This window comes from Streptomyces sp. NBC_00341, from assembly GCF_041435055.1.
Taxonomy (GTDB): Bacteria; Actinomycetota; Actinomycetes; order Streptomycetales; family Streptomycetaceae; genus Streptomyces.
The window spans coordinates 1,025,503-1,255,387 of sequence record NZ_CP108002.1; the positions used below are offsets into that span (position 1 = coordinate 1,025,503).

The 229,885-nt window shown below is 71.5% G+C and carries 177 protein-coding genes, 3 rRNA genes, 8 pseudogenes and 1 riboswitch (2 of these 189 running past the window's edge); of the genes and pseudogenes, 72 read left to right on the forward strand and 116 right to left on the reverse strand.

Annotation, left to right across the window (positions count from 1 at the left end):
* The 6 genes in view from OG892_RS04550 to OG892_RS04575 are tightly spaced (each overlapping or abutting the next) and all read right to left on the reverse strand, a layout consistent with a single transcriptional unit that may run on beyond the window.
* A protein-coding gene (locus tag OG892_RS04550) for an NADH:flavin oxidoreductase (protein ID WP_371628521.1) crosses the window boundary here: on the reverse strand, positions 1-163 show its 5' end (the start). Its footprint begins 1,064 nt before the window's first position; 163 of the gene's 1,227 nt are visible here — the first part of the coding sequence; the start codon lies at positions 161-163; its stop codon lies beyond the left edge, outside the window.
* Positions 160-1,176 (reverse strand): oligopeptide/dipeptide ABC transporter ATP-binding protein, encoded by a 1,017-nt coding sequence (locus OG892_RS04555; protein WP_371628522.1) that lies wholly within the window; start codon positions 1,174-1,176, stop codon positions 160-162. The genes OG892_RS04550 and OG892_RS04555 overlap by 4 nt, the downstream gene beginning before the upstream one ends.
* On the reverse strand, positions 1,173-2,246 hold the full coding sequence (locus tag OG892_RS04560; protein ID WP_079193701.1) for an ABC transporter ATP-binding protein: 1,074 nt from the start codon (positions 2,244-2,246) through the stop codon (positions 1,173-1,175). The genes OG892_RS04555 and OG892_RS04560 overlap by 4 nt, the downstream gene beginning before the upstream one ends.
* Complete coding sequence (locus tag OG892_RS04565; protein ID WP_073739874.1) at positions 2,219-3,253, reverse strand: ABC transporter permease; 1,035 nt, start codon at positions 3,251-3,253, stop codon at positions 2,219-2,221. Before OG892_RS04565 ends, OG892_RS04560 begins: the two co-directional genes overlap by 28 nt.
* A complete protein-coding gene (locus OG892_RS04570) occupies positions 3,246-4,217 on the reverse strand; it encodes an ABC transporter permease (RefSeq protein WP_371628523.1) in 972 nt (323 codons plus the stop codon). Before OG892_RS04570 ends, OG892_RS04565 begins: the two co-directional genes overlap by 8 nt.
* Positions 4,214-5,827: an ABC transporter substrate-binding protein gene (locus tag OG892_RS04575; protein WP_371628524.1), complete on the reverse strand. Its 1,614-nt coding sequence runs from the start codon at positions 5,825-5,827 to the stop codon at positions 4,214-4,216. The genes OG892_RS04570 and OG892_RS04575 overlap by 4 nt, the downstream gene beginning before the upstream one ends.
* Before the next feature lie 305 nt (positions 5,828-6,132).
* Here OG892_RS04575 and OG892_RS04580 point away from each other — a divergent pair, with 305 nt between their 5' ends.
* Complete coding sequence (locus OG892_RS04580) at positions 6,133-7,770, forward strand: class I adenylate-forming enzyme family protein (RefSeq protein ID WP_371628525.1); 1,638 nt, start codon at positions 6,133-6,135, stop codon at positions 7,768-7,770.
* Between the two features lie 100 nt (positions 7,771-7,870).
* On the opposite strand, the gene OG892_RS04585 is transcribed toward OG892_RS04580, so the two are convergent.
* Complete coding sequence (locus OG892_RS04585; RefSeq protein ID WP_371628526.1) at positions 7,871-8,647, reverse strand: SDR family oxidoreductase; 777 nt, start codon at positions 8,645-8,647, stop codon at positions 7,871-7,873.
* 307 nt (positions 8,648-8,954) lie between these two features.
* Here OG892_RS04585 and OG892_RS04590 point away from each other — a divergent pair, with 307 nt between their 5' ends.
* On the forward strand, positions 8,955-9,833 hold the full coding sequence (locus OG892_RS04590; protein WP_371628527.1) for an LLM class F420-dependent oxidoreductase: 879 nt from the start codon (positions 8,955-8,957) through the stop codon (positions 9,831-9,833).
* Positions 9,830-10,321: a nuclear transport factor 2 family protein gene (locus tag OG892_RS04595; RefSeq protein WP_328867830.1), complete on the forward strand. Its 492-nt coding sequence runs from the start codon at positions 9,830-9,832 to the stop codon at positions 10,319-10,321. The genes OG892_RS04590 and OG892_RS04595 overlap by 4 nt, the downstream gene beginning before the upstream one ends.
* An 86-nt stretch (positions 10,322-10,407) precedes the next feature.
* On the opposite strand, the gene OG892_RS04600 is transcribed toward OG892_RS04595, so the two are convergent.
* Positions 10,408-11,328 (reverse strand): SDR family oxidoreductase, encoded by a 921-nt coding sequence (locus OG892_RS04600; protein WP_328867829.1) that lies wholly within the window; start codon positions 11,326-11,328, stop codon positions 10,408-10,410.
* A 139-nt stretch (positions 11,329-11,467) separates the two neighbouring features.
* On the opposite strand from OG892_RS04600, the gene OG892_RS04605 reads away from it, so the two are divergent.
* From OG892_RS04605 to OG892_RS04625, 5 genes are all read left to right on the forward strand, one after another.
* On the forward strand, positions 11,468-12,223 hold the full coding sequence (locus OG892_RS04605; RefSeq protein ID WP_073739200.1) for an enoyl-CoA hydratase family protein: 756 nt from the start codon (positions 11,468-11,470) through the stop codon (positions 12,221-12,223).
* 14 nt (positions 12,224-12,237) lie between these two features.
* Positions 12,238-13,086, forward strand: coding sequence for a CoA transferase subunit A (locus OG892_RS04610; RefSeq protein ID WP_073739275.1), 849 nt, complete (start codon positions 12,238-12,240; stop codon positions 13,084-13,086).
* Positions 13,083-13,862, forward strand: a complete 780-nt coding sequence (locus OG892_RS04615) for a CoA-transferase subunit beta (protein WP_371628528.1) — start codon at positions 13,083-13,085, stop codon at positions 13,860-13,862. Before OG892_RS04610 ends, OG892_RS04615 begins: the two co-directional genes overlap by 4 nt.
* Positions 13,863-13,876: 14 nt before the next feature.
* Positions 13,877-14,935, forward strand: coding sequence for an NAD(P)H-dependent flavin oxidoreductase (locus tag OG892_RS04620; RefSeq protein WP_371631576.1), 1,059 nt, complete (start codon positions 13,877-13,879; stop codon positions 14,933-14,935).
* A gap of 180 nt (positions 14,936-15,115) precedes the next feature.
* Entirely contained in the window at positions 15,116-16,090 is a 975-nt protein-coding gene (locus OG892_RS04625) for a DUF6215 domain-containing protein (protein ID WP_371628529.1), read from the forward strand.
* Positions 16,091-16,114: 24 nt separating this feature from the next.
* Here OG892_RS04625 and OG892_RS04630 read toward each other — a convergent pair whose 3' ends face one another.
* From OG892_RS04630 to OG892_RS04645, 4 genes are read right to left on the reverse strand one after another with little or no spacing between them, the layout of a single operon-like run.
* A complete protein-coding gene (locus tag OG892_RS04630; RefSeq protein WP_073739204.1) occupies positions 16,115-17,272 on the reverse strand; it encodes an acetyl-CoA C-acetyltransferase in 1,158 nt (385 codons plus the stop codon).
* A gap of 32 nt (positions 17,273-17,304) precedes the next feature.
* Positions 17,305-17,907: a TetR/AcrR family transcriptional regulator gene (locus OG892_RS04635; protein WP_073739205.1), complete on the reverse strand. Its 603-nt coding sequence runs from the start codon at positions 17,905-17,907 to the stop codon at positions 17,305-17,307.
* Entirely contained in the window at positions 17,904-18,689 is a 786-nt protein-coding gene (locus tag OG892_RS04640; RefSeq protein ID WP_371628530.1) for an SDR family oxidoreductase, read from the reverse strand. Before OG892_RS04640 ends, OG892_RS04635 begins: the two co-directional genes overlap by 4 nt.
* Entirely contained in the window at positions 18,686-19,852 is a 1,167-nt protein-coding gene (locus tag OG892_RS04645) for an acyl-CoA dehydrogenase family protein (protein WP_371628531.1), read from the reverse strand. Before OG892_RS04645 ends, OG892_RS04640 begins: the two co-directional genes overlap by 4 nt.
* A 46-nt stretch (positions 19,853-19,898) precedes the next feature.
* Here OG892_RS04645 and OG892_RS04650 point away from each other — a divergent pair, with 46 nt between their 5' ends.
* Genes OG892_RS04650 through OG892_RS04670 form a run of 5 tightly spaced genes read left to right on the forward strand, consistent with a single transcriptional unit; the run spans position 19,899 to position 24,844 of the window.
* The gene (locus tag OG892_RS04650) at positions 19,899-20,747 is read left to right on the forward strand and encodes an enoyl-CoA hydratase (RefSeq protein ID WP_371628532.1); all 849 of its coding nucleotides are present in this window, start codon (positions 19,899-19,901) and stop codon (positions 20,745-20,747) included.
* Entirely contained in the window at positions 20,747-21,922 is a 1,176-nt protein-coding gene (locus OG892_RS04655; protein ID WP_073739209.1) for an acyl-CoA dehydrogenase family protein, read from the forward strand. The genes OG892_RS04650 and OG892_RS04655 overlap by 1 nt, the downstream gene beginning before the upstream one ends.
* On the forward strand, positions 21,922-22,908 hold the full coding sequence (locus OG892_RS04660) for an acyl-CoA dehydrogenase family protein (RefSeq protein WP_371628533.1): 987 nt from the start codon (positions 21,922-21,924) through the stop codon (positions 22,906-22,908). The genes OG892_RS04655 and OG892_RS04660 overlap by 1 nt, the downstream gene beginning before the upstream one ends.
* Positions 22,909-22,932: 24 nt before the next feature.
* Positions 22,933-24,006, forward strand: coding sequence for an acyl-CoA dehydrogenase family protein (locus OG892_RS04665; protein ID WP_371628534.1), 1,074 nt, complete (start codon positions 22,933-22,935; stop codon positions 24,004-24,006).
* A 49-nt stretch (positions 24,007-24,055) separates the two neighbouring features.
* The gene (locus OG892_RS04670; RefSeq protein WP_371628535.1) at positions 24,056-24,844 is read left to right on the forward strand and encodes an SDR family oxidoreductase; all 789 of its coding nucleotides are present in this window, start codon (positions 24,056-24,058) and stop codon (positions 24,842-24,844) included.
* 52 nt (positions 24,845-24,896) lie between these two features.
* Here OG892_RS04670 and hsaA read toward each other — a convergent pair whose 3' ends face one another.
* From hsaA to OG892_RS04690, 4 genes are all read right to left on the reverse strand, one after another.
* The gene (hsaA, locus tag OG892_RS04675; protein ID WP_073739212.1) at positions 24,897-26,063 is read right to left on the reverse strand and encodes a 3-hydroxy-9,10-secoandrosta-1,3,5(10)-triene-9,17-dione monooxygenase oxygenase subunit; all 1,167 of its coding nucleotides are present in this window, start codon (positions 26,061-26,063) and stop codon (positions 24,897-24,899) included.
* Positions 26,064-26,104: 41 nt separating this feature from the next.
* On the reverse strand, positions 26,105-27,700 hold the full coding sequence (locus tag OG892_RS04680) for a FadD3 family acyl-CoA ligase (RefSeq protein ID WP_371628536.1): 1,596 nt from the start codon (positions 27,698-27,700) through the stop codon (positions 26,105-26,107).
* 66 nt (positions 27,701-27,766) lie between these two features.
* Positions 27,767-28,561, reverse strand: a complete 795-nt coding sequence (locus OG892_RS04685; RefSeq protein ID WP_328867819.1) for an SDR family NAD(P)-dependent oxidoreductase — start codon at positions 28,559-28,561, stop codon at positions 27,767-27,769.
* Positions 28,562-28,671: 110 nt separating this feature from the next.
* On the reverse strand, positions 28,672-30,219 hold the full coding sequence (locus OG892_RS04690) for an FAD-dependent oxidoreductase (RefSeq protein ID WP_371628537.1): 1,548 nt from the start codon (positions 30,217-30,219) through the stop codon (positions 28,672-28,674).
* 173 nt (positions 30,220-30,392) lie between these two features.
* On the opposite strand from OG892_RS04690, the gene OG892_RS04695 reads away from it, so the two are divergent.
* Complete coding sequence (locus OG892_RS04695) at positions 30,393-31,004, forward strand: TetR family transcriptional regulator (protein ID WP_073739216.1); 612 nt, start codon at positions 30,393-30,395, stop codon at positions 31,002-31,004.
* Between the two features lie 48 nt (positions 31,005-31,052).
* Here OG892_RS04695 and OG892_RS04700 read toward each other — a convergent pair whose 3' ends face one another.
* From OG892_RS04700 to OG892_RS04765, 14 genes are all read right to left on the reverse strand, one after another.
* The gene (locus OG892_RS04700; protein ID WP_371628538.1) at positions 31,053-31,979 is read right to left on the reverse strand and encodes a 3-oxoacyl-ACP reductase; all 927 of its coding nucleotides are present in this window, start codon (positions 31,977-31,979) and stop codon (positions 31,053-31,055) included.
* A 94-nt stretch (positions 31,980-32,073) separates the two neighbouring features.
* Positions 32,074-32,889 (reverse strand): 2-keto-4-pentenoate hydratase, encoded by an 816-nt coding sequence (locus OG892_RS04705; RefSeq protein WP_371628539.1) that lies wholly within the window; start codon positions 32,887-32,889, stop codon positions 32,074-32,076.
* Entirely contained in the window at positions 32,882-33,760 is an 879-nt protein-coding gene (locus OG892_RS04710) for a MaoC/PaaZ C-terminal domain-containing protein (RefSeq protein ID WP_371628540.1), read from the reverse strand. The genes OG892_RS04705 and OG892_RS04710 overlap by 8 nt, the downstream gene beginning before the upstream one ends.
* Positions 33,757-34,941, reverse strand: a complete 1,185-nt coding sequence (locus OG892_RS04715; RefSeq protein WP_371628541.1) for a lipid-transfer protein — start codon at positions 34,939-34,941, stop codon at positions 33,757-33,759. The genes OG892_RS04710 and OG892_RS04715 overlap by 4 nt, the downstream gene beginning before the upstream one ends.
* Positions 34,938-35,387 (reverse strand): MaoC family dehydratase, encoded by a 450-nt coding sequence (locus tag OG892_RS04720; RefSeq protein WP_073739220.1) that lies wholly within the window; start codon positions 35,385-35,387, stop codon positions 34,938-34,940. Before OG892_RS04720 ends, OG892_RS04715 begins: the two co-directional genes overlap by 4 nt.
* Positions 35,384-36,502, reverse strand: coding sequence for an acyl-CoA dehydrogenase family protein (locus OG892_RS04725; protein WP_371628542.1), 1,119 nt, complete (start codon positions 36,500-36,502; stop codon positions 35,384-35,386). Before OG892_RS04725 ends, OG892_RS04720 begins: the two co-directional genes overlap by 4 nt.
* Positions 36,502-37,464 (reverse strand): bifunctional MaoC family dehydratase N-terminal/OB-fold nucleic acid binding domain-containing protein, encoded by a 963-nt coding sequence (locus OG892_RS04730; protein WP_371628543.1) that lies wholly within the window; start codon positions 37,462-37,464, stop codon positions 36,502-36,504. The genes OG892_RS04725 and OG892_RS04730 overlap by 1 nt, the downstream gene beginning before the upstream one ends.
* Entirely contained in the window at positions 37,461-38,627 is a 1,167-nt protein-coding gene (locus tag OG892_RS04735) for an acyl-CoA dehydrogenase family protein (RefSeq protein ID WP_328867812.1), read from the reverse strand. Before OG892_RS04735 ends, OG892_RS04730 begins: the two co-directional genes overlap by 4 nt.
* A gap of 44 nt (positions 38,628-38,671) precedes the next feature.
* On the reverse strand, positions 38,672-40,333 hold the full coding sequence (locus tag OG892_RS04740; RefSeq protein ID WP_371628544.1) for an AMP-binding protein: 1,662 nt from the start codon (positions 40,331-40,333) through the stop codon (positions 38,672-38,674).
* 113 nt (positions 40,334-40,446) lie between these two features.
* The gene (locus OG892_RS04745; RefSeq protein WP_371628545.1) at positions 40,447-41,208 is read right to left on the reverse strand and encodes an SDR family NAD(P)-dependent oxidoreductase; all 762 of its coding nucleotides are present in this window, start codon (positions 41,206-41,208) and stop codon (positions 40,447-40,449) included.
* Between the two features lie 31 nt (positions 41,209-41,239).
* Positions 41,240-41,884, reverse strand: a complete 645-nt coding sequence (locus OG892_RS04750) for a PaaI family thioesterase (RefSeq protein WP_371628546.1) — start codon at positions 41,882-41,884, stop codon at positions 41,240-41,242.
* On the reverse strand, positions 41,881-42,771 hold the full coding sequence (locus OG892_RS04755; protein ID WP_371628547.1) for a MaoC/PaaZ C-terminal domain-containing protein: 891 nt from the start codon (positions 42,769-42,771) through the stop codon (positions 41,881-41,883). Before OG892_RS04755 ends, OG892_RS04750 begins: the two co-directional genes overlap by 4 nt.
* Position 42,772: 1 nt before the next feature.
* On the reverse strand, positions 42,773-44,968 hold the full coding sequence (locus OG892_RS04760) for an acyl-CoA dehydrogenase (protein ID WP_371628548.1): 2,196 nt from the start codon (positions 44,966-44,968) through the stop codon (positions 42,773-42,775).
* Positions 44,969-44,978: 10 nt separating this feature from the next.
* Positions 44,979-46,139: a steroid 3-ketoacyl-CoA thiolase gene (locus tag OG892_RS04765; RefSeq protein ID WP_371628549.1), complete on the reverse strand. Its 1,161-nt coding sequence runs from the start codon at positions 46,137-46,139 to the stop codon at positions 44,979-44,981.
* 375 nt (positions 46,140-46,514) lie between these two features.
* Here OG892_RS04765 and OG892_RS04770 point away from each other — a divergent pair, with 375 nt between their 5' ends.
* Positions 46,515-47,675 (forward strand): Rieske 2Fe-2S domain-containing protein, encoded by a 1,161-nt coding sequence (locus tag OG892_RS04770; protein ID WP_371628550.1) that lies wholly within the window; start codon positions 46,515-46,517, stop codon positions 47,673-47,675.
* Entirely contained in the window at positions 47,675-47,941 is a 267-nt protein-coding gene (locus OG892_RS04775; RefSeq protein WP_328867804.1) for a ferredoxin, read from the forward strand. The genes OG892_RS04770 and OG892_RS04775 overlap by 1 nt, the downstream gene beginning before the upstream one ends.
* Before the next feature lie 75 nt (positions 47,942-48,016).
* On the opposite strand, the gene OG892_RS04780 is transcribed toward OG892_RS04775, so the two are convergent.
* From OG892_RS04780 to OG892_RS04810, 7 genes are all read right to left on the reverse strand, one after another.
* The gene (locus OG892_RS04780) at positions 48,017-48,946 is read right to left on the reverse strand and encodes a VOC family protein (protein WP_328867803.1); all 930 of its coding nucleotides are present in this window, start codon (positions 48,944-48,946) and stop codon (positions 48,017-48,019) included.
* 39 nt (positions 48,947-48,985) lie between these two features.
* Positions 48,986-50,170 (reverse strand): acyl-CoA dehydrogenase family protein, encoded by a 1,185-nt coding sequence (locus tag OG892_RS04785; protein WP_073739233.1) that lies wholly within the window; start codon positions 50,168-50,170, stop codon positions 48,986-48,988.
* 8 nt (positions 50,171-50,178) lie between these two features.
* A complete protein-coding gene (dmpG, locus tag OG892_RS04790; protein ID WP_371628551.1) occupies positions 50,179-51,237 on the reverse strand; it encodes a 4-hydroxy-2-oxovalerate aldolase in 1,059 nt (352 codons plus the stop codon).
* 28 nt (positions 51,238-51,265) lie between these two features.
* Positions 51,266-52,120: an acetaldehyde dehydrogenase (acetylating) gene (locus tag OG892_RS04795; protein WP_371631577.1), complete on the reverse strand. Its 855-nt coding sequence runs from the start codon at positions 52,118-52,120 to the stop codon at positions 51,266-51,268.
* 122 nt (positions 52,121-52,242) lie between these two features.
* Positions 52,243-53,280 carry a ferredoxin--NADP reductase gene (locus OG892_RS04800; RefSeq protein WP_328867800.1) on the reverse strand — a complete coding sequence of 346 codons (1,038 nt, stop codon included), beginning with the start codon at positions 53,278-53,280 and terminating at the stop codon, positions 52,243-52,245.
* Complete coding sequence (locus tag OG892_RS04805; protein ID WP_371628552.1) at positions 53,277-54,983, reverse strand: FAD-binding protein; 1,707 nt, start codon at positions 54,981-54,983, stop codon at positions 53,277-53,279. The genes OG892_RS04800 and OG892_RS04805 overlap by 4 nt, the downstream gene beginning before the upstream one ends.
* The gene (locus OG892_RS04810; RefSeq protein WP_371628553.1) at positions 54,980-55,846 is read right to left on the reverse strand and encodes an alpha/beta fold hydrolase; all 867 of its coding nucleotides are present in this window, start codon (positions 55,844-55,846) and stop codon (positions 54,980-54,982) included. Before OG892_RS04810 ends, OG892_RS04805 begins: the two co-directional genes overlap by 4 nt.
* A 284-nt stretch (positions 55,847-56,130) precedes the next feature.
* On the opposite strand from OG892_RS04810, the gene OG892_RS04815 reads away from it, so the two are divergent.
* Positions 56,131-56,697: a flavin reductase family protein gene (locus tag OG892_RS04815; RefSeq protein ID WP_371628554.1), complete on the forward strand. Its 567-nt coding sequence runs from the start codon at positions 56,131-56,133 to the stop codon at positions 56,695-56,697.
* 69 nt (positions 56,698-56,766) lie between these two features.
* On the opposite strand, the gene OG892_RS04820 is transcribed toward OG892_RS04815, so the two are convergent.
* Positions 56,767-57,597, reverse strand: coding sequence for an IclR family transcriptional regulator (locus tag OG892_RS04820; protein WP_371631578.1), 831 nt, complete (start codon positions 57,595-57,597; stop codon positions 56,767-56,769).
* Positions 57,598-57,987: 390 nt separating this feature from the next.
* Here OG892_RS04820 and OG892_RS04825 point away from each other — a divergent pair, with 390 nt between their 5' ends.
* On the forward strand, positions 57,988-61,362 hold the full coding sequence (locus OG892_RS04825) for a pyruvate carboxylase (protein WP_371628555.1): 3,375 nt from the start codon (positions 57,988-57,990) through the stop codon (positions 61,360-61,362).
* 61 nt (positions 61,363-61,423) lie between these two features.
* Here OG892_RS04825 and ilvC read toward each other — a convergent pair whose 3' ends face one another.
* The 15 genes from ilvC to OG892_RS04900 all read right to left on the reverse strand — a co-directional run bounded on the left by ilvC (position 61,424) and on the right by OG892_RS04900 (position 94,862).
* Complete coding sequence (ilvC, locus tag OG892_RS04830) at positions 61,424-62,428, reverse strand: ketol-acid reductoisomerase (protein WP_371628556.1); 1,005 nt, start codon at positions 62,426-62,428, stop codon at positions 61,424-61,426.
* Between the two features lie 68 nt (positions 62,429-62,496).
* Positions 62,497-63,078, reverse strand: a complete 582-nt coding sequence (gene ilvN, locus OG892_RS04835; RefSeq protein ID WP_371628557.1) for an acetolactate synthase small subunit — start codon at positions 63,076-63,078, stop codon at positions 62,497-62,499.
* A 14-nt stretch (positions 63,079-63,092) separates the two neighbouring features.
* Complete coding sequence (locus OG892_RS04840; RefSeq protein ID WP_371628558.1) at positions 63,093-64,955, reverse strand: acetolactate synthase large subunit; 1,863 nt, start codon at positions 64,953-64,955, stop codon at positions 63,093-63,095.
* A gap of 183 nt (positions 64,956-65,138) precedes the next feature.
* Entirely contained in the window at positions 65,139-65,915 is a 777-nt protein-coding gene (locus OG892_RS04845) for a 4'-phosphopantetheinyl transferase superfamily protein (protein ID WP_328867792.1), read from the reverse strand.
* Between the two features lie 45 nt (positions 65,916-65,960).
* Positions 65,961-67,253, reverse strand: coding sequence for an MFS transporter (locus tag OG892_RS04850; RefSeq protein ID WP_073739245.1), 1,293 nt, complete (start codon positions 67,251-67,253; stop codon positions 65,961-65,963).
* Entirely contained in the window at positions 67,250-68,716 is a 1,467-nt protein-coding gene (gene argH / locus OG892_RS04855; protein ID WP_073739246.1) for an argininosuccinate lyase, read from the reverse strand. Before argH ends, OG892_RS04850 begins: the two co-directional genes overlap by 4 nt.
* Positions 68,713-69,978 (reverse strand): ATP-grasp domain-containing protein, encoded by a 1,266-nt coding sequence (locus OG892_RS04860; RefSeq protein ID WP_371628559.1) that lies wholly within the window; start codon positions 69,976-69,978, stop codon positions 68,713-68,715. Before OG892_RS04860 ends, argH begins: the two co-directional genes overlap by 4 nt.
* Positions 69,975-71,024 (reverse strand): PLP-dependent cysteine synthase family protein, encoded by a 1,050-nt coding sequence (locus OG892_RS04865; protein WP_073739248.1) that lies wholly within the window; start codon positions 71,022-71,024, stop codon positions 69,975-69,977. The genes OG892_RS04860 and OG892_RS04865 overlap by 4 nt, the downstream gene beginning before the upstream one ends.
* A 1-nt stretch (position 71,025) precedes the next feature.
* A complete protein-coding gene (locus OG892_RS04870; RefSeq protein ID WP_242436903.1) occupies positions 71,026-71,871 on the reverse strand; it encodes a kinase in 846 nt (281 codons plus the stop codon).
* Between the two features lie 264 nt (positions 71,872-72,135).
* Positions 72,136-79,221, reverse strand: a complete 7,086-nt coding sequence (locus OG892_RS04875; protein WP_371628560.1) for an amino acid adenylation domain-containing protein — start codon at positions 79,219-79,221, stop codon at positions 72,136-72,138.
* Positions 79,218-90,575 (reverse strand): amino acid adenylation domain-containing protein, encoded by an 11,358-nt coding sequence (locus tag OG892_RS04880; RefSeq protein ID WP_371628561.1) that lies wholly within the window; start codon positions 90,573-90,575, stop codon positions 79,218-79,220. The genes OG892_RS04875 and OG892_RS04880 overlap by 4 nt, the downstream gene beginning before the upstream one ends.
* A gap of 159 nt (positions 90,576-90,734) precedes the next feature.
* Positions 90,735-91,997 carry a glutamate synthase-related protein gene (locus OG892_RS04885; protein ID WP_371628562.1) on the reverse strand — a complete coding sequence of 421 codons (1,263 nt, stop codon included), beginning with the start codon at positions 91,995-91,997 and terminating at the stop codon, positions 90,735-90,737.
* Positions 91,994-93,010 (reverse strand): asparagine synthetase A, encoded by a 1,017-nt coding sequence (locus OG892_RS04890; RefSeq protein ID WP_371628563.1) that lies wholly within the window; start codon positions 93,008-93,010, stop codon positions 91,994-91,996. The genes OG892_RS04885 and OG892_RS04890 overlap by 4 nt, the downstream gene beginning before the upstream one ends.
* Positions 93,007-94,413 carry a methylaspartate mutase gene (locus OG892_RS04895; RefSeq protein WP_371628564.1) on the reverse strand — a complete coding sequence of 469 codons (1,407 nt, stop codon included), beginning with the start codon at positions 94,411-94,413 and terminating at the stop codon, positions 93,007-93,009. The genes OG892_RS04890 and OG892_RS04895 overlap by 4 nt, the downstream gene beginning before the upstream one ends.
* Positions 94,410-94,862: a cobalamin B12-binding domain-containing protein gene (locus OG892_RS04900; RefSeq protein WP_371628565.1), complete on the reverse strand. Its 453-nt coding sequence runs from the start codon at positions 94,860-94,862 to the stop codon at positions 94,410-94,412. Before OG892_RS04900 ends, OG892_RS04895 begins: the two co-directional genes overlap by 4 nt.
* A 261-nt stretch (positions 94,863-95,123) precedes the next feature.
* Here OG892_RS04900 and OG892_RS04905 point away from each other — a divergent pair, with 261 nt between their 5' ends.
* Positions 95,124-95,405: a hypothetical protein gene (locus OG892_RS04905; RefSeq protein WP_024489381.1), complete on the forward strand. Its 282-nt coding sequence runs from the start codon at positions 95,124-95,126 to the stop codon at positions 95,403-95,405.
* Positions 95,406-95,550: 145 nt separating this feature from the next.
* The gene (locus OG892_RS04910; protein ID WP_073739256.1) at positions 95,551-95,763 is read left to right on the forward strand and encodes an MbtH family NRPS accessory protein; all 213 of its coding nucleotides are present in this window, start codon (positions 95,551-95,553) and stop codon (positions 95,761-95,763) included.
* Between the two features lie 92 nt (positions 95,764-95,855).
* Here OG892_RS04910 and OG892_RS04915 read toward each other — a convergent pair whose 3' ends face one another.
* On the reverse strand, positions 95,856-96,782 hold the full coding sequence (locus OG892_RS04915) for an ornithine carbamoyltransferase (protein ID WP_371628566.1): 927 nt from the start codon (positions 96,780-96,782) through the stop codon (positions 95,856-95,858).
* A 77-nt stretch (positions 96,783-96,859) separates the two neighbouring features.
* A complete protein-coding gene (locus tag OG892_RS04920; protein ID WP_371628567.1) occupies positions 96,860-98,227 on the reverse strand; it encodes a helix-turn-helix domain-containing protein in 1,368 nt (455 codons plus the stop codon).
* Positions 98,228-98,498: 271 nt separating this feature from the next.
* Here OG892_RS04920 and OG892_RS04925 point away from each other — a divergent pair, with 271 nt between their 5' ends.
* On the forward strand, positions 98,499-101,513 hold the full coding sequence (locus tag OG892_RS04925) for a BTAD domain-containing putative transcriptional regulator (protein ID WP_328867782.1): 3,015 nt from the start codon (positions 98,499-98,501) through the stop codon (positions 101,511-101,513).
* A gap of 72 nt (positions 101,514-101,585) precedes the next feature.
* Here the strand turns inward: OG892_RS04925 and OG892_RS04930 are convergent, their stop codons facing one another.
* The gene (locus OG892_RS04930) at positions 101,586-101,897 is read right to left on the reverse strand and encodes a hypothetical protein (RefSeq protein WP_073739259.1); all 312 of its coding nucleotides are present in this window, start codon (positions 101,895-101,897) and stop codon (positions 101,586-101,588) included.
* Positions 101,898-102,072: 175 nt separating this feature from the next.
* Positions 102,073-102,465, reverse strand: a complete 393-nt coding sequence (locus OG892_RS04935; RefSeq protein ID WP_073739260.1) for a hypothetical protein — start codon at positions 102,463-102,465, stop codon at positions 102,073-102,075.
* A 321-nt stretch (positions 102,466-102,786) separates the two neighbouring features.
* Between OG892_RS04935 and OG892_RS04940 the strand changes: the two genes are divergently transcribed.
* From OG892_RS04940 to OG892_RS04970, 7 genes are read left to right on the forward strand one after another with little or no spacing between them, the layout of a single operon-like run.
* On the forward strand, positions 102,787-104,133 hold the full coding sequence (locus OG892_RS04940; RefSeq protein ID WP_371628568.1) for an MFS transporter: 1,347 nt from the start codon (positions 102,787-102,789) through the stop codon (positions 104,131-104,133).
* Entirely contained in the window at positions 104,117-107,641 is a 3,525-nt protein-coding gene (locus tag OG892_RS04945) for an amino acid adenylation domain-containing protein (RefSeq protein WP_371628569.1), read from the forward strand. The genes OG892_RS04940 and OG892_RS04945 overlap by 17 nt, the downstream gene beginning before the upstream one ends.
* Positions 107,626-108,678 (forward strand): MupA/Atu3671 family FMN-dependent luciferase-like monooxygenase, encoded by a 1,053-nt coding sequence (locus tag OG892_RS04950; RefSeq protein WP_073739263.1) that lies wholly within the window; start codon positions 107,626-107,628, stop codon positions 108,676-108,678. The genes OG892_RS04945 and OG892_RS04950 overlap by 16 nt, the downstream gene beginning before the upstream one ends.
* Positions 108,678-113,396 (forward strand): amino acid adenylation domain-containing protein, encoded by a 4,719-nt coding sequence (locus OG892_RS04955; RefSeq protein ID WP_371628570.1) that lies wholly within the window; start codon positions 108,678-108,680, stop codon positions 113,394-113,396. Before OG892_RS04950 ends, OG892_RS04955 begins: the two co-directional genes overlap by 1 nt.
* Positions 113,393-117,343 (forward strand): amino acid adenylation domain-containing protein, encoded by a 3,951-nt coding sequence (locus tag OG892_RS04960; protein ID WP_371628571.1) that lies wholly within the window; start codon positions 113,393-113,395, stop codon positions 117,341-117,343. Before OG892_RS04955 ends, OG892_RS04960 begins: the two co-directional genes overlap by 4 nt.
* A gap of 5 nt (positions 117,344-117,348) precedes the next feature.
* A complete protein-coding gene (locus OG892_RS04965) occupies positions 117,349-120,645 on the forward strand; it encodes an amino acid adenylation domain-containing protein (protein WP_371628572.1) in 3,297 nt (1,098 codons plus the stop codon).
* Entirely contained in the window at positions 120,642-122,699 is a 2,058-nt protein-coding gene (locus OG892_RS04970; protein ID WP_371628573.1) for a beta-ketoacyl synthase N-terminal-like domain-containing protein, read from the forward strand. Before OG892_RS04965 ends, OG892_RS04970 begins: the two co-directional genes overlap by 4 nt.
* 72 nt (positions 122,700-122,771) lie before the next feature.
* On the opposite strand, the gene OG892_RS04975 is transcribed toward OG892_RS04970, so the two are convergent.
* From OG892_RS04975 to OG892_RS04985, 3 genes are all read right to left on the reverse strand, one after another.
* Positions 122,772-123,524 (reverse strand): thioesterase II family protein, encoded by a 753-nt coding sequence (locus tag OG892_RS04975; protein ID WP_371628574.1) that lies wholly within the window; start codon positions 123,522-123,524, stop codon positions 122,772-122,774.
* Between the two features lie 111 nt (positions 123,525-123,635).
* Complete coding sequence (locus OG892_RS04980) at positions 123,636-124,124, reverse strand: hypothetical protein (RefSeq protein ID WP_073739278.1); 489 nt, start codon at positions 124,122-124,124, stop codon at positions 123,636-123,638.
* A 19-nt stretch (positions 124,125-124,143) separates the two neighbouring features.
* A complete protein-coding gene (locus tag OG892_RS04985) occupies positions 124,144-124,371 on the reverse strand; it encodes a hypothetical protein (protein ID WP_073739269.1) in 228 nt (75 codons plus the stop codon).
* Between the two features lie 299 nt (positions 124,372-124,670).
* On the opposite strand from OG892_RS04985, the gene OG892_RS04990 reads away from it, so the two are divergent.
* From OG892_RS04990 to OG892_RS05000, 3 genes are all read left to right on the forward strand, one after another.
* Complete coding sequence (locus OG892_RS04990; RefSeq protein ID WP_371631579.1) at positions 124,671-125,876, forward strand: cytochrome P450; 1,206 nt, start codon at positions 124,671-124,673, stop codon at positions 125,874-125,876.
* A gap of 45 nt (positions 125,877-125,921) precedes the next feature.
* Entirely contained in the window at positions 125,922-128,096 is a 2,175-nt protein-coding gene (locus tag OG892_RS04995; protein ID WP_371628575.1) for a prolyl oligopeptidase family serine peptidase, read from the forward strand.
* A 73-nt stretch (positions 128,097-128,169) separates the two neighbouring features.
* Positions 128,170-128,628 carry a Rieske (2Fe-2S) protein gene (locus OG892_RS05000; protein WP_328697560.1) on the forward strand — a complete coding sequence of 153 codons (459 nt, stop codon included), beginning with the start codon at positions 128,170-128,172 and terminating at the stop codon, positions 128,626-128,628.
* Here OG892_RS05000 and OG892_RS05005 read toward each other — a convergent pair.
* Positions 128,612-129,262 (reverse strand): cysteine hydrolase, encoded by a 651-nt coding sequence (locus OG892_RS05005; RefSeq protein WP_073739272.1) that lies wholly within the window; start codon positions 129,260-129,262, stop codon positions 128,612-128,614. The two genes, OG892_RS05000 and OG892_RS05005, sit on opposite strands and share 17 nt — an antisense overlap.
* Positions 129,263-129,398: 136 nt before the next feature.
* Here OG892_RS05005 and OG892_RS05010 point away from each other — a divergent pair, with 136 nt between their 5' ends.
* Complete coding sequence (locus OG892_RS05010; RefSeq protein ID WP_371628576.1) at positions 129,399-129,875, forward strand: pyridoxamine 5'-phosphate oxidase family protein; 477 nt, start codon at positions 129,399-129,401, stop codon at positions 129,873-129,875.
* Between the two features lie 32 nt (positions 129,876-129,907).
* Here OG892_RS05010 and OG892_RS05015 read toward each other — a convergent pair whose 3' ends face one another.
* Entirely contained in the window at positions 129,908-130,828 is a 921-nt protein-coding gene (locus tag OG892_RS05015) for a LysR family transcriptional regulator (RefSeq protein WP_328867769.1), read from the reverse strand.
* Between the two features lie 74 nt (positions 130,829-130,902).
* On the opposite strand from OG892_RS05015, the pseudogene OG892_RS05020 reads away from it, so the two are divergent.
* Positions 130,903-131,898, forward strand: a pseudogene (locus OG892_RS05020) (DMT family transporter); the annotation flags it as partial.
* 36 nt (positions 131,899-131,934) lie between these two features.
* Here the strand turns inward: OG892_RS05020 and OG892_RS05025 are convergent.
* A complete protein-coding gene (locus OG892_RS05025; RefSeq protein ID WP_371628577.1) occupies positions 131,935-132,756 on the reverse strand; it encodes an APH(3'') family aminoglycoside O-phosphotransferase in 822 nt (273 codons plus the stop codon).
* Between the two features lie 59 nt (positions 132,757-132,815).
* Here OG892_RS05025 and OG892_RS05030 point away from each other — a divergent pair.
* Positions 132,816-133,656, forward strand: a pseudogene (locus OG892_RS05030) (IS701 family transposase); the annotation flags it as partial.
* A gap of 72 nt (positions 133,657-133,728) precedes the next feature.
* Here OG892_RS05030 and OG892_RS05035 read toward each other — a convergent pair.
* A pseudogene (locus tag OG892_RS05035) lies at positions 133,729-133,920 on the reverse strand (hypothetical protein); the annotation flags it as partial.
* Between OG892_RS05035 and OG892_RS05040 the strand changes: the two are divergent.
* Positions 133,895-133,978: pseudogene (locus tag OG892_RS05040) on the forward strand (IS5/IS1182 family transposase); the annotation flags it as partial. The pseudogenes OG892_RS05035 and OG892_RS05040 overlap by 26 nt on opposite strands.
* Before the next feature lie 150 nt (positions 133,979-134,128).
* On the opposite strand, the gene OG892_RS05045 reads toward OG892_RS05040, so the two are convergent.
* From OG892_RS05045 to uvrA, 5 genes and pseudogenes are all read right to left on the reverse strand, one after another.
* Complete coding sequence (locus OG892_RS05045) at positions 134,129-135,322, reverse strand: alcohol dehydrogenase catalytic domain-containing protein (protein ID WP_328697556.1); 1,194 nt, start codon at positions 135,320-135,322, stop codon at positions 134,129-134,131.
* A gap of 79 nt (positions 135,323-135,401) precedes the next feature.
* Positions 135,402-135,536 (reverse strand): annotated as a pseudogene (locus OG892_RS05050) (DJ-1/PfpI family protein); the annotation flags it as partial.
* A gap of 225 nt (positions 135,537-135,761) precedes the next feature.
* Positions 135,762-136,070: a heme-binding protein gene (locus OG892_RS05055; protein ID WP_327335765.1), complete on the reverse strand. Its 309-nt coding sequence runs from the start codon at positions 136,068-136,070 to the stop codon at positions 135,762-135,764.
* A gap of 169 nt (positions 136,071-136,239) precedes the next feature.
* Positions 136,240-136,548 carry a putative quinol monooxygenase gene (locus OG892_RS05060; protein ID WP_371628578.1) on the reverse strand — a complete coding sequence of 103 codons (309 nt, stop codon included), beginning with the start codon at positions 136,546-136,548 and terminating at the stop codon, positions 136,240-136,242.
* A gap of 393 nt (positions 136,549-136,941) precedes the next feature.
* Complete coding sequence (uvrA, locus tag OG892_RS05065) at positions 136,942-139,431, reverse strand: excinuclease ABC subunit UvrA (protein ID WP_327335766.1); 2,490 nt, start codon at positions 139,429-139,431, stop codon at positions 136,942-136,944.
* A gap of 366 nt (positions 139,432-139,797) precedes the next feature.
* Between uvrA and OG892_RS05070 the strand changes: the two are divergent.
* Positions 139,798-140,305 (forward strand): annotated as a pseudogene (locus OG892_RS05070) (hypothetical protein); the annotation flags it as partial.
* A 1-nt stretch (position 140,306) separates the two neighbouring features.
* Here the strand turns inward: OG892_RS05070 and OG892_RS05075 are convergent.
* The 3 genes and pseudogenes from OG892_RS05075 to OG892_RS05085 form a co-directional block, all read right to left on the reverse strand.
* Positions 140,307-140,989: pseudogene (locus tag OG892_RS05075) on the reverse strand (transposase); the annotation flags it as partial.
* Between the two features lie 161 nt (positions 140,990-141,150).
* Positions 141,151-141,882 carry a dienelactone hydrolase family protein gene (locus OG892_RS05080; protein ID WP_371628579.1) on the reverse strand — a complete coding sequence of 244 codons (732 nt, stop codon included), beginning with the start codon at positions 141,880-141,882 and terminating at the stop codon, positions 141,151-141,153.
* A gap of 334 nt (positions 141,883-142,216) precedes the next feature.
* Positions 142,217-143,548, reverse strand: coding sequence for an aminotransferase class I/II-fold pyridoxal phosphate-dependent enzyme (locus tag OG892_RS05085; RefSeq protein WP_328867766.1), 1,332 nt, complete (start codon positions 143,546-143,548; stop codon positions 142,217-142,219).
* A gap of 35 nt (positions 143,549-143,583) precedes the next feature.
* On the opposite strand from OG892_RS05085, the gene OG892_RS05090 reads away from it, so the two are divergent.
* Positions 143,584-144,279, forward strand: coding sequence for a pyridoxamine 5'-phosphate oxidase family protein (locus tag OG892_RS05090; protein ID WP_073739834.1), 696 nt, complete (start codon positions 143,584-143,586; stop codon positions 144,277-144,279).
* A 57-nt stretch (positions 144,280-144,336) separates the two neighbouring features.
* On the opposite strand, the gene OG892_RS05095 is transcribed toward OG892_RS05090, so the two are convergent.
* The 3 genes from OG892_RS05095 to OG892_RS05105 form a co-directional block, all read right to left on the reverse strand.
* A complete protein-coding gene (locus OG892_RS05095) occupies positions 144,337-145,293 on the reverse strand; it encodes a DMT family transporter (protein WP_371628580.1) in 957 nt (318 codons plus the stop codon).
* Between the two features lie 152 nt (positions 145,294-145,445).
* Positions 145,446-146,450 (reverse strand): DMT family transporter, encoded by a 1,005-nt coding sequence (locus OG892_RS05100; protein ID WP_371628581.1) that lies wholly within the window; start codon positions 146,448-146,450, stop codon positions 145,446-145,448.
* Between the two features lie 136 nt (positions 146,451-146,586).
* Entirely contained in the window at positions 146,587-147,027 is a 441-nt protein-coding gene (locus OG892_RS05105; RefSeq protein WP_073739844.1) for a nuclear transport factor 2 family protein, read from the reverse strand.
* Between the two features lie 87 nt (positions 147,028-147,114).
* Here OG892_RS05105 and OG892_RS05110 point away from each other — a divergent pair, with 87 nt between their 5' ends.
* Positions 147,115-147,702: a TetR family transcriptional regulator gene (locus OG892_RS05110; RefSeq protein WP_371628582.1), complete on the forward strand. Its 588-nt coding sequence runs from the start codon at positions 147,115-147,117 to the stop codon at positions 147,700-147,702.
* A gap of 9 nt (positions 147,703-147,711) precedes the next feature.
* Here OG892_RS05110 and OG892_RS05115 read toward each other — a convergent pair whose 3' ends face one another.
* The gene (locus OG892_RS05115; protein WP_073739826.1) at positions 147,712-148,254 is read right to left on the reverse strand and encodes a Clp protease N-terminal domain-containing protein; all 543 of its coding nucleotides are present in this window, start codon (positions 148,252-148,254) and stop codon (positions 147,712-147,714) included.
* Between the two features lie 243 nt (positions 148,255-148,497).
* Between OG892_RS05115 and OG892_RS05120 the strand changes: the two genes are divergently transcribed.
* Positions 148,498-148,692, forward strand: a complete 195-nt coding sequence (locus OG892_RS05120) for a hypothetical protein (RefSeq protein ID WP_073739842.1) — start codon at positions 148,498-148,500, stop codon at positions 148,690-148,692.
* A gap of 78 nt (positions 148,693-148,770) precedes the next feature.
* Positions 148,771-149,202 carry an SRPBCC family protein gene (locus tag OG892_RS05125; protein ID WP_073739824.1) on the forward strand — a complete coding sequence of 144 codons (432 nt, stop codon included), beginning with the start codon at positions 148,771-148,773 and terminating at the stop codon, positions 149,200-149,202.
* 133 nt (positions 149,203-149,335) lie between these two features.
* Here OG892_RS05125 and OG892_RS05130 read toward each other — a convergent pair whose 3' ends face one another.
* A complete protein-coding gene (locus OG892_RS05130) occupies positions 149,336-149,962 on the reverse strand; it encodes a PadR family transcriptional regulator (protein WP_073739822.1) in 627 nt (208 codons plus the stop codon).
* 222 nt (positions 149,963-150,184) lie between these two features.
* On the opposite strand from OG892_RS05130, the gene OG892_RS05135 reads away from it, so the two are divergent.
* The 3 genes from OG892_RS05135 to OG892_RS05145 all read left to right on the forward strand — a co-directional run bounded on the left by OG892_RS05135 (position 150,185) and on the right by OG892_RS05145 (position 152,166).
* Positions 150,185-150,583 (forward strand): hypothetical protein, encoded by a 399-nt coding sequence (locus OG892_RS05135; RefSeq protein ID WP_371628583.1) that lies wholly within the window; start codon positions 150,185-150,187, stop codon positions 150,581-150,583.
* Between the two features lie 9 nt (positions 150,584-150,592).
* On the forward strand, positions 150,593-151,444 hold the full coding sequence (locus OG892_RS05140; RefSeq protein WP_328867761.1) for a class I SAM-dependent methyltransferase: 852 nt from the start codon (positions 150,593-150,595) through the stop codon (positions 151,442-151,444).
* Between the two features lie 158 nt (positions 151,445-151,602).
* Positions 151,603-152,166 (forward strand): DinB family protein, encoded by a 564-nt coding sequence (locus tag OG892_RS05145; protein ID WP_328867760.1) that lies wholly within the window; start codon positions 151,603-151,605, stop codon positions 152,164-152,166.
* A gap of 114 nt (positions 152,167-152,280) precedes the next feature.
* Here OG892_RS05145 and OG892_RS05150 read toward each other — a convergent pair whose 3' ends face one another.
* Positions 152,281-153,153 carry an RNA polymerase sigma-70 factor gene (locus OG892_RS05150; protein ID WP_073739816.1) on the reverse strand — a complete coding sequence of 291 codons (873 nt, stop codon included), beginning with the start codon at positions 153,151-153,153 and terminating at the stop codon, positions 152,281-152,283.
* Positions 153,150-153,728: a carboxymuconolactone decarboxylase family protein gene (locus OG892_RS05155; protein WP_073739814.1), complete on the reverse strand. Its 579-nt coding sequence runs from the start codon at positions 153,726-153,728 to the stop codon at positions 153,150-153,152. Before OG892_RS05155 ends, OG892_RS05150 begins: the two co-directional genes overlap by 4 nt.
* Before the next feature lie 147 nt (positions 153,729-153,875).
* Between OG892_RS05155 and OG892_RS05160 the strand changes: the two genes are divergently transcribed.
* Positions 153,876-154,691: a PhzF family phenazine biosynthesis protein gene (locus tag OG892_RS05160; RefSeq protein WP_371628584.1), complete on the forward strand. Its 816-nt coding sequence runs from the start codon at positions 153,876-153,878 to the stop codon at positions 154,689-154,691.
* 11 nt (positions 154,692-154,702) lie between these two features.
* On the opposite strand, the gene OG892_RS05165 is transcribed toward OG892_RS05160, so the two are convergent.
* Entirely contained in the window at positions 154,703-155,482 is a 780-nt protein-coding gene (locus OG892_RS05165; protein ID WP_073739810.1) for a CPBP family intramembrane glutamic endopeptidase, read from the reverse strand.
* A 184-nt stretch (positions 155,483-155,666) separates the two neighbouring features.
* Between OG892_RS05165 and OG892_RS05170 the strand changes: the two genes are divergently transcribed.
* Complete coding sequence (locus tag OG892_RS05170) at positions 155,667-157,454, forward strand: substrate-binding and VWA domain-containing protein (RefSeq protein WP_371628585.1); 1,788 nt, start codon at positions 155,667-155,669, stop codon at positions 157,452-157,454.
* Between the two features lie 131 nt (positions 157,455-157,585).
* On the opposite strand, the gene OG892_RS05175 is transcribed toward OG892_RS05170, so the two are convergent.
* On the reverse strand, positions 157,586-159,091 hold the full coding sequence (locus OG892_RS05175) for a glutamate-cysteine ligase family protein (RefSeq protein WP_073739806.1): 1,506 nt from the start codon (positions 159,089-159,091) through the stop codon (positions 157,586-157,588).
* Positions 159,092-159,572: 481 nt separating this feature from the next.
* Here OG892_RS05175 and OG892_RS05180 point away from each other — a divergent pair, with 481 nt between their 5' ends.
* Entirely contained in the window at positions 159,573-160,166 is a 594-nt protein-coding gene (locus OG892_RS05180; RefSeq protein WP_073739804.1) for a hypothetical protein, read from the forward strand.
* 315 nt (positions 160,167-160,481) lie between these two features.
* Positions 160,482-160,688, forward strand: coding sequence for a DUF5999 family protein (locus tag OG892_RS05185; RefSeq protein WP_073739802.1), 207 nt, complete (start codon positions 160,482-160,484; stop codon positions 160,686-160,688).
* Positions 160,689-160,785: 97 nt separating this feature from the next.
* Here the strand turns inward: OG892_RS05185 and gcvP are convergent, their stop codons facing one another.
* Positions 160,786-163,671, reverse strand: a complete 2,886-nt coding sequence (gene gcvP, locus OG892_RS05190; protein ID WP_073739800.1) for an aminomethyl-transferring glycine dehydrogenase — start codon at positions 163,669-163,671, stop codon at positions 160,786-160,788.
* 193 nt (positions 163,672-163,864) lie between these two features.
* Positions 163,865-163,961, reverse strand: a riboswitch (glycine riboswitch).
* A gap of 113 nt (positions 163,962-164,074) precedes the next feature.
* Here gcvP and OG892_RS05195 point away from each other — a divergent pair.
* On the forward strand, positions 164,075-164,443 hold the full coding sequence (locus tag OG892_RS05195; RefSeq protein ID WP_073739840.1) for a PRC-barrel domain-containing protein: 369 nt from the start codon (positions 164,075-164,077) through the stop codon (positions 164,441-164,443).
* On the opposite strand, the gene OG892_RS05200 is transcribed toward OG892_RS05195, so the two are convergent.
* The 13 genes from OG892_RS05200 to OG892_RS05260 all read right to left on the reverse strand — a co-directional run bounded on the left by OG892_RS05200 (position 164,368) and on the right by OG892_RS05260 (position 179,651).
* Positions 164,368-165,855, reverse strand: coding sequence for a DNA polymerase IV (locus OG892_RS05200; protein WP_371628586.1), 1,488 nt, complete (start codon positions 165,853-165,855; stop codon positions 164,368-164,370). The genes OG892_RS05195 and OG892_RS05200 overlap by 76 nt on opposite strands.
* 92 nt (positions 165,856-165,947) lie before the next feature.
* Positions 165,948-166,565: a MerR family transcriptional regulator gene (locus tag OG892_RS05205; protein ID WP_073739796.1), complete on the reverse strand. Its 618-nt coding sequence runs from the start codon at positions 166,563-166,565 to the stop codon at positions 165,948-165,950.
* A gap of 168 nt (positions 166,566-166,733) precedes the next feature.
* Positions 166,734-167,207, reverse strand: a complete 474-nt coding sequence (locus OG892_RS05210) for a bifunctional nuclease family protein (RefSeq protein WP_006123076.1) — start codon at positions 167,205-167,207, stop codon at positions 166,734-166,736.
* A gap of 53 nt (positions 167,208-167,260) precedes the next feature.
* Positions 167,261-168,004, reverse strand: coding sequence for a MerR family transcriptional regulator (locus OG892_RS05215; RefSeq protein WP_073739794.1), 744 nt, complete (start codon positions 168,002-168,004; stop codon positions 167,261-167,263).
* A gap of 40 nt (positions 168,005-168,044) precedes the next feature.
* Positions 168,045-168,953 carry an FHA domain-containing protein gene (locus OG892_RS05220; protein WP_199884569.1) on the reverse strand — a complete coding sequence of 303 codons (909 nt, stop codon included), beginning with the start codon at positions 168,951-168,953 and terminating at the stop codon, positions 168,045-168,047.
* Between the two features lie 61 nt (positions 168,954-169,014).
* Positions 169,015-169,806, reverse strand: a complete 792-nt coding sequence (locus OG892_RS05225) for a DUF881 domain-containing protein (RefSeq protein ID WP_073739789.1) — start codon at positions 169,804-169,806, stop codon at positions 169,015-169,017.
* Positions 169,807-169,811: 5 nt separating this feature from the next.
* Positions 169,812-170,144, reverse strand: coding sequence for a small basic family protein (locus OG892_RS05230; RefSeq protein ID WP_003970459.1), 333 nt, complete (start codon positions 170,142-170,144; stop codon positions 169,812-169,814).
* Positions 170,141-171,064, reverse strand: coding sequence for a DUF881 domain-containing protein (locus OG892_RS05235; RefSeq protein ID WP_371628587.1), 924 nt, complete (start codon positions 171,062-171,064; stop codon positions 170,141-170,143). The genes OG892_RS05230 and OG892_RS05235 overlap by 4 nt, the downstream gene beginning before the upstream one ends.
* 73 nt (positions 171,065-171,137) lie before the next feature.
* On the reverse strand, positions 171,138-173,633 hold the full coding sequence (locus OG892_RS05240) for a mannose-1-phosphate guanyltransferase (protein WP_073739785.1): 2,496 nt from the start codon (positions 173,631-173,633) through the stop codon (positions 171,138-171,140).
* 113 nt (positions 173,634-173,746) lie between these two features.
* On the reverse strand, positions 173,747-174,355 hold the full coding sequence (locus OG892_RS05245) for a CDP-alcohol phosphatidyltransferase family protein (protein WP_024493238.1): 609 nt from the start codon (positions 174,353-174,355) through the stop codon (positions 173,747-173,749).
* 150 nt (positions 174,356-174,505) lie between these two features.
* Positions 174,506-174,622, reverse strand: a 5S ribosomal RNA gene (rrf, locus tag OG892_RS05250).
* Positions 174,623-174,701: 79 nt separating this feature from the next.
* A 23S ribosomal RNA gene (locus OG892_RS05255) occupies positions 174,702-177,826 on the reverse strand.
* A 299-nt stretch (positions 177,827-178,125) separates the two neighbouring features.
* Positions 178,126-179,651: ribosomal RNA gene (locus OG892_RS05260) — 16S ribosomal RNA — on the reverse strand.
* The 16S, 23S and 5S rRNA genes sit together here, the layout of an rRNA operon.
* 702 nt (positions 179,652-180,353) lie before the next feature.
* Here OG892_RS05260 and OG892_RS05265 point away from each other — a divergent pair.
* The gene (locus OG892_RS05265; RefSeq protein WP_073739385.1) at positions 180,354-180,803 is read left to right on the forward strand and encodes a PTS glucose transporter subunit IIA; all 450 of its coding nucleotides are present in this window, start codon (positions 180,354-180,356) and stop codon (positions 180,801-180,803) included.
* A 76-nt stretch (positions 180,804-180,879) separates the two neighbouring features.
* The gene (gene ptsP / locus OG892_RS05270; RefSeq protein ID WP_327335788.1) at positions 180,880-182,550 is read left to right on the forward strand and encodes a phosphoenolpyruvate--protein phosphotransferase; all 1,671 of its coding nucleotides are present in this window, start codon (positions 180,880-180,882) and stop codon (positions 182,548-182,550) included.
* 78 nt (positions 182,551-182,628) lie between these two features.
* Here ptsP and OG892_RS05275 read toward each other — a convergent pair whose 3' ends face one another.
* On the reverse strand, positions 182,629-183,597 hold the full coding sequence (locus tag OG892_RS05275) for a hypothetical protein (RefSeq protein ID WP_073739387.1): 969 nt from the start codon (positions 183,595-183,597) through the stop codon (positions 182,629-182,631).
* Positions 183,598-183,664: 67 nt separating this feature from the next.
* Positions 183,665-185,641 (reverse strand): acetoacetate--CoA ligase, encoded by a 1,977-nt coding sequence (locus OG892_RS05280; protein ID WP_371628588.1) that lies wholly within the window; start codon positions 185,639-185,641, stop codon positions 183,665-183,667.
* 251 nt (positions 185,642-185,892) lie between these two features.
* Between OG892_RS05280 and OG892_RS05285 the strand changes: the two genes are divergently transcribed.
* A complete protein-coding gene (locus tag OG892_RS05285; protein ID WP_371628589.1) occupies positions 185,893-188,244 on the forward strand; it encodes a glycoside hydrolase family 31 protein in 2,352 nt (783 codons plus the stop codon).
* A gap of 6 nt (positions 188,245-188,250) precedes the next feature.
* Here the strand turns inward: OG892_RS05285 and OG892_RS05290 are convergent, their stop codons facing one another.
* Positions 188,251-188,802 carry an NUDIX domain-containing protein gene (locus OG892_RS05290; RefSeq protein WP_371628590.1) on the reverse strand — a complete coding sequence of 184 codons (552 nt, stop codon included), beginning with the start codon at positions 188,800-188,802 and terminating at the stop codon, positions 188,251-188,253.
* Positions 188,803-188,859: 57 nt separating this feature from the next.
* On the opposite strand from OG892_RS05290, the gene OG892_RS05295 reads away from it, so the two are divergent.
* The 4 genes from OG892_RS05295 (at position 188,860) to OG892_RS05310 (ending at position 191,856) form a co-directional block, all read left to right on the forward strand.
* On the forward strand, positions 188,860-189,666 hold the full coding sequence (locus OG892_RS05295; RefSeq protein ID WP_073739391.1) for a M15 family metallopeptidase: 807 nt from the start codon (positions 188,860-188,862) through the stop codon (positions 189,664-189,666).
* A 117-nt stretch (positions 189,667-189,783) separates the two neighbouring features.
* On the forward strand, positions 189,784-190,131 hold the full coding sequence (locus OG892_RS05300; RefSeq protein WP_073739392.1) for a DUF962 domain-containing protein: 348 nt from the start codon (positions 189,784-189,786) through the stop codon (positions 190,129-190,131).
* Between the two features lie 49 nt (positions 190,132-190,180).
* On the forward strand, positions 190,181-190,669 hold the full coding sequence (locus tag OG892_RS05305; protein WP_328867749.1) for a zinc ribbon domain-containing protein: 489 nt from the start codon (positions 190,181-190,183) through the stop codon (positions 190,667-190,669).
* Positions 190,666-191,856: a lipid-transfer protein gene (locus OG892_RS05310; RefSeq protein WP_073739505.1), complete on the forward strand. Its 1,191-nt coding sequence runs from the start codon at positions 190,666-190,668 to the stop codon at positions 191,854-191,856. The genes OG892_RS05305 and OG892_RS05310 overlap by 4 nt, the downstream gene beginning before the upstream one ends.
* A gap of 79 nt (positions 191,857-191,935) precedes the next feature.
* On the opposite strand, the gene OG892_RS05315 is transcribed toward OG892_RS05310, so the two are convergent.
* Genes OG892_RS05315 through OG892_RS05330 form a run of 4 tightly spaced genes read right to left on the reverse strand, consistent with a single transcriptional unit; the run spans position 191,936 to position 196,270 of the window.
* The gene (locus tag OG892_RS05315; protein WP_073739393.1) at positions 191,936-192,541 is read right to left on the reverse strand and encodes an ATP/GTP-binding protein; all 606 of its coding nucleotides are present in this window, start codon (positions 192,539-192,541) and stop codon (positions 191,936-191,938) included.
* Complete coding sequence (locus OG892_RS05320) at positions 192,522-192,944, reverse strand: DUF742 domain-containing protein (protein ID WP_073739508.1); 423 nt, start codon at positions 192,942-192,944, stop codon at positions 192,522-192,524. Before OG892_RS05320 ends, OG892_RS05315 begins: the two co-directional genes overlap by 20 nt.
* A 9-nt stretch (positions 192,945-192,953) precedes the next feature.
* Positions 192,954-193,397 carry a roadblock/LC7 domain-containing protein gene (locus OG892_RS05325; RefSeq protein ID WP_073739394.1) on the reverse strand — a complete coding sequence of 148 codons (444 nt, stop codon included), beginning with the start codon at positions 193,395-193,397 and terminating at the stop codon, positions 192,954-192,956.
* Positions 193,394-196,270 carry a nitrate- and nitrite sensing domain-containing protein gene (locus OG892_RS05330; RefSeq protein WP_371628591.1) on the reverse strand — a complete coding sequence of 959 codons (2,877 nt, stop codon included), beginning with the start codon at positions 196,268-196,270 and terminating at the stop codon, positions 193,394-193,396. Before OG892_RS05330 ends, OG892_RS05325 begins: the two co-directional genes overlap by 4 nt.
* Before the next feature lie 504 nt (positions 196,271-196,774).
* Here OG892_RS05330 and OG892_RS05335 point away from each other — a divergent pair.
* A complete protein-coding gene (locus OG892_RS05335; RefSeq protein WP_371631580.1) occupies positions 196,775-197,122 on the forward strand; it encodes a hypothetical protein in 348 nt (115 codons plus the stop codon).
* A gap of 82 nt (positions 197,123-197,204) precedes the next feature.
* On the opposite strand, the gene OG892_RS05340 is transcribed toward OG892_RS05335, so the two are convergent.
* From OG892_RS05340 to OG892_RS05360, 5 genes are all read right to left on the reverse strand, one after another.
* The gene (locus OG892_RS05340; protein ID WP_371628592.1) at positions 197,205-202,037 is read right to left on the reverse strand and encodes a hypothetical protein; all 4,833 of its coding nucleotides are present in this window, start codon (positions 202,035-202,037) and stop codon (positions 197,205-197,207) included.
* Between the two features lie 159 nt (positions 202,038-202,196).
* Positions 202,197-203,117 (reverse strand): hypothetical protein, encoded by a 921-nt coding sequence (locus OG892_RS05345; RefSeq protein WP_073739397.1) that lies wholly within the window; start codon positions 203,115-203,117, stop codon positions 202,197-202,199.
* 121 nt (positions 203,118-203,238) lie between these two features.
* Positions 203,239-204,765 (reverse strand): hypothetical protein, encoded by a 1,527-nt coding sequence (locus tag OG892_RS05350; RefSeq protein WP_073739398.1) that lies wholly within the window; start codon positions 204,763-204,765, stop codon positions 203,239-203,241.
* Between the two features lie 250 nt (positions 204,766-205,015).
* On the reverse strand, positions 205,016-206,434 hold the full coding sequence (locus OG892_RS05355; RefSeq protein WP_371628593.1) for a HEAT repeat domain-containing protein: 1,419 nt from the start codon (positions 206,432-206,434) through the stop codon (positions 205,016-205,018).
* Positions 206,435-206,663: 229 nt separating this feature from the next.
* Positions 206,664-207,056, reverse strand: coding sequence for an ankyrin repeat domain-containing protein (locus OG892_RS05360; RefSeq protein WP_024493529.1), 393 nt, complete (start codon positions 207,054-207,056; stop codon positions 206,664-206,666).
* Positions 207,057-207,369: 313 nt separating this feature from the next.
* Here OG892_RS05360 and OG892_RS05365 point away from each other — a divergent pair, with 313 nt between their 5' ends.
* Together OG892_RS05365 and OG892_RS05370 are read left to right on the forward strand one after the other, a co-directional pair.
* Entirely contained in the window at positions 207,370-207,564 is a 195-nt protein-coding gene (locus tag OG892_RS05365) for a hypothetical protein (protein WP_018103962.1), read from the forward strand.
* A 38-nt stretch (positions 207,565-207,602) separates the two neighbouring features.
* A complete protein-coding gene (locus OG892_RS05370) occupies positions 207,603-209,228 on the forward strand; it encodes a hypothetical protein (protein WP_328867745.1) in 1,626 nt (541 codons plus the stop codon).
* 79 nt (positions 209,229-209,307) lie between these two features.
* On the opposite strand, the gene OG892_RS05375 is transcribed toward OG892_RS05370, so the two are convergent.
* A complete protein-coding gene (locus OG892_RS05375; RefSeq protein ID WP_327335802.1) occupies positions 209,308-210,807 on the reverse strand; it encodes a PLP-dependent aminotransferase family protein in 1,500 nt (499 codons plus the stop codon).
* Positions 210,808-210,908: 101 nt separating this feature from the next.
* On the opposite strand from OG892_RS05375, the gene OG892_RS05380 reads away from it, so the two are divergent.
* The 4 genes from OG892_RS05380 to OG892_RS05395 all read left to right on the forward strand — a co-directional run bounded on the left by OG892_RS05380 (position 210,909) and on the right by OG892_RS05395 (position 214,398).
* Complete coding sequence (locus tag OG892_RS05380; RefSeq protein ID WP_073739402.1) at positions 210,909-211,571, forward strand: YitT family protein; 663 nt, start codon at positions 210,909-210,911, stop codon at positions 211,569-211,571.
* Positions 211,568-212,332 (forward strand): glycerophosphodiester phosphodiesterase, encoded by a 765-nt coding sequence (locus tag OG892_RS05385; RefSeq protein WP_371628594.1) that lies wholly within the window; start codon positions 211,568-211,570, stop codon positions 212,330-212,332. Before OG892_RS05380 ends, OG892_RS05385 begins: the two co-directional genes overlap by 4 nt.
* Positions 212,333-212,377: 45 nt before the next feature.
* Positions 212,378-213,748 (forward strand): MFS transporter, encoded by a 1,371-nt coding sequence (locus OG892_RS05390; protein ID WP_371628595.1) that lies wholly within the window; start codon positions 212,378-212,380, stop codon positions 213,746-213,748.
* A 275-nt stretch (positions 213,749-214,023) separates the two neighbouring features.
* Positions 214,024-214,398: an RNA polymerase-binding protein RbpA gene (locus OG892_RS05395; RefSeq protein WP_003959706.1), complete on the forward strand. Its 375-nt coding sequence runs from the start codon at positions 214,024-214,026 to the stop codon at positions 214,396-214,398.
* Between the two features lie 119 nt (positions 214,399-214,517).
* Here OG892_RS05395 and fxsA read toward each other — a convergent pair whose 3' ends face one another.
* From fxsA to OG892_RS05415, 4 genes are all read right to left on the reverse strand, one after another.
* The gene (gene fxsA / locus OG892_RS05400) at positions 214,518-215,093 is read right to left on the reverse strand and encodes an FxsA family membrane protein (RefSeq protein ID WP_073739405.1); all 576 of its coding nucleotides are present in this window, start codon (positions 215,091-215,093) and stop codon (positions 214,518-214,520) included.
* Positions 215,094-215,159: 66 nt separating this feature from the next.
* The gene (locus tag OG892_RS05405; protein WP_073739406.1) at positions 215,160-215,927 is read right to left on the reverse strand and encodes a polyprenol monophosphomannose synthase; all 768 of its coding nucleotides are present in this window, start codon (positions 215,925-215,927) and stop codon (positions 215,160-215,162) included.
* Between the two features lie 527 nt (positions 215,928-216,454).
* Positions 216,455-218,095 (reverse strand): amidohydrolase, encoded by a 1,641-nt coding sequence (locus OG892_RS05410; protein ID WP_371628596.1) that lies wholly within the window; start codon positions 218,093-218,095, stop codon positions 216,455-216,457.
* A 46-nt stretch (positions 218,096-218,141) separates the two neighbouring features.
* Positions 218,142-218,582, reverse strand: coding sequence for an Lrp/AsnC family transcriptional regulator (locus OG892_RS05415; RefSeq protein WP_024493538.1), 441 nt, complete (start codon positions 218,580-218,582; stop codon positions 218,142-218,144).
* Between the two features lie 203 nt (positions 218,583-218,785).
* Between OG892_RS05415 and OG892_RS05420 the strand changes: the two genes are divergently transcribed.
* The gene (locus OG892_RS05420) at positions 218,786-219,187 is read left to right on the forward strand and encodes a hypothetical protein (protein ID WP_073739408.1); all 402 of its coding nucleotides are present in this window, start codon (positions 218,786-218,788) and stop codon (positions 219,185-219,187) included.
* Positions 219,188-219,641: 454 nt separating this feature from the next.
* Here the strand turns inward: OG892_RS05420 and OG892_RS05425 are convergent, their stop codons facing one another.
* Positions 219,642-220,814 (reverse strand): acyl-CoA dehydrogenase family protein, encoded by a 1,173-nt coding sequence (locus OG892_RS05425; RefSeq protein WP_371628597.1) that lies wholly within the window; start codon positions 220,812-220,814, stop codon positions 219,642-219,644.
* 403 nt (positions 220,815-221,217) lie between these two features.
* Between OG892_RS05425 and OG892_RS05430 the strand changes: the two genes are divergently transcribed.
* Complete coding sequence (locus tag OG892_RS05430) at positions 221,218-222,492, forward strand: glycoside hydrolase family 18 protein (protein WP_073739410.1); 1,275 nt, start codon at positions 221,218-221,220, stop codon at positions 222,490-222,492.
* 74 nt (positions 222,493-222,566) lie between these two features.
* Here OG892_RS05430 and OG892_RS05435 read toward each other — a convergent pair whose 3' ends face one another.
* Complete coding sequence (locus tag OG892_RS05435) at positions 222,567-222,722, reverse strand: SCO1431 family membrane protein (RefSeq protein ID WP_107421901.1); 156 nt, start codon at positions 222,720-222,722, stop codon at positions 222,567-222,569.
* Between the two features lie 116 nt (positions 222,723-222,838).
* Positions 222,839-222,979 (reverse strand): annotated as a pseudogene (locus tag OG892_RS05440) (peptidase C39 family protein); the annotation flags it as partial.
* Between the two features lie 644 nt (positions 222,980-223,623).
* On the opposite strand from OG892_RS05440, the gene OG892_RS05445 reads away from it, so the two are divergent.
* The 3 genes from OG892_RS05445 (at position 223,624) to OG892_RS05455 (ending at position 226,281) form a co-directional block, all read left to right on the forward strand.
* Positions 223,624-223,752: a hypothetical protein gene (locus tag OG892_RS05445; RefSeq protein WP_371628598.1), complete on the forward strand. Its 129-nt coding sequence runs from the start codon at positions 223,624-223,626 to the stop codon at positions 223,750-223,752.
* A 363-nt stretch (positions 223,753-224,115) separates the two neighbouring features.
* The gene (locus OG892_RS05450; RefSeq protein ID WP_073739413.1) at positions 224,116-225,288 is read left to right on the forward strand and encodes an argininosuccinate synthase; all 1,173 of its coding nucleotides are present in this window, start codon (positions 224,116-224,118) and stop codon (positions 225,286-225,288) included.
* Between the two features lie 222 nt (positions 225,289-225,510).
* On the forward strand, positions 225,511-226,281 hold the full coding sequence (locus tag OG892_RS05455) for a hypothetical protein (RefSeq protein WP_371628599.1): 771 nt from the start codon (positions 225,511-225,513) through the stop codon (positions 226,279-226,281).
* A 14-nt stretch (positions 226,282-226,295) separates the two neighbouring features.
* Here OG892_RS05455 and OG892_RS05460 read toward each other — a convergent pair whose 3' ends face one another.
* Positions 226,296-227,171, reverse strand: coding sequence for a DUF6875 domain-containing protein (locus tag OG892_RS05460; RefSeq protein WP_371628600.1), 876 nt, complete (start codon positions 227,169-227,171; stop codon positions 226,296-226,298).
* Here OG892_RS05460 and OG892_RS05465 point away from each other — a divergent pair.
* From OG892_RS05465 to OG892_RS05485, 5 genes are all read left to right on the forward strand, one after another.
* Positions 227,126-227,557 carry an Rrf2 family transcriptional regulator gene (locus OG892_RS05465; RefSeq protein WP_371628601.1) on the forward strand — a complete coding sequence of 144 codons (432 nt, stop codon included), beginning with the start codon at positions 227,126-227,128 and terminating at the stop codon, positions 227,555-227,557. The genes OG892_RS05460 and OG892_RS05465 overlap by 46 nt on opposite strands.
* A 103-nt stretch (positions 227,558-227,660) precedes the next feature.
* Complete coding sequence (locus OG892_RS05470) at positions 227,661-228,026, forward strand: putative quinol monooxygenase (RefSeq protein WP_371628602.1); 366 nt, start codon at positions 227,661-227,663, stop codon at positions 228,024-228,026.
* Positions 228,027-228,142: 116 nt separating this feature from the next.
* Positions 228,143-228,898: an enoyl-CoA hydratase/isomerase family protein gene (locus tag OG892_RS05475; protein WP_371628603.1), complete on the forward strand. Its 756-nt coding sequence runs from the start codon at positions 228,143-228,145 to the stop codon at positions 228,896-228,898.
* A 143-nt stretch (positions 228,899-229,041) separates the two neighbouring features.
* Positions 229,042-229,797 (forward strand): SDR family NAD(P)-dependent oxidoreductase, encoded by a 756-nt coding sequence (locus tag OG892_RS05480; RefSeq protein WP_371631581.1) that lies wholly within the window; start codon positions 229,042-229,044, stop codon positions 229,795-229,797.
* A 44-nt stretch (positions 229,798-229,841) separates the two neighbouring features.
* Positions 229,842-229,885, forward strand: partial view of a nuclear transport factor 2 family protein gene (locus OG892_RS05485; protein ID WP_073739418.1) — the 5' portion only. The gene runs 376 nt beyond the window's last position; 44 of the gene's 420 nt are visible here — the first part of the coding sequence; its start codon is at positions 229,842-229,844; its stop codon lies off the right edge, out of view.

The window sequence follows — 229,885 nt, forward strand, 5'->3', positions numbered from 1 at the left end:
CGCCGCCGCGTGCGTAGCCGACGTGGAAGTCGACGAGGTCCTGGGTGACCAGGGACTTGTGGCTGAGTCCCTCGTAGGTCGCGGCCTTGATGACGCGGTTGCGGAGCCCGACCGGGCCCAGCTGGGCGGGGGCCAGGGCGTCGGGTGCCTCGGTGGTGGTCACGCGTGGTTCCTTTCCGGTTCGACGTGATGACAGGCGACCCGGTGTCCGGGGCGGATGTCCCTGAGCGGGGGCTCCTGCTGGGAGCACAGATCGGTGGCCAGCGGACAACGGGTACGGAAGCGGCAGCCCGACGGCGGGTTCAGGGGCGAGGGGAGCTCGGCGGGCGGGGCGGGGTCCCCGGCCGTTCCCGGGCCGCGCCGGGCCTGCGGGAGGGAGGCGAGCAGCAGCCGGGTGTAGGGGTGGAGGGCCTCGTGCTGCATTCCGCCGGAGGGCAGTACCTCGCATACCTTGCCGAGGTACATCACCATGACGCGGTCGCTGATGTTCTTCACGACGGAGACGTCGTGGGCGATGAAGACCATGCTCAGTCCGCGCCGCCGCGTCGTCGTCTCCAGGAGGTTGAGGATCTGGGCCTGGACCGACACGTCGAGGCTGGAGACGGGTTCGTCGCAGATCAGCACCTCGGGGTCCAGGAGCAGCGCGCGGGCGATGCAGACCCGCTGGCACTGGCCGCCGGAGAGTTCGTGCGGCCGGCGCTCCCGTACGGTCGCGGGGTCGAGGCCCACGTCGCGCAGCGCGTCGTCGGTCCGGGTGTCCTTGCCCCGGGTGGCGTCGCCGCTCCCCCAGATCGAGGGGCCCTCCCAGACCAGGTCCTTGACCCTGCGGCGGGGGTTCAGGGCGGAGACCGGGTCCTGCATGATGATCTGCATCCGCGCGCGGGCCCGGCGCAGTTCCCCGGGGGCGAGGCCGGTCAGGGTCACCCCGCCGAGCCGTACGGTGCCGGAGTCCGGGGGCGGCAGCTGGATGAGGGCGCGGCCGACGGTGGACTTGCCGCAGCCGGACTCACCGAGGATGCCGAGGGTCTCGCCCGCCGCGACGTCGAGGCTGACGCCGGAGACGGCGTGCACCTTGCGGCCCCGGCCGGCGGGGTACTCCACGACGAGGTCCTGGGCGTGCAGTGCGGGCGGCGGCGCGCCCCGTTCTCCGGTGGCGGTGGTGCGGGTGCTCGTCATACGGCGGCCTCCTCTGCGGCGCCCAGCGGGTGGTGGCAGGCGACGACGCCGCCGGCGTCGCGGTCACCGGCGTACGCGGCGAGCGGCGGCGACTGGGCGGTGCAGTGGTCGGTCGCCGCACCGCAGCGGGGGGCGAACCGGCATCCGGGTGGCGGGTGCAGCAGATTGGGCGGGCGGCCCTCGATGGTGGGGAGCAGGGTGTGCGGGGGCAGGTCGAGGCGGGGGATGGAGGCGATCAGGGCGCTGCTGTACGGGTGCCGGGGGCGTTCGAAGACGGCCGGGGTGGGCGCGTACTCGACGAGCCGGCCGGCGTACATCACCGCGACCCGGTCCGTGCGGCCGGCGACGGTGGCCAGGTCGTGGCTGATGAGGACGGTCGCCATCCGGAGGTCCCGGGCCAGTGTCTGGAGCAGGTCCAGGATCTGCTTCTGCACGGTGACGTCGAGCGCGGTGGTCGGTTCGTCCGCGATGAGCAGCCGGGGGCCGCAGGCCAGTGCCATGGCGATGACGACGCGCTGCCGCATTCCGCCGGAGAGTTCGTGCGGGTACTGGCGGGCGCGCCGGGCGGGTTCGGGGATGCCGACCTGCCGGAGCAGCTCGACGGCCCGTTCCCGGGCCTCGGCGCGGCTCAGGCCCTGGTGCAGCCGGACGCTCTCGGCCAGATGCGCGCCGGTCTTCTTCACCGGGTTCAGTGAGGTCATGGGGTCCTGGAAGACCATGGCGGCCTCGGTGCCCCACAGGGCCCGCCGGCCGGCCGGGCTCAGGGCGTGGACGTCCCGCCCGCCGAGCAGGACCGTTCCGGAGACGGTGGTGCCGGGGCCGTCGGTGATCAGGCCCATCAGGGTGCGGCCGAGCACGGACTTGCCCGATCCGGACTCTCCGACGATGCCGAGGGTCTCGCCCTCCGCCAGCGACAGGCTGACGCCGTCGACGGCCCGGACCGGGCCGCGGGGGGTGTGGAAGGCGGTGCGGACGTCGGTGGCCGTGAGCAGCGGCGGTGGTCCGGCGCCGGGTGCGGGTGCCTCGGGCAGCGGTGCGGTGGTCACAGTTTCACGCTCCGGGAGTCCCATCGGCCGCGGGCCTTCTCGCCGACGATGTTGAAGGCGAACACGGTGAGGAAGAGGAAGGCGCCGGGCACGAGCACGATGTGCGGGTGTTCCTCGAAGACCCGGCCCTCCCCCTCCGCGATCATGTTTCCCCAGGTGGGTTCCGGCGGCTGGATCCCGAGTCCGAGGAAGCTGAGGGAGGCCTCCGCGACGATGAGGACCGAGATCATCACGACGGCCAGGGACAGCAGGGGCAGCAGCACGTTGGGCAGCAGTTCGCGCAGCAGGATGCGGGAGCGGCTCGCTCCCATGGCGCGGGCGGCGACGACGAACTCCCTGTTGGCGTAGGCCATGGTCGTGGCGCGGGCGAGCCGCACCATGCCTGGGACGGTGAGCAGCGCCAGGGAGAACGCGACGTTGCGCAGCCGCGGCTGGAGAACGGTCGCGAGCGCGATGAGCAGGATGAGCGGCGGTACGGCGAGCAGTGAGTTGGTGGCGATGCCCACGGCCCGGTCGGCGGCCTTGCCGAAGTAGCCGGCGACCATGCCGACGGCCCCTCCGAGGACGGTGCCGATGGCGACCGCGGACAGCGAGATGAGCAGCGAGGAGCGGGCGCCGTAGAGGGATCTGGCCAGCAGGTCGAGGCCGAAGCCGTTGGTGCCGAGCGGGTGGCTTCCGGTGAACGCCGGTGGGCTGAAGACGGGTTCGAGGACGGTGCTCGCGACGTCGCGGTCCTCGGCCAGCCCCAGCCAGGGGGCGAACAGGATCGCGAGGCCGAGCAGCAGCAGCCAGCAGGCGCCGAACCAGAACACCACGTCGAAGCCGGGGCCCGCCCACCGCTTGCCGAGCCGGGAGGCGCCGCCGAGCGTCATGCCGAGGCCGAGCAGTGCGACGGCCGCCCTGGCGAGCGGGACGAGCTGGACCGTGGTCGCCCCGAACACCAGGAGGGCGAGGCCGGCGGCGGTCAGGGCGACGGCGGTGAGCAGGGGCAGGGGGAGAGCGGTCCGCGTGCGCGGCACGATGTCAGACATGGACACGTCGCGTCCTCGGGTCGAGACAGCCGTAGGAGAGGTCGATGCCGGCGTTGATCACCACGTAGATCACGGCGATGGTGAGCACGGCGCCCTGGACCATCGGGTAGTCGCCCTGGCCCGCCGCGTTGACGATGAGGGTCCCCATGCCGGGCAGGGCGAAGAGGTACTCCACGACGACGGTGCTGCCGATCAGCCGGCCGAGGCTGAGGCCGAGCAGGGTGACCAGGGAGAACGAGGAGGGGCGCAGCGCGTCGGAGAACAGGATGCGCAGCGGGTGCATGCCCTTGGCCCGGGCGGCGAGGATGAAGTCCTCCCGCAGGGTCACGATGAGGTCGCCGCGCAGGACCCGGGTGAACATGGCGAGTTCGGCCAGGGCGACGGTCAGGGCGGGCAGGAAGGCGTGGTGCAGATTGCCCGCGAGGTCGCCTTCGCCGAGTCTTACCCATTCGGAACGCGGGAACCAGCCTGCCGAGTCGACCAGGACGAGGACCAGCAGCAGGCCGGCCAGGAAGCTGGGCACGGACAGCACGCCGAAGGTGCCGGCGCCGATGATCCGGTCGGCGGCCGAGCCCTCGCGGTAGGCCGACCACATGGCCAGCGGCACGGCGATCAGCAGGGCGATGAGCAGTCCGAGCGCCGCGATCTCGAAGCTGACGGGCAGCGCGGACATCACCCGGTCCGTGACCTCGCTCCGGGGCGGTACGACGGAGTGGCCGAGGTCGCCGGTCAGGGCGTTGCCCAGCCAGTGGAAGTAGCGGGTGACGACGGGCTGGTCGAGTCCGAGGTCGTGCCGGAGTCCGGCGTACTCGGAGGGTGCCCGGCCCGCGCCGAGGATGTCGACGGCGGGATCGCCCGGCATCAGGACGACCAGGGAGAACACCCCCATGCTCGCGATCAGGAGCACGCCCGCCAGTTCCAGCACCCGGACGGCGAGCCGGCGAAGCACCGCGGGGGCCGTCATGTGCTGATCCAGGCCTGCCCGAAGAGGGCCATGTACTCGTCGGTGGGCACGATGCCGTGCACGTTCTTGCCCCAGGCGGTGAAGCCGGCGCTCGCGCCGAGGTTCACCACGGGCACGTCCTCGTTGAAGAGCCGCTGGACGTCGTCGAGGATCCGCTGGGTCTCCGCGTGGCCCCGGGCTCCCTGGAGTTCGACCAGGAGTGCGTCCATCTTCGGGTTGGCGTACGCGCCGGGGTTGCCGTAGCTCTTGGAGTTCAGGACGCTCTGGAGGCGGTGGTAGGGGTCGCTCTCGGAGATGCTCGCCGCGCCGCGGCTGATGTCGAAGTCGTGCTCCACGTAGGTCTTGGACACCCGGTCCGCGATGGAGGAGACCAGGTCGAGTTCGACCGTGAAGCCGACCCGCTCCAGCATCGCCTTGGTGACGACGGCCTTGGCGCGCGAGACGGGGTCGGTGCCGTCCATGTAGGTGAGGGTGCCGTCGAAGCCGTCCTTCTTGGCTTCGGCGACGAGCTTCTTCGCCTTGCCGAGGTCGATGCCGACGGGCTTCACCGCGGAGTGCAGGCGTGATTCGGGCGGGAAGATCTCCTGCCCCGGCAGCCCCTTGCCCTCGTAGGCGCGTGCGGTGTCGAGCTCGGGGTCCAGGGCCAGCGCCATCGCCTCGCGGATCCGCAGATCCGCGCCGGGGCGGCCGTGGCGGGTGTTGATGGTGATCATGTTGCCGAGTCCGGTGAGGGTCAGCTCCCCGGGGTGTCCCTCGTGCACGGCGTCGTCCACGACGTCGGGGCTGCGCAGGTACGTCACGTCGGCGGTGCCGTCGTTCAGCGCGTCGAGCTTGGAGCGGTCGGACTGCGGCCAGGTGAAGCGCAGCGCGTCGAGGTAGGGCGCGCCCTTCCAGTACTTCTTGTTCGCCTTGAGGACCATCTCCTCCTGGGGGGCGTACGTGCCCAGGGTGAAGGGCCCGGCGCCGATCGGCCGGAAGGTCTTCGAGGCGTACGCGGCGGGGGCCACGATCATCCCGGGGGCCTGGGCGAGCATCGCGGGGAAGGTGGCCCAGGGCTTGCGGAGGGTGAAGACGACGGTGGAGTCGTCGGTGGCCCGCGCGGCGGCGAGATTGGGGGCGAGCAGCGCGGTGTCGGCGCCCTTGCTCCGCTGGTACCAGTCGATGGAGCCGACCACGGCATCCGCGTCCAGGGGGGTGCCGTCGGAGAACCTGACGCCGTCGCGGAGTCTCAGGGTCCAGGTCTTCAGGTCGGCGCTGCTGTGCAGCGATTCGGCCAGCCACGGCCGGTACTTCTTCGCCTCGGTGTCGTAGCGCATCAGTACGTCGTAGACGGCGGCGAGCGCGGAGCCGCCGGACGCGCCTGTCGCGTAGGTGACGGCGGGACTGAGGCTGCGGGCCTCCGCGTAGTCCGCGAAGCGCAGGGTGCCGCCGCGGACCGGTTTGCCGCCCGCCGGCTGGTTTCCGACGCTGCCGAACTCGTAGCGGCCGCGTTCGGTCTTCTGCTGCTTGCCGCTGTTCCCGTCGTCGGGTGAGGCGCATGCCGAGGTGAGCATCGCCGCGACGGCCAGGGCCGCTGCGAGACGGGCTCTCACCCGTGGTGCTCGCTTCATTTCTTCCTCCAGTTGTCCGGTGCGGGAAGCGGAGTTCGTCCGGTGCGGGAAGCGGCGAGGAGCGTGGGGCCGGATCAGATGGGGGACGCTACGGCCGGCGAAATCCGGCCGACGTGACGCATCCCACTCACCGGGAGCCGGGCCCGGGGGCGGTCCGGGCCGGTGGCGCGGCGGTTGCCCTCCCCTGCGCAGCCGTCGCACGTTGTCCCAGTGACCGGAACCGGCCGGGGGCCCGCGCGCCCGTACTGGCCGACACTGGCGTCGACCGCGATTCCAGTGGAGTTCACGACGCCCAGGAGTTCCCGATGTCCAGCGAAACGGATCACCGCACCCCCGCCCCGGCGACCGGGCTCACCGGCCCCGGCGGCCGGTTCGAGCTCCGCGACGACGAGGTGCTGGGCACCCGGCTGCCGGTGTTCACCCACCGGCAGCGGGCCCTGCACGAGGTGCTGCACGCGTCCGTGGCCTACGCCGAACGCGACTTCATCGTCACCGCGGACCGCCGGATCACCTTCGCCGGGCACGCGGCGCAGGTCGCCTCGCTGGCCCGGGTGCTGCGTGAGGAGTACGGCATCGCCAAGGGCGACCGGGTGGCCATCGCCGCCGCCAACTCACCGGAGTGGATAGCGGTGTTCTGGGCCACCGTGTCGATCGGCGCGGTGGCGGTCGGGTTCAACGCCTGGTGGTCGGCGCGGGAGATGGCCCACGGGCTGGGCAACGCGGAGCCCGCCCTCGTGGTGGCCGACGCCAGGCAGTCGGGAAAGCTGGCCGGCTGCACGGTTCCGGTGCTGTCCGTGGAGGAGGACATCGGCCGCTGCCTCACGGCCCACACCGGAGCGCCCCTGCCGTCCGCGGAGGTCGCGGAGGACGACCCGGCCGTCATCCTCTACACCTCGGGCACCTCGGGCCGTCCCAAGGGCGCGGTGCACACGCATCGCAACCTGCTGGCCGTCGTCGAGTACCACCGCATGAACGACGCGCTGCTCCAGGAGTTCGGTGACCCGCTGCCCCCGCAGGACCGGGTGTACCTGCTGACGCTGCCGCTGTTCCACATCGCGAGCCTGCACAACCTGGCGGTGCCGAGGCTCGCCACCGGCAGCCGGATCGCTCTGCACCAGGGCGCGTTCGACGTGGACGCGGTGCTGGGCATGGTCGAGCGGGAGCGGGTCACCAACTGGGGCGCGGTGCCGACGATGGCCCACCGGCTGCTCGAACACGGCGGCGCCGGCCGGTACGACACCTCCTCGCTGACGGCGTTCTCGCTGGCCTCCGCCCCGTCGTCGACCGCGTTCAAGGAGCGGTTGCGCACGAGCCTGCCGTTCGCGAAGGACTCGCTGGTGGACAGTTACGGACTGACCGAGACCTGTACCGCCGTCGCCGCGGCGAGCCCGCAGGAACTGGCGGCGGCCCCCGGCACCCTCGGCCGGCCCGTCACCGGTGTGGAGCTGGAGATCCGTGACCCCGGCGGTGAGGTGCTCGGCGAGGGCGAGGAGGGCGACATCTGGGTCCGCAGCCAGTACAACATGCTGGGTTACTGGGGTGATCCCGAGGCCACCGCCGGGGCCATCGGCCCGGACCGCTGGCTGCGCACCGGGGATCTGGGGCAGTTGCGCGAGGGCAGGCTCCATCTCAGCAGCCGCCGCTCGGACCTGATCATCCGGGGCGGCGAGAACGTGTACCCCGCGGAGGTCGAGACGGTCCTGGCCGAACACCCGGACGTCCGGGAGTGCCTGGTGCTGGGAGTGCCGCATCCGGACCTCGGCCAGGAGGTCGCCGCCGTCGTGGTGCTCGCGGCGGGCTCCGCGCTCACCGAGGAGGCGCTGCGGGAGTACGCGGCACAGGAGCTGGCGTACTTCAAGGTGCCCAGGCGGTGGCGGCTGACCACGCGGGAGCTGCCGCGCAACGCGACCGGCAAGGTGATCCGGCCCGAGGTGCGGATCTGACGTCCCCGCCCCGGGCCGCGACCGGCCCGGACTCCACGGTGCCCCGGCCACCCTGCGCGGCCGGGGCACCCTGCGCGGCCGGGGCACCGTCGCGTCACGCTCAGAAGTGGCCGGGGCCGCGCAGGTTCGCCTCTGCGCCTCCGTCGACGTACACCACCTGCCCGGTGATGTGGCTGTTCTCCTCCGAGGCCAGGAACAGCGCGGCCGCCGCGACGTCCTCCGGCCGCAGATAGCCGTTGAGCGGCATCGGCACCGCCGCGTCCATCACCTTCTTCATCTCCGGGTCGTCGAAGAGAGCCGCGCTCATCGGGGTGAGCACGATGCCGGGCGCGACCACGTTGACCGGGATCCCGGCGGATGCCCAGCCCTCGGCGACCGCGGTGCGCCGGGCCCACTGGGCGAGCGCCGCCTTCGACGAGGGGTACAGCTGCCGGGCGCGGCCTTCGGTGACGGCCCGTTCCGCGTGCGTCAGGGCCGTGGCCTCGTCGTCGGCCAGGCAGGCGGCGACGACGTCCGCGTCAACCGGCTGGGTGCCGGAGATGGAGCCGATGGCCACCACCCGGGGCCGGTCCGCCGCGGCGAGTGCGGGCCGCAGCGCCGTCAGGAACCCGGTGGTGCCGAAGTAGTTGACGGTGACCATCGCGGTTCCCGGTACGGAGGTGCCGGCGCAGGTGACGACCGCGTCCACCACGCCGCCGGCCTCCTCCTGGGCCGCCGCCGCGGCGGTGGCGCGGCCTTCGGGGGTGGACAGGTCGGCGTCGACCTCGCCGCCGCGCAGGTCCACCCCGATCACCCGGTCGCCCCGGGCGCGGAGAGCTGCGGTGAGGGCCGCACCGATCCCGGATCCGGATCCGGTGACGACGACATTGCGGGGCATGGGTACTCCTCGGATCGGTCGATGGTGCCGGTGGGGACGGGTCCCCCGCGCACCGTAGGTGTTCCGTCCCCCGGCGCGGGTGTGCGGTCCCGCTGGCCGGAACGGGGCTCCGGGCCCCGTCGCTCGTGCCGGCCTCCGGGGCGGGCGCCGCGCCCCGTTGCCGGTGCCGGATGCCCCGTTCCGGTCAGCGGGACCGGTCCTGCTTGCGCCGCGCGCGGCGACTTGGATGGGCTCTCGCCCCTGCTTCCCCTCCCGCTACCCACTCCCGCCGACCTTCCGACCCTGTCCTGACCGAGAGAGGTTCCCCATGCGGCTAGGCATCAACAGTCCCGTCGTCACGGCCGTCCCCGGTGTCCACTCCCCCTGGGAGCGCACGGCCGGAATCGAGGAGCTGGGAGCGGTCGCAGAGGCCGCGGACCGGCTCGGCTTCGACCATCTGACCTGCTCGGAACATGTCGCGGTGCCCGTGGACGTCGCCCGGCAGCGCGGCGGAACGTACTGGGATCCGCTCGCCACGTTCGGCTTTCTGGCCGCCCGGACCAGCCGGATCCGGTTCGCCACCCAGGTCCTGGTGCTCGGCTACCACCATCCGCTGGCCCTCGCGAAGCGCTACGGCACGCTGGACCGGGTCTCGGGCGGACGGCTGGTGCTGGGGCTCGGGGTGGGCAGCCTGGAGGAGGAGTTCCGGCTGCTGGGCGCCGAGTTCGGCGGCCGGGGGGCGATCGCGGACGACGCGGTCGCGGCGCTGCGGGCCTCGCTCTCCCGCCGTGAACCCGCTTACCACGGTGAGCACTTCGACTACCAGGGGCTCGTCGTGGAGCCGCACGCGGTACAGGACCGGGTACCCCTGTGGATCGGCGGCCGGACCCCGCGTTCGCTGCGCCGGGCGCTGACGCACGGCGATGGCTGGGTGCCGTTCGGGCTGCCGCTCGACCGGCTGCGCGAGATGGTCGCCGCGGCCGAGCTCCCGGCCGGCTTCGAGGTGGTGCTGAGCCCGGGCCGCCCGCTCGATCCGTCCGGCGAACCGGACCGTACGACGCGGGCACTGCGGCAGGTGTCCGACGCCGGTGCCACGCTGGTCAGCGTCTCGCTGAGCGCCGGGTCCGCGAGCCATTACGTGGAACAGCTGGAGGCCCTGGCCGTACTCGCCGGCACCACCACGGCGGACGCGGCGGCCCGCGCGTGAGCGGCGACCGGCCGGTATCGGTCGAGGCCCGGCTCGCGGCGTTGGAGGACGAACGCGATATCGCCCGCATGATGGCCTCTTACGGGCCACTGGTGGACGGCGGCGAGGCGGACGGTGTCGCGGCGCTCTGGGCGCCCGACGGTGTGTACGACATCGACGCGATCTTCCTGGCGGGCCGGGAGCGGATCCGCGAGATGGTGCGCTCGCCCGCGCACCAGGGCTGGATCCGGCAGGGCTGTGCCCATGTCGTGGGTCCGCCGCACGTCACGGTCACCGGGGACGAGGCCGTGGCGGTGTGCCACTCACTGATGGTGGTGCACGAGGCGGGCCGGTACACCGTGCGCCGGGCCACCGCCAACCACTGGCGGCTGCGCCGTACGGAGTCCGGCTGGCAGGTGGTCACCCGGACCAACCGGATCCTGGACGGCCGCCCGGACTCCCCCGGACTGCTGGTCCGAGGGGTGCGCGGGGAACCTGCGGGCGACTGAACACGGCTGCTGCGGTGGCTGCGTGACGACCCGTTACACGGGGGCTGCGCGAGGAGCGGTCGCGCAGCCCCCGCCACGGAGCGGCTTCAGCGCGCCCCGTACACCGGCTGCGGTGTCTCGGCGGCCGCGAGCAGTCCGGACGCGGCCGCCCCGGCCTCGGCCGGGGTCCAGCGGGCACCCTTGTCGGCGGTGGGGCCGGGCCGCCAGCCCTCCATCACGGTGATCCGCCCGGCCTCGGCCTCGAAGACCCGGCCGCTGACCCCGGCGCACGCTTCTGACCCCAGCCAGACGACGAGCGGCGAGACGTTCTCCGGGGCCATCGCGTCGAACCCTCCCCCGGCGGGCGCCGCCATGGTCTCGGCGAAGGTCTCCTCGGTCATCCTGGTCCGGGCGGCCGGGGCGATCGCGTTGACCTGCACCCCGTAGCGGCCCATCTCGGCGGCGGCCACCAGGGTCAGGGCGATGATCCCGGCCTTGGCGGCGGAGTAGCTGCCCTGGCCCACGCTGCCCAGCAGCCCTGCCCCGGAACCGGTGTTGACGACCCTCGCCACCGGCACCCGGCCGGCCTTCGCCTCGGCGCGCCAGTGCGCCGCCGCGTGCTTGAGCGGCAGGAAGTGGCCCCTGAGGTGGACGCGGGTCACCGCGTCCCAGTCGTCCTCGTCCAGGTTCACCAGCATCCGGTCGCGGAGGAATCCGGCGTTGTTGACCAGGGTGTCGAGGCGGCCGAAGGAGTCGAGGGCGGTCGCGACGAGCGAGGCCGCGCCGTCGGCGGTGGCTATGTCCCCGTGGTGCGCGACGGCCTCGCCGCCGGCCGCGCGGATCTCCTCGACGACCTGCTGGGCGGGGCCGACGGCCGCGCCGGCGCCGTCGGGGCCCACGCCGAGGTCGTTGACGACGACCTGTCCGCCCTCGGCGGCGAAGGCCAGGGCGTGGGCGCGGCCGAGTCCGCGGCCCGCGCCGGTGACAACGGCGACGCGACCGGCGCACAGGGCTGTCGATGAGGTCATGACGAGTGTCCTTTCGAGGGGCGACGAGCGGAGAACGGGGCGCCGGGACCACCGGGTGGACCGACGCTCTCCCGCGGCGTCCGTATCACTGCTACGTTGAATCTAACAAACGTTTGGTGGAAAGGTAGCTGATTCGCTCATGAGTGTCTCCACCTCCGCCCCTCAAGAGGGCGTCGCCGTCGTCACCGTGGACTTCCCCCCGGTCAACGCCCTCCCCGTACAGGGCTGGTACGACCTCGCCGCCGCCGTGCGCGCGGCCGGGGCGGACCCGGACGTCCGCTGCGTGGTGCTCACCGCCGAAGGCCGCGGGTTCAACGCGGGCGTGGACATCAAGGAGATGCAGCGCACGGACGGGCCGGAGGCGCTGATCGGCGCCAACCGGGGCTGCTTCGAGGCATTCGCGGCGGTCTACGAGTGCGAGGTCCCCGTGGTCGCCGCCGTACACGGCTTCTGCCTCGGCGGCGGCATCGGCCTGGTGGGCAACGCGGACGCGATCGTGGCCAGTGACGACGCGACCTTCGGGCTGCCGGAGCTGGACCGGGGCGCGCTCGGCGCGGCCACACATCTGGCCCGGCTGGTTCCGCAGCATCTGATGCGGACCCTGTACTACACCTCACGCACCGTCACCGCCCAGGAGCTGCACGGACACGGCTCGGTGTGGCGCGTCGTCCCGCGTGCCGAGCTGTCCCGGGCCGCCGGGGAGCTGGCCCGGGAGATCGCGGCCAAGGACGGATACCTGATCCGGCTGGCCAAGGCGGCCATCAACGGCATCGACCCGGTCGACGTACGCCGCAGCTACCGCTTCGAGCAGGGCTTCACCTTCGAGGCCAACCTCAGTGGCGTCGCCGACCGCGTGCGCGACACCTTCGGCACGGACAAGGAGCAGCAGACGTGACACACGACAAGACGATGACGGCCGACGACGTCGTCGGCCGGCTGGAGAGCGGGATGACGCTCGGCATCGGCGGCTGGGGTTCGCGCCGCAAGCCGATGGCCCTGGTCAGGGCGCTGCTGCGCTCGGACGTCACCGATCTGACCGTGGTGTCGTACGGCGGGCCCGATGTCGGGCTGCTCGCCGCCGCGGGAAGGATCCGCAAGCTGGTCGCGGCGTTCGGGACGCTCGACTCGATACCGCTGGAGCCGCACTTCACCGCCGCCCGGCAGCGCGGCGCGTTCGAGATGGTCGAGCTCGACGAGGCGATGATGATGTGGGGGCTGACGGCGGGCGCGCAGCGGCTGCCGTTCATGCCGGTGCGGGCCGGTCTCGGCTCCGACCTGATGAAGGTCAACCCGGGCCTGCGTACGGTCACCTCGCCCTACGAGGACGGGGAGAAGCTGGTCGCCGCACCGGCCCTGCGGCTGGACGCCGCCCTGGTCCACCTCAACCGGGCCGACGCCCAGGGCAACGGCCAGTACCTGGGCCCCGATCCGTACTTCGACGACCTGTTCTGCGAGGCGGCGGACCACAGCTACGTCTCCTGCGAACGGATCGTGGAGACCGCGGACCTGCTCAAGGAGCACGGGCCGCAGACGCTGCTGGTCAAGCGGCTGTTCGTGGACGGGGTCGTCGAGACGCCGAACGGCGCGCACTTCACCTCCTGCGTGCCCGACCACGACCGGGACGAGAGCTTCCAGCGCGCCTATGTCCGGGCCGCCCGCGATCCCGAGGCCTGGCCCGTCTTCGCCGAACGGTTCCTGTCAGGGGACGAGGCCGCCTACCAGGCCGCCGTCACCGCGTTCCACCAGGAGGAAGCATGAGCGGCACCGAGTCCACCGGCAGCGCGGCGGCGAGCCGGGCGGAGTACTGCGTGGTGGCGTGCGCCGAGGCGTGGCGGGACGCCGGCGAGATCCTCGCCAGTCCGATGGGCACCGTCCCGGCCATCGGGGCGCGCCTGGCCAGGCTCACCTTCTCGCCCGAACTGCTGCTGACCGACGGGGAGGCGCTGCTGACGGGCGACACCCCCGCGCTGGGGGCGCGGGCCGCGAGCATCGAGGGCTGGCTGCCGTTCCGCCAGCATCTGACGCTCACCGCGACCGGCCGCCGGCACGTGATGATGGGCGCCAGCCAGATCGACCGGCACGGCAACCAGAACATCTCCTGCATCGGCCCCTGGGACAGGCCCGTGCGGCAGCTGCTCGGGGTCCGCGGGGCCCCGGTCAACACCCTCAACAACCCCACGAGTTACTGGGTGCCGAAGCACTCGTCCCGGGTGTTCGTGGAGCACGTGGACATGGTCAGCGGGGTCGGGTACGAGCGGGCGGCGGCGGCCGGTCCCTCCGCGACCCGCTACCACCGCATCCCCGAAGTCGTCTCCAATCTGGGCGTCTTCGACTTCGAGACCCCGGACCGCACCATGCGGCTGCGCTCGCTGCACCCCGGGGTGAGCGTCGAGGAAGTCACCGGGGCCACCGGTTTCGCCCTCACGATCCCCGACGGCGTGCCGCTCACCCGGGACCCGTCGGAGGCGGAACTCCGGCTGATCCGCGAGGTCATCGACCCGAAGGGGCTGCGCGAGCGCGAGGTCCCGGCATGAGCGGGCCCGCGCCGCTGCCGACCGCGCTCACCGAACTGACCGGGGTACGGTATCCGCTCGTGCAGACCGGGATGGGCTGGGTGGCCGGTCCCCGGCTGGTGTCCGCCTCCGCGAACGCGGGCGCGCTCGGCATCCTGGCCTCCGCGACGATGACCGTGGAGCAGTTGCGCGCGGCGGTCCGCGAGGTCAGATCCCGTACGGACGCGCCGTTCGGCGTCAATCTGCGCGCGGACGCGGGCGACGCCGCCGAGCGGGTCCGGATCGTGATCGACGAGGGTGTGCGGGTGGCCTCGTTCGCGCTCGCCCCTTCGAAGGAGCTGATCGCGCGGCTCAAGGACGCGGGCGTCGTCGTCATCCCGTCCGTGGGCGCCAGGAGACACGCGGAGAAGGTCGCCGCATGGGGTGCCGACGCGGTGATGGTGCAGGGCGGCGAGGGCGGCGGTCACACGGGCGACGTGGCCACCACCGTGCTGCTCCCCCAAGTCGTGGACGCCGTGGACATCCCGGTCATCGCGGCGGGCGGCTTCCACGACGGCCGCGGCCTGGTCGCCGCGCTCGCCTACGGGGCGGCCGGGATCGGGATGGGCACGCGCTTCCTGCTCACCTCCGACAGCACCGTCCCGGCGGCGGTGAAGGCGAAGTACCTGGCCGCCACCGTCAAGGACGTCACGGTCACCGACCGGGTCGACGGAATGCCGCACCGCATGCTGCGCACGGAGATGGTCGACTCGCTGGAGCGTTCCGGCCGGGCCGCCGCACTGCTGGGGGCGGTACGGCACGCCTCGGCCTTCCGGAAGGAGACCGGCACGAGCTGGCGCGGGCTGGTCCGCGACGGTCTGGCGATGAAGCACGGCAGGGAACTGACCTGGAGCCAGGTGCTGCTGGCCGCCAACACGCCGATGCTGCTCAAGGCCTCGATGGTCGAGGGCCGTACCGATATCGGGGTGATGGCCTCGGGACAGGTGGCCGGTCTGATCGAGGACCTGCCGTCCTGCGCGGAGCTGGTCGAGCGAATCATGTCCGAGGCGCTGGCCGTGCTGAAGTCGCTGCCGGGGGCGGAACGGAGCTCCTGACGCACGCGGACGCGAAGGGGCGGTCCGGACCCACGGGCCGCCCCCTCGCGTCGTCAACGGCGGCGAACTCGCGCGCCGCGGACGTGCCCCGGGCCGACAGCGCGCCGGAAAAGTCTGCACCAGAGCGGAATTATGGCTTCCGTCACAGCGGTTACCGAGGCGCTCTGGTGAGATCACCGGATGCTCGGTCTCCTCCTTCGCCTCCTGCCCTTCTGGGTCCGCGAGCCCCTCTTCATCCTGGTCGGGTCCGTCTTCGGCGTACGCATCATGTATCTCGCCGCTCACGAACAGAACTGGGCCGCGGCCGGCATCGGCACGGCCTTCCTCGTGTTCACCGCGGTTCGCGTCCACACGGTGGTCCGTGCGTGGCGCGCCCGCCGGAGCCCGGACCAGCCGGCCCCGGCGAGCGGCGCCGCGCCGCAACCGCAGCCCGGAGCCGTACCCGCGACACCGAAGAAGGAACCCAACGCCTGGGGACAGGCGTTCGCGGCCGTGGCCCTGTTCGGGGCGCTCGCGGCCGCGGTGTGGGTGGCTCCCCACATGACTGCGGACGGCGACGACAACACACCCGCGCCCGCCTCCTGTTCGGACAGCGAGGGCGGGAAGCTGCCGAAGGCGTACGCCAGGACTCCGAAGGCCGCAACCGGTGACGAACTGTGCGAGGCGCTCAACCGTCCCGACCTGGCAGAGCTCATGGGAACGCCGGACGAGAGGGCGACCTCGGCGACCGGCACCAGCGGCACCTCGGCCCTGACCAACGGGAAGGTGGCCGAGCCCGAAGCCCAGGTCGAGTTCGACACGTACACCGTGAACCTCTCGGCCACGTACAACAAGCTGTCGGTCGCCCAGTACGGGAAGATGATGAAGACCGGAGGTGAGAACAACAGGACGGACACGATTCTCGGCCGGCCGGCGGTCTTCTCCTCCGATCCCACCATGAAGATCGAGATCAACCTCGGGGGCGAGGATTCCAGCGGGCCCGTGGAGGCAGGCCCGCTCGCCAGGACGCTGACCGTGGCTCTCGACCGGAAGGACGCGGGCGGCTACTACGACATCACCGTCTGGAGCGAGTCCGGAGCCCTCCCCGACGACGGCGTCCTCCTCGACATCGCCGAGGAGGTTCTTCCAACGATTCCGGGCCGGGCGGCCCGATGAGTCACCCGGCCCGGCCGGCACGTATCAGAGGCGCTCGATGATGGTGACGTTGGCCTGGCCGCCGCCCTCGCACATGGTCTGCAGGCCGTAGCGCCCGCCGGTGCGCTCCAGCTCGTGCAGCAGGGTCGTCATCAGCTTGGTGCCGGTGGCGCCGAGCGGGTGGCCGAGCGCGATGGCGCCGCCGTTGACGTTGACCTTGCCGGGGTCGGCGCCGGTCTCCTTCAGCCAGGCCAGGACGACCGGGGCGAACGCCTCGTTGATCTCGACGAGGTCGATGTCGTCGATGGACATCCCGGCCTTCTTCAGGGCGTACGCCGTCGCCGGGATCGGAGCCGAGAGCATCCGGATCGGGTCCTCGCCGCGCACCGAGAGGTGGTGCACGCGGGCGCGAGGGGTGAGGCCGTGCTCCGCGACGGCCCGTTCGGAGGCGATGAGCAGCGCGGAGGCGCCGTCGGAGACCTGCGAGGAGACCGCGGCGGTCAGCCTGCCGCCCTCGACGACCGGCTTGAGACCGGCCATCTTCTCCAGTGAGGTGTCCCGGCGCGGCCCCTCGTCCACCCGGACGTCCCCGTAGGCGACGGTCTCGCGGTCGAAGCGGCCCTCGTCGATGGCGTGCAGGGCCCGCCGGTGCGAGCGCAGGGCGAACTCCTCCATGTCCTGGCGGCTGATGCCCCACTTCTCCGCGATGAGCTCGGCGCCGTGGAACTGGTTGACCGGCGCGTCGCCGTAGCGGGCCCGCCAGCCCACGGAACCCGCGTACGGGCCGTCGGTCAGCCCCAGCGGTTCTGCGGCCTGGCGGCTGGCGAAGGCGATGGGGATCATCGACATGTTCTGGGTGCCGCCCGCCACGACCAGGTCCTGGGTGCCGGACAGCACGCCCTGGGCGGCGAAGTGGACGGCCTGCTGGGAGGAGCCGCACTGCCGGTCGACGGTGGTGCCGGGCACCTCCTCGGGAAGTCCTGCGGCCAGCCACGCGGTGCGGGCGATGTCGCCGGCCTGCGGGCCGACGGTGTCCAGGCAGCCGAAGACGACGTCCTCCACCGCCGCCGGATCGACCCCGCTGCGCTCGATCAGCGCCTTGATGACGTGCGCCCCGAGGTCGGCGGGGTGGACGGCCGACAGCCCGCCCTTGCGCCGGCCGACCGGGGTGCGTACCGCGTCGACGATGTAGGCCTCGGCCATGACTGCTCCTTCGTAGGGACGGTGCTGGCGTGTCAGGTACGTGGGGTGATGCCTTCCAGGACCATAGACAGGTACTGGCGGGCGATCTCCTCCGGGCTGTGGGTGCCGCCGGGCCGGTACCAGGAGGCGGCGACCCAGACGGTGTCGCGGACGAAGCGGTAGACGAGCCTGACGTCCAGGTCGCTGCGGAAGGCCCGCTCGGCCACCCCGCGCTCCAGGGTCCGCAGCCAGGCGTCCTCGAACTTCCCCCGGGAATCGCTGAGGTAGGCGAATCGCGGCTGGGCGGAGAGCCGGCCGGACTCCTTCTGGTAGATGGCGACCGCCGGGCCGTGCCGGTCGATCTGCCGGAAGGACTGGGTGACGAGTGCCTCGATGGTCGCAGCGGGCCCGAGACCGGCGGCGAGAACGGTGCCGTAGCCCGCCCACAGCTCGTCCAGGAAGGCCGAGAGGATCTCGTCCAGCATCGACTCCTTGGAGTCGAAGTGGTAGTAGAGGCTGCCCGCGAGCAGCCCCGCCTCGTCCGCGATCCGGCGGACGGTGGTGGCGTTGTAGCCCTGGGCGGCGAACACCTCGGCTGCGGTGGCCAGGAGTTCGGCGCGTCGTTCGGCGTTGGCGTTCCCGGCGATCGGGGTCACGCCCTCTGACTGCTGACGGAGACGGTCTCCCCCGTCATGTACGAGGAGTAGCCGCTGGCCAGGAAGACGATGACGTTGGCGATCTCCCAGGGCTCGGCGTACCGGCCGAAGGCCTCCCGTTCGGTGAGTTCGGCCAGCAGCTCGGGGGTGGTGACCTTCACCAGGTGCGGGTGCATGGCCAGGCTCGGGGCGACGGCGTTGACGCGTACGCCGAAGTCGGCGGCCTCCAGGGCGGCGCACCGGGTGAGGGCCATCACGCCCGCCTTCGCGGCGGCGTAGTGGGCCTGGCCGCGCTGGGCCCGCCAGCCCACGACGGAGGCGTTGTTGACGACGACGCCGCCTCCGTCGCGGTCCTTGAAGTAGCGCAGGGCGGCCCGGGTGCAGCGGAAGGTGCCGTTCAGGGTGACGTCGAGGACCTTCGACCACTGTTCGTCCGTCATGTCGACGAGGTCCGCGGTGCCGCCGAGTCCCGCGTTGTTGACGACGATGTCGAGGCCGCCGTGGCGTTCCGCGGCGAAGCCGAACAGCGCGTCGACCTGTTCCTGCACCGTGACGTCGCAGGGCAGGGCGGCGACGCGGTCCGCGCCGAACTCCTCGGCCAGGGCGGTGGCGCTCTCCCCGAGCCTGCGCGCGTGGGCGTCACCGATGACGATCCGGGCGCCCTCCTCCAGGAACCTGCGGGCGGTGGCGCCGCCGATCCCGGCGCCCGCGGCGGCGGTGATCACTGCGGTGCGTCCGGCCAGGAGCGAGTGCCCTGCTACATAGGGCGGCTGGGTGGTCACGGGCGACTCTCCTTGGGCAGGCCGAGGACGCGCTCGGCGATGATGTTGCGCTGGATCTCGTTGGATCCGGCGTAGATGGTGTCGGCGCGGGAGAAGAGGAACAGCCGCTGCCAGTCGTCGAGTTCGTACGGTGATCCGGCCGCGGTCATTCCTCCGGCGCCCAGGACGGCCATGGCGAGTTCACCGAGTTCGCGGTGCCAGGTGGCCCAGAAGATCTTGCCGATGGACGCCTCGGGTCCCGGTGCGCCGGCGGCCACGCCGTCGAGCATGCGCAGGGCGTTGCACCGGATGGTCTCAAGTCCCGTCCAGGCGCGGGCGAGCCGGTCGCGGATCAGCGGGTCGTCGGCGGCGCCGTTGCCGCGGGCCAGGCCGATGAGGCTCTCCAGTTCGCGGCGGAAGCCGACCTGCTGGCCGAGGGTGGAGACACCGCGCTCGAAGCCTAGGGTGGCCATGGCCACGCGCCAGCCGTCGCCGGGTGCGCCGACGATGTGCTCGGCGCGGGTGCGGGCCCCGTCGAAGAAGACCTCGTTGAATTCGCAGGTGCCGGTCAGCTGGGTGATCGGCCGGATCTCCACGCCGGCCTGGTCGAGCGGGACCAGCAGGTAGGACAGGCCCCGGTGGCGGGACGAGCCGGGCTCGGTGCGGGCGACCACGAAGCACCACTGCGACTGGTGGGCCAGCGACGTCCAGGTCTTCTGCCCGGTGACGACCCAGTCCGCGCCGTCCCGTACGGCGCGGGTCGTCACGTTCGCCAGGTCGGAGCCGGCGCCGGGCTCGCTGTAGCCCTGGCACCACAGCTCCTCGGCGGCGACGATCGGCGGCAGGAAGCGGGCCCGCTGTTCAGGGGTGCCGAAGGCCACCAGCGTCGGGCCCAGCAGCTGCTCCCCGATGTGGTTGACCCGGGCGGGGGCGTCGGCCAGGGCGTACTCCTCGTGGAAGGCGACCTGCTGCTCGATGGTCGCGCCCCGGCCGCCGTACTCCTCGGGCCATCCCACGCACGTCCAGCCCTCGGCCGCCATGAGCCGTTCCCAGCCGAGCCGTTCCGCGAAGGCCTCGTGCTCGCGCCCCGGTCCGCCGCGGCCCCGCAGGCCCGCGAACGAACCCGTGAGGCTGGCGGCCAGCCAGCCGCGGATCTCGGTGCGGAACTCCTCGACGCTGCTCATGGGGGTACGTTAATCTACCAAACACTAGTTAGGGAAGGAGGGGCCGATGTCCGCTGCCCATGACGAACCGGTGCGCTACGAGAAGCAGGGCCCCGTCGCGACGGTGACCATGAACCGGCCCGACTACCGCAACGCGCAGAACTCCGCCATGACCTACGCCCTGGACCGGGCCTTCTACCGCGCGGCCGACGACACCGAGGTGAAGAGCGTCGTACTGGCGGGAGCGGGCAAGCACTTCTCCGCCGGCCACGACATCGGCACCCCGGAGCGCGACGCCCACCTGCCCTTCGAGCGCCGGGCGGGACTCTGGTGGGACCACTCGGACAAGGTGGGCGCGGAGAGCCGCTTCGCCCGCGAGTCCGAGGTGTATCTGGGCATGTGCCGCCGGTGGCGGGAGTTGCCCAAACCCGTCATCGCGTCCGTACAGGGCGCGTGTGTGGCGGGCGGCCTGATGCTGGCCTGGGTATGCGATCTGATCGTGGCCTCGGACGACGCGTTCTTCGCCGACCCGGTGGTCCGCATGGGCATCCCGGGCGTCGAGTACTTCGCGCATCCCTGGGTGATGCCACCCCGGATCGCCAAGGAGTTCCTGTTCACCGGCGACCGGATGAGCGCGCGGCGCGCATACGAGGTCGGCATGGTCAACCGGGTCGTCCCCCGGGCGGAACTGCCCGCTCGGACACGCGAGTTGGCGCTGCGGATCGCGGAGATGCCGCGCCTGGGCCTCGCCCTGACCAAGCGCGCCGTCAACCAGGCCGAGGATCTGCAGGGCATGCACACCGGCATGGACTCGGTGTTCGGCCTGCACCACCTGGCGCACGCCCACAACGCCGAGACCGCGCACGACGCGCTGGGCGGCATGGACATCCGGGCGATGAAGGAGGCGGGTGCCTGATGGACCTCGATTTCGACGCGGCCGACGAGGAGTTCCGGACCGAGGTGCGCGACTGGCTGTCCGCCCAGGTGCCGGCCGTCCCCCTGCCGTCCCTGGAGACCGCCGCCGGATTCGCCGCCCACCGGGAGTGGGAGGCCACCCTGGCCGCCGACCGCTGGTCGGTGGTGTCCTGGCCGGAGGAGTTCGGCGGACGCGGCGGCTCACTGCTGCGCTGGCTGGTCTTCGAGGAGGAGTACTACGCCGCCGGGGCGCCCGGCCGGGTCAGCCAGAACGGCATCAATCTGCTGGCCCCCACCCTCTTCGAGAACGGCACCGCCGAGCAGCGGGCCCGGATCCTGCCCCCCATGGCGCGCGGCGAGGTCATCTGGGCACAGGCCTGGTCGGAGCCGGAGTCCGGCTCCGACCTGGCCTCACTGCGTTCGACGGCCGTACGGACGAAGGGCGGCTGGCTGCTCAGCGGCCAGAAGACCTGGTCCTCCCGGGCCGCCTTCGCGGACCGCGCCTTCGGCCTGTTCCGCAGCGACCCGGCCGCGGACCGGCCGCACCGGGGTCTGACGTATCTGATGTTCCCGCTGGACGCGGAGGGCGTCACCGTGCGGCCCATCGGGCGGCTCGACGGGAAGCCCGCCTTCGCGGAACTCTTCCTGGACGAGGTGTTCGTCCCCGACGAGGACGTGATCGGTGAGCCCGGACAGGGCTGGCGGGTCGCGATGAGCACCACCGGGAACGAGCGCGGACTGACCCTGCGCAGTCCGGGCCGGTTCACGGCCGCCGCGGACCGGCTGACCGCGCTGTGGCGCGAACACGGCGATCCGGCCGATACGGCGCTGCGCGACCGGGTGGCCGACGCCGTGATCGGGGCCCGCGCCTACCGGCTGTTCTCCTACCGGGGCGCCTCCCACGTACTGCACGAGGAGGGCGGGCCCGCCGGGGCCGCCTCCAGCCTCAACAAGGTCTACTGGTCCGAACTGGACATCGCCCTGCACGAGACGGCCCTCGACCTGCTCGGCCCGTACGGCGAACTCGCCGACCACGCCGCCGAATCGCCGGCCGGCGGGGCCTGGGCGGAGGGCTACACCTTCTCCCTGGCCGGTCCCGTGTACGCGGGCACCAACGAGATCCAGCGCGACATCATCGCCGAGCGGCTGCTCGGCCTGCCGAAGGGACGCCGGTGATGCGCTTCTTCCCCGACGCCGAGCAGCGGGAGTTCGCCCGCTCGCTCGACGCCCTGCTCACCGCCGGCGGCACCCCGGCGGTGATCCGGTCCTGGGCCACCGGCGACCACGCTCCGGGGCGGGCGCTCTGGGCGAGGCTGGCCGAGGCCGGGGTGTTCGCCCTCGCGGTCCCGAAGGAGCACGACGGATTCGGCCCGCTGCCGGTCGAACTCGCCGTCGCCTTCGAGGCGCTGGGACGCCACGCGGTTCCCGGACCGCTGGTCGAGACGGTGGCCGCGGCGGCGCTGCTGGACCGGCTCGGAGACCCGGACACGGCCGCCGCCCGGCTGCCCGCCATCGCCTCCGGCACATCCCTCGTCTCGCTCTGCCTGACCTCGCTCGGCCCGTACGCCCTGGACGCGGACGCGGCCGACGCGGTGTTCGTGGTGGACGGCGACACCCTGCGCCTCGCAGCCGGAGCCGGCCCCGTACAGCCGTCGGCCGATCCGGCGCGGCGGCTGTCGCGGCCGTCCGGGGGCGCGGTCGTCGCCCGTGGGCCGGGGGTGACCGCCGCCGCCGAGTACGCGGCCGATGTCGCCGCGCTCGCCACGGCGGCCCAGGCACTCGGGGTCGGCCGCACCCTGCTCGCCCGTACCGTCGCCTACGTCACCCAGCGCACCCAGTTCGGCGTGGCGATCGGCTCCTTCCAGGCGGTCAAGCACCGGCTGGCGGACACCCTGCTGGCCCTGGAGTTCACCGAGCCGTTGGTGCACGGCGCCGCCCTCGCGCTCGCCGCCGGCGACGAAGGGGCCGGGCGCGAGATCGCCGCGGCCAAGGTCACCGCGGGCGAGGCCGCGTACGGGGCGGCGCGCACCGCCCTCCAGCTGCACGGTGCGGTGGGCTATACCGACGAGCTCGACCTGTCCCTGTGGATCCGCAAGGCCCGTCCGCTAAGGGACGCCTGGGGCACCCCGGCCGCGTGCCGGACCCGCGTACTGGCCGGCTGACCGCACACGGAGGGGAGCAGCCGGATGAGGCTGACTGAGGAGCAGGACGAGCTGCGGTCGGCCGTCCGCTCACTGCTGACGAAACATCAGGGCCACGGTGCCTGGGACCTGTTGTCGGGCCAGATCGGTGCGGCCGGGCTCGCCGTGCCCGAGGAGTACGGCGGGGCAGGCGGGGGCGCCAGGGACGTCCATGTGCTGATGGAGGAGCTGGGCCGGAGCCTGAGCCCGCTGCCGTTTCTGGGCTCGGCGGTCCTCACCGTGGGCGCGTTGCTGGCCTCCGGCGACAGGGAGGCCTGCGGGCGGCTGCTGCCGGGGCTCGCGGAGGGCGCCTTGGTGGGCACGCTGGCCTGGGCCGAACGCGGCTCCTGGGATCCGGCGGCGATCCGCGCCGGGGCCGTGCCCGGGCCCGGCGGGGGCTGGCTGCTCACCGGGACCAAGGAGCATGTGCTCGACGGACCCGATACCGATGTGCTGCTCGTCGCGGCCCGTACGGCGTCGGGGGTCTCACTCTTCGAGGTGCCCGCCGCGGGTGCCGGGGTGCGCCGGGAGCCCGTCGTGACCATGGACGGCACCCGGAGCCAGGCCCGCTGGGTGCTGGAGGGCGCCGGGGGCCGGCTGCTGGGTGCAGACGGCGAGGGCGGACGGACCCTGGAGCACGTACGGGATCTGGCGTGCGCGGCGCTGGCCGCCGAACAGGTGGGGGCGGCCGCCCGCGCGCTGGAGCTCACCGTGCAGTACGCCGTGGACCGGGTGCAGTTCGGGCGGCCCATCGGCTCCTTCCAGGCCGTCAAGCACCGGCTGGCGGACGCCTACGTGGCTGTGGAGTCGGCGCGTTCGGCCGCGCTCGGGGCCGCGTTCGCGGCGGACGAGGACCCGGGCGCGCTGCCGCGGGCCGCCGCCGTCGCCAAGTCGGTCTGCTCCGAGGCGTTCTCGGCGGTGGCCGGCGAGATGATCCAGCTGCACGGCGGGATCGGGATCACCTGGGAGCACGACGCGCACCGCTACTTCAAGCGGGCGCACGGGTCCGGCGAGCTGTTCGGCCCGCCCGCCCACCACCGGGCCCGGCTCGCCGCCGGGCTCGGACTGACCGCGCGCTGAAACCCGTCGGACGAGATCGGACAAGATCGAACAGGAGAGGCCTCACATCATGGACACCGAAAGCCCGTTGGACTTCACCGGGCGCGTGGTGCTGGTCACCGGCGGCACCAAGGGCATCGGGGCCGCCATCGCCGCGGCCTTCCTCGGGGCCGGGGCGGACGTGGTGGTCTGCGGACGCACCACCCCGGACACCCTGCCCGCCGCCGGGGGCCGGGAGGCCGTCTTCCTCGCCGCCGACGTGCGCGACCCGGCGGCGGCGTCCTGGCTGGTCGACAGCGCGGTGGAGCGCTTCGGCCGGCTCGACGTGCTCGTCAACAACGCGGGCGGCTCCCCGGACTCCGACGCGGCCACCGTCTCACCGCGCTTCGTCGAGAAGATCGTCGCGCTCAATCTGCTCGCACCCTTCTACGTGGCGCAGGCGGCCCACCGCGTCATGCGGGACCGGGAAGGCGGCGGTTCGATCGTCAACATCGGCAGCGTCTCCGCCCACGACCCGCAGCCCGGCACCGCCGCCTACACCGCCGCCAAGGCCGGGCTCCTGGCGCTCACCAAGGCGCTGGCCCTGGAGTGGGCGCCCGCGGTCCGGGTCAACCACATCACCACCGGGCTGATCCGCACGCCGAACGCGGCCTCCGTCTACGGCGCGGACGGCGGCGCCGCGGTGGCGGGCGTCATCCCGATGGGCCGGATGGCCGTGCCGGAGGACGTCGCCCGTGCCTGCCTGTTCCTCGCCAGCGAGCTGTCCGGATACGTCAACGGGGCGGATCTCGCGGTGCACGGCGGCGGGGAGTTCCCGGCCCGCTACCTCGCCGCGAGGGCGGCGGGCGAACCGGGGTGAGGACGCGCACAGGTCCCGTACCCCGCGCGGGGTACGGGACCTGTGCGCGCGCTCAGACCAGGTTGTCCTCGACCGTCAGCCCGAAGGCCCCGCGGCCGTACATGGCCAGCGCGCGTTCCACGTCGTTGGCGACATGGACGCTGCCCGCGTGGGCGTCGCGCCAGGCGCGTTCGACGGGGTTGCCGCGGCGCAGCGCGTTGCCGCCCGCCGTCTTGAAGAGCAGGTCGATCGCGGCGACGGCCCGTTCGGTGCCCCGGACCTGGTCGCGCCGGGTGCGCAGCCGCAGCTCCATGGGGATCTCCCCTCCGGTGGACGCGAGTTGGGACAGCTCGCGCAGGTTCCGGTCCATCTGGAGGACCGTCGCGTCGATGTCGGAGGCGGCGCGCGCGATGGCGACCTGGGCGAACGGGTCCTCGGCGAAGCTGCCGCCGCCCAGGCTGAGCCGTACCCGCTCCTTCATCCGCGACACGTAGGAGGCGTAGCCGCCCGACACCGCCCCGACCACCGGTGCGGTGATGGCGCTCGTGAAGATCGCGCCGAACGGCAGCCGGTACAGCGGACCCGGGTTGACCTGCTGGCCGGGCACCTTGAGGCGGGCCTGCTCGTAGTTGCGGAGCACCCGGTGGCCCGGCACGAACGCCGACTCGACGAGGATGTCGTTGCTGGCGGTGCCCCGGAGCCCGACCACGTCCCACATGTCCTCGATCCGGTAGTCGCAGCGCGGCACCAGGACGGTGAGGAAGTCCACCGGCCGTCCCCGCGCGCCGACGACGAGCGCGCCGAGCAGCGCCCACGAGGCGTGTTCGCAGCCCGAGGAGAAGCTCCACCGGCCGGCCAGCCGGTAGCCGCCGTCGACCGGTGTCAGCCGGCCGACCGGGGCGTACGAGGAGGAGACCAGGGTGTCCTGGTCCTCGCCCCACACGTCCTCCTGGGCCCGCCCCGGGAACAGGCCCAGCTGCCAGGGGTGCACGCCCAGGACGGACGCCACCCAGCCCGTGGAGCAGCACACCGCGGAGATCGCCCGCACCACCTGGTAGAAGTCGACCGGGTCCGCCTCCAGGCCGCCGTACCGGGCCGGCTGGAGCATCCGGAACACCCCGGCACCGGTCAGCTCCTCGATCGTGGTGTCCGGGATACGCCGGTCCTCGTCCGTGGCCGCGGCCCGCTTCCCGATGGCCGGCAGCAGGGCGCGCACCGACTCCAGAACCTCGTTGCCCATAGTCCGTCCTCCATGCCCTTGTGCTCTGTGGAGCGTGTCCGTCAGACCGTCCGCAGGGCGGCCTTGTCCACCTTGCCGGTGGCGTTGCGCGGGAGGGCCCCGAGGACGACGACCTCGCGGGGGACCTTGAAGTTGGCGAGCCGCTCGCGGCAGTGGCCGACGAGCTCGTCCGGCCCGGTCCCGGTGCCCGGACGGACCGTCACGTACGCGCGTCCGACCTCGCCGAGCCGGGCGTCCGGTACGCCGACCACGGCGGCCTCCGCCACGGCGTCGTGCCCGGCGAGCACCTGCTCGACCTCGGCCGGGTACACGTTGAACCCGCCGACCACGAACATGTCCTTGGAGCGTCCGGTGATCACCAGGTTGCCGCGTGCGTCGAGGTGGCCGATGTCGCCGGTGTCCAGCCGGCCGTCCGCGTCGACGGCCGCCGCGCTCGCCTCCGGGTCGTCCAGGTAGCCGAGCATCACGTGGAAGCCGCGCACCAGGATCCGGCCGTCCTGCCCGGCGGGCAGCGCGTGCCCGGCGGCGTCGGTCACGAGCACCTCGGTGCCGTCGATCGGGCGGCCCGCGGTGCGGGCCACGGTCTCGGCGTCGTCGTCCGCCGAGCAGACGGTGACCGTGCCGCAGGTCTCGGTCAGCCCGTACGCGGTGAGCACCTCGGGGAAGAGTTCGGCCCGCATCCTGCGGACCAGGGCGACGGGCACGTCGGAGGCGCCGGTCACCGCGAGCCGCAGCGACGAGAGGTCGAACCGGTGCCGGCCGGGCGCGTCCAGCAGTTCGGTGTAGATCGTGGGCGGGCCGGGCAGCACGGTGATCCGTTCGGCCTCGACGGCGCGCAGGACCCGGTCCGCGTCGAACACCGGCTGGAGGACCATCGTGGCGCCCCGCAGCAGGCAGGCCAGTACGCCGGCCTTGTAGCCGAAGCAGTGGAACATCGGGTTCACGATCAGGCAGCGGTCGTCGCCGGTGACTCCGGTGCGGCTGCTCCAGGCCCGGTAGGTGGTGAGGTTCTGCCGGTGCGTGGTCAGGGCGCCCTTGGGCCGGCCGGTCGTGCCGGAGGTGAAGAGCAGGTCGGACGGGTCGTCGGGGTGCACCTCCGCGCCGCGGGCGGTGGCCTCTGAGTCCGACAGCCGCTCGCCGCGGCGCAGGAAGCGGTCCCACGGCAGGGTGCCGGGGCGCTCGGTGCCGTCGAAGGTCACCACCCGTTCCAGGCGGGGCAGTGCGGGCACCGGCCGGCCGTCGTCGCCGGGGCCGCGGCCGGTGTCCAGCATGGCGAGGTAGTCCTTGCCCAGGAAACCGTTCTCGACGAACAGCAGCCGCACACCGCCGCGTTCCAGGAGCCAGCTCGCCTCCGCGCCCCGGTAGCGGGTGTTGACGGGGACCAGGACCGCTCCGGCGGACGCGGCGGCGAGTGCGGCCACCACCCAGCGGTGGCTGTTGGGCGCCCAGACGGCGATCCGGTCACCGGGCCGGATGCCGAGGGCGATCAGCGACTTCACGGCCGTCCGCACCCGGGCCTCCAGCCCCGCCCAGGTGAGCCGTACGCCGCCGTCCACGACCGCGTCCCGGCCGGGGTGCAGGCGCGCGGCGAGGCCGAGGGCGCCGGGGATGGTGAGTGGGTGCTCGGTCTCGCTCATCTGCTCTCCGGAAGGGGACGGCCCGCGGGGTGCGAACGGGAGGGTGTACCGGTTGCTGAGGCTCCGTCAGGACGGTTTCGGCAGCAGCCTTCTGGACGCCTCATCGGCTCCGAGCACCAGGTCGGCGCGGGGGAATCCGCTGCGCTTCTCCGCGGCCCCCGCGTTGCCGCCCGCGACCCGCACGGGACCGTCGCCCAGGTGTTCCAGTCCCTCCCTGGCGATGTCGTCCGGCTCGGCCACGTTCAGTCCTGGCAGGTCCATCCGCAGTCCCGCGCGCTCCATGGCGGGGGTGCGGGTCACACCGAGGACGAGCTCAAGGACGTGGACGCCGTACGGCCGCAGTTCCAGCCAGAGCCCCTCCGCGAAGACCCGGCTGAACGCCTTGGCCGCCGAGTAGACGCTGATCCGCGCCTGGCCCAGGTATCCGGCCAGCGAGCCGACCAGCAGGATGCCGCCCCGGCCCCGCTCCTTCATCAGGGCCCCGAAGTGGTGGGTGAGGGCGAGCTGCGCGGTGATGTTGAGGTCGAGGACGTCCTGGACCCGGTCCAGGTCTCCGGTCACGAACTCGTGGCCGTAGCTGTTGGCTCCCGCGTTGAAGACCAGCAGGCCGATCTCCAGACCGTCGGTGGCAGCCCGGACGGCGGCCGGGGCGGCGGGGTCGAGCAGGTCGAGTGCGAGGGTGCGGACCTCGACGCCCTGGGCGCGTGCCAGCTCCGCGGTCTCGTTCAGCGGGCCGGGCCTGCGGGCGATCAGCACCAGGTTGATCCCGGCGTCCGCGAGGAGGCGGGCGAACGAGGCGCCGACCCCCTCCGACCCTCCGGCGACGACCGCCCACGGCCCGTATTCGTTCCTGTCCAGCATCGGATGCCTCTCCTTCTGTCCCGGCCGCCGGTGCCGTGACCGTAGAACGCTGTTCGGGGCCGTACCGCCGGCGGTCCCACTGGCCGGGACGGCTCCGGCCGCCGGCCGGGTCAGCGGCCCTCGCGCGCCAGGTGGCGGACGGCGAGGGAGGCGAAGACCATGGCGCTGCCGAGGGGAACGCCGGGGCCCGGATAGACCCGGCCGGTGAAGGACGCGCTGGTGTTCCCGGCCGCGTACAGGCCGGGGAGGGGGCGGCCCTCCCGGTCGAGGACGCGGGCGTGGGCGTCCGTGCGCAGTCCGCCCTTGGTGCCGAGGTCCGCGAGGACCAGCCGGGCCGCGTAGTACGGCGGCCGGTCGAGCGGGACCAGGCACGGGTTGGGTCCCGGGGCGTTCCCTGCGGCGAAGAACAGGTCGTAGGGGTCCTCGCCCCGGTGGTGGTCCTCGTCCCTGCCGGTCGCGGCGAAGCCGTTGAAGCGGGCGACGGTGTCCGTCAGGGCCTGGGCGGGTACGCCGATGAGCGCGGCGAGCCCCGACAGCGAGTCGGCCCGCACCCAGGCACCGGCGGCCAGTTGCCGCGCGGGGTCCGCGGGCGGCACGGTGATGGCGGGCAGGGCGCCGCCCTCGCGGGAGTCGAAGACCAGGTGGACGGGTGTGTCCGCGCCCCGGGCGGCCATGGCCCGGCCCATCCGGTCGTACGGCAGCGACTCGTTGGCGAACCGCCGCCCAGAGCCGTCCACGGCCAGGCCGCCGCGCAGCCCGAGGGTGAACGCGGCCGTGCTGTCGGGGAGTTCGGTACCCGGGCACCACCAGGCCTCGTCCATGAGAGCGGTGCCGGCACCGGCCTCGACGGCGGCCCGCAGTACCTCTCCGGTGTTGGTGCCCCGGGGCGCCATGCTCCAGCCGGCGCCGCCGGGCACCCGGTGCTCGGTGCGCAGGGCGTCGTCGCCCTCGAAGCCGCCCGCGGCCAGCAGCACCCCGCGCCGGGCCCGTACCCGGACCGTGCCGTGCGCCGTGCGCGCCTCGACTCCGGTGACCCGGCCCTCCTCCGTGACCAGCCCGGTCACCCGGTGGCCGGTGCGGACCCGGGCGTTCCCGGTCCGGGTGGCGGCCAGCAGCAGGCGGCCGATGAGGGCGCGGCCCGCGCTCAGCGGTGCGTCGGGGTGGCCCAGGCCGGCGCGGTCCCGGCCGACCGCCGGGCGTACCAGGGGCAGCAGTTCACCCAGCAGCCCGGGCGCCAGGTCGAGCGGTACGAAGGAGCGCCCGGCGTCCATCCGGCCGGGGGCCGCGACGTAGTCGGGGAAGGCACGCCACTCGAACGCGATGGCGGGGTCGGCCTCCAGCCGGGCCACCAGTTCGGGGGCGTGCCGCAGGAAGGCCTCCCGGCGCTCCGCCTCCGCGTCACCGGTCAGGGCCCGCAGGTAGCGGCGCGCGGCCTCGGTGGAGTCGTCGAGACCGGCCCGCTCCTGCACCTGGGTGCCGGGCAGCCAGCAGGCCGCCCCGGAGTAGGCGGAGGTGCCGCCGAGCAGCGCCGTCCGTTCCAGTACGACGGTGTCGAGGCCCTCCCCGGCGGCCGCCAGCGCTCCGGTCAGCGCTCCCGCGCCGGACCCGACGACGATCACGTCGTGGGTGGCGTCCCATTCCTGCCGGCCGTCCCGCATGGGGTGCCCCTCCTGCCGCTCGGTGGTGTGGGGCCCAGCAGACCCGCTCCGGGGCGGCGGGCGCGGGGCCGGTCCCGCTGACCGGTACGGCGGGGCGGACGGCACCTGACGCGGAACCGGGCCCGGCGTATTGTCTGAGGCGCCGTTGACATCCGAGCGCCGGGAGGGAGAGCGTGCCCAGAATCGCCGAGGCCAGAGCGGGGGCCGAGCCCACGTCACCCCGGCAGCGCGCCCGCCGTCAGAGCATCCTGAGGGTGGCGGCGGACATCGCCGCTTCCACGGGTCTGGAACGGGTGCAGATGCACGAGGTGGCCAAGTCCGCCGGGGTTGCCATCGCCACCCTGTACCGGTACTTCCCGTCCAAGACCCACCTCTTCACCGCCCTGATGGCCGACCAGATCGAGGGGTTCGCGGCCCGGGTGCCCGAGCGCGCGCCCGGCACCTCGCCCCAGGACGCGGTCTTCGAGACGCTGGGCAGCGCCACCCGCAATCTGCTGCGCCGGCCGGCCCTCGCCACGGCGATGATCCAGTCCGCGAACGCCGCCCGTGCCACGACCGTCCCCGACCTGGCGCGGATCGACTCGGGTTTCCTGGATCTGCTGCTGCGGGCATGGGGCGTGGAGCGGCCCACCGACCACCACATCACCAGGCTGCGGCTGCTGATCCTGCTCTGGTACGGGGTTCTGCAGTCCCGGCTCAACGAGCGGCTCACTCCTCAGGAGGCCGACGCCGATCTGCGGATGGCGTGCCATCTGCTGCTGGCTCCCGGGCCGGAGACCGGCTGACCCGGCCCGGTGGGCGGCGCGCGGTCCGTGCGGGCGCCGCCCATCGGTTCACGAGGTGCGCTGGGTGCCCGTCGTATCGAGTCCGGCGACGCTGTAGGCGGCGTAGCCGCGGTGCGGGTCGCGGCCGCTGAAATACGGCGTCAGCCGGGCGTCGAGCTCCTGCGGGGTGAACGTGCCGTCGGCGGCGGTGAACTTCTCTTCCACGGTGGGCGGGGCGAGCAGCGCGACCATGTCGCCGTAGACGACGAAGACCTGTCCGCTGATGCGGTCGGCGGCCGGTGAGGCCAGGTGCGCGACGAGCGTGGCGACCCGCTCGGGGGCCATGATGTCCAGGCCGTCCGGCGCCGGTACGCCCGCGGCGAAGGCGTCGGCGGTCATGGCGGTGCGGGCGCGCGGGCAGATCGCGTTGGCGCGCACCCCGTACCGGGCCAGCCCCTGTGCGGTCGCCAGGGTCAGCGCGGTGATGCCGGCCTTGGCCGCGGAGTAGTTCGGCTGGCCGGGGGCGCCGAACAGGAACGCCTCCGAGGAGGTGTTGACCACGCGGCCGTAGACCGGGGCGCCGGATGCCTTGCTCGCCGTGCGCCAGTGCACGGCGGCGGCGCGCGACAGACCGGCGTGGCCCTTGAGGTGGACCCGGATGACATCGTCCCAGTCCGACTCGGTGAGGTTGAACAGCATCTTGTCGCGGAGCACTCCCGCGTTGTTCACGACGATGTCCAGGCTGCCGAAGCTCTCCACGGCCGCCCGCACCAGTCGGTCACCCATGGACCAGTCCCCGACGTCGCCGGTGACCGCCACCGCCTCGGAGCCGAGGGCCTTGATCTCGGCGGCCACGTCACCGGCCGACGGGCCGACGTCGTTCACCACCACCCGGGCGCCGAGCGCCGCCAGTGCCAGGGCCTCGGCGCGGCCGAGCCCCGCTCCGGCACCGGTGACGACGGCGGTACGCCCCTCCAGGATGTTCGTCGCGCTCATGCTGCCTCTTTCCGTGTTCCGTCGGACCGATGGATACGGGGCGCGGTGCACGGATGTCCGGGGTGCGCCCCGGCCGCCGAAACTAGTATCAGTTTCAGTTCTGTGGCCGGGGCTGTCCCGTTGAGTGGACGAAGGCGGCCGAGACGGAGCCGAGACCCTCGAACTCGGCCCGGAACTCGTCGCCCGGCCGCACGTCCACCGCCCTGGTGCACGAGCCCGGCAGGATGATGTGGCCCGCCTCCAGCGTCACGCCGTACGACGCCACCGTGCGGGCCAGCCAGGCGACGGCCTCCGTCGGGTCACCGAGCACCGCGCTGGTGTTGCCCCGGGCGATCTCCGCACCGTCCCGGTACAGCACCGCGGCGATGCCGGCCGGGTCCAGGCCGGCCGGGCGGACCCGGGCGGCGCCGAGGATCACACCGGCGGACGACGCGTTGTCCGCGATGGTGTCGGCCAGCCCGATCCGCCAGTCCTTGATGCGGCTGTCGATGAGTTCGAGGCTGGGCACGATGTACTCGGTGGCCGCCAGGACGTCCGCCGTCGTGCACCCCTCCCCCGGCAGGCTCCGGCCCAGTACGTACCCGATCTCGACCTCGATCCGGGGGCTGCAGTAGCGGTCGGTGGCGATGGGGGTTCCTTCGGGCAGCACCATGTCGGAGAGCAGGTGGCCGTAGTCGGGTTCGTCCACGCCCATCATCCGCTGCATGACCTTCGACGACAGTCCGACCTTGTGCCCGCTGACGGTGCGGCCCCCGGCCAGCTGCCTGCGGATGTTGATCAGCTGGATCCCGTAGGCGTCGGCCGCGTCGATGGACGGGTAGCCGGTGGTCAGCGGGTCGACGGGGGTCCGGTCGCGCTGTGCGGCCCACAGCACTGCGGCGGCCTCGGCGCGCCGGGCGGCGTCAAGCATCCTGGATCTCCTTCTGGGCGGCGGTGGCGGTCTCGGAGGCGGTTTCGGTCTCGGTGTCGCCGGCGGTGGCGAATCGGGCCCGGCCGCCGGTGAGCACGGTGCGCCCGTCCTCCGCGCTCACCTCGAAGCGCGCGGCGGGGCCGTGAGCGGCGTCGCTCCAGCCGTGCACGGCGAGCCGCTCGCCGGGGAAGACCGGGGCCGCGAACCTGGCCTCCAGCTCCACCAGGGCGGCGGGGTGCGCGCCGAGTTCGCCGGCGAGCGGCAGCAGGCTCGCGGCGAGCGTGCACAGTCCGTGCAGGAAGGGCCGGTCCATCCCCGCGGCCCTGGCCGCCGCCGGGTCGATGTGCATGGCGTGCCGGTCGCCCAGCAGCCGGTAGAGCGCCGCCTGCCGGGAGTGCGTGAGCACGCTCAGGGCGTACTCGGCAGGCCGGTCCGGGCGGCGCGGGGCCGCCGGTCCGCGGGCGCCGCCGAAGCCGCCGGCGCCGGGGGCGAAGAGCGACCAGGTCGCCGTGAAGTACGCGCAGGACACCTCCACGTCGAAGACGGCGGCCGACCCCTTGTCCCGGACCCGGGCGACCCGCGCCGACGTGGTCAGCTCGCCCGACGGCTCCAACGGCCGCTTCACCAGCAGGTGCTGGCCGCCGTGCACGGCGGTGGTCACGTCGAAGGCGCCCAGCGCGCCGAGCGCGTCGGGCGCCCACTGGGCGAGGGTCAGCGCGAAGGTGGGCAGCACCCGCAGGTGCTCCTCGTAGACCAGGTCGAGCCGGTCCGCCGGTGCGCCGACCGCGAGCGCGTAGAGGATCGCGTCGCGCGCGGTGAAGGAGACCGTACGGGTGCCGAGTTCGCGGCCCTCCCAGGGGGAGGCGGTCATCGGTCGGCCCCCAGGATCAGACCGCTGGTAGGGACTCCGGTGCCGGCGGTGACCATGACGTGGTCGGCCCGGTCCGGCTGGTTGACCGAGGTGCCCCGGATCAGCCGGACGCCCTCCGCGATTCCGTTCATTCCGTGCAGATACGCCTCGCCCAGCTGCCCGCCATGGGTGTTGAGGGGCAGCCGGCCGCCGAGCTCCAGGTGGCCGTCGGCGATGAAGTCCTTGGCCTCGCCCGGCTCGCAGAAGCCCAGCTCCTCCAGTTGGGGAAGGACCAGCGGGGTGAAGTGGTCGTAGAGCACCGCCGCGTCGACGTCTGCGGGCCCGAGCCCGCTCTGCCCGTACAACTGGCGCCCTACCAGGCCCATTTCCGGGATGCCGGTGATGGTGGGCCGGTAGTAGCTGGTCATCATGTGCTGGTCGGCACCGAGTCCCTGTGCGGCCGAGCGGATCACGGCGGGCGGCCGGGGAAGGTCGCGGGCCCGTTCGGCGGAGACGATCACCAGGGCCTGGCCGCCGTCGGTCTCCTGGCAGCAGTCGAGCAGCCGGAGCGGTTCGGCTATCCAGCGGGAGTCGCGGTGGTCCTGGAGGGTGATGGGCCGGCCGTGGAACCAGGCGGCCGGGTTGTTCGCGGCGTGCTTGCGGTCCACCACGGCGACCCGGCCGAAGTCATCGGTGGTGGCGCCGTACTCGTGCAGATAGCGGCGGGCGAACATGGCCACCCACTGGGCGGGGGTGCTCAGCCCGAACGGGGTCATCCAGGCGTAGGCGGCCCGGTCCGCGGTGGTGTCCATGGGCCGGTCGGCCTGCCCGAGCCCGTACCGCTCGCCGGACCGCTCGTTGAACGCCCGGTAGCAGACGACCACTTCGGCGATCCCGGTGGCCACGGCCATGGCCGCCTGCTGCACCGTCGCGCAGCCGGCCCCGCCGCCGTACCCGATGCGGGAGAAGAACGTCAGATCGCCCATCCCGGTGTTGCGGGCCACGTGGATCTCGGAGTTGGTGTCCGCGGTGAAGGTGACCAGCCCGTCGACGTCGCGGGGTTTCAGCCCCGCGTCGGCGAGGGCGGCGAGCACGGCCTCGCAGGCGAGCCGGAGTTCGCTGCGGCCGGAGTTCTTGGAGAACTCGGTGGCGCCGATCCCGGCGACGGCGGCCGCCCCCGACAGCCCCGTCGGCGTACTCATCGTGCCTCCAGGGGCAGTCGCACGGACACCGTCCCGGTGAGGTGGGCGCCCTGGCTGTTGGTGCCCCGGACGGCGATCTCGACGCTGTGGTCCGCCTCGGAGCTGCCCGTGACCGTGCCGGTGAGCACCATCGTGTCGCCGGGGTGGTTGGGGGCGCCGAGCCTGATCCGGATGGCCCGGACGACGGCGGCGGGACCGGCCCAGCCGGTGACGTACCGGTCGACCAGGCCGTTGCTGGTCAGGATGTTCATGAAGATGTCCCGCGAGCCGCGTTCCCGGGCGAGTTCGGGGTCGTGGTGGACGTCCTGGTAGTCGCGGCTCGCGAGTGCGGTGGCGACGATCAGGGTGCGGGTGACCGGGACCGCCAGCTCGGGGAGCACGTCCCCGACGGCCACCTCCGCGTGGCGGCGGGTGGGCGGCGGCGCGGTGTCCGGCTGCGGGGTCATCCGGTCACCGCCCCGCCGGTCAGCAGCGCGCCGAGCTGTTCGAGGCCGGCGCCCGCGCCGCCCAGGGTGGTGGAGATCTGCTTGCCCCACAGGAAGTGGCGGTGCACCGGGTAGTCGGTGTCGACGCCGATGCCGCCGTGCACGTGCTGGACCTGGTGGACGGTGTTCAGACCGCCCTCCGCGGCCCACCACTTGGCGACCAGCGCGGCCCGGTCCGCGGCCGGCGCGTCGAAGGGCGGGGTCAGTGCGTCCACCGCGTGCCAGAGCGTGACCCGCATCGCCTCGATGTCGATGTAGCAGTCGGCCAGCTGGTGCTGCACGGCCTGGAAGGTGGCCAGCGGCCGGCCGAACTGCTCGCGCCGGCTCAGATGGGCGACCGCGTGCGCCAGTGCCCCTTCCGCCACCCCCACCTGGACGGCGGCCAGCGCCAGGTACGCGTTGCGGAGAAGGTGTTCGACGGCGCCGTCGCCCGGGGTGCCGACCTGCTCCGCGGGAGCGCCGTCGAAGGTGAGGTGGGCGCTCATGTCGTGGCTGGTGGTCTCCGCGTACTCCCGGCTCACCCCGGCGGCGTCGGAGCGGACCAGGAAGAGGCCGGGCCCGCTGCCGGTGGCGGCGGTCACCAGCACGTGCCGGGCGCCGGCCGGTGAGGGCACCACGGCCTTGACGCCGCTGAGCCGCCGGTCCGGCCCGTCCTGGACGGCGGTAGTGCGGGGCGCGAGCGGACCGGCGGGGCCGAACTCCTCCAGGGCCAGGGTCGGCCGGGCGGTCCCGTCCACGAGGCCGGGCAGGAGCTCCGTACGCTGCGCCGCGCTGCCGTACGCGGCGACCGTGAGCGCACCCGTCAGCGCGGGCCACAGCGGCACGGGGGCGACCCGGCGGCCCTGCTCCTGGAGGAGCACGCAGAGCCCGGCCGTGCCGAGGCCCGCGCCGCCGTCCTGTTCGGGCAGTACGGCCGCGAGCAGTCCGGCCGAGGCCAGATCGGTCCAGAGCGATTCGTCCACGCGCGTCGGCGAGCTCTCCACCTCGCGCAGCCGCTCGGGGGTGGCCCGGTCGGTGAGGATCTCCCGGGCCAGGCCGCGTACCGCTTCGAGTTCTTCTCCCAGGGAGAAATCCATCAGGGCGCCTCCGTCGGGGCGGGCCGGAACACCGGCAGGGTCGGATCGGTGCCGGTGTCGAGCCAGTCGAGCACCACGGGCATGCCGATGGTGACGTCGTCCGGGGCGACACCGGTCAGGCCGGTGATGAGCCTGGTGCCTTCGGTGAGTTCGACGACGGCGACGAGGTACGGCGACTCGAAGGCGGGGTGGCGGGGGTGGTGGTTCACCACGAAGCTGTAGATCCGGCCGTGCCCGCAGGCCTCGGCCGTGTCCCACTCAAGTGACTGGCACTCGGGACAGCAGGGTCCCGGCGGGTGGCGCAGGACGGAGCAGCGGGCGCAGCGCTGGATGAGCAGCCGGTGCTGGTTCGCGCCCTCGAAGAAGAAGGCGTTGTCGCGGTTGACGGCGGGGCGCGGACGCGGGGCGGGCGGGGCTTGTTCCGGCGCCGGGGCGAACCGCAGAGTCCGCCAACGCTGGGTGGCGACCGTCTCGCCGTGCTCGTCCGTGTACGTCTTCAGGGTGGTGACGAAGCGTCCCGCGCCGAGTCCGGTCCTCTTCTCCGTCGAGAGGGACTCGACGGTCTCGCGGACGGCGATGTGGTCCCCCGGGACCAGTTCGCGCAGGAAGGTGAACTCGGAGTCGGTGGCGACGACCGAGGTGTAGCCGCCCTCGTCGAGGAGCGCGGCCAGTTCGTCGAAGCCGGTCGGGCCGCCGGGCGGCGGGGCGACGGTCGCCGCGTAGCCGCGCATCGTCCAGGCCTGGACCATCGAGGCGGGTGCCACCACCCCGGCGCGGCCGGTGGCGCGGGCCGCCGCGTCGTCCGTGTACACCGGGTTGGTGTCGCCCATGGCCTCCGCCCAGTGCCGGATCATCGGCCGGTTGACCGGGTCCTGGGCCGGGGTGCGGGCGCGCAGTTCGCGCCCGGTGAAGGCCTGGAGCCGTTCCTCGTACCCCGGCCGGTGCTCGCCGTGCCCGGTCATGCGCCACGCCCCTTGCGCGGGAGCCCGAGGCCCTGGGTCGCCACCAGGTCGCGCAGGATCTCGTTGACGCCGCCGCCGAAGGTGTTCACGATGCCCTGCCGGGAGAGCTGTTCGACCTGTCCGGCGAGTGCCGCGCCCGGCGATTCGGGCCGGATGCGCCCGGCCGCGCCGAGGATCTGGGTCAGCCCGCGCTGGACGTCGATGTGGGTCTCGGTGCCGTACGTCTTGGCGGCGCCCGCGTCGGCGCCGGTCAGCGTGTCGGTGGCGACGGCCGCGGTCATCCTCCAGTTGAGCAGCCGCATCGCCTCCAGCCGGGCGTAGGTGCGGGCGAACTCCTGCCGCACCCACGGGACGTCGGCCGTGCCGTCCTGCCGGGACCGCTCCAGCACCTGTTCCCAGAGCTGGATCATGCGGCCGCCGAGGGCGGCGAGGCCGATGCGCTCGTGGTTGAGCTGCGCGGTGATCAGCCGCCAGCCGCCGTCCACCTCACCGACCACGTCGGCGGCCGGGACCCGCACGTCGCTGTAGTACGTCGCGGTGACGGTCAGCCCGCCGACCGTGCGGATGGGGCTCCAGGAGAAACCGTCGTCCGCGGTCGGCACGATCAGGATGGAGATGCCCTTGTGCCGGGGGGCGTCCGGGTCGGTGCGGGCGGCGAGCCACACGTAGTCGGCGGTGTTGGCGCCACTGGTGAAGATCTTGCTCCCGTTGACGAGGAAGCTGTCGCCGTCCCTGACCGCCCGGGTGGTCAGGGAGGCGAGGTCGGTGCCGGCCGCGGGCTCGGTGTAGCCGATCGCGAACACGATGTCGCCGGAGAGGATGCCGGGCAGGAACCGGTTGCGGTGTTCCGCCGAGCCGTGGGCCATCAGGGCGGGGCCGACGGTGTTGACGGTGACGAACGGGAAGGGCAGTCCGGCCCGTTGGACCTCGTCGAAGAAGACGTACTGGTCCTCGGCCGGCCGGCCCTGACCGCCGTACTCGGTGGGCCAGCCGATCCCCAGCCAGCCGTCGGAGCCGAGCTGTTTGACGACCTCGCGGAAGCGGTCTCCGCCGACGCCCTCCTCACCGGCCCGGCGGCGTTCGTCCTCGGGCATCAGGCCCGCGAAGTACGCCCGCAGTTCCCGCCGCAGCTCCAGGTGCGCGGCACTCTCGCGCAGTTGCATATGTGGTTCTCCTCGCGTGTCGCCGCCGGGGCGGACGGCGCCCGTCAGGGCAGGAAGCGCCCGCGTCCGGCGGCCAGGAACTCGCCGCGCAGCGCGGCCTTCTCGTCGTCGGTCATCAGCGTGTACACGGGCCCGCCGCGGCCGGCCCAGCGGTACACCGGGTCGTCGGTGCGCCAGCCTTCGAGCTGCATCTCCTTCTTGCGCAGCTTGTTGGAGCCGGTGGTGGGAAGCGCGTACGAGACGCGGACGAAGCGGGGGACGCTCTTGCCGCCCAGGTCCTCCTGGCGGGCCAGGAAGGCGGGCAGGTCCAGGTCCTCGAAGCGGGTTCCCTCCGCGATCTCGACGGCGGCCATCACCTGGTCGCCGGAGCGCGGGTCGGGCACACCGAAGACTCCGGCCGCCACGACCCCCCGGTGCCTGCGCAGGACGCGTTCGGTGAGCAGGGCGGAGGTGTTCTCGCCGTCGACCCGTATCCAGTCGCCGGAGCGGCCGGCGAAGTAGAAGTAGCCGGCCCGGTCGACGTATCCGAGGTCGCCGGTCCAGTACCAGCCGTGCCGGACGCGTTCGGCGTTCGCCGCGTCGTTGTTGTAGTAGCCCTCGAAGCGGGCGGCGCCCTCGGTGTCGACGATCTCGCCGACGGCTTGTTCCGGGTTGCGGACCCGGCCGTAGGAGTCGAGCTCCGCGGGCGGGCAGGTCTCCCGGGTCCTGGGGTGGACGATGCGGACGCCGGTCCTGGCCGGTGTGCCGAGCGCGCCGGTGGGCGCTTCCGGGTCCCGTTTGAGCATGCCGCTGCCCTCGCTGGAGCCGTAGCCCTCGACGAGACGGCAACCGAAGCGCCGCAGGAACCGGTCCGCGTCCTCGGGGGACGCCTCTGTGCCGAAGGCGTGGGTGAGCCGGTTGTCGGCGTCCTGCTCGGTCTCCGGACGGGCCAGGACGTAGCCGATCGCCTTGCCGACGTAGGTGAAGTAGGTGGCCCCGAAGTGGCGGACGTCCGGGAGGAATCCGGATGCGGAGAACTTGCGGGTGAGGGCGATGGCGGCGCCCGCGGTGAGGGCGGGGGCCCACAGCGCCATCAGCGCGTTGCCGTGGAACAGCGGCATCGGGCAGTAACAGGTGTCCTCGCGGGTGATGTCGTACTTGGCGCTGTTGGACGCGCCGAGGGCGGCGAGCCGGCCCTGGGAGCAGATCGCCGCCTTCGAGGCGCCGGTGGTGCCCGAGGTCAGGAGGAGCAGCATCCGGGTGGAGGCGGTGACACCGAGGGTGCGCACCGGCCGGGGGACGTCCGTGTGGCCGGCGAGGCCGGCCGCGTACTCCGGTGTGCCGACGACGAGGAACCGGTCGCGCTCCACACCGATGTCCAGACCGTCCAGCAGGGCGGCGCCCGCCGGGTCGGTGACGATCACCTGGCAGTCGGTGTGCCGTACCTCCCGGGCGAGTTCGGCGCCGCGCCGGGTGGGGTTGATGCCGACGACGGCCGCGCCGGCGAGGGCCGCGGCGCCCAGCCAGAAGACGTACTCGGGCTCGTTGTCCAGGAGTACGCCGATGTGGAACGGCCCGTCGGCGCGCAGTTTCCGGGCCCAGCCGGCGCGGGCCGCGCTCTCCTGGACCACCTCGTCCCAGGTCCAGGAGCGGTCACGGGTCAGCAGTCCCGGACGCTCGTCCCCGCATCGGGCGAGCAGCAGGTCTGCGATGGTGTCGTGCGGCAACGTCGGTCCCTTCATCATCCGGTCGCGGTCGCGAAGACCGACGCTAGCCACGGCAGGGCGGGCCGGCCGGGACGGTCCCGCTCACCGGGAGGGTGCGGCGACCGGCCCTGGGGTCAGCCGAAGTTGGCCTGGCCGCCGTCGAGCGGGACCGTGGCGCCCGTCAGATAGCGGGCGTCCGGTCCGCACAGCATCGCGACGGCTCGCCCGATGTCCTGTTCGCAGTCCCCGACGTATCCCAGCGGGATGGCCGCGCAGAACTCGGCGGCCTCCTCCGGGTGGGCGTCCTGCCAGCCCGCGTAGGCGGGTGAGGCCGCGTGCGGGGCGATGGCGTTGACCCTGATCCCGTCCCGGCCCCATTCGTTGGCGGCGGCCCGGGTCAGGGAGCGCAGCGCGGACTTGGCGGCCGCGTACGCGCCGTAGGTGCTCAGGTCCCAGCGGACCATGGCGGAGGTGACCAGGTTGATGATCACTCCCCCGCCGGCCCGTTTCAGGTGCGGATGCGCGGCCTTCATGAACGCGAACGCAGCGAACGGGCCGCTGTCGAACCCCTTTTGGAACTGTTCGTCGCTCAGCGAGAGCAGCGGTCCGTAGCAGCCGGTGTAGGCGTTGTTGACCAGGATGTCGATCCGGCCGAGGCGTTCGGCCACGTCCTCGACCACGGCGGGGATCCGGGCCGTGTCCCGTACGTCGAGGACGAATGGCTCGGCCCGCACTCCTCGTTCGCGCAGCATCGCGCAGGTCGCCTCCAGTTTCGCCGCCGTGCGTCCGAGGACGGCGACGGACGCTCCGTCGGAGGCGAGGGCGAGCGCGATGCCCTGGCCCACGCCCTGGCCGGCTCCGCTGATGACCGCCACTTTTCCGTCGAGGCTGCCCATGGGTTCCACTCCCACTCTTCTTCCCGCGACCTCAACTCGGCCGGGGAAGGTGCTTGTTGATGAACAGACCGGACACGGTGACGCAGCTGCGGCCGCCGGCGGAGATCTCACCGACGGTGCGGATCCGCGAACCGTCCACCGAGACCTGACGCCCGGTGACCGTCAGCGGCTCGAACAGCGGGGTGGGCCGCAGATAGCGCAGTGTCAGCTCCGCGGTCATCCCGGACGGGCCGCCCCAGTGGTTGGCCACTCCCAGCGTGTGGTCCAGGAGCAGCGCGGAGACGCCGCCGTGCACATGGCCGGGCGGGCCCTGGTAGGGCAGGTCGAGCGTGACGATGCCTTCGACGGAACCGTCGTCCTTGCCGTGCAGGTGCAGCGGCGGTGCGAGGGCGTTCTCCGGGCCGGTGACGGGGTCGTGCCGGGTGACGCCCTCGCCGCGCCACATCTGCGCGAGGCGTTCCTCGATGGCGGGCGCCTGCTCGGTGAGCCCGTCGGCCATGGCGTCGAGCCGCGCGGCTATCGCGTTCATGTCCGCGCCGGACCCGTCGCCGGCGCGGAGCAGGGCGGCGATCACCCGGCGGGCCGCGGCGACCGCGGTGTCGACGCCGTCCCGGTGCGGTTCCGCGACCAGCCTGGGCCGGTCGGCGGTGGTGGTCTCGTGCTGGGGGACGGTCATGAGGTCACCGTCGCCGTGGCGTGGGTGAGTACGGGCGCGCCGTCGCGTTCGGGGCAGGCGGCGTGCAGCAGGAGCCGCCCGGTCCCGTCGTCCGCCGTTCCGTCCCGCCATACGGAGATGGCCAGGGACTCGCCGGGGACGAGCGGTCCGGCGAAGCGCACGGTGAGACCGGTGAGCCGGGTGACGTCACCGTCGAGCACTCCGTCGACGAGGGCCTTGCAGAGGAGTCCGTAGGAGGCGAGCCCGTGCAGGATCGGCCGGTCGAATCCGGCGGCCCGCGCGGCCGCGGGGTCGGCGTGCAGCGGGTTGAGGTCTCCGTTGAGCCGGTACCACAGCGCCTGTTGGGGTGCGGTGGCGCAGGCGAGGACGGCGTCGGCGGGCCGGTCCGGTGTCTCCCGGTGCTCGGGCGGGCCGGGCTCCCCGCCGAAGCCGCCCTCGCCGCGTGCCCAGATGCGGGTGGTGGTGGTCCACAGCGGTTCGCCGTCGGCGCCGGTGGCCGTGGACTCCAGGACGACGAGTGCGGCCCTGCCCTTGTCCCACAGTTCGGCGACGCGCGAGCGGAGGGTGGCGGTGCCTGATGCGGGGAGCGGCCGGTGGACCCGGAGTCCCTGGCCCGCGTGGAGCAGCGCCCGCAGGTCGATGTCGATGCCGGGCAGGTGGAAGCCGGGTGCGCCCTGGTCCCCGGAGGAGATCCCGGAGCCGGCCACCACCGCGAAGGTGGGCAGTACGGCGAGGGACTTCTCGTAGGTCAGGTGCGGTTCGGGGCCGGTGGCTGCGTCGGCGCCCGCGCCGAGGCTCAGGTGGTAGAGGAGCACGTCGCGGCTGGTCCAGCGGATCTCGCGGACCGAGGGGTCCGCGGTGAGCGCCTTCTCGCGGTCGATGGGCATGTCAGCCTTTCTCGGTGGGCTCGGGGTCGCGGGGAAGGCCGAGGAGGCGCTCACCGATGATGTTCAGCTGGATCTCCGTCGTGCCGCCCGCGATGGACAGACAGCGGGAGTTGAGGAACTGCCAGGTGGCATCGAGGCGTTCGCCCTCGCCGGTGAGCGCGGCGCTGCCCTGCCAGTCCATGCAGGTCTCCCAGACCCGCTGCTGGTGTTCGACGCCGAGCAGTTTGGCGACGGACGCCTCGGCGCCCGGCTGCTGCCCGGAGACGGTGCGCAGGGTGGTGCGCAGGGCGAGGACGGCTCCGGACTGCGCGTCGCAGAGGTGGCCGCCGAGGGTGGTGAGCTGTTCGTCGTCGAGCGCTTCGGAGGCGGCGGCGAGCTCCAGCAGCGCCTCGGCGCCGGAGCCGACCGAGTCGTGGGACAGGGCTACGCGTTCGTTGGCGAGGGTGGTGCGGGCGAGCTTCCAGCCGTCGCCCGGGGAGCCGACGAGCAGCTCGTCGGGGATGAACACGTCGTCGAGGAAGACCTCGTTGAACTCGGCCTCTCCGGTGATCTGCCGCAGCGGCCGGATGTCGAGGCCGGGGCTCTTCATGTCGAGGAGGAAGTAGGAGATCCCCCTGTGCTTGGGCACGTCGGTGTCGGTACGGGCGAGCAGGACGCCCCAGTGGGCGTCGCGGGCCATGGACGTCCACACCTTCTGGCCCGTGACGCGCCAGCCGCCGTCGGTCCTCTCCGCGCGGGTGGTGAGCCCGGCGAGGTCGGAGCCCGCGCCCGGCTCGCTGAACAGCTGGCACCAGACGATGCCCCCGCGCAGGCTCGGCGCGAGGAACCTCTCCTGCTGGGACGGGTCGCCGTGGGCGATGAGCGTGGGCACCACCCAGCCGCCGATGATCATGTCGACGGGGGTGAGCCCGGCGGCCCGCAGCTCCTCCGCGATGACGAGCTGTGTGACGGGATCCGCGCCCTTGCCCCAGGGGGCCGGCAGATGGGGGGCGGTGTAGCCGTGGTCCGCGAGGTGGATGCGGGCTTCCGCGCCCTCCAGGGCGGCGGCGATCCGCAGTTCGGCGCGGATGTCCTCGCGTACGGCCTCGGCCGACCCGGGCAGCTCGACGCCCAGCGTGCGGCGGGCGCCGTCCAGGGTGAGGCGGGCGACTCGGCGGCGCCAGACGGCGGACGGGCCCAGCGCGATGCGCAGGGTCTGGGCGCGGCGCAGTGCGAGATGCGCGTCGTGCTCCCAGGTGAAGCCGATGCCGCCGAGCACCTGGATGCAGTCCTTGGCGACGGAGAACGCCGCGTCGACACCGGCCGCCGCGGCGACGGCGGCGGCCAGCGAGGCCTCACGGGCGTCGCCCGCGCCGTCGGGCCCGGCCGCGCGGGCGGCGTCCCAGGCGCAGGCGCGGGCCTGCTCGGCCCGCGCGAGCATCCGGGCGCAGCGGTGCTTGACGCCCTGGAACTGGCCGATGCGGCGGCCGAACTGCTCCCGGACCCGGGCGTAGTCCGCGGCGGTGTTCACGCAGCGGTCGGCGAGTCCCGAGGACTCGGCGGCGAACAGGGTGGCGGCGAGGTCGCGGGGCGTCTGCGGATCGAGGTCCAGCAGATCGGCGGCCGGCACCGGGACCGACCGTACGGTCACCCGGGAGGAGCGGCGGGTCAGGTCGTGGCTGCGGACGTCGGTGGTCTCCACCGCCGCCCGGGGCAGTACCAGCCAGGCGGTGCGGCCGTTGTCCGCGGCGGGCAGTACGAACACGTCGGCCAGGTGTCCGCCGATGACGAGCTCGGAGGTTCCGGTGACGGTCGCCGTGCCGTCGGCGGCGCGCGTCAGGGCGAGGGTGCCGGGGGCGAGTCCGACCGCGCCGACGGTGGTGCCGGCGGCGAGCGGGGCGAGGTGCGTCCGGTGTCCGGCCGCGTGCAGGACCGCGGAGGCGAGCGTCGTCGGCAGGAACGGTCCGGGGGCCGTCGCGCGGCCCAGTTCCTCTGTGACGACGGCGAGTTCGACGAGTCCGTATCCGGCGCCGCCCGACTCCTCCGGCAGGTGCAGCCCGAGGAGGCCCTGTTCCGCGAGGCCGCTCCAGTGGGCGGGGAGGGTCTCCCGGCCGGCGTCGGCCGCCGCCCGGAGGGTGTCCGGTGTGATGTGCCGGCCGGCGAAGGCACGGACCGCGTCGCGCAGGTCGCGGTGTTCCTGGGTGAGTCCGATGGTCATGCCGCGCCCCTCAGATGCGTTCGATGACGGTGGCGGTGGCGTGCGCCCCACCGGCGCACATGGTGATCAGCGCGGTGGACTTCCCGGTCCGTTCCAGTTCGTGCAGGGTTTGGGTGACGAGCCGGGCGCCGGTGGAGCCGACGGCGTGGCCGAGCGCGATGGCGCCGCCGTTGACGTTGACCTTGTCCAGGTCGGCCCGGTGGACCCGGGCCCAGGACAGCACCACGGAGGCGAAGGCCTCGTTGATCTCGACGAGGTCGATGTCGTCGAGGGTCATCCCGGCGGTGCGCAGGACGCGTTCGGTCGCGGCGACGGGCCCGTCGAGGTGGTAGTACGGCTCGGAGCCGACCATGGCGGAGGCGAGGATGCGGGCGCGGGGGCGGAGCCCTTCGCGGGCGGCGCGCTCCCGGCTCATCAGCAGGACGGCGGCGGCGCCGTCGCTGATCTGGGAGGAGTTCCCGGCGGTGTGGATGCCGTCGGGGAGGACCGGCCGGAGGGCGGCCAGCGCCTCGGCGGTGGTGTCGCGCAGCCCCTGGTCACGGGTGACGGTGACGGTCTCCCCGGTGGGCCCCTCGGGGCCGGTGACCGGGGCGTCGACCTCGATGATCTGTTGGTCGAAGCGTCCTTCGGACCAGGCGCGGGCGGCCTTCTGCTGGGAGGCGAGGCCCAGGGCGTCGGCGTCGGCCCTGGTGATGCCCCGGTTGCGGGCGATGCGTTCGGCGGCCGTGAACTGGTCGGGCATGTCCAGGGACCAGCTGTCCGGTACCGGGGAGCCGTTGCCCGGAGTGAGCGCGGCGCCGAGGAAGACGCGGCTCATCGACTCCACCCCGCAGCCGATGCCGGTCTCGATGGCGCCCGCGGCGATCAGGCCCGCCACCAGGTGCACGGCCTGCTGGGACGATCCGCAGGCGCAGTCGATGGTGGTGCACGCGGTGGTGTGCGGGAGACCGCTGTGCAGCCAGGCGCCACGCGTCACGTTGTTGGACTGCTCACCGGCCTGGGTGACGCAGCCCCCGATGACCTGGTCCACGGTGCCGGGGGCGATACCCGCCCGCTCCACCAGGCCCTTCTGGGCGAGCCCGAGGAGTTCCGCCGGGTGGAGCCCGGACAGGACACCGCGGCGCCGGCCGACCGGTGTCCGTGCGGCTTCGACGATGACGGCCTCGGTCATGGCTCTCCGTAGGGGTGAGGGGCCCGTTGGGGCCCGGACACTGATGGAGGAAAACTAGAATTTGTTCTCGTCATAGGCAAGGCCCAGTCCCGCTCAGTGGCCCGCCGCCTCGGCCGGGCCCGCCGCCTCGGCCGGGCCCGCCCCCTGGCCCGGTCCGGCAGCCGGGGCGTCAGTCGGGGCGTCAGATGTGGGATCCGCCGTCGGCCCGGATCTCCGCCCCGGTGAGGCAGGCCGCGTCCCACGGACCGGGACCGGGGCACGACGGGCCGGCCGGGGCTCCGGTACCGGTCAGTGGGACTTGCCGTCCCCGCCGCCGGCGTCCGCGCCTAGCGTCCGGAGCCGGAGACCGAGCGTCGCAAAGGGGATGAGAGCAACGTGAGCGCAGTCGATTCGGCACACGACGACGTCAGGGCCATCGAAGCCACCGCGGCACCCACGCGTTTCGCACGCGGCTGGCACTGCCTGGGCCTCGCGGAGAAGTACAGGGACGGCAAACCGCACCCGGTCCTGGCCTTCGGCCAGAAGCTGGTGGTGTTCCGGTCGGGCGACGGCACCCTCAACGTCCTGGACGCCTACTGCCGCCACATGGGCGGCGACCTCTCGCAGGGCACCGTCAAGGGCGACCAGGTCGCCTGCCCGTTCCACGACTGGCGCTGGGGCGGCGACGGCCGCTGCAAGCAGATCCCGTACTCCAAGCGGGTCCCCCTGCGGGCCCGCACGGCGTCCTGGCCGGTGCTCGACCAGGACGGACTGCTCTTCGTCTGGAACGACCCGGAGGGCAACCCCCCGCCCGCCGGGGTGACCGTGCCCCGGATCGAGGGCGCGACGAGCGACGAGTGGACCGACTGGCTCTGGTACGAGACCACCGTGGACGCCAACTGCCGCGAAGTCGTCGACAACGTGGTGGACATGGCCCACTTCTTCTACGTCCACTACTCGTTCCCGACGTACTTCAAGAACGTCTTCGAGGGCCACACCGCCACCCAGTACATGCACGGCACCGGCCGCCCCGACGCCCGCCCGCAGGAGCAGGGCGGCAAGCCGAAGACCACCGGCAGCGACTCGGTGGCCTCCTACCACGGCCCGTCGTTCATGATCGACGACCTCACCTACCACTACGACAGCGGCGATGTGGACTGCGTCCTGATCAACTGCCACTACCCGGTCGACGCGAACCGCTTCGTGCTCCAGTACGGAATCGTGGTCAAGCGCTCCCCCACCCTGTCGGGCCAGGCCGCCGACGAACTCGCCACGAATATGGCTCAGTTCATCAAGCTCGGCTTCGAGCAGGACATCGAGATCTGGCGGAACAAGGCGCGGATCGACAACCCGCTGCTCTGCGAGGAGGACGGTCCGGTCTATCAGCTGCGGCGCTGGTACGAGCAGTTCTACGTGGACGCCGCAGAGGTGCGGCCGGAGATGACCGACCGTTTCGAGTACGAGCTCGACACCACGCGCCCGGTCGAGGCCTGGCAGCGGGAGGTCGAGGAGAACCTCGCCCGCAGGGGCGCCGCCACCGAGGGCCGGCCGGTCTGATGCGGGTGGACGACCGGCTCACCGACGGGGCCCCGATGCGGGCGCTGGACTGCGAGCGGTGCGCGGCCCGGGTGCTGGTGCGCAAGAGCAGTCCGCAGCAGACGAGTGTGCAGTGGGACGGCCGGGCCGTGGCGCTCTGTGCGGAGCGCGACCCGGCCGGCGGACTCTTCGAGGGCTGCGGGTCCCTGCGCGACACGATCCGCGAGGCCGCGCTGCGAGGAGCCATCGAGATCGTGGACGGGCCGGGCACCCACGAGATCCGCTGAGGAACGGCGCATGAGGCCGGGTACGCGTCCGTATCGCGTACCCGGCCTCGTGCGTGACGCCGGCCCGGCGTTGCCTCAGGCGTCCGTACCCGGCGGGGTGAACGCGGCCAGCGGCTCGGAGCCGGACCAGTCGTGGCCCCAGTAGCTGTCGGCGGTGATCTCCTCGGCCGTGTAGTGCCGCTCGTCCACGCGCATCCCGTCGCAGCCGTACTCGATGTCCCAGCCGCCGGGTGCGCGTACGTAGAACGACACCATCTTGTCGTTGGTGTGCCGGCCCAGCGTGGAGGAGAGGGAGAAGCCTGCTCTGCCCACGTTGTCGAGGGCGCGGCCGACCGCGTCCAGGCTGTCCACCTCGACCATCAGGTGCACCAGCCCGGGTTCCTCGCCGTGCGGGGCGGGGCAGACGGCGAGGCTGTGGTGGCGTTCGTTGACGCCCATGAAGCGCACCCGGCGCGGCGGTTCGCCCGAGGCCCGGCCGCCGAGCCGGATTCCGCCGCGCGGCAGGAAGCCGAGCACCTCGGTGTAGAAGGCGACGGTCTCCTCCGCGCAGGTGGTGGGCAGCACGACGTGCCCCATCCCCTGGCCGCCGGTCACGAACCGCTGGCCGAATCCGGTGAGTACGGGGCTGTGGTCGAGGATCGGGGCGAAGTACACCTCGACGGGCACCCCGGCCGGGTCGTCGAAGGTGATGCCCTCCTCGATCCCCCGGTCGTCGGCCTCCTGCGCGGAGAGCGGCTTGACCGCCGTGCCGGAGGCCTCGACGGCGCGCCCCACGGCGGCGAGCGCGAACCGGTCCCGTACCTCCCAGCCGACCGACAGCACCCGGTCGCTGTCGCCCGGCAGGACGACGAGCCGGGCCCGGCGTTCGTCCATGCGCAGGTACAGGCCGTCGGGGTCCGGCCCCGAGCCCTCGGCGAAGCCGAGGGCGTCCACGGTGAGTTCGCGCCAGCGGGCGATGTCGCGGGTCTGGACCCGGAGATATCCGAGTCCGCGGATCTGCGTCATGACTGTTCCTCCCTGAGGGGACGTGCTCCGGACGAGGCGTCAGATCATCGAGCGCATCGGGCCCTGCGGCGGCTCGACGCCGATCTCGGTGAGCGCCGAGGCGTGGAAGACCGGGCCCGGTACGTGGATGGCGTGCGCGAGTCCGGTGTGCGCATCGCGCCAGAACCGCTGGATCGGGTTGTCCAGCCGCATCGCGTTGCCGCCGGAGCGGGCGACGATCTCGTCGACCGCGCGGACCGCCCGCCAGGCGGCGGCGGCCTGGGTCCGGCGGCCGACGGCCCGCTGCCGGAAGCTGATCTCCTGACCGGCCGCGACCGCGTCGTACAGCCGGCAGATGTTGTCCAGGAGCGCGGAGCGGGAGGCGGCGATCTCGGCGGCCGCGTCGCTGACGGCGTACAGGACGTAGGGGTCGTCCCGCACCGCCTGGCCGGTGATCTGCACCCGGTCGCGCTGGTGGGCGAGGTGGTGTGCGAGGGCGCCCTCGCACATCCCGATCACGGCGGCGGTGATGCCGAGCGGGAACGCGGCGGAGAACGGCAGCCGGTAGGCGGGGTTGGTCAGCCCGGACTCGGCGGCCAGCGAGCCGTCCACCACCTTGGCGTACTCGATGACGCGGTGGGACGGCACGAAGGCGTCCTTGACGATGACGTCCTTGCTGCCGGTGCCGCGCAGCCCGACCACGTCCCAGGAGTCCTCGACGATCTCGTAGTCGGCGCGCGGCAGGATGACGTGGACGGACTGCGGGGGGTTGATCCGGTTGCCGTCGCCGTCCGCGAGGAAGCCGCCGAGGAAGATCCACCGGCAGTGGTCGGTGCCGGAGGAGAACTGCCACCGGCCGTTGAAGACATGGCCGCCGTCCACCGGCCTGAGCAGCCCCATCGGCGCGTACGGGGAGGCGATCCAGGTGTCGGGGTCCTCGCCCCAGACCTCCTCCTGAACCCGGGGGTCGGCCATCGCCATCTCCCACGGGTGGACGCCGACGACGCCCGCGACCCAGCCGGTGGCCCCGTCCAGGGAGGCGATCCGCATGACCGTCTCGGCGAACTCGCGCGGATGCAGTTCGAGACCTCCGTGGGCCTCGGGCTGGAGCATGCGGATCGCCCCGACGTCCCGCAGGATCTTCGCCGCCTGGTCGTCGAGCCTGCCGAGCGCCTCGTTGGCCGGGCCGAGTGCGCGGATCTCGTCGGCGCGTGCCTCGACGGCGTCGAGTACTGGATTGGACATGGCCGTTCTCACTTCCCCGGGGAGTTCTGGGCGGCGGTCGTGCTCCGGTCCCTCGCCGCGAGGGCGACCGCGATCTCGATGAGCTGGTCCTCCTGGCCGCCGACGAGCTTGCGGCGGCCGGCCTCCATCAGGATCTCGGCGCCGGACACCCGGTAGGTGGCGGCCTGCCGGGCTGCGTGCTTCAGGAAGCTGGAGTAGACCCCGGCGTAACCCATCGTCAGGGACAGCCGGTCGAGCAGGCATTCGCCGTCCATGACGGGGCGCACCACGTCCTCGGCCGCGTCGATGATCTTGAGTACGTCGATGCCGGTACGGATGCCCAGCTTCTCCGCGACGGCGGCGAAGCCCTCGACGGGTGTGTTGCCGGCGCCGGCGCCGAACCTGCGGGTCGATCCGTCGATCTGCAGGGCCCCGGCGCGTACCGCGAGCACGGAGTTGGCGACGCCGAGGCCGAGGTTCTCGTGGCCGTGGAAGCCGACCTGTGCGTCGTCACCGAGTTCGGCGACCAGGGCGGCGATCCGGTCGCTCGTCTGCTCCAGGATGAGGGCGCCCGCGGAGTCGACTACGTACACGCACTGGCAGCCGGCGTCGGCCATGACGCGGGCCTGCCGGGCCAGCGCTTCGGGCGGGCTGCTGTGCGCCATCATCAGGAACCCGACGGTCTCCAGGCCGAGTTCGCGGGCGAGCCCGAAGTGCTGGACGGCGATGTCGGCCTCGGTGCAGTGCGTGGCGATGCGGCAGATCGAGGCGCCGTTGTCGGCGGCCTCGCGGATGTCGTCCTGGAGGCCCAGGCCGGGCAGCATCAGGAACGCGATCTTCGCCCGGCGGGCGGTCTTCACCGCGGCCTTGATGAGCTCCTGCTCGGGGGTGTGGCTGAAGCCGTAGTTGAAGGAGGACCCGCCGAGGCCGTCGCCGTGGGTGACCTCGATGACGGGCACGCCCGCGTCGTCGAGTGCGGCGACGATCGAGGTGACGTGGTCGACGGTGAACTGGTGCTGCTTGGCATGTGATCCGTCCCGCAGGGACGAGTCGGTGACGCGGATGTCCAGCGCTGGGCTGTAGGGCATGGCTCGTGCACTCCTCGGTGAGCGGGGGTCAGGCGCCGGTGCGGCGGGCGGTGATCCGCCGGGCGAAGGCCTCGCCGGCCCTGGTCGCGGCGGCGGTCATGATGTCGAGGTTCCCGGAGTACGGGGGCAGGAAGTCGCCCGCGCCCGCCACCTCGATGAGGACCGCCACCCGGGCGAGCCCGCCGCTGAGCGCACTCGGCACGTCGAACTGCGGCTCGGCGCGCAGCCGGTAGCCGGGCACGTAGGCGGCGACCTCGGCGGCCCGCTCGTGGATCGACGCGGTGACGGCGGCCCGGTCGACGTCGGCGGGGACGGCGCAGAAGACGGTGTCCTGCATCAGCATCGGCGGCTCGGCCGGGTTGAGGATGATGATGGCCTTGCCCCGGGCGGCGCCGCCGATCGTCTCGATGCCCCTGCTGGTGGTGAGCGTGAACTCGTCGATGTTGGCGCGGGTGCCGGGCCCGGCGGACGGCGAGGCGACACTGGCGACGATCTCCGCGTACGCGACCTCCGTGACCCGGGAGACGGCGTGCACGATCGGGATGGTGGCCTGTCCCCCGCAGGTGATAAGGGAGATGTTCGGCGCGTCGAGGTGTTCGCCGAGGTTGACGGCGGGCACGACGGCCGGGCCGATCGCGGCGGGGGTCAGGTCGACGGCCCGGATGCCGAGTTCGGCGTACTTGGGCGCGTTGGCCCGGTGGACATGGGCGGACGTGGCCTCGAAGACCAGGTCCGGCCGCTCCGCTCCGGCCAGCAGGGCGTCGACACCGTCGGCACCTGTGTGCAGGCCGTGGTCGGCGGCGCGTTTGAGTCCGGGGCTCTGCTCGTCGACGCCGATCATCCAGCGCGGCTCGATGACGTCCGAGCGCAGGAGCTTGTACATCAGGTCGGTGCCGATGTTGCCGGATCCGACGATCGCGGCGGTCGCCTTGGTCACTGTTCGAACCTCATCCGGGTCGAGTGAGTGGTACGGAGGGAAGAGAAGGGGAGAGGAAGGGCTGGGCGTCAGCCGTCGTAGGTGACGCGCAGCCGGTCGCTGACCGGGCGCGACTGGCAGGCGAGGATCAGCCCGTCGGCCAGGTCCCGCGCGTCGAGGACCTCGTTGCGCTCCATGGCCACCTCACCCTCGACGAGGAGACAGGCGCAGGCGCTGCAACTGCCCTCCCGGCAGGAGTACGGCGCGTCCAGGCCCGCGGCGAGCAGCACGTCCAGCAGCGGGGTGTCGCGGGGCCAGGAGACGGTGCGGCGGACCCCGTCGAGTTCCACCTCCGCCGTGCTGACGGGTCCGGCCGTGTCCCGCTCCGGGACGGGCGCCCGGTCCGCGAACGGGTCGCCGGACAGTGAGGTGAACCGCTCCACCGTGATCAGGCGCGGTGGCACGCCCAGTCCGGTGAGCGCGTCGATGGCCAGATCCATGAAGGGGCCGGGTCCGCAGACGAACGCGCGGCGCCCGGCGTACGGTCCGGCGAGGGCGCGCAGACCGGCTGCGCCGGGTCTGCCCCGGACGGACTCCAGCCAGTGCAGGACCGTGAGCCGGTCACCGTACTTTCTCTGCAGGGTGGCCAGTTCGTCGCGGAAGATCACGGACCGTTCGTCCCGGTTGGCGTACAGGAGGGTGACGGTGCCGGTTCCGGCGTGCAGGACCGAGGTGAGGATCGACATGACCGGGGTGATGCCGCTGCCCGCGGCGAGCAGCAGGAAGTCGCCGTCGAGCGAGCCGGGGGTGAAGGTGCCCGCGGGCCGGAGCACCTCCAGGGTGTCGCCCTCGGTGACGTGGTCGCAGATCCAGTGGGAGGCATAGCCTCCGGCGGTGCGCTTGACGGTGACTTTCAGATACGGGTCGCGGACCGGGGAGCTGCACAGCGAGTAGCAGCGGGCGGCTCCGCCGGGGCGGTCCGAGGGCACCCTGACGGTGAGGAACTGGCCCGGTTCGTAGCCGAACGCGTCCCGGTCGGCGTCGGCGGGCTCCAGGACCAGTGAGTGGGCGTCGGCCGTCTCCCGGATCACCTCGACGACGCGCACGGTCAGCGGGGCGGGGCTCACGACGGGCCTCCGGTGGCGCCGGACCGGGCGGCAGCGGCGGTACGGGCGGCGGCCGCGTGCCGGGCCGCGATGTAGCCGAACACGATGGACGGGCCGATGGTGGCGCCCGGTCCCGCGTACTCGTTGGCCATCACGGACGCGGAGGTGTTGCCGGTGGCGTAGAGCCCGGCGATGGCCGAACCGTCCTCGCGCAGCACCCGGCTGTGCTCGTCGCAGACGAGTCCGCCCTTGGTGCCGAGGTCACCGATCTCGATCCGGATCGCGTAGTAGGGCGCCCTGTCGAGCCGGTCGAGGTTGGGGTTCTTCAGTGTCGGGTCGCCGTAGTAGCGGTCGTAGGCGCTGTCGCCGCGACCGAAGTCGGTGTCCCGGCCGGATCCGGCGAAGGCGTTGAACCGTTCGACGGTGCCGGTGAGCGCTTCCTCGGGGACGCCGATCTTCCGGGCGAGCTCCGTGACGGTGTCGGCCCGGTGCACGGTGCCGTTCTCGTAGAACGCCCTGGGGAAGGGCATGCCGGGCAGGATCTGGGCGAACGGGTAGCGGGCGCGGGCCTTGGCGTCCATGACGAACCAGGCCGTGGTGTGCCCGCCCTCGATCTGATCGTGTACGAAGTTGACGTAGGGCGACGACTCGTTGGTGAAGCGCCTGCCGTCGCCGGAGACGATCACGGAGGGCGGGATGCACCGCTCGGAGACCAGCGGAATGGTGGCGCCGGCCGGATGGCGCACGGACGGCATCCACCAGGCGTCGTCCATGAAGTCGAGCGCGGCGCCGAGTCCCTGGCCGGCGACGATGCCGTCGCCGGTGTTCTCGACGGCGCCGGCGCTGTGGTTCTCGCGGCCGCCCTCCGGCAGGTACTTCTCGCGCATCTCCTGGTTGTGGTCGAAGCCGCCGGTGGCGAGGAGGACGCCGTGCCGGGCGCCGATCCGCACGGCCGTGCCGTCCCGGTCGGCGACGATCCCGGTGACCCCGCCGTCCGCGCCGGTGACGAGCCCGGTCATCGGGGAGCGCAGCCGCAGCGGGACTCCGGCGTCCTTCAGGGCCATGCGCAGCCGGGCGACCAGGGCCCGCCCTCCGGTGGCCATGTGGCGGCGGGCGACCATATTGGAGGAGACCCGCCATGCGGCGACCACGGAGGCCCAGCGGCCGCGCCAGGTCCGCTTGACCATGGCGAGGTCGCGGTAGTCCTTCGCGGTGATCCACAGTCCGAGCGGGCCCTTGAGACTGTTGGGCCGCTGGTGGCGCTCGTCGTCGCCGAGCTTGCGGGTGTCGAAGGGCAGCGCCTCGACGGACCGGCCGAGCGGGCGGCCCCCCTCGTACTCGGGGTGGTAGTCGGCGTAGCCCTTGACCCAGAAGAAGCGCATCCAGCGGCTCGCGCCGAGCAGTTCCATCGCGGCCGGTCCCTGGTCGACGTAGGCGTCGAGGCGGGCGGACGGCACCCGGCCCCCGGTGAGCCGGTCGAGGTAGCGGCGGACGGATTCCCGGCTGTCGTCGTGGCCCCTGGCTCGCAGGGTGGGGTTGTTGGGGATCCAGATGCCGCCGCCGGAGATGCCGGTGCTGCCGCCGTACCTCGCGCCCTTCTCGATGACGACGGTGGACAGTCCGCTGTCGGCGGCGGTCAGCGCGGCGGCCATGCCGCCCCCGCCGCCGCCGACCACGACGAAGTCGAACTCCTCGTCCCAGGTCTCCCCGGCCCCGGCGCTCATGCCGCGTCCGCGCGGGTGAGGAAGGCGAGGACCGCGCTCTCCCAGGCGGCCTTCTGTTCGATCATCACCCAGTGCCCGCAGTCGGGGAAGACGTGCAGTTCGGCGTCCGGAATGGTGCGCATCGGCAGGATCGACATGTCGAGCGGGCTGACCCGGTCGTCGCGGCCCCAGGTGAGCAGGGTCCTGGCCCGGAGGCGGTGCAGCATGGCCCAGTACGGCGCCTCTCGGGACGCGGCGGCGTCGGCGGCTCGTGCGGCGGACGCCTCGCTGCCGTACATCAGCCGGGCACTGGCGAGGGTCTCCGGATCGGTGGCCTGCGCCCAGCGCTCCTCGATGAGTTCCTCCGTCACCAGGGACCGGTCGTGGACCATGGAGTTGAGCCAGCGGACCAGGCGCTCGCGGGTCGGTGCGTCGGTGAACTCCGTGAGCAGTCCGATGCCTTCGCCGGGCCCGGGGCTGTAGAGGTTGCGGCCGATGCCGCCGATCGTGACGAGGCGGCGTACCCGTTCCGGGTGGGCGAGCGCGAACCGGGTGCCGACGATGCCGCCCATCGAGTTGCCGATGATGTCGGCCCGCTGGATGCCGAGCCCGTCCAGGAACCGGGTCACGGAGGAGGCGGCCGTCGCCATCGGGTGGCCGTCGGCCGGGTCGCTGACGCCGAAGCCGGGGAACTCCAGGACGAGACAGCGGAAGTGCCCGGCGAACGCGGCGAGGTTGTGGCGGTAGTTGCGCCAGCCCGTGACTCCGGGGCCGGAGCCGTGCAACAGGAGCAGGGGCGGGCCGTCACCGGCCTCGTGGTAGCGCAACACGCCCTGGTCGGTCGCGAGTTCGCGCAGCGTGGAGTCGTGACTCAGCTCCGTCATCATCCCTGCCTCGATTGGCCTCGGTGTTCGGTGGGTCCGGGCGGCCGTGGCTGCCGCGCCTTCGGTTCCTGGACGGTAGCCACGCGTCCCGGGGCGGCGCGGCGGACGTCTCGGTGAGCGGGATGCGGTCGCTCACGGGGCCGCCGGCGTGCTCGGAGGGGCTGCGCCGGGGGGCGTTCCACTGATCGGGAGCGCGGTCCCGGCGGGCCCGGCCGGTGTCCTAGCTTCGGCCCCCTGCCCGGTCCGGGGCAGGCCACCGCACCGTCCCCGTCGAGGTGAGTCCGATGACCGCAGAGTCCCTGTCCGTGCCCGAGGCCCGTGAGGAGACCGCGCCGACGCCGCCCCTGATGCGGCGCGCCATGGGGACCTTCGCCTCCGGGGTCACGGTGGTGACGGGGATCGGCCGGGACGGTGATCCGGCCGGTTTCGCCTGCCAGTCGTTCGCGTCCGTCTCGCTCGAACCGGCCCTGGTGCTGTTCTGCGCCGACCACCGGGGGCGGGCGTGGCCGAGGATCAGGGAGTCGGGGCGGTTCGCCGTGAACATCCTGGCCGAGGAACAGAGCGACCTCTGCGGCCGGTTCGGGTCGAGCAGGGGCCGTAAGTTCGAGGGGCTGGACTGGAAGGTGTCCCGCTGGGGGACGCCGTCCCTGCCCGGGGTGCTGACCCGGGTGCACGCCGAGGTGTACGACGTGCGCGGCGCGGGTGACCACGATGTCGTGGTGGGCCGGGTCCTCGCCCTGGAGACGGTCGGCGAGCAGCGGCCGATGCTCTTCTTCCGCGGCGGCTTCGGCGTGGGGAGCCCGGCGGCAGAGACCCCCGACCCGTGGGGCTGGGGCGACCACTGGGGCTGAGGGTGCGACAGCTGATGCCTCCGCTCCGGAGGCACCGGCAGCCGGCGCGTCCGCCCCGCACCGCGTCCGCTACTGCCAGTCGCCGTACTGCCCCGCCGCGAGCAGCCGGTCCATGGCCTGCGGGGACCAGGTCTCCTCCGGTACGGGCGCCACGCGGCGCGCCCCCCTGGCCGGCGCCTCCGGTCCGGGGAAGAGCTCGGACGACACCTGCCGGGCCGCGGCCACGACCAGGGGGGCGACCTTCTCCAGCGGGGACAGGGTGTCGCCGACCAGCGAGATCGCCGCGACCGGGCCTTCGGGGCCGCGGACGGCGGTGGCGACACAGGCGATGTCTGGGAAGCACTCGCCACGTTCGAAGGCGAGGCCGTGACGGCGCCTGACCCGGTTGAGCTCCTGATGCAGGGTGGCGAGGTCGGAGATGGTGTGCCGGGTCAGGCGGCCGATGGCACCGGCCGACCTGGCCTCGACGTCCTCCGGTTCGAGCCAGGCCAGCATGGCTTTGCCGAGCGCGGTCGAATGGGCGGGAGCCCGGCCGCCCACCCGGGAAGGGACGGCCGCGGCGAACCGGCCGCCGACCTTGTCGAGGTAGTGCACCTCCGCACCGTCCAGGACGGCCAGATGGACGACCAGGCCGGTCTTGATCTGCAGCTGGTGCAGCCGGGCGGCGGCGGCCTCCCGGATTCTGCCGTGCGCCCCGTCCCCGCCGCCGAGGCCGAGCGCGCGGCGGCCGAGTCCGTAGCCCAGCGCGGTGTGTTCGAGCCAGCGCAGCCGCACCAGCTGATCGAGGATCCGGTGCGCCGTCGACCGGGGCAGCCGGGTGGACCGGGCCACTTCCTCCAGGGAGAGCCGGGCGGTCCGGCCCTCGAAGACGTCCATGATCAGCGTCACCCGCTCGACCATCGACGGTGGCAGCTCGCGACGGTCCGGCACATGCACGTCGAGAGCCTCATGGACAGCCGTCATGGGAGCCTCCAGTCACAGACTGAAATGAATTCTTGTTTTCCGGAATGTAACAGCGCCTCCCGAGCCGAGTGAAGACATGCGCGCCCCCTCTTTCGCCGCGCGGACCTCCGCCGCCCGCCGGGACCCGCCCACGTGACGCAGGCCATCCTCTGTGTCCGCGATCTGTGGGTAGGTCTCCGGTACGGTGTCGAACGCTTCGGGCCGGACAGACCCTGGAAGGCCCGGAGCGGTTCGCCGCCGCCGAGTGACCACGGGACACCGACCGGTGCGCCCGTGCGACATCGCCCGTCCTGACGCCACACGCTCGTGACACGACTGGGGAGTTTGATGTTCGACAAGGTATTGGTCGCCAACCGTGGTGAGATCGCGATCCGCGCGTTCCGCGCCGCGTTCGAGCTCGGGATCTCCACGGTGGCGGTGTATCCCCACGAGGACCGCAACTCACTCCACCGGGCCAAGGCCGACGAGGCCTACCGGATCGGGGAGCCCGGACATCCGGTGCGCGCCTACCTCTCGGTCGACGAGGTCATCAAGGCCGCCCGGAAGGCGGGCGCCGACGCGATCTACCCCGGCTACGGCTTCCTGTCGGAGAACCCGGACCTCGCGGCCGCGTGCTCCGAGGCCGGCATCACGTTCGTCGGACCGCCCGCCTCTGTACTGAACCTGACGGGGAACAAGTCCCGCGCCGTCGCCGCCGCCCGGGAGGCCGGCGTACCGGTACTGAAGTCCTCCGAGCCCTCCGAGGACGTCGACACACTCGTCGCCGCGGCGCAGGACATCGGATTCCCGGTCTTCGTCAAGGCCGTCGCGGGCGGCGGCGGACGCGGCATGCGCCGGGTGGCCTCGCCGGGCGAACTGCGCGAGTCGATCGACGCGGCCATGCGCGAGGCGCGCTCCGCGTTCGGTGACGCGACGGTCTTCCTGGAGCAGGCGGTGATCAACCCCCGCCACATCGAGGTGCAGATCCTCGCCGACGCCGAGGGCAATGTCGTGCACCTGTACGAGCGGGACTGCTCGTTGCAGCGCCGCCACCAGAAGGTCGTCGAGATCGCGCCCGCCCCGAACCTCGACCCGGAGCTGCGGGACCGGATCTGCGCCGACGCCGTCGCCTTCGCCCACCACATCGGCTACGTGAACGCGGGCACGGTCGAGTTCCTCGTCGACGAGCGCGGCAACCACGTCTTCATCGAGATGAACCCGCGCATCCAGGTCGAGCACACCGTCACCGAACAGGTCACAGGGCGCGACCTGGTCATCGCCCAGCTGCGCATCGCCGCCGGCATGACGCTGCCCGAACTCCACCTCTCCCAGGACGACATCACCCTCAACGGCACCGCGATGCAGTGCCGCATCACCACAGAGGACCCGGCCAACGGCTTCCGCCCGGACACCGGCACCATCTCCGCCTACCGCTCCCCCGGCGGGCCCGGGGTGCGCCTGGACGGCGGCACCGTCCACACCGGCGCGGAGGTGTCCGCCCACTTCGACTCGATGCTCGTCAAGCTCACCTGCCACGGGCACGACTTCACCAACGCGGCCCGCCGGGCACGCCGGGCCATCGCGGAGTTCCGCATCCGCGGTGTGGCGACCAACCTGCCGTTCCTGGGCGCCGTGCTGGACCAGCCCGACTTCCGGGCCGGGCACATCACGACGAGCTTCATCGAGGAGCACCCGGAGCTGATCCGGGCCCGCCCCTCGGCCGACCGGGGCAGCCGCATGCTCGGCTACCTGGCCGAGACCACCGTCAACCGGCCCTACGGCCCCCGCCCGTCCGTCATCGACCCGGCGGACAAGCTGCCGGCCCTGCCGACCGGGTCGCCGCCCGCCGGTTCCCGGCAGCGCCTCGCGGCCCTCGGCCCGGAGGCCTTCGCCGCCGAGCTGCGCGCCCAGCGGGCCGTCGCCGTCACCGACACCACGTTCCGCGACGCGCACCAGTCGCTGCTGGCCACCCGGGTGCGGACCCGCGACCTGCTGGCCGTCGCCCCGCACGTCGCCCGGACCGCCCCCGAGCTGCTCAGCCTCGAATGCTGGGGCGGCGCCACCTACGACGTGGCGCTGCGCTTCCTGGCCGAGGACCCGTGGGAACGGCTGGTGAAGATCCGGGAGACCGTGCCCAACATCTGCACCCAGATGCTGCTGAGGGGCCGCAACACGGTCGGCTACACGCCCTATCCCACCGAGGTCACCGAGGCGTTCGTCGCCGAGGCGGCGAGCGCCGGAATGGACATCTTCCGGATCTTCGACGCCCTCAACGACGTCTCCCAGATGCGCCCGGCGATCGACGCCGTGCGCGCCACCGGCACCTCGGTCGCGGAAGTGGCGCTCTGCTACACCGCGGACCTCTCGGACCCCGGCGAGACCCTGTACACGCTGGACTACTACCTGCGCCTCGCGGAGCAGATCGTGGACGCGGGCGCCCATGTCCTCGCCATCAAGGACATGGCCGGGCTGCTGCGTCCGCCCGCCGCCCGCACCCTGGTCACGGCGCTGCGCGAGCGGTTCGACCTACCGGTCCACCTGCACACCCACGACACCCCCGGCGGGCAGCTGGCCACCCTGATCGCCGCCATCGACGCGGGGGTCGACGCGGTGGACGCGGCGGTCGCCTCCATGTCCGGTACGACCAGCCAGCCCTCGCTGTCCGCACTGGTCGCCGCCACCGACCACACCGAACGGGCCACCGGCCTCTCGCTCCAGGCCGTCGGTGACCTGGAGCCCTACTGGGAGGCGACCCGCAAGGTCTACGCCCCCTTCGAGTCCGGTCTCGCCTCGCCCACCGGCCGGATCTACCACCACGAGATCCCCGGCGGGCAGCTGTCCAACCTGCGCCAGCAGGCCATCGCCCTCGGTCTGGGCGACCGCTTCGAGCTCATCGAGGACTGCTACGCCGCGGCCGACCGGATGCTCGGGCGGCTGGTGAAGGTGACGCCGTCGTCCAAGGTGGTGGGCGATCTGGCACTGCATCTGGTGGGCGCGGGCGTCGAGGCGGCCGACTTCGAGGCCGACCCCGGCAAGTTCGACGTACCGGACTCCGTGATCGGGTTCCTGCGCGGCGAGCTGGGTGACCCGCCCGGCGGCTGGCCCGAGCCGTTCCGTACCCGCGCGCTGAAGGGCCGCCCGGAGAAGGCGCAGCAGCCGCAGCTGTCGGCGGAGGACCGCGAGGGGCTGGAGAAGACACCCCGGGCGACCCTGAACCGGCTGCTCTTCCCCGGTCCGACCAAGGAGTTCGAGGCCCACCGCGAGGCGTACGGCGACACCTCTGTCCTGCCGACCCGGGACTTCCTGTACGGGCTGGAGACGGAGACCGAGCACACGGTCACGCTCGACCCGGGTGTCACCCTGCTGATCGAGCTGGAGGCCATCTCCGAGGCCGACGAACGCGGCTTCCGCAGCGTACTGGCCACCCTCAACGGGCAGCTGCGGCCGGTCTCGGTGCGGGACAGGTCCGTCGCCACCGAGGTCAAGGCCGCCGAGAAGGCGGACCGGGGCAACGCGGGCCATGTGGCGGCCCCGTTCGCCGGGGTCGTCACCCTCCAGGTGGAGGAGGGCGCCTCGGTCTCGGCGGGCCAGACCGTCGCCACCATCGAGGCCATGAAGATGGAGGCGTCGATCACCGCCCAGTCAGCCGGGGTCGTCCGGCGCCTCGCGATCGGCCGGGTCCAGCAGGTCGAGGCGGGCGATCTGCTCATCGAGATCGCCTGACGGACCCCCTGGAAGAGGCCCGCAGAGCACCGGCCGCCGGTGCCCTGCGGGCCGTCCGCTGTCATGCGTCGTCGTCGTCGACCCAGCTCATGAGCTTGCGGAGCTCACGGCCCGTGGTCTCCAGCAGGTGATCGCTGTCGGCCTTCTTGTACTCGTTGTACTTGGGCAGACCGCTGTGGTACTCCGCCATCCAGGCCTTGGCGAAGGTGCCGTCCTGGATCTCGGCGAGGACCTTCTTCATCTCGGCCTTGGTGTCGGCCGTGATGATGCGCGGCCCGGTGACGTAGTCGCCCCACTCGGCGGTCTCAGAGATCGACCAGCGCATCTTCTCCAGACCGCCCTCGTACATGAGGTCCACGATCAGCTTCAGCTCGTGCAGGCACTCGAAGTACGCGATCTCCGGCTGGTAACCCGCCTCCGTCAGCGTCTCGAAACCGGCCTTCACCAGCGCCGCCGTACCGCCGGCCAGCACCGCCTGCTCACCGAACAGATCCGTCTCGGTCTCCTCGGTGAACGTGGTCCTGATGACCCCTGCGCGGGTGCCGCCGATGCCCTTGGCGTACGAGAGCGCCAGCTCCAGGCCCTTGCCCGTGGCGTCCTGCTCGACGGCCACGATGCACGGAACGCCGCGGCCCTCCTCGTACTGGCGGCGGACCAGGTGACCCGGGCCCTTCGGGGCGACCATGCAGACGTCGACGCCCGCCGGTGGCTTGATGAAGTCGAAGCGGATGTTCAGGCCGTGGCCGAAGAACAGCGCGTCGCCGTCCTTGAGGTTGTCCTTGACGGACTCCTCGTAGACCTGGGCCTGGATCGGGTCCGGAACCAGGATCATGATGACGTCGGCCTCGGCGGACGCCTCGGCGGGCGTCACCACGCGCAGGCCCTGCTCCTCGGCCTTGGCCTTGGACTTGGAGCCCTCGTGCAGACCGACACGGACATCGACACCCGAGTCGCGCAGCGACAGCGCGTGGGCGTGGCCCTGGCTGCCGTAACCGAGGACCGCGACCTTGCGGCCCTGGATGACGGACAGGTCGGCATCGTCGTCGTAGAACATCTCGGCAGGCATGGGGAGTTCTCCTTGGTTCCTGGAATACGAGGGTGTACGGACGGGAGGAGCGGGGGGGCGGCCGGGTGCTACGCGCTCTGCGCGCTCTGCGCGCGTACCGCGGTGGTGGTGCCGGCCGGAGTCAGGCGGATCGGCCGGGCCTCGCGCGCAGTGCGGTCGGCAAGCGCCCGGGAGCCCCGGCCGATCGCGATCGCGCCGGACTGGACGAGCTCCTTGATACCGAAGGCCGCGAGCATCCTGAGCATCGCGTCGAGCTTGTCGCCGGAGCCGGTCGCCTCGAGGGTGACGGCTTCGGGCGAGACGTCCACGGTTCTGGCCCGGAACAGTTCGGCGATCTGCACGATCTGGGCGCGCGAGGTGTTGTCGGCGCTGACCTTCACCAGGACCAGCTCGCGCTGGACGGCCGAGTCGGCCTCCAGCTCGACGATCTTCAGGACGTTGACCAGCTTGTTGAGCTGCTTGGTCACCTGTTCCAGGGCGAGTTCGTGATCGACCCGGACCACGATCGTGATGCGGGAGAGATCGGGGTGTTCCGTGGTGCCGACCGCGAGCGAGTCGATGTTGAAGCCGCGGCGCGAGAACAGTGCGGCGACCCGGGCGAGGATGCCGGGCGTGTTCTCGACCAGGACGGAGAGCGTGTGCTGGGACATGTCGGGAGGTCCTCTCAGTCGTCCGCGGAGTCGCCGAAGTCGGGGCGTACGTCGCGTGCGGCCATGATGTCGTCGTTGGAGGTGCCGGCGGGGACCATCGGCCACACCATCGCGTCCTCGTGGACGATGAAGTCCACCACGACGGGGCGGTCGTTGATCGAGTTGGCCTTGTCGATGATCGCGTCGAGCTCGTACGGGTTCTCGCAGCGCAGGCCCACACAGCCCATCGCCTCCGAGAGCTGTACGAAGTCGGGCACCCGGGTGCCCTTCGCCGGGAGGCCGTCGGTGTCGGCGCCGGAGTGCAGCACGGTGTTGGAGTACCGCTGGTTGTAGAAGAGGGTCTGCCACTGGCGGACCATCCCGAGCGCGCCGTTGTTGATGATCGCGACCTTGATCGGGATGTTGTTGAGCGCGCAGGTGGTGAGCTCCTGATTGGTCATCTGGAAGCAGCCGTCACCGTCGATCGCCCACACCGTACGGTCCGGCATCCCGGCCTTCGCCCCCATCGCCGCCGGAACCGCGTACCCCATCGTTCCCGCACCGCCCGAGTTGAACCAGGTGCCGGGTTCCTCGTGCGGGAGGAACTGCGCCGCCCACATCTGGTGCTGGCCCACGCCGGACGCGAACAGGGTTCCCTCCGGGGCGAGTTGGCCGATCCGTTCGATGACCTGCTGCGGGGAGAGCAGCCCCGGGTCCGCGGGGAGTTCGTAGCCGCGCCGGTAGGTGGTCCGCCAGCGGTCCAGCTCGCGCCACCAGGCCGCGTAGTCGCCCGAGCGCCCCTCGTCCCGCTCACCGCGCACGGCGACCGCCAGGGCGTCGAGCACCTCGCGGGCGTCTCCGACGATCGGGACGTCCGCGAGCCGGTTCTTGCCGATCTCCGCCGGGTCGATGTCGGCGTGGACGACCTTGGCGTGCGGCGCGAAGCCGTCCAGCCTGCCGGTGACCCGGTCGTCGAACCGGGCGCCCAGGGCGACGATCAGGTCCGCCTTCTGCAGCGCGGCGACCGCGGCGACGTCACCGTGCATGCCGGGCATCCCCACGTGCTGGGGGTGGCTGCCGGGGAAGGCGCCGAGCGCCATCAGGGTGGTGACGACGGGGGCCCCGGTCAGCTCGGCCAGGGTGCGCAGTTCGGCGGTGGCGCGTGCCTTGAGCACCCCGCCGCCGACGTAGAGGACCGGCCGGCGGGCCTCGCCGATGAGCCGGGCGGCCTCGCGGATCTGCTTGGCGTGCGGCTTGGTCACCGGGCGGTAGCCCGGCAGTTCCAGCACCGGCGGCCACTGGAAGGTGGTGGCCGCCTGGAGGGCGTCCTTGGTGATGTCGATGAGCACCGGTCCCGGGCGGCCGGTGGCGGCGATGTGGAAGGCTTCCGCGACGGTCCGCGGGATGTCGTCGGCGTCGGTGACCAGGAAGTTGTGCTTGGTGACCGGCATGGTGATGCCGACGATGTCAGCCTCCTGGAAGGCGTCCGTGCCGATCGATTTCGAGGGGACCTGTCCGGTGATCGCGACGAGCGGCACGGAGTCCATGTGCGCGTCCGCGATCGGGGTCACCAGATTGGTGGCGCCCGGACCCGAGGTCGCCATGCACACCCCCACCTTGCCGGTGGCCTGGGCGTATCCGGTGGCCGCGTGGCCGGCTCCCTGCTCGTGGCGGACCAGCACATGGCGGACCCGGGCCGAGTCCATCAGGGGGTCGTATGCGGGGAGGATGCAGCCGCCCGGGATGCCGAACACGGTGTCCGCGCCGACCTCTTCGAGAGAGCGGATGAGCGACTGGGCACCCGTCACGTGCTCGGCGCCGGTGTCCGGCTGCCCGGTGGGACGGGTCCGCACTTGCGGGAGGAGGGGCGCGGGGGCCTGCTGCACAGCGTTTGACATCGTCAGTTCCAAAAGTCCGTAGGGGTGTTGTCGAGGACGTTTCGGTGATCGGGAGCCGCGGCGGGGGCGGCCGGTGGTACGTGCCCGCCGCCGGGTGATCACCGCATCGGGTGCACCCGGCGGACCGGGCGTGCCAGGCGTCGCCGGGCAGGCGAGACTTTGCGGACACGACCGAGGGCCGGATCAGGGCGGGGCCCCCGCCGTCCGCAGGGCATCGCGGGTGTGCCGTACGACGTCGAGGCCGGAGAGCCTCTTGACGAACGGTCCTTCCACGCTCAGCTCGCCGCGCACCGCCACCGCCGCCGCGTAGCCCCGGTCCACCGGGACGTCGAGCAGGGTCCAGCCGGACGGCGGGTACGGCCCCTCCGGGCGTCCGGAGCCGACGTAGTCGAGAGCGGGGTCGCGGCCCAGGCCCGTGCCGAGGCCCTTGAGGTAGGCCTCCTTGCGGGTCCACAGCCGGGCCAGCGCCCGAGGCCGTTCCACCGGGCTGAGCGCGGCCAGTTCGGCCTGCTCGTCCACGTGCAGCATCGAGGCGAGTTCCGCGGTGCCGTCCTCGTCGCCCACCAGCTCCACGTCGACCCCTATGGGGGCCGCCGCGGTCCCGACGACGGCGAGATCGCCCCGGTGGGACAGCGAGAAGAACAGCCGTTCTTCGGTGTCGAGCACCGTGGGCCGGCCGTGCGGTCCGCCGCAGCAGGGACAGGTGTCCCGGCCGAGGTGGACGTCCTCCGGGCGCAGGCTCAGGTACGAGCCGAGCAGCCGGCGGAGGGCGACGTGCGCGGCCGTGAACCGGGTGCGGTCGGCGGCGTGCATGAGGCCGGCGGCACGTTGACGCTCGGTCGCGTCGAGTACCTGGTCGTCCAGGATGCCGAGAGGGACATCCGAGACCCTCAGGAGCCAGAGGTCCAGTGAGCCGGGGGGTGGCAGCTCACGGACGACCCTCGGCAGGGTGTGTTCCACGGGGTCTCTCCTGTTCGTACGGGAGTGAGACAGGCGAGCCGGGTCTCACCGCGTGGCCGGCGCGACCGGCAGGTCGCGCCTTCCGCGCAGCGGCCCGGTCAGCAGGAGCAGCGGGGTCAGGGCGAGGCCTGCGGTGAGCAGCCACAGGGCGGGCCGCAGACCGAGGACCTCACCGAGGGCCCCACCGAGCAGGGAACCGATCGGAATGACACCGAAGTTCGCGAACGAGGTGCTGGCCGAGATGCGGCCGAGCAGCTGCGGCGGACAGTAGCGCTGGCGGAACGCCCCCTGGATCACGTTGGCGAGTACGACGCCGAGCGAGAGGATGGCGCTCCCGATCACCATGGCGGAGATGGTCCAGCTGGTCCCCGCCATCGGGATGAGCAGGGCGAACGGGGCGCTGAGGACCGTGGCGACCAGCAGTCCACGGGCAGAGCCGAACCGTGCGATCAGGCGCCTCGCGGTGGCCGCGCCGAGGAAGCCGCCGATGCTGCTCGACGCGAGGAGCCAGCCGGTCCCGCCTTTGGGTACCCCGAGGTCGTAGAGGAGGAAGTACGGCATGACCGCCGCCTCTGCCGTGAGCAGCAGGTTGGTCGCGGTGCCGTACAGGGTGAGGACACGCAGGTAGGGGTCGTTCAGGACGAACCGGAGCCCCTCTTTGATGTCCGGCAGCAGGGCCGGCCGTTCGGCGGGCTTCTCCGGCACCGGCTCCTTGCTTCGGATACCGAGCAGGCAGAGGGCGGAGACGATGAATGTCACCGAGTTGACCAGAAGGGCGGAGGCCGCGCCGAAGGCCTGGGCCAGCAGGCCTCCGCTGCCCAGCCCCGCGACCTGGGCGACCGATTCGCTGCCCTGGAGCTTGGCGTTGGCCTCCTGGAGGTCCTCCGACTCGACGAGGGAGGGAACGTAGACCTTGTACGAGATCCCGAAGAAGACCGAGGCGAAGCCGTTGATCAGCGCCACGACCAGCAGCTGGGTCATCGTCAGGATCCCGAGCCAGCCCGCGACCGGAACGCTGGCCAGCAGCACGAGCGACACCACGTTGCAGGTCAGCATGATCGGCCGACGTCGCATCCGGTCCACCCAGGCGCCGGCGGGCAGCCCGATCAGCAGCCAGGGCAGCCAGGCCGCGGCGGCCAGCAGACTCCCCCAGAAGACGGTGGCGTGGAGTGTCACGGCGGCCACCAGCGGCATGCCGACGGCGGTGATGTTGATGCCGAAGCGGTTGGTCGTCTCGCCGATCCACAGCAGCCGGAAGTCCCGGTGGCCGCGCAGCCCACTGCGCGGCGGCGGTTCGTGGTCCATGCCGGGGGCCCGCTCGGACAGTCCGGCGCTCATGACGTCACCGCCTTGAGTACGGCCCGGGTCAGCAGCGCGCTCCCGTCCGACCAGCGGGTGCGCCGGGCGGTCAGCTCGGCCTTGAGTACGTCCCGCCGGGTCGCCGATGCGCGTATCCCGTCGGCCGTGGAGCCGGGTCCGCCGCCGTGGGCGCATGCCTGGGCCACCAGGTCCGGGGCCAGTCCGCCGTCCTCGACGGCGGGGAAGCGGGCGGCGTCCACCAGCGACCGGCCGGAGTCCAGGGCGCCGAGCACGGTCTCGCCCACCAGATGGTGCGCGGCCCGGAACGGCATCCCGTCCAGCACGAGCCGCTCCGCCAGGTAGGTGGCCGAGGTGAATCCGTCCACGGCCCTCTCCGTCATGCGTTCGCGTTCGGGTTCGGTGCCCGCGACCACCAGGCTCAGCAGCGTCACCGCGTCGGTGGTGTCGCTGAGTCCGGGCCACAGGTGGCGTACGGACTCGGTGCCGACCGCGATGGCGTTGGTGTAGCCGCCGGTGGTCATGGCGGTCGCCGCGCCGACGAAGGCGCCGAGGCTCGCGGCGGACCGGCCCTGGATGTGTTCGAGGAGGAACGGGTTGCGCTTCTGCGGCATCATCGAGCTGGACCCGACGAGGGTGTCGCCCACCCTCAGCAGCCCGAACTCCTCCGACGTCCAGGTGCTCAGGTCCCGGCCGGTGCGGGCCAGCGCGACGCCGAGGACGGCGGACGCGGACAACAGGTCCAGGACGAAGTCGCGGGAGGCCACCGCGTCGACCGAGTTGGGTGCGGCGGAGCTGAAGCCGAGGAGTTCGGCGGTGCGCCGGGGGTCGATGGGGACGGAGGTACCGCCGATCGCACCGGCTCCCAGCGGGTTGACGTCGATCTGGCGTCCGGCGTCGAGCAGCGACTCGTACGCGCGCAGTACGGCGCCGGCGACACCGGCGAGGTAGTGGCCGTAGCCGATCGGCACGGCGGGCTGGCCGTGGGTGTAGGCGGGCATGACCACGTCCCGGTACTCCTCGGCCTTGTCCAGGAGTACGCCTGCCAGCCGGTCGACGGCGTCGAGGAGGGCGAGGTAGGGGCCACGGGCCTTGAGCCGGGTGGTGGTGGCGTTGAGGTCGTTGCGCGAGCGGCCGGTGTGCAGGATGCCGCCGGTCCGGTCGCCCAGCTGCTCGATGAGGTGGCCCTCGTAGGCGAGGTAGACGCCGCGCGGCATCGGTCTGGCCCTGACGGGTGCGAAGTCCTGCCCGCGCAGTTCCTCGATGGCGCGCAGCAGTGCCGCGGCCCGGTCCCGGTCGACGATGCCCCGTTCGGTGAGCATGATCAGGTGGGCCCGGTCGACCTCGCTGATGCTGCGCAGCTCCTGCCCGAGTCCGTCGGCGGTGTCCGGCAGGTACTGGTCGTAGACGATGCGGTGCGCCTCGGCGTCGAGCGCGGCCTTGAGCCGGCCGGTGTCGACGCCGTGCGCGGGCGCTGTGGTCATGCGTATGCCTCCTCTGTGTGCAGATCCGCGTAGGTCACGGCTTCGCCGAGCAGGGCCACGGCCCGCCCGGCCGCCTCCGCCGCCCGGCCCGAGCGGTCGGCGACGGCGATGACGTGGCCGACGCGGCCGCGGAAGTCCTCCGCGGGGCCGACCGGTTCGCCGGGTGCCCGGTAGAGCAGCGCCTCGACGGTGCCGGGTACGGTGCGGGCCCGGTCCACGGCTTCGTGCAGGGCGGCGGACGGCGCGAGGATGCCGTCGTGGTCGCAGGTGAGGAAGCGGATCGAGGCGCGGGCGTGGCCGGTGCGCTCCAGCTCGGGGGCGGCCCCGAGCGCGGCCAGCACCTGGGCGCGTACGAGGTCGATCCCGCAGGCCCTGCGGACCAGTTCGGGGATCATGCCGCCGGCCAGCCGGGGGTTGACCTCGATGACCTGGGCGGTGCGGGTCCCGGTCAGCCGCAGTTCCACGTGGGCGGCGCCCCAGCCGAGCCCGAGCGCGCGCACCGCGCGTACCGCGGTCTCGCGCAGGGCGATCTCCTGCTCGCCGGTGAGAGCGGCCGGTACGTCGTGCCCGGTCTCGACGAACGCCGGGAGCGGGCCGACGTGTTTGGCGACGGTGACGACGGCTTCGGTGCCGAACACCTCGACGGAGAACTCGGGGCCGGTCAGGTACTCCTCGACCAGGATCCGGCCCGGTGCGGTGATGCCCCGCTCGTTGACGGTGGCCGCGAGCAGTGTTCCGGCGTGCTCGGCGACCTCGTCGAGGTCCGTGCAGAGCCGCACGCCCAGGCTTCCCGAGCCCTGTACCGGTTTGACCACGACGGGCAGTCCGATGCCGCGGGCGGCGGCGAGTGCGCCGGCCACCTCGGAGACGGCGGCGAAGTCCGCGGAGCCGACGCCCGCGCCGGTCAGGGCCCGGCGCTGCTCGGCCTTGTCGCGGCAGGCCCGTACGGCCTCGGCCGACGGGCCGGGCAGCCCGAGCCGGTAGGCCAGTGCGGCGGCGGCGGGTACGTAGTACTCGGAGCTGGTCAGGACGCCCGCGACGGTCGCCCCGTCCTCCAGCGCCCGCACGGCCGCCCACAGCGCGTCCTCGTCGGAGGTGTCGACGGTGACGGTCCGCAGCCGGTCCTCTGCGGCGTACGGGTAGCGGCCCGGGTCCGCGCAGAGCAGCACGGGCACCACGCCCAGTTCGGCCGCGCGGCGGGCGAACAGCCGTCCCGTGCCGGTGGTGTTGCTCTCCACCAGGAGCAGCAGGCGCTCGCTCATGAGCCGACCACCGGCATCACCACGTCGTCGAAGCCCCGGCGGGCCCACAGCAGCCGGGACCAGGCGGCGGTGGCGTCCAGCGGGTGCTCGACGGTGCGGGGGCCGTTCGCGGCGGGGGCGGGCACGATGCCCTGCTCGTTCAGCCAGGTGTCGTTGTACACGGTGGACTGGTAGCGGTAGCCCTCGTCCGGGAGCACCATCACGACGGTGCTTGCCGGGTTCTGCTCGGCCCACCAGGAGGCGACCTGGAAGGAGGCGCCGCTGGTCGGGCCCATGAACAGGCCGTGCTCGCGGTAGAGCTCGTGGGTCGCGTGGAACGCCTCGGGCGCGGTGACCCAGTGGACCTCGTCGTACGCGGTGTGGCTGACGTTGCCCGGGTGGATGCTGCTGCCGAGTCCGCGCAGGGTGCGCGGTCCGTCCGGGCTGCCGAAGATGATGCTCCCCTGGGTGTCGACGCCGACCAGGTGGAGTGCGGGCCCCGTCTGCCGCAGCGCGGCGGCGAGTCCGCCGGTGGAGCCGCCCGAACCCACCGGGCCCACCAGGCAGTCCACGGCGCCCACGGTGTCCCCGATGAGGTCGGCGACGATGCCGTACGCGCCGGGGTTGTCGGGGTTGTCGTACTGGCCGGGGACGAAGGCCTCCGGGTCCTGCCGGCGCAGCTCGGCCACCCGGGCGAGCCGGGCGCCCTGGATGCCGCCGGCCTGGCCGGTGTGCTCGACGATCTCCACGGTCGTGCCGAGCATTTCGAGCCGGGTGCGCAGATCGCGGTCGATCGCCGAGTCCCCGACGATGGTCAGCGGGTAGCCGCGCAGCCGGCAGACCATGGCCAGGCCCAGCGCGAAGGTGCCGGAGGAGGTCTCGATGATCCGGGTGCCGGGGGAGATCAGGCCGGCGGCCTCGGCCCGGTCGAGGATGTAGCGGGCGGGCAGCAGCTTCATCAGGCTGAAGGCGGCCGCGTAGAGGTTGTCGGTCACCTTGATGATGCGGGGCAGCTCCGTCGCCTCCACGATCGAGGAGTGAGCCTTGGGGAGAGTCGTCGTCGTCATGTCAGTCACCCGTTGTGTAGTTCCACTGCTCGTGAATTCCGAGCTCTTGCAGGAGGTCCTGGGCCGTGCCGGTCCGTGCCTCGACCTCGGGGTCGTCCCGGTCGAAGAGGAGTCCGGCGATGTCCCCGCTGTGTGCCGCCTGGATTCCGACGGCTCCGGTGGTCCGCGCGATGTCACGGATGCGGTCGAGCCGCGGGATCGGCAGATGGCGCTGGTTGATCTCCGTGCTGGCCGTGGCCACCGATCCCAGCAGGGCCACGTCCTTCATCTGGATGGCCTCCCGGAGCATGGACTGCAGCCGGGTGAAGAGGTCGATCTCGTCCGGCCCGTAGCGGGCCGGTGAGAAGGCCAGGGTGTCCACGCCGCGCCCGCCGCCCTCGGGCCGTGAGCCGAAGCCGAGGATCCGCAGGGCCGGCATCCGGTAGCCGAAGTCCTCGATCACCGTGCCCTCGCGCTGGGCGAACAGGACGGTGGACTCCTCGAACATCAGCGAGTCGGAGGCGGTTTCCGCCCGTACCGCGATCCTGGCGACCTCCTGCGGCGGCAGGGGGCTGACGAACGCGTCCTTGACCGCCCAGATGGCGGCGAGCACATCGCTCGTGGAGGAGCCGAAGCCCCGGCACAGCGGTACGTCACCGGTGAGGTCGAGGTGGCCGCCGGCCGGCTCTGCGCCCGGCGGGGTCACGGCGCGGACCGCGAGTTCGGCCGCGCGCCGTGCCTTGCCCTTCCAGTGCGGCGTGACGGTGACCTCGTCGCCGGGGGCGGGGATGAACGTCGCGCGGGTCGCGTGAATGGTGCAGGGAAGAGTGACGAGACCTCGGGTGAGCCCTCCGTCACCGGTGAACACGCCTTGCAGGATCTCACCGTGGTGGACGGGGGCTGAGGCTACCCCGACACGCCAGCCGGAATGATCAACCATTTCCTTGACTTTCTGTTGCCGGGACCGTGGCCTGCGGATGGCTTCACGCTATGCAGGCCGGAACGTGCCGCCCGGCGGCATGAGCGGCAGCACGCGGGCAACTTGGGGTGCCGCCCCGGCCGGCCGCGCACGCGCAGGTGCCCGGGGCCGCCGTGTGGGCGGTCCCGGGCACCTGTGCGGTGTCGGCGGAGATCAGTGACGCGCTCCGCGCAACTCCTCGGCCAGCACCTTTCCGATCTCGCGCAGCGGCTCCGCGGTGGTCATGTCCCAGTGTGCGCAGTCGATGTCGTACTCCTCGACCCGGCCCAGGACATGGGGTGCCCAGGCCTCCGCGCCGGTCGTCTCCGCGGGCGTGCGGGCGGCGTTGAGGAACACCGCGTCGCCGCCGAACCGCCGCTGCGGCACGTACCGGTAGCGCATCTCCAGGTTCCCGGCCGTGACCGCGACGACCGACGCGGCCTGGGCCGGTTCCAGCGCGCCCAGGATCGGGTCCTCCGCGCGCAGTACGGCGGCCAGCTCCGCCGCGTCCGGGACGCTGTCGGCGCACCGCACGTCGAGTTCGGCGCCCCGGCCCCCGAGCAGCGCGGTCAGTACCTCGCGGCCGGTGACGGCGGGTGGCCGGAAACCGTCGGGCAGCGGGTAGGAGTCGAGCAGCGCCAGCAGGGCCACCCGCTCGCCCTGCTCCTCCAGCCGGGCCGCGATCGCGTGCGCCACGAGCCCGCCGAACGACCAGCCGAGCAGGTGGTACGGGCCGTGGGCCTGGACCGAGCGGATCTCGGCCACATAGCCGTCGGCCATCTCCTCGATACCGGCCGGCCGGTCCGCCGGGTTCGTCAGCTCCTTGGCCTGGAGGCCGATCAGCGGCCGCTGTCCGCCGATGTGCCGGAGCAGTCCGGCGTACGACCAGCTCATCCCGGAGATCGCGTGGACGCAGAACAGCGGGGCCTCGTCGGCCTCGCCGGACGCGGCCCTGATCGGCAGCAGCGTCTCCATCGGGTCGCCGCTCGTGTCGGAGGCGATGTGTTCGGCGAGCAGCGCGGGTGTCGGGTACTGGAACAGGTCGCGGATGGTGACCCGGGTCTCCCAGACGGAGCGGATCCGGCCGATCAGCCGGGTGGCGAGCAGTGAGTGGCCGCCCAGTTGGAAGAAGTGGTCGTCGATGGTGACCGACTGCACCCCGAGGGTCGCCGCGAAGAGCCCGCACAGGACTTCCTCCGCCGGGGTACGCGGTGCCCGGCCGCCACCGGTGGAGGACTGCGGCGGTTCGGGCAGGGCGCGGCGGTCGAGCTTGCCGTTGACGGTGAGGGGCAGTGCGTCCAGCGGCACGATGGTCGCCGGCACCATGTACTCGGGCAGTGCGGCGACCGCGTGCCTGCGCAGTTCCGAGGCGTCGGGACGGCTGCCCTCCGTGGGCACCACGTACGCCACCAGGCGCTTGTCACCGGGCCGGTCCTCCCGGATCAGCACCGCCGCCTGCGCGAGGGAGGGGTGCCGCAGCAGCGCCGATTCGATCTCACCCGGCTCGATGCGGAAGCCCCGCAACTTGATCTGCTGGTCGGCCCGGCCGAAATACTCCAGCGCGCCGTCCTGGCTCCAGCGGGCCAGGTCGCCGGTCCGGTACATCCGGGAGCCGGGCGCACCGTGCGGGTCGGCGACGAAGCGTTCGGCGCTCAGTACGGGCTGCCCGATGTAGCCGTGGGCGAGGCCGTGCCCGGCGACGTACAGCTCGCCGGGGACGCCCGGGGGCAGCAGCCGGAGGTTCTCGTCCAGGACGTAGGCGTGCTTGCCGGCGATCGGCCGCCCGATCGGGATGGCGGGCGCGGGCCGGGTGAGGGTGTGGGCGGTGGTGAAGCCCATGCTCTCGGCGGGCCCGTAGCCGTTGACCAGGCGGAGGTGGGGGTGGTCGGCCAGCGCCTTGGCGGTGTGGGCGGGCGAGGCCGCCTCACCTGCGGTCATCGCCTCCTTGATCCGGGAGAAGACCACCGGGTGCTCGTCGAGCATGTGGTTGAACAGGCTCGCCGACATCTGGAGCGTGGTGACTCCGTGCCGTTCGACCAGTTCCGCGATCTGGTGCGGGTCGGTGTGCTGGCCCGGTTGCAGGACGCAGACCCCGCCGTGCAGCAGCGGTCCGAAGACCTCCAGGGCGAACGCGTCCCAGGAGACCGGGGAGCTCTGCAGGTAGGTCTGCTCCGGTCCGAAGTCCAGGTAGTCGGGGCCGATGAAGGTGGCGGCCAGCGCCCGGTGCGAGGCGGCCACCCCCTTGGGGAGTCCGGTCGAACCGGAGGTGAACATCACGCAGGCGACGGATTCGGGGTGTCCGCCCGTCTCGACCGGTGTCCCGGGCAGGCCACTGATGGCGGGGATCTCCTCGGTCAGGTCGACGACGGTGGCCCGGGTCGACAGGGCCGTCAGGTGGGCCTGGGTGACCAGCGCCGCCGGACCGGTCTGGCCGAGCACGGTGTTCAGCCGGTCGGCCGGGAACTGCGGGTCGAGCAGCGTGTATCCGGCCCCGGCCTTCAGGGCGGCGAGCAGCGAGGCGATGAGCTGCGGGGAGCGCTCCAGGTGAATGGCGACGATGCTGCCCTGCGTGACGCCACGTGATGTCAGGTGGCGGGCCAGCCGGTTGGACCAGACGTCCAGCTCCTGGTAGGTGACCTGCTGCTCCTCGTGGACCAGCGCCACCGAGTGCGGTGTGCGGGCGGCCTGCCGGGCGAACAGCGCGTCGAGTGCCAGGGCGGGCGCGGCCGACCGGGCGCCGCTCCACTCCCGCAGCCGGCCGTGCTCGTCCTCCGAGACGGTCTCCAGTTCCGCGAGCGCCAGGTCGGGGGTTGCCACGGCCCCGGTGAGGAGCCGGACCAGCCGGTCCGCGGTGGCCTCGATGGTGCGTGCCTCGTAGAGGTCGGTGGTGTACTCGATCAGGATGTCGAGTCCGTCGGGGCGGCCGTCTGCGGTGCGGTTCTCGGCGAAGGCGAAGGTGAGGTCGAACTTGGCCACCGAGGCTGCCGGGGTGGCGAACTCGCTTGCCAGTCCAATGAGTTGCGGCGCCTCGTTGCTGGTGTCCCCGACGGTGAGCATGATCTGGAAGAGGGGGTGCCGGGCGGTGGTGCGCTCGGGGTTGAGGGCTTCGACGAGCCGGTCGAACGGCAGGTCCTGGTGGGCCCAGGCGGCGAGGTCGGTCTCCCGGACCCGCGTCAGCAGTTCCCGGAAGGTCGGGTCGCCGCTCGTGTCGGTGCGCAGGACAAGGGTGTTGACGAAGAACCCGACGACGTCGTCGAGCTTCTGGTCGGTGCGTCCGGCGACGGGTGAGCCGAGCGGGATGTCCTGCCCGGCTCCGGAGCGGGCGAGCAGCGTCGCGACGGCTGCCTGGGCCACCATGAAGAACGTGGTCCCGGTGTCCTGCGCCAGCGACATCAGCGCGGTGTGCAGTTCGGCGGGGCAGTGCACGGCGTGGGTGCGGCCCCGGTTGGAGGCGGACGCGGGACGGGCGTGGTCCGCGGGGAGGGTGGCCTCCTCCGGCAGGTCCGCGAGCACCTCGCGCCAGTGGTCGAGCTGACGGTCCTCGTCGCGCTCCAGGATCCCCTGCTGCCAGAGGGTGTAGTCGGCGTACTGGACCGGCAGCGGCTCCCACGCGGGGGCCGCGCCCTCGGTGCGGGCCTCGTAGGCGGTGGCCAGGTCACGAAAGAGCGGGCCGTTGGACCAGCCGTCGGAGGCGATGTGGTGGATCACGAGCAGGAGCACATGATCCTCCGCCCCGATCCTCAGCAGCCGGGCCCGGCAGGGAATTTGGGCCGCCAGGTCGAAGGTACGGGCAGCCTCGGCGGCGAGCCGCTCCGCAAGCGCCTCCTCTGTGGTGCCGATCAGCGGGAGGTCGAGGCCGGCCGGGGGCAGCACGTGCTGGTAGGGCGTGTTCTCGTGCGTGGGGAAGACGGTACGCAGGCCTTCGTGACGGGTGATCAGGTCCGTGAGGGCCAGCTGGAGCGCCCCGTGGTCGAGGGAGCCCCTGAGGCGCAGGGCGAGGGGGATGTTGTAGGTGGCGGACGGGCCTTCCAGCTGGTCGAGGAACCACAGCCGCTGCTGGGCGGAGGACAGCGGTACGCGCTCCGGCCGCTCCTGCGGTGTCAGCGCCGGCCGCTGCTCCCCGCTGCCCTCGGCCGCGATCCGCTCGGCCAGCTGCGCGACCGTGGCGTACTGGAACAGGTCCCGGATGGTGATCTCGGTGTCCCAGACGGCGCGGATGCGGCTGATGAGTCGGGTGGCGAGCAGGGAGTGCCCGCCGCGCCGGAAGAAGTGGTCGTCGATGGTGACCGACGGCAGTCCGAGAACGGCCGCGAAGAGACCGCACAGGACTTCTTCCGCGGGTGTCCTGGGCGGGCGGCCCCCGGCGTCGGCGGTCAGCAGCGGTGCGGGCAGGGTGCGCCGGTCGACCTTGCCGTTGGCGGTGAGCGGGATCTCGTCGAGGACCACGAAGGCGGCCGGGACCATGTACTCCGGGAGTCCGCCGGAGATCTCGCGGTGCACGGCCTCGGTGTCGATGCGGGCGCCTTCGCTGGCGACGAGATAGGCGGCGAGGCGTTTGTCGCCGGGCCGGTCCTCCCGGACGACGACGGTCGCCTGGCCCACACTCGCGTGCGCGGTCAACGCCGTCTCGATCTCGCCCAGTTCGATGCGGAAGCCGCGCAACTTCACCTGCTGGTCGGCGCGGCCGAGGTATTCGAGCGAACCCCCGGCGTTCCAGCGCACCAGGTCACCGGTCCGGTACATCCGCGTACCGGCAGGTCCGTACGGGTCCGCGACGAAGCGCTCCGCCGTCAGCGAGGCACGGTTGAGGTAGCCCTGCGCCAGTCCGGTCCCCGCGATGTACAGCTCGCCGGGGGCGCCGGGCGCGGCGAGTTGCAGGGCGGCGTCCAGGACGTAGGCCCGGTGGTTGTCGAGGGGTTCCCCGATCGGGATGGCTCCGGCGTGGTCCAGGGGGCGGTGGATGCGGTGGGTGGTGGCGAAGGTGGTGGTCTCCGTCGGACCGTAGCCGTTGACGACGGTCACCTCCGGGCAGTGGTCCATGACGCGGCGTACGGCCTCCGGCGGCACCACGTCGCCGCCCGCCCACACCTCGCTGACCCCGGCGAACGCCGCGGGTGCCTCCTCCGCCATCACGCGGAACAGTCCGGCCGTCAGCCAGAGCGCGGTGATCCGGTGCTCGGCCAGCAGCCGCCGGTAGTCGGCCGGGGCGAGGTGGCCGCGCGGTGCCACCACGACCGTGCGGCCGTTCAGCCACGGGACCCAGATCTCGTACGTCGAGGCGTCGAAGGCGGCCGGCGAGTGGAACAGCACGCGCCGGTGGGCTCCGTTGGCGTACATGGTCTGCGCGGCCAGGTCCGCGACGTTGCGGTGGGTGACCGCGACGCCCTTCGGCACTCCCGTCGAGCCGGATGTGAACATCGCGTAGACGGGCTGGTCGGGGTGGATGGAGCGGGCCGGTGCGGTGGCGGGAAGGTGGCCCAGCTCTGTGCCGGCGCCCAGCACGACGACCTGCGCGTCGGTGTCCTGGACGACCTGGTGGTCCGACAGCGCCTGATCGGTGAGCAGGACCGGCGCCCGGGTGTCGGCGAGGATCCGGACGAGCCGGCTGTCGGGGTCGCTGGTGTTCAGCGGGGCGTACACGGCTCCGGCCTTGACCACGGCGAGCAGGGCGGTGAGCAGGTCGGTCGACCGCTCCATCAGGACGGCGACCACGTCGTGCTGCCGGATCCCGAGGTCGATGAGGTGGTGGGCCAGCCGGTTGGTGGCTTCGTCGAGTTCGGCGTAGGTGAGGTCGTGGTCCTCAGCCACCAGGGCTACCGCGTCCGGGGTACGGGCGGCCTGGGCGCCGAACAGCTCCGCCAGGCTCTTCCCGGACGATCCGGTGACGGCACCGCTCCGCTCCTCCAGGAGCAGCCGCCGCTCGTGCTCGCCCAGCAGGTCGAGGACCGACAGCGGGGTGTCGGGCGAGGTGACCACGGCCTCCAGGAGCCGGTTCAGCCGCGCCATGAGCGCCTCGATCGTCCGGGCGTCGTAGAGGTCGGTGGCGTACTCGATGGTGATGTCGAGACCGTCCGGCCGGCCGTCGCGGGTGCGGTGCTCGGCGAAGCCGAACGTCAGGTCGAACTTGGCGATCTGCAGTGCGCTGTACTCGGTACGGGCGTCGAGCCCCGGGAACCCGATGACGTCGGAACCGGCCTCCCCCATGGTGAGCATCACCTGGAACAGCGGGTGGCGGGAGGCGGAGCGCTCGGGGTTCAGCACCTCGACCAGCCGGTCGAACGGCAGGTCCTGGTTGTCCCAGGCGGCCAGGTCCGTCCTGCGGACCCTGGAGAGCAGTTCGCGGAAGCTCGGGTCGCCCGTGACGTCCGTGCGCAGCACCAGGGTGTTGACGAAGAAGCCGACCAGCCCGTCGAGCGCCTCGTCGATGCGCCCGGACACCGGGGAGCCGATCGGGATGTCGAGGCCGGCGCCGGAGCGCGACAGGGCGGTAGCGACGGCGGCCTGGACCGCCATGAACAGTGTGGCGCCGGACTCCCGCGCGAGGTGGGTCAGACCGGTGTGGACGTCGGCGGCCAGCCGGGCGTCGCAGGTGGCACCCACGTAAGAGGCCGATGCGGGGCGCGGACGGTCGGCCGGCAGCGTTCCCTCCTCTGGCAGATCCGCCAAGGCCGTGCGCCAGAAGTCCAGTTGCCGTGATCCCGCGCTCTCGGGGTCGTCGCTCTCACCCAGCAGTTCCTGCTGCCAGAGGGTGTAGTCGGCGTACTGGACCGGCAGCGGCTCCCAGTCGGGCACGGCGCCCCGGACCCGTGCCTCGTAGGCCGTGGCGAGGTCCTGGAGCAGGGGGGCGGTCGAGCCGCCGTCCGACACGATGTGGTGCATCACGATGAGCAGGACGTGCTCCCGCTCACCGAGGGCGATCAGTCGCGCCCGGACCGGCAGGTCCACGGCGAGGTGGAAGACCTGCGCGGACTCCTGCGCGAGGACGGCCGGCAGCGTCGTGGTGTCGGCCGGTACGACGTCGAGCGCGAGCTCCACCTCTTCCTCGGCCAGGATGCGCTGGTACGGGGTGCCGTCCTGGTCGGGGAAGAGGGTCCGCAGGCTCTCGTGCCTGCCAACCAGGTCCAGGAGCGCCGACTGGAGTGCCTGGCGGTCGAGTTCGCCGTTCAGCCGCACGGCGAGCGGGATGTTGTAGGTGGTCGACGGCCCTTCCATCTGGGCGATGAACCAGAGCCGCTGCTGGGCGAAGGACAAGGGGATCACTTGGTCGCTCCCATCCGGCGCATCGGCCGAAGTCTGGGCCGCGCGGCCGAGGCGCCGTCGAGCTTCTCGACGAGCGTGGCCACGATCGGGTTCTCGAAGAGGGTCGCCACGGAGAGCTCGACCCCGAGTACGGTGCGGATCCGGCCGGCGAGCCGGGTGGCGAGGAGCGAGTGCCCGCCGAGGTGGAAGAAGTGGTCGTCGATGGTGACCGAGGTCAGTCCGAGGACTTCCGCGAAGAGGCCGCAGAGCACTTCTTCCTTGGCGGTACGCGGTGCGCGCCCGGTGGTGTCGTTGACGGTCTGCGGTACGGGCAGGGCGCGCCGGTCGACCTTGCCGTTGACGGTGAGCGGGATCTCGTCCAGGACCACGAAGGCCGACGGGACCATGTAGTCGGGCAGCAGCCCCGAGACCTGCCGCTGTACGTCGCCGGGCTCTATGCGTGCGCCGTCCACGGCGGTGAGGTAGGCGACGAGGCGCTTGTCGCCGGGCCGGTCCTCCCGGACGACGACGGTGGCCTGGGCCACGCCCGGCCGGCCGACGAGTACGGTCTCGATCTCGCCCGGTTCGATGCGGAAGCCGCGCAGCTTGACCTGCTGGTCGGCGCGGCCGAGGTACTCCACCGAGCCCTCTGCGTTCCAGCGCACCAGGTCACCGGTCCGGTACATCCGCGTACCGGCGGGACCGTACGGATCGGCCACGAAACGGTCGGCGGTCAACGACGGCCGGTCCAGATACCCCTGCGCCAGACCGGCACCCGCGATATACAGCTCACCCGGAGTACCCGGCGCGACCAGCCGCAGCGCATCGTCCAGGACATACACCCGGTGGTTGTCCAGGGGCTCCCCGATCGGGATGGCTCCCGCGTAGTCCAGGGGGCGGTGAATACGGTGGGTCGTCGCGAACGTCGTCGTCTCCGTCGGACCGTAGCCGTTGACGACGGTGAGTTCCGGGCAGTGTTCCATCACGCGGCGCACGGCCTCCGGCGGGACCACATCACCACCGGCCCACACCTCACGCACCCCGGCGAACGCCTCCGGCACCTCCTCCGCCATCACCCGGAACAGACCCGCTGTCAGCCACAACGCGCTGATCCCGTGCTCCGAGATCAGCCCCTCGTACGCTGCCGCGTCGAGATGTCCTGCGGGGGCGACGACGAGGGTGCCGCCGTTCAGCCACGGCACCCACATCTCGTACGTGGACGCGTCGAACGCCATCGCCGAGTGGAACAGCACCCGACTGTGCGCACCGTTCGCGTACATGGTCTGCGCTGCCAGGTCCGCGACATTGCGATGCGTGACCGCGACACCCTTCGGCACCCCCGTCGAACCCGACGTGAACATCGCATACACCGGCTGATCCGCATGCACCACAACCATGGGATCGGAGGAATCCCCCTCCCCGTCCGACATCGGGCTCAGCACCCGCACCCCGGCCGGCACCACGAACACACCCGCGTCCCGGTCCGTCACCACATGCGACACACCCGACTGCCCGACAATCAACTCAACGCGTTCAGACGGGTATCGGGTATCCAGCGGGACGTACACCGCACCCGCCTTCACCACTGCCAACGTCATCACCACGGCACTCACCGAGCGCTCCAGGAACAACGCCACCCGACCACCGGGCCGCACCCCCTCACCGATCAACCGACGCGCCGCAACATTCGCCAGCCCATCCAGCTCACGGTAGGAAAGCTCACGCCCCTCACCCACCACCGCCACCGCATCCGGCGTCCGCGCCACCTGCGCCGCGAACAACACCCCGAGCCCCGCCCCCGGAGAACCGGTCACCTCACCCGACCACTCCCCCAACAACACCTCACGCTCACCCGCGGACAACAACTCCAACTCACCCACCGGCACATCCGGAGCCGACGCCGCACCCTCCAGCAACCGCACCAGACGCTCACCCGCCAACTCCACAGAGCGTGCGTCATACAGATCAGTCGCATACTCGATCGTGATGTCCAACCCACCCGGCCGACCCTCACCCGTCCGGTGCTCCGCGAAGCCGAAGGTGAGGTCGAACTTGGCGATCTCCACCTTCGAGAACTCGTACTCCGCCTCCAGGCCTCGGAGTTCGGGGGCTTCCGCCGACATGTCACCGACGGTGAGCATGACCTGGAAGAGGGGGTGACGGGCGGTGGTGCGCTCGGGGTTGAGGGCTTCGACGAGCCGGTCGAACGGCAGGTCCTGGTGGCTCCACGCGGCGAGGTCGGTTTCCCGGACCCGGGTCAGCAGCTCCCGGAAACTCGGGTCACCGCTCGTATCGGTCCGCAGGACCAGGGTGTTCACGAAGAACCCGACGAGGTCGTCGAGGGCAGGGTCGGTGCGTCCCGCGACGGGTGAGCCGAGCGGGATGTCGTGCCCGGCGCCGGAACGCGACAGCAGGGTCGACACCGCCGCCTGCGCCACCATGAAGAGGGTGCTGCCGGTGTCCTGGGCCAGCGTGGTGAGCGCATCGTGCAGCCCGGCCGTGCAGTGCACGGTGTGGGTGGTGCCCCGGTTGGACGCGGTGGCCGGCCTGGGCCGGTCGGACGGAAGAGTGGCCTCCTCCGGCAGTTCCGCCAACACGGTCCGCCAGTAGTCGAGTTGACGTTCCTCGTCGCTGCCCAGGAGTCGTTGCTGCCAGAGCGAGTAGTCGGCGTACTGGACGGGGAGCGGCTCCCACGCGGGGGCGATGCCCTCGGTGCGGGCCTCGTAGGCGGTGGCCAGGTCGCGGAAGAGCGGGCCGTTGGACCAGCCGTCGGAGGCGATGTGGTGGATGACCACCAGCAGGATGTGCTCCTGCTCGCCCAGCGAGACCAGGTGCGAGCGGATCGGCGGCTGGACGGCCAGATCGAAGGTGGCCGCCGAGAGGCCGGCCAGCCGTGCGGTGAGCTCCTCCTCAGTGGTGTTGATCAGGGGCAGCTCCATGTCGGCCGGGGGCAGTACGTGCTGGTGCGGGGTGCCCTCGTGGGTGGGGAAGACGGTGCGCAGGCCTTCGTGGCGCGTGGTGAGGTCGGTGAGGGCCAGCTGGAGCGAGCGGTGGTCGAGGGGGCCCTTGAGGCGCAGGGCGAGGGGGATGTTGTAGGTGGCGGACGGGCCTTCCATCTGGTCGAGGAACCACAGCCGCTGCTGGGCGGAGGAGAGCGGTACGCGCTCCGGCCGCTCCTCGGGCATCAGGGCCGGCCGGGGCAGTTCGCCGCTGCTCTCGGTGACGCACTCCGAGAGGGCGAGCACGGTCGGGTTGCGGAACAGGTCCTTCACGCCGAGCTGGACGCCGAATGCCCGCCGGATGCGGCTGATCAGCCGGGTGCCGAGCACCGAGTGGCCGCCCCGGTGGAAGAAGTGGTCGTCGATGGTGACCGACGGCAGTCCGAGAACGGCCGCGAAGAGACCGCAGAGCACTTCTTCCTGCGGTGTGCGCGGCGCCCGCCCGTTTGCCGCGTGGGCGACCTGGGGCGCTGGCAGGGCGCGCCGGTCGACCTTCCCGTTGGTCGTGAGCGGAATCTCGTCGAGGACCACGAAGGCGGCCGGGACCATGTATTCGGGCAGGGCGGCCGTGACGTGTGCCCGTAGCTCTGCCACGTCGATGCGGGCGCCTTCGGTGGCGACGAGATAGGCGGCGAGGCGTTTGTCACCGGGCCGGTCCTCCCTCACGACGACGGTCGCCTGGCCCACACTCGCGTGCGCGGTCAACGCCGTCTCGATCTCGCCCAGTTCGATGCGGAAGCCGCGCAGCTTGACCTGCTGGTCGGCACGGCCGAGGTATTCGAGCGAACCACCGGCGTTCCAGCGCACCAGGTCGCCCGTCCGGTACATCCGCGTACCGGGCTCGCCGAACGGGTCGGCGACGAAGCGCTCCGCCGTCATGCCCGGCCGGCCGAGGTAGCCACGGGCGAGACCGGCGCCGGCGATGTACAGCTCGCCGGGGGTGCCCGGGGGTACGAGCCCCAGTGCCTCGTCCACCACGTACGCCCGGTGGTTGTCCAGGGGCTCCCCGATCGGAATGGCTCCCGCGTAGTCCAGGGGGCGGTGGATGCGGTGGGTGGTGGCGAAGGTGGTGGTCTCCGTCGGGCCGTAACCGTTGACGACCGTCACCTCCGGGCAGCGGTCCATGACCCGGCGCACCGCCTCCGGCGGCACCACATCACCACCGGCCCACACCTCACGCACCCCGGCGAACGCCTCCGGCACCTCCTCCGCCATCACCCGGAACAGCCCGGCCGTCAGCCACAGCGAGGTGATCCCGCGCTCGGTCAGCAGTCCGCCCAGGGTCCCGGGGTCGAGGTAGCCGGGGGGTGCCACGACGACCGCGCCGCCGTTCAGCCACGGGACCCAGATCTCGTGTGTCGAGGCGTCGAAGGTGTGCGGCGAGTGGAAGAGCACCCGGGTGTGGCCGCCGTTGGCGTACATGGTCTGCGCGGCCAGGTCCGCGACGTTGCGGTGGGTGACCGCGACGCCCTTCGGCACCCCCGTCGAACCGGATGTGAACATCACGTACAGCCACTGGTCGGGGTGGGCGGGCGGGGCCGGCGGCGTCGACGGAAGGTGGCCGAAGCCGGAGGTCCCGTCGAGCACGACGGTCTCCGCGGTGGTCAGGGCCACCACCGGGTGCTCAGCCAGCACCTTGTCCGTGAGCAGGACGGGCGCACCCGTCTCCGCGAGGATCCGCAGCAGGCGGCTGTCGGGGTCCGCGGTGTTGAGCGGGGCGTAGACGCCGCCGGCCTTGACCACCGCGAGGAGCCCGGTGAGCAGGTCCGCCGACCGCTCCATCAGGACGGCGACGACGCTCTCCGGCCGGACGCCGAGGCCCACGAGGTGGCGGGCGAGGCGGTTGGCGTCCGCGTCCAGCTCCGCGTAGGTCAGCTCCCGGTCACCGTCGACCACGGCGATCGCGTCCGGGGTGCGGGCGGTCTGCGCGGCGAACAGCTCCGCGAGCCCGGCTTCGGGGGAGGCGGTGATCGCGCCGTTCCACCCCTCCAGCAGCTGGTGCCGCTCGTCCGGACCGATGAAGTCGAGTTCACGGACCGGGACTTCGGGACGCTCGACGGCGTCTCCCAGCAGCCGGACCAGTCGGTCGGTGACGGCCTCGACGGTGCCGGCGTCGTACAGGTCGGTGGCGTACTCGACCCTGATGTCCATCCCGTCCGGGCTGCCGTCCGCCGTGCGGTGCTCGTGGAAGGAGAAGGTCAGGTCGAACTTGGAGATGTCCAGCGAGGTGAAGCCCGACTCGGCCGAGACGCCCGGCAGTTCGACCGTCGGGGTGACGGCCTCCTGAAGGGTCAGGACCACCTGGAAGAGCGGGTGGCGGGCGGTGGAGCGCTCGGGGTTGAGGGCCTCCACCAGCCGGTCGAACGGCAGGTCCTGGTGGGCCCAGGCCGCCAGGTCGGCGTCCCGCACCCGGGTCAGCAGTTCACGGAAACCGGGGTCGCCCGTGAGATCCGTACGCAGGACCAGGGTGTTGACGAAGAAGCCGACCAGATCGTCGAGGGACTGCTCGGAGCGGCCGGCGATCGGGGCGCCGATCGGGATGTCCTCCCCGGCGCCGGAGCGGGACAGCGCGGTCGCGACAGCGGCCTGGGCCACCATGAACAGCGTGCTGCCGGTCTCCCGGGCCAGCCGGGTCAGCGCGTCGTGCAACGCCGCCGGAACGTGAACGCTGTGGGTGGTGCCCCGGTAGGTGGCCACCGCCGGGCGGGGGCGGTCGGCCGGCAGCGTGGCCTCGTCGGGCAGCCCGTCCAGGGTCTCGCGCCAGAACTCCGCCTGCCGCTCCCCGTCCGCCGCGAGGAGTTCCCGCTGCCAGAGGGTGTAGTCGGCGTACTGGACCGGCAGCGGCTCCCAGTCGGGGGCGGCGCCCCGGGTGCGTGCCGTGTAGGCGGCCGTGAGGTCCCGCAGCAGCGGGGTGGTCGACCAGCCGTCGGAAGCGATGTGGTGCATGACCACCAGCAGGACGTGCTCCTCGTGCCCGAGCGTGAACAGGACGGCCCGGAAGGGAAGTTCGGATTCGAGAGCGAAGCTACGGGCGGCGTGATCGCTGAGTTCCGCCTCCAGCGTCTCCTCGGTCACCGCGACGACGGGCAGTGCCACCTCGACCTCGGCCGCCGGGAGCTGCCACTGGTAGGCGGCGTCGTCCGCCATGCCGAAGAGGGTGCGCAGCGACTCGTGCCTGACCACGAGGTCGGTGAGCGAGAGCTGAAGGGCCTGCGTGTCGAGTGCGCCCCTGAGGCGCAGCGACAGCGGAATATTGTACGTCGCGGACGGGCCCTCCAGGTGGTGCAGGAACCACAGGCGCTGCTGAGCAGAGGAGAGCGGTACCCGCTCGGGCCTCACGGCCTGCCGCAGGGCGGGGCGCTGGACGGCCTGCGGCTCGCCGCCCGCTTCGACGTACTCGGCCAGAGCGGCCACCGTCGGGCCCTGGAAGAGGTCCCTGACGGTGATCTGGACGCCGAAGGTCTGCCGGATACGGCTGATGAGACGGGTGGCGAGGAGTGAGTGCCCGCCGAGGTGGAAGAAGTGGTCGTCGATGGTGACCGAGGTCAGTCCGAGGACCTCCGCGAAGAGGCCGCAGAGCACTTCCTCGCCCGGTCCGCGGGGCGCGCGCCCGGTGGTGTCGTTGACGGTCTGCGGTGCGGGCAGGGCGCGCCGGTCGACCTTGCCGTTGACGGTGAGCGGGATCTCGTCCAGGACCACGAAGGCCGACGGGACCATGTACTCCGGGAGGAGGCCGGCGAGCGCGCGGCGCACGGCCTCTGTGTCGATCCGTGCGGCGCCGGCGGCGACGAGATAGGCGACCAGGCGCTTGTCGCCCGGCCGGTCCTCCCGGACGACGACGGCCGCCTGGCCCACGCCCTCCTGGACGCTCAACGCCGTCTCGATCTCACCCGGTTCGATGCGGAAGCCGCGGAGCTTGACCTGCTGGTCGGCGCGGCCGAGGTACTCCACCGAGCCCTCTGCGTTCCAGCGCACCAGGTCACCGGTCCGGTACATCCGCGTACCGGCGGGACCGTACGGATCGGCCACGAACCGGTCGGCGGTCAACGACGGCCGGTCCAGATACCCCTGCGCCAGACCGGCACCCGCGATATACAGCTCACCAGGGGTACCCGGCGCGACCAGCCGCAGCGCATCGTCCAGGACGTAGAGCCGGTGGTTGTCCAGGGGCTCCCCGATGGGGATGGCTCCCGCGTAGTCCAGGGGGCGGTGAATACGGTGGGTCGTCGCGAACGTCGTCGTCTCCGTCGGACCGTAGCCGTTGACGACGGTGAGTTCCGGGCAGTGTTCCATCACGCGGCGCACGGCCTCCGGCGGGACCACATCACCACCGGCCCACACCTCACGCACCCCGGCGAACGCCTCCGGCACCTCCTCCGCCATCACCCGGAACAGACCCGCTGTCAGCCACAACGCGCTGATCCCGTGCTCCGAGATCAGCCCCTCGTACGCTGCCGCGTCGAGATGTCCTGCGGGGGCGACGACGAGGGTGCCGCCGTTCAGCCACGGCACCCACATCTCGTACGTGGACGCGTCGAACGCCATCGCCGAGTGGAACAGCACCCGACTGTGCGCACCGTTCGCGTACATGGTCTGCGCTGCCAGGTCCGCGACATTGCGATGCGTGACCGCGACACCCTTCGGCACCCCCGTCGAACCCGACGTGAACATCGCATACACCGGCTGATCCGCATGCACCACAACCATGGGATCGGAGGAATCCCCCTCGCCATCCGACATCGGGCTCAGCACCCGCACCCCCGCCGGCACCGCCAACACACCCGCGTCCCGGTCCGTCACCACATGCGACACACCCGACTGCCCGACAATCAACTCCACCCGCTCGGCCGGGTATCGGGTATCCAGCGGGACGTACACCGCACCCGCCTTCACCACTGCCAACGTCATCACCACGGCACTCACCGAGCGCTCCAGGAACAACGCCACCCGACCACCGGGCCGCACCCCCTCACCGATCAACCGACGCGCCGCAACATTCGCCAGCCCATCCAGCTCACGGTAGGAAAGCTCACGCCCCTCACCCACCACCGCCACCGCATCCGGCGTCCGCGCCACCTGCGCCGCGAACAACACCCCGAGCCCCGCCCCCGGAGAACCGGTCACCTCACCCGACCACTCCCCCAACAACACCTCACGCTCACCCGCGGACAACAACTCCAACTCACCCACCGGCACATCCGGAGCCGACGCCGCACCCTCCAGCAACCGCACCAGACGCTCACCCGCCAACTCCACAGAGCGTGCGTCATACAGATCAGTCGCATACTCGATCGTGATGTCCAACCCTCCCGGCCGACCCTCACCCGTCCGGTGCTCCGCGAACGAGAACATCAGGTCGAACTTGGCGAACCGCAGCCAGGTGAATTCCGACTCGGTGTCCAGGTCTGCGGCGACGAGTGTCGGGGTGGCCGCGTCCGTGAGCGTCAGCATTACCTGGAACAGCGGGTGCCGGGCGGCGGAACGGTCCGGGTTGAGGGCCTCCACCAGCCGGTCGAACGGCAGGTCCTGGTTGGCCCAGGCGGCGAGGTCGGTCTCCCGGACCCGGGTCAGCAGCTCCCGGAAACTCGGGTCACCGCTGGTATCGGTCCGCAGGACCAGGGTGTTCACGAAGAACCCGACGAGATCGTCGAGGGCCTGGTCCGTGCGGCCGGCGATCGGTGAGCCGAGCGGGATGTCGTGCCCGGCGCCGGAACGCGACAGCAGGGTCGACACCGCCGCCTGCGCCACCATGAACACCGAGGCGCCAGATTCGCTCGCCAGCTCCGCGAGCGTGGTGTGCACGGCCTCGGAGCAGTGCACGGTGTGTGTGGCACCCCGGTAGGAGGCGACGGCCGGCCGCTGCCGGACGGCGGGCAGGCTGACCTCCTCCGGAAGGTCGGCCAAAGCCTGCTTCCAGTGGTCGAGTTGGCGGGCCGAGACGCTGTCCGCGTCCGCCGGGTCACCGAGGACACCTCGGTGCCAGAGGGCGTAGTCCGCGTACTGGGCGGGCAGCGGGTCCCAGGCCGGGCGCTCGCCGCGGGAGCGGGTCGCGTACGCGGTGCTCAGGTCGCGCATGAGCGGCTGGTAGGACCAGCCGTCGGAGACGATGTGGTGCATGACCACCAGGAGTACGTACTCCTGCGTGCCGAGGCTGAACAGGCGTGCCCGGAAAGGCAGATGGCCCGCCAGGTCGAAGACGCGCTCCGACTCGGCGGTGAGCAGCGCGGCGACGGTCTCCTCGGTGGCGGTGGTGAGCGGCAGCTCGACGCGGACGCTGTCGGCGGGCAGGATCCGCTGGTAGGTCCGGCCCTCGGCCTGGCCGAAGACGGTACGCAGGCTCTCGTGCCGTCCCGCGACATCGGTGAACGCGGCTTCCAGGGCGGTTACGTCGAGTTCGCCACGCACCCGTACGGCGAGCGGGATGTTGTACGTGGCCGACGGGCCCTCCAACTGGTCGAGGAACCAGAGCCGCTGCTGGGCCGCCGAGAGCGGCAGCGGCTCGGGCCGCGCCTGCTCCGTCAGGGCCGGGCGGGCGGGCTCGCCGCCGCCGGTCGCGACGTACTCGGCGAGCAGCGCCACGGTCGGGTACTCGAAGAACTGCCGCAGCGTCAGCTCGATGTCGAGGACGCCGCGCACCCGGCTCACCAGCCGGGTGGCGAGCAGTGAGTGACCGCCGGCGGCGAAGAAGTCGTCGTCGACGCCGATCGACGGGAGGCCGAGGGAGTGGGCGAACAGCCCGCAGAGGACCTCCTCGACGGGGTTGCGGGCGGCCCGGCCGTTGCTTGCCGCGTTCGCTCGGGGGGCGGGCAGTGCGCGCCGGTCCAGCTTGCCGTTCGGGGTCAGCGGCAGGGCTCCCAGCGGCACGACGGCCGAGGGGACCATGTACTCGACGAGCTGTTCGCCCACGTGGCGCAGCAGTTCGGCGCCGTCCAGGACCCCGGCTTCCGCCGGTACGGCGTAGGCCACCAGGCGTTTGTCGCCGGGCCGGTCCTCGCGGACGATGACCGCGGCCTGGGCGACGGAGGGGTGGCGCACGAGCACGGTCTCGATCTCGCCGAGTTCGATGCGGTTGCCGCGGAGTTTGACCTGCTGGTCCGCGCGGCCCAGGAAGACGATCTCGCCGTGCTCGTTCCAGGCGGCCAGGTCGCCGGTGCGGTACATGCGGCTGCCGGCGGGTCCGTAGGGGTCGGCGGTGAACCGTTCTGCGGTCATGGCCGGGAGCCGGCCATAGCCCTGGGCGAGGTGCGGTCCGGCGACGTAGAGTTCCCCGGTTTCGCCGGGGGCGGTGTGGCGCAGTCCGGCGTCCAGGACGTACATGGCGGTGTTGGCCATCGGAATGCCGAGGTGCAGCCGGTCGAGAGTGCGGGTCTCGGGGGTGAAGGCCTGGTAGCTGCAGAAGACCGTGGCCTCTGTGGGGCCGTAGACGTGGACGAACGTGGTGTCCGGGCAGTGGTCGAGGGCGCGTTGGAGGGCAACCCCGGACAGGACGTCGCCGCCGGTCCAGATCTCGCGCAGCTTCTTGAGGGCGTCGATCGCCTCGCCGGCCATGGCGTCGAAGAGGGCGGTCGTGAAGTAGGCGGCGGTCACGTCGTGGCGGGCGATGGCCTCGGCGAGTTCACCGATGTCGATCTTCGGGGCGGACAGGACGACGGCCAGTCCGCCGCGGAGCAGCGGGACCCAGAGCTCGTAGGTGGAGGAGTCGAAGGGCAGCGGCGAGTAGGCGAGGACGCGCTCGTGGGCCTGGGCGCCGAAGCCGGGGTCCAGGGCCAGTTCGACGACGTTGCGGTGGGTGTTGACGACGCCCTTGGGGGTCCCGCTGGAGCCGGAGGTGAACATGATGTACAGCGGCTGGTCGGGGTGGACCGTGACGTCGGGCGGTGTGGGCGCGGTGCCGGCCGTGGCGCTCCGGTCGTCGAGCCGCAGGGTGGACAGGCCGTCGGCGAAGTCCGTCTCCCCGGCGGCGCGGTCGGTCACCAGGAGGGTGGCGCCGGTGTTTCCGAGGATCCAGCTGAGCCGCTCGGCGGGCTGGCGGGGGTCGAGGGGGACGTACACGCAGCCGCTCTTGAGCACGGCGAGGACCGTGATGACGTAGGCGAAGGAGCGGTCGAAGAGGAGGGCGACGGCGTCGCCGGGCCGCAGGCCGTCGGTGACGAGCCGGTGCGCGAGTGCGTTGGCCGCGCCGTCCAGCTCCCGGTAGGTGAGACCGCGGTCCTCGTGGACGAGAGCGACGGCCTCCGGAGTACGGGCGGCCTGCGCGGCGAAGAGCGTGTGCAGCGCACCCTCGGGAAGGTCCTCCGCCGTGTTGTTGTACGTGGCGACGTGCGCGGGGACGCCGACGCCGAGGGAGAGGACTGGGTCTGCTTGCGGCTGGGACATCTCGACACCTTCTTGGTAGCTCGGATCTCGTGGTCTCGCGGCGTGCCGGGAGACCGACGGAGCCACGGTGGATGACGTGCGGATTGGTGCGAAGTCGTGCGGCGGGGCCGGGGGGCGGCCGGTACGGGACGCCGCCGCCCTTGTCGGCGGGGCGGGGAGTCAGCCGGTGCGGGATGCCGCCGCGTCTGCGGGGAGCAGGATGTCGTCCGCTTCCAGTGCGTTCGCGTGGTACTTGCCGACGGAGCTGATCAGCAGCCGGAGCTCAAGTGCGATGCTCTCGGCCAGCCGGACCAGTCCGGCGTCGGCGTCCTCGTCCACGGCGAGGAGCGCGGCCCGGCCGAGGCCGACGGCGCGGGCGCCCAGCGCCAGGGCCTTGGCGGCTCTGCCGCCTTCCCAGATCCGCCCGCTGGCGAGCAGGCAGTGCTCGGTGGGGCCGATGCGGGTGAGGCACTCGCCCAGCGGGAGCCCCACCTGACCGAGGAAGCCGGTCGGCGCCCAGGCGGTGCCGCCCTCCGCCCCGTCCACCGTGACGGAGTCGGCTCCGGCCGCCCAGGCGGTGGCTGCCGCGAGGGCGATGTCGCGCCCGGGGTGCAGTTTCACCCACACCTTCACGCGGGGGAAGTTGTTGCGCATCAGCCGGATCTGCTGGCGCAGGATCTCCTCGGTGAAGGTGCCGGGGCTGCTGATCCGCAGCACGGAGTCGCTGTCCGGGCCGAACACCGCGTCCATGGCGTACTGTTCCGCGACCCTGCCACCGGCCTCGCGGCCCAGGACGGTGAGTCCGCCGAGTCCCGGCTTCGCACCCTGGCCGACCTTCAGTTCGAAGGCGAGCCGGCCGGTGGCGAGCAGCGGTTCGGAGACCGGGTCGCTGTAGACGAGGTTCCACACCTCGGCGTCCGCGTCCTCCGTGGACTGCTGGACCACCACTCCGCCGTGCTCGTCGTCGGCGGCGGCGGTGTAGGCGGCGATCCGGCCGAGGAGCGGGGAGGACCCGGAGTCGGAGGCGGCGCGGTAGCCGTTGACCGGCACCACGTTCTCCCCGATGACCATCGGGATGCCGAGCTGTCCGGCCTGTCGTCCGGCGGCCTCGCCCAGATCGTGGCTGGCGACCCGGGTCGAGCCGAACGCGGAGACGTACAGCGGCAACCGGGAGGTGAACCCGCCTACGGAGGTGGTGAGTTCGACATCGGTGTAGAGCGGTTCACGGGCCAGCTCTATGAGCTTCTTCAGCCGCTCCGGCATGAACACCGGGGGGACGATCCTGGCCCGCTCCAGCAGGTCCTGCGGGTCGTGGCCGGCCGGGATCGCGCCCAGCAGGCTGCTGCCGTAGGACTCCAGGGCGGGGAAGGCCGCCGCCGCTCCGGCCCTGGCCCGGTGCCGCACCTGTTCCTCGGGGAACCCTTCGGCGCTCAGTACGCTCATGCCGACACCACGCCGGGGAGCTTCGGGTAGGCGCTGGCCTCCCAGGCGGCGGTGCGGCCGGTGACGTACCGGGTGAAGCGCTCCAGGCCGATGCCGAAGCCGGAGCTGGCGGGGATGCCGCGGCGGGCCAGGTCGAGGTACCAGCCGTACTTCGCGGGGTTCTCGCCGGTCTCGCGCATCCGGGTGACCAGGGCCGCGTAGTCGTGTTCGCGCTCGCTGCCGCTGGCCAGCTCGCCGTAGCCCTCGGGGGCGATCAGGTCGAAGTTGCGCAGGATGCCGGGGCGTTCGGCGTCCTCCTGGTCGTAGAAGCCGCGCGAGCCCTTGGGGTAGTCGACGACGAAGAACGGGCGGCTGGTCTTCGCGGAGAGGATCTCCTCCCCCTCCCAGTCGATCTCGGCGCCCGGGTCCTGCGAGTGGCCGAGCGCCACCAGGTCCGCGGTGGCCTCCTGGTGCGTGGTGCGGGCGAACGCCCCCCGGACCACTTCCCGGAAGGCGTCCGGGTCCCGGCCCAGGAGCTCCAGGTCGCCGGGCATCTCGCGGACGACCTCGTCGACGACGTGCGCCACGAGCCGCTCGGCCAGCTCCATCGCGTCCTCGCGGCCGGCGTCGCGGATCTCCACGTCTATCTGGTGGAACTCCGCGAGATGGCGGTGGGTGACGGCCGTCTCCAGCGGTTCCAGGCGCACGTTGGGCGCGATGTAGAAGATCTTCTCGAAGGCCATCAGGGAGGCCTGCTTGTAGAGGATCGCGCTGGTCATCAGCTTGTACTTGTGGCCGTAGAAGTCGATGTCCACCTGCTTGGAGCCCCGGATGCCGGGGTCGGTGACCGGTCCGATGACCGGCGGCAGCAGTTCCTGGAACCCCTGACCGGTCAGGAAGGCGCGGGTGGCCGCGAGCATGCGGCTCTGCACCCGCAGCGTGGCCCGGGTCGGCTCCGCCATCAGGTGCTGGTCGGGAGAGACCGGGAACGTGGGCGCGACGCGGGCGCGGGGCTCGGCACTCGTGCTGGTCATGGTGCTACCTCCTGGGTGTGCTGCCGATGGGCCGCCGGTCGACGGGCCGCCGAGGGAAGCGGGGTGCGGGGGACGGACGGGGGAAGGGTGCGGTCGTGCCGGCGCTGGACGAAGGACAGGGCGTCGAACAGCCCGGCTGCGGTGAGCCGCCGGCCCCGGTCGCGGACCGGCCCCAGGGGCATCGCCCCGATCTCGGACCAGGTGAGGCGGCCGGAGCCGTCGATGCGGCTGCGGGAGCGGCCCGCGTTGTCGGGGTGCAGGCAGAAGGGGACGTCGAGGTAGCCGCGGGCGAAGGCCTTCAGCAGCGCCTGGCCCAGGTCGTCGTCGAGGTTCAGCACGGCTTCCACCAGGGCGCGGGCCTCCGCGTAGACCGCGCTGTCGGCCGCGGCGGCGGGCGGGGCCTGCACGGTACCGGGCCGGGCCTCGGCCGCCGCCCGGTGCCGGGACGCGGCGCGCGCGGCGACCCGCAGTGCCTCGACGTTCTCCGCCACCGTCGGGATGCGGTGTGCTTCGGCCACCGTCTTCACGATCAGCCGGGCCGCCCCGGTCTCCACGGCCAGTTCGGCCGAGCGCTCCAGGAGGTCCAGGGAACCGCTCCGGGTCTGCGGGTAGAGACCCATGTACGTGTAGAGGACGATGTGCCAGTCGGTGTCCGGCAGGAACTCACCGGCCAGCCGGCGCAGCGCGTGCACCGCGTCGCGGTCCTGCGCGGCGTTGGTCTGCTGGGCGTAGCTGAGCGAGATGCTGCGCAGCCCGGCGCGGTGGAAGAAGAGCGCCTCCAGCGCGCTGATCGCGACGAGGAGTCCGGGCGGGCAGAGCTGGCCGAGCATGCAGCCGCCGAAGGTCTCCAGGTGCGGTTCGGCGCCGGTGGCGCGCAGACCTGCCAGGAACTCGCAGCTCTCCTGCCAGTTGCGTACGGAGTCCAGGAGCGGGGTGCGGCCGTAGGGCAGGCAGTAGGAGACCGGGCCGCCCTCCGTCGCGTCCAGGCCGAGCCTGGCCAGTGCGGTGACGATGCGCTGGGGGCGTGCGGAGCCGTGCCGGATCTGGACGGGGAAGCCGGCGTCCCGGACACCGTCCAGGACCCAGCGCGAGGTGTGGGGGCTGTAGGAGGTGATGGGGAACCCGTTGAGCGGGACGCCGCTGTTCAGTGCGCGGACCGCGGACGCCTCGTCGCTCACCCGGGTGTAGCTGTCGATCGTCATGGTGCCGACGACCGCGTCTGCGGCGCCCTTGGTGGCCAGCAGTCCGGCCCGCATCAGAGCGGGTCCGGAGAAGCCCATGCGGGGCTGTACGACGAGAGTGCCGCGGTCCTGGGCCTCGGCCACGAAGCGGCCGAAGGAGAGCGGGCGCCGGTGCACGGTGGTGCGGCCGGCCGGGGCCGCCGCGAGGGCCTGCGGGGTCATCGTTCCACCTCCCTGGGCAGTGAGCCGACGTAGGACTCGAAGGCGGTGAGGTCGACGCCGTCCTGGAAGACCGCGTCGAACCCGGCCTTCCGCAGGACGTCGGCCTCCTTCTGCCCGCCGCCCGCGACACCGAGCTTGCCGCCGATGACGGCGGGCAGGCCGGTCAGCTCCCAGCGCGACCGGATGGCGCCGATCAGCGGCTGGGCGTCGTTGAAGCCGTGTCCGTTGACGCTGCTGACGACCAGCAGGTCGGGCTGGAACTTGCAGCAGGACTCGACGATCTCGTCCTCCGGCACGCAGGAACCCAGATTGACGACCTTGTGCCCGAGGTCTTCGAGCAGCAATTGGATGTAGATGAGATTCCAGGTGTGCGCATCGGACGGCAGTCCGGTGACAACAACATCCAGCGGCCCGGATCGATGACGAGCCGCCCATTCCGCAGGCTTCATTGTTCGCTTCGTCCACATCATTGGATGACAGGGGGAGAAAGAGGTCCAGACGTGGCCTGAACTTCCTTTCGGTGACCAACGTAGATTCGTCGCGGAGCCGAATCCGGCGTGACCGGCGGCAACTGGGCGGCAGGACAGCAGCAGTTGGCCGACGGCGCCGTGCCGGGCGGGTGGCGGGGCGTGAGACTGGCCGGACTGCGCCCGCAGAATTCAGCGCCCGGCTCTGTGCACACCGCCGGCGAACGACCGAGGAGTCATGACATGGCAGAGACCGGCCACAGCGTCCGGGCGGCGGACGTGCTCGCGGACGTCCTGGCACAGGTTCGGGAGAGGGTCGACCGGCGGGAGGCGCTCGGTGAGGCGCAGGTAGCGGTGCTCGAAGCCGCGGTGAACATCGTCCGTGCCGGTCAGACCGGGTTCGAGGCGATGCCGGCGGAGCGCTCCGAGCTGGTGCGCGAGGCGCTCGGCGCGGTGCGTGCGGCGACCGTGGCCACCGGGGTCGCCCTGACCTACGCGCATCAGACGGCCCGTGTGCTCGCCTGATCCCGCACTGCGGGGTGCCGCCGATCTGCCTGGGCTTCTGCCCGGTGAACCGGTCGGCGGCTCCTAGCCTTTGATGCAGGCGATAAAGAAACCAGCCGGACCCGATGACCGAATGAATACCTTCGTCCAACCGAGGTGAAAAATCATGGCAACCAACCCGTTCGAGGACTCTCAGGGCCGCTATGTGGTGCTGGCCAACGAGGAGGGGCAGTATTCGCTGTGGCCGGCCCGGATCCAGCAGCCGGCGGGCTGGGAACTGGTGAAGGACGAGGGCAGCAAGCAGGAGTGCGGCGAATACATCGAAGCGAACTGGACCGATATGCGGCCGCGTTCGGTCGTCGCGGCGATGGGTGGCTGATCCCGCCGCCACTCCCGTGCCGAAAGGGCGGGTGCGAGACGCACATAGCGTCCTGCACCCGCCCTTTCGGCGCGCCAATGCGAAAAGGACGGTCAGCCCCGGGAGCCGGTGACGCACCACTCCAGGACCGCGGCGGCGGCGGTCATCTTGTGGTGGGCCTGGCGCCAGGCCAGGCTCGCCGGGCCGTCGAGCACCTCGTCGGTGACCTCCTCGCCCCGGACCGCGGGCAGGTCGTGCAGGAAGACGGTCTCCGGACCGCCGAAGCGCTCCAGGAAGCCGGCGTTGATCTGGAAGCCGTCGAAGTCACTGAGCCAGTCGGGGTTCTCCTTCGTCACGCCCATGGTCTGCCAGCGGCTGGTGTACACCGCGTCCACCGGGCCCGGCACCTCGTCGGGCGTCACGATCTGGGTCACCAGGGCCTTGCCGCCGCTGAGTTCGGCCGCCAGGTCCAGGGTCTCCTTGGGCACCTCGTATCCCTGCGGGCACAGCAGGGTGAGCCGCAGGCCGGGGGTGAGCGCGGCGGCGAGCGCGAGGGCGGCGCCGGAGCTGTTGCCCTCACCGACGGCGAGCAGGTGCAGTCCGTCGAGCGAGCCGAACCGTTCGGTGAGCGTGGCGAGGTCGGCGATCGCCTGGGTCGGGTGCTCGTCCAGGCTCAGGGCGTTGACGACGGCCAGGTCCTCGCTGCTGCCGAGCCGCCGGATCTCCTCCACGTCCCCGTTGGTGCGGACGACGAGGGCGTCGAGGTACTGCCCGAGCACCCGCGCGGTGTCCTCGACCGTCTCGCCGGTGGTGAGCTGGAGTTCGTTCGGGCCGAAGGTGATCACGTCGGCGCCGAGCCGGGTCGCCCCGCTCCAGAAGGACGTACGGGTCCGGGTGGAGGACTTGCGGAAGTAGAGGCCGACCTGGCGTCCGGCCAGCGGCTTCGGCACGATGCCGTCGCGGCCGAACGAGACGGCGCGCCGGACCAGGTGGTCCAGCTCGGCGGGCGTGAGGTCGGCGAGCGAGATCAGGTTGCGCATGGGTGGGGTGCCTTTCGTGAGGGCGGGAGCGGGGTGGGACGGAGGGACTGCCTTCCGGGCGGGCGGGGCGGCCCGGCTCATTGGGCCGACGCGGAGACGAGAGCGGCGGGCGCCGGCTCCCGGTCCTGCGCCGTGAGCACCGCACGGACCAGGTTGAGCACCGTGAAGCCGACCGGGTCGCCCGCGGTGGCGGGCAGTCTGCGGATCAGACCGCGGACCAGCAGGGCGTGTACGTCACGGGCGGTCCCGGCCAGCGGGGTTCCGCAGGCACGGGCGGCGCCGTCCACCGTCCACGGGTCCTCCAGGGTCGCCAGTGTGCGCAGCAGAGCGGCTGCCCGCGGGGCGAGTCCGGTCACGGCGGCGGTGAGCCGTTCGCTCAGGGTCGGACCGGCGGCGGGGTCGGACGGGGTGACGCCGTCGAGCAGCACCAGAGGAGTGGTGCGGGCGATGTCCAGGAGCTGCTGGGGTGAGTAGAGGAGCAGCCACGACGCCGCGCCCTCCAGTGCCTGCGGCATCCCGTCCAGCGCCCGGCAGATATGGGCGACGGTGGTGACGACGGTGTCCGTGGGAAGGAAGTCGGGCCGTGCGTAGCTGACATGGGAGAGGGTCAGCTCGACGGCGTGCCGGTCCGCGACGAGCGTGTCGCCGGCCACCTCGCCGGCCAGCTCCGCGGCGGACGGCACCGCGAGCGGCGCCAGTGGCAGCAGCCGCCCGCCCGGCAACTGCACCGGCCGGTCGGAGGTGGTGAGTATTTTCAGGCGCTCGCAGGCGCGCAGCAGATTCAACAGCCGAGGGGTGACCTCCGGTGACGCATCGTGACCGTCCAGCACGATCAGGGTCTCCTTGGACCCGATCAGCGTGGCCAGCTCCTCGAATTCCCCACCGTCGCGGACGAGCGCGCGCACCCAGCCGGCCACGGTCGACTGCGGGCTGCCTGGGCCCATTTCCGCAGTTTCGGCCGGGTCGTCCAGACTCACCCACAGGACCGGAACCCGGTCCCTGGCGTGAATGACGGACGCGGCTTCCTGGGCGAGCCGGGACTTTCCCACTCCCGGCAGGCCCACCAGTGTCAGCAGCCGCTCGTGATCCGTACTCAACCTGGCTGTGAGTGCCTCCAGTTCGGGGCGCCGCCCGACCAGCGGGCGCAGCGCGGGGGGTGGTGTGGCGAGGTCCGCCCCGTAACTGTCCTGGAAGACGCGGCCCACCGCCTTCGCGTCGACGGCGAGTTCGAGCTCGACACGTCGGGTGTCACTCAGCCTCATGGCATTGGCGAGGAGCTTCAGCGTTTCCCTGCGCGGGTGCTGAACCCTCCCCAGCTCCAGGTCCCGAATGGCCCGGACACTCACGGTGGAAAGCCCGGCGAGCTGTTCCTGAGTGAGCCCCGCTCGTCTGCGCGCATTCTGCAGAAGAACGTCAAGCCCGTGTGCAGGCTGGGAATTCATCATTTTCTCCTCGGTCTCCACACGATCAGAAAGGCAATAGCCGGTTTCCCGGCCTCCAAGGACTGTCCGGAACGCACCCCCCGGACCGGGATCTTTCCGGCCCGCTCACGCTCCGTACTCTCCGTGACAGCGAAGGTCTGCCGTCGATGAACAGCGTCCATCGAGCCATTCCCGAAGTCTTCCCGGTGCGGTACCGCGACTTCCTTCACGCAGGGGCTACGATCACTTCGCGCCTGGGTAGAGCTGCGGGTGGGCAGAGCTGACGGGAGGATGCGTGTCAACAGCGGAAGAGGTTCGGCTGCGCTTCAACATTCTTGGCCCGATCGAGGGGTGGTCGAACGGGACGCGGCTCCGGCTGGGGGGAGTCATCCAGGAGCGAGTTCTGGCCACGCTGCTCCTGGAGCCCGGAAAGGTACTTCCGGTTTCACGTCTGGTCGAGGCGGCCTGGGACGAAGAACCGCCGCCGACGGCCCCGCACCAAGTACGCAAGGCGGTCGCGGATCTCCGCAGGCGGATACCCGGCGGCGCCGACGTCCTGCTCACCGATGGGCCCGGCTATCGCGTCGCGGACGAGCAATGCGAAATCGACCTGGCTGAATTTGGCCTACTGATACGGAAAGCGAAGCAGACGGCTTCCGAGGGCCGCGCGGCCGAAGCCGCGGAGATATTGCGCGGCGCTCTCGCCCTGTGGCGGGGGCCTGTTCTGTCCGGTGGCGGCGGCCCGGTCATCGAGGCCGCGTCGACCTCCATCGAGGAGCGCCGGCTGACCGCCGCGGAGCAGCTCTTCGAACTCCACCTGGGTCTCGGTGAGGCCGCCGAACTCGTCGTCGAACTCCGCGAGCTGGTCCAGCAGCACCCGTTGCGCGAGTCCCTGCGCGGGCAGTTGATGATCGCCCTGTACCGGTCCGGGCGGCAGGCGGAGGCCCTTGAGGAGTACGGCAGGGTGCGCGAGCTCCTCGTCGAGGAACTGGGCATCGATCCCGGCCCCAACCTGACCAAGCTGTACGAGGGAATCCTGCGGGAGAGCCCCGAGCTGGCCGGCCCCGGCCCGGCGGTCGCCCCGGTCGCACCGGTGGCACTGCCGGCGGAACCGCCCAGCACCCTCCCGTACGACCTCTCCGACTTCACCGGGCGGGACCGGGAACTGGCCGAGATCCAGCGTGCCGCGGAGGACGGCGGCGGGCAGGGCCCGCAGATCGTGGCCATCGACGGCATGGGCGGCTGCGGCAAGACCTCGCTCGCGGTGCGGGCGGCGCACCGGCTCGCACCGCAGTACCCGGACGGCCAGCTCCACATAGACCTGCGCGGGTACACGCCCGGCGACCAGCCGGTGACCGCGGGCATGGCCCTCGACACGCTGCTGCGGGCGCTCGGCGTGCCGGGCAACCTCATACCCGACGACGTACCCGCCCGTACCGCCCTGTGGCGGGCCACCCTGATCGGCAAGCGGCTGCTGATCCTCTTCGACAACGCGGCGGACGCCGCCACCGTCCGCCCGCTGCTGCCCGCCTCCTCCGGCAGCCTGATCATGGTCACCAGCCGGGCCCGGCTGGTCGATCTGGACGGCGCGCGGTGGATCTCCATCGGTGTGATGCCGCCCCAGGACAGCGCGATGCTGGTGGCCGAGACCCTCGGCGCCCAGCGTGTCGCCGCCGAGCCGGAGGCCGCCGCCGAACTCGCCCGGCTCTGCGGCCACTTGCCCCTGGCCCTGCGGATCGCCACCGCCCGGCTGCGCAACCGCCCGCGCTGGACCCTTCAGTACCTGGCGGAGCGGCTGCGCGACGAGACCCGAAGGCTCGACGAGCTCAGCTCCGGCGCCCGCAGCGTCTCCGCCACCCTGCGCCTGTCCTACCAGGCCCTGGACGAGGAGTGCCGGAACGCGTTCTCGACGCTGGCCCTGCACCCGGGCAGCGACATGGACATCCACGCGGCCGGCGCGCTGCTCGGTACGGGCGCGCGGGACGCCGAGGACCTGCTGGAGATGCTGCTCGACGTCCATCTCGTCCAGCAGCCGGAGATCGGCCTCTACACCTTCCACGACCTGGTCCGCAGCTTCGCGCAGAGCCTCCTCGTCGAGTCCGCCGAGTCCGCGGACAGCTCGGACGCGGTGGAGCGGTTGCTGGGCTACTACCTCACCGCCACCGAGGAGGCGTGCGACCTCCTCTACTCCGGGCGGCGCCGGCGCAGCACGGGTATCCCGCCCTCCACGGCCGAACTGCCCGACCTCCGCACGGCCGAGCGGGCGCGCACGTGGCTCCTGCGCGAGCAGACGGCGCTCCTCGCGGCCGTGACCCTGGCGGAACGCAAGGGCCACGACCGCTATGTGGTGTGCCTGTCCCGCAATCTCGTCTTCCAGCTCAACGACCTCGGTCTTCTTGAGGAGTTCGGTGAACTGAGCCGGGTCGCGGTCGCCGCCGCCGGACGGCTGCAGGATCTGGCGCTGCTGGGGGTGAGCCTCTCGAACCTGGGCGTCGCCTGCTGGAAGCTGGGCCGTCTCTCCGAGGGGCTCGAAGCCGCCAGGAAGAGCCGGGACGTGGCGATCCGGCTCGGTGATCTGCACACCCAGGCCCACAGCGAGAGCATCCTCGGCCAGTTCAACAGCCTGCTCGGTGACTTCTCCGAGGCCCTGGGCCACATGGAGACGGCGATCGCGCACGAGCGGGACCTGGACATGCCGCGCGCGGAGGCGGAGAGCCTGACCATCCTGAGCACGCTCTACGAACAGTGGGGGCGGTACGAGGAGGCGCGGGACGCGGCCCAGCGGTCGGCCGAACTGAGCCGGCAGCTGGGGCAGCACGAGGGTCTGCCCGGGGCCATCACCGACCTCGCCTTCGCCCATGTCGGCCTGGGCGCCTACGAGGAGGCCGACCGCTGCCTGGCGGAGGCCCGCGCACTGTACGGGGACGCCGGCAACGAGGTGAACCTCGCCCTCACCCTGGCGCTGTCCGCCGATGTGGACAACCTGCTGGGCCGGCCCCCCCGGGATCCGGACCAGGCGGAGCGGGCGTTGGCCATGATGCGGACGAACTCCTCCCCCCTGCGCCGGGCGAAGGTCGAGAACATGGTGGGGCGGCTGCGCCGGCGCCAGGGCGACACGGCGGCGGCGCTCGCGCTGCACACCCACGCCCATGGCCTCTCCTCGTCCCTCAGCTATCGCATCGAGGAGGCCTACGCCCTCGCGGGCATGGCCGACGCCCTCGGTGACACGGCGGACGCGGTCCAGTACCGGGCCGAGGCCGAGAAGCTCTTCGCCGCTCTGGGCGTGCCGGCGGAACACCGCCGTGGCTGACGAACGGCGCACGGACAGCACCGCGCCCCGCACCGTGACTCCGGTGCGGGGCGCGCTTGTCGAGATGCGGGATCACATGACGGGGGCCGTCGGGCCCTTGTCGTCGTTGGGGGTGGCGCCGATGACGGTGGGGCCCTTGTCGTCGTTGGTCGTGTCGGTGATGACGGTCGGACCCTTGTCGTCGTTCGGGGTGGCGACGATGACGGTGGGGCCCTTGTCGTCGGCGAGTGTGTGGGTGCCGATCACCGTGGGGCCCTTGTCGTCGGCCACGACCTGCTGAGTGCTCCGGGGGCTGTGCGTCTGTCCCGCTTCGGCCGTCACGCCGATACCGAAGGCCAGCGTCGCCGCGATGATCCCGAAGAGCCCAGCAAGCTTGTGTCCCATGGTCCCGCCCCTAAGTGGTGTTTGTGGGTTTTTGCGGTGTTCCGCTTCCCGACACCACTGATGTTGCTGACCGGCGTTCCCGGTCCGTTCCTGCCCCGATACCGCCGCCGGAACTGCCGCAGGAACGGGGCGGGAATCGCCTGAGGACGGCGGCCCAGGAGGCCTAGGAGGCTGCCTAGGACCTGTCCGGCTCCAGCTGGCAGGCGGCGACCCGGAGGCCGACGGGCGTGAGCACCACGCGGGTACGGGCGGTTCCCGACTCATGGCCGGCCAGGTCGAGGAGCGATCTCACGAGGGAGCGGAGCACCGCACGCTCCGTCTCGTCCAGGACGGCCACTCCGCTGTCGCCACCGGGCGGCCACGCCTCGATCCCCGCCACCGTGTGCATGCCGTCCTCGGTCCTGGTCTCGACACTGAGCTGGGGGCCCTCCAGGGACTCCGGCGTGGTGTACGGGCGGGAATGGGCGCCGGTCGCGACGTGCTCGGCCCACCGTTCCACCGTGGACAGGTCCTGGAAGGCCTGGCGCAGCTCCGTCCCGTCGGGGGAGCGATCCCTGGGGTCCTTCACTTGAGTACTCCTTACTGCAGACAACTTCCCGGCCACCCTTACCGCCCCCGCTCCCGGTTCCCTCCCGTTTCGTTCCCGCTCCCTTCCCGTTCCCTCGTTCGCCAAGGGAACGCAGCGGTAATCGGTGGCCGCATGATGACCCCGTTCCGATCAGACAGGGATCCGTGGTGATCCGCAGGGGACGCGACATCCGGGAGATTGAGGCGTGGTAACCAAACCATTCGACGGCGGCGGCACATTGCACCGGACGCCGGTTCACGACGGGCCCGAATCCTGATGGGCGCCCGGATATCAACGGACATTCCCGGCCGTTTCTCGGGAATGGGGCCCTTTCTCCTCGTCTGGTCCGGTCAGGCGGTTTCCCTGGCAGGCAGCGCGGCGGTCCGGTTCGCCTTCATCGTCGAGGTGTGGTCCTCCGGTGAGCGGGCGACCGCCGTCACCATTCTTTCGCTGTGCGCCATGCTGCCGCAGGCCATTTTCAGTCCCATTGCGGGCGCAATCGTCGACCGGATATCCAAGCGCGCCGCGCTGCAGATAGCCGACGCCGGCGGACTCCTCGTCGTGGGCTCGCTGGCCCTGCTCCACTACGTCGGCGCGTTCCAGGCCTGGCAGGTCTATCCGGCCTCCGTACTGCTCGGAGTCTGTGCCGCCTTCCAGTTCCCGGCGCTGTCCTCGGCCGTCCCGCTCCTGGTCCGCAAGGACCAACTGGACCGAACCAACGGCCTGTTGGCGGGGGCGAAGAGTGCCGCCGGGATCGGCGGCCCGGCGCTGGGCGGTCTGATGCTCGCGCTCTTCGGGATCGGCCCGACGCTCCTGGTCGACGTGGCGAGCTACACGTTCGCCCTCATCGGCGTCCGGATCGTGCGCTTCGCCGGTGACCGGGTGACGACGACGCCCGGCGCGCCCCGGCGGCGGATCACCGCCGACTCCGTCGAGGGGCTGCGCTACCTGTTCCGGGTGCCCAGTCTGCGCGACCTGATCATCAACTTCTGTCTCGTCAACCTGGTCATGGTCTTCGGTTTCGCGCTCATCTCGCCGATGGTGCTGCTCCGGGCCGGGGACGGCGCACTCGCCGCGGTCAACACCTCGGTGGGCGTCGGCGGAGTGGCCGGCGCCCTGCTCATGGCGGCCTGGGGCGGCCCGGCGAACCGGGGCCGGGGCATGATGCTCGGCGTCGTCGGCATGTGCCTCTCCGGCCTGGTGGCGATGGGACTGGTGGGCGGTGTGGCCGGCTGGTGCCTGACCATCCTGGTCGGCGCCCTGCTCATGAACGTCGTCAACGCCTCGATGCAGACGATCGTGCAGACCAAGGTCCCCCACGAGTGGCAGGGCCGGGTCTTCGGCGCGGTGATGTTCCTGTCGCAGATCTCCGTCCCGCTGGCCATGGCGGTCTCCGGACCGCTGGCCGACCACGTCTTCGAACCGCAGGCCGCCCGGGGATCGGGTCTCTTCACCGTGCTCGGCCCGCTCGTCGGTGACTCTCCGGGCAGCGGCATGGCGGCCATGTTGTTCCTGGCCGGCATCGGCGGGACCGGGGTCGCCCTGTGGGGTCTCGCCAGCCGGTCGATCAGGGACATCGACACCCTGCTGCCCGATCTCGACGCTCCGCGGGACCCGGCCGGGCAGAGCGACCACCAGGGAGGTGAACGCGATGAGGTGCGCGCATGAGCTGTTCGAGGAACAGGCGGCCCTGAACCCCGGCGCGACCGCGCTGATCCACGGCGACGAGCGGATCGGGTACGCCGAACTCGACGCACGGGCGGACCGGCTGGCCGGTCTGCTGACCGCGAGAGGCGTCCGGTCCGGCGATACGGTCGGGGTGTACCTGGACCGTTCCGCCTCGCTCGTCGTGGCGGTGCTCGGCATCCTCAAGGCCGGGGCCGGCTATGTGCTGCTCGACCCGGGCTTCCCCGCCGAACGGCTGCGGGTGATGGCAGAGGACGCCCGTGCGGCCGTGGTCGTCTCGGCCAGGGGCTCCGCGTTCGACGGGCTCGGCGCCGCGCGGGTGGACATCGAGGACGCCCCGGGGGCGCGGCCGTTGCCGCGCGGCACGGTCCGGGTCCGGCCGGACGACATCGCGTGCGTGATGTTCACCTCGGGATCGACCGGGCGGCCCAAGGGCATCGCCGCGTCGCACCACGCGCTCACCGCGACGCTCACCGGGCAGGACTTCGCCTCCTTCGGGCCCGGCGCGGTCTGGCTCCAGTGCGCGCCGCTGTCCTGGGACGCGTTCGCCCTGGAGCTGTGGGGGCCGCTCATGAACGGCGGGACGTGCGTCCTGCATCCCGCCGGGCGGCCCGAACCCCTGCTGATGGCGCGGCTCGTCGCGGAGCACGGCATCACCTCGATGTACCTCTCGGCGTCCCTCTTCAACGTCGTCGTCGACGAGTACCCGCACCTGCTGGACGGGGTGCGGGAACTCGTGGTGGGCGGCGAGGCGCTGTCCGCGCCGCACGCGGCCCGCGCCCTGGAGCGCAGCCCGGAACTGCGGCTGAGCAACGGCTACGGCCCCGTCGAGTGCATGGTCTTCCTGACCGTCCACCCGGTGACCCGCGCCGGGCTGGGCGACGGCCCGGTGCCGATCGGCCGCCCGCTCGCGGGAAAGCGGCTGTACGTCCTCGACGAGGACCTGCGGCAGGTGCCGGACGGGGCGGCCGGTGAGCTCTACGCGGCCGGCGCGGGCCTCGCCCGTGAGTACCGGGGCCGGCCCGCGCTGACCGCGGAGCGTTTCGTCGCGGCTCCGTCCGGCGAGCGGGTCTACCGCACCGGTGACCTCGGCCGGCGGCGTGCCGACGGAGTCCTCGAATACCTGGGGCGGGCCGACAGCCAGGTGAAGATCCGGGGCTTCCGGGTGGAGCCGGGCGAGGTGGAGAGCGTGCTGGCCCGGCACCCCGGCGTCGGCCGGGCGGCGGTCGTCGCCCATGAGCACCCGGCCGGTGACCGGCAGCTGACCGCGTACGTCGTGCCGAGCGGCGGCGCCCCGCAGGATTTCCGGGAAGCGGAGCTGCGCGCCTACGCCCGCGAGACGCTGGCCGACTACCTGGTGCCGGCGGCGTTCGTGGTGCTGGACGCGCTCCCGCTGACGCCCAGCGGAAAGCTGGACCGGGCCGCGCTGCCGGAGCCCGGAGCCGTGGCGGCGGTGACCGGCCGGGCGGCGGAGCCGGCGGACGGAACCGTGGCCGCGCTGTGCGAGCTCTTCGCCCAGGTGCTGCGCGCGGAGGCGGTCGGCCCCGACGACGACTTCTTCGCCCTCGGCGGCCACTCCCTGCTGGCCGCCCGGCTGCTGGGCCGGATCCGTACCGTGCTCGGCGCCGAGATCGACATCCGAGGACTGTTCGAGGCACCCACCCCGGCGCTGCTCGCCCCCTTCGTCGACACCGCTCCCCCGGTGCCGCCCGAGGCTCCGGCCGGCGAGGCCGCCCCCGGTGGGCTCCCGGTCTCGCACGCGCAGCACCGGCTGTGGTTCCTGGACCGTACCGGGGCCGGGGCCGCGTACAACCTGCCGATGCTGGTACGGCTGCGGGGGCCGGTCGACGCGGCGGCGCTGGGCGACGCCCTGGCGCAGGTCGCGGACCGGCACGAAGTGCTCCGTACCGTCTTCGAGGAGGCCGACGGTTCCCCCGTACGGCGGGTCCTGGGCGGGGCGGCCGGGCGGCCGCCCCTGCGTCAACTGCGCGTCGCCGGGGACTCGCTGGACCGGGAGATCGAGCGGGAGGCCCGCCACCGCTTCGATCTCGGGGCCGAAATCCCCTGCCGGGCCACCCTGTTCACCACCCCGGAACGGCCGGACGAGCACGCGCTGCTGGTGCTGGTCCATCACATCGCCGGGGACGGCTGGTCCCTGCGCCCGCTCTTCCGCGATCTGTCCCGCGCCTACGCGGACCGGGTCTCCGGTACCGGTAGCGGACTTGAGCCGCTGGCCGTCCCGTACCCGGAGCACGCCCGTCACCAGCTCGGCCGGCTCGGCTCACCGGCCGATCCGCACGCGCTCGCCGCCCGCCAGCTCAGGTACTGGCGCAAGGAGCTGGACGGGCTGCCGGACGGCGGACCGCTGCTGCCGCGTCGCACCGGGCGGCCGGCCGTACCGGGGCCGGACGCGCGGGTCGTGGTGACCCGGCTGGACGCGGCGGCCCACGCCCGGATCGTCGAGTCGGCCCGCTCCCGGGGCGCCACCCTCTTCATGGCCCTGCACGCCGCGCTGGCAGCCGTGCTCGTACGGGCCGGTGCGGACGAGGACCTGGCGGTCGGCGCACCGGTGGCCGGCCGGGCCGGGGACGGCGGCGTCGAGGACGTCGTCGGGTTCTTCGTCAACATGCTGGTGCTGCGCACCGATCTGTCCGGCGACCCCACGGCGGGCGAGCTGCTCGCCCGGGTGCGGGAGACGGACCTCGCCGCGTTCAGCCACCAGGACGTGCCGTTCGAGGACGTGGTCGGGGCCCTCAACCCGCCGCGCTCCCCCGGCCGTCAGCCGTTCACCGATGTGGTCCTCGCGCTCCAGAACAACGCGCGGGCCGAGGTCGCGCTGCCCGGCGCCGAGGAGGGCGTCGAGGTCGTGCGCACCGGCGCCGCCCGGTTCGAACTCCTGGTGGACGTCACGGACTCCACCGCCTCCGACGGTTCCCCGGACGGGCTGACCCTGACCTTCGAGTACCGCGGCCAGGCGCTGGAGGAGGACTTCGTCCAGTGGCTCGCCCGCGCCCTCCCCGAGACCCTGGAGGCAGCCGCGGCGGAGCCCGGCACCCCGCTGTCGCGGCTGGTCGCGACCCCGCCGCCGCGGCAGGCAGGACAGGGCGACCGGGTCACGGTCGCGACCCGCCGGCCGAGCCCCGCCGACCGTCCGATGACCGCTCTGGAGCAGCAGACCGCCGCCGTGTGGTGCGAGGTCCTCGGGGTGCCGAGCGCCGGCCCGTACGACGACTTCTTCGCGCTCGGCGGCAACTCGCTGCGCGCGGTACGCGTCGTGGCCCGCCTCGCCGCCGGCCGGCCGGTGACCGTGGCCCAGCTGTTCGCCGCCCCGACCGTCGCCGCCTTCGCGGCCGAGCTGGAACGGGCCGCGGCCCTGCCCGGACCGGCCGCCTCCACCCCCATACCGCGCCGCCCCCGGGTGCCGCGCCGTCCGGAATCCCCGACCCAGCCCAACAGGAAGCAGGAGGAGCGGCAGTGGACCTCAGTGTGATGTTCTTCGGTGCGGACAGCACCACCGCCGGCCAGGCCCGGCACACCGAGACGTACGAGGACATCCTCGCCGTGGCCCGGACGGCCGACCGGCTCGGGTTCCACGCCGTCTGGACCCCGGAGCGCCACTTCCAGCAGGTGGGGCAGGTCTTCCCCAGCCCGCCGGTGCTCAGCGCGGCGCTCGCCGTCGCCACCGAGCGGATCGGGATCCGCGCGGGCAGCGTCGTCCTTCCGCTCCACCACCCGCTGCGGGTCGCGGAGGACTGGGCCGTCGTGGACAACCTCTCGCACGGCCGGGTGGGGCTCTCCGTGGCCACCGGCTGGCACTCCAAGGACTTCACGCTGGCCCCTGAGCAGTACGCGGACCGGCGGCGGACCGCCCTGGAGACCATCCCCCGGCTGCGGGCGCTGTGGGCGGGCGAAGCCGCCGAGTACCCCGACGGCACCGGCACCCCGGTCTCCGTGACACCCCAGCCCCGGCCCGTCCAGGACACCCTGCCGCTGTGGGTCACCACGTCCGGCAACCCGGAGACCTGGTCGGCGGCCGGCGCCCTGCGCGCCGGGGTGCTCGGCGCGACCGTCGGGCAGAGCCGGGAGGAGCTGGCCGAGAAGATCGCCCTCTACCGCACCGCCTGCGCGGCCGCCCCCGAGCAGCGCGGCACCGACGCGCACGGCCGGGTCACGCTGATGGCGCACACCTACGTCGGCGCCGACGACTCGGAGGTGCGCCGGATGGCGGGCGCACCGCTGAAGACGTATCTCGCCTCGTACGTCCGCCAGACGGCGGCCAACCGGGCGGCGGACCCCACGACCGCGCAGCTCACCGAGGAACAGACGGCGATGCTCGCCGACTTCGCCTTCGAACGCTATCTGAGCTGGGGCAGTCTCCTCGGTTCCCCGGGGCACTGCGCCAAGATGCTCGCCGATCTGGCCGAGCTGGGCGTCGACGAGGTCGCCTGCTTCATCGACTTCGGCATCGGACGGGACGACGTACTGGCCGGACTGCACCGGCTGGCCGAACTGAAAGAGAACCTGTGATGAGCGCCCCCACCGTCGCGCGCGCCGTTCCGGGCGCCGCGTCCCCTTCCCCTTCCATGGCCGACCGGTTCGGCGCGCTCGGCCGGGAGCAGCGGGTCCGGCTGATGCGCCGCCTCCTGGAGGCGGGCCGGGCCCGTGAGATACCGGCCGTCATCCCGCCGCGCGATCCGGCCCGCCGGGTGCCGCTCAGTCCGGCGCAGCACGACCTGTGGGTGTACGACTCGCTGTATCCGGGCACCCCCGCGCTCAACCTGTGCGCCGCGTACCACTTCGAGCGGCCGGTGGACCCGGCGCATCTGGCGGCGGCGCTGACGCTGATCCAGCGTCACCACGACATCCTGCGGACCAGGATCGTCACGGACCCGGCGGGTGAGCTGCACGTCGAGTTCCCCGAGGACGGGGAGTTCGAGCTGGAGCGGGAGGATCTGCGGGGCACCGGCGGGACGATCGACGCGGCCTTCGAGGCGTTCCGCAACCGCCCGTTCGACCTGAGCCGGGACAAGCTGATCCGGGCCCGGTTCGTCCGGGTCGACGAGCGTCGCTCCACGCTGATGCTGAGCCTGCACCACACCATCAGTGACTGGTGGTCGTTCGACGTGCTGCAGAACGAGTTCGCCCAGGCGTACGGCGCCCTGCGCGACGGTGTCGAGCCGCCGCTCACCCGGCCCCGGATCCAGTACGCCGACTTCTCGTCCTGGCAGAGCGAGCTGACGGAGGCCGGGGTCTTCGGGAGCCGGCTCGACTTCTGGCGCCGCTATCTCGCCGATCCGCCCGGTCCGCTGACCGTGCCGGGTGCCGGTACCGGCACCACCACAGAGGGCGACGGCATCGCGAACGTCCCCTTCCGCATCGACGCGGCGACCACCGCCGCCGTACGGGCCCTGGCCCGGGAGCGCGGCTCCTCCGTCTACGTCGTCCTCATGGCCGCCTTCGCGGTCCTGGCACACCGGGTCAGCGGCGCGGAGGACCTGGTGATCGGGACCCCGATCGCCAACCGGGCGGCCAAGGGCCTCGACCAGGTCATCGGGTACGTCATGAACGCCGTGCCGACCCGCTGGCAGGTGCGCCCCGACCGGTCGTTCACCGATGTGCTCACCGGGTTCGCCGCCGACTTCCCGGATCTGATGGCCAACGCGGACGTGCCCGTCGGCCGGATCGTGTCGGCCGCCGCGCCGGAGCGCAGCGCGGGCCGGGCCCCGCTGTACCAGTGGGTGTTCATGCACCTGACGCAGCAGCCGAGCGTCACGGTGATGAAGGAGTTCGCCGAGCCCGAGCGCATCCACACGGGCGGCGAGCACGATCTCGTCGGCGTGGTGAAGGACAGCGGCGACGGCATGGAGGGCAGCTTCGGTCTGCGTACCGATGTCTTCGGCCCGGCGACGGTGGCCCGCTGGACGCAGTGCTACGTCGAGTTGCTGCGGCGGATCACCGCGGAGCCCACGGCGCTGATCGGGGACATCGACCTGGTGCCGGAGGCCATGCGCGGTGAACTGCTCGCCGCCTCCGCCGGATCCGCCGCCCCCGGCCCGGAGTCGCTGCCCGCTCTGGTGAGCCGACGGGCGGCCAGTACGCCGGACGCGCCGGCCGTGGAGTCCCCGTTCCCCGGACGCGGTCTGAGCTATGCCGAACTGGACGACCGGGTGGCCCGGCTGGCCGGCCGGCTGGTCCGCCTCGGTGCGGGCCCCGGGCGGATCGTGGCGCTCGCCCTCCCGCGCGGCAGCGACTGGCCGGTGGCGGCGCTGGCCGTGCAGCGCGCCGGGGCCGCGTATCTGCCCGTCGACCCCGCCCACCCGGCGGAGCGCGTCCGCCGGGTCCTCGACGAGGCGGGGCCGGTGCTCCTGATCACGGAGCCGGGTGCCGTGCCGCCGGTGACGGACGTCCCGGCGCTGGTCCTCGACGAGGACGCCTGGGCCGGTCCGCCTCTGCCGCCGGGCGGTCCGGAGCCGCACGACGTGGCCCACGTCATCCACACCTCCGGTTCCACCGGCACCCCCAAGGGCGTGCTGGTGACCCATGCCGGTGTGGCGGCGCTCACCAGGAGCCTGGTGGACGGCGTCGCACTCGACGCGGGGAGCCGGGTGCTCCAGCTGGGACCCCCCACCTTCGACATCTCCGTCGGGGAACTGTGCCTGGCCTTCGGCTCGGGCGGCACCCTGGTGCTGCCGCCGCCGGGGCCGCTCGTGGGCGAGGACCTCGGGGCGGTGCTGACGGAGCGGCGGATCTCCTGCGCGTTCGTCCCGCCGTCCGTGCTCGCGACGGTGCCGGCCGGCCCGCACCCCCGGCTGCGCGCGCTCGTCGTCGGCGCGGAGGCGTGCCCGCCGGACCTGGTGGCGCGCTGGGCCGTCGGGGGGCGGCGCTTCCACAACGCCTACGGGCCCACCGAGTCCACCGTCGTCGCCACGCTCTCCGGCCCGCTGGACGCCGACTCCGCTGTGCCGCCCATCGGTTCCCCGGTGGCGGGCACCACCGCCTACGTCCTGGACGAGCGGCTGCGTCCGGTCCCGGCCGGGGCGGGCGGCGAGCTCTACCTCGCGGGCGCGGCCCTGGCCCGCGGCTATCTCGGGCGTGCCGCACTCACTGCGGAGCGGTTCGTCGCCGATCCCTACGGTCCGCCCGGCAGCCGCATGTACCGCACCGGCGACCTGGTCCACCGCGACGACAGCGGGATCACGTACTACCTGGGGCGCGGCGACGAGCAGGTGAAGCTGCGCGGGCTGCGGATCGAACCGGGCGAGATCGCCGCCGCACTCGTGGAACACCCCACCGTGGAGCGCGCGGTGGCCGTCGTACGGCACGACCGGGGCACCGCGCAGCTCGTCGCGTACGTGGTGCCCGCGCGGGGTGCCGAGACCGACGAGGACGCGCTGCTCCTGCACGCGGCCGGACGGCTGCCCGCGGCCATGGTCCCGGCCGCCGTGGTGGTGCTGGACACGCTGCCGCTGTCGTCCCACGGCAAGCTCGACCGGTCCGCGCTGCCGGCCCCGGCCGAGCGGACCGGGGACACGGTCCGGCTGCCAGGATCGGCACGCGAGGAGATCCTCTGCGGGCTCTTCGCGGAGCTGCTGGACGTCGGACAGGCCGGCGCCGACGACGACTTCTTCCGGCTCGGCGGCGACAGCATCATGGCGATCCAGCTCGCCGCGCGGGCCCGTGCGGCCGGTCTGGTGCTCTCGCCGCACGACGTGTTCACCGTGCGCACCCCGGCCCGGCTGGCCGTGCTGGCCCGTACCCCCGACAGCGAGGGCCCGGCCGAGGAGGACACCGGGACCGGGCGGCTGCCGCTCACCCCGGTGATGCACTGGTGGCGCGAACAGGTCGAGGACACCTCGGCGTTCACCCAGTCCATGCTGTTCCCGCTGGCGCCCGGCACCGGACTGGCCGCGATCGAGGCGGCCGTCGCCGCGCTGACCGAGCGGCACACCGCGCTGCGGATGCGCCTGGTGCGCGACGACGACACGGGCTGGGAGTTCGACGTGCCCGTCGCCGGAGCACCCGCCGGGGCGCGGGCCGTCCGGCTGGCCGTGCCGGCGGACACCGATCTGCACGCGCGGGCGACTGAGCTGGCGCGCACCGCCACGCTGCGGCCGGAGGACGGCGAGATGGTGCGGGCGCTGTGGCTGGACCCCGGGCCCGGCCGGTCCGGCGCACTGGTCCTGACCGTGCACCATCTGGCGGTCGACGGGTTCTCCTGGCGGGTGCTCGGCCAGGAACTCGCCTCGGCCCTCGATCCGCGTCCAGGTCACGACGCCGACGCCGCTCCCGCCAGCGCCTCGTTCACCCGCTGGTCCCGGCTGCTCTCCCAGGAGGCCGGACTGCGCACCGATGAACTCCCCTGGTGGGAAAGGCAACTGGCGGATCCTGCGGCACGCCTCACCGACGGCGGGCGGCCGGTCGGACACCGGGAGACGTACACCTTCGAACTGGGCGCGGAGCTCACCCGGGGTGTGCTCGTCACGCTGCCGGCCGCCTTCAACTGCCGCCCCGACGCGGTGATGCTGACCGCGCTCACGGCGGCGGCCGTCCGGCGCCGGGGCACCGGATCCGCTCTCCTCGTCCACCTGGAGGGGCATGGGCGCGAGGTGGTCTCCACCGAGGTCGACGTCTCCGCCACCGTCGGCTGGTTCACCACGCAGTACCCGGTCCGGCTGGACATCGGCGCCGCCGCCGTGGAGCCCGGCGGCCGGCCTGGCGAGGCCCTCAAGTGCGTCAAGGAGCAGTTGCGGGCGGTGCCGTCCGGCGGGCTCGGCTGGGGGCTGCTCCGCTACCTCCACGCGGAGACCGGCCCGGCGCTCGCCGCGCTGCCCGCACCCGATGTCCGCTTCAACTACCTGGGCCGGTTCACCGCGACCGACGCGGCGGGCGGGCGGCTGCTCGATCTCGGGCCGGACGCCGTGCCGCTCGCGCACACCCTGGAGGTGGACGTGCTGGCCCGCGAGGAGAACGGCGAGCCCCTGCTGGAGGCGAGCTTCTCCTACCCGTCCGGGGTGTTCACGAAGGACGAGGTGCGCGAACTGGCCGGGGCGTGGTCGGAGGCGCTCGGCGTCCTCGCGGACCACGGCGGACCGGAGCACGGCGGAGCCGTCCACACCCCGTCCGACTTCCCGCTCGTCGATCTCACCGGGGACCAACTCGAACTGCTGGCGCAGGACATGGACTTCGGTGACCTCGACGGCTTCGGCCCCGCGCAGGACGACGAAGAAGAAGGGCAACGACGATGAACGCGCGCATCGCGGACGTACTGCCGCTCTCCCCGCTCCAGGAGGGCCTCCTCTTCCACGCCGCCCGGGAGACCTCCGGCCCCGACCCCTACCTGGTGCAGGCCCGGTTCCGGATCGGCGCCGCAACAAGCGGGCGCACGGTACGGGAGGCGGTCACCGCGCTCCTGGACCGGCACCCCAATCTGCGCTCCTGCTTCCGGCACGAACGCCTGGACCGGCCGGTCCAGGTCGTGCCGGAGGCGGTCGCGGCGCCGTGGACCGAGGTGGACCTGACGGGCCTCGCCCCGGACGAGGTGGGCGTGCGGACCGATGAGGTGCTGCGCCAGGACGCGGCGCTCCGCTTCGACCTGGCCCGGCCGCCGCTGGTGCGGGCCACGTTCCTGCGGGACGACTCCGGCGGCGACCTCGTCGTGTCCTTCCACCACATCCTCCTGGACGGCTGGTCGATGCCGGTCGTCGAACGGGACCTCGCTGCCCTGGTGGCGGGCCGTCCACTGCCGCCCGCCGTGCCCTACCGGGACTATCTGGTGTGGCTGGGAGCCCAGGACCGAGGCAAGGCGGAGGCCGCGTGGTGCGAGGCGCTGGAGGGCCTGGAACGGCCCGCGCTGCTGGCCCCCACCGGTCCGGACACGGCGCCCGACCGCGACCGGATGTGGCTGACCACCGGTCTCACCGGGATGCTGGTCCGGCGGGCCGCGGAGGCGGGCGTCACCCTGAACACCCTGGTGCAGGTCTCCTGGGCCCTGGTGCTGGCCAGACTGACGGGCTCCCGCGACCTGGTCTTCGGCGCGGTCGTCTCCGGGCGCCCGCACGATCTGCCCGGCGTCGAGTCCATGGTGGGCCTGTTCATCAACACCCTGCCGGTACGGGTCCGGCTGCGGGACGGCGAGCGGGTGGACGAGCTGCTGCGCCGGGTCCAGGACGAGCAGTCCCGGCTGCTGGCCCACCACCACGCCCGCGCCGCGGAGGTGCAGCGCGCCGTGGGGGCCGGTGAACTCTTCGATTCGATCCTCGCCTTCGAGAACTTCCCCCGGACCGACGGCGGCGAGGACGCCCCGGGCTCGGTGCGCCTGGCGAAGGTGACGGACGCGACCCACTACCCGGTCACCATCGCGGCGGTCGCGGAGGACCGGCTGCTGCTCTCCGTGAGCTGCCGCCGGGGCATCTCGGCGGCCGCGGTCACCGCCCGGCTGGCGCACGTACTGGAGCGGCTGGCCCGTTCTCCGCAGGCACCCGTGGACGAGATCGACGCCCTGCCCGTCGCGGAGCGGCACGAGCTGCTGGCCCTGGCCGACGGGCCGTCCCGGGCGCCCGCCGCGCCCGCCACCGTGACCGGACGGTTCGCCGCCCAGGCGGCCCGTACCCCCGACGCGCCGGCCGTCGACACGGACGGCGAGATCCTCAGCTACGCCCAACTGGACGCCGCCTCCGACCGGCTGGCGGGCCGGCTCGTCCGGGCCGGGGTCGCACCGGGGCGGACCGTGGGCCTCCTGCTGGCCCGCTCGGCGGCCGTCGTCGTCGCCCAGCTCGCGGTCCTCAAGGCGGGCGCCTGCTGGCTCCCCCTCGACCCGGCGCACCCGGCGGAGCGGCTGGCCCGGCTCCTGACGGGGGCGGAACCCGCCCTCGTCCTCACCGACCGGCCGGATTCCGCCGCGACCCGGCTGCCCGGGGGGACGGCGGTGCTGGACCTCACGGAGGAGTCCGGCCCCGAGCCCTTCGACGGGGTGGAGTCCTCCCCCGGTGCCGCCGCCTGCGTGATCTACACCTCGGGCTCCACCGGCGAGCCCAAGGGAGTGGTCGTCCCGCAGCGGGCGATCACCGAACTCGCCGCGGACGGCAGGTTCGCGGGCGGCGCCCACCACCGGGTGCTGCTGCACAACCCGTACACGTTCGACGCCTCCACCTACGAGGTGTGGGTCCCGCTCCTGAACGGCGGGACCGTGGTCGTCGCCCCCGCGGAGGCGATCACCCCCGACCTGCTGAAGCGGGTGGTCCCCGACCGCGGGGTCACCGCGCTGATGCTCACGCCCGAACTGCTGCGCACCGTCGCGGAGATCGCGCCCGACGCGCTGTCCGGACTCCGCGAGGTGTGGTCCGGCGGCGACGTCCTCGCGCCCGGCACCGTGCGCCGTCTGCACGAGCACTGCCCGGGGACCGTCGTCGTGAACGGATACGGGCCCACCGAGACGACGGTGTTCGCCACCGCGCACACCGCCACCGAGGAGTCGGCCGCCCAGCCGGGCGGCGTCCCCATCGGGCGCCCCCTGGACAACACCCGCGCGCATGTCCTGGACGACCGGCTGCGCCCCGTTCCGGCAGGCGCCACGGGTGAGCTGTACCTCGGCGGCAGCGCGCTGGCCCACGGCTACCTCGGGCGGCCCGTGGCCACCTCCGAGCGGTTCGTCGCCGATCCGTACGGGCCGCCGGGCAGCCGGATGTACCGCACCGGGGACCTGGCCCGCCGGATGCCCGACGGCGCGCTGGAGTTCGCGGGCCGGGCCGACGACCAGGTCAAGGTGCGCGGTTTCCGCGTGGAGCCCGCCGAGGTCGAGACGGTACTGGGCGGCTGCCCCGGAGTGGCGCGTGCCGTGGCCGGTGCCCGGACCGACGCGGCGGGCGGCAAACTGCTGGCCGCCTGGCTGGTGCCGGACGACGCGGCCGAGCCGTGGCAGGTCCTCCTCGACCGGGCACGGGAGCACGCAGCCCGCCAGTTGCCCGCGCACCTGGTGCCGTCGCTGTGGGCCCGTATCGACGAGGTGCCGCTCACCCGGCACGGGAAGGCCGACCGGGCCGCGCTTCCCGATCCGGGGCCTTCCGGGCAGCCGGCGGCGCCACGGAGTCCGGGCACCGCGCGCGAGCGCGAGCTGTGCGCCCTGTTCGGCACGGTGCTCGGCCTGCCGGTGGTCGGGCCCGACACCGACTTCTTCCTGGCGGGCGGCCATTCGCTGACCGCGCTGCGGCTGAAGTCGAAGATCGAGACGGTGCTCGGGGTCCGTATCCCGCTCTCCGCCCTGTTCGACGCCCCCACCCCGGCCGCACTCGCCGCCCGGCTCGACGCACCGCCGTCCGGCAAGGGCCCGGCTCCGCGGATCGCGCTGCGCCCCGGCAGAGGCCGTCCCGCGTCCGGGAAGCAGGAGGCAGAGCCGCAGCACAACAGCCTGGCGCCCGTGCTCACCCTGCGGACCGGCGGGGACCTCACCCCGCTGATCTGCGTGCACCCGGGGCTCGGCCTCGGCTGGTCGTACGCGAACCTGCTGCCGCACCTGGACCCGGCCCGCCCCGTGCACACCCTCCAGAGTCCGGCGCTGCTCACCGGGGTGGACGGGCTCCCGGCGTCCATCGGCGCGATGGCGGACCTGTACCTGCCGCGCGTGCGTGAACTCCAGCCGCGGGGGCCGTACCTGCTCCTCGGCCGGTCCTTCGGCGGACCTCTCGCGCACGAGCTGGCGGTGCGGCTGCGCCGGTCGGGCGAGGAGGTGCGGATGCTCGCCGTGGTGGACGCCATGCCGATGCCGGAGCAGATCCTCGACACGCCGCTGGAGCCCGCCGCCGTCGAGGACGAGATGCTGCGCATCCTGCTCCACTCCCACGCCCCCGGCGCACCGGTACCGGACGGGCCGCTGGACCGGGCCACGGTGTTCTCCACCGCCCACGAGGGAGCCTTCGACGGCCTTTCCGGGGCCGCTCTGCACACCCTGGTCGACATCGGGGCGCATCACAGCGCGCTCGTACGGACCTGGCGGCCGTCCCGCTACGGGGGCGGGCTCACGCTCTTCTCCGCGACGCGCGACAGCTGGCCGGACACGGCCGAGAAGACCGCGGCGTGGCGGCGCGTGACCGCCTCGCTCGACGTGCACGAACTGGACTGCGGTCACAGCGACGTACTCAATCCGGGCCCGGCGGCCGAGATCGCCGCGGTCCTCGAAACCGCCCTCCGAGGGGACTGAAACCCATGACCGTCGACACCGTCGATCTCATCGACCTCTACGCCGCGGAGGGCGGCGGGAACGAGGAGTACGAGTTCCCCGCCTCCGACGCCCAGAGCCGCCTGCTGGTCCTCGACCAGCTGAATCCGGGCACCGCCCAGTACAACGTGCCGGTCGCCTTCGCCGTGCACGGGCCCTTCGACACCTCGGCGTTCGGCCGGGCGCTGGACGGACTCGTCGCCCGCCACGAGGCACTGCGCACGGTCTTCCGGACAGCGGACGACGGCACGCCCGCCCAACGTGTGTCGGCCGTCGGGCGGGTGCGGCCAACGCTCCACCGGGACGTGCCGGCGAACCGTGCGGACGCCCTGGTCCGCACGGAGGCCGCCCGCCCCTTCGACACCGCCCGGGGGCCGCTGCTGCGCTGCGCCGTGTACGCGGTGGACGACGGCAGCCACCGGGTGCTGCTGGTCGCCCACCACCTGGTCTGCGACGGCTGGTCACTCGCCCTGATGCTGGACGGCCTGTCCGAGGCGTACGCCCACGAGATCCGGGGAACCGTCCACCGGCCGGCCGAACTCCCGCTCCAGTTCCCCGACTACGCGGCCTGGCAGCGCGAGCGCACCGCACAGGGCGCGTTCGAGGAGTCCGTGCGGCACTGGGCAGAGCGGCTGCGCGGCGCCCCCACCGTCATGGACCTGCCGCTGGACCGCCCGCGCCCGCCGGTCCGCACCGCCGCGGGCGGCACCGAGCGCTTCCTGCTCGGCGCCGATGTCAGGGCGCGGCTGGCCGAGGTCGCAGCCGCCCAGGGCGGCACCCCGTTCATGACGATGTTCGCGGTGTACGCCGCGTTCCTCTCCCGGCTCTCGGGCGGCGAGGACCTGGTCGTCGGCTACCCGGCCTCCGGCCGCGAACGGCCCGAGCTCCAGGAGATGGTCGGGATGCTGACCAGCACCCTGGCGCTGCGCGTGGACGTGTCCGGCGACCCGTCGCTCGACGAGCTGACCCGCCGCGTCCGGGCATCCCTGCTGGCGGCCCAGCCGTACCAGGACGCGCCGTTCGAAGCGGTGGTCGACACCCTCGCCCCGGTCCGTGAGACCAGCCACGACCCGGTGGTGCAGGTGGCGCTCAGCTACGAGGACGAGGCGGCGCCCGGTCTGCGGCTGCCCGGTGCCACCACCGAGCGGCTCGCCCTGACCCTGGACACCGCCAAGTTCGACTTCCACCTGTTCATGGAGCGGTGGGGCGACGAGCTCGCCGCCCAGTTCATCTACCGCAGCGACCTGTTCGACGCCGCGACGGTGGGCCGCTGGACGGACAACTTCCGCACCCTGCTGGCCGGGCTGCTCGCGGCCCCGTCCGCACCGCTGTCCACCGTGGAGCTGGTGGGGCCCGGCGAACGCGCCCGGACCATCGACGGCGCCGACCGCCTCGCGGAGGCCGCGCCGCTGGACCGCCTGGTGCCCGAGCTGATCGCGGACCGGGCGGCCGAGCACCCCGATGCCACGGCCCTGGTCTGCGGCGACCTCCGCCTGAGCTACGCCGAACTGCTCGGCAGGGCCGACGCGCTGGCCGCCCGGCTGCGCGCCACCGGGGTGCGGCCCGGTGTCCGGGTCGGCCTGCTGCTGCCGCGCTCGGCGGACCAGGGCATCGCGGCCCTGGCCGTCCTGCGCGCGGGCGGCGCCTACGTACCGCTGGACCGGGCGCACCCGGAGGCCAGGCTCCGCCACATGCTGGACAGTTCGGGCACCGCGCTCCTGCTCACCGCCCGGGAGACCGCGGAGACGGGGGCGGCCCTGGGGGTGCCGTGCATCCGGGTCGACCGCCCGTCCGTCACCGACCCCGTCGGCCCCGCACCCGCAGAGGCCGCCGCCGCACCGTCCGCCGGGGATCTCGCCTACGTCCTGTTCACCTCGGGCTCCACCGGCGTCCCCAAGGGCGTCGCCGTGGAGCACCGGGCGCTGGTCAACCTCACCCGGGCGGTCCGGCACTCCTTCCCGGTCGACGCCGAGGACCGGGTGCTGCAGTTCGTCTCCTTCGGGTTCGACGTCGCCGTCTCCGACCTGTTCTTCCCCTGGGTGGCCGGAGCGGAGCTGCACATCCCGAGCGAGGAAGAACGGATCGGTGAGGGGCTGCTGAAGCGGCTGCGGGACTCTCGCATCACCTACGTGTTCCTGCCGCCGTCCGCCGCGATGCTGCTGCCCGACCTCACCGGGGAGCTGCCGGACCTGCGGACCGTCGCGGTCGGCGGCGAGGCCTGCCCGCCCGAGCTGGTCGGACGGCTCAGCGCGCCAGGCCGGCGCGTCGTGAACGCGTACGGGCCCAGCGAGGTGACCGTCTACGCGACCACCGGGGACCTCACCCCCGGTGAGCCCGTGGCGCTCGGCGGCGCGGTGCCGGGGGCCCGTGTCTACGTACTCGACGAGCGGCTGAGGCCGGTGCCCGCCGGGGTGGCCGGTGAGATCTACGTGGCCGGTGCCTCACTGGGGCGCGGCTACATCGGCCGGCCCGGCCTGACCGCCGAACGGTTCGTCGCGGACCCGCACGGCGCACCGGGCACCCGGATGTACCGCACCGGCGACCTCGGCCGGATCGACGCACACGGCCTCATCCACTACCTCGGACGCACCGACCTCCAGGTCAAGCTGCGGGGCGTGCGCATCGAACTCGGTGAGATCGAGACCCTGCTGGCCGGCGCGCCGGGGGTCGCCCTGGCCGCGGCCACCGTACGCGGTACGGGCACCGAGCAGCGTTTGGTGGCGTACGTGGTGGGCCGGGACGGGGCGGCGCCGCCGGACGCGGAGCTGCGCGCCCATCTCGCCCGGCGGCTGCCCGGCTCCATGGTGCCCGAGGTGTTCGTGCGGCTGGAGGAGATGCCGGTCAGCGGGAACGGGAAACTCGACCGGGCGCGGCTGCCGGAACCCGTCACCGTGGCATGCCGGCCGGACGGCTCCGCCACCGTCGCGGGCACGGCCACCGAGCAACTGGTGGCCGGCCTGTGGGCGCGGGTCCTCAACCTCGAACGGGTCGCCGTCACCGATCACTTCTTCGAACTGGGCGGCAACTCGATCCGGCTGCTCAGCGTTCTGGCCGCCCTGCGCGAGCTGGGGACGTACGGCGAACTCAGCCTCGTCGACCTGTTCCGCCACCCCACCGTGGCCGACCTCGCCGCCCACCTCGACGGGTCGGTCCCCGGCCCCGCCGCCGGGGCCCCCGGCACCGGCCCCACCGCCGATACGGCCGCCGCGCGCGGCGGTGACCGGCACGCACGACGCACCGCCGCCGCCCGACGACTCAGCTACCGGAAAGGCTCCACACGATGACCGAGAACGCAAGCGCCGCCGAGCCCCTCGCAGCCGACTCCGCGATCGCGGTCGTCGGAATGAGCGGACGCTTCCCCGGCGCCCCGGACCTGGACACCTACTGGCGCAACCTGCTCGGCGGGCTCTGCTCGGTGACCGACTTCACCGAGGAGGAGCTGATAGCCGACGGCGCCGACGCGCAGGAGGTCCGGGGCCGCGACTACGTACCGTCCAAGGGCCGTCTCGCGGACGCGGACCGCTTCGACGCGGAGCTGTTCGGCTTCAACCGCACGGAGGCCGCGGCCCTGGACCCCCAGCACCGGCTGCTCCTGGAGACGGCCTGGTCCGCGCTGGAGAACGCCGGCCGCAAACCGCGCGGGGGCGCGGCCCGTACCGGTGTGTACGTCGGCGGCGGGGTCACCGAGCACATGCTGGCGGCGCAGACCGATCCGAGGCTCGCCGCGTCCATCGGGGCGCTCCAGGTGCGCATCCTCACCGACCGCGAGTTCCTCGCCCCGTGGATCTCCTACCGGCTGGGTCTGGAGGGCCCGAGCCTGACGGTGCAGACGGCCTGCTCGACCTCGCTGACCGCCGTGCACCTCGCGGTGCAGTCGCTGCTGCTCGGTGAGTGCGACACCGCGCTGGCCGGCGGCGTCGCCGTGGACACCGTGCACAAGAAGGGCTACGTCCACCACCAGGGCGGCATCTTCTCCCCCGACGGCAGGTGCCGCCCCTTCGAGGAGCGGGCCGGCGGCACCGTGCCCGGCAACGGGGTGGGGGTGGTCGTGCTGCGGCGGCTGAGCGACGCGCTCGCGGACGGCGACCCGGTCAGGGCGGTCATCCGGGGCAGCGCCGTCACCAACGACGGCGCCACCAAGGTCGGGTTCACCGCGCCCGGCGTCGACCAGCAGACCGCCGCGATCGTGGAGGCGTGGGCGGCGGCCGGTCTCGATCCGGCGGACGCCCAGCACCTGGAGGCGCACGGGACGGCCACCGCGCTCGGTGACCGCATAGAGGCGGCGGCGGCGAGCGCCGCGTTCAAGGGGGCACTCGGCACCGGGCGGATCGGGATCGGCTCGGTGAAGTCGAACATCGGCCACCTGGACGCGGCGGCGGGCGTGGCCGCGCTGATCAAGTCGGTGCTGATGCTGGAGCACGCCACGCTGGTGCCGAACGCAGAGCCCGGCCGCCCGCACCCCGAACTGGGCTTCGAGGACTCGCCGTTCCATCTGATCGAGCGGGCGGCCTCCTGGCCGGAGCCCGGTTCCGGCCCCCGGCGGGCCGGGGTCAGCTCGGTCGGCATCGGCGGCACGAACGTGCACGTGGTGCTGGAGCAGGCGCCGCCGCGCGGTGGAGCCGAGGCGCCGGACGGCCCGGAGGTGCTGCTGCTGTCCGCCCGCACCCGGGCGGACCTCGACGCGCTGGCCGGCCGGCTGGCCGAGGCGCTGCGGGCCCCGGACGCCCCGTCCCTCGCCGACACCGCGTACACCCTGCGCGTGGGCCGGGTCCCGATGGCCGTGCGCGGCTATGTGCGGGCCGTGGACCGCTCGGAGGCGGCGGAGCTGCTGGCCGGACTGGCGGCGGGCGGGGCGCCGGCGGCGGGCGGGCCCGATGCGCTGGGCGAGGCGTGGCTGGCGGGCGGACCGGTGCCGGAGGCGGAAGCGGCGTCGGTGGCGGGAGGCGGCCGGCGAACCGCGCTGCCGTCCTACCCCTTCGCCGGGGAGAGCCACGGCGCGTACCGCCTCGCACCGGTCGCGCCGGCCGGGGAACAGGCGCGGCAGCCGGAGCAGGACGGGCCCGCTGCGGACCTGGAGCAGCAGATCCGGGCGCTGATCGCCGAGGCCCTGGGGCTGGCGGACGCCGACGACCCGGAGATGACGTACTTCGCGGCCGGCGGCGACTCCCTGACCGCCGTCCACCTGGTCGGCTGCCTGCGGGACGAGTTCGGCCTCGACGTCCCCATCACGCTGTTCCTGGAGCAGCTGACGCTGCACGAGATGGCCCGTCAGATCATGGCGGTACGGGACGGTGACGACTCCCTCGACGCCCTGCTCGCGGAGTTCGAGGCGGAGTGAGTGACCACACCGCAAAGGGGTTGGGCCCCGACCGGAAGGTCGGGGCCCAACCCCTTTGCGGTGTTAGCGGTTTCAGCCGGTGGCTCGGGCCGCCCGGCCCGGCGCGTACGCCGCGACGAGTTCGGCGACACGGTCCAGGTGGTCGTTCAGGAAGAAGTGCCCGCCGGACAGCACGTGCAACTCGAAGGGGCCCACGCCCTCCCGCTCCCAGGCCCGCGCGCCCTCGACGGAAACCCGGGGGTCCCTGTCACCGGTCAGCGCGACGACCGGGCAGCGCAGCGGCGGCCCGGGAACGTAGGTGCGGGAGAAGAGCATCGCGTAGTCGGCCCGCAGCGGCGGCAGGGCGAGCCGGAGGATCTCGGGATCGGTCAGCAGTTCCTCGTCCGTGCCGGACAGCAGCCGCATCTCCCCGATCAGGTCGTCGTCGCCCGGCGGGTTCGGCAGCCGGGCCTGTCGCGGCAGTGCCGCGGCCTCGCTCCCGGAGACGAACAGCGCGGCGGGCGCCCGCCCTTCTGCCGCCAGCAGACGCGCGGTCTCGAACGCGAGGAGCGCGCCCATGCTGTGGCCGAACAGCACGAGGGGCCGGCCGTCGCTCGTGGGGAGCGAGGCCAGCACCGCGTCCACGACCTCGCCGAACCGCTCGGCGAACGGTTCGGCGATGCGGTCGTGCCGCCCCGGGTACTGCACGACCAGGGTCTCCGCCACCCCCGCGAGCTCGGTCGACAGCGGATAATAGCCACTGGCCGAACCTCCCGCGTGCGGGAAGCACAGCACCTGGATCCCCGCGTCGGGGGCCGGGCGGAAGCACCGTATCCAGTTGTTCACAGCCATCCCTTCTCTCGTGCTCGGTCCGGTCCGCGACCGGCTCCGTGGGCGGACGCGCACAGTGAGCGGGCCCGTCCCCGTGAACGGACCCGCTCCCGTGAACCGCTCACCTCATTGTGCGGCGGCAACCCAGCTCTCCAGTTGTTCACGGGTGGTCGCCGGGTCCGCGACGAGAACGGCGAGTTCGTCGTCGCGGGGTTCCAGCGTCGTGAGGGCGGGGCAGCGGTGGCAGGCTTCGACCCCGGTCTGGTTCCACCACTTGCAGTGCGGGCGGAGGTGGCACCGCGGCACGGCGGCCGGTACGGTCCCGGCCGGCACGGTCGTGATCCGTTCGATCAGCCCGCAGGCCTCTCCGACCCGGTTCGCGCAGTCCGATACGCAGTGCGAGGCGAACCGGAGCACCCGGTTGGGTGCGATCCCCTCCGGAATGGCTCCGAGTACATCGGCGGCGGGTACGGGCTCTGCCAGATACACGACCTGGCCGCCGTCCCCGGACCGAACGCCGAGGACGACGGACTCCGGACGGCTCGCATCGCCGCTCGGACACCATCTCAGAGGAGTCTCCTGCCCGTCCGGGGCAAGGTCCGCAGTGCTGTCCACGGTGCTCACCTCCTCTTCGTCAGCAGGAACTCGCGACAGACGGGTTGATCACTATGCCGCCGATGACCCCGTCGGTGACGGCGCCGCTCTGCTGCTCGGCGGCGACCGCCTGCGCGATGCTCTGTGCGAGCTGCTCCTGGCCGGTGATCCGGTCCGGACGCTCGGCGGCGTTGGCGGTCCCGCTCACCGTGACGAGACCGGCGACGAGAGCTGCGGCAGCGGCAGCCGTACGAATGCTGTTGTTCATGCCTGTCCTCCAAGACGTCGGATATCACTTACAGGAGTTGACGGTAGGTTCCCCCTCCGGCCGCGATCGGCAGTTGCGGCGGCATCTTCGGCCACCCGGTTCCGCCGGGACACTTCCCCGGCAGCTCCCCGAACCAGACCTGTTGGCCAAGGTCCACTCGTACGGGTCGGGCCGGGCCGGGCTCGCGGGATCCGGGTACGCGGCCCGGTCCGATCTGATACAAACCTGGGTAACTCTGGAACTGGAGAGCCCTGTTGAGCACTTCGCCGGTGAACCCCGCTCCCGACCTCCCGCACCGCATGGACCCGGCGGGCGGCTGTCCGCACGCGGCCAACGCCCGGCTGCTGGCCCGCGGCCCCGTCGCCTCTGTGATCCTCCCCGGCGAGGTGGCGGGGATGGCCGTGCTGGGTCACGACGCGCTCAAGGAGTTCCTCTCGCACCCCGATGTCGCCAAGGACGCCCGGCACTTCGCGGCGCTCCGGTCCGGCGAGATCGACGACGGATGGCCGCTGCGGACCTTCGCCACCGTGCAGGGGATGACCACCGCCGACGGAGCCGACCACCGGCGGCTGCGTTCGCTGATGAGCAAGGCGTTCACCGCGCGCCGGGTCGAGGAACTGCGGCCACGCACGGAGGCGCTGACGGCCTCACTGCTGGACGGCCTCGAATCGTTGGCCGGGACCGGGGGCGGTGTCGTCGATCTGCGTGCGCACTTCGCACTGCCGTTGCCGATGGGCGTCATCTGCGAACTGCTTGGCGTGGACGCCGCGTTCCACGACCGGCTGCACGAGCTGTCCAACCGGATCGTCGCCACGGACATCGGCCCGCAGGAGGCGAGGGCGGCCAACCGGGAGATGGTGGAGCTGCTGAGCGCGGTGGCCGCCGCCAGGGCGGAGAGTCCGGGGGACGATCTCACCAGCGCCCTGATCGCGGCCCGCGAGGACGGCGGCGACCGGCTCGGCCCGCACGAGCTGATCGGCACCCTGATGCTCACGATCATCGCGGGCCACGAGACGACGCTGAATCTGATCACCAACGCCGTACGGGCTCTGTGCGCCCACCGCGACCAGCTCGACCTGGTGCGCTCCGGCGGCGCGAGCTGGGCGGACGTGGTGGAGGAGACGCTGCGCTGGGACAGTCCGGTCAGCTACTTCCCGTTCCGCTATCCGACCCGCGACCTCGACATCGGCGGCACCGTGATCCCCCGGGGTACCCCGGTGCTCGCGGGGTACTCCGCCGCCGGCCGCGACCCGTCGGCCCACGGCCCCGATGCCGGACGCTTCGACATCACCCGCGACAGCGGGGTCAGGCACCTCTCCCTGGGCCATGGCGCGCACTACTGCGTGGGCGCCCAGCTGGCCCGGATGGAGGGTGTCACGGCACTGGAGCAGCTCTTCGCGCGCTTCCCCGCCCTCGATCTGGCCGTGCCCGAGTCCGAACTGCCGCGGCACGCGTCCTTCGTGGGCAACAGCGTGCGGCGGCTGCCCGTACGGCTGCGCGACTGAGGAGGCCGGTGCCTCCGGCGGATTCCGACCTGCCATGGTGTCGCCATGACTCCCCCCGCCGAAGCCCCGGCCACCCCACCGGCCGACGCCCGCGCCGCCGCCGAGCGGTTCCCGCTCCAGTTCGCCCGCACCCGGCGCTTCTCGCTCGGTGTGCCCCGGCAGTTCACCGTCTCTCCGGACGGCGAGCGGGTGCTGTTCGTCCGCGGCACCTCGGGCACCGACCCGGTGAGCCGCCTCTGGCTGTACGAGAACGGCGCGGAGCGGATGCTCGCGGACCCCGTCGGGCCCGGCCTCGCGGACGAGCCGTCGGACGAGGTGCCGCCGGAGGAGCTGGCGCGGCGGGAACGGGCCCGGGAGACCTCCTCCGGCGTGGTCTCCTACGCGACGGACGAGGCGGTAAGGCTGGTCGCCTTCGCGCTTCGGGGCACGCTCTGGGTGGTGCGCTGCGACGGCGGGGAGCCGCGCCGGATCCGCACGCCGGGTCCGGTGGTGGACCCGCGCCCCTCACCCGACGGTTCCCTGGTCGCGTACGTGTCGGACGGCGCGCTGCACACCGTGCGGGCCGACGGGACGGGCGTCCGGACACTCGCCGCTCCGGACGGCGAGCAGGTGACGTACGGGCTGTCGGACTACGTGTCACAGGAGTCGATCGGGCGCTCGCGCGGCTACTGGTGGTCGCCGCGCGGCGATGCGCTGCTGGTGGCGCGGGTGGACACGGCCGGGGTCCGGCGCCGCTACATCAGTGATCCGACGGACCCGGAACGGCCGCCGCGCGCGGTGCCGTATCCGGCGGCCGGCACACCGAACGCGAAGGTGTCACTGCATCTGGTCCGGGTGTCGGGGGAACGGACCGATGTCCGGCTGCCCGCGGCCGCCGGCCCCGACCACCCCGAGGGCGCCTGGACGGACCGGGCCTTCGAGTACGTCGTGTCGGCGGGCTGGGACAGCCGTGGACCGCTGGTCTCGGTGCAGACGCGTGACCAGCGGTCCGTCCATGTCCTGGAGGTGGACGAGCGGACGGGCGGCACCCGGGCCGCGCACCTGACCCACGACCCCGCCTGGGTGTCGCTGCGGCCGGGCACTCCGCTGCGTCTCGCCCCGGGCGCGCTCACCGTCGCCGGCCGGCCGGGCGGCGACAGTCAGGGGCTGGACATCGGCGGCACCCCGACACCGGCGGGCCTGGAGGTCCGCGAGGTGGTCGGCGCGGTGGGCGGGCGGGTGTACTTCACCGCGTGCGAGGAGCCGACCGAGACCCACGTCTGGTCGTACGCGACCGACGCGCCCGAGGAGGGCTTCGTACGGGTCAGCGGCGCACCCGGTGTGCACACGGCGTCGGTCGGCGGGCCGACGGTGGTGCTCGACAGCCGGACTCCGGACGGTCACACCGTGACGGTGCTGCGGGCCGGCGTTCCGGCGGGCCGGATCGCGGTACTGGCGGAGGAACCGCTCGTCACCCCCCGGCCGCTGGCTCTGAGTCTCGGGGAGCGGGAGCTGCGCAGCAGGCTGTACCTGCCGTCGTGGCACCGGCCGGGCGACGGTCCGCTGCCGGTGCTGCTCAGCCCCTATGCAGGCCACGGCATGAGGCTGGTGCTGAAGGTGCGTACCTGGTGGGTCGCGGTCGCCCAGTGGTTCGCGGAGCAGGGCTTCGCGGTCCTGGTGACCGACGGGCGGGGTACGCCGGGGCGCGGTGAGGCCTGGGAGAAGGCGGTGCACGGGGACCGTCTCACCGCCGTGCTGCGGGACCAGATCGACGCGCTGCACGCGGCGGCCGCGCTCCACCCGGAGCTGGACCTGACCCGGGTGGCGATGCGCGGCTGGTCGTTCAGCGGGTATCTGGCGGCGGCCGCGGTGCTGCGTCATCCCGAGGTCTTCCACGCCGCGGTCGCGGGTGCCGCGTCGATCGACCGGCGGCTCTACGACACCCATTGGGAGGAACGGTTCCTGGGCCACCCGGAGGTGTTTCCGGAGCACTACTCCCGCAATTCCCTCCTGGACGAGGCCGGTGCCCTGGTCCGGCCGCTCATGCTGGTGCACGGTCTTGCCGATGACAATGTGGCCGTGGCTCACACGCTGCGGTTCTCCGCAGCGCTGCTGGCCGCCGGCCGGCCGCATACGGTGCTGCCGCTGTCGGGCGCCGGCCATCTGGTCAGCCAGGAACGCACAGCGAGCGGTCTGTTGCTGCTGGAGCGGGATTTCCTGAGGAAGTCCCTGGGGCTTTGAACACGGGGTGCCTGCCGCACATCCCCGTCGCCGGAGCGCGGGAGCCGAGAACACAGTGAAAGGGAAAGCCAGTATGAGCGCATCGCAGGACCACGAGGGCCGTCCCGGACGCCGGAACGTCGTCACGGCGGCCGGTGCCGTCTCCGTGGCCGCCGTACTCACCGCGTGCGGCGGGCCGAAGGAGGCGTCCGCCGGTTCCGGCGCCGTCGAGCAGGGCGGCGAGAGCGGGGCCGGCGGCGGGGGCTCCGTCCTCGCGAAGACCACGGAGATCCCGGAGGGCGGCGGCAAGATCTTCACCGATCAGGGGGTCGTGGTGACGCAGCCCGCGGCCGGTGAGTTCAAGGCGTTCTCGTCGAAGTGCACGCACATGGGCTGTGCGGTGTCGAGCGTCGCCGACGGCACCATCAACTGCCCCTGTCACGGGAGCAAGTTCGACGTGGCGACGGGCGATGTGAAAGCGGGACCCGCCACCGAGCCGCTGCCCGCCGCCCCGATCAGCGTGCAGGGCGACTCGATCAGCCTCGCTTCGTAGGGCCCCGGCCGAGCCAGCAGCCGAGCACGTCGTCGGTGGTGGCGACGGTGGCGACCAGGGCGAGGGTGTTGCGGATCATCGCGGGGGTGTATTCGGCGGGCACCCCCGCGATGGCGTCGGACGGCACCACCGCCGTGTAGCCGAGGTTCACGGCGTCGAACACCGCGTTGGGGATGGCCACGTTGGCCGACACCCCGGTGACGACGAGCGTGCGGCAGCCGAGGTTGCGCAGCAGCGCGTCCACGTCCGTGCCGGCGATCGGCGAGAGCCCGTGGAGTCTGCGGACGACGAGGTCCTCGTCCGCCACCTCGATCGGCTCGGCTATCCGGACCGCCGTGGTTCCGGAGTGCTGCTGCACGGGCAGCCGCCCGGCGGCGCGGAAGAGCCGGGCGTTGTGGTTGGCGCCGCGTCCGTCCGGGCGGCGTTCGGCCACGGCGTGCAGCACCTGGACACCGCTCTCGTGAGCGGCGGCGACCAGCCTGGCCACGTTGTGCAGCGCCCCCGACGACCGCGCCTCCTTGGCGAGTTCGGGCAGTGCGCTGTCGGTCCCCACCACACCTTGCTGGCACTCCACCGTCAGCAGGACGGTGGAGGCCGGATCGATCTGCTCCGCGAGCTGTTGCCTGGACGGCACGGGCTGCCCCTCTCGGTGAGGTCGCTTCGGTGGAATCGCTGAAGGAACGGGCGCGCGAGGCTAACCGCCATTGCGCGATGAGGGAAGAGCCTCCATGATTCCTGACACATAGTCAGCTAGCAGGAGGAGGCTCCCCATGGCCGTCATACAGCGACGGGGCCGCCGGATCATGATGACGGACGAGGAACGCGACACCTACCTCGCGCGGCAGCGCGTCTGCCGGGTCGCCACCGTCGCCCCGGACGGACGCCCGCACGTCGGAGCGCTCTGGTTCTGCTGGGACGGCACCTCACTGTGGCTGTACTCGATCACCCGGAGTCTGCGCTGGTCACAGCTGGGCCGGGACCCGAGGATCGCCGTGGTCGTCGACGACGGGGTGGAGTACGGGGAGCTGCGCGGCATCGAGCTCTCCGGCGACGCGGTGTTCGTCGGAGAGGCGCCGCGCACGGGCGAGCCCTGCCCGGAACTCGCCGTACCCGAGCAGCTGTTCGCGGCGAAGTACTTCGGCATGGAGGTGATGCCGCACGACGGCCGGCACGCGTGGCTGCGGCTCACACCGGAGGCCGTCACCTCCTGGGACTTCGGCAAACTCGGCGCCCTGCCCGGCATCTGACGGCGACGGGGGCGTGCGTCGCAGCCCCGGTCCTACTCCCCCTCCGGCGGCTCGTTCAGGGCCCGGCCCGCCTCCCGCAGCGCCGCGACCGCCGCCCTGACCGAGGGCCGCCGGTCCGCGTCCGCCCGCCAGACGGCATGGACGTGACGCCGCATCCGCTGCCGTACGGGCACCAGCCGCACCCCGTCCGGCACCGGACCGCGCCCGAGCCTGGGCGCCACGCACACCCCCATTCCGGCTGCGATCAGGGCGAGTTGGGTGTGGTGTTCACCCGCGAGGTGGGCGATGCGCGGCTCGATGCCCTTGGAGCGCAGGGTGAACATCAGCCACTCGTAGCAGAACTCGCCCTCGGGCCAGGAGACCCAGTCGTCGTCCGCGAACTCCTCAAGGTCCACCTCCGCCCGGTCCGCGAGCCGGTGCCCGGCCGGCATCGCGATGTCCGGTACGTCGTCGAGCAGTTGCGCCGTGGCGAGACCGCCCGGCACCGGCAGCCGCTTGTTGCTCCAGTCCAGCACCACCGCGAGGTCGACGTCGCCCCTGAACACCGCACGGATTCCGGCCTCGGGCTCCAGCTCGCTGGTACGCAACCGGAGTTCCGGGTGATCCGCGCGCAGGGCGAGCAGGGCGGACGGGAAGAGGCCGCGCGCCGCGGTGGGGAACGCGGCCAGCCGGATCTCCCCCACCACCTCGCCCCGCTGCGCCTCGATGTCGGACTGGGCGAGCTCGACCTGGGAGAGAATCCGGGCCGCGTGATCGGCGAGCAGCCGCCCCGCGTCGGTGAGCCGGACCCCGCGGCCGTTCTTGGCGAGCAGCTGCTGCCCGACCTCGCGCTCCAGCTTGGCCATCTGCTGCGAGACGGCCGATGTCGTGACGTGCAGCCCCTCGGCGGCGGCACTGACAGATCCGAGCCGGGCCAGGGCGTCCAGGGTGCGGAGGCGCTCCAGATTCAACATGTAAGTAATACTACGCGGATCGTCGCACAAACTCTCACTTGTGCTACGAGATTGCATTCGTCATCGTTGACCGCATGAGCGCACTGCCCGCATCGCCTCCATCTCCCGTATCGGCCCGGCAGGGAACCGCCCCAGCTGTCCCCGCCGACCCCGCTCGCCGTCCCGACCGGGCTCGCCGTCCCGCTCCGGACTGGCGGCTGCGTTTCGCGGCGCTGTCGCTCATCTGGGGTTTCAGCTTTCTCCTGATCAAGGTCGGCACCGACGGGTACGCACCGTTCCAGGTCACCCTCGGACGGCTCCTGTCGGGCACTGCGGTGCTGGTGGTGGCGATGGCGGTGAAGCGGGAGCGGCTGCCGCGTACCGCCCGCACCTGGGGCCATCTGGCCGTGGCCGCCTTCTTCCTCAACGCGCTGCCGTTCTCGCTCTTCGCGTACGCGGAGCTGACCATCCCCTCGACGCTGGCCGGCATCTGCAACGCGACCTCGCCGCTGTGGGGCATGGCGCTGTCAGTGGTCGCGCTCTCGGAGGACCGGCCCACCCGCCGACGGGTCGCCGGTCTCGGGCTCGGCTTCCTCGGGGTCCTGACCGTACTGGGTGCCTGGCAGGGGTTCTCCGGGCTGGACCTCACCGGCACCGCGATGGCACTCCTGGCCTCCCTCAGCTATCCGGTCGGCTGGATCTACGTCCGCAGGACGCTGGCGGGCAGCGGTCCCTCGACCCTCGCGCTGACGGGCAGCCAGCTCTTCCTCGGCACCGTACAACTCGCGCTGGTCACGCCATTGTTCACCTCGGCCCCGGCGGGATTCCCGCTGCTTCCCACCCTGGCCGTGGTCGCTCTGGGGGCCCTCGGCACGGGACTCGCGGTACTGCTCCAGTACGGACTGGTCACCGAGGTCGGCCCGACGACCGCGCAGATGGTCACCTATTTCATTCCGGTGATCGCCACGGCGGCCGGAGTCACCGTGCTGGGCGAACAGCTCGACTGGAACACCCCTGTCGGCGCCCTCGTGGTCCTGGCGGGGGCCGCTCTGACCCAGAGCAGACCCCGGCTCACCGGGGCCGCCACCCCAACCGGCGAGGCTTCCACAACCGGCTGCGGAAGCCGGTCAGCCCCAGGTGAGCGGGTCGAGATGAAGGTAGAAGCGCAGGCGGTCGTGGTCGAGCGCGATGCCGTACCTCGCGGCGAGGGCCGTGTCCGCAGCCCGGGCCAGCTCCTCGTCCGTCCAGGTCTCTCGCGCGTTGGCGAGCAGCAGGGCCAGGTCGGCGTAGCGGTCGGCCAGTCCGAGGCGGCCCAGGTCGATGAAGCCTGACACCTCCAGGGTCTGCGGATCGAGGATGATGTTGGGCAGGCACAGGTCCCCGTGACACACGACCGTGTCGGCGGCTTCCTGCTCCCGTCGCCGGGAGACCTGCCGGGTGAGGCGGTCCAGCAGCTCAGGGGTGGGCGTCTGCCGCTGGTCGACGGGGAGGAACTCGGGGCTGACCGCGTCACGGGCCACGACGTCGCCCGCCAAGGCGACCATGGTGTCCAGACTCCGGCGGAACGGGCACTGGGACACGGGCGCCTCGTGCAGCCGGCGGACCGCGTCCGCGATGTGCTCCCAGGCGGTCCACAGGTCCTCGGCGGGCACCTGATCAGCGGGTATGCCGGAGACGGCACGCGTCACCAGACAGGCGCCGTCGTCACCGGACCGCCAGTCGAGCACTCGGGGGCCGGGTACACCCTGACCGCTCAGCCATACGGCCCGGTCGCGCTCGGCCTCCAACTCGGCGGCAGCCGCGGCGGGCACGCACTTGGCATACCGCGTGGCGTCCGCGCTGCGGAAGACAGTTGCTCCCGACTCGCCTGCGGTGACAGGCGACCAGCCGCCGTCATCCACACCGAGCAGCACCGGCGACGGGGCCCGAGTTCCGCGGAGGTCGCTCATGGCGGCCACCCTAGTAGTGCTTGGTCATGTGCGATCTGCGATGGCGCGTCTTCTTGATCGGCCGTGTCAAGGACGGGAACGCGTCGGCTTGCGTGACCCGGCAGTACACCGGCACCGCGGGCAAGGTCACCAGCTGCCAGGCCGGAGTCTCGCTTCACCTGGCTTCCAACGGCGCCTCGGCGGCGGTGAACTGGCGTCTGTTTCTGCCCTGGAGCTGGGATCCCGCATCGCCGAAGGCCGATCCGGCCAAGGTGGCCCGCCGTGACAGGTGCGCCATCCCTGCCCAGGTGGGCCATGTCGAGAAGTGGCAGCCGGCCCTCGACATGATCGACGAGACGCAGTCCTGGGGCATCGGCGTGCCCCCGGGTCATCGCCGACGGCGGCTACGGGGACACCGCCGCCTTCCGGCTCGCCCTGGAGACACGCGGACTCGACTACGTGGTGGGAATCTCGACAACAACCACCGCACAACCCGAGGAAGCACGGCCGTCGACCCCACCTGCCTCGGCAGGGGCCGGCGGCCGGTCCCTGCCTGTCCCGAGTCGGCACAGCGAGTGAAGGACATGGTCATCGCGGCCGGCAAATCCTCCGAACGGCCGGTGCAGTGGAGGGAGGGATCACGGCCGGGCAGCGGCCGCAGCGGGGTGAAACGCATGTACTCCCGCTTCGTTGCCCTGCGGATCAGGCCCGCCGGGCGCGAGATCCGCCAGGCCACGACCACCGCCGAGCTTCCGGTCCGCCGACTGCTGGCGGAGTGGCCCGCCGACCAGGACGAGCCCGTCCAGTTCTGGCTCTCCAACCTGCCCGAGACCACCCCCCTTGCCCGTCCTCGTGCGCACCGCGAAGCTCCGCCGGCGCATCGAGAACGACTACCGCGAGATGAAACAGGCCCTCGGCCTGCCGTCGCCGACCCGAGGCAAGCACCGGTAGCGGTCAGCCACGAGGTCGAGGCGGGCCCGCGTCCATGCACGCCCGTCGTGTCCGGCCTATCGGCCGTGAGCATTCACCGTGCTTGTAGCAGGCCGGAGCGGCGATGGAGAAGCGGCGTTGGGAACGTCCCCGTACCTGGATGACGGGTGTGCGTCCGCGTCGGGCCCAAGTCCGTGCGGTGAGGAGGTGGTCAGACCGGCGTGAGTGTCCGGGACGTTCCCGCGGAGGATTCACCACCACGATCCACCTCGCCGCCGAAGGACGATGCCGACCTCTCGCCCTCGTCCTGACACCCCCTCATCCACCCTTGCGAACTCACGAGCGACGGCATAGTGGGCAGTCCGTCGCCCGAGACAAAGCGACGGACTGCCCATTCTCACGCCTGCTCTGTGCGGCCACGTGAGAGGCGGCGAGTGAGGCATTGTTTCTCGGATCGCGGGCCTCAGGCGGGAATGAGGCCGTGGGGGTCGATGATGAACTTTTCGGACACTCCCGTGTCGAAGGTCGCGTAGGCGTCGGGGGCGTCGTCAAGGCTGATCACCTTGGTGTTGAGCATGGCGCTCAAGTAGGGCATGCGGTCCCACAGGATCGCCATCATCAGCTCGCGGTTGTAGTGCATGATCGGTGCCTGCCCGCCGGCGATCCGCGGCGACTTGATCCAGGCCTTGCCGAAGTCGATCGGGTACGTTCCCTCTTGCTCGGCCTTCGACTTCGCGAGCGGGTCGGCGCCGTAGACGCCGATGACTCCGGTGGCTCCGCCCGCGCGGGTGACGTCGATCACCTGGTTGATGGCGTGGGCCGGGTCCATGTCCTTGGACTCGCCGCCGATGCCGTGTGCCTCGGTGCCGACGTAGTCGACTGCGCAGTCGACCATGGGTTCGCCCAGGATGGCTTCGATCTGGTCGGTGAGCGCTGCGTCCTGGCTCAGGTCGATCGTCTCGCAGCCGTTCTTCTTCACCAGCTCCAGGCGGTCCTTGTGGTAGTCGCCGACGATGATGCAGGACGCCCCGAGGAGGCGCGCCGCTGCTGCGCCGCAGCGGCCGACCGGGCCGGCGCCGGCGAGGTACACGGTCGAGCCCGGCTTGGCGCCGGCCTCCATGAGACCGTGGAACGCGGTGGGCAGGATGTCCGAGAGCAGCGCCAGGTCACGGATCTTCGCCATGGCCTGGTCCCTGTCCGGGAAGCGCAGGAGCTGGAAGTCGGCGTACGGGACGAACAGGTACTCGGCCTGGCCGCCGGTCCAGTCGCCCAGGTTGAAGCCGTACGCGCCGCAGGACACCTTGGGGTTCGTGGTCTCGCAGACGTCGGTCCGGCGCGCCCTGCAGTTGCGGCATCGGCCGCAGGCGACGTTGAACGGCACCGAGACGAGGTCGCCCTCACTGAGGAACTCGACGTCGGGGCCGACCTCGATGACCTCCCCGGTCATCTCGTGCCCCACCACCATGCCCTGGGGCACCGGGAAGGACCCGCGGTAGATGTGCAGGTCGCTCCCGCAGATGTTGGTGGCGACGATCCTGAGGATGACTCCGTGCGGGGCCTTCTCCCCGTTCGGCATCTGAAGCTTCGGGAAGTCGAGGGACTCGACGCGCATGTCTTTCGGGTTCTGGAAGGTGACGGCGCGGTTGCTGCTTGCCATGACGATCTCCTCTGCTGATCCACGGCGACTCGGCCGTGGGGTGCCGGATGTCATTTCGGTGGCTTGCGACTCCTCCCGATCAGGCGGGTTGCAGTGCGGCGGCGAAGCGTTCGATGATCGCCTTGCAGAAGGCGGGGAGGTCCTGCGGGCCGCGGCTGGAGATCAGCTGGCCGTCGATCACGACCTCCTCGTCGACGACCTCGGCGCCGGCGTTGCTTGCCCTGCTCGATCAACCCGCACAGCTGCCGGTTGTACGCCTTGGCGTTGGCCTGGCCCTCCCACCCTCACAAGAGCTTTCAAAGAGGGTCAAATCACCATGCGTGGCTGGTGATATGCCGGTGCCAGGCATCGTGGATGCGGACTGGCAATGATCCAGCCTGGTTTGTTCTTGGCGAACCGGAAAGTTTCCAACGAGCGGCCGCGCTGAGGGCTCCGCTGATCACGGCACGGAATTCATGACGCGTCCGTTGTTGGATGCGTTGATCCCGAAGAACTGCTCACCGGGACCCGCGTTGGCGGCTAGGTCGGCGGTGCTGATGTCGAAGGCCCGGGCGGTGAAGGTCTTGCTGATGGAGATGTCGACGCTCCCGATCCAAGCCTCGTCCATCCGGATGTGCGCGACGAGGTTGCCGCCGACGTCGACGACAGCGATGTTGCTCGGCGAGTCGATCTCGTCGGCCTTGGCCTCCCCCGCAGCGACGACTCGCCGGGCGTCCTCCAGGGACACGGACTCCGTCTTGATGGTCATGGCAAGGCCCTTTTGCCGTGGGTACGCGGTTGTGTACCCACAGCCTTGAGTATTTCGACCCCGCACGCAGGTGGGTGCGCATGGTGCTCGGGGCGCGGTCGAGGTGACCCTTGGCGGAAACCACATGACACTGTCGTGCGCCCGGCGCCCCTTCGCCACCAGCCAGGATCTACGTGGGCTGCTTCTCCACGACGACATCGAGCTGCTCGATCGTGGGCTCCTCGAAGAGCTCACCCGTGTTCTCACCGAGCGCCTCCGCGACCGCGCCCGACAGGTGTGCCCGGCGCCCGTCGTCGTCGGGAAAGGCATCGAAGATCCCGAACGACGAGGGTCCGAACTGGATTCCGAACCACCTGACGGTCTTGGGCTCCCCCTCGACGATAGACAGCCCCTGGTTCAAGAAGTCGCGGACGTCGTCCTCCCTGCCGGGCAGTGCTTCGAGGCGTACCAGAAGCGCTTTGCTGACCTGCGTTGCCATCTTGAGTCTCCTCTGCATCGAGGTTCGCGTTTTCGATGATCAGAACGCCGCTACGGCCGGCTCGGCGACCGTCCGACACTGCTCGCCGCTCCCCGCAGCACTCCCCGCTTGGGCCTTTGGCCCTCGTGGCAGAGCGGGATGCCGCTAACGAAGATCATCATCGAGCCCTGGTTGGAGACCTGTCGAGCCACGCTTCCCGACCACTCGGCCACGGCCCCGAGTGACCGTCCCCGGCGGCGGCGCGGGTGGTCCGCTCACTTCTCCAGTGCACCCGCTGCCGCCGCTCGTCGGCGCCGGTCCGCGCCGGGCTCACCCAGTCCACTGTGCCACCGGCCTGACAGCGTGGCGAACGCTCGACGAGCCGCAAAGGGCTGCTTGTCCCGGCACCTTCGGTCAGGAGCGCGCGAGCCTGGCGGCGAGATAGGGCGCGGTGGCGCTGCGGCGGGCCCTCGCCACCTTGGCCGGCGGCCCCGCCGCTACCACCCGCCCGCCCGCGTCGCCGCCGCCCGGCCCGAGGTCGATGACCCAGTCGGCGGTGGCGATAGTGTCCAGGTCGTGCTCGACGAGGACGACCGTGTTGCCGGCGTCGACGAGCCGGTGCAACTGTCGCAGCAGCAGTGCGACGTCCGAGGGGTGCAGCCCTGCCGTCGGCTCGTCGAGCAGGTAGAGCGCGTGGCCGCGGCGGGCTCGCTGCAGTTCGGTGGCCAGTTTGATGCGTTGCGCCTCACCACCGCTGAGTTCCGTCGCGGGCTGCCCCAGTCGCAGATACCCCAGTCCCACCTCGCGCAACGTCTCCAGACTGCGGGAGGCGGCCGGGACGGCGGACAGGAACTCGGCGGCGGCGTCGACGGACAGCCCCAGAACTTCCGCGATGTTCCTGCCGCGGTAGGTGACTTCCAACGTCTCGGCGTTGTACCGGGCGCCCAGGCAGGTCGGGCACGGCGCGTAGGTGCCGGGCAGGAACAGCAGTTCCACCGCAACGAATCCCTCGCCCTGGCAGGTCTCGCACCGCCCTTCGGGCACGTTGAAGGAGAACCGCCCGGCCGAGTAGCCGCGCGCCCTGGCCTCGTCCGTCGCCGCATACAGCTTGCGCACCGCGTCGAACATCCCCGTGTACGTGGCCAGGTTGGACCGCGGAGTCCGGCCGATGGGCCGTTGGTCGACCCGGACCAGCCGGTCGAACGACTCGACGCCCGAAGCGTCCTGGACGTCGACCTCCAACTGCGCCTCGTCGGGCTCCTCGGGTACAAGTCCGAGATGGCCGCGGACGACCTCCGCCAGCACCTGCGTCACCAGCGTCGACTTTCCGGAACCGGACACGCCCGTCACCGCCGTCAGCACGCAGAGCGGTACGTCGACGGACACGTCGTGCAGATTGTGGCGGGAGACGCCGCTCAGGTGCAGCCAGCCCTGCGGTGTGCGCGGGCGGTGATCGAGCGGCTCGGCGCGCCCGGACAGGTACTGGCCCGTGGCCGACTCCCTCACCCTCTCAAGACCGGCGACCGGGCCGCTGTACAGCACGCGCCCGCCGCCTTCGCCCGCGCCGGGGCCGATGTCGACCACCCAGTCCGCCCGCCTGACGACGTCCATGTCGTGCTCCACGACGAACAGCGAGTTGCCCGCCGCCTTGAGGCGGTCCAGCACGTCCAGCAGCGGTTCCGCGTCAGCCGGGTGCAGGCCCGCGGAGGGTTCGTCGAGGACGTAGACTACGCCGAACAGCCCCGAGCGCAGCTGGGTGGCGATCCGCAGGCGCTGCGCCTCGCCAGGTGACAGGGTCGTCGAGCGCCGCCCGAGGCTGAGATATCCCAGGCCCAGGTCGAGCAGTACGTCGACCCGTGCGACCAGATCGCTGCAGATCCGGACCGCGACCTCGGTCGTTTCCCCGGATCGCGAGGTCGAGGTGGTGGCGTCGGCCTCGGACCGCCCCGCGACGGGCCGCAGCAGCGCCAGGATCTCGGCGAGCGGCATCGCGTTGATCTCGGCGATGGAACGTCCGGCGAAGGTCACGGCCAGCGCCTCGGGCCGCAGTCCGCTGCCGTGGCACTCGGGGCAGGGCACGCTCCTGACGAACCGGAGCGCCCGTTCGCGCATCTTCTCGCTCTTGGAGTCGGCGAGGACGTGCATGACGTGCTTGCGGGCGCTCCAGAACTTGCCCTGGTAGCCGTAGTCGACGCGGTCCTCCTCCGGCTCGATGTACACGGAGGGCTGCTCGTCCGTGTACAGCAGCCAGTCCCGGTCCTTCTTCCTGAGCCTGCGCCACGGTCGGTCGATATCGATCCCCAGGCCGCTCACCACGCTGCGCAGGTTGGCGCCCTGCCAGGCGCCCGGCCAAGCGGCGATCGCCCCCTCGCGGATGCTCAGAGAGGGGTCCGGGACCAGAAGGTCCTCGGCGACATCGTGGACAACGCCCAGTCCGTGGCACTCCGGGCAGGCCCCGGCCGGGGTGTTCGGTGAGAACGACTCGGCTTCCAGACGTGCGGCCCGGGGCGGATAGGTGCCGGCGCGGGAGTACAGAATGCGCAGCAGATTGGACAGCGTGGTGATGGTGCCGACCGTCGAGCGCGAACTGGGCGACCCGCGTCGCTGCTGCAGGGCTACCGCCGGTGGCAGTCCGGTGATTTCCTGCACATGCGGTGCACCGACCTGCTGCAACAGCCTGCGGGCGTACGGTGCCACAGACTCGAAGTAGCGCCGCTGCGCCTCAGCGTAGAGAGTCCCGAACGCGAGTGAGGACTTGCCGGAACCGGAGACACCCGTGAAGGCCACCATCCTGTCCCGCGGAACGTCGACGTCGATGTTCCGCAGGTTGTTCTCACTCGCACCCCGGACATGCACAAAGGGGTCGTCGATCTCGTCCTCGTCCACCACTCCTGAGTACCTCATCGCGCCCGGAACCGCGCGACAGGCACCGTCGCCGGCCTCGCTCACCCGAGCGCCCGAATCGTTGTCCTGAGTCCGCCGGTGCCTGACGTGCAGCGAGCACGATCAATCCGTCCTCCCGGGTTGGAAACACCGGGCGGGTTGGCGGGTGGCGCGGCACGCGGTGCAGGCGTGAGCGGGTGTTTGCGGTGACACACGCGATCGTGACCCCGGTGGCGAAAGCAGGCCCGTACTGGACACCGAGGAGTTCTGGCCGCAGGGCCCTGTACCTGCCGGCGCGAACCAGTTTCTCGCGTGGCGGCGATGCCACCCCGGGGGCATCCTGTGGGCACCTGCGATCGCGAGGACAGCCGAGAAAAGGGTCCTGTTATGGCGGCGTCGTCGCAGGGCGTTACGGTCGTGGTTCTCCTCGCGGACCCGGATGCACCGACGGAGATCGCGCAGCGCATGGCCCGGATGCTTCCTGATCGGCTCGCCGACAAGTCAGGCCAGGGACGACGGTTCGACGTCAAGGTGGTCAGCGAGCCCTTCACCGCAGGAACCGAGGACCCACGCACCTTGATGCACCGTGTCATCGACCGCGGAAGCGCAGAGAACTGGGACATCGTCGTGGCCCTCACCGACCTTCCCCTGCACGCACACCAGCGCAAGCTCGTGGTGGATCTGAAATCACGAACACGGCGTGGCGCTACTGTCCCTTCCGTCATTGGGGGGCTGGCGGCTGCAGAGAAAGGCCCGGCGGGCCGTGGAAGAAGCCGTACTCAGCTTGGCGGACCCACGGGCCCGCGGGGTTGAGGGAGCTCCGCGAAGCCAGCAACCCCTGGAGCCGTTCGTGGGGCGTCTCGCACCTATCCATCCGGACCCGGTCGATGAGGACGGGCAAGGGGGGTGGTCTCGGGCAGGTTGGATAGCCAGAACTGGACGGGCTCGTCCTGGTCGGCGGGCCACTCCGCCAGCAGTCGGCGGACCGGAAGCTCGGCGGTGGTCGTGGCCTGGCGGATCTCGCGCCCGGCGGGCCTGATCCGCAGGGCAACGAAGCGGGAGTACATGCGTTTCACCCCGCTGCGGCCGCTGCCCGGCCGTGATCCCTCCCTCCACTGCACCGGCCGTTCGGAGGATTTGCCGGCCGCGATGACCATGTCCTTCACTCGCTGTGCCGACTCGGGACAGGCAGGGACCGGCCGCCGGCCCCTGCCGAGGCAGGTGGGGTCGACGGCCGTGCTTCCTCGGGTTGTGCGGTGGTTGTTGTCGAGATGCCCACCACGTAGTCGAGTCCGCGTGTCTCCAGGGCGAGCCGGAAGGCGGCGGTGTCCCCGTAGCCGCCGTCGGCGATGACCGGGGGCACGTCGATGCCCCAGGACTGCGTCTCGTCGATCATGTCGAGGGCCGGCTGCCACTTCTCGACATGGCCCACCTGGGCAGGGATGGCGCACCTGTCACGGCGGGCCACCTTGGCCGGATCGGCCTTCGGTGGTGCGGGATCCCAGCTCCCGGGCAGAAACAGACGCCAGTTCACCGCCGCCGAGGCGCCGTTGGAAGCCAGGTGAAGCGAGACTCTCGCGTAGAGGTGCTCGACCCGAGCCTTCTTGGCCGCGTAGTGCAGACGCTGCCCCTCGTCATCGTCGATCTGTCGAACCTCAACTCTGCCGGCCACGCCGACCAGCTTCAGTGAACGCGCCGATCGGGATCCCCCTCCCGACCGGCGCGTCGCGGGCCCCAGTATCAGCCGAGGTGCCGGCCGAAGAACCTCAGCGTGCTCTCCAGCTCGAATGCCGGGATCTCCCCGTGCTTGCCGGGGTTGGCGTGCAACGATTTCTCGGCCGAGGCCAAGGCGTCGAACAGCGCCAAGCTCTGAACCCGCGGCACCCGCTCATCGTCCCACTGCACCAAGAACTCCACTGGGACGGTGATCCGCGCGGCAGACTCGGCCGACGCCAGCACCCCGCCCAAGCCCAGTACCGCCGCGCGGACCCGTGGTTCGGCAGCGACGAACGGAACACCGAGTCCGCATCCCAGCGAGACCCCCCAGTAGCCCACCGGGCCGACGCCGACGTATGCGAGTTGCTGAACCGCGTCCAGGATTGCCCGCCATTCCGGCACGGTCTGGCGGGCAACGAGCGCCTGGAAGCCGGCGATCAGTGGGGCCAACTCTTCACCGGCTTCCACGCGAGCCTGGTTCTCGGTCGCGATCCGGTCGTACTCCTCAACCTTTGGCCGGTCGCCATGGGCGGGAACGTCGACCGCCACGACCGCGAAACCGCGTTCGGTCACGAAGCGGCGTGCACGAGCCAGGACGTCAGGGGCCTTCTTGTGCTGACCGCCACCGTGTCCCATCAAGATGAGCGGACGAGTGTCGACGGCACCTTCCGGTGTCCACAACACGCCAGGAATCTCGCGGAGGGTGAAGAGCTGTTCGCAGACGCCGTCGGACAACGTCTCAGAGATGAAGCGCATAGCGATTCATGCCTTTCGGGATGCCTCTGCGGGCACTCCCTAGGCCATGCGAGGGAGGGAGGCCCGACCTGTCAAAGCGTTGATCGGTCTCACCTCCTCAGTTCGCAGCAGTGCACGGCGGCAGGAACGTATCACGAGGGTGTCCGCGCCGGCCTGGGCCGGTGACGCCGACAGGGCGAACGTTGCCTGGCGCGGCACCAGCCAGCCCCGCACAGCGGATTGGGACCGCAGATCCCTGCTCCCGGCAATGCGCCCGAGCCGCTGACCGAGGTGCTCGCGCTGTTCCGCGTCCGGGCCGGTGAGCGCCCTCCCGTCTCCCCGCCGGAGCACCCGCTCAGCCGTAGCTCAGCGGCCGGACGGGCCCTGCCGCTGCCGCCACCGCGTCCGCCAGCGGACCGATGTCCGCGTCGACGAGCGGGGACACGGTGATCCGGATGCCCTGGGGCGCGGACATCCGGAACCGGGCCCCGGGCGCCACCGCCCACCCCGTGTGCAGCAGCCGCGCCACGGCCCCGGTCTCGTCGCTCACCGGGACCCACACGTTCATCCCGCTCCGGCCGTGCGCCTCGACGCCCCGGGCCTCCAGCGCCCGCACCAGCGCGTCCCGGCGCGACGCGTACGACCGGGCCACCTCGCGCGGATCCACGGCGCCGGAGGTCCACAGGTGCACCATCGCCCGCTGCAGCAGTTTGCTGACCCAGCCGGGCCCCAGCCGCTGCCGCCCCGACACCCGGTCGGCCGTGACCGCGTCACCCGTCAGCACGGCGACCCGCAGATCCGGCCCGTACGCCTTGGCCACCGAACGCACGACCGCCCAGCGGTCCGTGGCGCCTGCAAGGGTGTGCAGCGGCAGATCGACGATGGCGTGCCCGTGGTCGTCCTCGATCAGCAGCACGCCCCGGTGTCCCGCGAGCACCGCGCGCAGTTCGGCCGCGCGCCCGGCACCGATCGCGGCTCCGGTCGGATTCTGTGCCCGGCCGGTGACGACGACCGCACGGGCGCCCGCTCGCAGCGCCGCTTCGAGAGCGTCCGGCAGCGGCCCGTCGTCGTCGAGCGCCACCGGGACGGGGCGCATTCCCAGCGCGGGCACGAGATCCAGCAGGCTGCCCCAGCCCGGGTCCTCGACGGCGACCGCGTCGCCCGGTCTGAGATGGGCGGTGAGCACCCGCTCGATCGCGTCCAGCGATCCCGAGGTGGCGATCACCGGCCCGGCCGGGACGCCGTCGGCGTCGAACGCGCTGCGCGCGAGCGCGGCGAACTCCGGATCCACAGGCGCCTGCGCGTACATCCCGGGCGCCTGTGCGTACGCCTCGGTGACCGCCGCGAACGCCTCGCCCAGGGCGGGCAGCAGCGCCGGATCGGGATCTCCCGTGCCCAGGTCCCGCACCCCGGGCGGCGCCTCGATCCGCAACGATCCTCGCGCGGTGCTCGCGGGGCGCGGCCGGACCCGGCTGCCCCTGCGCCCGGCCGTCTCGATCACCCCGCGCTCGCGCAGGGTGCGGTAGGCGGCCGCCACCGTATTGGGATTCACCTCCAGCAGAGCCGCCAACTCCCGCATAGGAGGCAGCACTTGACCGGGGGCCAGCTCCCCCGAGCCGACCGCCCGCTCCACGCTGGCCGCAATTTCCGATGCACGCCGTCCGGTGATCCGATACTCTCCTAGCACAAAGAACAGTATGCACTAGTGCAATGGAGTACGCAATGCCGGACACCCAACCGCCGCGGACCACGGGCCCGGACGCCGCGGCCGCTTACGAACCGACCGGGCGCACGGTCCCGACCCGCTCCCGCGAACGGGCCGCGTACGACCGCGAGCAGATCCACTCGATACTCGACGAGGCCTATGTCTGTCACCTCGGCTTCGTACGCGACGGCGCCCCCGTCGTCCTTCCGACGCTCTTCGGCCGGATCGGTGAGCGGCTCTACGTGCACGGCTCCACCGGCTCCCGCCCGCTGCGGACGGCGGGCGGGAGCTCCGACGGACTCGCCGTGTGCCTGACGGTGACGCATGTCGACGGGCTGGTGCTGGCCCGCTCCGCCTTCCACCACTCGCTCAACTACCGCTCGGTGGTGGTGCACGGGACCGCGCACGCGGTGACGGACCCCGAGGAGCGGCGCACCGCGCTCGACGCGATCGTGGAGCAGGTGGTTCCGGGGCGCTCGCGGGACTCACGTCCGGCCAACGAGAAGGAGCTGGCGGCCACCGCCGTGCTCCGGCTGGATCTGCGGGAGGTGTCCGCGAAGGTCCGCACCGGCGGCCCGAACGACGAACCCGAAGACCTCGCACTGCCCCACTGGACGGGCGTCGTCCCGCTCACGCACGGATTCGCGGCCCCCGTCCCCGCGGCCGACCTCGATCCCGCCATCGCGGTTCCGGACTACCTCAAGGCACTCTGAACCACCCCGGACGGCGGACCGGCCCTCGCCTGACAGTGGACCGGCCCGCCGGCTCCGTCAGGCGTGGGCGGCCGCCGCACGGCGGGCGTCCGCCGCGCTCCGCATCTCGGCCACCGCCAGCCCGGCCACCGCTGTGAGCAGCAACAGGGTCCCGGCGACGGTGGCGGCGGTGAGCTCCTCGCGGAGCACCACGACGGCGATGAACGCCGCACTCACCGGTTCGAGAAGCATGATCACCGAGACGGTGGCAGCGCGCACCACCGCGGCTCCCGCGAAGTAGAGCGCGTAGGCGAGTGCGGTCGGGATGGCGGCGACGTACGCCATCAGGGCCACCACCTGCACCGGGTGCGCGGTCGCCGGCACGATTCCCTCACCGGCCGCCATCGGCAGCAGCAGCACCGCAGCGATGGCGAACGCCCAGGCGCTGGTCGCGAGCGCGTCGGCCCCGCCACCGTCCCGGCCGAGCCAACGGGTCAGCAGGGTGATCGACGCGTATCCGGCCGCGGAGAGCAGGGCCAGCGCGATACCGGCGGGCCGCACCGTACCGGCGTCGCCGCCGAGCACCAGTACGGCCAGCCCGGTCAGCGCGCCCGCCACCGCGGCGATCCCGCCGCCGCCCAGCCGCTCGCCCATGGTGATCCGGGCGCCGACGGCGATGAGGACGGGGCCCGCCCCGAGCGTGACGACGGTCCCGACCGCGAGGCCGGTGACCTGGACCGCGGCGAAGTAGGCGGTCTGGAAGACGGTGAGCCCCACACCGGTACCGACGATCCGCAGCAGCCGACGACGACGGGGCTCGGCAGCGGCTGCGGCCCGCGCGGGCCGCAACGCCAGCGCGGCGAGCAGGAGGACGAGGCCGCCCGCGCATCGCCAGAACGACAGCGCGAGGGGGCCGAGATCACTGGCCCCGAAGACCAGCGAGGCGGCGGCACCGGCCGTACCCCAGGCCACTCCGGCGATGATCAAATAGCACAGGCTCCGCCCGGCGGACAGGCCGGAAGCAGGATTCGACACGTGACTTCTCCAAGGAAGACGGGAAGGTGGTCGCTCCGCACGCGGGCAGCGACGAACCGCTCGGGGACTGCCCGAGCCCGGTCTTCGTCAGAGGTGGCCGCCCGCGCTAAGCGGCGGGAGGCGGAAGTACGGTGAGATGCATGATCGTCACCCTACGAGGCGGCACGGCCCGGGGACAACTCCCCCTCGGCCCCTGCGAGCTCACCGCCCGGCCCTGAGGCGACGGGTCCCGAGGGCGCCTTCGGTGTCGAGGACTGCGCGATGAAGGCACCGAACAGCACCAGGAAACCGCCGATGAGCTGCGGGGCCGCGAGATGTTCCCCGAGCAGGACCCAGGCGAGCACGGTCGCGATGACCGCTTCCAGACAGGCGACGACGCCCGCGACGGCCGGGGACAGCATCCGCACCGAGATCACTCCGGTGACGTACGCGATGACGGTGGCCAGCAGCACGATCCAGACGAGCAGCAGCCAGGCGGGCACATCCGTGCCGTTCATGGCGGTGCTCCCCCCGAGCAGGGACCAGTCCATGCCCCAGGGCCGGGCCACCACGGTGAGGACGGCGGTGCCGATCAGCAGCCCATAGGCGATGACCCCGAGCGGGTGCGGAGTCCCGGCACCCGCCCCCTGCTCGCCGCTGCCCTGATCGGAGAGGACGAAGTAGCCGACCTGGCAGCAGGCGGCGGCGAGTGCGAGCAGCAGGCCGACGACGTCGAAGGTCAGCCCGGACCACACCTCGACCACGCACGCCAGACCGCCCACGGCCAGGACCACGCCCACCGCGGCCGCCCGGGTGACCGGGCGGCGCTGGACGAAGCGCACCCAGCCCAGGACGAGCGCCGGCGCGAGGTATTCGACCAGCAGCGCCACACCGACCGGGATGCGCGAGATCGCCACGAAGTAGCAGGCCTGGACGCCCGCGACGGCGAGCAGGCCGAAGCCCAGCAGCAGCGCGGGCCGGCTGCGCACCAGAGCGCGGTGGCGCCAGGCCACCGGGAGCATGACGAGCGCGGCGCCCGCCACCCGGAGCCACACCACGTGGAGCGGGTCGAGCCCCGCCTCGATCAGCGGCTTGGCCGCCACTCCGGAACCGCCGAATGCGAAGGCCGAGGCGAGGGCGATTCCCAGGCCGGCGCTTCTCCCCTGAGACGCGTGCATCGGCACATCATGACAGCTGCCGTCAGGAGCGTCACCCCGGTGACACCTGACGCGGGTCACACCCCGCCGTCACCGCCTCCCCTCCTGCGAGAACCCCCCACGGGAAGCCGCCGGAACCTCCCTCCAGAACCGCCCGTCAGGACCGCCCGGCGGCCGATGCCACCGCACGGGCCACCGCGGGCGCGTCCATGTAGTCGCGGACCCGGGTGATCAGACCGTCGCTGACCTCGATGATCAGCAGTCCGGGGACGCGGGCCCGCTCGCCCCCGGCGAACTCCACCACGACCACGTGTCCGGCGATGACCGTGCCCGGCTCTGTGGCCCCGTGCACGACCACGTCCGTAATCTCGACCACCCGGAACGGGCTGGCGCCCCAGGCCGCCCGGTAGCCCGCCCGGACCTCCTCCCGGCCCTCGAACCGCTCGGGAAAGCCGGGCGCGGAGAACGGGAACTCGTGCACCGCGTCCACGGCGTACAGATCGGCCAGACCGTCCGCCGACTTGTCTCTCATGGCCTGGTGATACCGGTCCAGTACCGGGCGGAGCGCGGGAGAGCCGGGCGCCTGCGAAGCCGTCATGGACATCACTCCATTCACTCAACACCTGTTGAGTGAATTAGGCTACGGGCCGTCTTGGCTTCGGTCAACAGTTGTAGAGTCACCCCTGTGACCAGTCCTCCCGTCTCCCGTGCCGACCGTCGGCGAGCCACCGAGGCGCGCATTCTCGACCGCGCCCGGGAGCAGTTCGCGACCAAGGGCTTCGACCGCACCACCATCAGAGCGGTCGCGGCGTCGGCCGACGTCGACCCGGCCCTGGTGATGCAGTACTTCGGGTCGAAGCGCGGGCTCTTCGCCCAAGCCGTGCAGGCACCCCCGGCGGCGCAGGCGTCGGCGGACGGCGCGGCACTTCTGGATCAGCTGCTGGCCACCCTGGGCGTCAAGCTCGGTGGCCTGCCCGACGGCACACTGGCGCTGCTGCGCTCCATGCTCACGGACCCGGCCTCGGCCGATCACGCCCGGCAGACGCTCGGCCGGCAGATCTCCGGCATCGCCGGCGCACTGCCGACGGACGGGGACGGAGACGGGGACGGCCAGGACGCGGAGTTGCGTGCCGCACTGATCGTCACCACGATGCTGGGCGTCACCATCGGCCATCATCTGCTGGGGCTCGACGCCATGCGGGATGCCCCGGCAGGACGCATCGGCACCCTGCTCCGCCCGGCCCTCGCCGCTCTCGCCCGGCCGCCCGACTGAGCCCGGCGGTCAGCCCAGGCCGGAGGCCTCGCCGATCCGGTCCGCGAGCAGCACCGTGTCGACTCCCGCCCGCTCCAGCACCTCGACGGCCCGGCACTGCCGGTCCGCGGCCAGCGCCCCAAGCAGATCGAGACCGCCTGCCCGCTCCCGACCGCGGAGCCCCGCACGCCGGTGCGCCTCCTCCATCGCAGAGGCGGCGGAGGGCGACCAGCCCTCCACCCCCGCGCCCGGTGCGCCCGACACCACCGGAATCGCTCCGGAGTCCTCGACAGCACCCTGCCAGCGGAGCCCGTAGCCGATACTGCGCTGGACGAGATAGCCGAGCACCCTGGCCAGCTGCGGTCCGCCGTCGAAGGCGGTGCGGACCGCGGGGTCGGACTCGATCAGGGAGTGCAGCAGATGAGCTGTGTCGATCTGCTGATCGCCGTCACGGAGGGCGCGCCTGCGCGCACCCGTCACCACGACGGCCAGCTCGTCGGTGAGCTCGGCGTCGGTCTCGGCACGGTGGTTCGGTGCGGGTTGCTGAGGAATCCGCGGTGTCCGGTTCTGCACACTCCCACCTCATCAGCCCTGACGGACCGGATCGTCCCCGGAGAGGCCCATTGACACATCCCACCCGAGTTGGGCACAGAAGCGCGACTCCTCCTCCTTACGGATGAGATCGCGCCGTTCTGGAATCCAATCCCGGGAATCGGCGCGCGCCGCCTTGCCCCGCGCTCCTCGAGCAACCGGAAACGCCCCCGCGCACGTCCCACAGCCCGGAGCACTGTTGCGGCGGCGGGAGGGGTGCCGGAGGTGAGCTGGCTGGTCGCCCTGCCCGCACTCGACGGGCGTGACTACGTCTACCGGGTCCACGCGCCCCGCGACGCGCTGCCCGCCGACCTGTTCTGGGCGGCGTTCCACTGCCACGACGACGGTCCGCACCCGCGCGCCTCCGACCGCTTCGACTCCGCGCGGATCTGGCGGATCGGAACAGAACCCTGGATCTGACAGTTCATCAGTATTGAATGTTCAAGCCTCTGCGGCTACGTTCCGCGACACCGTAACCCGCCGAGAAGGGGTGGTCGCATGGCCGAAGTCAGTGCAGAGGCGCGCATCGAGGCACCGGCCGAGAAGGTCTGGGCCCAGCTGACCGACTTCAGCACGTACGGGGAGTGGAACGCCACCCACACCAGCTTCCCGAAGGGCGGACCGGACACGCTGGAGCTCGCGGGGACCTATGAGGAGAACATGAAGCTCATGGGGTTCCCGGCCGAGGTGACGTGGACGATCGCCGAGCTGGATGACGGCCGCCTGCTGACGACCACCGGGAAGGGCCCCATGGGCGTCAACCTGAAGATGCGCTACGCGCTGACACCGGACGGGGACGCCACCACGGTCCGCATCGACGGCGAGTTCACCGGGGCGGCGGTCTCCCTGATGGCCGGAAAGCTCAAGGATTCGGCCACTGCCGCCCTCATCGAGTCACTGCGCAAACTGGACGGGCTGATCATCGCCTGAAAGCCGACGGACGGCCGTACCGGCGGACCGGCCGCACACATCCCAGCCGTTCGCACAGCGGCATCGAAAAGGTCCCGCGGGACGTCCGCGGGACCTTTTCGACGTACAGCTCCTCAGTCTTCGCACCGCCGGCTCAGTGCTCGTCGGCGAGAATCAGGTAGAGCTTCTTGCGGGCGTCGTTGATGACCGTGAGCGCCTTGTCGCGCTGGTCGGCGGAGCCGGTCTTCCAGACCTGGCCGAACGCCTCCATCAGGCCGAATCCGGCCTGCCGGATCTCGTTGACGCCTTCCCAGTCGACGCCGCGGCCGGCCTCTTCCCAGGGCGCCTCGGGTCCCGACTCCACCTCGGTGCGGCCGGCGTCGGTCAGCGTGAACAGCTTCTTGCCGCCCTCACTGGCACTGACGATCAGGCCCTCGTCCTCCAGGAGCTGAAGGGTCGGGTACACCGAGCCGGGACTGGGCCGCCAGGCCCCGCCGCTGCGCTCGCCGATCTCCTGGATCATCTCGTAGCCGTGCATCGGCCGGTCCTTCAGCAGGGCCAGGATCGACGCGCGTACGTCACCGCGGCGCGCCCTCCCCCGGCCACCGCCCCGGCCGCGCCCGCCCCCGAAGGGGCCACCGCCGAAGGGTCCGCCGCCGAACGGCGGTCCGAACTGCCCGAAGGCCGCCCGGCGCCCCTCGAAGTCACCCCGTCCGCGCTCGCCGTGCCCGCCGGGGCCATGCCCGTGTCCATGTCCGTGTTCGTATCCGTGTGATCGCATGACTGCACTCCTTCTATCGTTGATCGGTCGCGATGCTTCAACGATATATCGGAACCGGTCGCCTGACAAACCCCCTGCTGAAACCGGTGTCCTGTGACAGCGAATCTCGTTCGATTGACACTGAACTTTGACCGTCGCGGTTGGAGGCACGGTGGGGGGAACCGGCTCATGCGTACGGAGACCCGGCGTTATCCGCCTTTGAGCTGGACTTTCTTGAGTCTGGTGAGCGTTGTCGCGGGTCGTTGGGCCAGTTGTGGAGTACGCGGTTCGAGGGCGTCCAGCCGGTACTACTTCGTACGCCTTGCTGACGGGCGGGCCAGGGTGGTCGATGTCCGGTCCGCGGCGGAGGTCTTCGAGGAACCGCTGCCGTTGTGGTCGGGAGCCGGGCGGGTCAGCGATCGGCTGCAGGTCCTGCCGGTGCTGTTCCATCTGCTGTGGTCCGGGCGGCTGGGCACGGACCTGGAGTCCGTGGTGCTGGGGGCGGACAGTCCCGTCTGGACCCTGCGAGACCTGCGGAGGACCGCTACCAGCAGGGCCCTGCCAGGAACAACGCCGGACGTGCTCACAGCGCTGCCGCCAGAAGGCATACCGGCAGCGGAAGGCCCAACCGGCCCCGCCTAGGCTGGCGCGGTGACTGATGAGCAGAAACGGGTGCAGCCGTCGGGAGTGTGGGCCACGGCGGTGGGGGTGGCCAGGGTGCGGGCGCTGGAGACCGAGCGGGAGAACGCGCTGTTCCGCGACCCACTGGCACAGGCCTTCGCCACCGCCGGTGGCCTATGGCCCTCCTCGCCGCCGCTGCCCGATGACGAGGCCGCGCGCCGCCGTCGGCTGGCCGTGTCGTTCTCCATCGTCATCAGGACGAAGTTCCTCGACGACCTGTTGCAGCAGGCCTCCGCGTCCGGGGTCCGGCAGGTCGTGCTGCTCGGCGCCGGCATGGACAGCCGGGCCTTCCGGATCGACTGGCCCGAGGACACCCGGCTGTTCGAGGTCGACACCGCCGCGCCACTGGACTTCAAGGCTTCGGTGCTGCGCCAGGAGCGGGCCGTCGCACGCTGCGAGCGGATCACCGTCGCGGTGGATCTGCGTGAGGACTGGCCAGCCGCGCTGGCCGCCGCAGGGCACGACCCGGCCGCGCCGACCGCGTGGATCGGCGAAGGACTGCTGATCTATCTGCCCGAGGACGCGGTGGAGCTGCTGCTGGCCCGGATCAGCGCGCAGTCGGCAGCCGGCAGCCGGATGGGGCTGACGTTGGGCTCGCGCGGCGTGATCGAGCGCTTCGGCGCGGACGCCGTGCCGGGATCGGCGGCGTCCATGTGGGTCTCGGAGATGCCCGACGACCCGGTGGGCTGGCTGGCCGGGCACGGCTGGGAGGCCGAAAGCCACACCCTGCGCGAGCGCGCTGCCGCCTACGACCGCCCGATCAGCACCCCGCCGCAGCGCGAGGAGCGGCCCGGCGGGCTGATCTCGGCGGTCCGCCGGTAGAGCGCCTCCCGGCGGTCAAACTTCAGTGGCAATCGGTCAAGGTTCACTGTCACAGGACACGGTCGTCACCTGCGTCAGTGGTTGTTGATCGATTGCAGGCGAAGGCCGACCGCGGACTGCGACGATGACTCTCCTCGACGGGTCTGTAATGTGCGGCAATGACAAGAAGCGAGCGGCTCGCGGAGCAACTGGACTGGTACTGGCGCAAGAACCTGCGGCCACGGCTGGACGGTCTTACCGACGAGGAGTACTTCTGGGAGCCGGTGCGCGACTGCTGGAGCATCCGCCCGCGTGGCACGTCGGCCGCACCGATGTCGGCAGGTTCGGGGAAGTGGACGATCGACTCCGCATCCCCCGACCCGGTGCCGGCACCGGTGACCACGATTGCCTGGCGGCTGGCGCACATCACCGTCTCGTGCCTGGGCTATCGGGTCGGATGGCACTTCGGCGGCCAGGACGTCGACTCCCGGACATTCGCCTACGCGGGGACTGCTGCCGAGGCGCTGGAGCAGCTCGATAAGATGTATGGGAGATGGAACGCGGGGGTCCGCAAGCTCTCGGACGCCGACCTGGACAATCCACCCACGGTGGGTCCCGAGCGATTTCCCATGGAGGGCATCGTCCTGCACGTCAACAGGGAGCTGATCCATCACGGCGCCGAGATTTCCCTGCTGCGCGACCTCTACCGCCGGCAGGACGGAGCCGTACCGCACCGAATATGACGTTCGGTATCCGGCGATCGAGCTACACGCCGTCAGGTTCCGGCCCGGCCTGCGGTCGTGAGTGTTCCGGGCGGTTTCGCCCGGAACACTCACCGCACCGGAGCAGCAGCCGGCTTACCTGGCGAGTTCAGCCGGTTCGTCCAGTCGCGTCAGCTTCCGCGGGTTTCTCACCAGGTAGACCCGGGTGATCTGCCCGTTCTCCACCACGAGGCTCACCGCTGCGGCCGGCTCGCCGTCGATCTCGATCCGGCCCGCAGGTGCGCCGTTGAGCCACACGGCAGTCGCCGCGAGCGCGGCCGCGTCCACCCGGTTGGTGCGCGCCAGCACCTTCGCCACGAGCTCGACCCCGTGGATCGGAGCCGGCGCGGCGGCCGCCAGCCCGCCACCGTCGGCGATCAGGACCACGTCCGGCGCCATGACCTCGACCAGTTCCTGCAACTGCCCGGTGCGCAGAGCCTGCAGGAACCGCTCCACCACGGCCTGCTGCTCCGACCGGCTCACCCGCACCCGCGGACGCCTGGCCGCCACATGCTCGCGCGCTCGCCGCGCGATCTGCCGCACCGTGGCCGCGGACTTCCCGATGACCCCGGCGATCTCGCCGTACGGCAGCTCGAAGACCTCGCGGAGCACGAACACCGCCCGCTCCGTCGGCCCGAGCGTTTCGAGGACGGTCAGCATCGCGATCGAGACGCTCTCCGCGAGCTCTACGTCCTCGGCGACATCGGGGCTGGTCAGCAACGGTTCCGGCAGCCACTCGCCGACATAGTCCTCGCGGCTGCGTGCCAACGTCCGCAGCCGGTTGAGCGACTGCCGCGTGACGGTCCTGACGAGGTACGCCCGCGCGTCGTTCACCCGCGACCGGTCGACCTCGGCCCACCGCAGCCAGGACTCCTGCAGCACGTCCTCCGCGTCGGCCGCCGAGCCGAGCATCTCGTAGGCGACCGTGAACAGCAGACTGCGATGGGCGACGAACGGGTCCTCGGTCATGCCGTCGACGCTACGCCGGACGTCTCAGGACGCGCGGCCAGCGGGATCTCGCAGGCATCGGAGTAGCCCTGCGAGGTGATCCCGTGCGCCGTGTTGCACCGGGCCGCCAGGTTGGCGAAGCCGATGAACACGGTGATCTCGACCAGCGCCGCCGGGCCGAGCCGGCCGAGCAGACTCGCCGACAGCTCATCGGTGACGGTCGGCGGCGTGTTCGTCATGGCCTCGGCGTACTCCATCACCTCCCGCTCCAACGGCGTGAACACCTCCGACTCCCGCCAGCGCGGCACCTGGCTCGCCTTGGTCAGGTCCAGCTTCTGGTTCAGTGCCGCGAAGTAGTTGATGTCGAGGCACCAACTGCAGCCGATCTGTGCCGCGACGGCCATGTGCGCGAACGTCTTGAGGCTCGCGTCGGCCGCGTCCCAGGTGGCCACCTTGGCCGAGAACTCCTGGTTGGCCTCGGCGAGCTCGGGGTTGTTCCACAGCACCTCGTTGGGCTCGGGCACGGAACCGAGCTGCTTGATCAGGTTTTCGCGGAGCTCGGCGGGGAGCTCGGCCTTCGGGATGCGCAGTGCCATCGTGTTCTCCTCTGACGTTTTCCTGCTTTGGCATGAAGACACCGCCGGGCCCGCGAATGTGACACCCGCCCCGAGTCGGGACAGATCAGTCCGCGGATCCGGAATTGGCCTTGGCCCACGGCTTCGCGGCGCGCCTACGGTCGCGGCATGAGGATTCGAATCGTCGACGCGTTCACCGACCGCCCCTTCACCGGCAATCCCGCGGGCGTCCTGCTGCTCGGCCCGGAAGGCTTCCCCGACGACAGCCGGCTCCAGCAGATCGCGGCGGAGCTGAACCTGTCCGAGACCGCGTTCGCGCACCCGCTGCCGCCGGGCGGCGCCGCGGACTGGGCGCTGCGCTGGTTCACCCCGGCCACCGAGGTCGACATGTGCGGCCACGCCACCCTCGCCACCGCCCACGTCCTGCACAGCACGGCCGTCGCGAGCGGAACGGTGCGCTTCACCGCCCGGTGCGGCATCCTCACCTCGACCGCCCGGCCGGACGGCTCGCTCACGCTCGACTTCCCCACCGCGCCGCTGACCCCGGAGGCCACGCCGGACTGGCTGGCCGCCGCTCTGGGCGCGGAGCCCGTATCCGTACACGACACGGGCCCGCACACCGGCGACCTGCTCGTGGAACTGGCCGACGAGGCGGCCGTACGGGGACTGACCCCGGATTTCGCGGCACTGGCCGCCCACTCGCGGCGCGGCGTCATCGCCACGGCCGCGGCCACCGGGTCCGGCTACGACTTCGTCTCACGCGGCTTCTTCCCCGCCGTGGGCATCGACGAGGACCCCGTGACGGGCAGCGCCCACACCGCCCTGGCGCCGTTCTGGTCGGCCCGGCTCGGCCGCGACGAGCTGACCGGCCTCCAGGCGTCCGCCCGGTCCGGTCGCGTCCGCACCGCACTGCGCGGCGACCGGACCCTGCTGACCGGCGACGCCGTCACGGTCCTGGACGGAGAACTGCTCGTCGCCCGGTAAGGGCCGGACGCTCACGGGGTGGGCAGCCAGCCCACTTTTCCGGCGAGCAGCGCGTATCCGACGAACGCCCCGATGTCGAGCAGGGCGTGCGCGGCGACCAGCGGCCCCACCCGCTGCCAGCGGCGGTACAGCAGCACGAAGACGACGCCCATCACCATGTTCCCGATGAACCCGCCGATCCCCTGATACAGGTGGTAGGAGCCCCGCAGCACCGAACTGGCCACCAGGGCGGCCATCGGGGTCCAGCCCAACTGCCCCAGGCGGCGCAGCAGATAACCGACGACGATCACTTCCTCCAGTACGGAGTTCTGGACCGCCGACAGGATCAGTACCGGGAACTTCCACCACACGTCGGGCAGCGACTCCGGGACGACCGTGAGGTTGAATCCGGCGGCCCGGACCACCAGGTAGAAGGCCAGCCCCGCGCTGCCGATGCCCGCCGCGACCAGCGTGCCGCGCCCCAGGTCCGATCCCGGCCTGGTCCGGTCGAAACCGATCGCCCGCAGGCCCGTTCCCTCGCGGATCAGGAGATGGGCGACCAGCGCCACGGGCACCAGCGCGGTCGCGATACCGAAGAGCTGCCAGGCGAGATCCAGCCAGGGACGGCCGGGTGCGTAGGAGCTGTTGAGCGTCGCCGCCTGGTCCTTCAAACCCCCTGGTTTCGTCAGTGATCCGACAAAACTGATCAGGGCAGACACCCCGCTGGCTCCCAGCGAGAGCGCCAGCACCAACACCGTCTCGGACCGCAAGATCCGTCGTGACACGGCCTCCTGAGGATAAGAATCAGCCACGCGCCCCGCCTCCACCTGTACACCTGCCTTCAGTTGTGCATTCACGTCCCATGCCACTCCCCGCCCCGCTAGGGTCTCGAATACAGGTACGAAGATCATGCGCGACAGGCCGGGGGACAAGCACCATTGCCGATGGTGTGGTCCCCCTTTTCCTTGTTCATCCTCAAGGAGGGGCACCACCGACATGGGACGTCACAGCTTGCCCGACGACTACACGACGGACGGAAGCGGGGACCGTCCACCGAACCGCCGTCGTACCGTAGCCATCGCCACCGCGCTCGTTCTCGCCGTGGCGGCGGGAACGGCGGTAGCGGCCCAGGGGGGCTTGCTGTCGTTCTCGAAGTCCTGCGACGACTCCGCGGTGCACCTGTCCATGGTGGCCTCGCCCGATATCGCGCCCGCCGTGCGCGCGGTGGCCGACAAGGCCCGCAGGGACGATCTGAGATCCGACGGCCACTGCCTCGACGTGGAGGTGCTGGCCCGTGACTCGTACAAGGTCGCCGACGCCCTCGCCGCCGGCACCAGCAAGCCCGACTACCAGATGTGGCTGCCGGATTCCGACCTCTGGCTGAGCCGGGCGAAGGGGACCGGCGACGCCGTGCCCGTCACTCCGGGCGACTCCGTGGCCTCCTCCCCGGTGGCGCTGGCCATGGTGCCCTCCGCCGCCAAGACCCTCGGCTGGCCGAAGAAGAAGTACACCTGGGCCGAGCTGATGGCCACGGCCATGGAGTCCGACAAGGTGCGGCTGGGCTCGGCCGACCCCGCGCGCAGCGCCACCGGCCTGCTGGCGCTCACCAGCATCGGCGCGTCCTCCGACAAACAGGGCGGGGACAGCGACACCAGGGTCGCGGCCACCGCCAAGCTCCTCGCCCAGCGGATGTCGGACGGCGACACCCAGGTGCTCGGGACCCTGGCCGGCGACGACTCGGGCGCCGAGGAGGGCAATCCCGCCCGCAACCAGGCCGTGCTGCTGTCCGAGCAGGCCGCGTTCGCCCACAACGCCGATTCGACCGGGGCCGGGAAGCTCGACCTCTTCTACCCCAAGGACGGCACCCCGCTGCTCGACTATCCCTTCGCGCTGGTCAACGAGGATCAGCTCAGTACGGACAAGAGCCGGGCGGCGCTGCGGTTCATGACCCTGCTGTCCGAGGAGAGCGCGCAGCGCACACTGGAGGAGCACGGTTTCCGGACGGTCGACGGCACGGCGGGCGACACTCTGGTCGAGTCGGCGGGCGGCCGGTCGCCTCAGCCGTACGCCACCTCACCCGCCACGGCGCCTTCCGACGAGACACTCCAGGAGACGCTCGGCATGTGGACGATCACCGTGCAGAGCGCACGGCTCACCACCGTCGTCGATGCCTCGGGGTCGATGGCCACGATCGTGCCGGGCCGCAACCAGTCCCGGATGGACGTCACCAAGGCATCCCTGATCGAGGCCCTCAACCAGTTCACCCCGAACGACGAGATCGGCCTCTGGGAGTTCGCCACCAGGCTCGACGGCGACAAGGACTACCGCCGGCTGGTGGCGACCAGCCGGCTCGGGGAGAAGACGAAGAACGGCGGCACCCACCGTGCGAAGCTCACGGACGCGTTCTCGGCGCTGCAGCCCGTGCCGGACGGGGCGACCGGGCTGTACGACACCACGCTGGCCGCCTACAAGGAGGCGCAGCGCACCTACGTGAAGGGAAAGTTCAACGCCGTCGTGATCCTCACCGACGGCTCGAACCAGGATGACCATTCCATCTCGCGCAGCGCCCTGATCGCGGAACTCACCCGGATCGCCGACCCCGAGCGACCGGTTCCGCTGCTCGCCATCGCCGTCGGCCCCGACGCCGACCGCGAGGAGGTGAACGAGATAGCCAAGGTGACCGGTGGCGGCGGCTACCAGGTCAACGACCCGGCCGAGATCCAGGCGGTGATCCTTCAGGCGGTCATGACCGCCGGGCAGAGCGGCCGCGCCGCCCGGGAGTAGCCGCCGAGCCGTGCCGGACGCGAGCGGTCGGAGCCGTCCCGGGACGGAGCCGTCCCAGTCTGGGTCCGGCCCCGGACCCGGACGGTCTGACCCGCCCGGGTCCGGACCCGCCCGGGTCCGGACCCACCCGCTCAGGTTCCCGCGATGCCCACCGGCCAGCTGTGCACGGGCTCCCCGGCCTGCATCAGTTCGGCGTACCGGCGGGTCATGGCGGCGAGAGCGGCGTCCCGCCCCAGTCCGGCCTCGCGCGCCCGGTGATAGGTGTCCGCCTGCCAGGACGCCCCGTTGGTCCGCCGCTTGCAGCGCTCCTCGATGATGCCGAGGTAGTGGTCGCGGTCGGCGGCTTCGATGTTCCACGCGTCGAGGCCGGCGGCCGCCAGCGGCAGCAGTTCGTCCCGTACGAGCTTGGTCACCGGTACCCGGGTCAGCCCGCCGGTGCGGCCGGGCCGGGGCCAGAGCAGCTCGGCGTCGATGCCCCGGCGGCAGGCGGTGTCGAAGTTCTCGGCCGCCGCGGCGAACGGCATCCTCGTCCACACCGGGCGGGACTCCTCCGCCAGGGCCCGCACGAGCCCGTAGTAGAGCGCGGCGTTGGCGATCACGTCCGCGACGGTCGGTCCGGCGGGCAGCACCCGGTTCTCCACCCGGAGGTGGGGAACGCCGTCCGACAGCCCGTACACCGGCCGGTTCCAGCGGTAGACCGTGCCGTTGTGCAGCACGAGTTCCTGGAGCCGGGGCACCCCGCCCTCGTCGAGGACCCGCAGCGGCTCCTCCTCGTCGCAGATGGGCAGGAGCGGGGGGAAGTAGCGCACGTTCTCCTCGAAGAGCTCGTACGCCGAACCCGTCCACCGCTCCCCGAACCAGGTCCTGGGACGCACCCCCTGGTTCTGCAGTTCGGGCGGCCTGGTGTCCGTGGCCTGCTGGAAGAGCGGCGGACGCGACTCCCGCCACAGCTCCCGGCCGAACAGGAAGGGCGAATTGGCGCCCAGGGCCACCTGGACCGCGGCAACGGCCTGGGCGGCGTTCCAGACGTCGGAGAACCGTTCCGGGGTCACCTGCAGATGGAGCTGGACCGAGGTGCAGGCCGCCTCCGGCGCGATCGAGCCGGAGGTGCAGACCAGGTGCTCCACACCTTCGATATCGAGGGAGAAATCCTCGCCGCGCGCCGCCACCATTTGGTCGTTCAGCAGCGCGTAGCGGTCCACTTCGGAGAGGTTCCCGCGGACCATGTCCGCACTGCCGACGGTGGGCAGGATTCCGATCATCATGATCCCGGCATCGACCTCACCGGCCTTCCGGTCGGCATATCCGAGGCCGATCCGCAGCTCTTCGGCCAGCTGATCGAGAACGCGGCCGTCCAGGCGATGGGGAACAATGTTCACTTCCAGATTGAACATCCCGAGTTCCGTCTGGAAATCCCGGCTCGCGATGCGTTCCAGGACCTGTCCATTCAACATCTTCGGCATGCCGTCGGAACCCGCCAGGTTCAGCTCGATCTCCATGCCCATGAGGTTGCGCGGCCGGTCGAATCTCCGCTCCTCCAGCAGCCTCTCCAGCCCCTCCAGGCACTGGTGGAGCTTCCGTCGGTACCTCTGCCGATCGGACAGGTCAAAGGCGCCCGCCACGACCTTCTCCCCCATCGACGTGTCCCTCCGTGAGTGGGCGGCCCGCGGCCCAGGCCGCTCGCGTCACGATCGATAATGCCCAGACGGAGTGATCCATAACGCCCCGCGGACGGTGCACACCCGCTAATCTGATGACCGCGGCCGGGGGCACATTCACTCGGCATGACGCAGTGAGCGGTTTCCGCCGTTCGGGCGCGAAGAATGCGCCGACGCGTTTCAGCCTACCGCGTCGGAGGAAAAACCCGAGGCGGCAGCTGCGCCGGTCACACCGAATCAGCATAATCTCCGCATAATAAAGTCTGGATACCGTCTTGCCGGCAATAGTAGTGACGGCTAGTGGAATCACCGCGTGAACACGTGTCGTATAAACTCCGCGGACGAGGCAGAGAGTTGACGCACCGGCTCAGTCACCGGCCTCCTCTGGCCCCGCACGCCGACAGCGCCGTCTGCACCCGCCCACGCTCCACCGTGTCTCCGAAGTGAGAGGCGACCCACTATGCCCCTGCATGTTCCTCCGGCTCCCGCGCCCGCGCTGAGAAGCGTCCTCGCGGCGCTCGGTTCACCCACCGCGGTCCGCGAGGCCCGAACACCTGCCCTGCGGTCGGCCCAGGGCCCCCTGAGCCCCGAACACCCCCTCCCCGTACACGTGCTGGACCGCGGTGGACCGGGCGGACTCACACCCACCACCCGGCTCGCCGCCTGGCGCTTCCAGATCTGCGGCGCGGAGCGGGCGGTCGCCGCGGCGGACACCATGCTCACTCCCGACGGCTGGACCTTCTCGCACTTCTTCGAGGGCCCCTACATCGCCTCGACCGAACTCGCCCTGCGCCAGGCGGAGGCGGCGAGCACGCACTACCAGCCGAGGCTGCTGTCCATTCCCGAGCTCTACATGCTGGCGCTGTGGCTGCACGAGGACACCGAGGCCGACGCGTCCACCGGGTCCCCCGCCCCGGCCGATCTGCTGGTTCCACTGGCTCCCGCCCCTCCGGGCATCGCGGCACACCGTCCGCACCAGGTCGCCGATCTGCTTCCCGTGATCACCACCCGCATCACGCCCGGCCCCGGCCCCCTGCTCGGCTCCCCGGCCTGACCTCCGGCCGCCCCCCACTTCACTGTGCCCCGCCTCCGATTCCGGTGGCGGGGCACAGCGCGCGGGGGCGCATCCGCGCCCCATCCGGACTAGCCCCATCCGGCCACCCCGAACCACCCGAAGTGACAGGGCAGTTGCGTTGAACCGTCCGGGCGGGTGATGCGTCATGAGAGGAGAAGCAGCGCTGCCGCGAAATCCCTGCGGATTGACGCCCGTGGGGCAACACTGGGACCGGACCGATCGATACGGGGGGCGGCCATGAACACCACTTCAAGCCGCAGGACACTCAACTCAACGCAGCGAAAGAACCCAGCCATGTGTCAGCACCAGCCACCCTGCCCCACAGCCGACTCAGCCGACCGGGAAGCAGCCCGCCCGGTGGCGCACCATCCGGAACAGGGCTGGAGCCTGCTGTGCAACGGCGTCCTGCTCTTCGAGGACACCGGTGAGCTGCTCCCGGACGGGCAGATCATCGCGCCCCACCGGCCGCTGGGAACGGGCCGGGTGGTGAAGGCCGCCTGACCGCGGCAGATACGGGGAGGGGCCGGCCCGGAGAGATCTCCGAACCGGCCCCGACGCAGTCGCGCGTCATACGGCGACGTCCATGACGTCGGTCCCGTCAGTTGTCGTACTCGTCCAGCGGCGGGCAGGAGCAGACGAGGTTGCGGTCACCGAACGCACCGTCGATCCGGCGCACCGGCGGCCAGTACTTGTCCGCGGCGGTGACCCCGGCCGGGAAGACCGCCACCTCACGGCTGTAGCCGTGCGCCCAGTCCCCGCCCAGCGCGGCCGCCGTGTGCGGGGCATTGGCCAGCGGGTTGTCGTCCGCGCTCCACTCGCCGGAGGCGACCTTCTCGATCTCGCCGCGAATGGCGATCATCGTGTCGCAGAAGCGGTCCACCTCCGCGAGGTCCTCGCTCTCGGTCGGTTCGATCATCAGCGTGCCCGCGACCGGGAACGACATGGTCGGTGAGTGGAAGCCGTAGTCGATGAGCCGCTTGGCCACGTCGTCGATGCTGACACCGGTCGCCTTGGAGATCGGCCGCAGATCCACGATGCACTCGTGCGCGACGAGCCCGGCCGGGCCGTTGTAGAGGATCGGGTAGTGCGGCTCCAGCCGCTTGGCGATGTAGTTCGCAGCGAGTACGGCGACCTGCGTCGCACGCTTCAGACCCTCCCCGCCCATCAGGCGTACGTACGCCCACGAGATCGGCAGGATGCCCGCGGAGCCCCACGGAGCGGCCGAGATCGGGCCGACCCCGGTCTCCGGACCGGCGGCGGGCTGCAGCGGGTGGTTCGGCAGGTACGGCGCCAGGTGCGCGCGCACACCGACCGGGCCGACGCCGGGGCCGCCGCCGCCGTGCGGGATGCAGAAGGTCTTGTGCAGGTTCAGGTGCGAGACGTCGCCGCCGAAGTGGCCCGGCTTGGCGAGGCCGACCAGCGCGTTGAGGTTGGCGCCGTCCACGTACACCTGACCGCCCGCGTCGTGCACCTCGGCGCAGATGTCCGCGACGTGCTCCTCGAAGACACCGTGCGTCGACGGGTAGGTGATCATGAGCACGGCCAGCTCGTCGCGGTGCTGCTCGATCTTGGCGCGGAGGTCCTGGATGTCGACCTCGCCGTCGTCGGCGGTCTTCACCACGACGACCCGCATACCGGCCATCACCGCGCTGGCCGCGTTGGTGCCGTGCGCGGAGGACGGGATCAGGCAGACGGTCCGCCCCTCGTCACCGTTGGCACGGTGGTACGCCCGGACGGCCAGCAGCCCGGCGAACTCGCCCTGCGAGCCGGCGTTCGGCTGGATGGACACCGCGTCGTAACCGGTGACCTCGGCCAGCCGCTCCTCCAGCTCACGGATGAGCGTCAGGAAGCCCTGGGCCTGCTCGGCCGGCGCGAAGGGGTGCAGCGCGCCGAACTCGGGCCAGGTGATCGACTCCATCTCTGCGGTCGCGTTCAGCTTCATGGTGCAGGAGCCGAGCGGGATCATGCCGCGGTCCAGCGCGTAGTCGCGGTCGGCGAGCTTGCGGAGGTAGCGCAGCATCGCGGTCTCGGAGCGGTGCTGGTGGAAGACCGGGTGGGTCAGCACGTCGTCGGAGCGCAGCAGCTGCTCGGGCAGCGCGTCGGCGGCCGTGGCGTCCAGCGCCTCGATGTCACCGCTGACACCGAAGGACGCCCAGACGGACGCGATCTCCGTACGCGTGGTCGTCTCGTCACAGGCGAGCGAGACGAGATCGCCGTCGACGAGCCGCAGGTTCACGCCGCGCTCACGGGCGTCGGCCACGACCTCCGCGGCCCGGCCGGGCACCCGGACGGTGAGCGTGTCAAAGTGCGAGCCGGTGACGACCTCGACGCCGCCGGCCCGCAGGCCCTGCGCGAGGATCGCCGCGTAACGGTGGGTGCGCCGCGCGATCGTCCGCAGCCCGTCGGGGCCGTGGTAGACGGCGTACATGCCGGCCATCACGGCGAGGAGCACCTGGGCGGTGCAGATGTTGCTGGTGGCCTTCTCACGGCGGATGTGCTGCTCGCGGGTCTGCAGGGCCAGCCGGTACGCCTTGTTGCCGTCGGCGTCCACGGAGACGCCCACGAGGCGGCCCGGCAGGCTACGGGCGAACTTCTCGCGCACGGCCATGAAGCCGGCGTGCGGTCCGCCGAAGCCCATCGGCACGCCGAAGCGCTGCGTGGTGCCCACCGCGATGTCCGCGCCCAGTTCGCCGGGCGAGGTGAGCAGGGTGAGCGCCAGCAGGTCGGCGGCGACGGTGACGATCGCGCCCAGCTCGTGGGACCGCTCGATGACGGGCCGCAGATCGCGCACGGCACCGGAGGCGCCCGGGTACTGCAGCAGTACGCCGAAGACGCCGCGCTCGGCGATCTCCGCCGGGATGCCGTCGGCCAGGTCCGCGACGACGACCTCGACACCGGTCGGTTCCGCGCGGGTCCGGATCACGGCGACGGTCTGCGGGAGGGCGTCGGCGTCGACCAGGAAGACGCCGTTCTTCACCTTGCCTACGCGCCGGGCCAGCGCCATCGCCTCGGCGGCGGCGGTGCCCTCGTCGAGCAGCGAGGCACCGGAGGTGGGCAGCCCGGTCAGATCCGCGACCATCGTCTGGAAGTTCAGGAGGGCCTCGAGGCGGCCCTGGGAGATCTCCGGCTGGTACGGCGTGTAGGCCGTGTACCAGGCGGGGTTCTCCATCACGTTGCGCAGGATCACCGGCGGGGTGAACGTGCCGTAGTAGCCGAGCCCGATCATCGGGGCCAGCACCTGGTTGCGGTCGGCGAGCGCCCGCAGTTCGGCCAGCACCTCGGCCTCGGTGCGGGCCGTCGGAAGCCGCAGCGCCTCGGTGCTCCGGATGACATCGGGCACCGCGGCCGCGGTCAGCTCGTCGAGCGAGCCGTAACCGACCTGGGCGAGCATCTTCGCCTGCGCCGCGGCGTCGGGACCGATATGACGCTGCTCGAACGGGATTCCCTGTTCGAGCTGGGAGAGCGAAGTGCGACGGGGGGTCATGGTGGAGGCCTCCTGGTCTGTCACGACCTGCGAGGGGCACCGCGGCGCGGGGTGCCCGAACGGCCTCCCCCTCTGTCATCTCAACCTGAGAGCTTCACCGGTGCCACTGCGCGCACCGGCTTTCACCGTCGGTGAGGGAGGGACCCACTCGGCACACATGCCGTGCGGAACCCGCCCTGCTTTCCAGAGTGACCTCGTCCGTGCGGTACGGGGGCCTGAGAGATTCCGGGGAGGATTTGCTCCTTCGGCGCCTCCGGATTCGCTCCGGAGGACTCTCCCGCACGGGGTAAGCAGCCGCCCCCAGCCTACCAGCGGGGTACCCGGCGCAGTTTTCGAGTGGCCAACCCCACGGATCTGCACTTCTGTGGTTCCTGTGGAGTACCCGCGACCAGTGGGAGGGACCGTGCAGACCGACATCGATCCGCGCAGCCTGATCGGCCGCAAGGCCTTCGACCGCGAGGGCACCAAGATCGGAACCGTGGACGAGGTGTACCTCGACGACGCGACCGGTGTGCCGGAGTGGGCGGCGGTGCGCACCGGACTGTTCAGCCGGGACGCCTTCGTCCCGCTGGAGCCCAGCGAGTTCGTCAAGGACGTGCTTCGCGTCCCCTTCGACCGCACCCTGATCAGGGACGCACCCGACTTCGGGGTCGGCCGGCACCTCTCGCCGGAACAGGAGCTCCAGCTCTACCGGCACTACGGTCTGGACTCCCCGCCAGAGGAGACCGCCCCTGACCGGGACTTCGGCAGGCTGGCCGGCCAGGACGAGTAGTCGGCCGGGTCCCGCACGAGCGGCAGCGGATCGGCGGGCCGGAGTGCCGGATCGTCGATGCGGAACGTACGCACCCGGCCGGGCGCCGATTCCGGCTCCTCGAAGCGCACCGTGACCCGGCCGACCCCGCTGCCCTGCACCCAGCCGTGGCCGTGGGCGTCGTGCCGCACGTCGTGTCCGGCCGGCCAGCGGCGGGCCGCGAGCTGCTCGGCGCTCTCCTGTTCCGGCTCCCCCGGCTCCGGCCGGCCCTCGTCCGTTCCCGCGTCCCCGCCGGTCTCCGCACCTCCGGCCTGCCCGGCGGCGGCAAGGTCTGCGGCGAGCCCGGCCGCGGCGCGCTCGTCGGCCGCCTGCGCGAACAGGTCCTCCTGGGTGTAGTCGGCCAGCCCGGTGACGCCCACTCCCAGCAGCCGCACTCCCCCGGTGGTGTCCACGGACTCCAGGAGCCGCGCCGCGGCCTCCCGGACCACCGTGGGGTCGTCGGTGGGCCCGCGCAGCGTCTCGGAGCGGGTCAGGGTCGAGAAGTCGTAACGGCGCACCTTCAGCACCACGGTCCTGCCCGAGCGCTCCGCCGCGCGCAGCCGCTGGACACATCGGTCGGCGAGCCGCTCGACCTCGCTCCTGACCCGGACCCGGTCGTGCAGGTCCATGTCGAAGGTGTCCTCGACCGAGACCGATTTCGCGTCGCGCTCGGCCACGACCGGCCGGTCGTCGTGGCCGGAGGCCATCCGGTGCAGCGAGCTGCCGTGTGCCTTGCCCAGCAGCCGTACGAGCTCCGCCTCGCCCGCCTCTGCCAGGTCGTTCACCGTGGTCATCCCGGCGCGCCGCAGATGGTCCGCGGTGGCCGGCCCGACGCCGGGCAGGGTGCGCACCGGCATGGGCGCGAGCATCTCCCGCTCGGTACCCGGCTCTATCAGCATGATCCCGTCGGGCTTCGCCTCCTCCGAGGCGATCTTGGCCAGCATCTTGGAGCCTGCCAGGCCGACGGATCCACTGAGTCCGGTGACCGCCTCGATCGCCCCGCGCAGCTGCTCGCCGATGGCCAGCGCGGAAGCCGCGCCGTCCGCGGTGCCGCCCGCCTCCAGGTCGACGAAGGCCTCGTCCAGGCTCAGTGGCTCCACCAGCGGCGACAGCCGGCCCAGCAGCTCCATGACCTGGTCGCTCACCGTCCGGTACAGCGCGAAGCGCGGCACCAGATAGGCGGCGTTCGGCGCCAGCCGTCTGGCCTGCGCCATCGGCATGGCCGAGTGGACCCCGAAACGCCGGGCCTCGTACGAGGCGGTGGCGACGACCCCGCGCGGTCCCAGCCCGCCCACCACGACCGGTTTGCCGCGCAGACTCGGCTTCGACGCCTGCTCGGCAGAGGCGTAGAAGGCATCCATGTCCAGATGCAGGATGGTCGGCGCGGCTCTCACATCAACCGATGCTGCCCCATGGCACTGACAATCGCCGGACGGCGACCGCCCGCCGGGCCGGGGTGTCCCGCGCCCGGCCGGGGCTCACCGGGTCAGCCGGCCCGGTTGCGCCGTCGGGCGAGCTCATCGGCGGGGTTGTTCCCGATCAGCGTCTCGCCGGTGTCCACCCGCTCCCCGTGCAGCTGTGACAGCGCGACGTCCACGTCCCGCCAGACCACCCCCACGGCGATACCGAAGACGCCCTGACCCCCCTGGAGCAGCTCTACGACCTCGGCGGGCGAGGAGCACTCGTAGACCGTCGCTCCGTCGCTCATCAGCGTCATGCGCTCCAGGTCCTGGAACCCACGGGCCCGCAGGTGCTGGACCGTGGTGCGGATGTTCTGGAGGGCCACCCCGGTGTCGAGGAAGCGCTTCACGATCTTCAGCAGGACGACGTCCCTGAAGCTGTAGAGCCGTTGTGTGCCCGACCCGTAGGCCGGCCGGACGCTCGGCTCGACCAGGCCCGTACGGGCCCAGTAGTCGAGCTGTCGATAAGTGATCCCCGCCGCCGCGCATGCTGTCGGCCCGCGATAGCCGATGTCCTTGGCCGATGCCACGCCGCCCCCCGCCACCGCAGCCGGCGCAGCCGGCTGCCTGATGGTCTGGTCGGCTGAACTCCCCTGCTGCGGATACGGCCCACCCACTGCCGCACCGTCGCCGCTGCTTCCCACGCCGACCTCCGTCCTTGACCTGCCCACTCGAAGGTAGGCAGTCACCCGGGGTGCGTCAACGATCGCCACACTCGGCACGCCGAGTGATAATCACCCTGAGGGTGGTTTCCCGTGACCCTCGACCGGGAAAGGCTTGTCGGATGCGCTGACGGCGCCCCAACGGGGACGTCACTGACTGTTCGTGCCGAAGTCCTCCGGCGAGATCTGGTCGAGGAATTCGCGGAACTTCTCCACCTCGTCCTCCTGCTCGTCGGGAATCGCGATTCCCGCGTCATCGAGCACCCCGTCACTGCCGTAGATCGGCGTTCCGGTACGCAAGGCGAGCGCTATGGCGTCGGACGGCCGCGCACTCACCTCGACTCCGCTCGCGAAGACCAGCTCCGCGTAGAAGACCCCTTCCCTGAGGTCCGTGATCCGGACCTCGGTGAGCTCCTGGCCCACGGCCTCGAGCACATCCTTGAAGAGGTCATGGGTCAGCGGCCTCGCCGGAGCCATGCCCTGCTGGGCGAAGGCGATCGCGGTCGCCTCGCCAGGACCGATCCAAATAGGGAGGTACCGGTCGCCTCCCACTTCACGCAGGAGCACGATCGGCTGGTTGGAGGGCATTTCCACCCGGACACCCACAACGTCGAGCTCGTTCACACAGCAACCCTAGGACGTGCTTGGCCGGTTTGGGTAGTCGGGGCCCACGCGGATCAGTGGAGTCTGATCTGGAGCGCGGTCTGTACCAGGGCCGAATGCAGCCGCACAGAGAGCTCCGCCAGCTCCTTCGCGGTGGCCTCGGCATGGGCTCTGGTCTGCGGATTCCGGTGCCGGCGCAGGGGTGCGACCACCTGCTCGATCAGCCCGGCCTCCCGGTCCGCGGCCGCCCGCATGGCGCGCAGATGCCGCGGTTCCAGACCGAACCGGCCCAGATCCGCCACGAGCCTGGCGACGGTGACCGTCTCGGCGTCGTATCCGCCGTCGGCCGACGGCACGACCAGACCGTACGACTCCCACGCGTCAAGGTCGCTCTCGGTGACCTCCGCGGCAGCGAGCAGCTCGGCCCGGCCGATGCGGGCGGCGGTGGCCCGGCCCGTCCCGCCGGTCCAGCTGCCGTCGGTGAAGTCCCGCTCACCGTCCGGGGCCGGCAGGGGTGCTCGCTCGCCCCGGGCGACTGCGTCCAGGTGCTCGCGGATGACCTTGAGCGGAAGGTAGTGGTCCCGCTGCATCCGCAGCACCTGGGCGAGCCGCTCGACATCGTCGGGGCGGAACTTGCGATAGCCCGAGGGCGTCCGCTGCGGCTCGACGAGCCCCTCCGCCTCCAGGAACCGGATCTTGGAGATGGTGACTTCGGGAAACTCGTCCCGCAGCTGCAGGAGCACCGTGCCGATGCTCATCGGGCGGTCGTCGGCGGTGGCGGTGCCGTTTCCGGCACCGCCCGTCGGTGTTCTCAGCATGGACCTTCCTCGGGGTCCCCCCGACGGAGTCAGGGGCGGGTCAGATGGCCCGCTGGCTCGCGTAGAAGACCAGCCGGTACTTACCGATCTGCACTTCGTCACCGTTGGACAGCGCGACGGAGTCGATGCGCTCACGATTGACGTACGTGCCGTTGAGGCTGCCCACGTCCTCGACCGTGAAGCTGCCGTCGGGACTCCGGCGGAACTCCACGTGGCGGCGCGAGACCGTCACGTCGTCGAGGAAGATATCGCTCTGCGGGTGGCGGCCGGCCGTGGTCAGATCACCGTCCAGCAGGAAGCGGCTGCCCGAATTCGGACCGCGGCGCACCACCAGGAGCGCCGAGCCGAGCGGCAGGGCGTCCACAGCGGCCTGGGCCTCGGGCGAGAGCGACGGCGCCGACGTCTGACCGGTCGCCTCCGCCTCGTAGGCCTCGAGGCCGGAGATGGAGATGGTCGACGTCGTCTCCGAGGCCCGCTCGGGAACCCCGCCCCTCAGCGGCGCGCCGCAGTTGGAGCAGAAACGGCTGGCTTCGGCATTGCGGTGACCGCACCTCGTACAGACCGGCATGGACGAACCCTCCTGCCTCGGGGTGAACCCTCCACCCGTACTTGAGGTTGACGGTTCTCCGAAACCTATGCGGCCGGGACCGGCGGGGTCAACAGACGACGCGCCCGAATTGTCACCCCCCGGGCCTCCCACCTGATCGCGGAAGAGCGGGCGCTCCGAGCCCTGCTCGTCGGCTTGACCATTACGCGGCGCGCGATGGCGGGCAGCCTCATCGCGTGCGCTCTTGCCGAACAACTTTCCAAACAACTTCACGGGCGATTCCCCTTGACCGAAACAGACCCGCCCGTGGGGCAGGACGAACCCTGAATGAACACACCTGCCGACCCGGACATCTTCACAACGTCCGTATCTACTCGACAGTTTCCACCACGCACCACGAATACGATGCGCCGACCCCCCGCAACCTTCTGCCCGTGTCCCCCGACGCCCACGCGTCCCGGTTTCACTGGGCCGACGACCGAGCGTAGTCAGGCCGCTCCGCCGGTCGCAAGGCGTTCACGACAATGTCCTCGGCCTGCGACACGTGCACGGTGGCCTGCTCCTTCTCCAACGTCTGCACCACGCCTCCCGGGATGTTCAGCGCCGGTTCCAGATCCTGCGGCTTGCCGATGACCTTGAAGACGTACGGAGCCGAGATCTTCCGCCCGTCGACCTTGATGGCGCCGCCGTCACCGGAGAAGTACGTATTGGCCACCACCCGCACACCGTTGACCTCGATGGCCTCGGCGCCGGCAGCCCGGAGCTCCTGAAGCGCGTCGAGCAGCTTGTCCGCCTCGACCGCGTCACCCGGGTCGTTGATGGTGAGGGTGATTCCCGGGCCGTGCGCCGCCACCGTGCCCGCGAGGATGCCGAGTTGACGCTCCTTCTCGACCGTCTGCTTACGGGCCTCCTCCGCCTGGTCGGAGCTGTTCTCCAGCTCCGTGCGCTGGTCGTCCAGGCGCTGCTTCTCGTCCTCCAGCCGCTGCGAACGGTCGTCCACCTCGTCGAGGATGCGGACCAGGTCCTCCTGACGCGCGCCACGCAGGGCGCTGTTGTCGCTGTTGGACCGCACCTGAATCGCGAGCCCGAGACCGAGCACGAACAGCAGTACCGCGACGATGAGTTGGGCGCGGGTCACCCGCGGCGGCCAGATGCCGGCGAGCAGTCGCTGGCGTCCGGTGAGCTCCTTGGGCGCGTCCACGGGCCGCTCGCCGGGCTGTTCCCGGTCGCCGGTGAATTCCTCGTCGTTGCTCATCGGCCTCAGGCCCGGAAGACGTGCCGGCGGATGGCGGCGGCGTTGGAGAAGATCCGGATACCCAGGACGACCACCACACCGGTGGAGAGCTGGGCACCGACGCCCAGCTTGTCGCCCAGGAAGACGATAAGGGCGGCCACGACCACGTTCGAGAGGAACGAGACCACGAAGACCTTGTCGACGAAGATTCCGTCGAGCATCGCCCGGAGGCCGCCGAAGACGGCATCGAGGGCGGCCACGACGGCGATCGGGAGGTAGGGCTCGACCACCGCCGGCACTTCGGGCCGGACCAACAGTCCGACCACGACTCCCACGACGAGGCCCAGTACGGCGATCACGATGTGCCCTTCCCTGTGTCTGCCGCACCACTGCCGGTGTCTGCGGCCTTATAAGGCTCTGCTGTCCGTACGATCATGCTCGGGGCGGCCGGGAGGTTCACCTTCTCCTGGACGGAGATGCTCGTCCTGATGTCGAAGGTGTCCTTCAGCGCTTGCAGGTACTGGCCGTCGGCGCTGTCGCGGAAGGCGGCACCGAGCTTCTTCCCGTCCCCCACCGCGAGCACCGAGTACGGCGGCACGAGCGGTTTGTTGTCGACCAGTATGGCGTCGCCCGCGGCCCGGATCGCCGACAGGGCGGTCAGACGCTGCCCGTTGATGGCGATCGCTTCGGCGCCGGACTGCCACAGCCCGTTGACGACCCGCTGCATATCCCGGTCCCGGACCCGTCCGGTGTCGGAGAAGCCACTGGTCTCACGCGGCCCGCCGCCGCCCTGGTCGGTGTCCTTCGCGTCGTCGACGACCAGCTTCACGCCGGGCCCGTGCACGGCGGTCGCGCCGGAGAGCAGCGCTACCAGTTCCGCCTGGTCGCCGCCGTGTTTTTCCAGAGCTTTGCGCTGGCGTCGGCCGACGTCGTCGCGGACCTTCTCGACCTGGTCCTCAAGGGTGTCGGCCGCGTCGGTCTCCGCATCGATCCGGTCGATCAGCTCTTCGCGTTCCTTGGCGAGGACCGGCGCCGAGACCCGTGCCTGTGCGGCGCCCAGAGTGACAACGAGCGCGGCCAGCGCCAGGCACGCCGCGAAGCCCAGCTTCGCCTTGAGCGTGCGGGGCAGGCCGGCCCGGCCGTCGGCCTTGCGACGGGCCGATGCCTCGGCGTATCCGTCGTCCAGGCTGTGGTCCATCACATTGGTCAGCAGCGACATGGATGCGTCGGGGCGCGCGGGCGGCGAGGCCGTACTCCGATCGGGGGGCTGCTGCGACATGCCGCACATCGTCGCACGTCGCAGCAGCTACCGCCGAATGGCCCCACCGGTGTAGCGGGAGGCGCCGGATGTCTCAGTCGCCCGAGCTCTCGACGATCGTCGACCACTCGTCCAGCAGGGCCTGCGCCGATGCGTCGTCCGGCCCTTCCGCCCACAGGTGGGTGACCGCTTCCGCCCGGTCCGGGAGCACCATTACCCAGCGGCCGTCGGCCTCGACGACCCGGACGCCGTCCGTCGTGTCGACGTCACGGTCTCCGGCGGCCTCGACGACCCGGCGCATCACCAGCCCCTTCACGGCCCACGGAGTCGCCAGATCACGGCGCAGCACATGGGCGCGCGGGATACGTGCGTCGATCTGGCTGAGCGTGAGCTGCGTCCTGGCGACCAGCCCGATCAGCCGCACGAATGCGGCCGAGCCGTCGAAGACACTGCTGAATTCCGGAACGATGAAGCCGCCCCGGCCGTCTCCACCGAAGATGGTGCCTTCCTCGCGTCCGACCCTGGTCAGGTCGTCCGGTGATGTCGTCGTCCACTCGACCTGGGTGCCGTGGTACGCGGCCACCTGCTCGGCGATCCGGGTGGTGGTCACCGGCAGCGCCACCCGCCCGCTGCGTCGCTCGGCGGCGACTAGGTCGAGCATGACGAGCAGGGCCCGGTCGTCCTCGATGATCCGGCCCCGCTCGTCGACCAGGGAGAGCCGTTCACCGACCGGGTCGAACCGGACGCCGAAGGCCGCCCTGGCCGAGGAGACGATCTCCCCGAGCCGTACCAGTCCGGACCGCCGGGTCTCGGCGGACTCGGTGGGACGCGACTCGTCCAGCCCCGGATTGATGGTCAGCGCGTCCACACCGAGCCGTCCCAGCAGGCTGGGCAGAACAAGCCCCGCGCTGCCGTTGGAGGCGTCGACGACGACCTTGAGCCCGGCATCGGCGATTCCGGCGGTGTCCACGTTCCGCAGCAGGGATCCGGTGTACGAGTCGAAGACACTGGACGGGAAGTGCAGATCGCCGATCTCGCCGGGGAAGGCGCGGCGGTACTCCTGCCGGGCGTAGACGCGGTCCAGCTTTCGCTGCTGCGCCTGGGAGAGGTCCGCACCGCTCGCGTCGAAGAACATGATGTCGACGGAGTCGGGGACACCCGGCGACGTCCGGATCATGATGCCGCCAGCGCTGCCGCGTGCGGTCTGCTGACGCGCCACGGGCAGCGGTACGTTCTCCAGGTCGCGGACATCGATGGCACTGGCCTGAAGGGCCGAGATCACCGCGCGCTTCAGCGCTCGGGCCCCTCGGGAGTGGTCACGCGCGGTGGTGACCGTCGAACCCTTCTTCAGCGTCGTGGCGTACGCTCCGGCCAGCCTGACGGCCAGTTCCGGTGTGATCTCGACGTTCAGGATTCCGGAGACACCGCGCGCTCCGAACAGATGAGCCTGTCCGCGCGACTCCCAGATCACCGAGGTGTTGACGAATGCGCCTGCCTCAATGGTCTTGAAGGGGTAGACGCGGACGTTGCCCTGAATGATCGATTCCTCGCCGACGAGGCATTCGTCGCCGATGACGGCGCCGTCCTCGATCCGGGCGGCACGCATGATGTCGGTGTTCTTGCCGATGACACAGCCGCGCAGATTGCTGTGATCACCGATGTACACGTTGTCGTGCACCACGGCCTTGTGCAGGAACGCCCCGCTCTTCACGACGACGTTCGACCCGATGACCGTGTGTTCACGGATCTCGACCCCGGCCTCGACCTTGGCGTAGTCACCGATGTACAGAGGGCCCCGGAGTACCGCGTCGGGATGTACCTCCGCGCCTTCGGCCACCCATACACCGGGCGAGATCTCGAAACCGTCGATCTCCACGTCGACCTTGCGCTCAAGAACGTCGGCCTGGGCCTTGACGTAGCTCTCGTGCGTTCCCACGTCCTCCCAGTAGCCCTCGGCGACATAGCCGTAGATCGGCTTGCCTTCCTTCATGAGCTGCGGGAAGACGTCTCCGGACCAGTCCACGGAGACATCGGCCTCGACGTAGTCGAAGACCTCGGGCTCCATCACGTAGATACCCGTGTTGACGGTGTCCGAGAAGACCTGGCCCCAGGTGGGCTTCTCCAGGAACCGCTCGACCTGACCCGCTTCGTCCACGATCGTGATCCCGAATTCCAGGGGATTCGGTACACGGGTGAGGCAGACCGTGACCAGGCCGCCCTTTTCCTTGTGGAACGCGATGAGGTCGGTGAGATCGAAATCGGTGAGAGCGTCACCGGAGATGACGAGGAAGGTGTCGTCCTTCAATGCCTCTTCGGCATTCTTCACGCTGCCCGCGGTGCCGAGCGGTTTCTCCTCATTGGCGTAGGTGAGCTCCATTCCGAGCTCTTCGCCGTCCCCGAAGTAGTTCTTCACCAGGGACGCGAGAAACTGGACGGTCACAACCGTCTCGTTGAGCCCGTGCCTCTTCAGCAGCCGAAGCACATGCTCCATGATCGGCCGATTGGCTACGGGCAGGAGCGGTTTGGGCATGCTTGAGGTCATGGGGCGAAGGCGAGTGCCTTCACCACCAGCCATCACGACGGCCTTCATGTCGGAAACGTCCTCCTCGAAGAGACGACGGTCTAGCCGACTTCGCCCGTCAGGGCAGCATCTGTGTCATCAGCCGCGGGCCGGCCACGCTGCGCGGCACCGCATCAACAGGCTCAATCGGCTACTGCATCCGCCTTGACAAGCCGGCGGACCTGAACCACATAGAGGATCCCTGCCCACCAGTAGAGCGTTGTACCCCATCCTGCGAACGCCCATCCGAAAACAGTGGCCAGCCATGCAAGCCAACCACCTCCGTCGCTGAGCAGCAACAAGGGAAACGCGTACATCAGATTGAACGTAGCCGCCTTGCCCAGGAAGTTCACCTGGGGCGGCGGATAGCCGTGCCGGCGCAGGATTCCCACCATCACGAGAAGCATCAGCTCGCGTGCGAGAAGCGCTGCGGTGAGCCAGAGGGGAAGGATCTCCCGCCAGGTCAGCCCGACAAGGGTCGAAAGAATGTAGAGACGGTCGGCGGCCGGGTCGAGCAGTCGCCCCAGGCTACTGATCTGGTTCCAGCGACGCGCCAGCTTTCCGTCCAGGTAGTCGCTGATACCGCTGAACATCAGTACGAGCAACGCCCAGCCGTCGCTCTTGGGCCCGCCGAACTCAGGACGGAGAATCAGCCACAGGAAGACAGGTACGCCGACGAGGCGAGCCATGCTGAGGATGTTGGGGATGGTGAGTACCCGGTTCGTCTGAACGCGAGTCTCCTGGACCTCCACCCGGGGGCCTCCTGTGAAGAACGTGCCAATGATGCCTCCTGACCCTACCCTCAGGGACGGCCGGCAGGTACACGGGGGTACCCGAAAGCTGGTCGGGAACGCAGAAAAGCCCCGTGCCACAAGGGCACGGGGCTCAACTATTTAAAAGGAGTTCGGCGGCGTCCTACTCTCCCACAGGGTCCCCCCTGCAGTACCATCGGCGCTGAAAGGCTTAGCTTCCGGGTTCGGAATGTAACCGGGCGTTTCCCTAACGCAATGACCACCGAAACACTATGAAATTAACCAACACCGGAACAAAACACGGCCGTTCGTTATTTCAGAACTAACACAGTGGACGCGAGCAACTGAGGACAAGCCCTCGGCCTATTAGTACCAGTCAGCTCCACCCGTTACCGGGCTTCCACATCTGGCCTATCAACCCAGTCGTCTACTGGGAGCCTTAACCAATCAAGTTGGTGGGAATACTCATCTCGAAGCAGGCTTCCCGCTTAGATGCTTTCAGCGGTTATCCTTTCCGAACGTAGCCAACCAGCCATGCCCTTGGCAGGACAACTGGCACACCAGAGGTTCGTCCGTCCCGGTCCTCTCGTACTAGGGACAGCCCTTCTCAATATTCCTACGCGCACAGCGGATAGGGACCGAACTGTCTCACGACGTTCTAAACCCAGCTCGCGTACCGCTTTAATGGGCGAACAGCCCAACCCTTGGGACCGACTCCAGCCCCAGGATGCGACGAGCCGACATCGAGGTGCCAAACCATCCCGTCGATATGGACTCTTGGGGAAGATCAGCCTGTTATCCCCGGGGTACCTTTTATCCGTTGAGCGACAGCGCTTCCACAAGCCACTGCCGGATCACTAGTCCCGACTTTCGTCCCTGCTCGACCCGTCGGTCTCACAGTCAAGCTCCCTTGTGCACTTACACTCAACACCTGATTGCCAACCAGGCTGAGGGAACCTTTGGGCGCCTCCGTTACTCTTTAGGAGGCAACCGCCCCAGTTAAACTACCCATCAGACACTGTCCCTGATCCGGATCACGGACCCAGGTTAGACATCCAGCACGACCAGAGTGGTATTTCAACGACGACTCCACAACCACTGGCGTGGCCGCTTCAAAGTCTCCCACCTATCCTACACAAGCCGAACCGAACACCAATATCAAACTATAGTAAAGGTCCCGGGGTCTTTCCGTCCTGCTGCGCGAAACGAGCATCTTTACTCGTAGTGCAATTTCACCGGGCCTATGGTTGAGACAGTCGAGAAGTCGTTACGCCATTCGTGCAGGTCGGAACTTACCCGACAAGGAATTTCGCTACCTTAGGATGGTTATAGTTACCACCGCCGTTTACTGGCGCTTAAGTTCTCAGCTTCGCCGACCCGAAAGTCAGCTAACCGGTCCCCTTAACGTTCCAGCACCGGGCAGGCGTCAGTCCGTATACATCGCCTTACGGCTTCGCACGGACCTGTGTTTTTAGTAAACAGTCGCTTCTCGCTGGTCTCTGCGGCCACCCCCAGCTCACCGAGTAAATCGGATCACCAGTGATGGCCCCCCTTCTCCCGAAGTTACGGGGGCATTTTGCCGAGTTCCTTAACCATAGTTCACCCGAACGCCTCGGTATTCTCTACCTGACCACCTGAGTCGGTTTAGGGTACGGGCCGCCATGAAACTCGCTAGAGGCTTTTCTCGACAGCATAGGATCATCCACTTCACCACAATCGGCTCGGCATCAGGTCTCAGCCTTAATGTGTGACGGATTTACCTACCACACGGCCTACACCCTTACCCCGGGACTACCACCGCCCGGGCTGGACTACCTTCCTGCGTCACCCCATCGCTTACCTAATACAAGTCTGGTTCGTCGGCTCCACCACTACCCTCAACTCCGAAGAGATCGGGCCGGCTTCACGGACTTAGCATCGCCTGATTCAGTACTGGGCGTTTCAAAGCGGGTACCGGAATATCAACCGGTTGTCCATCGACTACGCCTGTCGGCCTCGCCTTAGGTCCCGACTTACCCTGGGCAGATCAGCTTGACCCAGGAACCCTTAGTCAATCGGCGCACACGTTTCTCACGTGTGTATCGCTACTCATGCCTGCATTCTCACTCGTGAACCGTCCACAACTCGCTTCCGCGGCTGCTTCACCCGGCACACGACGCTCCCCTACCCATCCACACAGGCGTTGGCCCTATATGTGTGAATGACACGACTTCGGCGGTACGCTTGAGCCCCGCTACATTGTCGGCGCGGAATCACTTGACCAGTGAGCTATTACGCACTCTTTCAAGGGTGGCTGCTTCTAAGCCAACCTCCTGGTTGTCTCTGCGACTCCACATCCTTTCCCACTTAGCGTACGCTTAGGGGCCTTAGTCGATGCTCTGGGCTGTTTCCCTCTCGACCATGGAGCTTATCCCCCACAGTCTCACTGCCGTGCTCTCACTTACCGGCATTCGGAGTTTGGCTAAGGTCAGTAACCCGGTAGGGCCCATCGCCTATCCAGTGCTCTACCTCCGGCAAGAAACACACGACGCTGCACCTAAATGCATTTCGGGGAGAACCAGCTATCACGGAGTTTGATTGGCCTTTCACCCCTAACCACAGGTCATCCCCCAGGTTTTCAACCCTGGTGGGTTCGGTCCTCCACGAAGTCTTACCTCCGCTTCAACCTGCCCATGGCTAGATCACTCCGCTTCGGGTCTTGAGCGCGCTACTAAATCGCCCTATTCGGACTCGCTTTCGCTACGGCTTCCCCACACGGGTTAACCTCGCAACACACCGCAAACTCGCAGGCTCATTCTTCAAAAGGCACGCAGTCACGACTGCATGTGCAAGCACATACAGCGACGCTCCCACGGCTTGTAGGCACACGGTTTCAGGTACTATTTCACTCCGCTCCCGCGGTACTTTTCACCATTCCCTCACGGTACTATCCGCTATCGGTCACCAGGGAATATTTAGGCTTAACGGGTGGTCCCGCCAGATTCACACGGGATTTCTCGGGCCCCGTGCTACTTGGGTGTCTCTTAAACGAGCCGTTAATGTTTCAGCTACGGGGGTCTTACCCTCTACGCCGGACCTTTCGCATGTCCTTCGCCTACATCAACGGTTTCTGACTCGTCTCACAGCCGGCAGACTGTGAAAAAGAGATCCCACAACCCCGCATGCGCAACCCCTGCCGGGTATCACACGCATACGGTTTGGCCTGATCCAGTTTCGCTCGCCACTACTCCCGGAATCACGGTTGTTTTCTCTTCCTGAGGGTACTGAGATGTTTCACTTCCCCTCGTTCCCTCCACACTGCCTATGTGTTCAGCAGCGGGTGACAGCCCATGACGACTGCCGGGTTTCCCCATTCGGACACCCCCGGATCAAAGCTTGGTTGACAGCTCCCCGGGGCCTATCGTGGCCTCCCACGTCCTTCATCGGTTCCTGGTGCCAAGGCATCCACCGTGCGCCCTTAAAAACTTGGCCACAGATGCTCGCGTCCACTGTGCAGTTCTCAAACAACGACCAGCCACCCATCACCCCACCCTTAACAGGTGAGTTCACTGGGGCCGGCAACCGAAGGACGACCATGACGGCCGTACCTTCAGATACCCAACAGCGTGCCCGACCCGACCGATCCGTCTCCATTTTCCACGCCGAAGCAGTACTCACAAAGACAAACCAACCGTGCCGAATAGTCAACGTTCCACCCATGAGCTAACCACCGCCAAACATTTGCTGGCGTAGTGGCTCTGGATTCCTTACGGAATCTAGATGCTCCTTAGAAAGGAGGTGATCCAGCCGCACCTTCCGGTACGGCTACCTTGTTACGACTTCGTCCCAATCGCCAGTCCCACCTTCGACAGCTCCCTCCCACAAGGGGTTGGGCCACCGGCTTCGGGTGTTACCGACTTTCGTGACGTGACGGGCGGTGTGTACAAGGCCCGGGAACGTATTCACCGCAGCAATGCTGATCTGCGATTACTAGCAACTCCGACTTCATGGGGTCGAGTTGCAGACCCCAATCCGAACTGAGACCGGCTTTTTGAGATTCGCTCCGCCTCGCGGCATCGCAGCTCATTGTACCGGCCATTGTAGCACGTGTGCAGCCCAAGACATAAGGGGCATGATGACTTGACGTCGTCCCCACCTTCCTCCGAGTTGACCCCGGCAGTCTCCTGTGAGTCCCCATCACCCCGAAGGGCATGCTGGCAACACAGAACAAGGGTTGCGCTCGTTGCGGGACTTAACCCAACATCTCACGACACGAGCTGACGACAGCCATGCACCACCTGTACACCGACCACAAGGGGGGCACCATCTCTGATGCTTTCCGGTGTATGTCAAGCCTTGGTAAGGTTCTTCGCGTTGCGTCGAATTAAGCCACATGCTCCGCTGCTTGTGCGGGCCCCCGTCAATTCCTTTGAGTTTTAGCCTTGCGGCCGTACTCCCCAGGCGGGGAACTTAATGCGTTAGCTGCGGCACCGACGACGTGGAATGTCGCCAACACCTAGTTCCCAACGTTTACGGCGTGGACTACCAGGGTATCTAATCCTGTTCGCTCCCCACGCTTTCGCTCCTCAGCGTCAGTAATGGCCCAGAGATCCGCCTTCGCCACCGGTGTTCCTCCTGATATCTGCGCATTTCACCGCTACACCAGGAATTCCGATCTCCCCTACCACACTCTAGCCTGCCCGTATCGACTGCAGACCCGGGGTTAAGCCCCGGGCTTTCACAACCGACGCAACAAGCCGCCTACGAGCTCTTTACGCCCAATAATTCCGGACAACGCTTGCGCCCTACGTATTACCGCGGCTGCTGGCACGTAGTTAGCCGGCGCTTCTTCTGCAGGTACCGTCACTTTCGCTTCTTCCCTGCTGAAAGAGGTTTACAACCCGAAGGCCGTCATCCCTCACGCGGCGTCGCTGCATCAGGCTTTCGCCCATTGTGCAATATTCCCCACTGCTGCCTCCCGTAGGAGTCTGGGCCGTGTCTCAGTCCCAGTGTGGCCGGTCGCCCTCTCAGGCCGGCTACCCGTCGTCGCCTTGGTAGGCCATTACCCCACCAACTAGCTGATAGGCCGCGGGCTCATCCTTCACCGCCGGAGCTTTTAACCTTCCCCCATGAGAGGGAAAGTGTTATCCGGTATTAGACCCCGTTTCCAGGGCTTGTCCCAGAGTGAAGGGCAGATTGCCCACGTGTTACTCACCCGTTCGCCACTAATCCACCCCGAAGGGCTTCATCGTTCGACTTGCATGTGTTAAGCACGCCGCCAGCGTTCGTCCTGAGCCAGGATCAAACTCTCCGTGAATGTTTTCCCGTAATCGGGATCACAACACGAGAGCGGAACAGCCGAGTCGGAATAAGACCGACTGTTCACTGTGTCCTCGCTATGTGCATTGCCTGGTAGAACCCATAACTGGGTCTGCCAGGACTTTCAAAGGAACCTCGAACCTGCCGAAGCAGGTCGGGGTATCAACGTATCTGGCGTTGACTTTTGGCACGCTGTTGAGTTCTCAAGGAACGGACGCTTCCTTTGTACTCACCCGCAGAACATTTTCTGGGGCTTTCCTCCGGGCGCTTCCCTTCGGTCTTGCGTTTCCGACTCTATCAGACTCTTTCGTGTCCGATTCCCGGTCGAAGCGGGCCTCGCAATTTCGCTTTCCAGTTCTTCGCTTTCGCGTTTCCCTTTCCGGCGAGTCCGACTCTATCAGGCCTTTCCTGTCCGTTTGACCAGCCCCCAGCAGACATGCCGGTGCCGATTTCGGGTTAGGGTTTGGGCTTAATAGTCGCCGCCGACCCCCGACTCAAAGTCGCGTTGGGGTCAGGCAGGAGTACGACAGTACAGGTTGCCGGGAGACGAGGCAAATCCTTTCCGGTACACCCCTAGGTCCTCGAACCGGCAGGACTCAGGCGGAACCGGGACTTCATATGACTTACTCTGCTGAGCAGTACGCCGCCCTCCTACAAGCCGTGGCGGCCCACCACTGAAGCTCCACTCTGGGAGGCACCCATGACCACTGTGACGTCCCCTCTTGCCGGACGTGCCATCGGGCTCGCTGCGGTACCCGACCCGGTCTTCTCCGGCGCGATGGTCGGTCCGGGTACCGCCATCGACCCGGTACGCGAGCCGTCGGAGGCCGTGTCGCCGGTCGACGGAATCGTCGTCTCCCTGCACCCGCACGCGTTCGTCGTCGTGGACGGCGAGGGACACGGGGTTCTCACCCACCTCGGCATCGACACCGTCCAGCTGAACGGTGAGGGCTTCGAGCTCCTGGTGAACAAGGGTGACACCGTGACTCGCGGCCAGAGCATCGTGCGCTGGGACCCTGCGGCCGTCGAGACGGCAGGCAAGTCGCCCATCTGCCCCATCGTGGCACTGGAGGCAACCCCCGACTCGCTCTCCTCCGTCGTCGAGGACGGCGACGTGAAGGTCGGCGAAGCGCTGTTCGGCTGGCAGTAACGCGTTCGGCGCAGTGACAGCCGACGGGACAACCACCGCGGAGGCATCGGCCGCCGCACAATCGGAGACAGGTGAAATGGAGACAACGCTGCGGGGCGTAGGCGTGAGCCACGGTGTGGCGATCGGCGAGGTACGGCACATGGGCACGGCAGTGCTCGAACCGCCGGCCAAGCAGATCCCGGCCGAAGAGGCGGAGCGCGAGCAGGGACGGGCGCGGCAGGCAGTGGAGGCGGTGGCGGCCGACCTCGTCGCTCGCGGCAACCTGGCCGGTGGCGAGGCCCAGCACGTGCTGGAGGCCCAGGCCATGATGGCCCAGGACCCCGAGCTCATGGCCGATGTCGACCGGCGTATCGCCGTCGGCAGCACCGCCGAGCGCGGCGTGTACGACGCGTTCGCCTCGTACCGCGCGCTGCTGGCCGGTGCCGGGGAGTACCTGGCGGGCCGGGTCGCCGACCTCGACGATGTGCGCAACCGGATCGTGGCCCGGCTGCTCGGTGTGCCGATGCCGGGTGTGCCGGACAGCGACGAGCCGTACGTGCTGATCGCGCGGGACCTGGCTCCTGCCGACACGGCCCTCCTCGACCCGGCCCTGGTGCTCGGTTTCGTCACCGAGGAGGGCGGGCCGACCAGCCACAGCGCCATCCTGGCGCGGGCGCTCGGTGTGCCCGCCGTCGTGGCGCTCCCCGGCGCCGGCGAGCTGGCCGAGGGCACCGTCATCGCGGTGGACGGCAGCACCGGCGAGATCTTCGTCGAGCCGAGCGAGGAGAAGCGCTCGGAGATGGAGAGTGCCGCCGCCGCCCGGAAGGCCGCGCTGTCAAAGTCGACCGGTCCCGGTGCTACGTCCGACGGCCACAAGGTGCCGCTGCTCGCCAACGTCGGCGGCCCCGGCGACGTACCGGCTGCCCTAGAGGCGGGCGCCGAAGGTGTGGGCCTGTTCCGTACCGAGTTCCTCTTCCTCGACGACAGCAAGCAGGCGCCGTCGGAGGAGAAGCAGATCGCGGCCTACCGCGCGGTGCTCGAGGCGTTCCCCGAGGGGCGTGTCGTGGTGCGGGTACTGGACGCCGGGGCGGACAAGCCGCTGGACTTCCTGACTCCGGCGGACGAGCCGAACCCCGCACTGGGTGTGCGCGGGCTGCGCAGCCTGCTGGACCACCCCGATGTGCTGCGGACCCAGCTGACCTCGCTGTCCAAGGCCGCCGAGGGGCTGCCCGTCTACCTTGAGGTCATGGCCCCGATGGTCGCGGACCGTGCGGACGCCAAGGCGTTCGCCGACGCGTGCCGCGAGGCAGGGCTGAACGCGAAGTTCGGCGCGATGGTCGAGATTCCGTCGGCCGCGCTGCGGGCCCGTTCGGTGCTTCAGGAGGTGGAGTTCCTTTCGCTGGGCACCAACGACCTGGCGCAGTACACCTTCGCGGCCGACCGTCAGGTGGGTGCGGTCTCCCGGCTGCAGGATCCGTGGCAGCCCGCGCTGCTGGATCTGGTGGCGATGTCAGCCGACGCGGCCAAGGCCGAGGGCAAGAGCTGTGGTGTGTGTGGCGAGGCCGCCGCCGATCCGCTGCTCGCCTGCGTTCTCACCGGCCTGGGAGTGACGTCGCTGTCGATGGGCGCCGCGTCCATTCCTTATGTGCGCACCACGTTGGCGAAGTACACGTTCGCGCAGTGCGAGCGGGCCGCTTCCGCCGCGCGTGCGGCGGACTCCGCCGAGGAGGCGCGGGTCGCCGCGCAGGCGGTGCTCTCGGGCGAGTAGGACCGCAGCGCCCGGACGATCCGGACGATGAGGGGAAGGGGCTTCCCGCCGATGGTGGCGGGGAGCCCCTTCGGCCTGTCAGTGGTGGGGCTCCGGTTCGTCGGCGCCGATGTCGAATCCGGGGCAGTACTCCACGCCGGATTCCGGGGCGACCGGCTCCCCGGTGTCGGCATCGGTGCAGTAGGCGCTGAAGACCTCGCCCGCCGTCAGCGGGGTGAGGCAGCCCCGGGTCAGCCGCCAGCCGTGCACCCGGTCCGGGGTGCCGGGTGCACTCGTCCGCAGGACGACTCCGCCGCGGCGTTCCAGCGCGATGCCGACGGCGAGCACGGTCACGAACTCCGCCCCCTCCGCAGAGTCGAGGCGGGCCGCCGGTCCCGCCGCCTCGCGCTCCGTGTGCAGGGCGGCGAGCAGCTGCTCGTTCTCCGTGGGGGTGCTGCAGACCAGGTGGTGGGTGCCGGGGCCCGCCGACTCCAGGATGCGCAGCAGGAGATGGGACGCCCGGTCGAACGCCGCGCGGCCGATGTCCTGGCCGCAGTCGGCGCACTCCCCCAGTCCGGCCAGGAGCATCGTGGCGTATTCCCAGGTGGCCCGGCGGACCGACCGGTCGACCAGGAGCGGGATCAGACTGTCGAGCGGCTGTCCGGTGTAGGCGACGGTGGCTCCGATGGCCGCGATCTCCGCGGTGAAGCGGCTGCGGCTGGCCGGGGAGTCGGGTGTGATGTCCGATTCGGCGCAGAACTCCGCGTACTCCTCCGGGTCGAAGAGGGCGACCGTTGTGTGCACGCCTTGCGCGGCAAGGGCTTTGAGGAGGCCTTCCACCTGGTGGAGGTAGACGGAGTGGTCGTCGAAGGTGAAGCTGCCGTAGCGCCGCATCGCCGCGAAGTCCTGTTCATCGGTCAGGAGGCCGATGGTGCTCGGTGCTTCGCGGCGCAGCGAGCGTCGCATGGTGATGCCGGTCCGGCCTTCGGGCGTGGTCCGCCTGTTCCCGGCCTGCTTCTTCCTGGTCTGCTTGTTGTTGCCGACGGGCTTGTTTCCGGTCTGCGCCATGATTCCCCCAGTGCGCTGTCGATCATTGCTCACTCAGAGTAATCACGGGCACTGACAGTGGCCTCGGTCAGCGGCGCTCGCGCGCCAGTTCCTCGTAGAAGTGGAGGAGTTCCGGATTGTCGAGCGAGCCGGGGTTGACGGCCTTGGCCAGGGCGGTTCCCTGGAGCAGGCGCTTGACCGGAACCTCGATGCGCTTGCCGGTGAGGGTGTGCGGGATGCCGGGGACCTCGATGACCTCGTCCGGGACGTGGCGCGGCGAGAGGTTCTCCCGGATGGTGTGCTTGATCGCGGCGCGCAGTTCGTCGTCGAGGGTGACGCCCTCCGCGAGGTGGACGAAGAGCGGCATCCAGTACCCGCCGTCCGGTTCCTCCAGGCCGATGACGAGCGATTCACGGATCTGCGGGAGCCGTTCGACCGCTTCGTAGATGTCGGCGGAGCCCATGCGGACGCCCTGGCGGTTGAGGGTGGAGTCGGAGCGGCCGTGGATGACGACGGAGCCGCGCTCGGTGATCGTGATCCAGTCCCCGTGGCGCCAGACTCCGGGGTACACGTCGAAGTAGCTGTCGTGGTAGCGGCTGCCGTCGGGGTCGTTCCAGAAGCGGATCGGCATGGACGGCATGGGCTGGGTGACGACGAGCTCTCCGACCTCACCGATGACCGGCTTGCCCGCCGCGTCCCAGGACTGGAGGTCCGTACCGAGACCGGGCGCCTGGAGCTCGCCGATGTGGACGGGGAGGGTGGGGACCGCTCCGGCGAAGCAGCTGCAGACGTCGGTGCCGCCGCTGACCGACGCGATCCACAGGTCGTCGGCCACTTCGTCGTGGAGCCAGCGGAAGCCGTCGGGCGGGAGCGGGGAGCCTGTGGTGGCCACGCACTGGACACGGGAGAGGTCGAAGTCGCGCCCCGGGTGGATGCCGGCCTTGCGGCAGGCCATGACGTAGGCGGCGGAGGTGCCGAAGAGCGTGGCGCCCGTCTGCTCGGCCACCCGCCACTGGGCGCTGACGTCCGGGTAGCCGGGGCTTCCGTCGTACAGCACGAGGGTGGTGCCGGTGAGGAGGCCGGAGACGAGGAAGTTCCACATCATCCAGCCGGTGGAGGTGTACCAGAAGAAGCGGTCCTCCGGGCCGAGGTCGCAGTGCAGGCCGATCTGCTTGAAGTGTTCGAGCAGGATGCCGCCCTGGGACTGGACGATGGCCTTGGGGAGGCCGGTGGTGCCGGAGGAGTAGAGCACCCACAGCGGGTGGTCGAAGGGGACCTGCTCGAAGTCGGGTTCGGTGTCCGCGGCGGTGAGGGCAGACCATTCGAGGGCGCCGTCCGGCGCTTCGGTGCCCAGCAGCGGGATGTGGACGACGGCGCGCAGGGTGGGGAGTTCGCGGCGCAGCTCCGCGACGGTGTCTGCGCGGTGGTGTTCCTTGCCGCCGTAGCGGTAGCCGTCGACGGTGAACAGGACGACGGGTTCGACCTGCTGGAAGCGGTCGAGGACGCTGCGGGCGCCGAAGTCGGGGGCGCAGGAGGTCCAGACGGCTCCGACGGCCGCGGTGGCGAGGAAGGCGACGACCGCCTCCGGGATGTTGGGGAGGTAGCCGCTGACGCGGTCGCCCCGGTTGACGCCGAGCGCGCGGAGTTCGGCGGCGAGCGAGCCGACCCGGCGGCGGAGCTCGGACCAGGAGGTGGGGGTCTGGGTGTGGGTCTCGTCCACGTGGAGCAGCGCGGGCGCTTCGGCGCGCAGGGGGTCCTCGGCGGCGCGCAGCGCGTGTTCGGCGTAGTTGAGGGTGGCGCCGGGGAACCACTGGGCGCCGGGCATGGCGCGGTCGCCGATGACGGTCTCGTACGGGGTGGAGAACCGTACGTCGAACCATTCGGCGACGGCCTGCCAGAAGGTGTCCAGCTCGTCGACCGACCAGCGGTGCAGCGCTGGGTATCCGCCGCCGGCCGGTGCTCCGTGGCGCTCGGCCGCCCAGTTCTGGAAGCGGGTGACGGCGGCGGTCGCGATGCGGTCCGGGCCGGGCTGCCAGAGGGGGGCTTCGTCGGCTGCTGAGGTCATGGGTCGGCTCCTGGCTGTGCGGGTGCGCGGGTCGGCGTGGGTCGCGCGCACGTGCTGGGGTGTGCGCGTGAGGCGGCTTTCACGGACGATGCCATGTGATCGTCCTTCGCACCAGGGCCGTCCGCACATGATCGCGTGTCCGGATATGTGGTCGTGGCACGCTTCGCCGTGTCGGGCCGTGCACCGGCCCGTGAGTGAACGGAAGTTGAACAGAACCCGCTGCCGTCGCACCGGATGGCAGGGTGTGCCGCATGAACGGTCGTGACCTGGTGCGCTCGGTGAAGTCGGTGGGTTCGAAGCAGGGGCTGCGTGCGGTGCGCTCGGCGTGGCGGCGCTCACGGCTGGACGCGCGGGCGCTGCCGTCGCGCGGGCCGGAGCGGGCGCGGGTGCCGGGGCTCGTGGTGGGGGCGGAGCCGGGGCCCGGCGGGGGCGTGGTGCGGTTCGCGCGGTCGGAGTTGTGTGTCCGGGTCGCGGTGGGGGGTGCGGTCTTCTGGGGGTGGGACGGGGCGGAGCCGCTGCCGTCGTACGCGCTGCCGGGGCCCGCCCCGGACGCCGATCCGCGGGCCGTTCTGGAGCCGGACAAGGACGGCGGGTGGCAGGTGGTGTCGGAGCGGCTGACCGTCGCGGTGTCCCGGCACGGGGCGGTGGAGCTGCGGACCCCCGGTGGCGTGGTGCTCCGTCGTGAGCTGCCGCCGCGGTGGTGGGAGCCGGTGGCGGGCGGGTCCGCGCGGTGGGTGCAGCGGTCCGAGGTCCCGGCGGACGCGCGGTTCTTCGGGCTCGGCGGGCGGGCGGGCGGTCCGCGGCTGAGGGACGGCGAGTACGGGCTGTGGAACACCGATCCGGGCGGCCGGTTCGGGCCCGGCGACGATCCGCTGTACGTGACGATGCCGGTTCAGCTGGTGGTCTCGGACGCGGGGACGCATCTGGCGTTCCACGACAACTCCTGGGTGGGGCGGGTGACGCTGCGCGAGGGGGCGGAGGGTGCCGGTTCCGGTCATGACCTTCCCGGCATGTCGGAGGTGCGGATGGAGGGCGGGCCGCTGCGCTGCTGGGTGGTGGCGGGCACCCCGGCCCGGGTGCTGCAGGGCTGGACGGCCCTGACGGGCGCGCCGGCGCTGCCGCCGTCCTGGGCGCTGGGTCCGCAGCACGCCCGCTGGGGTTTCGGGAGCGGGCGGGAGGTGCGGCGGATCGTGTCGGGGTACCGGGAGCGGGGGCTGCCGCTGTCCGTGCTGCATCTGGACATCGACCACTACGACGGGCACCGGGTGTTCACGGTGGACCAGGAGCGGTTTCCCGATCTGCCGGGGCTGGCGCGGGAGCTGCGCGCGGACGGGGTGCGGCTGGTGTCGATCGTGGACCCGGCGGTGCCCGCCGCGCCGGGTGACGCGGTGTTCGACGCGGGCCGGGCGGTGGGTGACTCGGGCGCGTTCGTGCGGGACGCCGGTGGGCGGATCGTGCGGGGTGAGGTGTGGCCGGGTGAGTGCGTGTATCCGGACTTCACCGATCCTCGGGTGCGCGAGTGGTGGGGCGGTCTGTACGCGGAGCGGCTGGCGCAGGGGTTCTCCGGTGTCTGGCACGACATGAACGAGCCGGTGTCGTTCGCGGCGTTCGGTGACCCGACGCTGCCCCGTTCGGCGCGGCACGTGCTGGAGGGGCGCGGCGGTGATCACCGTGAGGCGCACAACGTGTACGGCCTGGCGATGGCGCGTGCCGGGTACGAGGGCCTGGCCCGGCTGCGTCCGGACGAGCGGCCGTTCCTGTTCTCGCGTTCCGGCTGGGCGGGGATGCAGCGGTACGGGGGCACCTGGTCCGGTGATGTGTCGACGGGCTGGCCGGGGCTGCGGGCCTCGCTGTCGCTGGTGCTGGGCCTCGGGCTGTGCGGGGTGCCGTACTCGGGCCCGGATGTCGGCGGTTTCGACGGGTCGCCGTCGCCGGAGCTGTATCTGCGGTGGTTCCAGCTGGGCGCGTATCTGCCGTTGTTCCGTACGCATGCGGCGATCGGTGCGGGGCGCAGGGAGCCGTGGGAGTTCGGGCCGAGGGTGCTCGAAGCGGCGCGGGAGGTGATGGTGGAGCGGGAGCGGCTGCGTCCGTACTGGGTGACGCTGGCGCGGCTGGCCCGGCTGACGGGTGCGCCGTATGTGCGTCCGTTGTGGTGGGGTTCGCCCGGCGACCGGGCGCTGCGGGAGTGCGAGGACGCGTTCCTGCTGGGGGACGCGCTGCTGGTGGCACCGGTGCTGGGGCCGGGGATAGGTGAGCGGGCGGTGCGGCTGCCGCCGGGGCGCTGGTACGACACGGTGAGCGGTGCGGTGCACGAGGGGCCGGGGCAGGTGGTGGTCGGGGCGCCGTTGTCGCGGGTGCCGGTGCTGGCGCGGGCCGGCTCGGTGATTCCGGTGCGGGGTGCGGACGGCGGTCTTGAACTGGAGGTGTGGGCTCCGGTGGAGGGGCGCGGCGGTGGCGGCTGTGTGGTCCGTGATCCGGGTGACGGCTGGGAGGAGGCGGTGGTCGAGCGGTACACGAGCCGGCTGGTGGGTGGGCGGGTCGTGGTGGAACGGGAGGGTGCGGAGGGGCTGGTGGACTGCCCGGTGCGGGTGCGGGGGCTGTGAGCGGGCTCAGCGGTACCGGCCGGCGAACCAGGAGCGGACGGCCTCCGTATGGAGGGGGAAGGCGAGCTCTTCCGGGGCGCGCAGGATGTCGTATCCGGAGGTCTCGTCGGTGGGTGCGGATACGGGAAGGGTGGCGGCCGGCCGCGTCGGGAGCAGGCCGAACAGGAGCAGGTGGCCGTCCGGTGAGCTGAGTGCGTCGGCGAGGCGGACGTCGTCGCGGTGGGCCTCGATGCCGGTCTCCTCGCGGAGTTCGCGGACGACCGCGCCTTTCCAGTCCTCCGCGTGGTCGATGAAGCCGCCGGGCAGGGCGCGTCCGCCGAGGGCGGGTTCGATGGTGCGGGTGATGACGACCAGTCCGGTGCCGTCCGCGTCGGCGACGGGGAGCAGGGCGACGGCGACCGGCAGCGGGTTGCGGTAGGCGGTGGCGCCGCAGACCACGCAGGTGCGGGGCCAGGCGTCCGGGGACGCGAGGGCGGTGTACGGGGCTCCGCAGCTGCCGCAGTGGGAGTCCTTCACGGGCTTCACGGGCTTTTCGGGATTTCTCGTCGTCGCGGACACGCGCGGACTGTATCCGATCTCCTGACCGGCGCGGCCGGACTGTTGGACGATGTGCTCATGACAGGTCTTGCTTCCGCTTTCCGTGTCCTGGCAGCCACTGCCGCCACCCTGCTCGCCGTCACCGCCGCCGCCCCGGCGGCGCAGGCGAAGCCCGAGCCGAAGGCTCCCGCGGAGTTCGTGTCGCTGCGCGCGGTCGATCCCACGATCATCCAGGAGATGCGTTACCCCACGGGGCACGACTTCATGGGCGAGCCGGTCGACGGTTACCGCGATCCCCTCTGCATCCTGACCCGGCCCGCCGCCCAGGCACTGCACCGGGCCCAGCTCCGGCTGCTGCGCCAGGGCTACTCGCTGAAGGTGTACGACTGCTACCGGCCCCAGCGGGCCGTCGACCACTTCGTACGGTGGGCGAAGGATCTGGACGACGAGACCATGAAGGGTGAGTTCTACCCGCGGGTCGACAAGACCCGGCTGTTCGCCGACGGTTACATCGCGGAGAAGTCCGGTCACAGCCGCGGCAGCACCGTGGACCTGACCCTGGTGAGGCTGCCGGCCCGGCCCACCGCGCCGTACCGGCCGGGCCAGCGGCTGGTGCCCTGTTACGCGCCGCGGTCCGAGCGCTTCCCGGACAACTCGATCGACATGGGCACCGGATTCGACTGTTTCGACACGCTCTCGCACACGGACGACCCGCGGATCCAGGGAGTGCAGCGCGCCAACCGGCAGTTCCTGAAGAAGACGCTCACCGACGCCGGATTCGTCAATCTGGCCGAGGAATGGTGGCACTACACCTTCACGCCCGAGCTGTTCCCGGACACCTACTTCGACTTCCCGGTGGCCCGGCGGTCCGTCGCCGGCCACTGAGACCGGCAGGAACGAGCGGGCGACTGGGACCACCCCCGTGGGTTCCAGCCGCCCGTTCTTCTTCTCGGACGCGAACCGGCCTTATCCGGTTGCCGTTCCAGCCACTACCGTGCCCCTATGTCACAGCAGACGTTCGATTCGTACGAGGAATTCTGGCCCTATTACGTCGCGATGCACTCCAGGGCCGCGACCCGCTGGGTCCATCTGACCGGCACCCTGACCGGCCTCGCGATCACCGCCTACGGTCTGGCGCGCGGCCGCAAGCGGTACGCGGCGGCGCTGCCGCTGATCGGGTACGGGACCGCCTGGCCCGCCCATTTCCTGATCGAGGGGAACAACCCGGCCTCCTTCGGGCATCCTGCCTGGTCGTTGCGCGGCGACGTGCAGATGATCCGGATGATGCTGGCCGGCCGGGACCGGGAGCTCGCGGAGACCGCCGCCAAGTGGCTCGCCGACGACAGCTGACCGTGGCACACTTCTGACGTTCCGTCAGATCCAGTGCTGGGGAGGGCCTTTGCCGCGCAAACGCATACCCGTGGTGGCCGGGTGGTTCACCGAGGACGGCGCAGAGGAGGAATTCCGGCTGCTGGGCACCCGCTGCCCGCTCTGCGCGTCGGTCTTCTTCCCCCGCCAGGACGGCTTCTGCCGCAATCCGGGCTGTACGGGCGGCGAGCCGGTCGAGGTCCCGCTGTCCCCGCGCGGCACGGTCTGGTCGTACACCGACGGCCGCTACCGGCCCCCGCCGCCCTACCTCTCCGACCCGGACGTGCCCTGGGAGCCGTACACGCTGGTGGCCGTGGAGCTCGCCGCCGAGCGGATGGTGGTGCTCGGGCAGGCCGCCCCGGGGGTCGGTGTCGAGGATCTCGCGGTCGGGATGACGGTCGAGGTCGTGCCGGGGACGCTGGGTCCGGATTCCGGGGCCGACGGGGACGACGACGGGACGGTGTGGACGACCTGGCACTGGCGGCCGGTGGACACGGGCTCCGGGGGCGGTGTGCGATGAGCGGGGACGTGGCCGTCCTCGGGGCCGGGATGCATCCCTGGGGCAAGTGGGGGCGCAGCTTCGTCGAATACGGCAGGGTGGCCGCCCGCGCGGCTCTCGCGGACGCGGGTGTCGACTGGCCGGACGTGCAGTCCGTGGTCGGCGCGGACACCGTGCGCGGCGGCTATCCGGGGTACGTGGCCGGGGCGACGTTCGCGCAGGCGCTGGGCTGGCAGGGCGCCCGGGTCACCAGTGTGTACGCGGCCTGCGCGTCGGGCGCGCAGGCGGTGAACACCGCCAGGGCGCAGATCCTGGCCGGGATGGCCGATGTGGTGCTGGTGGTGGGGGCGGACGCGGCGCCCAAGGGGTTCTTCGCCCCGGCGGGCGGCGAGCGGCCGGACGATCCCGACTGGCTGCGGTTCCGGGTGCTCGGTGCCACGAACCCCGCGTACTTCGCCCTGTACGCCCGGCGCCGGATGGCGGTGCACGGGGACACCCCGGAGGACTTCGCGCAGGTCAAGGTGAAGAACGCGGCGGCCGGCGCGCTGAACCGCAACGCCCGGTACCGGGCGCCCGTGACCGCCGAGCAGGTCGCTGCGTCCGGGCTGGTCGCCGATCCGCTGCGGCTGCTCGACATCTGCGCCACGTCCGACGGGGCGGCGGCGCTCGTGCTGTCCAGCATGGAGTTCGCCCGGCGGCACGGGGCCGCGGATCCGGTCCGTATCCGTGCCGTTTCGACCGTGACGCCGACGTATCCGAAGGCGGTGCTCGATCTGCCGGACATCGCCACGGATTCGGCGGTCGCCGTGGAGCCCGCGGCGCAGGGCTTCCGTGCCTCGATCGCGCGTGCGGCGTACGAGGAGGCGGGGATCGGGCCCCGCGACCTCTCCCTGGCCGAGGTGTACGACCTGTCGACGGCGCTGGAGCTGGAGTGGTACGAGGACCTCGGGCTGTGCCCGCCGGGTGAGGGCGCGGCGCTCCTGCGTACGGGGGCGACGGCGCTCGGCGGGCGTGTCCCGGTGAACCCGAGCGGTGGTCTGGCGTCCTTCGGGGAGGCCGTTCCCGCGCAGGCGATCGCCCAGGTCTGCGAGCTGACCTGGCAGTTGCGCGGTACGGCGGGAGACCGCCAGATCCCGGGGGCACGTGCCGGGATCACCGCGAACCAGGGGCTGTTCGGCCACGGCTCCGCGGTCGTCGCGGTCCGCTGACGGGCCGGACGCACGGCGCGCGGCACGTAGCCCCTGTCGGCGGGGGTACGTGCCGCGTTCCGCTGTCTGCGGGAGTCCGTTACGTCGTGGCCGGTTCGCGTGGCGCGTCGGCACGGGCCAGCGCGTGTTCGACGACGGCCACCAGCACGTCCCGGACGGACGAGCGGTCCCGCGCGTCGCACTGGAGCAGCGGTACCTCCGGATTCAGGTCGAGCGCCGCCCGCACCGTCTCCGCGGGGAACCGGTCCGCTCCCTCGAAGCGGTTGACGGCGACGGCGAAGGGGATCTCCCGGCGCTCGAAGTAGTCGACCGCCGCGAAGGAGTCCTCCAGGCGCCGGGTGTCCGCGAGGACGACCGCGCCCAGCGCGCCCTGGGCGAGTTCGTCCCAGAGGAACCAGAAGCGGTCCTGTCCCGGGGTGCCGAAGAGGTACAGCACCAGGTCCTCGCGGAGCGTGATCCGCCCGAAGTCCATCGCCACCGTCGTGGTGGTCTTCGCCTCGACCCCCGACAGGTCGTCCACCGGGCGTCCCGCCTCGGTCAGTCTCTCCTCCGTACGCAGCGGCCTGATCTCGCTGACCGCTCCCACCATGGTCGTCTTGCCCACTCCGAAGCCGCCCGCCACCAGGATTTTCAGGGTAACGGGCTCCACGGGCCGCCTGCTGCGGCTAGAGCGCCCGAAGGCCATTGATCACCTCGCGAAGAATGTTCACGTCCGGCAGCTCGGCCGGCGGAACGGGACGGGTCACATGCACCAGCTCGTCCTCGACGAGATCACCGACCAGTACCCGGACCACCCCGACGGGGAGGTCCAGACCGGCCGCGAGCTCGGCGATCGACTGGGGCATGTCGCTGCACAGTTCGACGATCTCCACGTGTTCCGGGGAGAGCATCTGGTCCCGGCCGGGATCGTCGGCCGCGGGTTCGGGGACGACGATCGCGATCAGGTCGAGACGGTGACGGGACGCACTGCTGGTACGTCCCCGCGTCATCGCGTACGGACGGACGACCGGCCCCGCCTCTGCGTCGTACCAACGCGAGGACTGCGGACCGCCGGGGGCGGCCGGGGAACGGGAGGGGTCCGCGCTCATGCCATCCACTCACCCTCCAGAGGTCAGACCGGTCGTCCTGGGGGAGTTGGCCAGGTGGGCGCCGACCCGCTTGACCATCAGCGTCATCTCGTACGCCACCTGCCCGACGTCCGAGTCGGAGTCCGCGAGCACGGCCAGACAGCTGCCGTCACCGGCCGCCGTGACGAACAGGAACGCCTCGTCGAGTTCGACGACGGTCTGGCGGACCCGGCCGGCGTCGAAGTGCCGCCCGACTCCCTTGGCGAGGCTGTGGAACCCGGAGGCCACGGCCGCCAGGTGTTCACCGTCCTCCCTGGTCAGGTCCTTGGACGCGCCGGTGGGAAGTCCGTCGCTGGAGAGCACCAGCGCCTTGCGGATGCTGGCGACCCGTTCGACGAGTTCGTCGAGGAGCCAGTTGAGTTCGCCGGACCCCTGGGGTACTGAGTTGAGTGCTGCGGCGTTCGGTGCGGTCATGGACCGTCCCCTCCCGGAGTGGTTCCTTGTGCTGTGTCGCCGGGGCCGGTCACGTCCTCGGCGTTCTGCCGGCGTCCGCGCTGCCAGCCGCGCTGGAGCGACGCCATGCGGCTGCGTACCTCATCCGCGTCGCGCTCGATGTCCTCCACGCTCTCCACCGGGTCCGGCTCCGCCGCGCGCCCCGTGGACCCCTCACGGAGCTGCGGGGCGAGACTGGCCTGGCGGACCCTGCGGGGCAGCCCGCCGACCGTCCCGGCACCGGGCGCGGCGGTCCGGGCGGGGGACGCTGAGCGGGGCGCCGGCACCGGCGGCTCGGCTGCCGGAGGCGTGGCGCGCTCGGTGCGGGGGCGGAAGCCGTTGTTCAGCCGGGTCTCGGCGGACCGGACGGGGCCGGACGCCGGGCGCGTGGTGGCCTCCGGATCGGTGGCCGTGGGGTGGGCCCGGCCCGCCTCGTCGATCCGGCGGCCCCGGTCGGCGACCAGGGTCGGCGGTTTGCGGCGGGGCAGCGGCCTGACGCCGTCCGGGCGCAGTTCCCGTACCCCGTCGGGGTCCGGAAACGGGTCGGCGGCCTGCTGGTGCTGGTCGCGGTCGCCGTCACGCCGGAGCTCGCGGGCCCGGAAGATGCCGCCTCGCTCGCTCTCGGTGTCCTCCAGGTCGGACACCCCGTCGAGCAGCGGGTCGAGGCCGGGTCCCGCGACGGCTTCGAGCACCGGGTCGCGGCTGAAGTCGATCGGGCCGAGCGGGCCTTCGAGCTCGACCGGTCCGTCCAACGGTGCCCGGTCCGCCGGTCCGGTGGGCACCGGTGCGAGGCCGCCGGTCCTGCCGCCCCTGGGACGGTCGCCGTCGGGGCGGTCGAACGCGTCGCCGCCGTTCTCGCCGGCGCCCGTGCCGCCTCCTGCCGCGTGGCCGCCCGGCCTGCTGCTGGAGATGGCCTTCTCGGACCTGCGGTCGAGGCGGAATCCGGTGCCGTGCGCCTCCGGTGCGTCGGTGAGCAGCGCGGCCGGGATGAAGACCACCGCGGTGGTACCGCCGTAGGGGGAGGTCTGGAGCGAGACGCGGACGTTCTGCCGCTGGGCCAGCCTGCTGACCACGAAGAGGCCGAGCCGGTCGGTGTCAGACAGCTCGAACTCGGGTGTCTCCGCGAGCCGGAGGTTGGCGTCCAGGAGGAGCTCGGGGGGCATGCCGAGCCCCCGGTCGTGGATTTCGAGGGTGAAGCCGTTGGCGACGCGCTCGCCGTGCACCTGGACCGCCGTGTGCGGGGGCGAGAACACCGTGGCGTTCTCCAGGAGCTCGGCGATCAGGTGGGTGAGGTCGGCGACGGCCGGTCCGCCCACTCCGATCCTCGGCAGCCTGCGGACCTCGATCCGTTCGTAGTCCTCCACCTCCGCGACCGCGGCGCGCACCACGTCCATCAGCTGGATGGGCTTGCGCCACTGCCGTGAGGGTGCGGCTCCCGAGAGGATCACCAGGCCCTCTGCGTGGCGCCGCATGCGCGTGGTGAGGTGGTCGAGGCGGAACAGGTCCGCGAGTTCCTCGGTGTTCTCGGTGCGGCGCTCCATCGTGTCCAGGAGCGTCAGCTGACGGTGCAGCAGCACCTGGTTGCGGCGGGCGAGGTTGACGAACACCTCGGACACGCCGCGGCGCATGTCCGCCTGCCGGACGGCGGCCTCGACGGCGGCACGCTGAAGAATGTTGAGTGCCTGGCCGACCTGGCCGATCTCGTCACGTTCGTAGTTCAGGTGCGGGGACTCGGTCTCGACGTCGATGTGCTCGCCCGCGGCGAGACGGCGCATCACACTGGGCAGCCGCACTCCGGAGACCTCGTGGGCGTCCTTGCGCAGACGGGAGAGGTCGCGGACGAGTTCGCGGCCGATGCGCACGGAGACGAAGACCGAGACGAGCAGGGCCAGGAATCCCAGGACGCCGGCGATGCCCGCCTTGATCAGGACCCCGTAGCCCTCCGGCCTGCCGCGGTCCTGGAAGCGGTTGTTCATCTCGGTCGAGTCGTTGGCCAGCCGGTCCAGGACCGGCGGGGCCACCTCCTGCCAGCGGGCGGCGTCCATCTCACGGGGATCGTGGGTGGGCCCCTGGGCGATGAGCTTGTCCTCCGCGGAGCGCAGGGGCTCGCTGTCGGGGCTCGCCCAGTACTGCTCGACGCGGCGGCGCTCGGAGGCGGGGAGAGCGTCGAGGTTGACCTCGTACAGCAGGCCGCGCTTGGCGATGAGGTCGGAGATCTGACGGAGTTCGGGGGCCGTCAGCCGTCCGGCGAGGAGCCCGGAGGCCGCGAGCGCGTCTTCCTGGGAGAGCATTTCCCGGGCCCGGGAGATTCCGGCCAGGGCGCGTACCTGCTTGTCCATCGACACGTTCTCCATGACGTGGAGACCGGTCAGGAAGCGGTAGCAGGGGTCGATGAGGCCGTTGTAGTACTCCATCGCCTTGGCCCGGCTGATGGTGCGCCTGTCGACGGAGTCGCGGAGCGACCGCAGCCCCTCGACGGCGCCCAGGATCGAGCTGAGCTGGGTCTCCGCGTCGGGGCGCAGTGCGTCGCGGATGTCCTTCTGGCGCGCGCTGCTGGTGACCTGGTCCACGACCCGGTCGGTGGCGGCGCGCTGGCGGCGCAGGACCGGCAGGGCGTCGGAGGCGCGCGGGTCCGCGAGGTAGACGAGGGTCTGCCGGCGCTCGTTCTGGACGGCCCTGACGGTGTCCTCAAGGGGGTGGCCGATCTTCTCCACCACGGTGCTCGCGCTCATCAGCTGGCCGGCCTCGCGACCGGTCAGATAGGTGGCGAAGCCCCATAGCGCGGTGAGGGAGACGAGCGGCACCAGCAGCAAGGCCACGATCTTCCTGCGGATGGACTTCCCGCGAAAGCGCATGTCCTCCCCCAGCTCGTCCCCGCAGGGCGGTGATGGTGTTCCGTCAACAAACGGCGCGAGCCTACTACCGACGCCCAGACAACTCGAAGGCATGTCCGGGCGATTTTCGGCCGCCTTACTGGGAGTTGACCATGAGTTGTCCCGGTATTCCAGGAGATGGAATTCGTGAAAGCGGCAGAAGAGACCAGCCAGAGCCCCACATTCCTCCCCCTGTCAGTTGGCTGGAATTCTTCGTTCCGTGACGGTTCGGGGGAATCTTCACAGCCGGGTACTCGTCTGTCTGTACGGGGGTAGGGGGACTGCAGGGACGTATTCGGCAGGTGAGGGCGGCCCGTCCGCGTAGAAACCACCCATGCCGGGCAGCAACCCTGAAGTCGGACAGTGGTGGGGAGTTGAAGGTCCTTGGACACGCAAGAGCGTCGTGGCGTGACGGAGTCGGCGCGGGGCCGGCCGGTGATTCCGCGGCAGCAGCTCTGGGTCGAGGAGCCGGCGCTGCGGCGGCGGATGCCCGACCCGGTACGCACGGCTGCCGTACGGGCCGTTCTGATTCTGTCGCTGACGATCATCCAGGCGATGGTGGCCTTCCTGTCGACGCTGACAGGGTCCTGGCTGGCCTTCCCGATGGTGCTGAGCAGCGTGGCCAGCACGGTGGCCGCTACCTGGTCGGTGCTGGATGTGTGGATCACCCGTCAGGTGTGGAACCAGCGCAACGGTGTGGTTTCGATGCCGAGCAGTTCCGCCCGGCGGCTGCGCCGCGAGCGGCGCAGGGCGAGGCGGGCCGCCCGGACCGGGCAGCGGGAGGGTGCGCGGATAGGCCGCCGCTCGGCCGACCGCGGGCTGTCCCGGGCGTGAGCCCGTCCGTGCGCCCGCCCCGGCGGGCGCACGGGCGGGTGCCAGTGCCGGGCCGCCGTCCCGGTGGTCCGCACCGGCCGGCTCAGTCGGTGTCCTCGCCGTCTTCCGCCCCGGTCCGGGCCGGGAGCGCCTCCGGCGCCGCCGCGGTGCGCTTGAACATGCGGGTGGCGGTGATCTCTCCGTGCACCGTCTCCGCACCGGGATCCTGCTGCGGCAGTCCGGGGCGCAGATGCTCCTCGACGCTGATGTACTTCAGCCCGGCCCGCAGGTCCGCGTCGTTGCGCAACCTGATCACGAGCGGGAACTCGGCGAGTGCCGTCGTGTCGAACAGGCCCGTGGTGTACAGCAGTTGGACACCGAGCGCGTCCGAAACCGCTCGCTGGAGCTCCAGCAGATAGGTGGCGTTGGCGCGACCGATGGGGTTGTCGAGGAAGAGCGTGCCCGCGTGGTGGTGCTGGTGCCGGTCGCGGCCCCGGTCGTTGCTGCGCAGTGCGGCCATCGTGCAGTACAGCGCGATGGCGGCGGTCAGCAGCTGGCCGCCGGAGAAGACGTCGCCCATCTGCCCGACGGGTACGCGCTCGGCGCGCAGCACCGCGTCCGGCTTGAGGATCTCCACCGCGATGCCCTTCGGTTCCAGCGCCGCCTGCACACCGCGCAGCAGCAGGGACATGCCGTCCCTGCGCAGGTCGGAGTTCTTCTTCAGGGCCGCCTTGGTGGCCTCGTCGATGACCTCGCCGAGCCGTTCGGTCAGGGTGGCCTGGTCGGGCTCCTCGAACCGGATCCGGAGGAACTCCTGGCCGGACCACTCCCCCAGTCCCTCGGGCAGCCGGGAGAGGCGCTGGGCGGAGCGGAGGGTGGTGAGCGCGGAGTCCACCAGTCCGCGCAGCCGGTCGACGATGGAGTCCCGGTTTCGTTCCAGCTGGGTCAGTTCGTCGGTGAGGACCCGCAGCCTGGGGGCGAAGGCGATGGCCCACTTCTCCGCGTGCTCGGGCAGCGCTGCGGCGGGGAGTTCACGGATCTGCTGGCGGGCCGGGGTGCGGACCTGTTCGTAGCGGGTGGAGTTGGCGTGCCGGACCAGTACGTCGCTCGCCTCCCGGACGGCCGCTTCCGCGGTGGACAGGTCGGCGGCGCAGCCCCGCAGTGAGCGGCGGGCCTCCGACGCGGTCTGCCGGGCCTCTTCGAGGCTGCCGGGATACGGCTCGGGGGTCTCGGGCTCCTCTTCGCCGTGGTCCCTGAGGAGGTCGCTCAGCAGGGCGGCGGTCTCGTCGAAGCCGCCTGCCGAGTCCTCCGCGGTGCGGTGGGCGTGCAGCAGCTCGGCGTGGGCGGCCTTGGCGGTGTCCAGGGAAACGGTGGCGGAGGCGAGTTCGGCCGTGGCGGTGCGCAGGAGGGTCTGGGCCTGCTCCGCGTCGGCGGGGACCTGCGCTTCGGGGAGTTCGGTGTGGAGGGTCTCGCCGTCGGCGGGGGCGAGGCGCTCGGCCTCGCCGCGCAGCCTGCCGAGTTGCTCACTGGCGGCGGAGGCGCGGGTCTCCAGGAGCTGGACCAGGGACTCGGCGCGGGCGGCGGCCGCCTGCCGGGACGGGCCGTCGGCGCCGTCCGTTCCCTCCAGGAGCTGGGCGGCCCGGGTGCGGACCTTGTTGGTGAGCCGGTCCAGCTCGGCCAGCGCGGCACTCTCGTCGCTCTCCGCGCGGGCCTGTTCGGCGCGCAGGTCCGCGCCGACCCCCACCTTCTCGTAGAGCTGGGACGCCGCCCGGTACGCCTCGCGCAGGGCGGGCAGCGCGCGGCGCGGGGCGTCCGCTCCGGGCTCCGGGAGGTGCTCGGGCGCACCGGCGATCTCGGCCCGTTCGGCGCGCAGGGCGCGGGCGGTGCGGCGGGCGTCGTCGGCGGCGCGCTGGGCGGCCCTGCGGTCCTCGTCGGCGGCTCTGGCGCGGTCCAGGCAGACGGTCGCGCGGGCCTCGGACTCCGTCGCCTCGTCGGCCAGTTCGCGCAGCTTGGCCTGCCAGCCCGCCCGTTCACGGAGGCGGAAGGCGAGTCCGGCGAGTGCGTCGGCGGCCCGGCGGGCGCGCTGGGCGGCCTCCTGCCGCTCGTCGCGGACGCGGGCGGTGTCCGCGGCGGCCTCGTCGGCCTCCGCGCGTACGGTGCGGGCCTCGGCGAGGGCGGCCTCGGCCGTCTCGGCGGCGGTACGGGCGGTGCCGGCGGTCTCCGCGAGCTCGGCGAGGGTGCCGGGCGGGCAGTCCACCCGCCAGGAGCCGATCCGGGCGGCGAGCGAGCGGTCCGCGGTGAGCCGGGCGGCGAGGGTGCGGATGTCCTCGTCGCGGGCGGCGGCACGGCTCCTGAGCGCGTGCCGCTCCTCGTCGGCGGCGTGCTCGTCGTGCATGGCCGGGTTCGGCGGGACGAGGAACACCCCGGAAGCCGCGCCGCCGTTCGCTCCGGAGCCGGTGCCGGGCTCCGGGACGGGGGCGAGCAGCGCGGCGGCGGTGCCGACGGCCACGGCCGAGCGCGGCAGCAGGGCGGCGGCGCCGAGCACCTCACGGGCGCGGGCGTGCGCGTCCGGATCGGTGATCACGACGCCGTCGACGAGTTCGGGCCGGGCCGCGAGCACGGCCGCGTGGTCGGCGGGGTCCACGGCCTGGGCGAGGTAGCGCCAGCCGGGCAGGGCGGGGATGCCGTGCTCTCCGAGGTACTCGACGGTGGCGAGGACGTCGGGGCCGGGCGGCAGCAGTCCGCCGTCACCGAGGGCGCCCAGGATGCGGGAGTCGTCTGCCGCCGCGGTGCGCAGCTCGAAGAGGCGCCGTTCCGCGGAGCCGACGGCCTGGTCGAGGAGCTCGCGCAGCTCTTCGGCGTTGCGGTCGAACTCCGCTGCGGTGAGCGGCTGTTCCGCCGCGCGGGGCCGTCCGGCGGTGACGGTGTGGGCGCCGTGCGCCGCCGGTTCTGTTCCGTCGGCGCCGGGGGCGGCGGTCCCCTCGACGTCCGGGGCTTCCTGCTGCGCGCTACGGTCCCCGGCACCGGTCTCCGCGCCGGCTTCGGGTCCGTCCGCGCCCCGCCGGGGCCGGGGGACGCCGCTGCCCTGCGCCGCGGGCAGGCCGAGCAGGTCCGCGAGGCGGTGCTCGGCGGCGATCGACTCGGCGGCCCTGAGCTCGGCCTCGTAGGCCTGCTCCGCGGCCCGTGCGCCGTCGGCGGCCCGCGCCGCGGCGAGTTCGGCGCGGCTCTCGGTGGCCGCCGCCTGCCGGGAGCGGTCCGCCGCAGAGCCGGCGGCCTCGCGGGCGGCGTCCCAGGCGGCGACGGCGGACTTCTCCGCGTCGTTCGCCGCGAGGGCCGCGCGGGCGGGGTCCGCGTTCGGCGCGGTGTCGTCGAGCCAGCCCGCCCGTACCGCTTCGGCGGTCTCCTGCTCGACCTCCGCGAGGCGCTGGCGGAGGTGGCCGGCCTCGCTGCGGGCACGCTGGGCCTCTGTGGCGGCCGTGGTGGCGTCCCGGTGCGCGGCCTCGCCCGTGGTCTGGAGGGTCTCGGAGCGCTCCTCCTCCTCGTTGGCCACGCTCTCGCCCGCCTCCGCGGCGGTGTGCAGGGCCCGTACGAGATCGGCCGCGGCGGTGGCGCGTGCGGCCAGGGCCGGGGCGGCATCGCGCTCGGCCTCGCGGATCGCGACGGCCACGCGTGCGGCCCGGTCGGCGGCGGCGCGGTGGCGCAGTACGGCCTCTGCCGCCTGCCAGGCGGAGTGCAGGGTGCGGGCGTCGCCCAGCTCCCGGCGCTGGGCCGCGGCGCTCTTCTCGGCGGCGGTGAGCGCCAGGGAGGCGTGGCGGTAGGCGAGTTCCGCGGCGATCAGGGCGGCCCGGCCGCGGGTCTCCTCAGCGCCGGTGACGGTGTGGGCGGCGCCGGTGACCTGCTGGGCGAGCTCGGCGGTCCGGCCGCGCTCCAGGCCGGCGCGGGCGGAGAGCCTGCGGGCCAGGGTGCGGGTGCGGCGCTCGGCGCCCGCGTGGATGTCCCGGGTCCGCGAGCGCGTTCCGGCGGCTTCCACGATGCGGCCGAGCAGTTCGACCGAGCCCGCGGTGAAGTCCCGCTCCGCGGTGAGTTCGGCGCGGCGGCCCAGCTTGTTGCCGAAGCCGCTGACCAGGTCGGCCAGACCGTCGGTGTCGCGGGTGTCGGTGACGGCGCGCAGCAGGAGGTCGGTGAAGTCGGAGTCCTTCTTGACGGCGAAGAGTCCGGCGGCCTCTCCTTCGTCGGCGTTCATCTCGCGCTGGTAGCGGAAGAGTTCGGGGTCCAGGCCGAGGTCACCGAGGTGCTCGTTCCAGCGGTCGTGGATCTCCTCCCAGTGCACGTCGAGGTGCTGGTAGAACTTGCCCGCCTCGGTGAGCGCGTCGCGGAAGCCCTTCATGGTGCGGCGCCTGCCGCGGGCACCGGAGACGCCTTCGGCGGGGCGGCCCACCGAGGTCGCCTCGGCCACCGGCAGTGAGTCGAGGCTGAGTCCGGGGCCGGGCCGGAAGGAGTACCAGGCCTCGGCGAACTTCCTGGGGTCGTTGGAGACCTGTCGCCCGCGCCACTCACTGACCTTGCCGACGACGACGCATTCGCCGGTCAGGGTGTGCTGCCACTCCAGCGCGACGTGCCCGCAGTCCTCGGCGAGCAGGAACTTGCGCAGTACGCCGGAGCTGGCGCCGCCGAGGGTGTTGCGGTGACCGGGCAGCATCACCGAGAAGATCAGCTTCAGCAGGACGGACTTGCCGCCGCCGTTCTCCAGGAAGAGCACTCCGGCGGGGGCGGGGCGGCGCGGCGGGCCGACCGGTTCCTCCTCGAAGAACTCCGCCTGAGCCGGCGCGGGGTGGGGCACGGGTTCGCCGACCCCGCGCAGGTCAAGCACGGTGTCGGCGTAGCGCGCACCGGCAGGCCCGATGGAGTAGAGGCGGACCCGGGACAGCTCGTACATGGCGGCGGACTCTCGTCGTTCAGGCGGCGGGAAGGGGACGTCGGTGGCGGGGCCGGCCGTGCGGTGGCCGGCGTCGGCGGTGGAGGCGGTCAGCCGTGGAAGGGCAGTGTGGAAGCGGTCAGCCGTGGAAGGGCAGTCCGGCGTCGGCGGTGGAAGCGGTCAGCCGTGGAAGGGCAGTCCGGCGTCGGCCGCCAGCTCCAGGTCGTCCGGGTCGGGTGGCGGCAGCAGCGTCGCCGATCCGTCGGTGACCGGTACCACTCCCAGTTCCAGCAGTTCGGCCATGGCGGCGCCGCCCGCCATGTCGCGGACCTGGAGCTGGTAGCGGGCGGTGGTGCGGAAGGCGCCTCCGGCGTCGTCCCCGGTGCGCTGGAGGAAGCCGGAGTCGGTGAGGAAGGCGACGGCCTTGCCGACGATGCCGGTGGTGGATCCGGCCAGCCGCCGGGCGTCCTTGGTCGCTCCGGTGGAGCTGCGCCGGGCGTAGATCCGCCAGCCGGCCTCCAGGCCGGGGGCGTCACTGGCCGGGTCGGTGTTGTCACCGTGCTCGTCGGCGCGCTCCTCCAGGCGGTGGCACGCCTGGCGTACGAAGGCGTCGACGCCGTTGACGGTGATCCGGCCGATGTAGGCGTCGTCGGCGAGGTCCTCGGGGCGCGGGAAGGCCATCGCGGCGACGGCCAGGTGGGCGAGGCCGTGCAGGAAGCGGTCGGCGGAGTCCGGCGAGGCCCGGCGGGCGTAGTCGCCCATGCGCACGGCGAAGACCGAGTCCTCGCCCGCCGTGACGGCCATGCCCGCCCGGGTGGAGACCTCCAGCACGATGAGGCCGAGTCCGGTGGCGACGGCGTCCGCGAGACGGCCGAAGGCGGGCTCCTCCCGGTAGCGGCGCAGCAGTTCGGCGTACTCGGCGTCGCGGGCGGGCAGCAGCTTGGGCTGGAGCCCGAACGCCACGAGCCGGGCCGCGTCGGCGGCATCGGCCGGGGTGACCGCGGCGGGGGCGGACTGCGGCGCGGACGCGGTCCGGTCTGCGGGGTACGCGGCGCTCTGCTCGCTCCACGCGTCGGCGTGCTCTGCGCGGTGGTCGCTCACGACGGGCGCTCCTTGCTCCGGACGGACTTCGGTTCTGGGTGGACGGGATTCGGTACGGGATGGACGGGCTCGGGCACCGGGTGGACAGTCCTGGGTACGGGGTGGGCGGGAACGGGCGCCCTCACGCCGCCTCCGTGCGGTCCGCCGCCGTACCCGCCGCGTCCAGCAGGGCCATGCCGACGATCAGGTCGGCCCCGCCGAATTCGGGGTCCTCCAGCTGGGTCCCGTCGTCGACGGAGAAGAGCAGGCGGCGCTCACCCTGCCGGTAGGCGGTGCCGACCGGCGGGCTCGCCGCGTGCACCGCGAGCAGGGCGACCAGGTAGGGCAGCTCCGCGTCGCGCCGTCTGGCTTCGGCCAGCAGCCCGGAGAGGCGGCGCGGCGCGTCCGGCTCCAGGTCCAGCAACTCCATGGCGCTCGCCAGCTGTTCCTCACTGAACCGGCTGTCGGCCGGGGTGGCGATCAGGTCGGGCTCGGGCATCTCGGCGCCCAGGTGTTCGCGCTCAAGGGGCGGGGCGAGCAGCATGTCGACCAGGTCGCCCACCCGTACAGAGGTGGGGGTGCGCAGTCCCGTGCCATGGGCGAAGAACGCGTCGGTGGCACGGATCGACTGCTCGACGGGGAGCGGCAGCAGGGGCGCCAGCAGCTGTCCGTAGAGGTCGAGGCCGGTGCGGGCGGCCGGTGCGGCGAACGCCTGCCGGTCCTGCTCGGCGCGGAACAGCGGTCCGGCCTCCAGCAGCCGGGACTGCAGCTGGGTGTGGCGGCGGATGCAGTCCTTGACGATGTCGACGAGCTCGGCGGCACGGCGCTTGTGCTCGGGCTCCTCCGCCTCGTCACGGGCCTTGCGGATGTTGGTGAGGATGGCGTTCTCGTGGCGGTAGCGGTCGGCCACGTGGTCCAGCGCCTCCGCGATCATGTCGGGTACGGCGTTGAGCCAGTCGACCGCGCGGACGTTGCGCCGGGTCGCGTCGAGTGTCCTGCGGAGGGTCTCCGCGTACTGCACGGTCCGGTAGCGGGCCTGCTCGGCTGCGAGTTGCGCGTCGGCGAGGCGGCCCCGGCTGATCAGGACCTCCAGCTTCACCTCCGCGGCGATCTGCGCGCTGGTGACGTCCGTGTCGAGGGCGCCGACCAGGACGTTGACGGCCTCGTCGGTGGCCCGCAGATAGACGCTGCCGCCGTAGCCGGGGACCTCCTCGATCAGTTTGAAGTCGTAGTCCCGGCGGACGTATGTGCCGTCCGGCCCGAAGGTGCCGTAGACGGCCCGGAAGCCCCGGTCCACGCTGCCGACGTTGATCAGGTTCTCCAGGACCCAGCGCGCGACGCGTTCGTGCTCGGCGGTCGGGCGGCGCGGGGCCTGCGCGGCGACGCGCGGGAGGAGTCTGGCCACTATCTGGTCGTGGTCCGCGCCGGTGTCGAAGTCCATGTTGAGCGTGACGTGGTCGATCGCGGCGAGGGCGACCTCGGCCATCGCGTACACCGTGTACTCACCGGCCAGGTTCGCCTTGCGCACGTCGAGGTCGTGCAGCGGCGCCGTGCAGGCGAGGGCGCGCAGCCGCCGGGAGAGCCCCTCGTCGGCGGCCGGGCCCGGTGCGGGCCGGGGCCCCGCGCTGAGCTGCGGCGCAGCGTTTTCCGTATCGGCAGGCGAAGTCACGCTGCACAGATTAGGTCCTCGGACTGACAACGGTCGAAACGGCGCAGAAGCGTCTGGTTGCCCCGGAGTCGGTCACGCCCTGCCGGACGGCTCACAGGACCCGGACGAGTCACAGGGCCCGGACGGCTCACAGGACTCGGACGGGGTCACAAGCCCCTGACGGCTCCACAAGCCCCGGATGACTCCACGGGACCCGGGCGGTGTCGCGCCGCGCGCCCCCGACGCGCAACGCCCAGCTGTTCGTACCCGGTCAGACGGCGGAGGCGTCCGGACCGATCCTGCTGCGTACCGCGGTCTGCACCTCGGCCTCCTCCGCCGGATCGGCGGCCAGCCGGCGCAGCCGCTCGGCCACCCTGATGTCGCCGGTCTCCGCGTGGCGTGCGGCGACCTCCCGGGTCGTCTCCTCGCAGTCCCACAGGCACTCGACGGCGAAGCCGGTGGCGAAGGAGGGGTCGGTGGCGGCCAGTGCGCGGGCGGCCCTGCCCCGCAGGTGGGAGGAGGACGTCTCCCGGTAGACGTGGCGCAGGACAGGGGCGGCGCAGGCGATGCCCAGCCGTCCGGTGCCGTCGACCAGGGTCCACAGCCGCAGCGCGTCCGGCCCGTCGCCGCGTACGGCTTCGCGCAGGGCGCCGAGGACCAGTGAGGCGTCCTGTGCGCCGCCCCGGCCGGCCAGTACCCCGGCTGCCGAGGCACCGAGCGCGTCCGGCCTGCGGGCCCAACAGCGGGCGCGGTCGACGGCCGCGTCGCCGCACATCCGCTCGAAGGCGGCGACGGCCGCGTCGGCGACCGTGCGCGAGGAGCTGACCGCCGCGGCCTCGATCAGGTCGAGCACGACCGGGTCCTGCGCCTCGGCCAGATAGTGCAGGGCGGCGCACCGGGCGCCTTCCGGACCGCTGCGGGCGGCCTCGACGATCTCGGGCCGGTCCTCCGGTCCCGCGACGGCGGAGAGGCAGCGGGCGGCCGGTACGTGGAGTTCGCTGCCTCGGTCGAGCCCCTGTTGGGCCCAGTCGAAGACGGCCTGGACGCTCCAGCCGGGGCGGGGCCCTCCGGGCCGCATCTGCCGCTGCCAGCGGTCGAACGAGCCCTGCTCGGAGGCGGCCCTGACCCGGGCGCCGACCGCTTCGCGCGGATCGTCGGCCCAGAGCCGCCAGGGCCGGGGTTCGAAGGCGTCGCGGACGGCGGTGGCCAGCTCGGCGGAGCCCTCCGCGTCGGTGCCGAAGCGGGCGAGCACCGGCACGGCGAGGGACCGCAGACCGGCGTCGTCGTCGCGCAGGGCCAGCTCGTCCAGGGCCCAGGCCCAGTTGGAGCCGGTCGCGGCGTAGCGCCGCAGCAGGGCGAGGGCGTCGTCGCGTCCGTAGGAGGCGAGGTGGCCGAGTACGGCGAGGGCGAGGCCGGTCCGTGACTCCTCGGTGTCCAGGTGGTCGTCGGGATCACCGAGGTGCCGCTCGATCTCCTCGATGCCGCCGTCGAGGTCGAGATAGAGACGGGCGTAGTAGAGGGAGCGGTTCTCCACCTGCCAGTCGTGACGCGGATCGCTCAGGACGCAGTGGTTGAGAGCCGCCAGGGCCTCGGGGCGCGGTGCGGCGAGCGCGTGGAGCGTGCCGTCGCCGCGGCCCCTCTGCAACAGGCCGAGCAGGGTGCCGCTCGGCGCTATGAACGGATCAAACATGGGGAAAGCCTCACATCAAGCTGTCGACGCAACCGGGGACTGTGCAGTTCCATGTGCAGGTGCCGTGCCGGGGTGGGCACTACATCGCGCAGCAACATGATCGGCCGACCGCCGTCTTCTGCCTGGTGCAGACCATCTTCCCGCCTCTCGTCGGTGGCCCGAATCGGGCCCGCGACGTCATGATGACCCACCCATTTCGCCACCGCGACCACATTTACGGCGGACCCGGTCAGCGGGAACCGAAGAGTTCCAGCAGGTCGGCCTTGCCGAACATGCGTGCGGTGTCCAGGGCGGAGGGTGTTCCGGCCGCCGGATCGGCCCCCGCGGCGAGCAGTGCCGCGATCACCGCGTCCTCGCCCTTGAAAACGGCTCCGGCGAGCGGCGTCTGCCCCCGGTCGTTGGCCCGGTCCGGATCCGCGCCGCGTCCCGTCAGTGCCGTGACCGCGGGGGCGTGCCCGTGATAGGCGGCGAGCATCAGCAGCGAGTCGCCCCGGTCGTTGGTGAGGTTCACCGGAACTCCGGCGTCGACGTAGGCCGCGAGCGCGTCGGTGTCGCCGTGGCGCGCCAGGTCGAAGACCTTGGTCGCCAGCTCAACCACCTCGGGATCAGGGGTTTCGCTCATCGGGGGGCCGCCCTTCCTTTAACCGTTCGCTCCGCCGCCGGCCTGCGGGGGGATGCGTCTTGAGGCCGTACGAGTGAATCGACAGGGTACTGCCCGGACGCGCACCCGGCCCGGGTCACCCATGGCAGAAGATCACGTCGAGTGACGGCGGAGCGATGCGCGGCACCGAAAACCGCCCCGGCCTGTACCTCACTGTGCGCCAGTCCAGTGAAAAACCCCGCTTTTCACCCACTTGCACCTTTTATCCTATAGATACTTCCGGTGAGCCTGGAAGGACTCATGGTGACTGTCCCCCCAACCAGGAGAACCACTCATGATCCTTTCCATGTCAGGCGTCGTCATCCTCGGCATCATCGTCTTCCTGTTCTTCAGGAAGGACGGTCTCAAGGCCTCGCACGCCCTCGTCACCGCCCTGTTCGGCTTCTACCTGGCCGGCACCGCCATCGCACCGAGCATCACCGCGGGCGGCGCGAGCCTCGCCGGACTCCTGGGCGGGATCAAGTTCTGACGTTCCGCTCCCGCTCCCACCCCCTTCAGGAGACAGACGTGGCCCGGCGACCACTCCCCCGCATTCTGAGCAGCGGCAGCGCTTCGATCACTCGCAGTCGCGAGTTCGCGCGCACGGCCGCCGACAGCGCCACCGATGTCCTCCATCCGCTGATCATGATCACTCGTGGTCTGCGGCTGCTGGCGGGTGCAGGACGGCAGAAGTGGGCCGCGACGCCCAAGGACCGGCGTGGTCCCACGCTGTTCCTCGTCGCGGCCTGCGTACTCGTGGTCGCGCTCGTCCCCTACGGGTCCGTCATGGCCCTGGTCACGGTGATGGGCGCCGCCGCGTGGAAGGGACGTCAGCGCACTCCCGTCAGAACCGGCCCGGACGAGGCGGAGACCGGGCGCCTGCAGTCCCTGTACGAGGCGCTCGTACCGTACTTCTCCGCAGCAGAGGACCCCAGTCCGCTGTTCGCCCACGGCGGCGACTGGGACCAGGTCTTCAGCGACTACGCGTTCGACGCCGACGGCCGGATCTCCCGGCTCAGGGTGGCCTACCCGGCGTACTTCACCGACAGCGAGGCCGCGTCCCGCGCCCGGATCGAGCAGTTGCTGCACGCCAAGTCGGGCCGGGGCCGCGAGTACCGCTTCAGCTGGGACGAGGAGGGCAACCGGCTCGTCATGAGCGTGCTCGACGCCCTGCCCACCTCGATCACCGCCCAGCGCTTCGTCATCGCCCCCGGCGAGACCGTCCTCGGCTTCACGGACGAGGACGCGGTGCAGCGCACCGTCCCGGTGAGCGACGGGGAGGAGACCCGGGACGCGCCGGGCGTCGTCTGGCGGACCGGCGCACGCACCACGGAGCCGCATCTGCTGGCCGTCGGCCAGCCCGGCAGCGGCACCACCACGCTGATGCGCTCCATCGCCCTCCAGGCACTCCAGCAGGGCGACATCCTGATCATCGAGGGCAGCGGCATCGGCGAGTACGCCTGCTTCAACGGCCGCGAGGGCGTGCTGGCCGTGGAGTGCGGGGCGGCCGGGGCGCTGGCCACCCTGGAATGGGCGGCGCAGGAGACCGAGCGCCGGCTGTTCGAGGCCAACCGGGCCCGGCAGTCCGGCGACGCCGTCCCCGAGGACACCAGGCGCCCGCTCTGGATCCTGCTGGACCGGCCCAGCGTGCTCGGTCACCTGGCCACCGCCGGCGGCGGGCCCGACCCGCAGGAACTGCTCCAGGTCCCGCTGCGGCACGGCAGGGCCGCCAACGTCACCGTGGTGATGGCCGAGCAGTTCGACAGCCTGGACGGCCTGAGCGACACCGTGCGGAACCACACCCGGGCCAGGGTGGTCCTCGGCCACTGCTCCCCCGCCCAGATCGAATCCGTCCTGGGACTCGAGCCGCACACCACCCCGACCCCGGACGTCCCGCCCGGCCGGGGGTACGCCCGGCTCGGATCCGGCCCGGTGCTGCGCGTCCAGGTGCCGGCCACGCCCGATCCGTACGACGACGCGACCGGCGAGGCGCAGCGGCAGACGGTGCTGGGCCTGCTGCCCGAACGTCGGACCGCGATCGAGGCGAGCGCACCCGACCCGGAACCGGCACAGACCACAGCCGTTCACGAGCCGGAACCGGCGCAGACCACGGCGGTTCCCGTCGCCATGGAGTCCGTGGCCATCAGCGACTGAGGTTCCCCCGGGTGAGACGTACGGGAGGGCCCGCGGATCAGGTGATCCGCGGGCCCTCCCGTACGTCTCACCCGACGGATCAGGCGACGAACGTACGGGGCGCCTCCGCGCCCGCTCCCGCACCGGAGCCGACCAGCTGGGCGGCGGCCGCGAGCCGCAGGGCCGCCTCGTCCGCCACCGGTCCGCCGACCGTGAACGGCAGCCGGACGTATCCCTCGAAGGCGCCGTCGACCCCGAACCGGGGCCCGGACGGCACCCGCACCCCGACCCGTTCCCCGGCCACCGCGAGCCGCGATCCGGAGAGGCCGCCGGTGCGCACCCAGAGCGTCAGGCCGCCGCGCGGTACGACGAACTCCCAGTCGGGCAGCTCCCGCCGCACGGCCGTGACCAGTGCGTCCCGGTTGCCCCGTGCCTGCTCCCGGCGGATCTGCACGGCCTCTTCCCAGCCTCCGGTGCGCATCAGCCAGTTGACGGCCAGCTGCTCCAGGACCGGGGTGCCCATGTCGGCGTAGGCGCGGGCCGCCACCAGGCTGCGGATGACGTCCGGCGCGGCGCGTACCCAGCCGATCCGCATGCCCGCCCAGAACGCCTTGCTGGCCGAACCGACGGTGAGCACGGTGCTGCCCGCCGGGTCGAAGGCGCAGACGCGGCGCGGCATCCGCACGTCCTCGTCCAGGTGCAGCTCGTTCATCGTCTCGTCGACGACCAGGACCGTTCCGGCCGAGCGGGCGGCGTCCACCAGCGCGCGCCGCCGGTCCTCGTCGGCCAGCGCCCCGGTGGGGTTGTGGAAGTCCGCGACGACGTACGCGAGCCGGGGCGCCGCGTCCCGCAGCACCTGGCGCCACCGGTTCATGTCCCAGCCGCCGAGCCCCTCCTCCATGGCCACCGGCACCAGCCGGGCGCCCGCCTCCCGCATCAGCTGGAGGATGTTGGCGTAGCTCGGGGACTCCACCGCGATCCGTTCCCCGCGGCCCGCGAAGAGGTGGCAGATGGCGTCGATCGCGCCCATCGCACCGGTGGTGACCATGATCTGCTCGGGCATCGTGGGGATGCCGTCCGCGGTGTACCGGTCGGCGATCATCTGCCGCAGCGCGGGCAGCCCGGCCGGGTAGTCGCCGTGCGTGTGCGCGTACGGGGCCAGCTCCTCCAGGGCGCCCTGGACGGCCCGGGTCAGCCACGGTTCGGGGGCGGGCAGCGAGGCGCAGCCCAGGTCGATCATCGAGCCGAGCGCCTCGGGGGGCAGCGGCTCCAGGCCCCGGGCGGGCAGCGGGTTCCCGGCAGGCACCGTCGTCCAGCTGCCGGCCCCGCGCCGCGACTCCAGGAACCCTTCTGCCCGCAGCGCCTCGTAGGCCGCGGCGACCGTCGTCCGGCTGACGGCCAGGGCGAGCGCCAGTTCCCGTTCGGCAGGCAGCCGGGCGGCGACCGGGACCCGCCCCTCCAGGACGAGCAGCCGGATGCCGTCGGCGAGCGCGCGGTAGGCCGGCGGCCTGCGGTTGCCGGGGCCCGTCGGCCTCGGCTGCTGGGCGTGCAGCTGGCGGGCGAGCTGCGCGGCGCCGACCGCCGATGTCCACTGGGCCATGAGAATCAGTCCACCTTCCTCGGATTGGCCATGGTTGGCGGCCAATCCCCTGCCACAGAGTGACACGCAGCAGTCCACTACCACCACACCAGGGGGCCCACTTGTCTACCACCGCCGTCCGGCAGCCAACGCACCTCACCCGCCGGCTGATCCAGCTGTACGCGGGTCTGGCGCTGTACGGGGCGAGTTCGGCGCTGCTGGTCGTCGCCGGTCTCGGTCTGGAGCCGTGGGGCGTGCTGCACCAGGGGCTCGCCGAGCGCACCGGGATCACCATCGGGGTCGTCTCGATCATCATCGGCGCGATCGTGCTGCTGCTGTGGATCCCGCTCCGGCAGCGGCCGGGACTGGGCACCGTCTCGAACGTCTTCGCCGTCGGGATCGCGATGGACGGCACGCTGGCCCTCGTCCCCGACGTGCACGGGCTCGCCGCGCGGGCCGGGGTGATGGTGGCGGGCATCGTCCTGAACGGTGTCGCGACGGGGCTGTACATCGCCGCCCGGTTCGGTCCCGGGCCGCGTGACGGACTCATGACCGGCCTGCACCGGCATACCGGCCGCTCCATCCGGCTCGTCCGCACGGCGATCGAGGCCGCGGTCGTGGTGACCGGGTTCCTGCTCGGCGGTTCCCTCGGTATCGGAACGGTCCTCTACGCCCTGGCGATCGGCCCGCTGGCCCAGTTCTTCCTGCGCTTCTTCGCGATCCCGGACAATGGCCGCCCCGCGGCCACCACCCCGCCGTCCGGGCAGGCGATACTGCCGCAGTGACTTCCGTACGCCATCCCTATCTGGACCACCCCGCCCCGCTCGCGTTCGCCCACCGGGGCGGTTCGGCGGACGGGATCGAGAACACCGCTGCGGCATTCCGCCGGGCCGCGGAGGCCGGGTACCGCTACTTCGAGACCGATGTGCACGCCTCGGCGGACGGCCGCCTGGTGGCCTTCCACGACGCCACCCTGGACCGGGTGACGGATGCCGGAGGCCGGATTTCGGAGCTGCCGTGGAGCGAGATACAGCGGGCCCGGGTGGCGGGCCGGGAACCGCTGCCGCTGTTCGAGGAGTTGCTGGAGGCGTTCCCGCAGGCGCACTGGAACGTGGACATCAAGGCCGCACCCGCCCTTGAGCCGCTGGTGGACCTGATCCGGCGGGCGGACGCCTGGGACCGCGTGTGCGTCGGCTCGTTCTCCGAGGCCAGGGTCGCCAGGGCGCACCGCCTGGCGGGGCCCCGGCTGGCCACCTCCTACGGAGTCCGCGGGGTACTGGGCCTGCGGCTGCGCTCGTACGGGATTCCGGCGGCGCTGCGCGTCGGCGCGGTGTGCGCCCAGGTGCCGGAGAGCCAGGGCGGCATCCGGGTCGTGGACCGGCGCTTCGTGCGGGAGGCGCACGCGCGGGGGCTCCAGGTGCACGTCTGGACGGTGAACGAACCGGAGCGGATGGCAGCGCTCCTGGACCTCGGCGTGGATGGCATCATGACCGATCACATCGAGACGCTGCGCACGGTGCTGAGCGAGCGGGGGGCCTGGGCCTGACGCCGGCCCGGTGACGTCTCCACGGGGAGAGACGAGGGGTGCGCGATGAGCGCCGAGACGACGGATGCCGCCGAACCGACCCGGGGCGCACCCGGGGCGGCCGACTCCGGTGAACGCCGGCGCGAGCAGCGCGGCTGGTACTTCTACGACTTCGCCTGTTCCGTCTACTCGACGAGCGTCGTCACCGTGTTCCTGGGCCCGTATCTGACCTCGGTCGCCAAGGCCGCCGCCGACGCCGACGGCTATGTCCGGCCACTCGGCATCCCGATCCGTGCCGGGTCGCTGTTCGCGTACACGATCTCGGCGTCCCTCGTCGTCGCGGTGATCCTGATGCCGATCGTGGGCGCGGCCGCCGACCGCACCGGCCGCAAGAAGCCGCTGCTGGCGGCGGCCGCCTACGTGGGCGCCACCGCCACCGCCGCGATGTTCTTCCTGGACGGCACCCGCTATCTGCTCGGCGCGTTCCTGCTCATCGTGGCGAATGCCGCGATATCCGTGTCGATGGTCCTCTACAACGCCTATCTGCCGCAGATCTCGGAACCCGACGAACGCGACGCGGTCTCCTCGCGCGGCTGGGCCTTCGGCTACACCTCCGGTGCGCTGGTCCTGGTCCTCAACCTGATCCTCTACACGGGCCACGACTCCTTCGGCCTCTCCGAGTCGGACGCCGTCCGGATCTGCCTGGCGTCGGCCGGTGTCTGGTGGGGCGCCTTCACCGTCGTACCGCTGCGCCGGCTGCGCGACCGGCAGGTGGCGCCGGGGCACGGGGCGGTCGGGTCCGGTTGGGGGCAGCTGATGGCGACCCTGCGCGACATGCGCCGCCATCCGCTCACCCTCTCCTTCCTGCTGGCCTACCTCGTCTACAACGACGGCGTGCAGACGGTGATCTCCCAGGCCTCGGTGTACGGCTCCGAGGAGCTGGGCCTCGACCAGACGACGCTGATCACCGCCGTCCTGCTGGTCCAGATACTCGCGGTGGCCGGAGCGCTGGGCATGGGGCGGATGGCCCGGGTGTACGGCGCGAAGCGCACGATCCTCGCGTCCCTGGTCGTCTGGACGCTGATCCTGATCGCCGGATACTTCCTGCCGGCCGACGCGCCGGTGTTCTTCTACGCGCTGGCCGCGGCGATCGGTCTGGTCCTCGGCGGCAGCCAGGCCCTGTCGCGTTCGCTCTACTCGCATCTGGTGCCGCGCGGCAAGGAGGCCGAGTACTTCTCGGCGTACGAGATGAGCGACCGCGGACTGAGCTGGCTGGGGCCGCTGGTGTTCGGTCTCGCGTACCAGCTGACCGGCAGTTACCGGGACGCGATCATCTCGTTGGTGATCTTCTTCGTGGCCGGTTCCGTACTGCTCGCGAGGGTGCCGGTCCGGCGGGCCGTGGCGGCGGCGGGGAATCCCGTACCCGAACGGATTTAGACGTTGAAGTAAAAGGCCGGTAGTGTACGCCTTTGGCCTGCCCGGAGGACCGTTACTGCCAGTGGAAGAATCCAAACCGTTGGGTGACAACTTCTGCCAGATGTGACAAACCGGGCATTGGCGGGTACTTGAACCCTGGCAAACCTGAATACTCAGCGGCACGACGGGCGACGCATGACCGGCAACGGGAATCTTTGCCGCCGACCGGACGTTGAGCCGGATGACGACGACAGCGACACCTGTCCTGTGGGCGACAAGCCCGGGAGGCACGATTCATGAGTGAGCGAGCTCTCCGCGGCACGCGACTTGTGGTTACCAGCTACGAGACGGACCGCGGCATCGATCTGGCCCCGCGCCAGGCGGTGGAGTACGCATGCCAGAACGGACATCGATTTGAGATGCCCTTCTCGGTAGAGGCGGAAATTCCGCCGGAGTGGGAGTGCAAGGCGTGTGGCGCCCAGGCACTCCTGGTGGACGGGGATGGCCCCGAGGAGAAGAAGGGCAAGCCTGCGCGTACGCACTGGGACATGCTCATGGAGCGGCGCACACGCGAGGAGCTGGAGGAGGTGCTGGCCGAGAGGCTGGCGGTTCTGCGCTCCGGAGCCATGAATATCGCCGTGCATCCGCGGGACAGCAGGAAGTCTGCTTGACCGCGTAGCACAGCACTGAGACAGAGCTGCGGGCCGTGACACCTTGTGTGTCACGGCCCGCAGCTCTGTCTCCACGCCTTGACGGGCCTCAAGGCGCCAGAGGTTTACGGCTCAGGGATTTACGGCGCCAGGGGCGGGCGGGGGTTCTCGTCGGGCTGGGAGGGATCCTCGCGGATCACCTCGCCCTGGACGACCTTTCCGTCCGGCCGGTGCATCCGGGCCTGCTGGAAGGCGTCCGAGAGGCCGCCGGGGGCCGCCGCGCGCATCCGGCGCTCCAGCGAGCGCTCCGCGTACTTGCTGAGTGCGGAGCGGACCGGCGGCACCAGGAGCAGCAGTCCGGCGACGTCCGAGATCATCCCCGGAATCATGATCAGCAGTCCGCCGAGCATGAGGAAGCCGTTGCCCCTGCTGCTCGACGGAGCGGGCGAGGAGCCACTCGCACCCGGCTGGCCCGGCATCTGCTGGAGCGTCTCGGTGAGATTGCGGAAGGCGCGACGGCCGGCCGCCTTCATCACCACGGCTCCGAGCACGACACCCGCGGCCAGGAGCAGCAGGACGGTGAACCCGCCCGCCACGTCCGCCACCACAACGAGCAGCCAGATCTCCAGCACCGCCCAGGCGGCGATGGCGAGAGGTACGAAGGTCCGGGCGCGTGAGCGCCGACGGGCGGTCGGGGGCGGTGTGCCGGTCGTCATACCCCCAGTGTGCCTGGCCGCGCGTCCGGGCGCGGTAAGGGGGTGGAGATCATCCGGACCGGCGCGTCAGGGCGTCCGGCGTCCGAGCACCCGGTTCGTGCGGGTGGTGACGCCCCAGGCGGTCACCCGCCAGAGGGCCTCGACGAGGATGTCCCGGCTCATCTTGGAGTCACCGACCTCCCGGTCCACGAAGGTGATCGGGACCTCGACGACGTGGTAACCGGCCTCGATCGAGCGGCGTGCCAGGTCGACCTGGAAGCAGTAGCCCTGCGAGGCGACCTCGTCGAGGCCGATCCCCTTCAGGGTCTCCGTGCGGAAGGCCCGGTATCCGCCCGTGACGTCCCTGGTCCGGAGCCCGAGCATCAGCCGCGAGTAGGTGCTGCCGCCGCGGGAGATCATCTCGCGGGACTTGGGCCAGTTGACCACGCGCCCGCCCGGGACCCAGCGCGAGCCCAGCACCAGGTCGGCGCTCTTGAGGGCGGTGAGCAGCCGGGGCAGTTCCTCGGGCTGGTGGGAGCCGTCCGCGTCCATCTCCACGAGCACGCCGTAGTCGTGCTCCATCCCCCAGTGGAAGCCGGCGAGATAGGCCGCGCCGAGTCCTTCCTTGCCCTTGCGGTGCAGCACATGGACCTGGCCGTCGGCGGCGGCCAGCTCGTCGGCCAGCTTGCCGGTGCCGTCGGGGCTGTTGTCGTCGGCGACCAGGATGTCCGCCTCCGGTACGGCGGCGCGCACCCGGCTGACGATCGGCTTGATGTTCTCGGCCTCGTTGTAGGTCGGAATGATCACCAAGGTTCTGCCGAGCGGGCCGTATCGCCTCTGACCGCCGTCGTTCACTAACTGCCCCTTAAGTCCGTACGCAGATGCACACCATATCCAGCGTGGCGGAGCCGCAGACCGACCCGGTCGGGGCGGTTCGGCGGTGGCGGCGGACAGAAGAGCGGAAGTACGGACAGAACTGCGGATCGGGGCCCGGCGTCCTTCGGGCCGACCTGGGACCCGCCGGCTGCGGGTCGACCTAGAGCCGTTGTCTACTGAACGTCCGGGCCCCACCCGGGTCGCACCCTCCGTCCGGCTGAAACCTTCCCTCGCCCCCGAGGCGCGGGCGCTGAACCTGGCTGTGAGTGGTGGTGCGCCGGTGCGGCACACCACCCCACGACCCAGCGGCGTTCGACGACTGCGTGGAGGTTTAACCGGTCGGACGTCCTGTGGTGGACTCGGCCGAACCTACCGGCCGGTGGGCGCATTCTGTCAATAGTTGCCTGACCTGCGCCCTTTACCGAACTTGCCTGGTCAGTACCGGAGATCCCCAGGTCGCGGGAGAACCGGGGCACCTTCGATCGGCGGTACGAAATGTCCGCACATCACTCGTTCGGCCGTACGTAGACAGTTTGTCCGAACACGACCGTGCGCAGGCAGACCGGGAGTGCGGCCCCCGGGCTGAGGTCCGGCAGTCCGGGCGTCCCGGACCTGGGATCGGTCGACCAGCGTGCGACCCGGTCGTCCGGTGCCTGGACCACCAGCTCCTCGGTGCGCCAGACCGCGTAGTCGGCCGGGGCGCCCGGCACCAGGGTGCCCGCGTCGTCGCGGCCGACGGCCCGCCAGCCGCCCCTGGTGTGGGCGGTGAAGCCGGCCCGTACGGAGATCCGGTGCTCGAGCGTCCGGTGGAACGCGGCGGCCCGCACCGTCCCCCACGGGTCGAGCGGGGTCACCGGGCTGTCGGAACCGAACGCGAGGGGCACACCGGCCCGCAGGAGGGCCGCGTACGGGTTGAGGGTCCTCGCCCGCCCGGCACCCAGCCGCTGGGCGTACATGCCCTCCTCACCGCCCCAGGCGGCATCGAACGCGGGCTGGACCGAGGCGGTGAGCCCCAGCTCCGCGAAAGCGGCGACGGTCTCCGGGGTGAGCATCTCGGCGTGCTCGATCCGGTGCCTGGCGCCCCGCACCCGGCTCAGCCCCACCTTCTCCGCGGCTGCCCTGACGCCCTCGACGACCGCGCTGAGCGCGGCGTCCCCGATGGCGTGGAAGCCCGCCTGCAACCCGGCCTCCGTGCAGGCCGCGACGTGGGCCGCGATCTGCGCGGCGTCCAGGTGGGCGGTGCCGGTCAGCGGGGCGTCGGCGTACGGCTCGTGCAGGCAGGCGGTGTGCGAGCCGAGCGAGCCGTCGACGAAGAGGTCCCCGGCGGCGCCCACCGCGCCCAGCTCCCGGATGCGCCGGGCGTCCTTCTCGTCGGCGACCCGCTCGGCCCAGTAGCCGAAGACCCGCGGTCCGCGCGGTCCGGCGGCGAGCTTCAGCAGCGCGGTGAAGTCCTCCTCGTCGGAGATGTCGGGGCCGCCGCACTCGTGGACCGTTCCGATGCCCAGCGACGCCGCACGGTCCAGCGCGGCACGCTGGGCATCGGCCCGCTGGAGCGGCGAGACGGCACCGTGGGCGGCCGCGCGCACCGCGTGGTGGGCGGCGGCGGTCAGCGGCTCCTGCGGGTGGTAGCCGGCCATCGAGGCGAGCGCGGGGACCAGGTCCAGCAGCGCGGTGCTGGCGACCGCCGAGTGCACGTCGACCCGGGGCAGGTAGACCGCCCGGCCGCCGGCCGCCGCGTCCAGCTCCGCGCGCGAGGGCGGGCGCCCCTCGGGCCAGCGCGTGGCGTCCCAACCGTGTCCGAGGACCACCCGCTCCGCGGGGTGCGCCGCCACGTACGTCCGTACGAGGGCGAGGGCCTCGTCCAGGGTGCGGGCGCCGGAGAGGTCCAGGCCGGTCAGGGCCAGGCCGGTCGACGTGGTGTGGACGTGGGCATCGGTGAACGCGGGGGTGACGAGCGCCCCGTCGAGGTCGATCACCTCGTCGACGCCGCCCGCGAAGGCGTCGGCGGCCCCCTCCGAGCCCACCCAGGCGACATGGCCCCGTTCGACCACCATGGCGGTGGCGAAGGGATCGGCGGGACTGTGGACGTCTCCACCGCGCAGCAGCACGGTGCGGTGTTCGCTCTGGGGGGCGGTGCTCTCGGTCATGGTGACCAGTCTCCCGCCTGCCGGGTCCCGCCCCGTGCCCGGCCCCTCAGATCTGCGGCGGCCGTGCCTCGTACGGCGTGGAGAGGACGACCGTGGTGCGGGTGGAGACACCGGCGAGCGAGCGGATGCGGGTCAGCAGGTGTTCAAGCTCCAGCGGGGTCGCGACACGCACCTTCAGGATGTAGTTCTCGTCACCCGCGACGCTGTGGCACGCCTCCAGCTCCGGGACTCCCGCGAGCCGCTCCGCGATGTCGTCCGGGGCGCTCGGGTCGAAGGGCTTGACCGAGATGAACGCGGTCAGCGGCAGGCCGACGGCCTCGGGGTCGACGACCGCGGCATAACCCCGGATCACCCCGCGCTGCTCCAGCCTGCGGACCCGCTGATGAACGGCCGAGGTGGACAGGCCGGTGGCCTTGCCCAGGTCGGTGTAGCTCATCCGCCCGTCCTTGACGAGCAACTCCACGATTTGACGGTCCAGCTCCTCCATATGGATCAATCTATGGCCCCGGGCCCCTCCAGGCACAGCCGCGGGAGCCGCCGAAGGGCACCCCGTGGCGGTCATGTGATGAATGCCACAGGTTTACGGGTCGGTAGCAGAGCACCTCGCGGTTACGGCCGATCCACGACGGGAAGTGCTTGCTTTGGCCGAGGCCACGGCGCCTTGTCGGCCCACCGAGGGGGGAATTTCCCATGCAGAACCTGAAGGTCACCGGACGTACCGAACCGGAGCCCGTTGATCCGTTCGAGGACACCGCTCCCGACGCGTACGACACGCTTGAGATGTACCGGGTCACCTGCCCGGACTGTGCCCAGCCGATCGCCCTCCTGGCGGACGAGACCGTGCTGCCGGAGCACGCGCTGTGCCCGACTCCGTGGAACCCGTTCGTCCTCACGGTGTGCGCCGGTACCGGCCGTGCGGCGTCGAAGGCGCGGCCCGCCGACGAGTCGCCCGAGGTCCAGGAGCAGGAGACGGCCCTGCTGTTGACGCTCCCTCAGGGGCTCGACTGGAGAATGCAGCCGTTCTCGCACGCCGGGGGCAGCGCCTCCCGCCCGTTCCGGATGCCGCACCAGGTCCGGCGCGAGGCCGCCTGACCCCGGCTGCCGCCTCGCAGGACCACGAACCGCCTGACGCGACAGAACCGCGCCGCACCACGACGGCCCGGCCGGCGTGGTGCGGACGGCGAACGGGACCGCTCCGGCGCCGGAGCCGCCCGGAGACCTGGCGAACGGGCGCCCGAATCGGCCGGACAGTGACCCGGCCCGGCCCGCCGGCGTTGGCCTGGCATGACCCTGCTGCATTCCACGGCCGGCCCCGGTCGCCGCCGTCTCGCCGTTCCGGCCTCCGAAGAATCGGTTCCGCAGCCCGGATCCCCCACGGCGTCCCAGTCCGAGCCGCCGCGCCAGGTGCCCCACTCGACCGATCCCCCCATCTACCGGGCGATGCTCCGGTACTGGGAGGGCACCGGGAGGACCATGCCGGGCCGCCATGACCAGGAGTGGAACCGGATCATGACGATGCCCGTGTGGTCGGACCGGCCGCTACGGGTCAGTGCGTCTCAGGACCCGCGAGGTGGCGGGCGATGACCATGCGCTGGATCTGGTTGGTGCCCTCGACGATCTGCAGCACCTTGGCCTCGCGCATGAGCCGCTCGACGGGGAAGTCCAGCGTGTAGCCGTACCCGCCGAGGACCTGGACGGCGTCGATGGTGACCCGCATCGCGGCGTCGGTGCAGAACAGCTTGGCCATGGCCGCCTGCCGCGAGAACGGGCTGCCCGCGTCGCGCAGCCTGGCCGCCTCCAGGTAGAGCGCCCGGCCCGCCTCGATCTGGGTGGCCATGTCCGCGAGCATGAACCGCAGCCCCTGGAAGTCCGCGATGGGGCGGCCGAACTGCTTGCGCCCGGTGGCGTAGGCGACGGCCTCGTCCAACGCCGCCTGGGCCACACCGATGGCGCACGCGGCGATGCCGAGCCGCCCTGAATCGAGTGCGGACAGCGCGATCGCGAAGCCCTGCCCCTCCTCACCGATCCGGCGCGCGTCCGGGACCCGGACGCCGTCGAAGTGGATTTGGGCGGTGGGCGAGCCCTTCATGCCCATCTTCTTCTCGGGGACGGCCGCGCTCAGCCCGTCGGCGTCGCCGGGAACGAGGAAGGCGGTGATTCCGCGGGCGCCCTCGGCGCCGGTACGGGCCAGCACGGTGTAGAAGTCCGCGACGCCGCCATGGGTGATCCACGCCTTGGTGCCGGTGATGACCCAGCTGTCCCCGTCCCGCACGGCCTTCGTCCGCAGCGAGGCGGCGTCCGAGCCCGAGGCGGGCTCCGAGAGGCAGTAGGCGCCCAGCAGGCCGCCCGCGAGCATGCCCGGGAGGTGTTCGGCCTGCTGCTCCTTGGTGCCGTATCCGGCGACCGCGTGGCAGGCGAGGGAGTGGACGCTCACGCCGAGCCCGACGGTGAGGCGGGCGGAGCTGAGCTCTTCGAGGACCTGGAGGTACACCTCGTACGGCTGGTCGCCGCCGCCGTGGGCGGAGTCGTACGGCAGGCCGAGCAGGCCGGAGCCGGAGAGCAGCGTGAAGACCTCGCGCGGGAACCGGCCGGCGTCCTCCTCCTCGGCCGCCCGGGGCGCGATCTCCCGCTGGGCGATGTCGCGGACGAGCGCGATGAGCTGCCTGGATTCCTCTGTGGGCAGACGGCGTTCCACTGACTGCGGGGCACGGTCGGGCATGACGGCGCTCTCCTCCCTGTCGGGCGTTGCGGCGGTCGCGCGCGCGGGGTGTGTGCGGCGCCGCCGGGGGATCTCCGGGCGGAGCCCGAAAAGACTGCGGTCCAGCCGATGTTGCCCTCCCGGATTGCGAGAGGTGCCGGTCAGCGGCTGTGGCGGCTTGAGTATGCCCGATAGGACGGTATCCGTCACTGGGTGACAGGGCACTTCGGCCACGGCGGACGTCCGGGTGCGACGGCGGGCCGTCCTGGCGAACGGTCGGCGGAATTGGTCCGAACCATTGACCCAACTGGTCTAGTCCATCTACGGTTCACCGCGAATCGGCTTTCCGCGTTCATGCCAATTTCGGGCAAGCGCAGAGAGCCGGTCGTCCACCGGCAAGTCCCCTCCCCCACGAGGAGCAACGATGATCGGACTGCATCGCCCGGGAGCCCGCCTCCGGGCGCTCGCCGCTGCCGCCTGTACCGCCGCCCTGGGCGCCGCCCTGCTGGGCGTCGCGGGCACCGGGTCCGCCGGCGCGGCCCCCGCCGACCTGAAGGCCGCCGCCCCGGCGGCAGCGCCCGCCGCCCCCACAGCGGCCGGCAGCAAGGTGGTCGGCTACTTCACCGACTGGGGCGTCTACGACCGCAATTACCACGTCAAGAACATCGAGACGTCGGGCTCGGCCGACAAGCTCACGCACATCAACTACGCCTTCGGCAACGTCCAGGGCGGCAAGTGCACGGTCGGTGACTCCTACGCCGACTACGAGAAGACCTACACCGCCGACCAGTCGGTCGACGGTGTCGCGGACACCTGGGACCAGGATCTGGCCGGCAGCTTCAACCAGCTGCGCAAGCTGAAGAAGCTGCACCCGGACCTCAAGATCCTCTGGTCGTTCGGCGGCTGGACCTGGTCCGGCGGCTTCGGTGAGGCCGCGAAGAACCCGGCGGCGTTCGCGGACTCCTGCTACAGCCTGGTGGAGGACCCGCGCTGGGCCGATGTCTTCGACGGCATCGACATCGACTGGGAGTACCCCAACGACTGCGGTCTGACGTGCGACACCAGCGGCCCTGACGCGTACGGCAACCTGCTGTCCGCCCTGCGCTCCAAGTTCGGCAGCGACAACCTGGTCACCTCGGCGATCAGCGCGGACGCCTCCGACGGCGGCAAGCTCGACTCCGTCGACTACGGCGGCGCCGCACAGTACGTCGACTGGTACAACCCGATGACGTACGACTACTTCGGCGCATGGGACGCCAAGGGCCCGACAGCCCCGCACTCCCCGCTGAACTCCTACTCGGGCATCCCCAAGGACGGCTTCAACAGCGAGGCGACCATCGCCAAGCTGAAGGCCGAGGGCGTCCCCGCCTCGAAGCTGCTGCTCGGCATCGGCTTCTACGGCCGCGGCTGGACCGGCGTCACACAGGCCGAGCCGGGCGGCACGGCGACCGGCGCCGCCCCGGGTACGTACGAGGCGGGCATCGAGGACTACAAGGTCCTCAAGAACAGCTGCCCCGCCACCGACACCGTCGGCGGCACGGCCTACGCGCTCTGCGGCACCAACTGGTGGAGCTACGACACCCCGGCCACCATCGGCACCAAGATGGACTACAAGAACGAGCAGGGCCTCGGCGGCACGTTCTTCTGGGAGCTCAGCGGTGACACCACCGACGGCGAGTTGATCAAGGCGATCAACTGACCTCGGTGCGGCAGGCATGACGGTGGGCGGGGAGCCGGGCGGGCTCCCCGCCCACCGTCATGTCCGCCGGCTTCTTACATCAGACCGATCTGCGTGACGAACATGGCGATGACGACGACGAGCGTCCAGCCCAGGAGGTTCTCCAGCAGCTTGGCGCGGTCCCCGGGCCCGCCGGTCCGCGTACGGCGGCGGGCGGTAGTGGTGGTGGTTGCGGCGGCAGTCGCGGTCATGGCATCTCGTTCGGTCGGCCGGCAGTCGGTGTCCCCCGAGGACCCGACCACAGTGCCAGCCGGACCGGCCCCCGCGGTAGAGAGCTGCGTCACTCCCCCGGGGGCGCCGGAGCGCGTCAAAGGATGCCGACAGCCGCCAGAGCCCGGCGTTGGGCGGGGGTCGGGTGCGCGGGGAAGTGCAGGTAGCAGACGCCGCCTGTGCCGGAGACCACACTGCCACTCGCGTTGTAGCGCTTGGTGCGGAGCCAGGTCGCCTCCAGATGGAAGGGCGCCGCATATCGTGCGACGCCCTTCCGCGGTTGAAGACGTTGATCGGGCGGTTGTTCCACGTCAGCTGCACGGGGTCCAGTCGTTTTCGCCGAGAATCCAACGCTAAGCCGTGCGGCATCCTCTGATCTGGGCTGGTCCGTACCGGTGCGGCCCATGAATCCGGCCGCCCAGACACTCGGCGGGTTCGTCGGCGCGCATCTGGCAGGCAGCGGGCAGCTGAACCGCTACCTCACCCCCGGCACGAAGCTGACGGCGGTCTCGCTCGCCCGCACCATATGCGCGCATCGAGGTGGCACAGGTCGCCGCCGGCCACCCGCCCCGCCGAGCCCGGACCACACCACACCACACCTGACGAATCATCAGATACCCGAGTGAATACCATCGGTAGCCCCAAACGCCCGCAGCACGAATTCGTATGGCGGGGGCGGAGTATCAGGAGTCCGGCGTGACGGTTTCGCATCGGCGCCGAGGCCACCGCCTGGTACGAGGACGGTGGTGTCCGGATCGGGCCCCCGCCCACGATCGGGTGATTGCGGTGAGGGCTTCGCAGTACCGGGTTCTCTGAATCCGGCGGTTCCACCTGGTCGGTGGGGCGGCCCCGGTGGAACTCCTTCTCCGAGAGGCACGATCGATGGCCAACCTGAAGCACTCCTGTACTGCGGCGGCAGTGGTAACGGCCGTATCGATCGGGGCCGGTGTCCTCGCCGTCACCCCGGCCGGCGCCGCTGACCGGGTCGCCATCGAGAACGTGGCGGACTAGCGGTTCCTCACCGCGGACGGCGCTGTGCTGCTCACGGGGCAGTACGGCGGTGCTGACCAGGACAGGGTGCTGATCTCGCCTCCGGGTGCACCGGCCGGGGTCCAAGACCTGAACGAGGAGAAGTGGCGCCCCGGGATTCCTGCCCGGGGCTGAGCAAGCGTCCTGCGCTGCCAGGAGAGTGGCGGGTCCGGGTGCCGCAGCGGGGTGGCGGCTCGCGTGAGGCTGTGAGCCCCCCCGGGGGGTGTGGTGCAGGCGGGATGGACAGACTCAGGGACGGGGCAGACCGCGGGAGAGCCCCCTGGACGGTGCTGGCGGTGATGCCACCGGCACCATCTCTCGCCCGGCATCATCTCTGGAGGGCTCATGAAGATCGTGCTCGCCTATTCAGGAGGTCTGGACACCTCCGTGGCCCTGCACTGGCTCAAGAAGCGGTATGACGCCGAGATCATCGCGTTCTGCGCGGACATCGGGCAGATCGAGTCGCTGGACACGATCGAGGAACGGGCGCTGCGCACCGGCGCCTCGAAGGTGTACGTCGAGCCGCTCACCGACCGTTTCCTGAAGGACTTCGCGCTGCCCGCGCTGCGGGCACACGCCCGCTACGAGAACAAGTACCTGGTGGCCGCACCGCTCTCACGTCCGCTGATTGCCCAGCGCATGGTCGAGATCGCCCATGCGGAGAACGCTGACGCGGTCGCCCACGGGGCGACGGGCAAGGGCAACGACCAGGTGCGCTTCTTCACCGGTGTCACCGCTCTCGACCCCGCTCTGCGAGTCCTCGCACCGGTCATCGACTGGGACCTGACCACCCGGGAGTCAGAGCTCGCTTACGCCCGCGAACACGCCATCCAAGTGCCGGTCACCCCCGACAACCCCTACAGCATCGACACCAACATCTGGGGAACCAGCATCGAGTGCGGCGAACTGGACGACATCAGCCGGCCGCCGCCTCCTCGCGCCTGGCAGCTCACGGCAGACCCCAGGACGGCCCCGGACCGGCCGGAGCGGGTCACCATCGGATTCGAGTCCGGGACCCCCGTCGCCCTCGATGGCGAGAGGCTCCAGCTACCCGAGCTCGTGCACCGGCTCAACGCCGTCGTCGCACGCCACGCGGTGGGCCGCGTCGACATCGTCGAGAACCGCATCGTCGGATTCAAGACGCGCGGCATCTACGAGGCACCGGCCGCAACCGTGCTGATGACCGCGCACGAGGAGCTCGAAGCGATCGTCCTCGACCGCGAGACGCTCCACCACAAGCAGTCCATGGCCCTGCGCTACGCCGAACTCGTCTACTACGGCTACTGGTTCTCCGACCTGCGCCGCGCCCTGGACGCCTTCGTCTCCAGCCTCCAGACCGCCGTGACCGGCGACATCACCCTGGAGCTGTACAAGGGCTCGCACACCGTCATCGCCCGGCAATCCCCGAACTCCCGCTACAGCGGGTCCCTGGCCACCTACGAAACCGGTGACACCTTCAACCACCAGGCAGGCGCCGCCTTCGCCTACGTATGGTCCCTCCCCCTGGCCCGGCCATGACCGGAAGAACACCACACAGAGCGGAGTCCCGGGCATCCCCCACCCACCTCGGCGCGAATGCCGGCCCACCCACCCCGCTGGGTGCAGTCCGGCCGCCCCGGAGCAGTGCCGCATGCCACCAACGCACAGGAGGTTCACAGAATGGGGCAGTTTCCGTCCGGACACGCAGAGGCTCTCGCAGTGGTCGAGGCCCGCTGCGGAAGCGGCTTCAGGTTGCGGGAGGTGACGTCCCGCCCGGGCGCGGTGGTGTGGGAGGCGGCGGGTACCGGCGGGAGGTTCGCCGTGAAGATCGGCACCAGCGACGGCGCGGCAGCCGTGTCACGGGAGACGGAGGTTCTCCGGGCGTTGGGATGGTCCGGGCATCTGCTCGCCTCGGGTCGCGGGGCGGACAGTGCGTGGCTGATGGCGCGGTGGTTCGAGGGGCCGTCCACGTGGGATGCCTTCGCCCTGTTTCGGGAGAACGGCACCGGGCAGCGGGCGGGGCTCGGCGCGGCGGCGGAGTTGTGTGAAACGGTCGCCGGTCTGCACGGTCTGGGCTGGGTCCATGCCGATCTCCAGCCGGACCACGGGATCCACACCCCCGGCGGTGTCCGTCTGATCGACCTGGCCTGGAGCTGGCGGGAAGGGATGCGGCCGCCACCCGTGACGGGGGTGGGTATCGACCATCTCGTGCCGCCGGAACTGGCCCTGCGCGGTGCGGGCGATATGCCCCTGGACGCGGGCAGGGCAGCCGACGTCTACACCCTGGCCGCCACCCTGTGGACCTGCGTCACCGGAACCTGGCCCCTGGACTACCGGGCTGCCGGCATCACACCGGAGGACCTGACCTCGGACCAGCTCCGCGCGCAGATCGCCACCGGCCGCATCCCCCTGCGGACCGAGACACCATGGCCCGAACTCCAAACAGTCCTGCAGCAGGCCCTGCTGAGCAGGCCCGGGGACCGGCCCACAGCCCGGGACCTCGCCCAGACCCTGACCCGCCTGGCACCCTGACCCTGTCGGGTCCGTCACCCACGCTCCTGGCGATGTGCCTGCTGGTAGAGCCGGGTGAACAGCGGGTCCATGGTGCGACCGGAGCGGTAGACGGTCCCGAACCGCTCCTCGTAGGCGGCGAACCGGTCGGGGGCGTCGTGGAGGAAGAGCACATCGTGCAGGGCCATCCAGCGCAGCGCCAGCATCGGGACCGGGGAGCGGGACACCGGAAACCGGGGGTTGCGCGCGGCGCCCTGGTCGCCCCGCGAATGGAACTGGCCGAGCATCATCCCCTCCTGGGCCAGCGGCGTCCTGACCTTCTCCTGCACGTGGTCCAGGAGCTCCTCGTCGGCCTGAGGAAGGTCGGGCAGGACGGCAACCACGGCGTGCAGAGCACGGTTGGTCGTCGGCCAGCAACCGCCCCGCAGTACCTCCACCATGGCGTCGACCGTTGACAGCAGACCGTCCAGGTCCACACTGCCGGGGAACACCCGCGCCCGTACTCCGTCGGCGCGCAGGGCAGGAGCCATGAACGGGCTCCGGCATCCCGGACAGCGCCATGTCTGGAGAGCGGGCCGAGCGAGATGCGTGGCTGCTGTTCCCCTCTCCCGGCGGCAGGGGGTCCTCCGCTCACCGCGCGGAGGACCCCCTGCCCGTATTTCAGGGAGGCCGGCGTCGTCGGGCGAAGGCCGAGGCGGACCGCCCTCGCCATCCACGGTGCCCTGCCCTCTTGGAGGGCGCTGCTGGTCAGTCGAGTGCGGGCGTAGCGACGGCTTACGCGATCCTGTTGGGGTGGCCGGCAGGGACTGCGCTTGCCCGCCTTCGTCGTAACAATTACAGTTACGCCAGAGAGGGAGGAGGTCCCGTGAGTGCCAACAGCAAGCTGACCGTCGCCGTCCACGCGCTGGCATGGGTGGGGCTCTACCAGAGCCGTGGGAATGAAGTCGCCACCTCGGAACAGATCGCGGAGAGCGCGAACACCAACCCCGTGGTGATCCGACGCCTGCTCGGTCAACTCCGCAGCGCAGGGCTCGTCCACGCGCGGCGAGGCGCCGGCGCGGGGTGGCTGATGAGCCGCGAACTCGCCGACATCACCGTGCTGGACGTGTACGACGCGATCGAGTCCGGCCCCTTGTTCGACATGCACCGTGCTGAGCCCAATCAGGAATGCGTCGTGGGCGCCGGCATCCAGCCCGCTCTCTCGAACGTCTACAGCCGCCTGGACCAGACGCTTCGCGGCGAGCTGGCCCGGACGACGTTGGCCGACGTCCTGCGTGACACGCTTTCCGCCTCCTGACCACCGTGCGACACGCACGGTGTGTCCTCAGGCCTTAAATGTAACCAATATAGCTACAACCACCTCGCTCGAAGCGTCACGCCGATTGTCAGGAGAGAAGACGATGACCGAACCCACCAGCAGGAACCTCGCCACGCAGGTCGTGTTCAACGCCTACTACCGCGTGCACCCGGACGACCGGCAGAAGTTCATCGACGCGGTCGTTCCCCATATCAGCTTCACCGCCGAGCTGCCGGGGTGCGTGTTCTACGTGTTCGCCGCCGACCTGCTCGACCCCAACACCTTCCATCTCTCCGAGGGCTGGGCCGACCAGGCCGCCATCGACCGCCACAACGCCACCGAACCCTTCCAGAAGGCCCTGGGGGACGTGATGACCACCGTCAGGATCCTGGACCACCAAGGCCAGCGCTACGAGATCGCAGACCAGGGCGCCGGGGACCCGCCCGGCGGGGTGGAACTCGCGGGCTGAACACTGGAGCGCCGACGACCGCGCACCGCTGCCTGTCCAGCAGTAGCCGGCCGCTCGTTCCGATCGCGCACCCGGCACGGCATCACTCAATGAAGCCCCGCACGGAGGGAACGACCATGGAAACCGTACAGTTCGAACAGAGGGACGGGGTCGGTCACATCGTCCTCGCCAACCCGCCCGACCAGCAGATCGGCGTTCGCTTCACCGAGGACCTTGCCACTGCGGTGCACCAGGCCGGCGAGAGCGACATCAAAGCTCTGGTCGTGCGGGCGGAGGGGCCCAACTTCGGAACCGGCGGGGACGTACCCGATTGGCCGGGGAAAAGCACTGACTGGTTCCGCACCTTCATTGCCGAGGTCAACCAGTCGTACGCCGCCATCGAAGCGCTGCGCGTGCCGACCATCGCCGCGGTCAGGGGCAAGACGATCGGCGGCCACTACGAACTCGCCCTGCGCTGCGATCTGATCGTGGCCGCCCACGATGCGACCTTCAGCTGGGTGGAGGCAACCGTAGGGATGGCCCCTTTGGCCGGAGGGGTACAGCGACTGGCCGACCGCATCGGCCGCGGGCGTGCGGCGCAGCACGTTCTGCTGAGCGAGACTCTCACCGGCGTCGAGGCGGGCCACATCGGTCTGGCCGGCCGCGTCGTACCCCCGAGCACCGTCGACGCCACCGCGCAGGCCATTGCCGAGCAGGTCGCCGGCGGCTCGAAGCCGGCGAACGCCGCCATCCAGTCTCTCCTCAAGGCATGGACGGGCGGCGGCACCCCGGGCGCCGACACGATGATGCTCGACCTCACCATGGACCTGTTCGCCACCCCGCACGCCCAGGCCGCATTCCGCAAGATCGAAGAGGCCGCTCGATTCGCCTGACCCTGCCTCTCGGGGAGCTTCACCTCGCCCGTCAGGCGATCCAGACGATTCGGCTCTGACTCGCCCGCTCTCGTACGCGGCAAGGCGCTTCCCGTACCCGAAAACGTAACCAAACCAGTTACGCCAAAGATATGGAGAATCTGATGGGCAAGCTGGACGACAAGACCGCCCTGGTGACCGGGGCTTCCGCCGGTATCGGCCTGGCCATCGCCCGCCGGTTCGCCACCGAGGGAGCGACCGTCTACCTGACCGGCCGCCGCAAGGCCGAGCTGGACGCTGCCGTCGAGCAGGTCGGCAGTCACGCGATCGGCATCCAAAGCGACGTGTCGCAACTCGACGACCTCGACCGGCTGTTCGCGGAGATCGCCGAGCGCAGCGGCCGTCTGGACATCGTGGTGGCCAACGCCGGCGTCGGTGACTTCGGCCCGCTCGGCGCGATCACCGAGGAAGCGTACGAGCGCGCCACCTCCATCAACCTCAAGGGCACCGTATTCACCGTGCAGAAGGCGCTGCCGCTGCTGTCGGCCGGCGCCTCGGTGGTCCTGCTCTCCTCCAGCGCTGCCCTGCGCGGCGCCCCGGGCCTGGGTATCTATGCCGCGACCAAGGCCGCCATCCGCAGCCTCGCCCGCACCTGGGCCGCCGAACTCGCCGGGCGCGGCATCCGCGTCAACGCCCTCACCCCCGGCCCCGTCGCCACCCCCGGCGGCGACGGACTGCGGGCCGCTTTCCCGCAGGAAGAACAGATCACCGCAGCAGCCGGGCCGGCCGCGCCGACGCCGCTCGGCCGGGCGGGCAGCCCCGACGAGGTCGCCGCCACCGCCCTGTACCTGGCGGGCGACCAGAGCTCCTTCACCACCGGCGCGGAGCTGTACGTCGACGGCGGCGCGACCCAGCTCTAGACCGAGACCACGAGCTCGCCACCCCACGGATCAGGAGGACTGAGATGTCACCCGACAACGAGAAGATCATCCGCAACGCCTACCAACT

What these genes read in the sequence shown, in the direction of transcription:
- OG892_RS04860 (WP_371628559.1), bottom strand. Translation starts at nt 69,978, where the DNA reads ATGAGCGAGCGCCTGCTGCTCCTGGTGGAGAGCAACACCACCGGCACG.
- OG892_RS05125 (WP_073739824.1), top strand. Translation starts at nt 148,771, where the DNA reads ATGGCCGAAGTCAGTGCAGAGGCGCGCATCGAGGCACCGGCCGAGAAG.
- OG892_RS04970 (WP_371628573.1), top strand. Translation starts at nt 120,642, where the DNA reads ATGACCGAGAACGCAAGCGCCGCCGAGCCCCTCGCAGCCGACTCCGCG.
- OG892_RS05225 (WP_073739789.1), bottom strand. Translation starts at nt 169,806, where the DNA reads ATGAGCAACGACGAGGAATTCACCGGCGACCGGGAACAGCCCGGCGAG.
- OG892_RS04780 (WP_328867803.1), bottom strand. Translation starts at nt 48,946, where the DNA reads ATGACGCAGATCCGCGGACTCGGATATCTCCGGGTCCAGACCCGCGAC.
- OG892_RS05175 (WP_073739806.1), bottom strand. Translation starts at nt 159,091, where the DNA reads ATGGGGGAGAAGGTCGTGGCGGGCGCCTTTGACCTGTCCGATCGGCAG.
- OG892_RS05060 (WP_371628578.1), bottom strand. Translation starts at nt 136,548, where the DNA reads ATGGCAACGCAGGTCAGCAAAGCGCTTCTGGTACGCCTCGAAGCACTG.
- OG892_RS04650 (WP_371628532.1), top strand. Translation starts at nt 19,899, where the DNA reads ATGTCCGCTGCCCATGACGAACCGGTGCGCTACGAGAAGCAGGGCCCC.
- OG892_RS04745 (WP_371628545.1), bottom strand. Translation starts at nt 41,208, where the DNA reads ATGGGCAGCCTCGACGGAAAAGTGGCGGTCATCAGCGGAGCCGGCCAG.
- OG892_RS05285 (WP_371628589.1), top strand. Translation starts at nt 185,893, where the DNA reads ATGAACGGTCGTGACCTGGTGCGCTCGGTGAAGTCGGTGGGTTCGAAG.
- OG892_RS04670 (WP_371628535.1), top strand. Translation starts at nt 24,056, where the DNA reads ATGGACACCGAAAGCCCGTTGGACTTCACCGGGCGCGTGGTGCTGGTC.
- OG892_RS04565 (WP_073739874.1), bottom strand. Translation starts at nt 3,253, where the DNA reads ATGTCTGACATCGTGCCGCGCACGCGGACCGCTCTCCCCCTGCCCCTG.
- OG892_RS05080 (WP_371628579.1), bottom strand. Translation starts at nt 141,882, where the DNA reads ATGCGCTTCATCTCTGAGACGTTGTCCGACGGCGTCTGCGAACAGCTC.
- OG892_RS05320 (WP_073739508.1), bottom strand. Translation starts at nt 192,944, where the DNA reads ATGAGCGCGGACCCCTCCCGTTCCCCGGCCGCCCCCGGCGGTCCGCAG.
- OG892_RS05425 (WP_371628597.1), bottom strand. Translation starts at nt 220,814, where the DNA reads ATGCCCGACCGTGCCCCGCAGTCAGTGGAACGCCGTCTGCCCACAGAG.
- OG892_RS05300 (WP_073739392.1), top strand. Translation starts at nt 189,784, where the DNA reads ATGTCACAGCAGACGTTCGATTCGTACGAGGAATTCTGGCCCTATTAC.
- OG892_RS04945 (WP_371628569.1), top strand. Translation starts at nt 104,117, where the DNA reads ATGAGGTGCGCGCATGAGCTGTTCGAGGAACAGGCGGCCCTGAACCCC.
- OG892_RS05450 (WP_073739413.1), top strand. Translation starts at nt 224,116, where the DNA reads ATGAAGATCGTGCTCGCCTATTCAGGAGGTCTGGACACCTCCGTGGCC.
- OG892_RS05090 (WP_073739834.1), top strand. Translation starts at nt 143,584, where the DNA reads ATGCCGGACACCCAACCGCCGCGGACCACGGGCCCGGACGCCGCGGCC.
- OG892_RS04930 (WP_073739259.1), bottom strand. Translation starts at nt 101,897, where the DNA reads ATGGGACACAAGCTTGCTGGGCTCTTCGGGATCATCGCGGCGACGCTG.
- gcvP (WP_073739800.1), bottom strand. Translation starts at nt 163,671, where the DNA reads ATGACCCCCCGTCGCACTTCGCTCTCCCAGCTCGAACAGGGAATCCCG.
- OG892_RS04735 (WP_328867812.1), bottom strand. Translation starts at nt 38,627, where the DNA reads ATGCAACTGCGCGAGAGTGCCGCGCACCTGGAGCTGCGGCGGGAACTG.
- OG892_RS04560 (WP_079193701.1), bottom strand. Translation starts at nt 2,246, where the DNA reads ATGGGACTCCCGGAGCGTGAAACTGTGACCACCGCACCGCTGCCCGAG.
- OG892_RS04630 (WP_073739204.1), bottom strand. Translation starts at nt 17,272, where the DNA reads ATGGCCGAGGCCTACATCGTCGACGCGGTACGCACCCCGGTCGGCCGG.
- OG892_RS05475 (WP_371628603.1), top strand. Translation starts at nt 228,143, where the DNA reads ATGGAAACCGTACAGTTCGAACAGAGGGACGGGGTCGGTCACATCGTC.
- OG892_RS05315 (WP_073739393.1), bottom strand. Translation starts at nt 192,541, where the DNA reads ATGGCCTTCGGGCGCTCTAGCCGCAGCAGGCGGCCCGTGGAGCCCGTT.
- OG892_RS04720 (WP_073739220.1), bottom strand. Translation starts at nt 35,387, where the DNA reads ATGACCCCGCAGCCGGACACCGCGCCGCCGCCCACCCGCCGCCACGCG.
- OG892_RS05410 (WP_371628596.1), bottom strand. Translation starts at nt 218,095, where the DNA reads ATGACCGAGAGCACCGCCCCCCAGAGCGAACACCGCACCGTGCTGCTG.
- OG892_RS04585 (WP_371628526.1), bottom strand. Translation starts at nt 8,647, where the DNA reads ATGCCCCGCAATGTCGTCGTCACCGGATCCGGATCCGGGATCGGTGCG.
- OG892_RS05445 (WP_371628598.1), top strand. Translation starts at nt 223,624, where the DNA reads ATGGCCAACCTGAAGCACTCCTGTACTGCGGCGGCAGTGGTAACGGCC.
- OG892_RS04985 (WP_073739269.1), bottom strand. Translation starts at nt 124,371, where the DNA reads ATGAACAACAGCATTCGTACGGCTGCCGCTGCCGCAGCTCTCGTCGCC.
- OG892_RS04730 (WP_371628543.1), bottom strand. Translation starts at nt 37,464, where the DNA reads ATGACCGGGCACGGCGAGCACCGGCCGGGGTACGAGGAACGGCTCCAG.
- OG892_RS05170 (WP_371628585.1), top strand. Translation starts at nt 155,667, where the DNA reads ATGGGACGTCACAGCTTGCCCGACGACTACACGACGGACGGAAGCGGG.
- OG892_RS04775 (WP_328867804.1), top strand. Translation starts at nt 47,675, where the DNA reads ATGCGGGTGGACGACCGGCTCACCGACGGGGCCCCGATGCGGGCGCTG.
- OG892_RS05335 (WP_371631580.1), top strand. Translation starts at nt 196,775, where the DNA reads ATGCCCGACCCGGTACGCACGGCTGCCGTACGGGCCGTTCTGATTCTG.
- OG892_RS04820 (WP_371631578.1), bottom strand. Translation starts at nt 57,597, where the DNA reads ATGGTCGAGCGGGTGACGCTGATCATGGACGTCTTCGAGGGCCGGACC.
- OG892_RS04900 (WP_371628565.1), bottom strand. Translation starts at nt 94,862, where the DNA reads ATGAAGCCTGCGGAATGGGCGGCTCGTCATCGATCCGGGCCGCTGGAT.
- OG892_RS04895 (WP_371628564.1), bottom strand. Translation starts at nt 94,413, where the DNA reads ATGACCCCGCAGGCCCTCGCGGCGGCCCCGGCCGGCCGCACCACCGTG.
- OG892_RS04795 (WP_371631577.1), bottom strand. Translation starts at nt 52,120, where the DNA reads ATGTACAAGCTCCTGCGCTCGGACGTCATCGAGCCGCGCTGGATGATC.
- OG892_RS05155 (WP_073739814.1), bottom strand. Translation starts at nt 153,728, where the DNA reads ATGGCACTGCGCATCCCGAAGGCCGAGCTCCCCGCCGAGCTCCGCGAA.
- ptsP (WP_327335788.1), top strand. Translation starts at nt 180,880, where the DNA reads ATGGAGACAACGCTGCGGGGCGTAGGCGTGAGCCACGGTGTGGCGATC.
- OG892_RS05280 (WP_371628588.1), bottom strand. Translation starts at nt 185,641, where the DNA reads ATGACCTCAGCAGCCGACGAAGCCCCCCTCTGGCAGCCCGGCCCGGAC.
- OG892_RS04655 (WP_073739209.1), top strand. Translation starts at nt 20,747, where the DNA reads ATGGACCTCGATTTCGACGCGGCCGACGAGGAGTTCCGGACCGAGGTG.
- OG892_RS04940 (WP_371628568.1), top strand. Translation starts at nt 102,787, where the DNA reads ATGGGGCCCTTTCTCCTCGTCTGGTCCGGTCAGGCGGTTTCCCTGGCA.
- OG892_RS04995 (WP_371628575.1), top strand. Translation starts at nt 125,922, where the DNA reads ATGACTCCCCCCGCCGAAGCCCCGGCCACCCCACCGGCCGACGCCCGC.
- OG892_RS05000 (WP_328697560.1), top strand. Translation starts at nt 128,170, where the DNA reads ATGAGCGCATCGCAGGACCACGAGGGCCGTCCCGGACGCCGGAACGTC.
- OG892_RS05025 (WP_371628577.1), bottom strand. Translation starts at nt 132,756, where the DNA reads ATGAGCGACCTCCGCGGAACTCGGGCCCCGTCGCCGGTGCTGCTCGGT.
- OG892_RS04580 (WP_371628525.1), top strand. Translation starts at nt 6,133, where the DNA reads ATGTCCAGCGAAACGGATCACCGCACCCCCGCCCCGGCGACCGGGCTC.
- OG892_RS04805 (WP_371628552.1), bottom strand. Translation starts at nt 54,983, where the DNA reads ATGAGCGCCGGGGCCGGGGAGACCTGGGACGAGGAGTTCGACTTCGTC.
- OG892_RS05330 (WP_371628591.1), bottom strand. Translation starts at nt 196,270, where the DNA reads ATGCGCTTTCGCGGGAAGTCCATCCGCAGGAAGATCGTGGCCTTGCTG.
- OG892_RS04905 (WP_024489381.1), top strand. Translation starts at nt 95,124, where the DNA reads ATGGCAGAGACCGGCCACAGCGTCCGGGCGGCGGACGTGCTCGCGGAC.
- OG892_RS04825 (WP_371628555.1), top strand. Translation starts at nt 57,988, where the DNA reads ATGTTCGACAAGGTATTGGTCGCCAACCGTGGTGAGATCGCGATCCGC.
- argH (WP_073739246.1), bottom strand. Translation starts at nt 68,716, where the DNA reads ATGACCACAGCGCCCGCGCACGGCGTCGACACCGGCCGGCTCAAGGCC.
- OG892_RS04600 (WP_328867829.1), bottom strand. Translation starts at nt 11,328, where the DNA reads ATGACCTCATCGACAGCCCTGTGCGCCGGTCGCGTCGCCGTTGTCACC.
- OG892_RS05240 (WP_073739785.1), bottom strand. Translation starts at nt 173,633, where the DNA reads ATGAAGGCCGTCGTGATGGCTGGTGGTGAAGGCACTCGCCTTCGCCCC.
- OG892_RS05055 (WP_327335765.1), bottom strand. Translation starts at nt 136,070, where the DNA reads ATGACCATCAAGACGGAGTCCGTGTCCCTGGAGGACGCCCGGCGAGTC.
- hsaA (WP_073739212.1), bottom strand. Translation starts at nt 26,063, where the DNA reads ATGGGCAACGAGGTTCTGGAGTCGGTGCGCGCCCTGCTGCCGGCCATC.
- OG892_RS05010 (WP_371628576.1), top strand. Translation starts at nt 129,399, where the DNA reads ATGGCCGTCATACAGCGACGGGGCCGCCGGATCATGATGACGGACGAG.
- OG892_RS05150 (WP_073739816.1), bottom strand. Translation starts at nt 153,153, where the DNA reads ATGACCGAGGACCCGTTCGTCGCCCATCGCAGTCTGCTGTTCACGGTC.
- OG892_RS04850 (WP_073739245.1), bottom strand. Translation starts at nt 67,253, where the DNA reads ATGAGCGCCGGACTGTCCGAGCGGGCCCCCGGCATGGACCACGAACCG.
- OG892_RS04605 (WP_073739200.1), top strand. Translation starts at nt 11,468, where the DNA reads ATGAGTGTCTCCACCTCCGCCCCTCAAGAGGGCGTCGCCGTCGTCACC.
- OG892_RS04715 (WP_371628541.1), bottom strand. Translation starts at nt 34,941, where the DNA reads ATGAGTACGCCGACGGGGCTGTCGGGGGCGGCCGCCGTCGCCGGGATC.
- OG892_RS04810 (WP_371628553.1), bottom strand. Translation starts at nt 55,846, where the DNA reads ATGACGGAGCTGAGTCACGACTCCACGCTGCGCGAACTCGCGACCGAC.
- OG892_RS04755 (WP_371628547.1), bottom strand. Translation starts at nt 42,771, where the DNA reads ATGCCCATCGACCGCGAGAAGGCGCTCACCGCGGACCCCTCGGTCCGC.
- OG892_RS05395 (WP_003959706.1), top strand. Translation starts at nt 214,024, where the DNA reads ATGAGTGAGCGAGCTCTCCGCGGCACGCGACTTGTGGTTACCAGCTAC.
- OG892_RS04890 (WP_371628563.1), bottom strand. Translation starts at nt 93,010, where the DNA reads ATGACCAGCACGAGTGCCGAGCCCCGCGCCCGCGTCGCGCCCACGTTC.
- OG892_RS04880 (WP_371628561.1), bottom strand. Translation starts at nt 90,575, where the DNA reads ATGTCCCAGCCGCAAGCAGACCCAGTCCTCTCCCTCGGCGTCGGCGTC.
- OG892_RS05045 (WP_328697556.1), bottom strand. Translation starts at nt 135,322, where the DNA reads ATGGCAAGCAGCAACCGCGCCGTCACCTTCCAGAACCCGAAAGACATG.
- OG892_RS04615 (WP_371628528.1), top strand. Translation starts at nt 13,083, where the DNA reads ATGAGCGGCACCGAGTCCACCGGCAGCGCGGCGGCGAGCCGGGCGGAG.
- OG892_RS05310 (WP_073739505.1), top strand. Translation starts at nt 190,666, where the DNA reads ATGAGCGGGGACGTGGCCGTCCTCGGGGCCGGGATGCATCCCTGGGGC.
- OG892_RS05375 (WP_327335802.1), bottom strand. Translation starts at nt 210,807, where the DNA reads ATGGCCCAGTGGACATCGGCGGTCGGCGCCGCGCAGCTCGCCCGCCAG.
- OG892_RS05420 (WP_073739408.1), top strand. Translation starts at nt 218,786, where the DNA reads ATGCAGAACCTGAAGGTCACCGGACGTACCGAACCGGAGCCCGTTGAT.
- OG892_RS05295 (WP_073739391.1), top strand. Translation starts at nt 188,860, where the DNA reads ATGACAGGTCTTGCTTCCGCTTTCCGTGTCCTGGCAGCCACTGCCGCC.
- OG892_RS05015 (WP_328867769.1), bottom strand. Translation starts at nt 130,828, where the DNA reads ATGTTGAATCTGGAGCGCCTCCGCACCCTGGACGCCCTGGCCCGGCTC.
- OG892_RS04990 (WP_371631579.1), top strand. Translation starts at nt 124,671, where the DNA reads ATGGACCCGGCGGGCGGCTGTCCGCACGCGGCCAACGCCCGGCTGCTG.
- OG892_RS05215 (WP_073739794.1), bottom strand. Translation starts at nt 168,004, where the DNA reads ATGCTGAGAACACCGACGGGCGGTGCCGGAAACGGCACCGCCACCGCC.
- OG892_RS05460 (WP_371628600.1), bottom strand. Translation starts at nt 227,171, where the DNA reads ATGCCAGCGCGTGGACGGCGACGGTCAGCTTGCTGTTGGCACTCACGG.
- OG892_RS05430 (WP_073739410.1), top strand. Translation starts at nt 221,218, where the DNA reads ATGATCGGACTGCATCGCCCGGGAGCCCGCCTCCGGGCGCTCGCCGCT.
- OG892_RS04660 (WP_371628533.1), top strand. Translation starts at nt 21,922, where the DNA reads ATGCGCTTCTTCCCCGACGCCGAGCAGCGGGAGTTCGCCCGCTCGCTC.
- OG892_RS04915 (WP_371628566.1), bottom strand. Translation starts at nt 96,782, where the DNA reads ATGCGCAACCTGATCTCGCTCGCCGACCTCACGCCCGCCGAGCTGGAC.
- OG892_RS05325 (WP_073739394.1), bottom strand. Translation starts at nt 193,397, where the DNA reads ATGACCGCACCGAACGCCGCAGCACTCAACTCAGTACCCCAGGGGTCC.
- OG892_RS05105 (WP_073739844.1), bottom strand. Translation starts at nt 147,027, where the DNA reads ATGACGGCTTCGCAGGCGCCCGGCTCTCCCGCGCTCCGCCCGGTACTG.
- OG892_RS05180 (WP_073739804.1), top strand. Translation starts at nt 159,573, where the DNA reads ATGCCCCTGCATGTTCCTCCGGCTCCCGCGCCCGCGCTGAGAAGCGTC.
- OG892_RS05360 (WP_024493529.1), bottom strand. Translation starts at nt 207,056, where the DNA reads ATGAGCGAAACCCCTGATCCCGAGGTGGTTGAGCTGGCGACCAAGGTC.
- OG892_RS05130 (WP_073739822.1), bottom strand. Translation starts at nt 149,962, where the DNA reads ATGCGATCACACGGATACGAACACGGACATGGACACGGGCATGGCCCC.
- OG892_RS05435 (WP_107421901.1), bottom strand. Translation starts at nt 222,722, where the DNA reads ATGACCGCGACTGCCGCCGCAACCACCACCACTACCGCCCGCCGCCGT.
- OG892_RS05365 (WP_018103962.1), top strand. Translation starts at nt 207,370, where the DNA reads ATGATCCTTTCCATGTCAGGCGTCGTCATCCTCGGCATCATCGTCTTC.
- OG892_RS04955 (WP_371628570.1), top strand. Translation starts at nt 108,678, where the DNA reads ATGAGCGCCCCCACCGTCGCGCGCGCCGTTCCGGGCGCCGCGTCCCCT.
- ilvC (WP_371628556.1), bottom strand. Translation starts at nt 62,428, where the DNA reads ATGCCTGCCGAGATGTTCTACGACGACGATGCCGACCTGTCCGTCATC.
- OG892_RS05415 (WP_024493538.1), bottom strand. Translation starts at nt 218,582, where the DNA reads ATGGAGGAGCTGGACCGTCAAATCGTGGAGTTGCTCGTCAAGGACGGG.
- OG892_RS04815 (WP_371628554.1), top strand. Translation starts at nt 56,131, where the DNA reads ATGACCGCAGAGTCCCTGTCCGTGCCCGAGGCCCGTGAGGAGACCGCG.
- OG892_RS05390 (WP_371628595.1), top strand. Translation starts at nt 212,378, where the DNA reads ATGAGCGCCGAGACGACGGATGCCGCCGAACCGACCCGGGGCGCACCC.
- OG892_RS04710 (WP_371628540.1), bottom strand. Translation starts at nt 33,760, where the DNA reads ATGACCGCCTCCCCCTGGGAGGGCCGCGAACTCGGCACCCGTACGGTC.
- uvrA (WP_327335766.1), bottom strand. Translation starts at nt 139,431, where the DNA reads ATGAGGTACTCAGGAGTGGTGGACGAGGACGAGATCGACGACCCCTTT.
- OG892_RS05160 (WP_371628584.1), top strand. Translation starts at nt 153,876, where the DNA reads ATGAGGATTCGAATCGTCGACGCGTTCACCGACCGCCCCTTCACCGGC.
- OG892_RS04690 (WP_371628537.1), bottom strand. Translation starts at nt 30,219, where the DNA reads ATGCGGGACGGCCGGCAGGAATGGGACGCCACCCACGACGTGATCGTC.
- OG892_RS05340 (WP_371628592.1), bottom strand. Translation starts at nt 202,037, where the DNA reads ATGTACGAGCTGTCCCGGGTCCGCCTCTACTCCATCGGGCCTGCCGGT.
- OG892_RS04885 (WP_371628562.1), bottom strand. Translation starts at nt 91,997, where the DNA reads ATGAGCGTACTGAGCGCCGAAGGGTTCCCCGAGGAACAGGTGCGGCAC.
- OG892_RS04645 (WP_371628531.1), bottom strand. Translation starts at nt 19,852, where the DNA reads ATGAGCAGCGTCGAGGAGTTCCGCACCGAGATCCGCGGCTGGCTGGCC.
- OG892_RS04700 (WP_371628538.1), bottom strand. Translation starts at nt 31,979, where the DNA reads ATGAGCGCGACGAACATCCTGGAGGGGCGTACCGCCGTCGTCACCGGT.
- OG892_RS04725 (WP_371628542.1), bottom strand. Translation starts at nt 36,502, where the DNA reads ATGGATTTCTCCCTGGGAGAAGAACTCGAAGCGGTACGCGGCCTGGCC.
- fxsA (WP_073739405.1), bottom strand. Translation starts at nt 215,093, where the DNA reads ATGACGACCGGCACACCGCCCCCGACCGCCCGTCGGCGCTCACGCGCC.
- OG892_RS04965 (WP_371628572.1), top strand. Translation starts at nt 117,349, where the DNA reads ATGACCGTCGACACCGTCGATCTCATCGACCTCTACGCCGCGGAGGGC.
- OG892_RS04760 (WP_371628548.1), bottom strand. Translation starts at nt 44,968, where the DNA reads ATGACCATCGGACTCACCCAGGAACACCGCGACCTGCGCGACGCGGTC.
- OG892_RS04575 (WP_371628524.1), bottom strand. Translation starts at nt 5,827, where the DNA reads ATGAAGCGAGCACCACGGGTGAGAGCCCGTCTCGCAGCGGCCCTGGCC.
- OG892_RS04705 (WP_371628539.1), bottom strand. Translation starts at nt 32,889, where the DNA reads ATGCTTGACGCCGCCCGGCGCGCCGAGGCCGCCGCAGTGCTGTGGGCC.
- OG892_RS05480 (WP_371631581.1), top strand. Translation starts at nt 229,042, where the DNA reads ATGGGCAAGCTGGACGACAAGACCGCCCTGGTGACCGGGGCTTCCGCC.
- OG892_RS05470 (WP_371628602.1), top strand. Translation starts at nt 227,661, where the DNA reads ATGACCGAACCCACCAGCAGGAACCTCGCCACGCAGGTCGTGTTCAAC.
- OG892_RS05100 (WP_371628581.1), bottom strand. Translation starts at nt 146,450, where the DNA reads ATGCACGCGTCTCAGGGGAGAAGCGCCGGCCTGGGAATCGCCCTCGCC.
- OG892_RS04610 (WP_073739275.1), top strand. Translation starts at nt 12,238, where the DNA reads ATGACGGCCGACGACGTCGTCGGCCGGCTGGAGAGCGGGATGACGCTC.
- OG892_RS04960 (WP_371628571.1), top strand. Translation starts at nt 113,393, where the DNA reads ATGAACGCGCGCATCGCGGACGTACTGCCGCTCTCCCCGCTCCAGGAG.
- OG892_RS04570 (WP_371628523.1), bottom strand. Translation starts at nt 4,217, where the DNA reads ATGACGGCCCCCGCGGTGCTTCGCCGGCTCGCCGTCCGGGTGCTGGAA.
- OG892_RS05355 (WP_371628593.1), bottom strand. Translation starts at nt 206,434, where the DNA reads ATGTTTGATCCGTTCATAGCGCCGAGCGGCACCCTGCTCGGCCTGTTG.
- OG892_RS04680 (WP_371628536.1), bottom strand. Translation starts at nt 27,700, where the DNA reads ATGAGCGAGACCGAGCACCCACTCACCATCCCCGGCGCCCTCGGCCTC.
- ilvN (WP_371628557.1), bottom strand. Translation starts at nt 63,078, where the DNA reads ATGTCCCAGCACACGCTCTCCGTCCTGGTCGAGAACACGCCCGGCATC.
- OG892_RS05275 (WP_073739387.1), bottom strand. Translation starts at nt 183,597, where the DNA reads ATGGCGCAGACCGGAAACAAGCCCGTCGGCAACAACAAGCAGACCAGG.
- OG892_RS04865 (WP_073739248.1), bottom strand. Translation starts at nt 71,024, where the DNA reads ATGACGACGACGACTCTCCCCAAGGCTCACTCCTCGATCGTGGAGGCG.
- OG892_RS04590 (WP_371628527.1), top strand. Translation starts at nt 8,955, where the DNA reads ATGCGGCTAGGCATCAACAGTCCCGTCGTCACGGCCGTCCCCGGTGTC.
- OG892_RS05265 (WP_073739385.1), top strand. Translation starts at nt 180,354, where the DNA reads ATGACCACTGTGACGTCCCCTCTTGCCGGACGTGCCATCGGGCTCGCT.
- OG892_RS04910 (WP_073739256.1), top strand. Translation starts at nt 95,551, where the DNA reads ATGGCAACCAACCCGTTCGAGGACTCTCAGGGCCGCTATGTGGTGCTG.
- OG892_RS04685 (WP_328867819.1), bottom strand. Translation starts at nt 28,561, where the DNA reads ATGCTGGACAGGAACGAATACGGGCCGTGGGCGGTCGTCGCCGGAGGG.
- OG892_RS05235 (WP_371628587.1), bottom strand. Translation starts at nt 171,064, where the DNA reads ATGTCGCAGCAGCCCCCCGATCGGAGTACGGCCTCGCCGCCCGCGCGC.
- OG892_RS04765 (WP_371628549.1), bottom strand. Translation starts at nt 46,139, where the DNA reads ATGACCGAGGCCGTCATCGTCGAAGCCGCACGGACACCGGTCGGCCGG.
- OG892_RS04840 (WP_371628558.1), bottom strand. Translation starts at nt 64,955, where the DNA reads ATGTCAAACGCTGTGCAGCAGGCCCCCGCGCCCCTCCTCCCGCAAGTG.
- OG892_RS04920 (WP_371628567.1), bottom strand. Translation starts at nt 98,227, where the DNA reads ATGATGAATTCCCAGCCTGCACACGGGCTTGACGTTCTTCTGCAGAAT.
- dmpG (WP_371628551.1), bottom strand. Translation starts at nt 51,237, where the DNA reads ATGCCCTACAGCCCAGCGCTGGACATCCGCGTCACCGACTCGTCCCTG.
- OG892_RS04785 (WP_073739233.1), bottom strand. Translation starts at nt 50,170, where the DNA reads ATGTCCAATCCAGTACTCGACGCCGTCGAGGCACGCGCCGACGAGATC.
- OG892_RS04750 (WP_371628546.1), bottom strand. Translation starts at nt 41,884, where the DNA reads ATGACCGTCCCCCAGCACGAGACCACCACCGCCGACCGGCCCAGGCTG.
- OG892_RS05185 (WP_073739802.1), top strand. Translation starts at nt 160,482, where the DNA reads ATGTGTCAGCACCAGCCACCCTGCCCCACAGCCGACTCAGCCGACCGG.
- OG892_RS05145 (WP_328867760.1), top strand. Translation starts at nt 151,603, where the DNA reads ATGACAAGAAGCGAGCGGCTCGCGGAGCAACTGGACTGGTACTGGCGC.
- OG892_RS04625 (WP_371628529.1), top strand. Translation starts at nt 15,116, where the DNA reads ATGCTCGGTCTCCTCCTTCGCCTCCTGCCCTTCTGGGTCCGCGAGCCC.
- OG892_RS04665 (WP_371628534.1), top strand. Translation starts at nt 22,933, where the DNA reads ATGAGGCTGACTGAGGAGCAGGACGAGCTGCGGTCGGCCGTCCGCTCA.
- OG892_RS04555 (WP_371628522.1), bottom strand. Translation starts at nt 1,176, where the DNA reads ATGACGAGCACCCGCACCACCGCCACCGGAGAACGGGGCGCGCCGCCG.